General features: G+C 42.4%; 196 protein-coding genes, 1 rRNA gene, 1 other RNA gene, 2 pseudogenes, 1 riboswitch and 1 other annotated feature (2 of these 202 running past the window's edge). Of the genes and pseudogenes, 147 read left to right on the top strand and 53 right to left on the bottom strand.

All coding sequences use genetic code 11. The features are described from left to right. Positions 1 to 1,164: a sequence feature (mutual gap in cmsearch alignment for this rRNA model is longer than 100), on the top strand; it begins 3,162 nt to the left of the window's first position. Between the two features lie 81 nt (positions 1,165 to 1,245). The 5 genes from rrf to A5878_RS09210 all read left to right on the top strand — a co-directional run bounded on the left by rrf (position 1,246) and on the right by A5878_RS09210 (position 5,241). Further along, a 5S ribosomal RNA gene (gene rrf, locus A5878_RS09230) occupies positions 1,246 to 1,361 on the top strand. Positions 1,362 to 1,500: 139 nt separating this feature from the next. Next, entirely contained in the window at positions 1,501 to 2,412 is a 912-nt protein-coding gene (locus A5878_RS09225; protein WP_005226241.1) for a hypothetical protein, read from the top strand. Beyond that, positions 2,384 to 3,445 (top strand): hypothetical protein, encoded by a 1,062-nt coding sequence (locus A5878_RS09220; protein WP_086295457.1) that lies wholly within the window; start codon positions 2,384 to 2,386, stop codon positions 3,443 to 3,445. The genes A5878_RS09225 and A5878_RS09220 overlap by 29 nt, the downstream gene beginning before the upstream one ends. Before the next feature lie 74 nt (positions 3,446 to 3,519). Continuing rightward, entirely contained in the window at positions 3,520 to 4,527 is a 1,008-nt protein-coding gene (locus A5878_RS09215; RefSeq protein WP_086295455.1) for a zinc-binding alcohol dehydrogenase family protein, read from the top strand. Continuing rightward, a complete protein-coding gene (locus A5878_RS09210) occupies positions 4,528 to 5,241 on the top strand; it encodes a class I SAM-dependent methyltransferase (RefSeq protein ID WP_081116334.1) in 714 nt (237 codons plus the stop codon). A gap of 132 nt (positions 5,242 to 5,373) precedes the next feature. On the opposite strand, the gene A5878_RS09205 is transcribed toward A5878_RS09210, so the two are convergent. Continuing rightward, on the bottom strand, positions 5,374 to 6,477 hold the full coding sequence (locus A5878_RS09205; RefSeq protein WP_081116333.1) for an SLC13 family permease: 1,104 nt from the start codon (positions 6,475 to 6,477) through the stop codon (positions 5,374 to 5,376). Positions 6,478 to 6,639: 162 nt separating this feature from the next. Between A5878_RS09205 and A5878_RS09200 the strand changes: the two genes are divergently transcribed. The 21 genes from A5878_RS09200 to dat all read left to right on the top strand — a co-directional run bounded on the left by A5878_RS09200 (position 6,640) and on the right by dat (position 28,105). After that, entirely contained in the window at positions 6,640 to 8,109 is a 1,470-nt protein-coding gene (locus A5878_RS09200; protein ID WP_010748448.1) for a helix-turn-helix domain-containing protein, read from the top strand. Then, positions 8,106 to 9,470, top strand: coding sequence for an FAD-dependent oxidoreductase (locus A5878_RS09195; RefSeq protein ID WP_005226235.1), 1,365 nt, complete (start codon positions 8,106 to 8,108; stop codon positions 9,468 to 9,470). Before A5878_RS09200 ends, A5878_RS09195 begins: the two co-directional genes overlap by 4 nt. Positions 9,471 to 9,589: 119 nt before the next feature. Continuing rightward, positions 9,590 to 9,790 carry a hypothetical protein gene (locus tag A5878_RS09190; RefSeq protein ID WP_017144376.1) on the top strand — a complete coding sequence of 67 codons (201 nt, stop codon included), beginning with the start codon at positions 9,590 to 9,592 and terminating at the stop codon, positions 9,788 to 9,790. Between the two features lie 318 nt (positions 9,791 to 10,108). Further along, positions 10,109 to 11,059: an ABC transporter permease gene (locus tag A5878_RS09185; RefSeq protein ID WP_074536720.1), complete on the top strand. Its 951-nt coding sequence runs from the start codon at positions 10,109 to 10,111 to the stop codon at positions 11,057 to 11,059. Further along, a complete protein-coding gene (locus A5878_RS09180) occupies positions 11,056 to 12,000 on the top strand; it encodes an iron chelate uptake ABC transporter family permease subunit (protein ID WP_086295453.1) in 945 nt (314 codons plus the stop codon). The genes A5878_RS09185 and A5878_RS09180 overlap by 4 nt, the downstream gene beginning before the upstream one ends. Beyond that, entirely contained in the window at positions 11,997 to 12,755 is a 759-nt protein-coding gene (locus A5878_RS09175) for an ABC transporter ATP-binding protein (RefSeq protein ID WP_074536722.1), read from the top strand. The genes A5878_RS09180 and A5878_RS09175 overlap by 4 nt, the downstream gene beginning before the upstream one ends. A 24-nt stretch (positions 12,756 to 12,779) precedes the next feature. Further along, a complete protein-coding gene (locus tag A5878_RS09170) occupies positions 12,780 to 13,751 on the top strand; it encodes a siderophore ABC transporter substrate-binding protein (protein ID WP_086295451.1) in 972 nt (323 codons plus the stop codon). 190 nt (positions 13,752 to 13,941) lie between these two features. Next, positions 13,942 to 14,274 (top strand): PadR family transcriptional regulator, encoded by a 333-nt coding sequence (locus A5878_RS09165; RefSeq protein WP_060791991.1) that lies wholly within the window; start codon positions 13,942 to 13,944, stop codon positions 14,272 to 14,274. Then, positions 14,271 to 15,230: a permease prefix domain 1-containing protein gene (locus tag A5878_RS09160; RefSeq protein ID WP_086295449.1), complete on the top strand. Its 960-nt coding sequence runs from the start codon at positions 14,271 to 14,273 to the stop codon at positions 15,228 to 15,230. The genes A5878_RS09165 and A5878_RS09160 overlap by 4 nt, the downstream gene beginning before the upstream one ends. 152 nt (positions 15,231 to 15,382) lie before the next feature. Next, positions 15,383 to 15,586 (top strand): hypothetical protein, encoded by a 204-nt coding sequence (locus A5878_RS09155; RefSeq protein ID WP_179190640.1) that lies wholly within the window; start codon positions 15,383 to 15,385, stop codon positions 15,584 to 15,586. 308 nt (positions 15,587 to 15,894) lie between these two features. Then, the gene (ahpC, locus tag A5878_RS09150) at positions 15,895 to 16,458 is read left to right on the top strand and encodes an alkyl hydroperoxide reductase subunit C (protein WP_005226227.1); all 564 of its coding nucleotides are present in this window, start codon (positions 15,895 to 15,897) and stop codon (positions 16,456 to 16,458) included. Positions 16,459 to 16,467: 9 nt separating this feature from the next. Continuing rightward, the gene (gene ahpF, locus A5878_RS09145; RefSeq protein ID WP_074536726.1) at positions 16,468 to 17,997 is read left to right on the top strand and encodes an alkyl hydroperoxide reductase subunit F; all 1,530 of its coding nucleotides are present in this window, start codon (positions 16,468 to 16,470) and stop codon (positions 17,995 to 17,997) included. A gap of 347 nt (positions 17,998 to 18,344) precedes the next feature. Then, the gene (locus A5878_RS09140; RefSeq protein ID WP_081116329.1) at positions 18,345 to 20,240 is read left to right on the top strand and encodes a mannonate oxidoreductase; all 1,896 of its coding nucleotides are present in this window, start codon (positions 18,345 to 18,347) and stop codon (positions 20,238 to 20,240) included. A 287-nt stretch (positions 20,241 to 20,527) separates the two neighbouring features. Further along, a riboswitch (M-box (ykoK) riboswitch) is annotated at positions 20,528 to 20,703 on the top strand. A gap of 126 nt (positions 20,704 to 20,829) precedes the next feature. Beyond that, a complete protein-coding gene (locus A5878_RS09130; protein ID WP_074933644.1) occupies positions 20,830 to 21,984 on the top strand; it encodes an FtsW/RodA/SpoVE family cell cycle protein in 1,155 nt (384 codons plus the stop codon). Beyond that, on the top strand, positions 21,962 to 23,155 hold the full coding sequence (locus A5878_RS09125; RefSeq protein ID WP_086295446.1) for an FtsW/RodA/SpoVE family cell cycle protein: 1,194 nt from the start codon (positions 21,962 to 21,964) through the stop codon (positions 23,153 to 23,155). The genes A5878_RS09130 and A5878_RS09125 overlap by 23 nt, the downstream gene beginning before the upstream one ends. Then, on the top strand, positions 23,152 to 23,805 hold the full coding sequence (locus tag A5878_RS09120) for a phosphatase PAP2 family protein (RefSeq protein WP_074536729.1): 654 nt from the start codon (positions 23,152 to 23,154) through the stop codon (positions 23,803 to 23,805). The genes A5878_RS09125 and A5878_RS09120 overlap by 4 nt, the downstream gene beginning before the upstream one ends. Position 23,806: 1 nt before the next feature. Then, positions 23,807 to 24,730, top strand: a complete 924-nt coding sequence (locus A5878_RS09115; protein WP_005226221.1) for an LCP family protein — start codon at positions 23,807 to 23,809, stop codon at positions 24,728 to 24,730. Between the two features lie 211 nt (positions 24,731 to 24,941). Next, complete coding sequence (locus A5878_RS09110; RefSeq protein WP_086295444.1) at positions 24,942 to 25,358, top strand: GNAT family N-acetyltransferase; 417 nt, start codon at positions 24,942 to 24,944, stop codon at positions 25,356 to 25,358. Positions 25,359 to 25,434: 76 nt separating this feature from the next. Beyond that, positions 25,435 to 25,863 (top strand): hypothetical protein, encoded by a 429-nt coding sequence (locus A5878_RS09105; RefSeq protein WP_228077459.1) that lies wholly within the window; start codon positions 25,435 to 25,437, stop codon positions 25,861 to 25,863. Between the two features lie 162 nt (positions 25,864 to 26,025). Continuing rightward, positions 26,026 to 27,126 carry an AI-2E family transporter gene (locus tag A5878_RS09100; RefSeq protein WP_010748435.1) on the top strand — a complete coding sequence of 367 codons (1,101 nt, stop codon included), beginning with the start codon at positions 26,026 to 26,028 and terminating at the stop codon, positions 27,124 to 27,126. Between the two features lie 121 nt (positions 27,127 to 27,247). Further along, positions 27,248 to 28,105 (top strand): D-amino-acid transaminase, encoded by an 858-nt coding sequence (gene dat / locus A5878_RS09095; protein ID WP_086295441.1) that lies wholly within the window; start codon positions 27,248 to 27,250, stop codon positions 28,103 to 28,105. Between the two features lie 96 nt (positions 28,106 to 28,201). Here the strand turns inward: dat and A5878_RS17505 are convergent, their stop codons facing one another. Both A5878_RS17505 and A5878_RS09090 read right to left on the bottom strand, forming a co-directional pair. Next, the gene (locus tag A5878_RS17505; protein WP_167823327.1) at positions 28,202 to 28,375 is read right to left on the bottom strand and encodes a hypothetical protein; all 174 of its coding nucleotides are present in this window, start codon (positions 28,373 to 28,375) and stop codon (positions 28,202 to 28,204) included. Next, positions 28,375 to 29,040: an NAD(P)H-dependent oxidoreductase gene (locus A5878_RS09090; RefSeq protein WP_086295439.1), complete on the bottom strand. Its 666-nt coding sequence runs from the start codon at positions 29,038 to 29,040 to the stop codon at positions 28,375 to 28,377. The genes A5878_RS17505 and A5878_RS09090 overlap by 1 nt, the downstream gene beginning before the upstream one ends. 165 nt (positions 29,041 to 29,205) lie before the next feature. Between A5878_RS09090 and A5878_RS09085 the strand changes: the two genes are divergently transcribed. Both A5878_RS09085 and A5878_RS17790 read left to right on the top strand, forming a co-directional pair. Next, positions 29,206 to 29,388 (top strand): hypothetical protein, encoded by a 183-nt coding sequence (locus tag A5878_RS09085; protein ID WP_081116324.1) that lies wholly within the window; start codon positions 29,206 to 29,208, stop codon positions 29,386 to 29,388. Positions 29,389 to 29,627: 239 nt separating this feature from the next. Further along, positions 29,628 to 29,792: pseudogene (locus tag A5878_RS17790) on the top strand (pyridoxal phosphate-dependent aminotransferase); the annotation flags it as partial. A 59-nt stretch (positions 29,793 to 29,851) separates the two neighbouring features. On the opposite strand, the gene A5878_RS09080 reads toward A5878_RS17790, so the two are convergent. Both A5878_RS09080 and A5878_RS09075 read right to left on the bottom strand, forming a co-directional pair. Continuing rightward, positions 29,852 to 30,022: an aldo/keto reductase gene (locus tag A5878_RS09080; RefSeq protein ID WP_074536738.1), complete on the bottom strand. Its 171-nt coding sequence runs from the start codon at positions 30,020 to 30,022 to the stop codon at positions 29,852 to 29,854. A gap of 185 nt (positions 30,023 to 30,207) precedes the next feature. Further along, positions 30,208 to 31,608 (bottom strand): C69 family dipeptidase, encoded by a 1,401-nt coding sequence (locus A5878_RS09075; protein ID WP_081116323.1) that lies wholly within the window; start codon positions 31,606 to 31,608, stop codon positions 30,208 to 30,210. 165 nt (positions 31,609 to 31,773) lie between these two features. On the opposite strand from A5878_RS09075, the gene A5878_RS09065 reads away from it, so the two are divergent. The 3 genes from A5878_RS09065 (at position 31,774) to A5878_RS09055 (ending at position 33,263) form a co-directional block, all read left to right on the top strand. Then, entirely contained in the window at positions 31,774 to 32,193 is a 420-nt protein-coding gene (locus tag A5878_RS09065) for a DUF4430 domain-containing protein (protein WP_005226209.1), read from the top strand. Then, positions 32,177 to 32,722 carry a metal ABC transporter permease gene (locus A5878_RS09060; protein WP_015509784.1) on the top strand — a complete coding sequence of 182 codons (546 nt, stop codon included), beginning with the start codon at positions 32,177 to 32,179 and terminating at the stop codon, positions 32,720 to 32,722. The genes A5878_RS09065 and A5878_RS09060 overlap by 17 nt, the downstream gene beginning before the upstream one ends. Before the next feature lie 169 nt (positions 32,723 to 32,891). Next, complete coding sequence (locus tag A5878_RS09055) at positions 32,892 to 33,263, top strand: hypothetical protein (protein WP_005226207.1); 372 nt, start codon at positions 32,892 to 32,894, stop codon at positions 33,261 to 33,263. A gap of 92 nt (positions 33,264 to 33,355) precedes the next feature. Here the strand turns inward: A5878_RS09055 and A5878_RS09050 are convergent, their stop codons facing one another. Further along, on the bottom strand, positions 33,356 to 33,628 hold the full coding sequence (locus A5878_RS09050) for a hypothetical protein (RefSeq protein WP_005226206.1): 273 nt from the start codon (positions 33,626 to 33,628) through the stop codon (positions 33,356 to 33,358). Positions 33,629 to 33,763: 135 nt separating this feature from the next. Here A5878_RS09050 and A5878_RS09045 point away from each other — a divergent pair, with 135 nt between their 5' ends. Then, entirely contained in the window at positions 33,764 to 33,961 is a 198-nt protein-coding gene (locus tag A5878_RS09045) for a hypothetical protein (protein WP_015509783.1), read from the top strand. Positions 33,962 to 33,997: 36 nt separating this feature from the next. On the opposite strand, the gene A5878_RS09040 is transcribed toward A5878_RS09045, so the two are convergent. From A5878_RS09040 to rsxC, 3 genes are read right to left on the bottom strand one after another with little or no spacing between them, the layout of a single operon-like run. Continuing rightward, positions 33,998 to 34,570: a hypothetical protein gene (locus tag A5878_RS09040; RefSeq protein ID WP_015509782.1), complete on the bottom strand. Its 573-nt coding sequence runs from the start codon at positions 34,568 to 34,570 to the stop codon at positions 33,998 to 34,000. Positions 34,571 to 34,594: 24 nt separating this feature from the next. After that, complete coding sequence (locus A5878_RS09035; RefSeq protein ID WP_081116321.1) at positions 34,595 to 35,665, bottom strand: RnfABCDGE type electron transport complex subunit D; 1,071 nt, start codon at positions 35,663 to 35,665, stop codon at positions 34,595 to 34,597. Beyond that, positions 35,658 to 36,995 carry an electron transport complex subunit RsxC gene (rsxC, locus tag A5878_RS09030; RefSeq protein WP_086295437.1) on the bottom strand — a complete coding sequence of 446 codons (1,338 nt, stop codon included), beginning with the start codon at positions 36,993 to 36,995 and terminating at the stop codon, positions 35,658 to 35,660. The genes A5878_RS09035 and rsxC overlap by 8 nt, the downstream gene beginning before the upstream one ends. Before the next feature lie 185 nt (positions 36,996 to 37,180). On the opposite strand from rsxC, the gene A5878_RS09025 reads away from it, so the two are divergent. Beyond that, the gene (locus tag A5878_RS09025) at positions 37,181 to 39,115 is read left to right on the top strand and encodes a heavy metal translocating P-type ATPase (protein WP_081116319.1); all 1,935 of its coding nucleotides are present in this window, start codon (positions 37,181 to 37,183) and stop codon (positions 39,113 to 39,115) included. 32 nt (positions 39,116 to 39,147) lie between these two features. Here A5878_RS09025 and A5878_RS09020 read toward each other — a convergent pair whose 3' ends face one another. Both A5878_RS09020 and A5878_RS09015 read right to left on the bottom strand, forming a co-directional pair. Beyond that, a complete protein-coding gene (locus A5878_RS09020) occupies positions 39,148 to 39,591 on the bottom strand; it encodes a hypothetical protein (protein ID WP_005226200.1) in 444 nt (147 codons plus the stop codon). Between the two features lie 120 nt (positions 39,592 to 39,711). Continuing rightward, on the bottom strand, positions 39,712 to 40,239 hold the full coding sequence (locus A5878_RS09015) for an HdeD family acid-resistance protein (protein ID WP_005226199.1): 528 nt from the start codon (positions 40,237 to 40,239) through the stop codon (positions 39,712 to 39,714). Positions 40,240 to 40,376: 137 nt separating this feature from the next. Between A5878_RS09015 and A5878_RS09010 the strand changes: the two genes are divergently transcribed. Further along, positions 40,377 to 40,871, top strand: coding sequence for a hypothetical protein (locus tag A5878_RS09010; protein WP_005226198.1), 495 nt, complete (start codon positions 40,377 to 40,379; stop codon positions 40,869 to 40,871). Positions 40,872 to 40,971: 100 nt separating this feature from the next. On the opposite strand, the gene A5878_RS09005 is transcribed toward A5878_RS09010, so the two are convergent. The 3 genes from A5878_RS09005 to A5878_RS08995 all read right to left on the bottom strand — a co-directional run bounded on the left by A5878_RS09005 (position 40,972) and on the right by A5878_RS08995 (position 44,641). Continuing rightward, positions 40,972 to 42,383, bottom strand: a protein-coding gene (locus A5878_RS09005) for an IS3 family transposase (protein WP_373270291.1) whose coding sequence is annotated in 2 segments (ribosomal slippage) — positions 40,972 to 41,915 and positions 41,915 to 42,383 — 1,413 coding nt in all. Because the reading frame shifts where the segments join, the coding sequence is not laid out codon by codon here. A 97-nt stretch (positions 42,384 to 42,480) separates the two neighbouring features. Continuing rightward, positions 42,481 to 43,077 (bottom strand): nitroreductase family protein, encoded by a 597-nt coding sequence (locus A5878_RS09000; RefSeq protein ID WP_074536743.1) that lies wholly within the window; start codon positions 43,075 to 43,077, stop codon positions 42,481 to 42,483. Between the two features lie 112 nt (positions 43,078 to 43,189). Then, positions 43,190 to 44,641 (bottom strand): NAD-dependent succinate-semialdehyde dehydrogenase, encoded by a 1,452-nt coding sequence (locus A5878_RS08995; protein WP_081116318.1) that lies wholly within the window; start codon positions 44,639 to 44,641, stop codon positions 43,190 to 43,192. A gap of 214 nt (positions 44,642 to 44,855) precedes the next feature. Between A5878_RS08995 and lepB (A5878_RS08990) the strand changes: the two genes are divergently transcribed. The 6 genes from lepB (A5878_RS08990) to pheT all read left to right on the top strand — a co-directional run bounded on the left by lepB (A5878_RS08990) (position 44,856) and on the right by pheT (position 57,022). Then, positions 44,856 to 45,404, top strand: coding sequence for a signal peptidase I (gene lepB, locus A5878_RS08990; RefSeq protein WP_005226195.1), 549 nt, complete (start codon positions 44,856 to 44,858; stop codon positions 45,402 to 45,404). Between the two features lie 122 nt (positions 45,405 to 45,526). Further along, entirely contained in the window at positions 45,527 to 49,144 is a 3,618-nt protein-coding gene (locus A5878_RS08985; RefSeq protein WP_074536745.1) for a PD-(D/E)XK nuclease family protein, read from the top strand. Then, the gene (gene addA, locus A5878_RS08980; protein ID WP_074536746.1) at positions 49,137 to 52,814 is read left to right on the top strand and encodes a helicase-exonuclease AddAB subunit AddA; all 3,678 of its coding nucleotides are present in this window, start codon (positions 49,137 to 49,139) and stop codon (positions 52,812 to 52,814) included. Before A5878_RS08985 ends, addA begins: the two co-directional genes overlap by 8 nt. 67 nt (positions 52,815 to 52,881) lie before the next feature. Further along, the gene (locus A5878_RS08975) at positions 52,882 to 53,202 is read left to right on the top strand and encodes a helix-turn-helix domain-containing protein (RefSeq protein ID WP_005226192.1); all 321 of its coding nucleotides are present in this window, start codon (positions 52,882 to 52,884) and stop codon (positions 53,200 to 53,202) included. 352 nt (positions 53,203 to 53,554) lie between these two features. Beyond that, positions 53,555 to 54,601, top strand: coding sequence for a phenylalanine--tRNA ligase subunit alpha (pheS, locus tag A5878_RS08970; RefSeq protein ID WP_005226191.1), 1,047 nt, complete (start codon positions 53,555 to 53,557; stop codon positions 54,599 to 54,601). Next, positions 54,602 to 57,022 carry a phenylalanine--tRNA ligase subunit beta gene (pheT, locus tag A5878_RS08965; RefSeq protein WP_074536747.1) on the top strand — a complete coding sequence of 807 codons (2,421 nt, stop codon included), beginning with the start codon at positions 54,602 to 54,604 and terminating at the stop codon, positions 57,020 to 57,022. A 398-nt stretch (positions 57,023 to 57,420) separates the two neighbouring features. On the opposite strand, the gene trpS is transcribed toward pheT, so the two are convergent. Further along, positions 57,421 to 58,428, bottom strand: a complete 1,008-nt coding sequence (gene trpS / locus A5878_RS08955) for a tryptophan--tRNA ligase (protein WP_005226189.1) — start codon at positions 58,426 to 58,428, stop codon at positions 57,421 to 57,423. Between the two features lie 267 nt (positions 58,429 to 58,695). On the opposite strand from trpS, the gene A5878_RS08950 reads away from it, so the two are divergent. The 8 genes from A5878_RS08950 to cbpB all read left to right on the top strand — a co-directional run bounded on the left by A5878_RS08950 (position 58,696) and on the right by cbpB (position 65,117). After that, a complete protein-coding gene (locus A5878_RS08950) occupies positions 58,696 to 59,433 on the top strand; it encodes an amino acid ABC transporter ATP-binding protein (protein ID WP_008381909.1) in 738 nt (245 codons plus the stop codon). Positions 59,434 to 59,451: 18 nt separating this feature from the next. Then, positions 59,452 to 60,261 carry a transporter substrate-binding domain-containing protein gene (locus A5878_RS08945; protein ID WP_005226187.1) on the top strand — a complete coding sequence of 270 codons (810 nt, stop codon included), beginning with the start codon at positions 59,452 to 59,454 and terminating at the stop codon, positions 60,259 to 60,261. Between the two features lie 11 nt (positions 60,262 to 60,272). Continuing rightward, the gene (locus A5878_RS08940) at positions 60,273 to 60,920 is read left to right on the top strand and encodes an amino acid ABC transporter permease (RefSeq protein WP_005226186.1); all 648 of its coding nucleotides are present in this window, start codon (positions 60,273 to 60,275) and stop codon (positions 60,918 to 60,920) included. Between the two features lie 17 nt (positions 60,921 to 60,937). Further along, positions 60,938 to 61,594, top strand: a complete 657-nt coding sequence (locus tag A5878_RS08935; protein WP_005226185.1) for an amino acid ABC transporter permease — start codon at positions 60,938 to 60,940, stop codon at positions 61,592 to 61,594. 232 nt (positions 61,595 to 61,826) lie between these two features. Further along, positions 61,827 to 62,642 (top strand): glutamate racemase, encoded by an 816-nt coding sequence (gene racE / locus A5878_RS08930; protein ID WP_015509769.1) that lies wholly within the window; start codon positions 61,827 to 61,829, stop codon positions 62,640 to 62,642. Further along, complete coding sequence (gene rph, locus A5878_RS08925; protein ID WP_005226183.1) at positions 62,643 to 63,995, top strand: ribonuclease PH; 1,353 nt, start codon at positions 62,643 to 62,645, stop codon at positions 63,993 to 63,995. Next, complete coding sequence (locus tag A5878_RS08920; protein ID WP_074536749.1) at positions 63,992 to 64,504, top strand: metallophosphoesterase; 513 nt, start codon at positions 63,992 to 63,994, stop codon at positions 64,502 to 64,504. The genes rph and A5878_RS08920 overlap by 4 nt, the downstream gene beginning before the upstream one ends. A 109-nt stretch (positions 64,505 to 64,613) precedes the next feature. After that, positions 64,614 to 65,117, top strand: a complete 504-nt coding sequence (cbpB, locus tag A5878_RS08915; RefSeq protein WP_005226181.1) for a cyclic-di-AMP-binding protein CbpB — start codon at positions 64,614 to 64,616, stop codon at positions 65,115 to 65,117. 35 nt (positions 65,118 to 65,152) lie between these two features. Here cbpB and A5878_RS08910 read toward each other — a convergent pair whose 3' ends face one another. Together A5878_RS08910 and fabI are read right to left on the bottom strand one after the other, a co-directional pair. Continuing rightward, complete coding sequence (locus A5878_RS08910) at positions 65,153 to 66,070, bottom strand: mechanosensitive ion channel family protein (protein ID WP_086295435.1); 918 nt, start codon at positions 66,068 to 66,070, stop codon at positions 65,153 to 65,155. Positions 66,071 to 66,210: 140 nt separating this feature from the next. Beyond that, positions 66,211 to 66,966: an enoyl-ACP reductase FabI gene (fabI, locus tag A5878_RS08905; RefSeq protein WP_005226179.1), complete on the bottom strand. Its 756-nt coding sequence runs from the start codon at positions 66,964 to 66,966 to the stop codon at positions 66,211 to 66,213. Between the two features lie 206 nt (positions 66,967 to 67,172). Between fabI and fabZ the strand changes: the two genes are divergently transcribed. Further along, complete coding sequence (gene fabZ, locus A5878_RS08900; protein ID WP_005226178.1) at positions 67,173 to 67,613, top strand: 3-hydroxyacyl-ACP dehydratase FabZ; 441 nt, start codon at positions 67,173 to 67,175, stop codon at positions 67,611 to 67,613. A gap of 50 nt (positions 67,614 to 67,663) precedes the next feature. On the opposite strand, the gene A5878_RS08895 is transcribed toward fabZ, so the two are convergent. Then, the gene (locus tag A5878_RS08895) at positions 67,664 to 68,413 is read right to left on the bottom strand and encodes a peptidylprolyl isomerase (RefSeq protein WP_179190639.1); all 750 of its coding nucleotides are present in this window, start codon (positions 68,411 to 68,413) and stop codon (positions 67,664 to 67,666) included. A 182-nt stretch (positions 68,414 to 68,595) separates the two neighbouring features. On the opposite strand from A5878_RS08895, the gene A5878_RS08890 reads away from it, so the two are divergent. Continuing rightward, a complete protein-coding gene (locus A5878_RS08890; RefSeq protein WP_074536924.1) occupies positions 68,596 to 69,687 on the top strand; it encodes a DUF871 domain-containing protein in 1,092 nt (363 codons plus the stop codon). A 178-nt stretch (positions 69,688 to 69,865) separates the two neighbouring features. Next, positions 69,866 to 70,816, top strand: coding sequence for an alpha/beta hydrolase (locus A5878_RS08885; RefSeq protein ID WP_074536925.1), 951 nt, complete (start codon positions 69,866 to 69,868; stop codon positions 70,814 to 70,816). Positions 70,817 to 70,868: 52 nt separating this feature from the next. On the opposite strand, the gene gap is transcribed toward A5878_RS08885, so the two are convergent. Continuing rightward, entirely contained in the window at positions 70,869 to 71,879 is a 1,011-nt protein-coding gene (gap, locus tag A5878_RS08880; protein WP_005226174.1) for a type I glyceraldehyde-3-phosphate dehydrogenase, read from the bottom strand. Positions 71,880 to 72,127: 248 nt separating this feature from the next. Here gap and obgE point away from each other — a divergent pair, with 248 nt between their 5' ends. The 7 genes from obgE to A5878_RS08845 all read left to right on the top strand — a co-directional run bounded on the left by obgE (position 72,128) and on the right by A5878_RS08845 (position 79,419). Continuing rightward, entirely contained in the window at positions 72,128 to 73,441 is a 1,314-nt protein-coding gene (gene obgE / locus A5878_RS08875; RefSeq protein ID WP_005226173.1) for a GTPase ObgE, read from the top strand. A gap of 180 nt (positions 73,442 to 73,621) precedes the next feature. Then, positions 73,622 to 74,197 (top strand): DUF456 domain-containing protein, encoded by a 576-nt coding sequence (locus tag A5878_RS08870; RefSeq protein ID WP_010748409.1) that lies wholly within the window; start codon positions 73,622 to 73,624, stop codon positions 74,195 to 74,197. A 72-nt stretch (positions 74,198 to 74,269) separates the two neighbouring features. Beyond that, complete coding sequence (rnz, locus tag A5878_RS08865) at positions 74,270 to 75,226, top strand: ribonuclease Z (protein WP_034857404.1); 957 nt, start codon at positions 74,270 to 74,272, stop codon at positions 75,224 to 75,226. Beyond that, positions 75,210 to 75,998, top strand: coding sequence for an SDR family oxidoreductase (locus tag A5878_RS08860; RefSeq protein WP_015509761.1), 789 nt, complete (start codon positions 75,210 to 75,212; stop codon positions 75,996 to 75,998). Before rnz ends, A5878_RS08860 begins: the two co-directional genes overlap by 17 nt. Before the next feature lie 12 nt (positions 75,999 to 76,010). Beyond that, positions 76,011 to 76,448: a lipopolysaccharide assembly protein LapA domain-containing protein gene (locus tag A5878_RS08855; RefSeq protein WP_005226169.1), complete on the top strand. Its 438-nt coding sequence runs from the start codon at positions 76,011 to 76,013 to the stop codon at positions 76,446 to 76,448. A 146-nt stretch (positions 76,449 to 76,594) separates the two neighbouring features. Beyond that, the gene (recJ, locus tag A5878_RS08850) at positions 76,595 to 78,895 is read left to right on the top strand and encodes a single-stranded-DNA-specific exonuclease RecJ (RefSeq protein ID WP_074536927.1); all 2,301 of its coding nucleotides are present in this window, start codon (positions 76,595 to 76,597) and stop codon (positions 78,893 to 78,895) included. Positions 78,896 to 78,906: 11 nt separating this feature from the next. After that, positions 78,907 to 79,419: an adenine phosphoribosyltransferase gene (locus A5878_RS08845; RefSeq protein ID WP_005226167.1), complete on the top strand. Its 513-nt coding sequence runs from the start codon at positions 78,907 to 78,909 to the stop codon at positions 79,417 to 79,419. Between the two features lie 76 nt (positions 79,420 to 79,495). Here A5878_RS08845 and A5878_RS08840 read toward each other — a convergent pair whose 3' ends face one another. Together A5878_RS08840 and lexA are read right to left on the bottom strand one after the other, a co-directional pair. After that, positions 79,496 to 79,708: a hypothetical protein gene (locus A5878_RS08840; RefSeq protein ID WP_005236082.1), complete on the bottom strand. Its 213-nt coding sequence runs from the start codon at positions 79,706 to 79,708 to the stop codon at positions 79,496 to 79,498. A 129-nt stretch (positions 79,709 to 79,837) separates the two neighbouring features. Next, positions 79,838 to 80,458 carry a transcriptional repressor LexA gene (lexA, locus tag A5878_RS08835; RefSeq protein WP_005226165.1) on the bottom strand — a complete coding sequence of 207 codons (621 nt, stop codon included), beginning with the start codon at positions 80,456 to 80,458 and terminating at the stop codon, positions 79,838 to 79,840. 136 nt (positions 80,459 to 80,594) lie between these two features. On the opposite strand from lexA, the gene A5878_RS08830 reads away from it, so the two are divergent. From A5878_RS08830 to A5878_RS08750, 17 genes are all read left to right on the top strand, one after another. Then, on the top strand, positions 80,595 to 80,834 hold the full coding sequence (locus A5878_RS08830; RefSeq protein WP_005226164.1) for a DUF896 family protein: 240 nt from the start codon (positions 80,595 to 80,597) through the stop codon (positions 80,832 to 80,834). 100 nt (positions 80,835 to 80,934) lie between these two features. Continuing rightward, a complete protein-coding gene (gene tkt / locus A5878_RS08825) occupies positions 80,935 to 82,932 on the top strand; it encodes a transketolase (protein WP_086295431.1) in 1,998 nt (665 codons plus the stop codon). A gap of 375 nt (positions 82,933 to 83,307) precedes the next feature. Beyond that, complete coding sequence (locus tag A5878_RS08820; RefSeq protein ID WP_074535762.1) at positions 83,308 to 84,186, top strand: glucosaminidase domain-containing protein; 879 nt, start codon at positions 83,308 to 83,310, stop codon at positions 84,184 to 84,186. 198 nt (positions 84,187 to 84,384) lie between these two features. Further along, the gene (gene cysK / locus A5878_RS08815; protein WP_005226159.1) at positions 84,385 to 85,314 is read left to right on the top strand and encodes a cysteine synthase A; all 930 of its coding nucleotides are present in this window, start codon (positions 84,385 to 84,387) and stop codon (positions 85,312 to 85,314) included. 168 nt (positions 85,315 to 85,482) lie between these two features. Continuing rightward, the gene (locus tag A5878_RS08810; protein WP_005226158.1) at positions 85,483 to 85,923 is read left to right on the top strand and encodes a Fur family transcriptional regulator; all 441 of its coding nucleotides are present in this window, start codon (positions 85,483 to 85,485) and stop codon (positions 85,921 to 85,923) included. Next, positions 85,920 to 86,306: a RidA family protein gene (locus tag A5878_RS08805; protein WP_015509753.1), complete on the top strand. Its 387-nt coding sequence runs from the start codon at positions 85,920 to 85,922 to the stop codon at positions 86,304 to 86,306. The genes A5878_RS08810 and A5878_RS08805 overlap by 4 nt, the downstream gene beginning before the upstream one ends. A 111-nt stretch (positions 86,307 to 86,417) precedes the next feature. Beyond that, positions 86,418 to 87,119 carry a DnaD domain protein gene (locus A5878_RS08800; protein ID WP_074535763.1) on the top strand — a complete coding sequence of 234 codons (702 nt, stop codon included), beginning with the start codon at positions 86,418 to 86,420 and terminating at the stop codon, positions 87,117 to 87,119. Positions 87,120 to 87,143: 24 nt separating this feature from the next. Then, on the top strand, positions 87,144 to 87,800 hold the full coding sequence (gene nth, locus A5878_RS08795) for an endonuclease III (protein WP_074535765.1): 657 nt from the start codon (positions 87,144 to 87,146) through the stop codon (positions 87,798 to 87,800). Positions 87,801 to 88,393: 593 nt separating this feature from the next. After that, positions 88,394 to 88,768, top strand: coding sequence for an LPXTG cell wall anchor domain-containing protein (locus tag A5878_RS08790; protein WP_074535766.1), 375 nt, complete (start codon positions 88,394 to 88,396; stop codon positions 88,766 to 88,768). A 14-nt stretch (positions 88,769 to 88,782) separates the two neighbouring features. Next, complete coding sequence (locus A5878_RS08785) at positions 88,783 to 89,586, top strand: WxL domain-containing protein (protein ID WP_008379814.1); 804 nt, start codon at positions 88,783 to 88,785, stop codon at positions 89,584 to 89,586. Positions 89,587 to 89,627: 41 nt separating this feature from the next. After that, the gene (locus tag A5878_RS08780) at positions 89,628 to 90,440 is read left to right on the top strand and encodes a WxL domain-containing protein (RefSeq protein WP_074535768.1); all 813 of its coding nucleotides are present in this window, start codon (positions 89,628 to 89,630) and stop codon (positions 90,438 to 90,440) included. A 13-nt stretch (positions 90,441 to 90,453) separates the two neighbouring features. Further along, complete coding sequence (locus A5878_RS08775) at positions 90,454 to 91,581, top strand: DUF916 and DUF3324 domain-containing protein (protein WP_086295429.1); 1,128 nt, start codon at positions 90,454 to 90,456, stop codon at positions 91,579 to 91,581. 1 nt (position 91,582) lies between these two features. Further along, complete coding sequence (locus A5878_RS08770; RefSeq protein ID WP_086295427.1) at positions 91,583 to 94,636, top strand: WxL domain-containing protein; 3,054 nt, start codon at positions 91,583 to 91,585, stop codon at positions 94,634 to 94,636. A gap of 259 nt (positions 94,637 to 94,895) precedes the next feature. Next, entirely contained in the window at positions 94,896 to 96,947 is a 2,052-nt protein-coding gene (locus A5878_RS08765; protein ID WP_086295425.1) for a glucosaminidase domain-containing protein, read from the top strand. Positions 96,948 to 96,965: 18 nt separating this feature from the next. Continuing rightward, positions 96,966 to 97,445, top strand: coding sequence for a signal peptidase I (lepB, locus tag A5878_RS08760; RefSeq protein WP_086295423.1), 480 nt, complete (start codon positions 96,966 to 96,968; stop codon positions 97,443 to 97,445). Positions 97,446 to 97,566: 121 nt separating this feature from the next. Continuing rightward, entirely contained in the window at positions 97,567 to 98,418 is an 852-nt protein-coding gene (locus tag A5878_RS08755) for a hypothetical protein (RefSeq protein ID WP_256925782.1), read from the top strand. Beyond that, complete coding sequence (locus A5878_RS08750) at positions 98,418 to 99,617, top strand: hypothetical protein (RefSeq protein ID WP_086295421.1); 1,200 nt, start codon at positions 98,418 to 98,420, stop codon at positions 99,615 to 99,617. Before A5878_RS08755 ends, A5878_RS08750 begins: the two co-directional genes overlap by 1 nt. A gap of 77 nt (positions 99,618 to 99,694) precedes the next feature. Here the strand turns inward: A5878_RS08750 and A5878_RS08745 are convergent, their stop codons facing one another. Then, complete coding sequence (locus A5878_RS08745) at positions 99,695 to 102,016, bottom strand: PBP1A family penicillin-binding protein (RefSeq protein WP_034857413.1); 2,322 nt, start codon at positions 102,014 to 102,016, stop codon at positions 99,695 to 99,697. 1 nt (position 102,017) lies between these two features. Continuing rightward, positions 102,018 to 102,644, bottom strand: coding sequence for a Holliday junction resolvase RecU (gene recU / locus A5878_RS08740; RefSeq protein WP_015509744.1), 627 nt, complete (start codon positions 102,642 to 102,644; stop codon positions 102,018 to 102,020). Positions 102,645 to 102,714: 70 nt separating this feature from the next. Between recU and A5878_RS08735 the strand changes: the two genes are divergently transcribed. The 8 genes from A5878_RS08735 (at position 102,715) to A5878_RS08700 (ending at position 108,373) form a co-directional block, all read left to right on the top strand. Beyond that, entirely contained in the window at positions 102,715 to 103,260 is a 546-nt protein-coding gene (locus A5878_RS08735; RefSeq protein ID WP_005226143.1) for a DUF1273 domain-containing protein, read from the top strand. Between the two features lie 71 nt (positions 103,261 to 103,331). Then, entirely contained in the window at positions 103,332 to 103,742 is a 411-nt protein-coding gene (gene gpsB / locus A5878_RS08730) for a cell division regulator GpsB (protein WP_005226142.1), read from the top strand. A 24-nt stretch (positions 103,743 to 103,766) separates the two neighbouring features. Further along, positions 103,767 to 104,132: RNase P RNA component class B (rnpB, locus tag A5878_RS08725), an RNA gene on the top strand. A gap of 66 nt (positions 104,133 to 104,198) precedes the next feature. Then, entirely contained in the window at positions 104,199 to 105,362 is a 1,164-nt protein-coding gene (locus tag A5878_RS08720) for a class I SAM-dependent RNA methyltransferase (RefSeq protein WP_010748389.1), read from the top strand. Continuing rightward, entirely contained in the window at positions 105,359 to 106,873 is a 1,515-nt protein-coding gene (locus tag A5878_RS08715; protein ID WP_086295419.1) for a carboxypeptidase M32, read from the top strand. The genes A5878_RS08720 and A5878_RS08715 overlap by 4 nt, the downstream gene beginning before the upstream one ends. A 146-nt stretch (positions 106,874 to 107,019) precedes the next feature. Further along, complete coding sequence (locus tag A5878_RS08710; RefSeq protein ID WP_005226139.1) at positions 107,020 to 107,679, top strand: HD domain-containing protein; 660 nt, start codon at positions 107,020 to 107,022, stop codon at positions 107,677 to 107,679. An 83-nt stretch (positions 107,680 to 107,762) separates the two neighbouring features. Beyond that, positions 107,763 to 108,143, top strand: coding sequence for a hypothetical protein (locus A5878_RS08705; RefSeq protein ID WP_005226138.1), 381 nt, complete (start codon positions 107,763 to 107,765; stop codon positions 108,141 to 108,143). Beyond that, positions 108,140 to 108,373, top strand: coding sequence for a hypothetical protein (locus A5878_RS08700; protein ID WP_010748385.1), 234 nt, complete (start codon positions 108,140 to 108,142; stop codon positions 108,371 to 108,373). The genes A5878_RS08705 and A5878_RS08700 overlap by 4 nt, the downstream gene beginning before the upstream one ends. A gap of 156 nt (positions 108,374 to 108,529) precedes the next feature. On the opposite strand, the gene A5878_RS08695 is transcribed toward A5878_RS08700, so the two are convergent. Continuing rightward, positions 108,530 to 108,856 carry a hypothetical protein gene (locus A5878_RS08695; protein WP_010748384.1) on the bottom strand — a complete coding sequence of 109 codons (327 nt, stop codon included), beginning with the start codon at positions 108,854 to 108,856 and terminating at the stop codon, positions 108,530 to 108,532. A gap of 93 nt (positions 108,857 to 108,949) precedes the next feature. Here A5878_RS08695 and A5878_RS08690 point away from each other — a divergent pair, with 93 nt between their 5' ends. Together A5878_RS08690 and A5878_RS08685 are read left to right on the top strand one after the other, a co-directional pair. Then, the gene (locus tag A5878_RS08690; RefSeq protein ID WP_074535775.1) at positions 108,950 to 110,113 is read left to right on the top strand and encodes a VanZ family protein; all 1,164 of its coding nucleotides are present in this window, start codon (positions 108,950 to 108,952) and stop codon (positions 110,111 to 110,113) included. A 58-nt stretch (positions 110,114 to 110,171) separates the two neighbouring features. Further along, entirely contained in the window at positions 110,172 to 111,518 is a 1,347-nt protein-coding gene (locus A5878_RS08685; protein WP_005226134.1) for a DEAD/DEAH box helicase, read from the top strand. A 37-nt stretch (positions 111,519 to 111,555) separates the two neighbouring features. Here A5878_RS08685 and A5878_RS08680 read toward each other — a convergent pair whose 3' ends face one another. Beyond that, positions 111,556 to 111,993, bottom strand: a complete 438-nt coding sequence (locus A5878_RS08680; protein WP_074535776.1) for a GNAT family N-acetyltransferase — start codon at positions 111,991 to 111,993, stop codon at positions 111,556 to 111,558. A 70-nt stretch (positions 111,994 to 112,063) separates the two neighbouring features. On the opposite strand from A5878_RS08680, the gene A5878_RS08675 reads away from it, so the two are divergent. The 4 genes from A5878_RS08675 to cls all read left to right on the top strand — a co-directional run bounded on the left by A5878_RS08675 (position 112,064) and on the right by cls (position 119,020). After that, complete coding sequence (locus tag A5878_RS08675) at positions 112,064 to 113,116, top strand: hypothetical protein (RefSeq protein ID WP_074535777.1); 1,053 nt, start codon at positions 112,064 to 112,066, stop codon at positions 113,114 to 113,116. 350 nt (positions 113,117 to 113,466) lie between these two features. Beyond that, entirely contained in the window at positions 113,467 to 116,109 is a 2,643-nt protein-coding gene (alaS, locus tag A5878_RS08670) for an alanine--tRNA ligase (RefSeq protein ID WP_086295417.1), read from the top strand. Positions 116,110 to 116,386: 277 nt separating this feature from the next. After that, positions 116,387 to 117,529 (top strand): cation diffusion facilitator family transporter, encoded by a 1,143-nt coding sequence (locus tag A5878_RS08665; protein WP_086295415.1) that lies wholly within the window; start codon positions 116,387 to 116,389, stop codon positions 117,527 to 117,529. Positions 117,530 to 117,553: 24 nt separating this feature from the next. Continuing rightward, entirely contained in the window at positions 117,554 to 119,020 is a 1,467-nt protein-coding gene (cls, locus tag A5878_RS08660) for a cardiolipin synthase (RefSeq protein ID WP_015509734.1), read from the top strand. Here the strand turns inward: cls and A5878_RS08655 are convergent. Then, on the bottom strand, positions 119,000 to 119,416 hold the full coding sequence (locus tag A5878_RS08655) for a ribonuclease HI family protein (RefSeq protein ID WP_005226128.1): 417 nt from the start codon (positions 119,414 to 119,416) through the stop codon (positions 119,000 to 119,002). The two genes, cls and A5878_RS08655, sit on opposite strands and share 21 nt — an antisense overlap. 65 nt (positions 119,417 to 119,481) lie before the next feature. On the opposite strand from A5878_RS08655, the gene A5878_RS08650 reads away from it, so the two are divergent. The 19 genes from A5878_RS08650 to A5878_RS08560 all read left to right on the top strand — a co-directional run bounded on the left by A5878_RS08650 (position 119,482) and on the right by A5878_RS08560 (position 138,744). After that, positions 119,482 to 119,892, top strand: coding sequence for an EbsA family protein (locus tag A5878_RS08650; protein WP_074535782.1), 411 nt, complete (start codon positions 119,482 to 119,484; stop codon positions 119,890 to 119,892). Between the two features lie 209 nt (positions 119,893 to 120,101). Further along, a complete protein-coding gene (locus A5878_RS08645) occupies positions 120,102 to 121,772 on the top strand; it encodes a formate--tetrahydrofolate ligase (protein ID WP_074535783.1) in 1,671 nt (556 codons plus the stop codon). 228 nt (positions 121,773 to 122,000) lie between these two features. Beyond that, complete coding sequence (locus A5878_RS08640) at positions 122,001 to 122,408, top strand: hypothetical protein (protein WP_074535785.1); 408 nt, start codon at positions 122,001 to 122,003, stop codon at positions 122,406 to 122,408. Continuing rightward, on the top strand, positions 122,401 to 123,108 hold the full coding sequence (locus tag A5878_RS08635) for a CBS domain-containing protein (RefSeq protein WP_005226123.1): 708 nt from the start codon (positions 122,401 to 122,403) through the stop codon (positions 123,106 to 123,108). The genes A5878_RS08640 and A5878_RS08635 overlap by 8 nt, the downstream gene beginning before the upstream one ends. Then, positions 123,105 to 123,590: a signal peptidase II gene (gene lspA, locus A5878_RS08630; protein ID WP_005226122.1), complete on the top strand. Its 486-nt coding sequence runs from the start codon at positions 123,105 to 123,107 to the stop codon at positions 123,588 to 123,590. The genes A5878_RS08635 and lspA overlap by 4 nt, the downstream gene beginning before the upstream one ends. Then, the gene (locus A5878_RS08625) at positions 123,574 to 124,482 is read left to right on the top strand and encodes an RluA family pseudouridine synthase (protein WP_074535788.1); all 909 of its coding nucleotides are present in this window, start codon (positions 123,574 to 123,576) and stop codon (positions 124,480 to 124,482) included. Before lspA ends, A5878_RS08625 begins: the two co-directional genes overlap by 17 nt. 243 nt (positions 124,483 to 124,725) lie before the next feature. Next, the gene (pyrR, locus tag A5878_RS08620) at positions 124,726 to 125,262 is read left to right on the top strand and encodes a bifunctional pyr operon transcriptional regulator/uracil phosphoribosyltransferase PyrR (protein ID WP_005231374.1); all 537 of its coding nucleotides are present in this window, start codon (positions 124,726 to 124,728) and stop codon (positions 125,260 to 125,262) included. Between the two features lie 19 nt (positions 125,263 to 125,281). Then, entirely contained in the window at positions 125,282 to 126,562 is a 1,281-nt protein-coding gene (locus A5878_RS08615; RefSeq protein ID WP_086295413.1) for a solute carrier family 23 protein, read from the top strand. Between the two features lie 47 nt (positions 126,563 to 126,609). After that, positions 126,610 to 127,536 carry an aspartate carbamoyltransferase catalytic subunit gene (locus A5878_RS08610; protein ID WP_005235988.1) on the top strand — a complete coding sequence of 309 codons (927 nt, stop codon included), beginning with the start codon at positions 126,610 to 126,612 and terminating at the stop codon, positions 127,534 to 127,536. Positions 127,537 to 127,572: 36 nt separating this feature from the next. Further along, positions 127,573 to 128,856: a dihydroorotase gene (locus A5878_RS08605; RefSeq protein ID WP_074535789.1), complete on the top strand. Its 1,284-nt coding sequence runs from the start codon at positions 127,573 to 127,575 to the stop codon at positions 128,854 to 128,856. 1 nt (position 128,857) lies between these two features. Then, complete coding sequence (locus A5878_RS08600) at positions 128,858 to 129,937, top strand: carbamoyl phosphate synthase small subunit (protein WP_005235984.1); 1,080 nt, start codon at positions 128,858 to 128,860, stop codon at positions 129,935 to 129,937. 1 nt (position 129,938) lies between these two features. Beyond that, positions 129,939 to 133,124 (top strand): carbamoyl-phosphate synthase large subunit, encoded by a 3,186-nt coding sequence (gene carB / locus A5878_RS08595; protein ID WP_074535791.1) that lies wholly within the window; start codon positions 129,939 to 129,941, stop codon positions 133,122 to 133,124. A 21-nt stretch (positions 133,125 to 133,145) separates the two neighbouring features. After that, entirely contained in the window at positions 133,146 to 133,922 is a 777-nt protein-coding gene (locus A5878_RS08590; protein ID WP_005226114.1) for a dihydroorotate dehydrogenase electron transfer subunit, read from the top strand. Further along, positions 133,922 to 134,845, top strand: coding sequence for a dihydroorotate dehydrogenase (locus A5878_RS08585; RefSeq protein WP_005226113.1), 924 nt, complete (start codon positions 133,922 to 133,924; stop codon positions 134,843 to 134,845). The genes A5878_RS08590 and A5878_RS08585 overlap by 1 nt, the downstream gene beginning before the upstream one ends. After that, on the top strand, positions 134,845 to 135,564 hold the full coding sequence (gene pyrF / locus A5878_RS08580; protein ID WP_074535792.1) for an orotidine-5'-phosphate decarboxylase: 720 nt from the start codon (positions 134,845 to 134,847) through the stop codon (positions 135,562 to 135,564). Before A5878_RS08585 ends, pyrF begins: the two co-directional genes overlap by 1 nt. Further along, positions 135,561 to 136,196: an orotate phosphoribosyltransferase gene (gene pyrE / locus A5878_RS08575; RefSeq protein ID WP_074535794.1), complete on the top strand. Its 636-nt coding sequence runs from the start codon at positions 135,561 to 135,563 to the stop codon at positions 136,194 to 136,196. The genes pyrF and pyrE overlap by 4 nt, the downstream gene beginning before the upstream one ends. Positions 136,197 to 136,353: 157 nt before the next feature. Further along, positions 136,354 to 137,031: a carbonic anhydrase family protein gene (locus A5878_RS08570; RefSeq protein ID WP_074535795.1), complete on the top strand. Its 678-nt coding sequence runs from the start codon at positions 136,354 to 136,356 to the stop codon at positions 137,029 to 137,031. 307 nt (positions 137,032 to 137,338) lie between these two features. After that, positions 137,339 to 138,241 carry an AraC family transcriptional regulator gene (locus tag A5878_RS08565; RefSeq protein WP_086295411.1) on the top strand — a complete coding sequence of 301 codons (903 nt, stop codon included), beginning with the start codon at positions 137,339 to 137,341 and terminating at the stop codon, positions 138,239 to 138,241. Between the two features lie 14 nt (positions 138,242 to 138,255). Further along, entirely contained in the window at positions 138,256 to 138,744 is a 489-nt protein-coding gene (locus tag A5878_RS08560; RefSeq protein WP_060791939.1) for a pyridoxamine 5'-phosphate oxidase family protein, read from the top strand. Positions 138,745 to 138,996: 252 nt separating this feature from the next. Here the strand turns inward: A5878_RS08560 and efbA are convergent, their stop codons facing one another. Both efbA and A5878_RS08550 read right to left on the bottom strand, forming a co-directional pair. After that, positions 138,997 to 140,697, bottom strand: coding sequence for a fibronectin-binding protein EfbA (efbA, locus tag A5878_RS08555; protein WP_086295409.1), 1,701 nt, complete (start codon positions 140,695 to 140,697; stop codon positions 138,997 to 138,999). A gap of 108 nt (positions 140,698 to 140,805) precedes the next feature. After that, positions 140,806 to 141,204 (bottom strand): DUF1622 domain-containing protein, encoded by a 399-nt coding sequence (locus A5878_RS08550; RefSeq protein ID WP_010748365.1) that lies wholly within the window; start codon positions 141,202 to 141,204, stop codon positions 140,806 to 140,808. 126 nt (positions 141,205 to 141,330) lie between these two features. On the opposite strand from A5878_RS08550, the gene A5878_RS08545 reads away from it, so the two are divergent. The 23 genes from A5878_RS08545 to A5878_RS08425 all read left to right on the top strand — a co-directional run bounded on the left by A5878_RS08545 (position 141,331) and on the right by A5878_RS08425 (position 164,725). Then, positions 141,331 to 141,909: a hypothetical protein gene (locus tag A5878_RS08545; RefSeq protein ID WP_010748364.1), complete on the top strand. Its 579-nt coding sequence runs from the start codon at positions 141,331 to 141,333 to the stop codon at positions 141,907 to 141,909. 374 nt (positions 141,910 to 142,283) lie between these two features. After that, positions 142,284 to 143,336 carry a tryptophan ABC transporter substrate-binding protein gene (gene trpX, locus A5878_RS08535; protein ID WP_010748363.1) on the top strand — a complete coding sequence of 351 codons (1,053 nt, stop codon included), beginning with the start codon at positions 142,284 to 142,286 and terminating at the stop codon, positions 143,334 to 143,336. A 78-nt stretch (positions 143,337 to 143,414) separates the two neighbouring features. Then, on the top strand, positions 143,415 to 144,299 hold the full coding sequence (locus A5878_RS08530; RefSeq protein WP_010748362.1) for an ABC transporter permease: 885 nt from the start codon (positions 143,415 to 143,417) through the stop codon (positions 144,297 to 144,299). Beyond that, positions 144,299 to 145,057 carry an ABC transporter ATP-binding protein gene (locus tag A5878_RS08525; protein WP_005226102.1) on the top strand — a complete coding sequence of 253 codons (759 nt, stop codon included), beginning with the start codon at positions 144,299 to 144,301 and terminating at the stop codon, positions 145,055 to 145,057. The genes A5878_RS08530 and A5878_RS08525 overlap by 1 nt, the downstream gene beginning before the upstream one ends. 413 nt (positions 145,058 to 145,470) lie before the next feature. Next, positions 145,471 to 146,340, top strand: coding sequence for a shikimate dehydrogenase (locus tag A5878_RS08520; protein WP_167827274.1), 870 nt, complete (start codon positions 145,471 to 145,473; stop codon positions 146,338 to 146,340). A 39-nt stretch (positions 146,341 to 146,379) separates the two neighbouring features. Continuing rightward, entirely contained in the window at positions 146,380 to 147,405 is a 1,026-nt protein-coding gene (gene aroF, locus A5878_RS08515) for a 3-deoxy-7-phosphoheptulonate synthase (RefSeq protein ID WP_005226100.1), read from the top strand. A gap of 36 nt (positions 147,406 to 147,441) precedes the next feature. Continuing rightward, positions 147,442 to 148,497, top strand: a complete 1,056-nt coding sequence (gene aroB, locus A5878_RS08510) for a 3-dehydroquinate synthase (RefSeq protein WP_015509713.1) — start codon at positions 147,442 to 147,444, stop codon at positions 148,495 to 148,497. Between the two features lie 19 nt (positions 148,498 to 148,516). Next, the gene (gene aroC, locus A5878_RS08505; RefSeq protein WP_077453377.1) at positions 148,517 to 149,683 is read left to right on the top strand and encodes a chorismate synthase; all 1,167 of its coding nucleotides are present in this window, start codon (positions 148,517 to 148,519) and stop codon (positions 149,681 to 149,683) included. A 44-nt stretch (positions 149,684 to 149,727) separates the two neighbouring features. Continuing rightward, on the top strand, positions 149,728 to 150,810 hold the full coding sequence (locus A5878_RS08500) for a prephenate dehydrogenase (RefSeq protein ID WP_167823256.1): 1,083 nt from the start codon (positions 149,728 to 149,730) through the stop codon (positions 150,808 to 150,810). Between the two features lie 9 nt (positions 150,811 to 150,819). After that, positions 150,820 to 152,109 (top strand): 3-phosphoshikimate 1-carboxyvinyltransferase, encoded by a 1,290-nt coding sequence (gene aroA, locus A5878_RS08495; RefSeq protein ID WP_086295405.1) that lies wholly within the window; start codon positions 150,820 to 150,822, stop codon positions 152,107 to 152,109. Next, positions 152,106 to 152,612: a shikimate kinase gene (locus tag A5878_RS08490; RefSeq protein ID WP_008379901.1), complete on the top strand. Its 507-nt coding sequence runs from the start codon at positions 152,106 to 152,108 to the stop codon at positions 152,610 to 152,612. The genes aroA and A5878_RS08490 overlap by 4 nt, the downstream gene beginning before the upstream one ends. A gap of 1 nt (position 152,613) precedes the next feature. Continuing rightward, positions 152,614 to 153,495, top strand: coding sequence for a prephenate dehydratase (gene pheA / locus A5878_RS08485; protein ID WP_086295403.1), 882 nt, complete (start codon positions 152,614 to 152,616; stop codon positions 153,493 to 153,495). Further along, positions 153,470 to 153,940 carry a GNAT family N-acetyltransferase gene (locus A5878_RS08480; protein WP_086295401.1) on the top strand — a complete coding sequence of 157 codons (471 nt, stop codon included), beginning with the start codon at positions 153,470 to 153,472 and terminating at the stop codon, positions 153,938 to 153,940. Before pheA ends, A5878_RS08480 begins: the two co-directional genes overlap by 26 nt. Positions 153,941 to 154,056: 116 nt before the next feature. Continuing rightward, the gene (locus A5878_RS08475; protein ID WP_086295399.1) at positions 154,057 to 155,331 is read left to right on the top strand and encodes an LCP family protein; all 1,275 of its coding nucleotides are present in this window, start codon (positions 154,057 to 154,059) and stop codon (positions 155,329 to 155,331) included. A gap of 93 nt (positions 155,332 to 155,424) precedes the next feature. Continuing rightward, positions 155,425 to 156,273 (top strand): DegV family protein, encoded by an 849-nt coding sequence (locus A5878_RS08470; RefSeq protein WP_005235946.1) that lies wholly within the window; start codon positions 155,425 to 155,427, stop codon positions 156,271 to 156,273. A 177-nt stretch (positions 156,274 to 156,450) separates the two neighbouring features. Then, positions 156,451 to 156,993, top strand: a complete 543-nt coding sequence (locus tag A5878_RS08465) for a GNAT family N-acetyltransferase (RefSeq protein WP_179190638.1) — start codon at positions 156,451 to 156,453, stop codon at positions 156,991 to 156,993. Beyond that, positions 156,986 to 157,243, top strand: coding sequence for a TfoX/Sxy family DNA transformation protein (locus A5878_RS08460; RefSeq protein WP_086295395.1), 258 nt, complete (start codon positions 156,986 to 156,988; stop codon positions 157,241 to 157,243). Before A5878_RS08465 ends, A5878_RS08460 begins: the two co-directional genes overlap by 8 nt. A 188-nt stretch (positions 157,244 to 157,431) precedes the next feature. Then, positions 157,432 to 157,911, top strand: coding sequence for a DUF6530 family protein (locus A5878_RS08455; RefSeq protein WP_005235941.1), 480 nt, complete (start codon positions 157,432 to 157,434; stop codon positions 157,909 to 157,911). 18 nt (positions 157,912 to 157,929) lie between these two features. After that, a complete protein-coding gene (locus tag A5878_RS08450; protein WP_074535821.1) occupies positions 157,930 to 160,197 on the top strand; it encodes an AAA family ATPase in 2,268 nt (755 codons plus the stop codon). A gap of 137 nt (positions 160,198 to 160,334) precedes the next feature. Continuing rightward, entirely contained in the window at positions 160,335 to 160,973 is a 639-nt protein-coding gene (locus A5878_RS08445; RefSeq protein ID WP_086295393.1) for a hypothetical protein, read from the top strand. An 87-nt stretch (positions 160,974 to 161,060) separates the two neighbouring features. Then, positions 161,061 to 161,729: a hypothetical protein gene (locus A5878_RS08440; protein ID WP_074535825.1), complete on the top strand. Its 669-nt coding sequence runs from the start codon at positions 161,061 to 161,063 to the stop codon at positions 161,727 to 161,729. Between the two features lie 15 nt (positions 161,730 to 161,744). Continuing rightward, positions 161,745 to 162,593, top strand: a complete 849-nt coding sequence (locus A5878_RS08435) for a sce7725 family protein (RefSeq protein WP_086295391.1) — start codon at positions 161,745 to 161,747, stop codon at positions 162,591 to 162,593. Positions 162,594 to 164,314: 1,721 nt separating this feature from the next. Continuing rightward, a complete protein-coding gene (locus A5878_RS08425; protein WP_074535832.1) occupies positions 164,315 to 164,725 on the top strand; it encodes a hypothetical protein in 411 nt (136 codons plus the stop codon). A gap of 159 nt (positions 164,726 to 164,884) precedes the next feature. Here A5878_RS08425 and A5878_RS08420 read toward each other — a convergent pair whose 3' ends face one another. Further along, on the bottom strand, positions 164,885 to 165,271 hold the full coding sequence (locus A5878_RS08420) for a hypothetical protein (protein WP_086295387.1): 387 nt from the start codon (positions 165,269 to 165,271) through the stop codon (positions 164,885 to 164,887). Between the two features lie 212 nt (positions 165,272 to 165,483). Here A5878_RS08420 and A5878_RS08415 point away from each other — a divergent pair, with 212 nt between their 5' ends. The 4 genes from A5878_RS08415 (at position 165,484) to A5878_RS08400 (ending at position 166,900) form a co-directional block, all read left to right on the top strand. Further along, positions 165,484 to 165,852: a hypothetical protein gene (locus A5878_RS08415; protein ID WP_086295385.1), complete on the top strand. Its 369-nt coding sequence runs from the start codon at positions 165,484 to 165,486 to the stop codon at positions 165,850 to 165,852. 36 nt (positions 165,853 to 165,888) lie between these two features. Further along, positions 165,889 to 166,167 carry a hypothetical protein gene (locus tag A5878_RS08410; protein WP_010748343.1) on the top strand — a complete coding sequence of 93 codons (279 nt, stop codon included), beginning with the start codon at positions 165,889 to 165,891 and terminating at the stop codon, positions 166,165 to 166,167. Further along, positions 166,164 to 166,451 (top strand): hypothetical protein, encoded by a 288-nt coding sequence (locus A5878_RS08405; protein WP_005226077.1) that lies wholly within the window; start codon positions 166,164 to 166,166, stop codon positions 166,449 to 166,451. The genes A5878_RS08410 and A5878_RS08405 overlap by 4 nt, the downstream gene beginning before the upstream one ends. Before the next feature lie 95 nt (positions 166,452 to 166,546). After that, the gene (locus tag A5878_RS08400) at positions 166,547 to 166,900 is read left to right on the top strand and encodes a DUF2200 domain-containing protein (protein ID WP_015509694.1); all 354 of its coding nucleotides are present in this window, start codon (positions 166,547 to 166,549) and stop codon (positions 166,898 to 166,900) included. 315 nt (positions 166,901 to 167,215) lie between these two features. Here A5878_RS08400 and rsgA read toward each other — a convergent pair whose 3' ends face one another. Both rsgA and mgtE read right to left on the bottom strand, forming a co-directional pair. Then, the gene (gene rsgA, locus A5878_RS08395; protein ID WP_086295383.1) at positions 167,216 to 168,157 is read right to left on the bottom strand and encodes a ribosome small subunit-dependent GTPase A; all 942 of its coding nucleotides are present in this window, start codon (positions 168,155 to 168,157) and stop codon (positions 167,216 to 167,218) included. Between the two features lie 152 nt (positions 168,158 to 168,309). Next, a complete protein-coding gene (gene mgtE, locus A5878_RS08390; protein WP_074535841.1) occupies positions 168,310 to 169,674 on the bottom strand; it encodes a magnesium transporter in 1,365 nt (454 codons plus the stop codon). Positions 169,675 to 170,083: 409 nt separating this feature from the next. Here mgtE and A5878_RS08385 point away from each other — a divergent pair, with 409 nt between their 5' ends. Next, positions 170,084 to 171,070 (top strand): DNA/RNA non-specific endonuclease, encoded by a 987-nt coding sequence (locus tag A5878_RS08385; RefSeq protein WP_008379949.1) that lies wholly within the window; start codon positions 170,084 to 170,086, stop codon positions 171,068 to 171,070. A gap of 32 nt (positions 171,071 to 171,102) precedes the next feature. Here the strand turns inward: A5878_RS08385 and A5878_RS08380 are convergent, their stop codons facing one another. Next, entirely contained in the window at positions 171,103 to 171,357 is a 255-nt protein-coding gene (locus A5878_RS08380) for a LexA family transcriptional regulator (RefSeq protein WP_016620130.1), read from the bottom strand. A gap of 341 nt (positions 171,358 to 171,698) precedes the next feature. On the opposite strand from A5878_RS08380, the gene A5878_RS08375 reads away from it, so the two are divergent. After that, positions 171,699 to 172,184 carry an AmiS/UreI family transporter gene (locus tag A5878_RS08375; protein ID WP_086295381.1) on the top strand — a complete coding sequence of 162 codons (486 nt, stop codon included), beginning with the start codon at positions 171,699 to 171,701 and terminating at the stop codon, positions 172,182 to 172,184. 16 nt (positions 172,185 to 172,200) lie between these two features. Here A5878_RS08375 and A5878_RS08370 read toward each other — a convergent pair whose 3' ends face one another. Beyond that, positions 172,201 to 173,463: a glycosyl transferase gene (locus A5878_RS08370; RefSeq protein WP_086295379.1), complete on the bottom strand. Its 1,263-nt coding sequence runs from the start codon at positions 173,461 to 173,463 to the stop codon at positions 172,201 to 172,203. A gap of 162 nt (positions 173,464 to 173,625) precedes the next feature. On the opposite strand from A5878_RS08370, the gene A5878_RS08365 reads away from it, so the two are divergent. The 3 genes from A5878_RS08365 (at position 173,626) to A5878_RS08355 (ending at position 175,403) form a co-directional block, all read left to right on the top strand. Then, on the top strand, positions 173,626 to 174,018 hold the full coding sequence (locus A5878_RS08365) for a hypothetical protein (protein ID WP_010748336.1): 393 nt from the start codon (positions 173,626 to 173,628) through the stop codon (positions 174,016 to 174,018). Between the two features lie 61 nt (positions 174,019 to 174,079). Further along, positions 174,080 to 174,619, top strand: coding sequence for a sigma-70 family RNA polymerase sigma factor (locus A5878_RS08360; protein WP_086295377.1), 540 nt, complete (start codon positions 174,080 to 174,082; stop codon positions 174,617 to 174,619). Then, positions 174,609 to 175,403 carry a hypothetical protein gene (locus A5878_RS08355; RefSeq protein WP_005226067.1) on the top strand — a complete coding sequence of 265 codons (795 nt, stop codon included), beginning with the start codon at positions 174,609 to 174,611 and terminating at the stop codon, positions 175,401 to 175,403. The genes A5878_RS08360 and A5878_RS08355 overlap by 11 nt, the downstream gene beginning before the upstream one ends. Before the next feature lie 718 nt (positions 175,404 to 176,121). Here A5878_RS08355 and A5878_RS08340 read toward each other — a convergent pair. After that, positions 176,122 to 177,447: an NAD(P)/FAD-dependent oxidoreductase gene (locus A5878_RS08340; protein WP_086295375.1), complete on the bottom strand. Its 1,326-nt coding sequence runs from the start codon at positions 177,445 to 177,447 to the stop codon at positions 176,122 to 176,124. Positions 177,448 to 177,630: 183 nt separating this feature from the next. Between A5878_RS08340 and A5878_RS08335 the strand changes: the two genes are divergently transcribed. Beyond that, positions 177,631 to 177,819, top strand: coding sequence for a hypothetical protein (locus tag A5878_RS08335; protein ID WP_005226063.1), 189 nt, complete (start codon positions 177,631 to 177,633; stop codon positions 177,817 to 177,819). A gap of 62 nt (positions 177,820 to 177,881) precedes the next feature. On the opposite strand, the gene A5878_RS08330 is transcribed toward A5878_RS08335, so the two are convergent. The 3 genes from A5878_RS08330 to A5878_RS08320 all read right to left on the bottom strand — a co-directional run bounded on the left by A5878_RS08330 (position 177,882) and on the right by A5878_RS08320 (position 180,421). Beyond that, a complete protein-coding gene (locus tag A5878_RS08330) occupies positions 177,882 to 178,859 on the bottom strand; it encodes a Gfo/Idh/MocA family protein (RefSeq protein WP_015509684.1) in 978 nt (325 codons plus the stop codon). Further along, positions 178,856 to 179,281 carry a heme-binding protein gene (locus A5878_RS08325; RefSeq protein WP_086295372.1) on the bottom strand — a complete coding sequence of 142 codons (426 nt, stop codon included), beginning with the start codon at positions 179,279 to 179,281 and terminating at the stop codon, positions 178,856 to 178,858. The genes A5878_RS08330 and A5878_RS08325 overlap by 4 nt, the downstream gene beginning before the upstream one ends. A gap of 114 nt (positions 179,282 to 179,395) precedes the next feature. Next, positions 179,396 to 180,421 carry a Gfo/Idh/MocA family oxidoreductase gene (locus A5878_RS08320; RefSeq protein ID WP_086295370.1) on the bottom strand — a complete coding sequence of 342 codons (1,026 nt, stop codon included), beginning with the start codon at positions 180,419 to 180,421 and terminating at the stop codon, positions 179,396 to 179,398. 204 nt (positions 180,422 to 180,625) lie between these two features. Between A5878_RS08320 and A5878_RS08315 the strand changes: the two genes are divergently transcribed. From A5878_RS08315 to A5878_RS08300, 4 genes are all read left to right on the top strand, one after another. Further along, a complete protein-coding gene (locus A5878_RS08315; protein WP_010748330.1) occupies positions 180,626 to 181,519 on the top strand; it encodes a MurR/RpiR family transcriptional regulator in 894 nt (297 codons plus the stop codon). Beyond that, entirely contained in the window at positions 181,516 to 182,481 is a 966-nt protein-coding gene (locus A5878_RS08310; protein ID WP_086295368.1) for a Gfo/Idh/MocA family protein, read from the top strand. The genes A5878_RS08315 and A5878_RS08310 overlap by 4 nt, the downstream gene beginning before the upstream one ends. A gap of 158 nt (positions 182,482 to 182,639) precedes the next feature. Next, positions 182,640 to 182,864 carry a hypothetical protein gene (locus A5878_RS08305; protein WP_005226057.1) on the top strand — a complete coding sequence of 75 codons (225 nt, stop codon included), beginning with the start codon at positions 182,640 to 182,642 and terminating at the stop codon, positions 182,862 to 182,864. Positions 182,865 to 183,041: 177 nt separating this feature from the next. Then, positions 183,042 to 183,518 (top strand): GNAT family N-acetyltransferase, encoded by a 477-nt coding sequence (locus A5878_RS08300; RefSeq protein WP_086295365.1) that lies wholly within the window; start codon positions 183,042 to 183,044, stop codon positions 183,516 to 183,518. A gap of 71 nt (positions 183,519 to 183,589) precedes the next feature. On the opposite strand, the gene A5878_RS08295 is transcribed toward A5878_RS08300, so the two are convergent. From A5878_RS08295 to A5878_RS08260, 8 genes and pseudogenes are all read right to left on the bottom strand, one after another. After that, positions 183,590 to 184,633, bottom strand: a complete 1,044-nt coding sequence (locus A5878_RS08295; protein ID WP_005226055.1) for an AI-2E family transporter — start codon at positions 184,631 to 184,633, stop codon at positions 183,590 to 183,592. 172 nt (positions 184,634 to 184,805) lie between these two features. Continuing rightward, positions 184,806 to 185,663, bottom strand: coding sequence for a triphosphoribosyl-dephospho-CoA synthase (locus A5878_RS08290; protein ID WP_086295363.1), 858 nt, complete (start codon positions 185,661 to 185,663; stop codon positions 184,806 to 184,808). Between the two features lie 12 nt (positions 185,664 to 185,675). Beyond that, positions 185,676 to 186,762 (bottom strand): annotated as a pseudogene (locus A5878_RS08285) (acyltransferase family protein). Between the two features lie 24 nt (positions 186,763 to 186,786). Next, positions 186,787 to 187,380, bottom strand: a complete 594-nt coding sequence (locus A5878_RS08280) for a malonate decarboxylase holo-ACP synthase (protein WP_016620112.1) — start codon at positions 187,378 to 187,380, stop codon at positions 186,787 to 186,789. Between the two features lie 3 nt (positions 187,381 to 187,383). Next, a complete protein-coding gene (gene mdcD / locus A5878_RS08275; protein WP_086295361.1) occupies positions 187,384 to 189,066 on the bottom strand; it encodes a biotin-independent malonate decarboxylase subunit beta in 1,683 nt (560 codons plus the stop codon). Further along, complete coding sequence (locus tag A5878_RS08270; protein WP_005226050.1) at positions 189,056 to 189,355, bottom strand: malonate decarboxylase subunit delta; 300 nt, start codon at positions 189,353 to 189,355, stop codon at positions 189,056 to 189,058. Before A5878_RS08270 ends, mdcD begins: the two co-directional genes overlap by 11 nt. 25 nt (positions 189,356 to 189,380) lie before the next feature. After that, positions 189,381 to 191,027, bottom strand: coding sequence for a malonate decarboxylase subunit alpha (mdcA, locus tag A5878_RS08265; protein ID WP_086295359.1), 1,647 nt, complete (start codon positions 191,025 to 191,027; stop codon positions 189,381 to 189,383). A gap of 5 nt (positions 191,028 to 191,032) precedes the next feature. Next, positions 191,033 to 191,947 (bottom strand): ACP S-malonyltransferase, encoded by a 915-nt coding sequence (locus A5878_RS08260; protein WP_086295357.1) that lies wholly within the window; start codon positions 191,945 to 191,947, stop codon positions 191,033 to 191,035. A gap of 117 nt (positions 191,948 to 192,064) precedes the next feature. On the opposite strand from A5878_RS08260, the gene A5878_RS08255 reads away from it, so the two are divergent. Beyond that, entirely contained in the window at positions 192,065 to 192,919 is an 855-nt protein-coding gene (locus A5878_RS08255) for a LysR family transcriptional regulator (protein ID WP_086295355.1), read from the top strand. A 213-nt stretch (positions 192,920 to 193,132) separates the two neighbouring features. On the opposite strand, the gene A5878_RS08250 is transcribed toward A5878_RS08255, so the two are convergent. The 4 genes from A5878_RS08250 to A5878_RS08235 form a co-directional block, all read right to left on the bottom strand. After that, complete coding sequence (locus A5878_RS08250; protein WP_086295353.1) at positions 193,133 to 193,552, bottom strand: cupin domain-containing protein; 420 nt, start codon at positions 193,550 to 193,552, stop codon at positions 193,133 to 193,135. Then, positions 193,553 to 193,897 carry a carboxymuconolactone decarboxylase family protein gene (locus A5878_RS08245; protein WP_005226045.1) on the bottom strand — a complete coding sequence of 115 codons (345 nt, stop codon included), beginning with the start codon at positions 193,895 to 193,897 and terminating at the stop codon, positions 193,553 to 193,555. Beyond that, on the bottom strand, positions 193,866 to 194,432 hold the full coding sequence (locus tag A5878_RS08240; RefSeq protein ID WP_086295351.1) for a flavodoxin: 567 nt from the start codon (positions 194,430 to 194,432) through the stop codon (positions 193,866 to 193,868). Before A5878_RS08240 ends, A5878_RS08245 begins: the two co-directional genes overlap by 32 nt. A gap of 165 nt (positions 194,433 to 194,597) precedes the next feature. Next, positions 194,598 to 195,479, bottom strand: coding sequence for a LysR family transcriptional regulator (locus A5878_RS08235; RefSeq protein WP_086295349.1), 882 nt, complete (start codon positions 195,477 to 195,479; stop codon positions 194,598 to 194,600). Positions 195,480 to 195,767: 288 nt separating this feature from the next. Between A5878_RS08235 and A5878_RS08230 the strand changes: the two genes are divergently transcribed. Continuing rightward, complete coding sequence (locus A5878_RS08230; protein WP_086295347.1) at positions 195,768 to 195,956, top strand: hypothetical protein; 189 nt, start codon at positions 195,768 to 195,770, stop codon at positions 195,954 to 195,956. A gap of 212 nt (positions 195,957 to 196,168) precedes the next feature. Here A5878_RS08230 and A5878_RS08225 read toward each other — a convergent pair whose 3' ends face one another. The 4 genes from A5878_RS08225 to A5878_RS08215 form a co-directional block, all read right to left on the bottom strand. Next, positions 196,169 to 196,873: a flavodoxin gene (locus A5878_RS08225; protein ID WP_179190637.1), complete on the bottom strand. Its 705-nt coding sequence runs from the start codon at positions 196,871 to 196,873 to the stop codon at positions 196,169 to 196,171. 192 nt (positions 196,874 to 197,065) lie between these two features. Next, positions 197,066 to 198,007: an ABC transporter ATP-binding protein gene (locus A5878_RS08220; RefSeq protein WP_086295343.1), complete on the bottom strand. Its 942-nt coding sequence runs from the start codon at positions 198,005 to 198,007 to the stop codon at positions 197,066 to 197,068. A 102-nt stretch (positions 198,008 to 198,109) separates the two neighbouring features. After that, positions 198,110 to 198,412, bottom strand: coding sequence for a hypothetical protein (locus A5878_RS17690; protein WP_256925780.1), 303 nt, complete (start codon positions 198,410 to 198,412; stop codon positions 198,110 to 198,112). A gap of 135 nt (positions 198,413 to 198,547) precedes the next feature. Continuing rightward, positions 198,548 to 199,315: the 3' portion of an ATP-binding cassette domain-containing protein gene (locus A5878_RS08215; RefSeq protein ID WP_306297925.1), read on the bottom strand. Its footprint extends 225 nt past the window's final position; the window shows 768 of its 993 coding nt (coding positions 226–993); its start codon lies off the right edge, out of view — the gene reads right to left on this strand; it ends in the stop codon at positions 198,548 to 198,550.

The following is a 199,315-nucleotide window of genomic DNA, read 5'->3' as shown; positions in this document are numbered from 1 at the left end:
GCTCTAACGAGCAGCCGCAGTGAATAGGCCCAAGCGACTGTTTATCAAAAACACAGGTCTCTGCAAAATCGAAAGATGACGTATAGGGGCTGACGCCTGCCCGGTGCTGGAAGGTTAAGAGGAGTGCTTAGCGTAAGCGAAGGTACGAATTGAAGCCCCAGTAAACGGCGGCCGTAACTATAACGGTCCTAAGGTAGCGAAATTCCTTGTCGGGTAAGTTCCGACCCGCACGAAAGGCGTAACGATTTGGGCACTGTCTCAACGAGAGACTCGGTGAAATTTTAGTACCTGTGAAGATGCAGGTTACCCGCGACAGGACGGAAAGACCCCATGGAGCTTTACTGTAGTTTGATATTGAGTGTCTGTACCGCATGTACAGGATAGGTAGGAGCCGTAGAGATCGGGACGCCAGTTTCGATGGAGGCAATGGTGGGATACTACCCTTGCGTTATGGCCACTCTAACCCGCAGCCCTTATCGGGCTGGGAGACAGTGTCAGATGGGCAGTTTGACTGGGGCGGTCGCCTCCTAAAAGGTAACGGAGGCGCCCAAAGGTTCCCTCAGAATGGTTGGAAATCATTCGAAGAGTGTAAAGGCAGAAGGGAGCTTGACTGCGAGAGCTACAACTCGAGCAGGGACGAAAGTCGGGCTTAGTGATCCGGTGGTTCCGCATGGAAGGGCCATCGCTCAACGGATAAAAGCTACCCTGGGGATAACAGGCTTATCTCCCCCAAGAGTCCACATCGACGGGGAGGTTTGGCACCTCGATGTCGGCTCGTCGCATCCTGGGGCTGTAGTCGGTCCCAAGGGTTGGGCTGTTCGCCCATTAAAGCGGCACGCGAGCTGGGTTCAGAACGTCGTGAGACAGTTCGGTCCCTATCCGTCGCGGGCGTTGGAAATTTGAGAGGAGCTGTCCTTAGTACGAGAGGACCGGGATGGACTTACCGCTGGTGTACCAGTTGTCTCGCCAGAGGCATCGCTGGGTAGCTATGTAGGGAAGGGATAAACGCTGAAAGCATCTAAGTGTGAAGCCCACCTCAAGATGAGATTTCCCATTTCTTTAAGAAAGTAAGATCCCTGAGAGATGATCAGGTAGATAGGTCAGAAGTGGAAGGCCAGTGATGGTTGGAGCGGACTGATACTAATCGATCGAGGACTTAACCAAAAAGAAAAAAGCACGTAAACTCGTAGAGTTTTGATTTCTTCGATCCAGTTTTGAGTGAGCAAAACTTACTCAATTGAATAGTGTGGTGGCGATAGCAAGAAGGATACACCTGTAACCATGCCGAACACAGAAGTTAAGCTTCTTAGCGCCGATTGTAGTGAAGGGTTTCCCTTTGTGAGAGTAGGACGTCGCCACGCAGTCAAACACATGTCTTCACTGACATGTGTTTTTTTGTTATTACAATGATGTATCATTTTTCTAAAAACAATCACTTAAAATAACTTTTTATGGAAAAAAATGATACACTAGTAGTGAAGTATTTTTAGGAGGGATCATATGACTGACGATGCCAAAAAAGAACAAAAATTTGTTCAAGATCAAGACGTTGTTTCAGTTTCAACGAATGAAGAAGTATCCTTTGGCGATATCAAACAAGTCGCCTCAAAAAATATCGGTCAGATGCTGCAAGACCTGCAAGATTTTGAAGTAGCGATCGAAAAAGAGGATATTCCTGAAATTTATCGTATATATAATGGTCGATTGCATAAACAGCTAAAAGAAACATCAAATCAAAATCATGAGATTGACGAATTACTATCAAGAAAGTTCCATGATAACTTCACCCAAACATTTCCTTTCATGATGCATTGTGCCAAAATTTCTCCTACCGTGCATTACTATAAGTTAGGGACCTATTATCATGAGCGAGCGACGATTGGTATCGATGCGAGCATTCCAGAAATTTTTGTTATCCCTGAGATAGACGAAGAATGGGAGAAGTTTCAACGAGGCGATCGTGAGATGCTGACAGCCATCGAACAACAAATGGATAAGCTGGAAGCCAAACGGATCACTGCCCTATCAGAAGTAAAGGAAATCCAAAATCAGATCGATAAGCTTACGGCATCTGTAAATGAATTGAGTGAGTCAAAGGGCTTTTTCAATCGGACAAAAATCGATGAAGAACTAGAGCAGTTGACTTCTGAGCGAAAAGCATTAGAAGCCAAACGTCGGGAATGGGAAAGATATTCAAATAATGACGAAGAGGTTTTTGCTGAAAAAGAGCGTCTGCAACAGCAATACCAAACATTGCGCTTAAAGAAAGCAATCGTGGAAAAAGAATTCCGTCAAATTGATACCTTTTTTGGATCATTTGATGAATTTACGGCAAAAATAATGGCTTTCTTAGCTCACTATACTGGAAAGGAGCTGACTGAAGTTGACGAAAGAAACGCAGACGAATCCTGAGGAATCACAGCTGCTGGAGCAGGAACCGACTCTAGAGGTCCAAACAGAAGGAGCTAATGAAGTCGAGGAAAACGTACCAACAAATTCGACGGACTTAGTGAATGATGGTCCTTTAGTAGAAGATAGTGGAAATGTAGTGGATGATTCTTTTGATTCAGCAAAAGAAGAAACTGACTACGAAGATGATTATTATGCTGTAAAAGCGCAAGATCACCAACGAATCGAATCGCTTATTGAGCAAGCCGAAAACGAACTAGCTGATTTAAAATTGAGAAAATCAATTATGGAAGCTGATTTTTCTGGATTGCTTGCTCATTATCGCCAGTTGATTTTAACAGATCAAGATATTTCGGTGATCGCCAAAAAGACATTGCTTGAATACTATGCCTATGAATTCTTGAAACCATTAAAAACGATTCATTTAACTGCTACTGATAACTATGACACATGGAAGACAAAGCATTTCAATGTCCGTTTTCGTTTAACAGAAACAAAGGAGCTCGAGTTTAGTTTCAAACTTAATCCAGTCAATTCTACGTATCAATCTAATTATTTGCCATTGTTGACTATCAATTCAAACTCCCAGTCGGTGGTTGTCAATGATGAACAGATTTTGCATTTAATCAGTCAATGGCATGCGGAGAATATTTTCTCGGTCAATCAGCTTTCGCTCTTTAATTATGATGTCAACTTGGTATTGGCGCATTTAAAAGAATTAGGCTTTACGGTTTCACCAAGCTTGATCGACAATACCCAAACATTGGCTGTCGATATGGAGACGGACTTTGCTGTTGCAGCAGAAGTTCTCGATCAAATTTTCATTATTACAATGGAGAATCAGCAATATGATTTTATCACAGAAAACAAAGGTGAAATTCTTGTTTTACTTGATAAAAATCAACGATTGACGATTCATTTGTATACAGAGTCCACTTTACTAACGATTGATTCAGATCAATGGAAGCGATCCTTATTAGATTTCTTCACAAGCTATCCATTTTTGGTTCCGCTTGTCGTGGAAGGTGAAGAATAAATGTTCTAAATTCATTAAAAGTGCTAGAATGGTTTTTATAACTATTCAGCACTTTTTTTTTTGGAAGGAGCAGTATGATGAAAAACAAAGCACTAGGTTTTTATGAAGGACGATCTTTAGATGAGTCAAATATATTTATTGAAAAGGAAATTCCGATACCCAATTGCCAAGCAAATGATTTATTGGTGGAAGTACAGGCAGTTTCGGTCAATCCAATCGATACAAAAAGACGGCAAATGACTGCTTTAAGTGAAGCGTTCCAGATCCAAGGGTATGACGCCGTTGGGATCGTTAAAGAAATCGGCTCAGCAGTTAATGGCTTTGCCGTTGGTGATCGGGTGTTTTATGCTGGAACCACACAACGACCTGGTGCGAATCAAAGGTTCCAAACAGTTGATTCTCGGATCGCAGCAAAGGCACCAGCCGGCTTTTCTGATGGCGATCTTGCAGCTATGCCATTAACGAGTATTACAGCGTGGGAATTGCTTTTTGAAAAATTTGGGTACGTGCCTGAAGAAAACGCGAATGATGGATCGATTTTATTGGTCAATGCCAGCGGTGGTGTTGGCTCAATTGCGGCGCAACTAGCAAAATGGGCAGGATTGACAGTCTATGGCACTGCGAGTCCTAAGAACGATCAGTGGCTTAAAAACAATCAAGTGGATCAAGTACTTAATCATCGCTTGCCGTTGGCTGAACAAATCACTGAGCCTTTTTCAGCCGTTGCAATTTTTTATGACGCCTCGGCCTATTTGCCACAATTAACGAAAGCAATCTTGCCGTTTGGCAAAGTCGGAATGATCGTGAATTCGAAAGAAGCGCTAGATTTAAATCCATTTAAAAACCTCGGCATCGATTTTTATTGGGAGTATATGTTCGCAAAAACAGATGCTCAGTTGATGATTGAAACACAAGGGAGCATTTTGCAACGGATCGCCTCGTTACTCGCTGACAAAAAGATCCATACGACTGCGGTCCAAACGTTTAATGGAGGAATTACCATCGAGACCTTAAAGCTCGCTACAAAAGCGGTTGAGCAAGGAACGAAAGGAAAGACAGTGATCACTGGAGGCGTCCGCTAGATGGAAGAAGAGGAAGCGATGCTGTTTTGGGATGAATTTGCCCAAGAATATGCACAGATTCAAAGAGAATCCCAATTGAAAATTGCCGAAGAGGTAGCAGCTTTTTTGGTGGAGCAGAAAGTGTTCCCGATATCGGTCTTCGTTGACTTTGCTGCGGGGACTGGCCGCTACATTTCAGCATTTTATCCTTATGTAGATGAGTATTACGCAATTGATTTTTCAAAAGAAATGTTAAAAATCATTGAAGAAACGACGGAAGATCCGATGAACAAGCTCCATCTGGTTCAGCAGAGCCAAAAAGACTTTTTATCTGCAGACCAGCACTGGCCCTGTATTTTTATGGCAATGAATCCAGCAGTCAGAGACAAGGAAACATTGCTTCAGTTTCAAAAAAAGGCCCATCAATTGATTATTCTAAGAATGATCACAGAAGAAGAAAACGTGTTTCAGCCATATGAAAAAAATCTTTCAGCGAAGAATGACCTGAACCTAAACACTTGGTACAAGAAGTGGTTTTCAGAAGAAGCGATCGATTGGCAGAGTCGGCAATTCGAGTATATTTTGAAGGAGGAGATCGATCAAGAAATATTTCATCTTTATTTTGAGGAGGAGTACTCATTGGAACAACGGCAACAAATGGTTCAACATGTCTTTGGTGAGGCATTGACTGTCGAAAGCCAAACGAAAATCACTTTTGAGCTTCTTTTAGCTTAAGTAAAATCACACAATGGGTATCAAAAAAACGAGATTCTGACATAAGATCAAGAAACAGGTACAGGAGCTAGGCTTCTTTTGGCTGCTGACTGGAAACATCTTATGCTGGAATCTCGTTTTACAGTGAATTTGCTACAATAGAAGGTATACGATGCTGCCTAATAACAGTAAAAAAATGATGTTGACGACAAAAAACAGCTTTTGAAACGTTCTCGCTTCTTTTGGTCTGGCTTGTTTCAATAATTTGTACCCAATCAAATTCGCCAAAGAAGCAATCAATGTACCCAAACCACCAACATTGACGCCCAAAAGAACGGCTTTTTCTAAATCGGTGAAAGGAGCAATCAAAATTGCTGCTGGAACGTTAGATATTCCTTGGGATAGTAAAATACTACCTAAAAAAGCGCGATGCGTTTCTTGAAAATACGGTCGAATGTGATCGGTGACCAGAGATAGGTCTTGAATATTCCCGACGATCAAGAAGAAGCAGAGAAAGGTAAGTAGTAACCGATAATCAACTTTTGCAAATAATCGTTTATTGCTAAACCAAACGACGGCTGCGACGACAAGCACGGCGATTGAAATAGGGAGAATACTAAAAATACCAAGAATCATAAGAACAAATAATCCTGAATTAAGCAGCGCTGGCTTTTTTTCAAAGGGTTCTTCTTGCAGGGCGATTTCCAATGGAGTCTTTGGGATGAGCTGGATCGAAACAAGGAGTAATAGTAATGAAAGTCCCACAAAGGTGCCGGTAGTCCACATGAATTGTGGCAGCGAAATCTGATAGTAAGAAAATAAAAATAGATTTTGCGGATTTCCAAATGGAAACAGGCTGCTTCCTAAATTGGCTGCTACGATCAAATAGACAGCGCCTAATAAGACACTGGTGTGCTGTTGTTCTTTCCTCGTTAAGAGTAAATAGATGGGCAATAAAGTTAAGATAGCCACGTCATTTGTTAAAAACATCGAACTGAAGAAGCTTAGCAAGACGATTGCGCGGATCAAGTCACGCAGATTGCGACTTTTTTCCACTAATTTTTGTCCAAATGCTCGTAAAAGACCAGCTTCTTCTAACCCATTGATTACTAACATTAATCCAAACAGTGATAAAATCACTTTAAAGTCAATAAACGACCAACGGAAGGTGCCGAAAAAACACGCAATAAGTGCTAGTAGCAGGGAAATCGAAAATAATCGATCCGTTCGAAAAAATGCTAACATTCGTTTTCCCATAGTTCACCACCTTTCTTCTCAAGAATTTTACCATTCCTATGCTTTAGGAACAATAAATAACGCTTTTTCCATCGAACTCAAAGACATTCAGGCAATTTTTATAGTTGACAAACGACTCATTAATTGGGAAATTAGTATGTGAAAGGTGAAGGAGGTTCAAGAATGAATGTGATGCAGCTGCTTGAAAAAAATCAGCAGGTACATTTTCAAATTTTGGCTGTTTTTTTTCAGAATGGCTCAGAAGTCTCTTATAAAAAACTTGCAAAAACGTTATCCATTTCCGCGCCCACTTTGCAAAAAGAACTTCAAAATCTTCATCAAAATTTAGCTGCTTTCCATGAAGACGCAGCTTTGATCTATTCAGAAAATGATCAAGTGCAATTGGTATTGCCTCTTGATTTTTCCCTGAAGCAATTTTTTTATGCGTATCTTTCAGAAGCAATCGATTTTCAGATATTGTCGTATTTGTTTTTTCATCGAGATGAGTCAACGACGAAAATGATGTTAGAACTGATGTTGAGTGAAGCTTCATTGTTTCGTCGATTCAAAGCGATCAATCAGTTATTGAAAGAATTCGACATCCAATTAAAAAATAAAAAATTGATTGGGGATGAAAAACAGATTCGCTTTTTCTATTATCAGTTTTTTTCACAAAGTTATCCCAATGAAGAATTGATCGCTCGCTTGAATGCACCAGCCATCAACAATTTGATTCGAGTCATTGAAAAACAGTTGCAGACAACGTTTAGTCAAGCAGAGCGTTGGAAAGTCGGGCTTTGGTTAGGCATTATGGAAGCCCGTTTTGATTATCGCGGCTCGCAACAGCATGAAGCCTCGTATCCATTGTTGAAGTCATTGGAAAATGAAGCGATGTTTCAGCTTTTGCGGAATATACTAGGGCGCTATCTCAGTCGTTTTGCCGTATCCTGGAGCGATTATGAAACGGTATATTTCTATTTATTTTTATTAGCTGAAGGCTTGATTCGCCCTTCACTGGATGACTCCTTGCAAAAATCACTTTTCTTCCAAGAGATCGATGCGTTAAATGGGGAGCTGCTGCAGGCCATTGGTGATAGTGAAAGAAAGACTACAGAAACTTCTACGGAATTACGCGTCTTCTTGACGAGTGTGACGATCCAAGCGTTGTATATTCATGGCGGCATTATTGCCTTTGCTGAATTTCAGCCGCAAAGTGTTGCGAATGAGAGCTTGATCGAAGTGGCACAGCAAGCAATCGAACAGTTGGAGAAAAACGTAAACCAGTCCTTTTCTCTTGAGAAAAAGCAGCATTTGACCAATGAATTGCTTTTGATCCGTCAATGGATTCAAGTAAAACAGGAAAAAGCATTTACGGTAGGGATTTTACTGACTCAATCACGATTACGCAGTGGCTTTTTACGGCGCTTTTTGATCAAAGAATTGGCTGGCTATCCGAATATTCACTTCGATGGGACGAAGGAGAAGGACTATGATCTATTGATCGTTGATCATTCTGAGATCTCGGAAGGCTATCGTTATAAAAAACGATTGATTTTAACAGGTGGTGCAACCCCATTTGAAGAAGAGCGGCTTCATCAAATCGTGGATGAAATACGAAATGAGAACCTTGAAAGCGAGTTGGAAAAGATATGAGAATAGTGATTATTGGAGGCTCTCATGCAGGAATTGCTGCTGCCCGTCATTTAAAAAAAGTTGACCCAAAAGTCGATGTGATAATTATAGAAAAATCAAGCGTTCTTGGTTATGTTGCCAGCAGTTTGAATTTAGTACTGGAAGGTTACATTCAGCGTTTGGAAGATTCCAAAACGGCAACTGCCAGTGAACTTCTTTCAGAAGGAATCAATGTGATGCTAAACAGTGAAGTCACAAAAATCTTTCCGCAAGAACAAACGGTTCATTTTGTCACATCAACGGAATCTTATCAGCAAGAAGATGAAGTGAGTTATGATGGCTTGATTTTGGCGATGGGATCGAGTACTTTCCGTTCGGAGTTTGCCTCAGATGTCGAAGCACATATAACGACCTACAAAACCATTGGTCAATCAAAGCAAGCATTAGAAAAAATCGAGAATGCCCAAACCGTTGCGATCGTCGGCGCTGGTCTGATCGGGTTTGAATTAGCGGAATCTTTAAGCGGACAACAAAAAGCCGTTCATTTGATCGATCGCATGGATACGCTGTTGTTCCGTTATTTTGATCATGAAATTGCCAAAATTTTGATGGAACGCTTTCCTAAAAATTTGCAGATCTATCTTAACAGCAATGTCGCTCATACGATCAAAAATGAGAAAGGCGATTATCAAGGAATTGAGCTGTCAAATGGAACGAAAATTCAAGCTGACGTGGTCGTTTATGCTGTCAATCCACGTCCAAATGTTGCGCTAGTAGAAGATTTTCTGAAATTAAATCTGGATGGCACGGTATCGACAAATGAGTATTTGCAAACGTCTGACCCAGCGATTTATGCAATTGGGGATCTTGTTTCGATCCCATTTAATCATTCGGATAGCTCCTTGTATATTCCTTTAGTAACAAATGCTTACCGCACCGGGATCGTTGCTGCCACCAATTTATTGGCAAATGAACGGGGAACAACGAAAATTCCTTTTCCAAAAATGCAACGGACCGTCGTCAGTAAATTGTTTGGCTATTTCGTCAGCAGTTCAGGTATTAATGAGACCGAGGCACCGTATTACGGCTTTGAAGTAGATTCAGTGACGCAAACATTTCATTCTCGGACATTTTTCGCGACAGATGAGGATTTTGAAGTAACGTTAAAACTGATTTTTGATCAGCAAACGAAAGTGATCATGGGGGGACAAATCATTACGAGTGATCGTGGAAGTTTGGAGATCATCAATACGATCTCAACCTTGATCAATAGCAAGACGACCTTGCACCAGTTAGCAACAATGGATTATTTTTTCAATCCAACCATCTCATTTCCACTGCACTTTTTGAATCAATTGGCCCTTGATGGCTTGTTAAAGTAAAATAGTAAGTCTTGATAAACCTGCGATGATCGCAGGTTTATTTTTGTGAATTGACATTAATCGAGAGAAAATAGCAATTGCGCCCATGAAAGGTATCGCGTATTAAACCAGGTGGGGTTGTGCTGAACTTTGATGCCAACTGGTATCGCTATCTTTTTGATGAAGAAACTCGTAAAAAATATGACGACGCTCGTTTTATGACTGAACGATTTTTGGTAAAGGATTGTTATCGGCAGACGAATGTTCCTTGGATGGAAACGTTAGCTCATCAGTACTCTTTATCTGAAAAGCTACGCCTAGCATGGGATGAGCATGTGTGAACTACACAGGGGGTTCAACAAATTGAAACGAATGAACGTGTGAATGATTTGTTATTGAATGAAACTCAGAAGTTGAATCTAGCCTTCTCAAGTATTTATTTGATTTAAGCGATTAAATAGGCTCCGTTGAGAAAAAAAGACGTGCTCGCAGTCTTTTATAAGAGAAAAATATCACATAATCCCTTGCCTTCGCAGATTCGTTTTCACTGAAATTGCGTTGGTAAAGGGATTTTTTAAAAAAATTCTTGTGATTTTAAGTGAAATACGGTACCCTATTAAAGAGAGTGAGAATCATTCTCAATAAGGAGGGGGCGGGGCATGTTGAAAAAAATCGGATTACTGCTGATCTTGATTTTTCTTGTGGGCTGTTCCTTACTCGTAGGAACTCATGAATTATCATTAAGTGGTTTACAGCAGGGTGATCCGAATCATTGGCTTGTTTTGGTAAAAGTTAGGCTCCCACGGACAATCAGTTTGATTATTGCAGGTGGAATCATTAGTTTATGTGGGAAAATCATGCAACATATGATGCAAAATAAATTTGTGGCATCTGAGTCGATCGGGTTATCTGATAGTGCTCGTTTAGGAATTTTGCTAGTCATGCTTTTTCTGCCAAATGCTTCAAACTTGATTCGGACAACCGCAGCATTTGTGTTTGCTTATGCAGGTGTTTTGTTCTTTTTATTTTTAAGCCAATTTCTACCAAAGAAAGATCCAATGATGCTCCCTTTGACAGGGGTGATGTTCGGTAATATCATCGGTGCCATTAGCAGCTTCTTGGCCTATCGCTTCCAATTGGTTCAAAATGTCTCTTCTTGGCTTCAAGGAAACTTCGCTACCATTATGGCTGGCCAGTATGAACTTTTGTATTTGACGATTCCAGTATTCGGTCTGTTGTATTTCCTAGCTTATGAAATCACGATTGCTGGTTTAGGAGAAGGTGCCGCCAAGAGTCTAGGGATCAATTATCTGTTTTTACGCTTTGCTGTGTTCGCTCTGGTGGCGTTTGCCAGTAGTGTCGTTTTATTGACCGTTGGACAAATCCCTTTTCTAGGAATCGTTATCCCAAATATGATCGGCATGGTCTTTGGGGATCATTTGAAGAATAATCTACTGCTGATCAGCTTTGCTGGAAGTGCATTTTTACTTTTATGTGATGTATTGGCACGCATCGTGATTGCTCCGTATGAGATGCCCGTAAGTGTGGTTGCCGGTGTACTAGGTGGCTGCTGCTTCTTGATTTTGCTGCTGGGGAGGAAGTTTCAATGAAGAAAAAACTCTTTCTTTTGTTCTTTCTGATCCTTTGTGCCGCTACTGCCTATCTGACCTATAGCACCTATGGTAATTGGTCATTTGCTTTTGCATTGCGGGGCCGTCGGATCTTCGCCTTTGCTCTGGTGGCGATCGCAATTTCCTTTAGTACGATCACCTTACAGACTATTACGAGCAATCGCTATTTAACACCAGGAATCTTAGGCTTGGATCAACTATATGTCCTGGTTCAGACCCTGTGTTTCTTTTATATTGGCGGGATCCAGATGCTAAGCCAAGAAACAGCAGCGATGTTTTTATTTTCTGTCAGTCTGACTGCCATTCTAGGAAGTTTATTGATCGGTTTTTTCTATCAAAAAGCCGTCAACGGGTTGTTTTTGTTGTTGATGGCTGGAATGGTATGCGGCACGATGTTCAGTAGTCTGAGCACGTTTTTGCAAGTCTTGATGGACCCGAATGAATATGATTTACTGCAAGGACGCTTATTCGCTAGCTTTGGCAATATCAATACGCAACATCTCTTAATTGCTGCTGTGATCATTTTGATCGGTAGTAGCTGCCTGATTCTGTTGATTCCAGAATTGAATCTATTACATTTAGGAAGCGGGCAAGCCAAAAGTCTAGGCGTTCCTGTTCAATGGCTTCATAGAGGTATTTTATTTTTGATTGCGCTTCTGACAGGTACCGCTACGGCACTCGTAGGTCCAGCTGTTTTTCTCGGCTTTGTAGTGGCAACGATCACCTATCAGCTTTTTCCCACCTATCGCCATGGGTGGTTGTTTGCGGGTGGCAGCCTGATTGGTTTTCTCCTGTTAGTAGGAGGGCAGTTCTTAGTGGAACAAGTGTTTCAATGGCAAACGACCATCGGCACCGTGATCCAATTAGTAGGCGGCGTCTTCTTTATAAGCAAATTGCTGCTGGAAAGGAAAAAATCATGATCGAAACAAAAAATGTATCCAAAAATTATGCGAAAACACAGGTGTTGACCGAATGTTCTTTAGCATTACCTGAGCAGAAAATGATTGCCTTTATCGGGCCTAATGGTGCGGGGAAAAGTACCTTACTCTCCTTGGTCAGTCGGATGCTGGACCAGAGAACTGGTGATATTTATTTAGATGGAACTGAGATTCGCCAATGGAAATCCAAAGAGCTAGCCAAAAAAATGGCTTTTTTGCAACAAAGCAATCGCTATGCAGTCAATCTGACTGTAAGAGAACTGGTGGCATTTGGTCGCTATCCGTATAACCGCGGGCGACAATCGGCAGCAGATGATAGGATCATTGATGATTCTTTAGCTAAGCTATCCCTTACCGAATACGCCAATCAATCGATCCATGAGCTTTCTGGTGGTCAGCTACAACGAGTTTACTTGGCGATGATCTTGGCTCAAGATACAGATTATCTGCTGTTGGACGAACCGTTAAACAATCTAGATTTGAAGCACGCCAACCAGCTGATGAAGCTATTGACCACCTTGGTGGAAGACTATCAAAAAACCGTTGTGATCGTTTTGCACGACATTAATTTTGCCGCTCGCTACGCCGATCACATCGTTGCCATGAAAAACGGTCAGATTTTTAAAGCGGCCGACACTGAGGCTGTGATCCAGGAGCAAGTGTTGGCATCGTTATATGAGATTCCAATCAAACTGGTACAAGTGGATGGTCGGCAATTTTGCTATACCTTCCAATAAAATGTATTTCTAAGGAGGAAAAAAATGAAAAAAATTGTAGTAAGCTTTATGAGTATTTTCGTATTAGCGGGGTTGACCGCATGCGGATCAAATAATACTGGTACAATCGAATCGACAGGGACACAGCAAAGCCAAACTGCTCAGAGTGAACAGACACCGACAGAGGTTGAAATCACTGATAGCAATGGAACCGTTACTGTTCCTTATGCACCAGAAAAAGTGGTGGTTTTTGACAATAGTGCCTTAGACACGATGGATGCGCTTGGCCTTGGGGATCGAATCGTTGCTGCTGCGACCAGCAATTTACCAGATTATTTATCAGCGTATGCAGATGTTGAATCAGCAGGGGGAATCAAAGAGCCTGATTTAGAAAAAATCAATCAACTGCAGCCAGACCTAATCATTATTTCTGGGCGACAACGTGATTTCCAAGAGGAATTGTCTGCAATCGTGCCAACTGTTTTCTTAAGCGTTGACAATAGTGATACTTGGGCATCGATCGAAGCCAACATTACGACCATTGGTCAAATTTTTGGTAAGGAAGAGGAAGCGCAAGAACAACTAGCATCGTTACAAGGTCAGATCGATACCTTGAAGGAGCAAGCGCAAAATGCTGACGAGAAAGCCTTGGTTGTTATGGTAAATGAAGGCAATCTTTCTGCTTTCGGTCCAGGTTCTCGTTACAGTATCTTGTATGATACATTTGGTTTCCCTGCAGTAGATGAGGAATTAGAGGCGTCGACACATGGACAAAGTATATCTTATGAGTATTTGCTTGAAAAAAATCCTGATATCATTTTCGTGATCGATCGGACAAAAGCGATCGGTGGCAATGAAAGTGAAAGTGAATTTGTTGCAAATGAAATCGTCCAAGAAACAAATGCTGGGCAAAACGATCAAGTCATTGAATTGGACGCTGCGGTTTGGTATTTAGCAGGTTCAGGCTTGGAGTCGATCCAACTAATGATGGACGATGTCAAACCAGCCGTTGAATAAATAGGTGAGAAAAGCAATCAAGTAATAAGGGAAACGCTTATCAGTAGACTGAGAACGCGTGTCCCTTTTTATTTTCCTTTTTTCTAAGACCTGCGACTGATTTTTGATAACTTTATCAGCTTTACTTTACCTGTCGTAGTAATTGTTTTATAATTAGTACGACAGATGAAGTAATTTAGGAGGCGATTGCGTGATCTCGAGTGACGGAATTCGCGGCTATAACGACGCAATCATTTTATCCATTCTTTCCAATGAAGATTCTTATGGATATGAAATATCCAAGCGTATTCGCGAAGGAACAGATGCTTTATATGTGATCAAAGAAACGACGTTGTATTCCGCTTTTACTCGGCTAGAAAAACAAGGATTGATCCGTTCGTATCCAGGAGAAGTGACACATGGCAAAAAGCGGACCTATTACCAGATAACTGCAGACGGAAAAGCAAGCCTTACGGAGAAAATATTGGAGTGGCAGCAGACAAAGATCGTCGTTGACCAGTTCTTACAAGGAGGAGACAAATGAAAACCATTCATGACTATCTAGACAGCTTATTTTTATCAGTACCCATCACACCAGAAACCAAGAAGGCAAAAGAAGACCTCTTAGCGATTATGGAAGACCACTACTTGGAACTGATTCACCAAGGGAAAAGTGAGCATGAAGCCATTGGTGCAGTAATCAGTGAGTTTGGTTCCGTAGACGAGCTGTTGCAAGAGTTAAATGTTTCAAAAGAAGAAGAGCCGATTGATGATTGGTCCGATGCCATCACAGAAGACGATGCGTTTGATTATTGGGGAACTGTGCGACACTTTGCTTTCTCGTTGTCTATAGGGATTGGATTTTGTATCGCAGCTTTTGCAGCCTTGATGCTTTTTGTCAGTTTCTATGCGGAATTATTTGGTGTAATGGTCATGATCCTTTTTATCGCCATCGGGGTCGGTTTTATTATCTCTAGCAGTTTGCACTTTTCCGGTGCTCGTAAACAGTTGGATGATCGTCCAATCAAAAGGGATGTCAAACGAGAAGCCGCTCAGCAACTCGCAAATTATGAAAAAAGTTTTCGAATAGGTCTTGTTTTAGGAATTGGCGCCTGCATTTTTTCGATTGCGCCTGTACTGTTAAGCGAGCTGATTTATTACTCTGTTGAATTCGGTATTGCGCTATTTTTCATGACGTTTGCAGTAGGTGTGTTCTTTATTATTTATGTAAGTATTATCCGTACAGGCTTTGCGAAGCTGGCAACTGAGACGTATTTTATTCGCGACGAAGACAATCCTGGGGATCGAGCAACACGTCATAAATATGGCGAATCCGCTGGTCGAGTTACCTTTTTTCGAACAGTCTACTGGCCAGTGATTTTGGTTGTTTATATGCTTTGGTCCTTTATGTTTCAGGCGTGGGCTTACTCTTGGGTCATTTTTGTGATCGGCGGCGTATTAGAAGACTACTTTATCGGACATACGAAAGCTAAAAAATAAGAGACGCTTCAACCGAGAGTGCTTTCTTTACTTTTAAAAAAAGGAAGACTATAATACGCCTTGTAACTGAACCCATCAAAAAAGAACAGCGAGAAATGAAGTTCTCTCAATGCTTTTTAAGAGTTCAGAAAACAAGAAAAGAGGCAATGGATATGTTAGAAATTCATTATCTGAAAAATGGCAGCAAAGAAATAGCAACAGTCGAATCCCAGGAGCGCTTTCTTGCGAGCCAATACTTGGAAGTTCCACCTTTTCAAGACCATTACCCAGTCGAAGAAGTTTTTTTAGACGGCAAGCGGATCACGTTGAGGGAGCGAACGATCAGTGGATTGTTCAACTATTTAAATACTAAATAAAAAAATTGTCTTTTTCTATGACTCACGTTACTTTGTGAGGAATCATAGGAAGAGGCAATCTTTTTTTGTTTAATTGAGAATAGGAGATGTAATTGAGAATCTAACAGGTAGGAACTTTGCTTAGATATGATTAACCAAACTTTTTACTATACTCTATTTGTGTTGGATAGAAAATAAATATGCTCATTTCTGAGGAGGATAACATTTTTTTTGACTATTTCTGAATAAACTATTGCTTTTTATAGTTAGATATACTAATAATTAATAGAGATTATTCTCAAATAATTATTCTAATTGGAGGAAATGATATGTCATTAATTGGAAAAGAGATTGGTTCATTCGAAGCGAAAGCTTACCACAATGGAAAATTTATCGATGTTTCATCAGAAGATTTTAAAGGAAAATGGAACGTTGTTTGTTTTTATCCTGCAGATTTCTCATTTGTTTGTCCGACAGAGCTTGAAGATTTGCAAGATCAATATGCATCATTAAAAGAATTAGGCGCAGAAGTTTATTCTGTATCAACAGATACTCATTACACCCATAAAGCATGGCATGATCACTCTGATGCCATCAATAAAATCGAATATATCATGATTGCAGATCCTTCTCATGTGATTTCAGAGATCTTTGATGTACTAGATGAAGCTTCTGGGTTGTCTCAACGTGGAACATTCATCATCGATCCAGATGGCGTAGTCCAAACAGTTGAGATCAATGCGGACGGTATCGGTCGTGACGCTAGTGGCTTGATCGATAAAATCCGTGCTGCACAATATGTCCGTACTCATCCAGGTGAAGTATGTCCTGCAAAATGGAAAGAAGGCGAAGAAACTTTAACGCCAAGCTTAGACCTTGTAGGCAAGATTTAGGAGGCTCTCATGGCATTAGATAAGGCAATCAAAGACCAACTGACACAGTATCTCGCGATGCTAGAATCAGAGGTTGTTTTTGCGGCAACTTTAGGTGAGGATGATTCTTCCACGAAAGTACGTGAATTCTTAGAAGAAATCGCAGAAATGTCGCCAAAAATCACGATCCAAGCTGTAGCAAGTGAACGGACACCAAGCTTTTCGATCAATCGTCCCGGTGAAGAAAGCGGCATCGCTTTTGCTGGTTTACCGTTAGGACATGAGTTCACTTCGTTTATTTTAGCGTTGCTTCAAGTAAGCGGTCGTCCGCCGAAAATTGACGAAACACTTCAAAAGCGCATCAAAGCGATCGATAAGCCATTACATTTTGAAACCTATGTCAGTTTGACCTGCCATAACTGTCCTGATGTTGTTCAAGCGTTAAATATCATGGCAGTGCTAAATCCTTCCATCAGTCACACTATGATCGAAGGTGGGATGTTCAAAGAAGAAATTGACAAGAAAAAAATTATGGCTGTGCCAACCGTCTTTTTAGACGGTGAAGAATTTGCAAGCGGCCGTCAAACGATCGAACAGTTGTTGGAAAAAGCAGCTGGTCCGACGAGTAAAGATGACTTTGCTGAAAAAGAGCTTTTCGATGTGTTAGTTGTCGGTGGCGGACCTGCAGGCGGAAGCGCAGCGATTTATGCAGCGCGTAAAGGCATCAATACTGGGATGGTCGTCGAAACAATGGGTGGACAAGTAATGGAAACCCTGGGGATCGAAAACATGATCGGTACTCCTTATACCGAAGGACCAAAATTAATGCGTCAGGTAGAAGAGCACATCAACGAATACAATGTAGATGTGATGAAAGGGCAGCGTGCGAAAGATATTCGCCGCAATGACGTCATCGAAGTTGAATTAGAAAATGGTGCAGTATTAAAAACCAAAACGGCCATTTTAGCAACTGGCGCTCGCTGGCGTAACATCAATGTTCCAGGAGAAAAAGAATTCAAAAATAAAGGTGTTGCCTATTGTCCACATTGTGACGGCCCGTTATTTGCTGGGAAAGAGGTTGCTGTCATTGGCGGCGGAAACTCTGGGATCGAAGCAGCGATCGATTTAGCTGGCATGGCAAAACACGTCTATGTTCTTGAATTTTTACCAGAACTAAAAGCGGACCTTGTGCTACAAAACCGTTTGAACACGTTAGAAAATGTGACTGTTATTACGAATGCGGCAACGAAGGAAATTGCTGGATCCGATCATGTCGAACAATTGACCTACATTGACCGTGAAACGAATGGCGAATTCACATTAGCTGTTGAGGGTGTCTTCATTTTGATTGGCTTAATGCCGAATACTGAATGGTTAAAAGACCGTATCGTTTTAAACGAGCGTAATGAGATCGTGGTAGACAAACACGGTGCAACCAACATTGAAGGGGTCTTTGCAGCGGGAGATTGTACCGATAGTGTATACAAACAGATCATCACTTCAATGGGTTCAGGTGCCACTGCGGCATTAGGTGCCTTTGATCACCTGATTCGCTCGTAAGCATCTGCATCATTTAAAATCTAAAAACGTCTCAGGGGCTTCTAGGAGCTGCTGAGCGTTTTTTCTTTTTGTAAGGGCAGTTTGGGTGCAGTTGACAGACGGACAGCTTCTATATTACAATGAAAAAAACTCGTTCAAAAAAGAAAGAGGTATATTGATGAGTGTCGTAGGTATCTAACCAGCCAATTAAAACAAATAAGCAAAAACAGACTGTTTATTTGTTGTGCCTGTAGATACCGATAAAAATCGTTATTGATGAATCAGGTGATGGGAGACTGTCGCTTTTTTTGTACACTTTTTTGGACGGGGATGTTACCGGGATCCTCAGGCACAAGAAAGGATTACTCATGAATATACCAAAAGCAACTGAATTTGAACAAATCAAAGAACAAGTAAGTAAAAAAATAATCAGTGATTACGGCAAAGCGCGCTTTGCGAATGAAAAACCAGCAGCGACGATCCACTCTGCGCAAAAACGAGTGACAGAGACCACTGAAGCGATGGCGCTATTAGCCGCCGGTCGTCAAGTCCCTTTCATGGGGCTGCAGCATGTCTTACACCATACGGAGAAAATTGAAAAAGGGTTTGTTTTAGAACCACAGGAGCTTATTGAATATGGAGACTTTTTACGGTCTTTTCGAATCATCCGTCAATTGTTCGAAAAGAATCAATCGATCGCCCCAAAATTACATCAATATGCGCAAGGTTTAGAAGACTTTTCTGAAATCGCCGAAATGATTTTCCAAAAGATTCGCAATGGTCAGGTTGATAGTAATGCCAGTCGAGAATTGCGGAAAATTCGCGGTACGATCGAAAAATATGAAGCTGATCTGAAAAAAGTTTTTGCAAAGTTTTTTAAGGAAAGTCGCTATTTACAAGAAAATCGTGTCATCAAAAAGAACGACCGATATACATTACCCGTGCGTGCTGAATTCCAACAGCAATTCAAAGGAACGATCATTGAACGTTCCAATAAACGAGCGACTGTCTTTATTGAACCGGAGGCAGCTGCCCGTTTAAATGATCGATTGATCTTGGCGCAAGCAGAAGAAACAGCCGCTCAATACCAAGTGTTGTCAGAGTTGACAGGGGCGATCGCCGAACAAATGAATGCCGTGTTTGCCTGTCTTGACATTTTAGTTGTGCTGGATATTATTTTTGCTCGGGGAAAATATTGTCGGGAAATCAATGGGCAACCGATAACTATGACTGAGGAAGAAGTCTTGCTTCTTGATCAAGTCCGCCATCCTTTGCTGGGGCGTGATGCGGTTCCTCTTTCTTTAAAACTTGGAGAAGAAAACCGCTGTATGGTCATCACGGGGCCCAATGCTGGAGGAAAGACCGTCGTCTTAAAAACCGTTGGGCTTGTTTGCGCAATGGCTCATTATGGCTTATTTCCAGCACACAATGGCAAAAGCATTGTTCCGTTTTTAAAAAGTCTTTGGATGGATATTGGCGATCAACAAAGTTTGGAAAATTCTTTAAGTACCTTCTCTGGACATATGTCGAACATTGCTCAGATTATGAAGAATGCTACCCGACACAGTATTGTTTTATTGGACGAAATCGGCAGCGGCACCGAGCCCAATGAAGGGGCTGCTTTGGCGATCGCCATCATGGAATCCATCTATCGCTCAGGAGCTTTAATGATCGCAACAACGCATTATGGTGAAATCAAGCAGTTTGCCGTCGATCATCAAGATTTCGAAACAGCGGCAATGGCTTTTGATGCCAAAACCTTGACACCAAAATATCGCTTGCTGACGAATGCAGTCGGTGATAGTAATGCGTTTTGGATTGCCGAGAAGATGGCGATTCCCGTTGACGTAGTCCAAACGGCAAAGGAATATTTAAAGCATAAAACCTATTCTTTTGAGAAGCAGCCTTTTGAAAAGGGGAAGAAACAAACCCCTCAACAAGAAGCCAAGATAGATCTTATTTTTCAAAAAGGAGACTTGGTCTTTTCAACAGAACATAACCAGCGCGGGCTTTTTTATGAGTATTTGGAACAAGGACAAGCGAAAATTTCAATTGAGAAACAATTTTTTGTCGTTGCCGCACGTCGCTTGCAACTCCTCACAAAGCGAGAGGTGCTCTATCCCGCTGGTTATGATCTTGATCAGCTATTCGTTGAGTTTGCGCAGCGCAAGTTTACTCGAGATATTGAACGGGGATCAAAAAAAGCGCAGAAGCAGTTACGAAAAGCAGCGCAAGAACGGCAAACCAATCGACCAGTGGATTGATAGATCAAGAAAACTTTCAATCAATAGACCAAAATCAAGCAAGCAGTCCTTTTTCAGCACCTAGAAAAAGGACTGCTTTTTTTAAATGTTCGTTTTTTTAATAACATCCTTTATCGATGCCGTTCTTTTGTTTGGATGATTATTTTGGTTGTTTTTTCTTTATAGAGCAGAAAATATTCGAAATATCTAAATTCTTTAAGAAAAGTTAAAGAAAAATAAAAATAACAGAGAATTGGTTGTATCTTTATTCGAGGAAGGGTACCATTCATATTGGATTGAAAAATAACATATAACCTTGTTAGGTGAGGCTCCTATACAAACACAAGCTATTGCGCAGAAACGTCGAAAGACGCCAATGTGTAAAACAGGAATTGTCGGATTAAGGCTTTTCATAAAATAGCTAAGAGAGCAAATGACTTTCTTTACGTTGTATAGTGCTAAAACTCGGACGATGAGATTGCTGCTAAAGTCTGACGTCCTAAGAGAAGTGAGACTTTTTTGCTTTTCTTTCTGATGGATGACGAAGCTCATAGAGCAAAATAACTGGTACCGTCTGAACACCTACTCCAAGGCAAGAGGAGTGGAAGCAATGATAGAAAAAAAGAAGATCGATTGGCTGCTGATCATAGCTTATTTGCTATTGAGCCTTATCGGTCTTTTAATGATTTATAGTGCAAGTTCATACCGTTTATTAACGAGAGATCAACCACCAGCGTCGCTGTTTATCCGTCAATTGGTCTTTTTGTTACTTAGCTGGGTTCTTTTATTCATTATTCAGCGGACGCGAAGAGAGATTTTACTTAGCAAATACTTAGCGATCGGTCTGCTAGCATTTGGGATCTTTACCTTGCTCTTAGCTCGTTTGCCCTTTTTCGGTGTCTCTGTTAATGGGGCACAACGCTGGGTCTCGATCGCAGGGATTCAATTTCAACCTTCAGAGATCGTGAATGTAGGGATGGTCTTGTACCTTGCTCATTACTTTCAAACAGCAAAAACCACCTTGCAGGAAATGAAACGTCCGCTTTTCGTTTTGTTTTTGTGCTGTGTGTTGATCCTGATTCAACCGAAAGTAGCCGGTGTGATGATTTTACTCTTTTTAGCATTTGTCATGATAACTACGGTACAAGTCCCTGTGAAGCTGACGGCTCTTTTATTTGGTGGCTTAGTGATCAGTCTATTCCTGGTTGCCCTGTTGATCATGTTTTTAGGTGACAATGATTTATTGCCCCACATGTTTATGCACGTATATAACCGAATTCGCTTAGTAGGCGATCCATTCTCCGACCCTTACAATCAGGGGTTCCAAATGATCCATTCTTACTATGCTTTATTTAATGGAGGGCTTACTGGTCTCGGTTTAGGAAACAGTATTACGAAAAAAGGCTTCTTACCAGTTGCGGAAACCGATTTTATTTTTTCCGTTTTAGTAGAAGAGCTTGGCTTGCTTTTCGGGATTTTTGTTATTGGCTTATTATTCGTAATCATCTTACGTTTATTTATTCGTTCCGCAGCTATTGAAAACCCTCAGATTGGATTGATATTGCTAGGAACAAGTACATTACTTTTGTTGCAAACAAGTATCAATATAGCCAGTATTTTAGGGTTGATGCCGATGACGGGGGTACCGTTACCATTCATCAGCTATGGTGGCTCCAGTTACTTTATTCTTTCATTTGCCTTTAGTATGTGCCTGAAATTAGAGCGAGAGGAGGGCAAACGAAATGAAGTTCCTCAAACGACATGATGCAAACTATGCCTTGCTGCTGCCCGTTTTTCTACTTTTTTTGCTAAGCATTTGGGTCCAGCATCAAGCTTCTATAATGGATGGCAATGATCCTTCTGGAATCGTTTTTCGACAGATCGTTTTTTGTGTTCTATCCGCCATCGCGCTCTTCGTTACAAGTTTGATCCCAACCAATCTGCTCTTACGCTTTTCGGGTCTTTTGTATGTATTGGCGCTAGGTTTGATGGCTTCTCTTCATTGGTTCTACGATCAAACGATGTTTGAGCAGACTTCTACCAAACGCTGGATCAGAATCGGCGACTTTACCATTCAGCCCTCAGAGTTTATGAAAGTGGCCTTTATGCTTTTTATGGTCTATCTCACCTTAGTGTATGAAAAACGAAAAGCCGAACGGACCATTAAATCCGATTTGATCTATGTCACTAAGATCTTGCTTTATAGTATACCGACATTTCTATTGATGTTTATGCAACGGGACTTTGGTACGAGTTTAGTGTTTATCGTGATGTTAGTGGCTTTATTTATTATCTCTGGTGTTCATTGGAAAATTTTGACCGTAGTGATCGGTTTGATTGCAGCCCTTGGCGCTATTTTATTGCTGCTCGTGTTTACGGAATGGGGCAATCGTGTCTTGTTTCGACTTCATTTCTCGCAGTATCAATTAGACCGGGTGCGAGCATGGGCAGATCCCCTAGCGTATCAAGACTCTATCGCGTTCCAACAAGTTCGCAGTATGTGGGCGATTGGCTCAGGAGGCTTATTGGGAGCACCTGACACCCATACAACAGTGTACGTGCCGGTTCGTGAATCAGATATGATTTTTACAGTTATTGGTGAAACCTATGGCTTTTTAGGAAGTACTTTAGTGATCTTCTTGTATTTTTATCTCATCTATCAAATCATTTTCGCTGCGTTAAAAACGAATAACAAGGCGTCGGTCTATATCGCCATCACGTACGTTTTTGGCTTAGTCTTTCAGATCTTTGAAAATATCGGCGCGGCGATTGGGTTGCTGCCATTAACGGGAATTCCTCTGCCATTTTTAAGCCAAGGAGGAACCTCGTTGATTGCGATCAGTATTGCGATGGGAATTATTTTCGGGTTAGAAAAATTCCCGACTAAAGCGAAGAAACGATCGTACGCATTAAAAGAAAGTAGGGGATTAACATGAGCAAGACAGCAAAACAAGGGGTGATAGGTGGACTGCTTTGTAGCTGTTTCGCATGGTTGTTTTTCCTTGTAGCACTAGAGCCGCAGTGGTTCCAAACGCTTGATAACCTGTTTTCCCACGTGCCTCAATGGCGGACGGCTACAGTAGAAGCGATTTTTGTTCCGCTTGCTAGCACGGCAACGATCGTCCCGATAGCGGCTATTCATTTTCTATTGGCAGCAATTTTGTTTCTTCGGAAGAAACGGATCGAGAGTTTTTGGTTGATGGGAAATATGATCATAATCAGTGGTGTTGGCCAAGTGATCAAGAAATTCGTTGATCGCCCAAGACCGGAGTTTGCTGACAGTATGGAACGGGCGTCCGCCAGTTTTCCAAGTGGGCATACACTATTAGCGACCACGCTAATTATTTCTCTCCTCTTTTTCTTCGCACAAATAGCTTCTGGCAAAAGAGGCAAACGACCTATTAGCCAAAAAATAGCTATGTTTTTGGGATTGGTTTATTTACTGCTTATTATGATGAGCCGCCTGCTATTTGGGGTTCACTATCCTAGTGACTTGTTAGCGAGTATCTTATTGGCAAGTGGAATCAGCTCGATTACGTGTTCAATAGTTTTTTCAATAAAAAAAAGGGTGCTTAGGGGGGAATAAATTGAGTTTGGTAAAAAAAATAATTATTGTATTTTTGGCTTTGCTTACAGTGGTTGTGGCATCGGGGACTGCGTACGGAATCAAAGTATATTTTCAAGTTGAAAATGTTGCGCACTCGATTCATCGGCCGATAGAAGGAAGACAAGAAGCAGAGGTGATAGAAAACACAGAGCCTTTAAGTCTGCTTTTGCTAGGAATTGCCAATGATGCTCGCCGGCAAACAGATTATCGTGCCAATACGATCATGATTGCAACGTTGAATCCAGTTACGAAAAAAACGACACTTACGAGTATTCCCAGGGATGCGTATGTTGAAATTGTTGGTCAAGGATATGAAGATAAAATCAACCACGCACATTCCTTTGGCGGAGCAAAGATGATGATTGAAACAGTGGAACAATACCTTAATGTTCCGATTCATCATTATTTTTCTTTAAATATGGATGGTATGGCAGATCTAGTTGATGCGATTGGCGGTATTACCGTTGAAAACGATTTTGCATTTACTGCTGAGGATATCTATTTTGAAGAAGGTATCCTTGATTTGGATGGCTGGGAAGCACTTCAATATACCCGTATGCGCAAAGAAGACCCTGAAGGTGACTATGGACGCCAACGTCGTCAGCGAGAAGTGACAGAGATTTTGGCCAATGAATTAGTTTCTCTATCAAGCGTGATGCGGATTCAGGATCTGTTAACGATTATTGGGGAAAATGGTGAAACAGATTTAACGTTTTCTCAGATGAGTCAACTATTCACCCAATATCAATCGGCACTCGTTACTGTCGAATCTTACCAAATGGCGGGTACTGGGTTCACTGGCGATGGCTTTAGAGGTGAATACGGTATCTCTTATCAAGAAGTGTCGCCTGAAGAACAACAAGCGACGAGTCAGCGTTTAAAAAGCGAATTAATGCTTGATTAAGTAAGCCTTGGGTTTAATTAGTAATAACACCACTTCCTCTTTGTTCCTCTAGTAAATCGTGATTAGAGTTGACAGCTGCTTTTCCTCAGGATACTCTTTAGTCAAGCAAAGCAATTCGGCTTGAAGGGTAGCAAGAGCCTGTTCGGAGAAGGACTGTTAACTCTTTATTTGTTGCTGCATCGTTTGGTTAAAAGTTACAAGGGGGAAAAGAATGACTATCATCTTTAAAGATCAATTACCAGCGGATTCATATCAGATACTCGCTTTGTATAAATGTTTTGGCTGGTTCGCCTATACGAAAGAGCCAGAGCGACTATTAAATGGCCTAGCTCAGTCGCAGGTGATCACTGCCTATGTTGAAGAGCAGCTAGTCGGACTTATTCGATGTATAACCGATGGACAAACCATTCTTTATATTCAAGATCTGTTAGTAGCGCCAGCGTTCCAACGTAAAAAAATTGGCCAGCGATTGCTCAAAAAAATGCTGGCGAATTATCCATCGATTCGACAAAAGGTTTTGATCACGGACAACACAGAGAAAACGCGCCGATTTTATGAGTCTTGCGGCTTTTCCTCTGTAGAAACGCAGCAAATTGCAGCATTTATTTATTCACCTAAAAACGAGTAGACAGCCAGGAATCCGATCGCTAGTTGAAAATGGTCAATTTATTAACGGTTTTATGTTTGATGAAGGAGTGGGAGAAATGAAGCTGCGATTTGCGTTATTTGTGTTAAGTTTAGTGATTGGTGTTGGCGCATGTGGAGGAAGCATACTGGCGTTTATGAGTATTGAGCCATTAAGGAAAGGACAGTCATTTGCTGGATTGGAATCGTCCATGCTCCAAGGAACGCCATTTACAACATTTTTGATTCCCGGGGTGTTTTTGCTAATTGTGTTAGGACTGGGCAATTTATTGGCAGCTATCCGATTGTGGCGCAACCAAGGGTATCATGGCGAATTGCTTTTAGGCATCTGTTTAGTTATCTGGATCATTGTTCAAGTGATTTTATTAAGGGGCGGGAATGTTTTGCATCTGATTTTCTTAATGTTAGGTTTACTCCAGCTCGGTGTGGCAGCTTACTGTATCAAACACTTGCAACTCTCGGTTCCTTTTTCTGCTCATCAAAATTGATTTTGCAGAAGGGTTTTATGGGTAAAATAATTAAATTAATCAAAAGTTTCCTGTGAAAAACGTGGATTTTTGAAAAAATATTCGCAAAAGGATCATTCGCTTAAAAAATTATGATAAACTGAAAGAAGTGAACGTATTTTCTAGAATCAGGAGGATCAATTATTGGAGTTTCTTAAAAAATCAAAAATTTTTGCAGGTCTGGTGATCGTCTGCCTTTTAGGGATCGCCGTCTGGATCTATTCAAATATACTGTTTGTTTTTCGACCATTAGAAGCAATCTTTTCTAGTGTCTTTTTACCTGTACTGATATCAATTTTTATTTTTTATATCTTTTTGCCTTTCTTTAATTGGGTAAAAAGAAGGACGAAAAAGAAAAGCATCGCGCTGTATGCGACACTGTTGTTGATCGTTTTTGCAGCTTATTTGATCATTCAGGTGATTGGACCCGCATTAGCCTATGAGATGGGACGCTTTATCAATCAAATACCCGTTATCATCAATTTAGTGATCGATAACATCGATCATTCCTATTTGGAGGAACTTTTCGGTCCTTTCATTGATTCGATCGATATTTCGCAAGCGAGTAATTTCGCTTTGCAGTTTATTACAGGGGCAACGAATAGTCTGACGAGTTTGATCTCCATCGTTTCTCACTCAGCGATCGTTTTGTTTACGATCCCACTGCTCTTAGTCTATATGTTTAAAGACGGTGAGAAAGTGCCAGACTTTTTAGCAAACAAAACACCGAAAAAGTACCAAGGTTTGATGCGTCAATTATGCAGTGATTTCCACCAAGCAGCATCTGCTTATATTGGCGGGAAATTGCTTGTATGTTCGTACGTTGCCGTTTCCAGTTATTTGATTTTTTCTTTGCTAGGTTTGCAGAATGCGTTGCTTTTAGGCCTGATTTGCGGTGTCTTGGATATCATCCCATACTTCGGACCATTTATCGGAGCGGCACCCGCATTTCTATTTGCTTTAAGTTTAGATATCCGTACCGCCATTTTATTGGTAGTGGGCATCACGATCATTCAATTGGGTGAATCGTATCTAGTTTCACCTCTAGTAATGAATAAAGTGTTGCATATCCATCCGATTATTGCGGTGTTCTTATTATTGATCGCCGGCAACTTGCTGGGATTTGTTGGTATGATCGTTGCACTTCCAGTGTATTCGATCATTATGGCGATGTCTGGCACGCTACTCCGTTTTTTCCAGGAACGCAAACTAGAACGTTCTGTGATCGATAAGGAGTCATTGTAACAATAAAACTTGCTGTTGAAGAAATCTTCATCAGCAAGTTTTTTGTTTTAGATGACACATAGCACGGTACAAAGACTCATGCTATACTGATTGAAACGAAAACGACGATAGGAGTGAGGAAATGAAGGTTTTGTGGAATGATCAGATCGTTGATCGAGAGGCAGTGAGAATTGATATCGAAGACCGTGGCTATCAGTATGGTGATGGGATCTATGAAGTTATCCGAATATATAATGGCCACTGTTTTATGTTAGCGGAGCATATGGCTCGATTGGAAAGCAGTGCACAAAAAATTAAGCTAACGTTACCCTATTCGATTCCCCAATTGACTGAAAATCTAAAGTTACTCATAAAGACTGAAGGAATCACAGAAGGAGAAATCTATCTTCAGATCACCCGAGTAATCGCTTCTCCGAGAAATCACGAGTTTCCACCAGCTGGATCGGTCAAAGGGGTGGTGACGGCAAATGTGATCCCCTTTGAACGACCAGATGAAATGCAGCAAGCAGGGCTTTCGGCAACCATCCTTCCTGATGAACGCTGGTTGCATTGTGATATCAAATCATTGAGTTTGTTAGGGAACCTTTTGGCGCTGGATCAAGCGATCGAAGCTGGTTTCGATGATGCGTTACTGCAACGAGATGGCTTTTTTACAGAAGCATCTGCATCCAATCTCTGGTTTGTCATTGATGGAATCGTCTGTACTCATCCGGACGGGCGCTTGGTGTTACCGGGGATCACGAAAATGAAGGTGCTTCAGTTGTGTCGGCAATTAGAAATTCCCTATCGAGAAGAACCCGTCCCGATTGAGGCACTACGCAACACGCAAGAGTGTTTCTTGACCAACTCGGTTTGGGAAATCGTTCCGATCGTTGCCATTGATGGGAAACCAGTTGGCACTGGCGTATTGGGTTCAATCACGAAGCAATTGCAAGCACCGTATATCGCTGCCACAAAGAATAAAAGCGATTCATTGTGATTATGTAATAGAAACCACCTAAAAAAGCTTTGGCAACACCCAGTATTTTTAAGGCTGGGTGGGACCAAAGCTTTTTCTTGCGTTGAAAATTATTTCTTACCATTCACTAGGGTTCCACAACTTCCCATCAAGTTCTCCTTGTTTCAATTCGATGCGGGATTCTTGCTGCTGCAACAACTGTCCCAGCTCTTGCAAAAATGCTTTTTCGTGGTAATCAATGGTTTCTTGAATGGATTGTTCTATCAGCGGTGTTAGCCAATCATGACCCATCAAAGCACCTCCAATTCAGCTAAAGCATCTTCTAATTCGATCAATGTTTCATGGTTTTCCTGCAACAGGGATAGCAAAGGAGAAAGCTGTGGTTTTTCAGAAACCAAATGCGCCAGCTTCTCAGCAAACCATTGTTGCTTTTGATCAAACGTAAAGGGAGCGGGCATCGATAATAATTGCTGATAGGCAATGACAAAGGCACGCTTTTCTTTTTCCGTTTTATACATCAGTTGGTCAAGGACAACGATGGGTAACACGGTCATTTGGTGTTTTTTTGCCATCAGTACGAGTGGATGCAAAATTTCGTTAAAGGTCGTATTTTCTCGACCACCTAACTGAAATTCTTTGGCAGCAACACCAGTAGAAACGGCAAAACTGATTTCTTTTCCCACCAATGCAGGCGCACAATTTTCCCAAACTGTATCGATCCAAGCTTTCATTTTTGCTGGAACACTGTACCAATATAAGGGGAATTGTAAAACCAAACGGTCACAGTTTTGCAGCAGCGCCTGTTCATCGGCAAGAGAAAAGTCAGAAAGATCATCAAGAAAATGAATGGTGACATTAGGAAGTTTGGCACTTTCACTGAAAAAACGTTGGGAAAGTGAGTTGCGGAAATCCGGGTGGCTAGCCACCACTAAGGTTTTTATCATGAGATTGATCATCCTTTCCTACTACATGTACCATATTTTACCAGAAAGGGAAACTAGTCTGCTTTGCTTTTCGTAGTGTTCGTCCTCTTTTAGTTTGATTTAAGGTACCTCGTCTATATTTATTGATAAGGAAGTGTCAGTAACAACTTACACGTGAAGGAAATGGGGGAATAGAGGATGGAATCAAATGATCCCTTGATCAAAGGTCTAGCAAATGTAGTAATGTTCGCCGCCAATACAGTGGAATATGTCGAAAATAAACTTGTCAGTTGCAAACAACGAATTGGTGGAAAGCATCATACGAAAGAAAATGATTACGGCAACGGGCAAGAGTTTACAGAAGTGACTGTCTACAGATGACCGATGCAGAGAAAATAACTAAGATGGCTCACCCCTCATAGGGTGAGTCCTTTTTTGCAGGATGGCAAGTTTCTTCAACTTGGGTGTTTGCTTTGATAAAGGTCGATAAAGAAGTAAAAAGAATCGTAGAGAGAAAATCGCTGAAGAAACAATGTGATGTGGAAATTCTTCAATTTATCATAGGATAGGGCCAATGAATGTAGTCAGCCTTTTTAGTTTCTTAGCCCAACTGAAAAAAGTCGATGGTAGAATTGCAGCAACGAATGATTCGAAAGGGGAAAGTCGCGATTATGTCAGGAGAGATCTATGGGAAAGAGGGGAGAAATTTTTTGCGCCTAAATATTGGCTGTTCGCGAGAAAAACTCATTGATGGCTTGAAGCGATTCACATTGAGTTTGACATAAAAAAGAACCCACTGAGCGATCAGAAAGATCCTGTATTCTTTCTGATCGCCAGTGGTTTTTTAGTCTTTCGTCGTGCGGGGAGCCATTGCAGTAGTAACGGGGATTGGTTCAACGACATGGAAATAACCTTCTTTGTCTTGAATGATCAGCATATCTTGCTGACTCTTGCTCTTGATGATCTCACCTTTAACAATTTCGTTGGTGACAGTCCGATAAATGCTTGTAGTCATGTTCATTCCTCCCAACGGTTTTTACCAATTGATCTTCAATAGGGGGACTAGTACAAATCAATTGCTTGATTTGTACCAGCAAGGAAAAAGAAAACGAATTGGTATCTTTAGTATAGGAGAGCAATGTTTAGATTGCTGCAATTCCATGTAAAGTTTTTGTTAATCCTTTTATTTTCAGCGATTGACTAATCGGCTAAAGAAAAACGCAAGGCCATTTTATTACTGCCAGACTCCACCATTTTTCCTAGTAACGTTGTTGCATTTTTTAAATACAGTTCGGCCATCTCAGCGTTGGCTTCTTCAAGCAGACGAGTAGGCTGCTTGTCAGAGGAAGCTTTACGATCAGTTTCTTGTTGGATGCGGCGACAAGCCGCCATCGTTTCCATTTCAAAACGGTTGGCAAGATCACTATAGCGATCGTAGTCGCTGTCTCCAATCAACGCCAAGGTGCGTCCTAACCAATAGCTATTTGATGGATCGTAGGTCTTTGTCGTATCACAATAGCCAAGTGGGGTCTTAGTGATAGCTGCATAAAAGGGCACAACGCCATTGAAGGTATTGGGGCCAAAGGCAAGCCAATGAATGCCAGCGATTGCTGCGGGCACGTGGTTGCGGATCTGTAAAATATGGACTTGCTGGTTGCGATTGAGAGCAATCGATCGGAATTGTGTTTTTTGTGTCTCGCTCCCTGTACCGTAAGGGTCAAATGGCGTATTTTGGAAGTGGGAGCTCAATGCCCATTTTACATCTTCCACGGATAGCTTTTGTTTTGGGTAGCATACAAACGGGAGCTCTTGATCGATCGGTTCAGCGGCTGTTCCGCTAAAGTGTTTTTGAATGTACCATGCCCGCGGGTTATTGTAACGGGTATCTTTTTCTGAGGAGCTGCCAAAAATATGGCGTAGATTAATGCCTTCAAAATCAGGATTTAATTGATAGTCTTCAATCAACTGTTCGAGATCCTGCGAACACAACGTCATTTCTGAGGCGAAATCGAAGTGATCAATGTTTAAGCGATTTGGTGCCACGACATAGGCATCATCTGGTATGCGAACAGCTGCCCAGTGATGTCCACCGATGGTTTCCATATACCAGATTTCCTCGGCATCAGAAAAAGCGATCCCGTTGGCTTCATAGGTCCCATAGGTTTCTAAGAGTTCCCCTAAGCGTAAAACACCTTCTTTAGCGGAATGGATGTAAGGCAGTACGATACTGACGAAATCAGCTTCCCCGATACCATCTTCCACATATGGATCAATAGCCAAAACGCGTGAATTGGTTGTGATCGTTTCTGTTGCAGTCATGGCGATATTTTCTTCATTGATTCCTGAAGCTGCCCAAACTCCTTGCGATTCATCTGCTTCAGGGGTTGAAGTATAGCGTAATGATTTTGCTGGCAAACTGATTCGACAGTCGCTTAAAACGGCGTAAAATTCGTTTCCTTGCCGTTCTGGAGTGATGACGACGAATTTTTGCGGTTCCGAACCGCTTCCAGAATCTTCATTGCGGGCAATCATGGTCGAGCCGTCGATCGATGCTTTTTTTCCTACTAGTAAAGTGGTACAGGACGCTTTTTTTCTATCCATCTTTCCAACACTCCTTCATTTCTTCTTACGAATGATTGAAGCTAGTATACCCATAGTCTCATGGTTTTACAATGCTTTCTATAGAGAGGAGCAAAAAAATTTCGCCTTTTTTATTAATTTTTAGTAGAATAAGGTGTTGTAAAAAAAATCAAAGGAGCCATTATTATGAAGAAAACAGTTGTTTTTAGTTATATTTTTTTACTAAGTCTGGTTTTTGCCGGCTGTGCCAAACCATCGATGGATGCGGGAAACTCCTCCAGTGAATCTTCGTCAGTCCAACAAAACGCCGAAGAGCGCACTGCCCAAATCAGCTTCAATAATAAAAGTGAAGAGCAAGACCAGGAGATCGAAACCAAAACGGTCACTTTTAAAGAAGGGGTTTCTTTGATGACTATCATGAAAGAGAACTTTGACTTGGAAGAAAATCAAGGGATGATCACCAGCATTGACGGTTTAGCGCAAGATGAAAAAGCTGGCTATTATTGGACATATACGATCAATGATGAAATGATTACAACTGGGGCAGATGATACCTTTTTAGGAAACAACGATAAAGTGGTTTTCACCTATGAAAAATTCGAATAAACCACTTGCATTTGCTGGAAAAGAAATTGCTTATTTAGGGTTGCTTGTGGCAGCGGCCGTCGTCGGCAGGTCACTTTTTCAACCCTTACCCAATGTTCAACCAATGACGGTGATCTTTTTATTAGTAACCATCCATTTAGGTCTTAGTCGTGGATTGATCGTTTGTCTGCTCTCGATGCTGATTACCAATTTTTACATGGGAATGGGAATATGGACGATTGCTCAATTAGTTAGCTATGCAATCATTATTTTGGGGATGTATCTGTTGTCAAAAAGCAAGCTGTTTATGAAACGGTTGCTTTTACAAGTCAGCTACAGTGTATTTGCAGGGTTTGCTTATGGCTTTGTGATATCTTGGATCAGTGTCAAACTTTATGGGTTTCCTAGCTTTTGGGCTTATTATTTTCAAGGATTGAGCTTTGATGCCCTCCACGCAATAGGCAATGGCATTTTTTATCTGTTACTAGCACCGATCTTTCTGCGGCTTTTCCAACACTACTATCCAAAGAACAACAGCGAAGGGCACTAAGCGCTTCGCTTTTTTTGTTGAGTTAACTAGTGTCTGGCAAAACGTCCATGACTAGAGGAAAAAGTCTTTGACGATCAAATGAGGTGAAAGGGGTTATGTGAGGAAACAAGCAGGCATATTGTTGTGCAAAAGCGGTTTCTGCAGGTATCCTTAAGGTATCTAAGGAAGGATGTGGCTTTTGATGAAATGGATCGTGAAAAAAGATGATTTAGAAAGCTACCGTGCGAAGTTCCATGGAAAACTGGCTGGTTATGCCGAGGAAGCCAAAATGATTGCCCTGCCAACACCAAAGTATTTTATCGTGGTGGTTGACGAAGAAAAAATCCACTTGATTCAGTTAGATCTGCAATTTCACGAAAAAGGGATGCAGACAATTATGATCCATGAGATCACAAAATTACAACTAGGCGGTGTGGTAAATAAAAAAGTCCAGATTCAGACACCTTCCACCACTGTCAAATTAATGATCAAACCGTTGGCGATCGGTATCAAAGAGGAGCAAAAAGCCTTGATCGACCGGTTTACCAGAATGTCGCGATAAACATCGGAGGAACACGCGGGAAAAAATCAGCTGGATTTTTTCAAAAAAAAAAAGCAAGGGCAGTTGCCTGCACTTGCTTTTCGTGAGTCCTGTTATTCTGGCGTACCGACGATTTTAATAAACTCATCGATATTCTTGATTTTCATATGCTTGATCACTAACTGTTCCCGCTTGTTCCATTTTCCTTCGACTTCTAATTGGTATTTATTTAAAGGAAGGCGTAAGACATAACTGGCTAAGTAGCGATCCTTAATAATGCAATTCACGATTTTGTGGTCTTCTAAAAGTTGGATACCTGTTAGCATCATTGGCGTTTCTTGAAAAACACGGCTATTGACTAACAATCCAGTGTGGGTTTCGTTCATGGGATCTTCCTTTCTGATAAACCTGGGATAAATCATCTTTCTGTCTGTTATGTTACCTGATTTGCATCAGAAAGGCAATTCCTATAAAAAATCCTCGTTATTATGTGTCACGCAAAAAGAAAGGAGGCAAAAGGAGTGGTTGGGTATAACCGTTTCTCAAAAGAGTTTCAAAAGGCTTCGAAAGAACTCCGTGAAGGGAAGAAGTCCAAAAATGCCAATAAAGGGCTGCGAACACGACAAAAAATCGCTGCTGAAAAAGAACAAAAAGCACAAAATGCTTTTTCGACTGGTTTTTTGATCGGTTCCTTCAGAGAAATATTCCGCAAGAAATAAGCAAGTTCCGCTGCCAAAGCGGGACTTGCTTTTTGTTTAGAATAAATAATTGAAGAAGACACCGTTGAGAAAGGAAAAGCTCAGATAAAATAGAAAAAGTGTCACGATGTCCAGAGGTAAGCCTTTCAGAATTGGCGGAATTGCGGCAATTTGATTTCGTGTATGAACCCCTGACAAAGCACAGGAAAAGAGAAAATACATGCCTACAGCAACAAATAAATTGGTTAAATAATCGGTATAGGGAAATTGGGTCACAGTGGCGATCGTCAGCAAGATGACACTGACTAGGGTCGTCTTTTTTAGATCATTCGTCAAGAAACGTTTTTTTGCTGGAACGATCAGTAAGCATAAACTGGCAGTAATCAAGGCGATGATGGCAGCACTTACCAAATTGGTGACCACTTGATTGCCATAGACAAAGCGATTTTGAAGCAAAAGATAAAAACTTAAACCGCTCAACAAGTAAGCAACTGCAATGATCCCTGAGAGGAAAACCACCCGCGTCGTCACGTTCGGTTTTTTCTCTTTGACGGTCGGCGCCAAATTTTGGCAGGCGTAATTTGTGAGTAGAATGACTAGGAAGACCACTAGTCGATTGGCGATCATCATATGAGAACGCTCCTTTCTTGCGTTTTAGCTCATGATTTTAAGGTTGAACGGGGTCTTTTTTCCTTCCCCTAAAATGCGAAGGCGTAAGAAGCGATCGATGAGTGGAGTAAAACAATTCATGATCAAGATGGCATAGCTCATGCCTTCGTTTGTGAAACCAAAGAAACGGAAGAGGACAACGAGAAGCCCCACGCCTAAGGCAAAAAGATTTTCTCCTGCTTTTGTTCCTGGAGTCGAAGAATAATCAGTCGCCATATAGATCGCACCCAACATGGCACCACCGCTGATGATATGCCCGATCACCGTTTGCCAACTGCCAGTAAAAAGTCCTTCTGGACCAAGGATAAAAGCAAAGAGCCCGATCGTTGCAAAGATAATCAATGGGATACGAGGGGAGATGATTTTCTTGTAAACCAGAAAAATTCCACCCAGCAGTAAAAGTAAGGCACTGGTTTCACCGATTCGTCCCCCGGTAAATCCTAAAAAAGCATCCAATAGATCAGAACCGCTTAAGGTGTCCCCGGCCTTCATGACAGCTAACGGCGTAGCACCGGAAACGACATCGTTCGCTGTAGCTTGCGAAACGACATCAGGAGCGATGCTGCCAAAAGGTGGATCTGGCCAACTGATCAAAAACATCTGGTTATAAAACAAGCCAATCAACAAGGCGCGACCACCAAGGGCTGGATTTAAAAAGTTATAGCCGATACCGCCAAAAAATTCTTTGACGATGATCACGGCAAACGCCACCCCGATCACTGGGAAATACCAAGGTGCGGTTGATGGAAGATTCATCGTTAAAAGCAATGACGTCACAACAATGCTTAGATCGAAACGAAATGGCCGTTTGATGAGGTAGGACCAAATTCCGTCGGCGGCAAACGCCGTGGCTAGCGCAATGAAAAACAACCCATATACCTTGAGCCCGAAAAGGTAGCCAGAGAATAAAACTGCTGGTAGTAAGGCTAGTACTACACAGCCCATGATTTTGACTGTTTCGTCATTGCTGCGAATATGGGGGCTTGGGGGTGTTTCTTGGTTTTTTCGTTGTTGAAAGAGACGTTCGCTATCGGAATCCTTGTAGTAATCAGGCACTTTCCTTCGCCTCCTTCTGCAGCTGTGCAACCTTGCCTTTTGCGGCAGTGATATTGGCAGCTAGGGAACGTTTGGCTGGACAGACAAAGGTGCAAGCACCACAATTGATACACGCTTCTGCCAGCAATTCTTCACATTTTTGATAATCGCCTGCTCGATAGAATTGATCGATCTCCATCGGCATCAGGCGCATCGGACAAGCTTCGACACATTTATTGCAGCGAATGCAGGGGTTTTCGGCATAGAGCCAATCGGTTTCTTCATTAAAAATAACGATCCCGTTGCTGCCTTTGGTGACCGGAACCTTTAATGTTTTGACGGATTTTCCCATCATGGGACCGCCAAGAATCAGCTTGCTGGGGGCACCTTGAAAGCCGCCAGCAAAATCGATCAACTCTCCTGCGAGTGTTCCTAAAGGATTTTTGACGATGCGTGGATGTTGAACATCACCAGTTACGGTTGTATAGCGTTCAATCAGCGGTTTGTCATAACAGACCGCTTCAGCGATGGCAAAGCTGGTGGCAACATTGATCAATACGATCCCAATATCGGCAGTCAAGCCGCCTAAAGGTACCTCCTGATCGGTCAATAACTCTACTAACTGCTTTTCACCACCGGTTGGATAAACAGTTGGGACAGTAACGACTTCTATCGTGTCATCCTCTGCACTTGCGGCTTGCATCGCTGAAATGGCTAGCGGTTTATCATCCTCGATGCCAATGATGATTTTTGGATCAGCTAACAATTTTTGGGCAATTTTTGCCCCTTGGATGATTTTTTGGGCTTCTTTTTGCATTAAGAAGGCATCACTGCGCAAAAAGGGCTCACATTCAGATCCGTTTAAGATCAAGGTATGGATTTTTTTATTTTCATCAATACTGAATTTGACATGGGTGGGAAACGTTGCACCGCCTTTGCCGGCGATACCGCCTTGACGGATTTTTTTGAGGATCGTTTCGTTAGCAGCAGATTGCCAGTTGAATGGGGTAGACAAAAAATCATTATCGAAGGCATAATCGTTTTCAATGATGATGGTTTTTCCTTCTTCATTGTTTTGATTTGGCCAATCGACAATATCGACGATTTTGCCTGAAACAGATGCATGGACTTTCGCAGACACAATGGCATCTGCTTCAGCGATCACTTGCCCTTGCTTGACGTACTCACCAACGGAAACCGTCGGTTCGACAGGGGCACCAATATGTTGTGCCAAAGGGATAAAGACCATCGTGGGTGAAAAGGTAAGGATTTCATCTTGTTCGATCATTAATTTTTCTTTTAACATTTGTAACGGGGGACTTAGTGAAATTCCACCAGTAAATGTTCTCATAGCCAACACTCCTTTTTTCTCCTAACTTTATTCTAGCATGCCATCCGCATTCTCAAAACCATAAACGCTTACATTTCACAAGAAAAACTTATTTCGGTTGACATATGATTGTTTGTTCATATATAATCAGGGTATAAACATGATTGATCGTTCATATGTTCGATGGAATAGAGGAGGTTTTGATGATGGCTGAACATACTTGTCAACACGAGCACACAAAAACGAAGGGACATACGCATACCCATGATCATGGGACGTTTCCTCGTAAAGTTTACTTCGCGGGGGTAATCTTCTTTATAGTGGCGCTGTTTATTTCGAATCAATGGGTAAAAGACGGGGTTTATTTTGCTGCAGTTTTATTAGCGGGCTACCACATTTCGTGGGAAGGGATCGAGGATACCGTAAAAAGCACAAGAATCAATCGGCGCTTTACGCCAAATGTACATCTATTGATGTTATTAGCAGCGATAGGGTCAATGATCATAGGCAATTTTAATGAGGCAGCCTTACTGATTTTGATTTTTGCTGGTGCTCACTTTTTAGAAGAATACGCGGAAGGGCAAAGCCGACGTGAAATTACCAATCTTCTCAAATTGAATCCAACGGAAGCACGTTTGATGGGCCCAGATGGGAAAGCCAAAAAAATTGCTGCTTCAGAGATAAAAAAAGGGGATATTTTACAAGTTTTGCCTGGTGATCAGTTAGCAACAGATGGGGTGATTCTTTCTGGCACGAGTGCCATCAACGAAGCTTCCATCAATGGCGAGAGTATACCGCGAGAAAAAACAGCGGGAGACGAAGTTTATGGCAGTACCATCAATGGCAATGGAACATTTTTGATGGAAGTCACAAAAGACAGCTCGGAAACGGTCTTTGCCAAAATTCTTTCAGTCGTTGAAGCGGCACAGTCGAATCAGTCACCAACAGAAACACGAATCAAAAAAATCGAACCAATCTATGTAACCATTGTTTTCATTGCAGTCCCTTTGTTCATCTTAACAGCACCGTTTCTACTTGGTTGGGATTGGTATACCAGTTTTTATCGCGGGATCGTGATGATGATTGCAGCGTCTCCTTGTGCGTTAGCGGCAAGTGCGGTACCTGCTAGTTTATCTGCGATTTCAAATCTAGCGAAAAAAGGGATTCTTTTTAAAGGCAGCAACTACTTAACGAATTTTGCTCAGATCAAAGCGGTGGCATTTGACAAAACGGGCACGTTGACCGTCGGAAAACCAACGGTCACGGATGTCATTTTCGCTGAAGCCATCGATCAAGCAGAGGCCGCTTCCATCATCGTTTCGCTGGAAAAACAAGCCAATCATCCATTGGCAGATGCGATCGTTACTTATTTTGAGAAGAACAATAAAGAGCAGCAAAACGAACAGCTGACGGTTACGAATGAGATTGGTTCCGGTTTAGTAGCCGTCTCAGGAACAAAAACCTATCGATTAGGAAAAAGAACCGAAAACTCCCAGTTAACAGGTTCGTTGGAGCAACAGTACCGTCACCTGGAAGCGCAAGGAAAAACGATGGTCATTTTTTCCATCAATGAAGAGGTTGTCGCAATCATCGCTTTGATGGATGAGCCGAACGAACAGGCAGCTTCTGTGATTCGTTATTTAAAAAATGAAGGGATCCATACCGTTATGATCACTGGAGATAGTGCGTCTGCTGGGGAAGCCATCGGAAAGCGGCTAAACGTTGATCAAGTGGCGGCTAATGTGTTACCTGAGAACAAAGCGGAAGCGGTTCGAGCACTCCAAGAAGCCTACGGACAAACCGCCATGGTGGGGGATGGCATCAATGATGCGCCCGCACTTGTTCAGGCAGACATCGGTTTTGCGATGGGGGAAGGGTCAGATGTTGCTATCGAAGTGGGGGACGCCGTGATCATGAAAAATGATCTTTCACGCTTCGCGTATGCCTATCGCTTAGCGAAGAAAATGGATCGAATCATTTGGCAAAATATTTTCTTCTCCATGTTTATCGTCGCATTATTAGTCGGGTTGAATCTATTTGGAAAAATGAATATTGGACTGGGGGTATTTGCCCATGAAGGAAGTACGTTGATTGTATTGTTTAACGGGTTGCGCCTTTTGCGCAAACTGCCAGATGCATAAAAAAAAGCGGCTATCGAAGGATAGCTGCTTTTTTAATGACTGAATTGTGTCGAAGTTGGAAAATCAAAGGCATCGATTTTTTGCAATCGATTTTCGATCCTTCTTAAAATCCCTTCAGAGGAATCCAACGGTTTGATTGCATGATAAGCAGTCAGTAACAGGTCTTTTTCTTTAGCGGGACGGTTTTCGATGCGGTAGATATTTGCTAGTCGTTCCACGTATTCATAATGACTATAGTCTGTTTTGTTGATCAAGAAATGCAAGAGATCTTTTGCTTTTGCGTAGTCTTCTTGAAGATAGAAACTGATTGCTTCACGATACAATTTGATATCAAGTTCTTCGATCTGGTCAGGGGTTGCTTTAAGCGCACGCCACTCATTGATCGAGATTTTTCGTACGACTTTGCCAGTTGCATCGGTCAAAAAAATTACCGGTACATCGTTTGGATGTTTTGCTTCTTGCTTGATTTTCTTCATGTCGCACCTCTCGCGTGTCAATGGACTGACTGTTTGATATCTCCTATTTTAAAAGGAATAGCGGGAAAAGTCTACATGTAGATGTTAGATTCGTAGGAAATTTTAAAACATTCTCATTTATTAGGCTCTTTTTCGTTGAAAATGGTTGACCGCATCGGAGGCACCCATGAAAATCAAGATCCCGCCAAAAATTTGGAAGAATAACAACCAAGTGGCGAAGGGATTCAATACTAGGATGATCCCTGCAGCAATGATCAATAGACTGATGATCAAGCTAGTGATATAAGGTAAACCAATGCGTTTTTGGTTAAAGCTTGCCATCAATCGGGTGCAACCGCTGATGGTGATCATGATTCCTAAGAAAAATGGCACGATGGCAAGTAACCCTTTGGCAAAAACTAAAATCGCAGCTGCCGCAATCAACAGTAAGATACCAGAGACGGATTGCACATTGCGATAGCCCTTTTGTTTTTCTTTGTAGCTCGTATACAAGCTAATGATCCCTAAACATGCAATATACCCGGCAACAAGATAAACGATCGTGTTGAAGACAGATCGTGGTGCAATCAAGATGATGAAGCCAAAGACGATATATACGACGGCACGAAGTAAATCATAGCGTTGTAATTTATCAAAAAATGCATTCATGATAATTCCTCCTTTTTTTCCTATTGTACCGAATTCTTGTTAAAATAGATATCAAAAAACCTACGAAATAGGCTAAGCCTTTTGTATCAGAGGGTTTTTTGGTAAAATAAGGAAAAGAAAACAGAACGGAGAGTATTATGAGTGGGTTAACGCTAGTGATGTGTGCCTTTACGATCGTTTTATACCTTTATTTATTCGTGGTAAGGAAAGACATTCAATTTCTTGCTGTGGAGCGCAAACTAAGCAAGGTCGCCATTACGATTTTTTCAGTAATGATTATCCTATCTATGGTGATGATGGAAGAGGCACTTGATAATCGGGTGCGGGGGATCGTTTCGGGTTTGGTCTTTTTGAGCTTTGTTTTAGATAGCCGCGGCTTAGCACTTGATCGAATCATTGTCCATCCAATGAGTATCAAAGGGGTACTCTACCAAGAGATCGATCGAGTCGTTTTATTTCAAGAAAAGGAAGGGCAGCCCATCAAGATGAACTATTTTCGAAGAGGGATGAGAGGCCCATTGATGAAATTCAAGCAGCCATTAGCAGAATTGGTTGTTTTCTTGTCAGAACACTTGAATGAAGGGACACCGATCGATATTTTAGTCGATCATGATCAAGGAACAAAGGACTAAAAGACCCTCGATTACTGCCAGTTTAATGTAGTGACCCCAAAAAGTTAGACTTTTATGGAGTGGAGAAATCCACTCCTTTTTTGTACGATAAGATTAACTGTTAGACAGCTGTTTTTACAGCTTCTCGAAACTGAACCGGACTTCGCCAATTTAATTTCTTTTTGATGCGTTTATGGTTGTAATAATAGATATATTGGTCAATTTTTGTTTTCAATTCATCTAAACTCCGATAGACTTCTCCATGAAAAATCTCTTGCTTTAATAAACCAAAGAAGTTTTCCATAGGTGAGTTATCTAAACAATTCCCTTTACGAGACATACTCTGGAAGATTTTATGCTGCTTCAATTTATTCTTATAAGCATTCATTTGATAGGCCCATCCTTGATCTGAATGGAAGGTTCTACGAAATGGACAATCATTTGTCATCTGGATTGCTTCTTCTAATCCTTCCATTATGGCTAGTGCGTTTGGTTTTTCAGAAATCCGATAAGATAGAATTTCACTATTGTAGAAATCCATGAAAGGATCTAAATACAGCTTTTTCTGACGAACGACACCTGTGGTGTCTACTTCATAATACTTAAACTCTGTGGTATCAGTTGTAATTTTTTGGTGACAGATATTTGTATAAAACCGACGATGAATACGATTTTTGGCGACAGTACCAACCTTCCCACGATAAGAATTGTACCGTCGAGATTTTCGAGTGTAAGACTTTACTTCGATACCTAGTTTTTTTATCAGACGTTGAATCTTCTTTTTATTGACATGAATCCCTTGATTCTCTAATTCTTTTTTTAGTCGCAGACAGCCATAGTCTTTATGCTCTTTGCGAATTTCAAGCATTTTTTCTTCAATTTCTTGGTCTGGGTTTGGTCTGTCAAACCGTTTCTGCCAATACATGTAGGTTGCTTTAGGAAATTTCAATGTTTCAAGAAGCTCAACTAGTTTGAATGATCCTCGGAGGCTGGCGATGATTCGTGCGATTGATTCTTGCGTCTTTGCTGGGCTTCCTGTTTTCGCAGCTTCCTCAACTCTTTTAAAAAGGCATTCTCAATTTGAAGGGATCGGACTTGCTTTTCTAATGACTTGATACGCTCGCGTTCTTCAGTTGTTGTATTTTCTTTTTTGTTTTCTTTTTTTCTAGTCAAAGTAAGTGGTCGCCCTTTCTCTTTTGAGAGCCCCTCAATACCTGCTTCTCTGAAATTACGCATCCAATTGGCAATAAGCGCAGGGTTGTTCATTTCTAAAGTGCTAGCAACTTCTCGATAGGACATCTCACTTGTTTGATATAACTCTAGCGCATTTAACTTAAATTGAACAGAATATTTCTGATTTTGATGCTTTCTCAATAGACCTTCCTCTCCGTATTCACGATAGGCATTCACCCAATTACTTACTTGAGACTTGCTTGAAATACCGTATTTGTTGGCAAGATACCGATATCCGCCCACGCCACTAAGATATTCTTTAACGATTTTTAGTTTTAATTCAAAAGGATATTTTGCCATACAAATAACGACCCCCAAAAGTTAGATTTTTTGGTCTAACTTTTGGGGGTCGCTTCATAAGGCGTAATCAAGGGTCTTTTTTTAGGTCGAAAATTGATTAATGGAACACGCGGAAGCGCTCATCGTCACTTAGAAATTCTTTTTCGTTCGGTTCGCTTTCTTTTGAACCAAAGACTAGTTGCGCCCGCAGTTGCCAATTTTCAGGAATTGACCATTCAGCTGCAACAGCGTCATCGATGACAGGGTTGTAATGCTGTAAGTTGGCACCTAATCCAGCTTCTTCTAAAGCGGTCCAAGCGTTCGCTTGAGCGATCCCATTCGATTGTTCTGCCCAAACGGGAAAGTTCTCTGCATATAGAGCAAATTGCTCTTGCAAATTTTTCACGGTATCCGTGTGAATAAAGAATAGAACGGTTCCGTAACCCGCTTTAAAACCAGCAAGCTTTTGTTTTGTCGCTTCAAACGCTTCGGGTGGTGTCAATGGTTCTAACGCAGCCTCTGTTAATGTCCACAATTTTTCGTGGGCTTCGCCAAATAAAATCACGGCTCTTGGTGATTGTGCGTTAAACGCAGTTGGACTATTTTTCACTGCTTCTTTCACAATGTCTTCGATTTCAGTGTCGGAAAGAGCCACATTTTTACCTAGCCCATAGATTGAGCGGCGCTGTTTGATCGTATCAAGAAATTTTGTCATCGTATTCCCACCTTTTCTATTGTCATAGAGTGAAGTATACATTCTTACTTAATGTTAGTAAAAGAAAATGCTTGGGACGTCAAAAAGTCAGGCAAACGCACCTGACTTTTTCTTATTGGGCATCGATAGCAATGAATTTAACGGTCACGTATTCTTCAGGACCATATTTGCCGTTTTCACGACCAAAACCGGAATGCTTGACGCCACCGAAGGGAGCCGCCGGATTTGAGATCGCAATGTCATTAACCCCAACCATCCCATATTGGAGGTTTTGGGCTACATCCGAGATCGTTTGCAAATTCGTTGAAAAGAAGTAGGAAGCTAGTCCAAATTCCGTATCATTTGCCGCAGCGATGACTGCTTGTCGATCCGTAAATGAGATCAATGGGATCACGGGTCCAAAGGTTTCTTCATAGTAGATAGCCATCTCAGAAGTAATCCCATCGATGACCGTTGGTGCGAAGAAGTTGCCTTTTTCGTATTCACCTTCAGTAAGCTTCTTACCACCGAGTAAAACTTTAGCTCCTTTATTTACTGCATCTTCCAACTGCTCGATGACTTTTTCAACGCCTGCTTGGTTGATCAAAGGACCAACAGTAGGGTTTTCCAGACCATTGCCGACCGTTACGGATTCCATTTTCGCTAGTAATTTTTTGGTAAAGGCGTCTTTGACGGACTCTTCGACAAAAATTCGATTGGGGGATGTACAGACCTGACCGTTGTTACGGAATTTTGCTGCAATTAATTTTTCAGCAGCTAAATCTAAATCAGCATCAGCAAAAACTAGAAACGGGGCATGACCACCTAACTCCAATGAAACTTTTTTCAGAGTTGGTGCAGCTTGTTCGTATAATTTCATCCCAACTTTCGTGGAGCCAGTAAAGGTGATTTTTTTGACTTGTTCATTTTCGGTCAATTCTTTCCCAATTTCAGAAGAATCTCCTAAGACGATATTGACGACCCCGTCAGGAAGGCCCGCTTGTTGAAAAAGTTCACCTAAAGCCAATGCTGATAGGGGTGTTTCTTTAGATGGTTTCATAACAAGGGTACAGCCAACGGCCATAGCAGGCGCAATTTTTCTTGCAATCATGTTAGAAGGAAAGTTCCAAGGCGTGATCGCGCCAACAACCCCGATCGCTTCTTTGCGTACCAGCCAATGATTGTGTTCAGGGGCTGGAATCACTTCGCCATAGACCCGTTGCGCTTCAGCTGCATTCCAACGGAAATTGTCAACGTTGGATTGGATTTCTGCCTCCGCTTCTTTTAATGGTTTTCCTTGTTCCATACTCATGATTTTTGCTAAACGATCGCTTTCTTCTTCCATCAAATCAGCAATGACGTTCATCAAATCGGCACGTTCTCGAGGGGAGCGTTTTGACCATTCGGGAAAAGCAATCGCTGCGGCATCGATTGCTTGCTTGGTTTCCTCGATCCCTCCTTGACTGACTTTTACGAGTTCTTCATTAGTGGCAGGATTGGTAACCGAAACCGACTCTTTTGTTCCTTCAAGCCATTTTCCGTTAATCAATAACTTTGTTGGTACTTGTGGTAACTGTTGGTTCATCTTGGCACTTCCTTTCAATAATGGGTTCTTATTAAACCCTAGCACGGATCAGAAAGGATGACAATTCATATGCAAGTCTCTTGATTCTCCAAATTTTTGTAAAGAACCAAAGGGGAAATGTCCTGCTCCTATCATTTTATGGTAGAATAGAAAAATAAGAATGTTTGTTCGATTCTTGGGAAATATAGTAAAATATTCAAGGAGTGAGGGACGCGTGCAACAAGTAAAAGAGCTTTTAAAAACAGTAGGATTTGTCGTGATCTTCACTTTATTCCTCTTGTTATTAAGACAGTATGTCTTTACTCCTGTGATCGTAAAAGGAGATTCGATGGACCCCACATTACATGATGGTGAGCGGGTAATTGCTTTGAAAAATACCGAGATCGAACGTTTCGATATCATAACGTTTGAAGCACCGGATGAAGCAGGCAAAAACTATATCAAACGCGTGATCGGTTTACCTGGCGACCAGGTTTCCTATCAAAACGATACCCTTTATATCAATGGACAAGCATATGATGAACCCTACTTGGATGAATTCAAAGCAGCTGTCACAGATGGCTTTCCATTGACCAGTGATTTTGATATGGGGTTATTTGGTGTTGAAGTCATTCCTGAAGGTCAAATTTTAGTGTTAGGGGATAACCGCCGAATTTCCAAAGATAGTCGTCAATTAGGTCTGATCGATGAAGCAACGATTTTGGGTGATGTAAAATTTGTATTCTGGCCAATTGCCGATTTTGGTATGCTAGGCAAAGAGTGAAATTCTGCGACCGTTTTTTTGTTTTTAAGGAGATTCTTTTAAAAACAAAGACGCATTTGAAAAAACGTGCCGCTGATTTTTAGTGTTTTTTTTAAAAGACGATGGAGAGAAGGAGTCCTTTCATGAGTTTACGATTTATCCTTGGCGATGGCCGTTGTCGTCATGATCAAGCAGTGATAGAAAATGCAAAAAGCTGGTTAGAAAAAGACCATCAAGAAGTATTTTTTTTGGTGCCTAACTACAACAAATTTGAACGAGAACGCGAGATCCTTCAATTACTGAGAGAGGATCGCGTAGAAGATTTTGCTTCTATTCGCGCGCAAGTGTACAGTTTTCACCGTTTGGCTTGGTTTTATCTGCAACAAACCGGCTTGCTTTCTCAAAATGCCATCACTGAAAATGGTGCCTCCATGATCATGCGTAAGCTGCTTTTGGAACTAGAAGAAGAACTCGTCTTATACCGTGGTGAGATCAATAAAGCGGGTTTTATCCAACAATTGTTGGCGTTCTATCAAGAAATGCATACAAGTCGATTGGGGATCGAAGATTTATTGGCAGGTGGTGCTGCACCAAGCGCAACCCAAGACGAGGAGAAAAAATACAGTGAATTAGCGAAAATATTTCAACGATTTGAACAAGAACTTCTGGAGCGTGCATTACAAGTCGAACAACCGATCACCTTGTTGACACGCTTTCTTGAAGGTTCCTTGCTGGATGATTCTCCAGTGGAGCAAGCAATGCCTAACGCAGTGTCAATGAACAAAGCGCCAGATCTTTCCCATGCCTTATTTATTATCAGTGGATTTTCCGCTTTTTCAACACAGGAACAGCAGCTGATTCAAGTGTTGATGAAAAAAAGTCATGTCATTATTGATCTTTTTCTGGATCGTGGGTATCCACAAGAGCTGCCTTCACCGTTGAATTTGTTTTATGAAGCAGGGCGAACCTATTATCAATTGATTAGTTTTGCCCGAGAAAATCAAGTGCCGATTTATTTGGATCAGAAACTTTCGGTCAACCAAGAGGTGGACGAGGAAGCCAAGGGATCGATGCAACAGGCGTATAATGAAATTGAAACATTTTGGCGGCATACCCAGTCACAAGTCAGCTATCAGCAACAGTCCTCTGTGAAGGACTTTCTGGCAGTTTGGAAAGTTGGGAATCCAGAAGAAGAGATCCGTCAGATTGCAGCGTCGATCCGTGGGATGATGAGCGATAACAAACGGTATCCAGCATTACGTTACCGGGAGATCCAATTATTGATCGCCGAACCAGAAATCTATCATCAATATATCCCTAAAATTTTTACTGAGTTTGAGATTCCTTTTTATATCGATGAAGAGCAGATGATGGCGCAACACCCATTGGTTGAGTTTTTGAATGCTTTTTTTGCTTGTCAATCCTATGGCTTTCGCTTAAATGATATTTTGCGGCTGCTTAGAACGGAACTTTACTTACCGGCAGCCTATCGCACCGAAGCAGATTGGCTCGTCGGCCGTGACCAGTTTCGTAAGTTGGTGGATATTACCGAGAACAAAGCGTTGGCTCATGATTTCCAAGGAGCGAGTTGGACGAGAAACGAAGATTGGGAACTGATCGAGTATTTACAATCGGAAGAAGAGCAGACGGATAAAGTGGATTTGACAGCGTATACCAACCAGTTGCGCAGGGCCTTTAAGCAAGATGTTGCTGATACTCTTGACTGGCTGACGGCTGCTAGAACGAACCGCGATGCGGTCGAACTGCTGTATCGCTTTTTACTGAATGCCGGTGTTGAAGAACAACTGCGGCATTGGCGAGATCAAGCGATCCAGAAAGGGAAGTTGGATCAAGCCCGTAATCATGAACAAGCATGGCAAGCCTTGATGGATTTGCTGGATGAATATGCTGCGATCTATGGAGAAGAGTCCTTTGATTTTGCGCTCTTTGAGGATGTCTTATTGACTGGCTTAGAAAATGTCACATTCGGGAAGATCCCAACAGCGATCGACCAAGTCAACATCAATCGCCTTGATCTGGCACGTCCAAAGCAAGCAAAGATCACATTTGCACCGGGATTGAATGAAACGGCGTTGCCAAGAAAAATAGAGAACAAAACGTTGTTGACGAATGAAGAACGTCAGCATTTCAATCAGTTGTTCAATGGTGAAAAATACCTTAGAGATACAGTGGTGGAAGGCAGTGTCAAAGAGCCATTTGCTTTTTACTCTGTCTTGCTTTCAGCAACGGAACACTTATCACTGTCCTATGCCGTTAATTTTGATACCCAGCAAAACATCAAAATGTCGCCTTATTTAGATCGAGTGGTCAAACGTTTGGATGTCCCACTGCAAGAGCGAGGGATATTGACGCTAGTCAGCGATCCAAGAAACTATGTCGGCAGTTACCGTGGCCTGATCTATCAAATCAATAACCTCAGTCAGCAAGCGCAAAAAAACAAAGAGAATTTGCCTAGGGTTTGGGAGCAGCTGAAACAAGCACTGCTGCGTTCGGAATGGACAAATTTAGCTGCCCAAGTATTTGAAAGCCAAACTCATCAAAATATTCCGATTCCTTTGTCTCAAGCACAAGCTGCGGCACTATATGGACCGTCGATCTACAGTTCCATTTCTCAGATGGAGACGTTCTATCAGTGTGAATACAAGTATTTCGTCAGCTACGGATTACGGTTAAAAGAACGGGAAGTTTATGGCTTAAATCCAGCAATGACCGGTGAGTTTTTCCATGATGCTTTGGACCGCTTTGTCAAAGTCCTGATTGCTGAAAATATTTCCTTGACCCAGTTAACTGCTGACCAACGCGTGCAATTTGTGGAAGTCGTTTTGCAGGAAATTTTTGGCGAAAGCCGTTATCGCTTACTGACGAGCTCTGCTCGGATGAATTTTATTCGATATCAATTAGGCAAGACGATTCAGCGAGTAGCGTGGGCATTAGCGAAACAAGGACAAAAAATGCATTTTAGTCCTGAAAAGACGGAGGTGCTATTCGGACAGATCGCTGGCTCAAATGGGATCAATGGGATCGAATTACCATTAAGTTCTGGCGGGAAACTGCATGTGCGGGGGAAGATCGATCGTGTCGATACGGCGAAAACGGAAGAAGAACAATGGCTTTCTGTTGTTGACTATAAATCTAGCAGCCGAGATTTTGACCTTTCTGAAGCATACTACGGACTTGCGATGCAGTTGATCACCTATCTCGATGTCGCATTGACGGATGCTGTCCAACTGGTTGGTTCGCCAAATGTGCGACCAGCGGGGGCTTATTATCTGCATGTGCATAATCCGCTTTTGGACGGACAAGAAGCCAGTGAAGAAGAACGTTTAAAACGTTTCAAGTATGACGGGTTGTTTATTGACGAACCGGCTGTTTTCCCGTTGCTAGATGAGGATGTTGAAGCCAGCAAAAATTCACCGATATTTCCTGTTCGAAAAGACAAAAACGGCAATTATCAAAAAACAACGCAGGCGAAAAACAAGTTTTATACAGAAGAAGAGCTTGAACTGTTAAGAAAACACAATCGTAAAAACATGCAGCAAAGCGGTGAGAAGCTGTTGAGCGGTGAAATCGCCTTAAACCCGTCTTATAAAATAAAAGACAAAAAACGGGCGTGTGAATTTTGTCCGTTTCGCAGCATCTGTGACTTTGATGTATTGTTGAAAGAAAATGAGTACCACCGTTTAGAAAACTTATCTAAAGATGAGATTATCCATCGCTTAAGGGAGGAAGAAGATGAGTAAGATCCCTTTAAAACCGCAAAATGAAACCTTTACGGATACCCAATGGCAAGCCATTTTTGATAAAGGGGATAATATCCTCGTTTCCGCTTCAGCGGGTTCAGGCAAAACCACCGTTTTGGTTCGGCGAGTGATCGAAAAGCTAAAAGCAGGAACGACGATCGATTCTTTACTGATCGTAACCTTTACCGAAGCAGCTGCTCGAGAAATGAAAGAACGGATTCAAGTGGCATTGCAACAGGCCATCAATCAAGAAAGTGACGAGCAAAAGCGCCAGCACTTCGTTCGTCAGCTGCAACTGTTGCCGACAGCTAACATTTCTACCTTGCATGCGTTTTGTTTAACTGTGATTCGGCGTTTTTATTATTTGATCGATTTAGATCCCAATTTCCGCATGATGACCGATGAAACCGAAATTTTATTGATGAAAGAAGAAATCTGGACACAGCTGAGAGATCAACAATATGAAGCCAATGATGAAGCCTTCTTTCGTTTGACGGAAAATTTTTCAAGTGATCGTTCTGATGAAGGCGTCGGGGATCTGATCCTGTCTCTTTATGACTTTGCCCGAGCCAATCCAGATCCAGTCAACTGGCTAGCTCATCTAAGTGATCACTATATCGGCAAAGAAACCTTTGCTGAAAATATCCTGTATCAATCGCAAATCAAACCGACTTTGCAAGAAAATTTGAAGACAGCGGCGCATTTGCTGCAGGCGGCGCAAGACTATGCCCGTTCTGATGAAGCGATGGAAAAAGCGGCACAGTTGATCGATACCGAATTGGGCATGGTGGAAACCTTAAAGGCTCTGCTGGATGCAGACGATGTCGATGGCTTCTATGAGCAGATCCAAACATTGCGTTTTGGTCGTTACCCAGCTTTTCGCAAACCAGAACAAAAGGAATTGTCCCAAGAAATCAAGCCTTTACGCGATGATGCGAAAAAATTGGTCGAGCAATTGAAATCCACCTTCCCGTATCCACCAGCTGAAATGATGGAGCTGCTTCATCGATCAGCACCTGTCGTTGAAAAAATGGCAGCGATGACCGAAGCATTTATGAAAGCATTTCAAGAAAGAAAGCTTTCAAAAGGCCGTTTAGACTTTAATGATTTGGAACATTTCACCTTGCAGATTTTACAAGGAGATGGCAGTGGAAGTGAGGCGTCGACCTATTATCGTGATCGCTTTGAAGAAGTTTTAGTCGATGAATACCAAGACGTCAATCGGCTGCAAGAGGCAATTTTATATTGGGTGAGACAAGTCGATCATAACCCTGGCAACATGTTTATGGTGGGGGATGTGAAGCAGTCGATCTATTCGTTTCGACTAGCAGATCCGACGCTATTTATCGAAAAATACTTGGCATTTGAAACAGAGAATGGTGGGCGGAGAATCGTCTTAGCAGAAAATTTCCGTTCTCGTTCCGATGTATTGGATTTTACGAATCTAGTTTTTCAACAACTGATGGATGAACGGGTTGGACAAATCCCTTACGATGAGGCGGCAGCCTTGATTACCGGTTTTCCTGATTTTCCAGAAAGCGAGGCCTTTGCCACAGAGCTCTTGTTATATGAAAAAGAGCATGAATCCGAAGAACAATTGATTGATGACAAAACAGAAGGTGAAATGCAGATCACTGCCTTGAAGATTCAGGAGCTGATTGAATCAAAATTCATGATCTATGACAAAAAAGCCAAAACAAATCGACCAATCACTTACAACGATATCGTCTTGTTGACCCCCACACGTAAAAACAATCTTGTCATTTTGGATGTCTTTAAGCAGTTTGGGATTCCGATGGCGGTCAATGATGCTCAAAACTATTTTCAGGCAACGGAGATCCAAACCGTCGTTTCTTTGCTGCAGATCATTGATAACCCGTACCAAGATATCCCGCTTGTGGCGGTCTTGCGTTCGCCAATCGTCGGCCTAACAGAAGATCAATTGGCTGAGATCCGTTTGGCGAATCGTTCCAGCGACTACTACGATGCAGTATTGGATTACCATGGGCAACAAGAAGCGTCACCCTTGTGGCAAACGGTGGATGGGTTTTTAACAAAACTGGAACAATGGCGAGAGGAAGCACGACGATTACCAATCCCGACCTTACTTTGGCAAATCTATGAAGATACTGCCTATTTGGATTATGTCGTGGGACTGCCTGCAGGTCAGCAGCGCTATGCCAATTTAGCGGCATTGGTCCACAGAGCGGAGAAATACGAAAAGAGCAGTTTCCGTGGGTTGTACCAATTCATTCGCTTCATCGAAAAGATGCAAGAAAAAAACAAGGACTTGGCAGAGCCATTAGCTACACCAGTAGAAGATGCGGTTCGTGTGATGACCGTCCATGCAAGTAAAGGTTTGGAATTTCCTGTAGTCTTCTTATTGGATACAACAAAATTCTTTAATTACCAAGATTTTCAAAAACGCTATATCTTTGAAGAACAGCTGGGGGCTGGGATCCAATATGTGGAACCCGCAGAAAACCTTAAATTTGAAACACTGCCGTTTCAAGCCATCAAGCAAGTTCGTTTGAAAAAAGCCTTGTCAGAAGAGATGCGAAAATTATACGTAGCATTGACACGAGCAGAGCAGAAGCTTTTCTTAGTAGGCTCCTATAAAAATCAAGCGGATGCCTTTAAGACGTGGCAATCTGGCTTGACACAATCCGAGATGGTTCTTGATCCAGCGTTGCGCCTTGTTGCTCGGGGGAGCTTGATGGATTGGGTCGGACGGACCCTGATGCGCCATCCAGATATGGAAGCAGTATTCTCCGAAGCGTCAGAGCGCAAGCGGACGATCGATCATCCTGCTCATTTTCGTCTGTCATGGTGGAATCAAGAAACGATCACGCAAGAAGTCCAAGAGACCCTTGCACCAGTCGAGGAGCCTAAACGATTGATTGCGCCAGATAGCAATATCGATGATCTTTTGAAACGCCTAGCCTATCGCTATCCTTATCAAAAAGCGACCCAAACGACTAGTTATCAATCTGTTTCAGAATTGAAAAGACTCTATAACGATCCTGATGATCAACAGACCACTTTGTTGGAATGGCGGTCGGTTTCCGAGAAGACGAATCCTCAGCAATATCGCTACGTACAAGATGAATTGGCGAAACCCAAATTTCTGCAAGAAACGAAGCCTCTCGCCAGCAGTATCGGAACCGCAACACATACGGTTTTGCAAATGATCCCCTTAGGAATGAAGCCAACACAAGATACTTTGGCGCTCCTGATTGCTGAACTCGTGAAAAAGCAATTTTTTTCTGAAGAAATCGCCAAAAAAATTGACCGATCGAGTATTTTGTGGTTTTATCAAACTGAACTAGGTGAACTGCTGAACCAATTCTCTAATGTGGTGAAGCGGGAGCAGCCGTTTTCGATGCTAAAAGAGGCCGATACGATCTTTGAAGGGTTTGACGAACCAGATGCGCCGCTTTTGATCCATGGTATTATTGACGGCTATATTGAATTGGCGGATGAAATCATTTTGTATGACTTTAAAACAGATGATGTGTTCGGCAGTCAGGCTCAGATTGAACAGAAAATGCGCGAACGATATTATGGTCAATTAAAACTCTATTGCCAAGCATTGGAGAAAGCATTGAACAAACCAGTGAAACAGACCTATTTAGTGCTGTTAAAACCTAAGATGATCGTGGCATTCTAGCTGATCGATCCTAGTTTCTTACATTTCGTAAGTCATATGCTATAATAGGTAAAAGAGGTGATGGAGAATGATAAAAGTAGAATCGGATTATGCCCTTTGTCCTAAATTTGAAAAAGCTTTTTCTATTTTAGGCAAAAAGTGGAACGGCTTGATCATTGATGTCCTTCTTGAAGACGGCAAACAAAGATTTGTTGAGTTAGCAAACAAGATTCCTCAAGTGAGTGATCGGGTGTTAGTCGAACGCTTGAAAGAATTAGAGCGGGAAGAAATTGTCTGCAAAGAAAACAATCTTTACTGCTTGACGCCAAGAGGTATTGCTCTTGAAAAGAGTATGATGAGTGTGAAGCGTTGGGCAGAAACCTGGGTACGTGAGGAAGAATGCAGTTGATTTCTCAACGGAAATTAGGTAAACTAGGCTTAAATGAATAGTAAAAAAAGCGTTGATAGAAACTAGTAATTTGGCTGGATCAGAAAAAGGGAGACTTGTCACAGACTGAAAGCAAGTCCTGTATTCGAAAAATGAATTTCACTTCTGGAGCTTGCTGAGAACAATCAGTCGGCAGTGTTGCTGTCGTTAGCCGAAGTGAGTGCGCGGAACTTTCCGCGAATGAGGATGGTAACACGAGACGTCGTTCCTTTTTTTAGGGATGACGTCTTTTTTTGTCTTTTTATCAAAAGATCGTCACTTTTTCCAGTCAAATCGTTTTTTACACTATTCACTGTATAGAAGGAGGAAACACATGTCTTTACAAGAAAAATTAGAAGCATTGAAGGAAACGACATTGCTTAAAATCAAAGAAAGTCCAACCATGAATGACTTGAATCAGATTCGAGTGGAAGTGCTTGGGAAAAAAGGTCCCATTACTGAAGTTCTACGGGGGATGAAAGATCTTTCTGCGGAAGAACGGCCGAAGGTGGGGAGCTATGCCAACGAGATTCGTGATATCTTGACAGAAGCGATCGAAGAAGCAAAATCGTCTATCGAAGCAGCAAACTTGGAAAAGGCCCTTGCTGAAGAATCCATCGACGTGACTTTGCCTGGTAAAAAGATGGACCGAGGAACACGCCATGTGCTAACGCAAATCATGGAAGAAATCGAAGATATCTTTGTTGGTATGGGCTACCAAGTAGTTGAAGGCTACGAAGTGGAAAAAGATCATTACAACTTCGAACGGATGAATCTGCCAAAAGATCATCCAGCCAGAGACATGCAGGATACTTTTTATATTTCAGAGGAAGTGCTGATTCGGACCCATACGTCACCAGTGCAAGCGAGAACAATGGAGACTCATGATTTTTCTAAAGGGCCGCTGCGGATGATCTCACCAGGGAAAGTTTTCCGTCGTGACACAGATGATGCGACCCATAGCCACCAATTCCATCAAATTGAAGGCTTGGTGATCGATAAAAATATTACGATGGGTGACTTAAAAGGAACCTTAGAAGTCATGATGCAAAAAATGTTTGGTGAAGATCGCCAAATTCGCTTGCGACCAAGCTATTTCCCTTTCACAGAACCATCGGTCGAAGTCGATGTCAGCTGCTTCAAGTGCGGTGGTGCCGGTTGTAATGTTTGTAAACAAACTGGCTGGATCGAGATCCTCGGTGCTGGAATGGTGCATCCTAACGTCTTAGAAATGTCAGGGATCGATCCAACCCAATATTCAGGATTTGCTTTTGGTTTAGGTCCTGATCGAGTGGCAATGCTGCGCTACGGCGTGAACGACATTCGCCAATTCTATCAAAATGATGTGCGTTTCATTCGCCAGTTCAAGGGGGAACAATAAATGTTAGTATCATACAAATGGTTAAATGAATACCTTGATCTGTCTGAGATCACACCAAAAGAGCTGGCGGATAAAATGTCAGTGACGGGGATCGAAGTCGAAGGTATTGACGTGCCTGAAGAGGGTTTAAAAAAAATCGTTGTCGGAGAAGTGACCGACTGCCGACCACATCCAGATTCTGATCATCTATCGATTTGCCAAGTAAATATTGGTGAGGATGAAGACTCACAGATCGTTTGCGGTGCACCAAATGTCAAAAGCGGCATTAAAGTCATTGTGGCATTACCAGGCTCTCGAATCGCGGGCAATGTAAAAATCAAAAAGGGCAAGATGCGGGGAGAAGTTTCGAACGGCATGATTTGTTCATTGCAAGAATTGGGATACGCCGACAGCGTGATTCCCAAAGAATACGCGGAAGGAATCTATTACTTACCAGCAGAAGCAGAAGTAGGAACACCAGTTTTTCCTTATCTTGATATGGATGATCACATTATCGAATTATCGATCACTCCGAATCGTGCGGATGCGTTGAGCATGCGGGGGGTTGCTTATGAAGTCGGTGCGATCTATCGCCAAACACCGAAGTTTCCTGAAATTGCACTTACTGAAAGTGAAGTAGCTGCTGCCGATAAAATTCAGGTGAAGGTCACTGAAGCAACAGATGCACCCGCCTACCAAATTCGAATTATTGATGGTATAACGATCGCCCCAAGTCCACAATGGCTGCAAAATCGCTTGATGAATGAAGGCATTCGTCCAATCAATAATGTCGTAGACGTGACGAATTATATCTTACTATTATTTGGCCAACCATTGCATGCTTTTGATTATCAAAAGCTAGACAGCAAGGAAATACTGGTACGTCGCGGCAAAGAAAATGAAAGCCTGGTTACCTTAGATGGAGAAACACGTCAGCTTTCCCCAGAAGACATCGTGATCACCAACGGAACGACACCCGTTGCGCTCGCAGGCGTCATGGGAGGACTTGATTCTGAAATCACGGAAACAACGACCACAGTCGCTTTAGAAGCGGCCTTGTTCGATCCATTAGCGATTCGTTTAACCTCAAAGAAATTCAATTTAAGAAGTGAGTCCTCTGCTCGTTTTGAAAAAGGGATCAACCAAGCAACGGTTGCAAAAGCTTGTGATGCAGCAGCAGCACTGATTGCAGAACTTGCTGGCGGAACGGTCTTAAAAGGAGCAGTAATAGGTTCCCAAGTAGCAGTAGAACCTGTGGAGGTTACAATCACTCTAGCTCGAATCAATAGCTATTTAGGCACAGAAATCACGGATGAAGAAGTGCAAGAAATCTTTGATGCATTAGGCTTTGGTCATCGTCAAGAAGCAGACAGCTATATTGTTTCTGTACCGCCTCGTCGTTGGGATATTACGATCGAAGCAGATATCATTGAAGAAGTGGCGCGTATTTACGGTTATGATCGTTTGCCATCGACTTTACCGCAAGGAGAAACGGTTGCCGGTCATCTAACCAAAGCGCAACGTCTGACTAGAGAAGTTCGGACGCTATTAGAAGGCAACGGGGTCAGTGAAGCCATCAGCTATGCTTTGACCACTGAAGAGAAGGCACAACAATTTACGGATAAATCGAGCCAAGTGACTCGATTGGATTGGCCAATGACCGAAGAGCGTGCCGTCTTGCGCTTGAATCTGATTTCAGGTTTGTTAGACGACGTTGCGTACAATTTGGCACGTAAAAATAATCGTGTTGCTTTGTATGAAATTGGTCGCGTCTTCTATCAAACAGGCGACAGTAAGCACGAGCTGCCAACAGAAGTCAATCACTTAGGGCTAGCTTTGACAGGAAATATCCATGAGAAAGACTGGCAAACCCAAGCTCAAAAAGTTGATTTCTTCCATTTGAAAGGCATTTTAGAAAATCTATTTGATTCGTTGGCATTAACCGACCGTATATGTTATCAAAAAACGGCAGCTATCAAAGAGATGCATCCTGGCCGTACGGCAATGATCTTGCTAGATGACCAAGAAATCGGCTTCTTGGGACAAGTCCACCCGTCGATCGCCAAAGATTATGAAGTGAGTGAAACCTATGTTGCTGAATTGAACTTAGATCAACTGTTAGCAGCGAAAACAGAACAATTGGTCTATCAGCCAGTTTCTAAGTTCCCATCAGTAACGCGGGATATGGCACTCTTGCTTGATGAAACGATCGATAACCAGTCCGTGATGGAGATCATTCGCGAAAGTGCAGGTCGCTTCTTAAGTGATATTCGTTTATTCGATGTGTATCAAGGGAAAAACATCGAAGCAGGCAAAAAATCATTAGGGTACAGCCTGACCTTTAGCAATCCGGAAGCTACCCTGACGGATGAAGAGATCAATCAAGCAATAGCGAAAATTACTCGTAACTTAGAAGAAAAAGTTCAAGCAGAAATCCGCTAATCAAATAAGAGAAAAACGTTCTCCACCATACAAAGAAGTTGGGTGGGGAACGTTTTCTACTATTATAATGGATGCTCAGATGACACAAGAATGTTAGGAGTTGAGTGAGAGCCGTAAAAGATTTCACTATAAAAGGCAATCCAGTTTTTAGGTACAACTTTTTTAAACCCTGGCAAGGTTTGGAAAAAGGATTTTATAATCCGCATTTTATGAAGTTATTTTTTAGGGCAGCTCTCTTGGTTTTTGTACAAGAAACAGTATCAAATCAAATTACACAAAGTGTCAGTCTGGGGAGGAAGGGTTCTCGTGAAATCTAACACAGAGTAGACACATAGGTTTTGTATGAAAGAATTCATTCCGATTTGTAAACAAAAAAACAAGCCGTAAAGGCTTGTTTTTTAGGCGAAGTAATTGATGCCCATTGCATTTTTGACTTCAGCTAACGTTTGGGCGGCAACTTGTTCTGCTTTTTCACTACCAATTTTTAATAAGTTCATCACTTCACCGGGATCTTTTGCAAAAGCTTCACGGCGTTCACGAATCGGTGCAAATTCGGCTTCTAGAACATCGATCAAATAGCGTTTGATTTTGACATCGCCTAATCCACCACGGGTGTAATGTTCTTTTAATTCAGCAATTTTTTCTTTTTCAGTGCCAAATACATCAAGATACGTAAAGACCATATTGCCTTCGACTTGTCCAGGGTCGTTGACATGAATGTGATTTGGGTCCGTGTACATGCTCATCACTTTCTTTTGTAATACATCGGCTGGATCAGCTAAGTAAATACCATTGTTCAGTGATTTGCTCATTTTCCCGTTCCCATCGATCCCCGCTAAACGTCCCATGCCTTTTGGCGGTAAAACCGCTTTTGGTTCGACTAATACTTCACTATACGTAGAATTAAAACTATGCACGATTTCTTGCGTTTGTTCCAGCATTGGTTTTTGATCTTCTCCAACGGGGACTAAATTTGCTTTAAAAGCGGTGATATCCGCTGCTTGAGAGACTGGATAGATGAAGAAACCAGAAGGGACGCCTTCGCCAAATTTCTTTTGTTCAATTTCGGCTTTAACGGTTGGATTGCGTCGCACGCGTGCTACACTGACTAAATTTAGGTAGTACATCGTCAATTCAGAGAGCTGAGGGATTTGCGATTGAATAAACATCGTTGTTTTTGCTGGATCCAATCCAACGGCTAAATAATCCAAAGCGACTTCTAAAATATTCGCTGAGACCTTCTCAGGTGTTTTTGCATTATCTGTTAGTGCCTGCATATCAGCGACCATGATATAAAGCTGATTTTCAGGGTCAGCTTGCATTTCGACCCGTTTTTTTAAAGACCCCACATAATGGCCAAGATGCAATTTGCCAGTTGGGCGGTCGCCAGTTAAAATCGTATTCACTTTTTTTCCACCTTTTCCTTTGTTATATGGTTTATCTTACCTTTTTTTAGCAAAAGAAACAACCGGTTCTCCTTGTGATCTGATGGGGTGAGAAAATTTTTCATGGACAAAAACCTCACATCAAAGTAAAATAGCACTTGTCTTTTCAGAAATAAGGGGGGAACATTGGAAAAGCACCTTTACAAATGAAAAAAGATTGAGCTATAATATGAATCAAATCTTTCCAATTACTCATTTAATTTTAAAAAAAGCTAGGAGTGTGAATCAATGGCAATGATCGAATTTAAGAACGTAGAGAAATATTACGGAAAGTTCCATGCATTAAAAAACATCAACCTTGAATTTGAAAAAGGTGAGGTCGTTGTTGTTATCGGACCTTCAGGATCTGGTAAAAGTACAATGCTCCGTACGATTAATGGTCTAGAAACCATTTCAGGTGGTCAATTATTGGTCAATGGCAAGAACTTGTTTGACAAAGATGTCAAAATGACAGAAATTAGAAAAAACATCGGCATGGTGTTTCAACATTTCAATTTGTATCCAAATAAAACCGTGTTAGAAAACATTACGTTGGCACCGATCAAAGTATTAAAACAAAATGAGCAAGAAGCCATCAATTTGGCGGAAAAGCTTCTTGATCGGGTAGGGATGTTAGATAAAAAAGATTCCTATCCTTCCATGTTATCTGGCGGACAACAGCAGCGGGTCGCAATTGCCAGAGGGCTTGCGATGAAACCAGAGATGCTGCTTTTTGATGAGCCAACGTCTGCATTGGATCCAGAAATGATTGGTGATGTCTTGGATGTCATGAAAAAAATTGCCAGTGAAGGCATGTCCATGATCGTTGTTACCCATGAAATGAGCTTTGCCCGTGAAGTAGCAGATCGAATCGTCTTTATGGCGGAAGGACAGGTCTTAGAAGACCGACGCGATGTCGATGGATTCTTTGATGCACCAAGAGACGAACGTGCAAAACAATTCTTGAGCAAAGTCACAAATCATTAAGCCATAGGAGGAGCCCTTATGAGAAAGAAAATATTTTCCTTTCTAGTCTTAGCCTTTGCCCTTGTGACTTTCTCAGGTTGTAAAGGACAAAGTGCCGCAGAGATCGATATTTTAGAAAACAGCAAAGAGACGAATCAGATCGTTTGGGGCGTAAAAAACGATACCCGTCTTTTTGGATTAATGGATATCGCGACCAGAGAAGTACGAGGATTCGATATTGATATCGCTCGTGCAATCACTGAGAAAATTTTAGGTCGTGATGGCAATGCCATCTTTGTTGAAGTTACCTCAAAAACCCGGATTCCTCTTTTGAAAAACGGCAACATCGATGCAATCATCGCCACGATGACTATCACGGAAGAACGTAAAAAACAGGTCGATTTTTCCGATGTCTACTTTGATGCAGGACAATCTTTATTAGTCGCAAAAGATAGTCCAATCCAAGGGATCGAAGATTTGACCGCAGACACCACTGTATTGGTCGTGAAGGGCTCTACTTCAGCTGTCAACATCCGTGAAGCAGCACCAGAAGCGCAAATTTTGGAACTTGAGAATTATGCGGAAGCCTTTACCGCTTTACAATCTGGTCAAGGGGATGCTATGACCACGGATAATGCGATCTTATTAGGGATGGCGAGTGAAAATCCCAATTACCATTTAGTTGGCGAAACTTTTACAGAAGAACCTTATGGTATTGCCATCAATAAAGGACAAAAGCCGTTTCTTGATGCAGTGAATCAAGCCTTGCGGGAAATGCGTGAAGATGGAACCTATGATGAGATTTACAACAAGTGGTTCCCTGAAGACGAATCAGGAAAAGTAGAGTAGGAGGAAACTGAATGGTTGAATTATTTCAAACGTATACCGGTCAGTTTATTGAAGGCTTTAAATACACAGTCATGGCGAGTTTGATCGCACTGTTTTTTAGTCTTTTGATCGGAACCTTAATGGCAATTTTTCAGTTGTCAGACAATCGCCTCATCAAAGGGATTGCCAAAGCGTATGTTGAGTTTTTTAGAAATATTCCCTTATTGATCATCGTGATGTTCTTTTATGTCGTTGTGCCAATGTATTGGGTTTCTTTTGACGGCTTTCAAGCAGGAACGATCGGCTTAACGATCTATACATCGGCATTTATCGCTGAGACGATCCGTTCAGGGATTCAAACGGTCCCTAAAGGCCAGATGGAAGCTTCCTTGTCTTCTGGTTTTACTTACAGCCAAGCGATGCGCTACATTATTCTGCCACAAGCATTTAAGATCGTCGTACCGCCGTTAGGCAATCAATTTATCAATCTTGTCAAAAATTCATCAATTTTGGCGATGGTCGCAGGATTAGATATTATGTATCAAGGCGATTTGATCGCAAGTGAGACCTTCAATACATTTGATACGTATATCATTGTTGGTCTTTTCTATTTGATCATTACCCTACCATTGTCTTATTTGATGGTTTACTTGGAACGGCGTTGGGCTGTCCGCTCATAGAAAGGAGCTAACGAACTATGGACTTTTTTGAAGCTTTTTCAGCGATTAACATTCGCTTTTTGATCGATGGCTTGCGGGTAACAGTTGAAGTGTCGATCCTATCGATTTTATTTAGCTTTATTATCGGAGGGATCGCCGGTATTTTGCGCTTCAGCTCGATCCCAGTCTTTTCTAAAGTATTAGGTGTCGTGATCGATGTTATTCGTAACTTGCCTTTGCTCTTGATCATCTTTTTCACTTACTTTGCATTGCCGCAGATCGGTATCCGCTTTAATATTTTTTGGTCAGCGGTTGTGGCGTTGACGATTTTTGAATCAGCGATGCTTTCTGAAATCTTTCGTGCTGGTTTGAATTCTGTGCCAAAAGGGCAGATGGAAGCTGGTTTGTCTACAGGGCTAAGCTATGTCGAAGTATTGCGGAGCATCGTCGTGCCGCAGGCATTTAAAGCGATGCTGCCAGCGATCGTCAGTCAGTTGATCTCTTTGATCAAAGATACGTCATTAGCTGTGATTATTTCTTTACCAGAGCTGACTCATCATGCTCGAATCATTTATGGTCAAAACACAAACTATGTTTTGCCTATGTTTTTGGCAATGACTGTTTTATACTTTTTGGTTTGTTATGCCTTGTCATTGCTTTCTGGCTTTTTGGAAAAACGTCAGTACGATTACTAAAAAGAATAATCGTCAAAAACATCCCCACGATCGGTCTTTCACCCATGCAAGTGCAACTTGTGGGGTGTAAGCCAATTGTGGGGGCTTTTTTCATTTTTGACCGTTTCGTGGTTTTTTTGGAAAGCTTTTTTAGCAAGCGAAAGGAATACTTGAAAAATAGACAAAAAAAGTCCAAAATGAATAAGAGAGAAAAATGCACCAAACTCTTTCTTTCATGTAAAGGATGGAAACTATGACAAACAACAGACCAATTGGTTTTATCGATTCTGGTGTTGGTGGGTTGACGGTCGTCAAAGAAGCAATCAAGCAATTACCCAACGAATCGATTCTTTATCTGGGAGATACAGCCAGATGCCCGTATGGTCCGAGACCTGCTGAGCAAGTCATCGAGTATACGTGGCAAATGACCCGTTTTTTATTAGAAAAAAACATTAAAATGTTGGTGATCGCTTGTAATACAGCGACAGCGGTCGCCCTTGAAGAAATCAAAGAACAACTAGCGATCCCAGTGATCGGCGTGATCCTGCCTGGCAGTCGAGCAGCAGTCAAAGCAAGCAAAAACCAACGAATCGGTGTCATCGGGACAAACGGAACGATCAAAAGTGACTCTTACAAGCGCGCGCTTCATGGCAAAGCGCCCCATGCGTCCGTCGTCAGTTTGGCTTGCCCGAAGTTTGTGCCGATCGTAGAAAGCAAACAATACCATAGCTCGGTCGCCAAGAAAATCGTGGCAGAAACGTTGCGACCATTGAAAAACAAACGGTTAGATACAGTGATTTTGGGTTGTACCCATTACCCTTTATTGCGTCCTTTGATTCAAAATGAATTGGGCGCTCATATCCAGCTGATTGATTCAGGGGCAGAAACGGTGGGGGAAGTCAGTACCTTGTTGGACTATTTTTCCATTGCAGCAACGAGTCAGGACGATCCGCATCCGCAACATGCATTTTTTACTACTGGTTCACCGAAAATGTTTGATGAGATTGCCAATGATTGGCTTGATTTAGACACGATCTCATCGATTCACACTGATTTAGGAGGCTTTTAAATGCGACATGATGGCAGAAAAGAAACAATGTTAAGACCAGTTAAAATTCAAACCAACGTCTACAAACACCCCGAAGGATCGGTTGTGATCTCTTTTGGTGACACAACCGTGATCTGTTCGGCAACGATTGAAGATCGGGTCCCTCCGTTTTTACGAGATACGGGAAAAGGCTGGGTCACAGCCGAATACAGTATGCTCCCACGAGCGACCAACACTCGTAATCGTCGAGAAAGTGCCAAAGGCAAGCTTTCTGGTCGGACGATGGAGATCCAACGGCTGATCGCTCGTTCCTTGCGCGCAGTAGTCGATTTAGAAAAATTAGGGGAGCGCAGTATCGTGGTCGATTGTGATGTCGTTCAAGCAGATGGCGGTACCCGAACAGCTAGTATTACCGGCGCATTTGTCGCGTTGCGTTTAGCTATCGATACCTTGTTGCGTGACAAAGCATTGACGGAAGATCCAATCAAGGAGCATTTGGCAGCAATTAGTGTCGGGATCTTACCAGATGGCACCTGTGTGACCGATCTCGATTATCAAGAAGATTCTTCAGCTGCTGTTGACATGAATTTGGTGATGACGGAATCTGGTCGATTTGTCGAATTGCAAGGAACTGGGGAAGAAGCGACCTTTGATGGTCAGCAGTTGAATGAGATGCTGATTTACGGAAAAACGGCTATCGAAGAATTGATTGCCTATCAAAAAGAGGCACTGTTTTTACCAGATGAACCCCCTTATGAGATTCCCGAAAAAACGATCGTCATTGCTACAGGCAATCCAGGAAAAGCCAAGGAATTTAAAGCCGTATTTGGCGCAGCAGGTTACGATGTCCGTACCTTAAAAGACTATCCTTCCTTGCCAGATGTTGAAGAAACCGGCACCACCTTTGAAGAAAATGCCCGCCTTAAAGCCGAAACCATCGCCAGAATTTTGGGAAGACCGGTGTTAGCTGATGACTCAGGACTGAAAGTCGATGCACTAGGGGGGCGGCCAGGGGTGTACTCTGCTCGATTTGCTGGTGAGCAAAAAAGTGACGCTGCCAATAATGCAAAATTGCTCTATGAATTGACGGATGTCGAAGATGACAAACGCAGTGCCCAATTTCACTGTACGTTAGTTTTTGCAGCGCCAGGAAAAGAGAGTTTGGTGGTTGAAGCTCAATGGCCGGGGAGAATCGGTCGCATCCCTCGCGGAGAAAATGGGTTCGGCTACGATCCATTGTTTATTCCTGATGGTTCAGAGCAAAGCGCAGCCCAAATGAGTCAAGAAGAAAAGAACCGAGTGAGCCACCGTGGCCTAGCAATCAAAAAACTGCAGGAACAGTGGCAGGAGTGGTTAGAAGGAGAAAATGTATGAAATACTTAGTTGTCAGTGACAATCATTCAGATCGTGAGATTCTTGTTGATCTTAAAAATGAATTCGAAAATCAAGTCGATTTGTTCCTTCACTGTGGGGATTCAGAACTTCCTGAAACGGATCCTTTATGGGAAACATTCCAAGTCGTTTGTGGGAATTGCGATTACGGTGGTGGTTTTCCGAATGAGCGTATCGTTAAAACGCCGCTGGATATCATCTATATGACCCATGGCCATTTGGCGGATGTTCGTTTTGGCGTAACCAAATTAGGCTTAAAAGCGCAACAAGCAGATGCCTCGATCGCTTTGTTTGGTCATACGCATCAAATTGCTTGTGAGAAAGTCGGGAATCGACTTTTCTTGAATCCCGGCAGTATTTCCCAACCGCGAGGGCAAATTCAAATCAAAAGTTTTGCGATTATTGAAAGTACGCCAGAACAATGGGCAATCCAATACTATGATCGTTCCTTTCATAAAGTCCCAGAGCTAGCTTTCGTTTTTACACGTTAAGTAAGCGGAATCAAAAAGTAAAAATTTCATTATAATTTTGCAGGTTTCTACTTTCTATTCTCATTTTCAAGTAAAATAGAAGAGTAGCTGTGAAATGGAGGCAATTAGATTGATAGGACAGACCGTAGAAAAAATATTACTCGAGAATCAAGAAAATTTCTTGGTGCCGGCAGAGAATGTGGCATCGGTATTTTATAACCACCCTTTGAGTCACGCATTGCTTGTTTTATCAAAAGTGGGCTATTCAAAGATCCCAGTACTAGATAGTGAGGACCATTTAGTCGGCTTAATCAGCCTCTCAAACATCGTAGAACGAATGATGGATCTCACTGGCTTCAGTATGGAAAATATTGAAGGGCTGACTGTGGCAGATGTCATGGAAGTCAATGTGAATTGCATCAAAGAAAACGATGAGTTGGAAAGTATGCTGCATCTGTTAGTGGATCAAGCATTCTTGCCGATCGTTGATGATGACAATGTCTTTGTTGGGATTATCACCCGCAAAGAGATTTTAAAATCCGTCAATCATTTGGCGCATGAAATCGAAAGACGCTATTTGCTGATTTCGAAAGAAGATGCCCCAAAGATGACAGATGAACTACATGTGGTATAGAAAAAAGGTTATCCCAGTTTCGGGATAACCTTTTTTTAAATACCGACGATCGGCGCATTGGGGATCGTATAGCCTTTGGCAGTTAATGCATCGATCGATGCGGCCAAAAATTCCTCTTTGATTTTCCATTGCGTACCGTTGGTCACATACATGGTCGTGCGAATTGCAAAGTTGTTGTTTCCTAGATCCACCAGACCGAAGACCGTAGGGGCCGTTTGAATCTCTTCTTCGTGCTGCTGAGCAATCTGTTCATTGACTTCTTCAATGATGGCACGTATTTCATCTAAGCCTTCAGATGGTAAGATACGTACGTCTACCACGACTTGCATATTGGCTCTGGATGTATTACTGATGGTTGTGATGTTACGATTTGGGATATAATGAACGGTTCCATCAACGGATTTTAATTGAACAGTCCGAATACCGACGGCCGTCACTGTACCTTCAAGCGTCAGATTGGTCAAGCGGACGTAATCACCAACGTTGATTTGTTGTTCGGTAATAATAAAGAAGCCAGTAATCAAGTCATTCATAAAGCCTTGGGCACCGAGACCGAGGGCGACACCGACGACTCCGGCACCGGCTAGTAGCGAGCCTACAGGTACACCGATGGTAGAAAGGAATGCATAGACAAAAAAGAAGCCTAATGTGTAATGAACCGTATTGCGGATCAGAGTATGGATCGTGTTGATTCGACTCACATTGAAGGTGGCTTTTTTTTCATAGGACCGATAGATCCGGTCAATGATCATGTTGCTTATTTTTAATAAAATTCCGAATAAGATACACAAAAAAAGCAGCATCAGTGCTTTTTGGATCAGTAGGCCAATGATCGATTCCCAGTCGATCGATGCCCACCATTTTTGTAATGCATTGAGCTGAGCAGCTGCTGGTTCGGTAATGCTGGAACCACTTGAATCGGTCGTGCTAGCTGCAAGTAGCAGTTGTTTCATAAAATCCCTCCAAGTCTTACTGCATCTATTTTAACGAAGATAAAATAGAAATGCAAAGGAGGTTTTCTGAAATACCTGTTTTTTTCAGAAAAAGCCTGCTTAGCCAACGGGTAGGCAGGCTTTTCTATGACAATCATTGATTAAGATAAATGAACGCCTTTATCAACGAAAATCACTTCGCCGATAATCCCGCTTGATAATGGACTGATCAAGAAGGCACAAGTATTGCCCACTTCTTCAATCGTCACACCAATATGATCAGGTGTTCGATCCTCTGACAATTGGATCAGTTTTTGATAGTCTTTTACACCAGTTACTGCCAGCGTCTTGATGGCACCAGCTGAAATCGCATTGACGCGGATTTTTTGCGGTGAAAGTTCGGCAGCTAAATAGCGAACGCTTGATTCTAAAGCGGCTTTTGCAATCCCCATCATATTGTAGTTCGGTACTGCCCGTTCGGCACCTAAGTAGGAAAGGGTAACGATTCCAGCATTTTCAGCTAAGATTGGTTTGGCATATTTAGTGACGGCAATCAATGAATAACTGCTGATGTCTTGCGCCAAAGCATAACCGTCACGAGAAATATTCAAAATATCGCCAGATAGATCTTCTTTATTGGCATAAGCAACGGCATGGACAACACCATGGATCTCACCTGCATATTCTTTGATCGTTTCAAAGGCGGAAGCAATGCTTTCGTCATTGGCGACGTCACATTCCACTACAAATTCATCAGATTCCAATAAGCGCTCTAAAGGCTTTTTCATGCGGTCGTTTTGATACGTGTAGATCACTTCGGCTCCTTGTGCTTTTAATGCTTGTGCACAGCCCCAAGCGATACTGCGTTTGTTAGCAACGCCCATGACGACAACTTTTTTACCGGTTAAAAAACTCATAATTCCACTCCTTAATAAATTCAACAATAATAAAATACGTATAATGACAAATAGTAAATCAAACTATCTTGATTTCTAATTATTAAGCATAATTGTTTGATTGTCAAACTATTTTTTTCTTAATAAATATTTAGTTGCGAATTTCGCTGAACTATGATACTTTGATAATCAAACTATAATAAATTCTTAAGCAAGGAAGGGAAACCATGAAAAAACTATTGACTGAAACAGAAGTCATGGATTTGATTCCAAATCGCTATCCAATTATATATATTGATTACGTCGATGAAATCGAGTCTGGCAAAAAGATTATCGCAACGAAAAATGTCACCATCAACGAAGACTTTTTCCAAGGACATTTCCCAGGAAATCCAGTAATGCCAGGTGCCTTGATTTTAGAAACATTGGCACAAGCAGGATCGATCCTGATCTTGAAATCCGAGGAATTCCAAGGTAGAACGGCGTATATCGGCGGCATCAACAAAGCCAAATTCCGTCAAAAAGTTGTTCCGGGAGATACCATGAAACTTGTTTTCGAGATCACTAAAATCAAAGGCTCTGTAGGAACTGCTGATGCGGTCGCTACAGTGGACGGCAAAAAAGCTGCGGAATGCGAATTCACCTTTATCGTTGGCGACCAAAAATAAAAGAAAACCGCTGAAATTCCCGAATATCGGAGACTTCAGCGGTTTTTTATTTATTCTTTGACTTCTTGTAAGACCTTGATCGTTTCGATCTTCACTGGCTCAACCGGTTGAGAATTCTCACCATTGCCAGAGTCTTGGGTTTCTGCTTGTGCAATTTTATCTACGACATCCATGCCTTCAATCACTTGACCAAAAACGGTATAGCTGCCGTCCAATTGTGGTGTTCCACCATTTTTGTAGGCTTCGATGATTTTTTCAGGATAGTGTTGGATCGCTAGACCGTCAGATACATCTTGATCATTTTGAACGATGTAGAATTGACTGCCTTGGCTGTTTGGCGCACTTGATTTTGCCATTGCTAATGCGCCTCGCAAGTGATAAAGCTGGTTCGAGTATTCTTCGCCGAATCCTTCGCCCCAAATGCTTTCTCCGCCAGTGCCATCACCATTAGGGTCGCCCCCTTGGATCATAAACTCTTCTACGACACGATGGAAAGTCAAGCCGTCATAATACCCATCTTTGGCATGGGTCAAAAAGTTTTCGACTGCTTTGGGCGCGATCTCTGGGAAAAGTTTGATTTTGATCGAGCCTTCTTCCGTTACCATTTCAACTAAAGCTTCATTCTCTTGCACATCCGTTGATAATTGCGGCAATTCCAGGGCATTCAAGTCAACAGATTCTGAGGTTGACGTGCTTTCTGCCGAATTGCTTGATGAGGGATCGGTGGTACTTGAACCTGTACAAGCAGCTAGTAATAAAAGGCTAGCAGCTGCTGTCAGTGTGAATAGGATTTTTTTCATTCTTTCATTCCTTCCAGTTTTCTTAATGATAATCATAACAAAAAAGAGACATAGAAGAAAGCGCAGATTTTGTGGAATGAGAAAGAAACAGACGGAAAGGTGTAGACCACTTTTTAGATGTTTGCTATAATGAAAGAGGATTCATTATAATAAACGGATAGAATTTACAGGAGGTTTTTTTGATGGGAAAATTAGGGATATCGATTTATCCAGAGCGCTCAACGTTTGAAAAGGACAAAGCGTATCTAGACTTGGCACACAAATACGGCTTTAAACGGGTATTTACCAGTTTGCTGCAAATCAACGATGATAAAGAAAAAGTCTTGGCAGACTTTAAACAAGTCGTGGATTATGCCAATCAGTTAGGAATGGAAGTCATGGTAGATATCAATCCTGGTTTATTCGAACAGTTAGGTATTTCTTATGATGATTTATCCTTCTTTGATGAGATGGGGGCTTACGGTGTTCGGTTAGATATTGGTTTCACTGGTTCAGAAGAAGCCAAAATGACCCGTAATCCTTACGGGATCAAAATCGAAATCAATATGAGCAGCGGCACGAGCTACGTGGATAACATCATGAGTTATTCACCTAATACTGAAAATTTACTCGGTTCGCATAACTTCTATCCTCATCGCTATTCAGGGTTAGGCTATGACCATTTTGTTTTTTGTTCGGAAAAATTCCGCAAATACAATTTAAATACGATGGCTTTCGTGAATTCTCACGAAGCTGATTTCGGTCCATGGCCAACACAAGATGGTTTGTGCTCTTTGGAAGACCATCGTGATCTGCCACTAGCTACACAAGTCAAACATTTAGTGTTGACTGGTTTGATCGATGATATCTCTATTGGAAATGCCTATGCTTCAGAAGCAGAATTGGCAGCAATGGCTGAAGCGTTTCATGCTGATTATCCGACATTAAGAGTCGATGTCGTTGACGGAATCACTGAAGATGAACGAATTTGTCTCTTCGATAATCTGCAAAGCTATCGAGGAGATCGCTCAGAGTACATCTTGCGTTCAACGATGACGCGGATCTATTATAAAGACAAGGAATTTCCACCTCATGATACCCGTGATATGGTAAGAGGGGATGTCTTGATCGATAATGCTGGCTATGGACAATACAAAGGTGAGACGCAAATCGCCTTGAAAGCAATGAAAAATGATGGCCGCGTCAATGTCGTTGGGAAAATCGCTGATGAGGAACTATTCTTATTAGAATTTTTGAAACCTTGGTCAAGTTTTAAATTGGTCGAAAATAACTAATTATCACGAGAAATCAACCATTGCCAACAAAGCGTGTTGGCAATGGTTTTCTTTTTGGGCGCTTGCAATTGACAAACACGAGCAAAAAACGGTAATTTATGTAGTGGGTTCTTTCCATGAAGAACGATGAAACCATAATAATATTATGTAAACTATATAACAAGAGGACGTGACAAGTGTGAAATTGCGCTGGAAGATTGCCATCGGAGTGGCTGTATTAGCAATTGCAGGATTAGGGTATGCAGGAAATTATTTTTACGATTATGCGGTGGTTCCTTCAGAAAAAGATTTTTTGGAAGGAGATACCCCTGGTACGGATGAAAATCAGACAGGAAATGAATCGCAAAATTGGTTTACAGATCCAGCAAATCGTGAGATGTGGCAGCTGACTTCTGAAGACGATTTAAAATTATCCGCCATTTATCTACCGGCAGAGGAGAAGAATCGAGGAAAAACGGCGATCATCGCGCATGGCTACATGGGGAATGCAGAAACGATGGCGGACTATGCTAAGATGTATCATGATTTAGGCTATAATGTCTTGGTTCCAGACGCTCGAGGGCATGGTCAAAGTGAAGGAGATTATATTGGTTTTGGGTGGCACGAACGTAAGGATTATCTGCAATGGATTGATGAAGTACTCGCAAAAAATGGTCCTGAAGAGACGATCACTTTGTATGGCATCAGTATGGGGGCTGCCACGGTAATGATGACCAGTGGGGAAGACTTGCCGAAAAATGTCACTTCTATCATTGAAGATTGTGGGTATACCAACGTCAATGAAGAATTGGGGTATCAACTCGATCAATTGTTTGGTCTACCGGCCTTTCCATTGATGAATGTCACTAGTCTTGTCACAAAAATCCGAGCGGGGTATTTCTTTGGTGAAGCAGATGCAGTCAAACAACTGCAAAAGAATACGCGTCCAATCTTTTTTATCCATGGCGATGCGGATACGTTTGTTCCTTATTCGATGCTGGAAATTTTGTATAACGCGACCGATGCACCAAAAGAAAAGTGGGTTGTTTCAGGTGCCGAGCATGCGAAAAGCTACAAAACAGATCCAGCGCTTTACAAAGAAAAAATCGCGGCTTTCTTGGAAAAATACGATCATCCAGCAAGTGAATAAAAAAAGTGCCGGTTCTTTTTTCAGAACCGGCACTTTTTGCCTACTCATTGACTTACAAACGAGCAAATTCTTCTAGTAAACGAATCATTTGGCAAGTAAAGCCATATTCATTATCATACCAAGCGACGGTTTTCACCAGTTGGAAATCGCCAGCCGTGGTTACTTCTGTTTGTGTCGGATCAAAGATAGAACCTTGGGTGGTACCAATCACATCTCCAGAGACGATCTCACGGTCATCGTAACCGAATGACGGATTATCGACGGTGTGTTTTCTGATCGCTTCATTGACTTCATCGGCGGTTACTTTGGTTTTCAAAATTGAGACTAATTCTGTTAAAGAACCATCGACGACAGGAACCCGTTGGGCGTGTCCTTGTAATTTGCCATTTAATTCTGGGATAACTAGACCGATCGCTTTAGCAGCACCCGTCGAGTGAGGGATCGTGTTATCTGCAGCGGACCGAGCGGCTCTTAAGTTTCCGCCTTTTACCGGACCATCCAATAGCATTTGTGTAGAAGTATAGGCATGTACCGTCGTCATCGTACCAACTTCGATCCCGAATTCCTCATTTAAAAAGTAGGCCATCGGAGCTAAGCAGTTGGTCGTACAAGAACCTGCGGATATTATAGTATCCTCTGGTGTTAACGTGTCGGAGTTGACATTGTAAACGATCGTTTTCATATTACCAGCTGGTGCGGAGATAACGACGCGTTTGACACCCGCATCAAGATGGGCTTGTGCTTTTTCTGCGGAAGTGTAAAAACCCGTGCATTCTAAAACGATATCGACGCCATTTTCTTTTGCCCAAGGGATTTTGCTTGCGTCTGGTTCAGCGTACACACGGGTCTCTTTGCCATCGACAACAATAGCATTATCCGTTGCAGTAACAGTTCCAGGGTACGTGCCGTGGGTCGAGTCAAATTGCAATAAGTGTGCTAACATGACTGGACTCGTTAAATCATTGATTGCCACAACTTCAATATCGGCAGAAACTTCTTTGATCCTACGAAAAGCCAAACGTCCAATTCGTCCAAAACCATTGATTCCAACTTTTACTGTCATTTCTTGTTTCCTCCTTTGATTGTGTCTGGTACACTTAAAAGTTTGCTACGATTTCAAGTGACTGTCAAAGAATAACCCTTAAGAATTCGCGATTTCTTACGGAAACCCATGAGAAAAGATAGACAAAAGACGTTTCGGTCGTTACAATAAAATAGACTTTCTTATTAGAGAAATAGTAACCACTTAAGGTGAGATAACTGATAATCAAAAAGTATAGAAGGTAGTAAAAAAAGAATGGAGGACAAATAATGTCCATGTTTTTAGATCAAGTGACAATCGATGTCAAAGCAGGAAAAGGCGGCGACGGAATGGTTGCTTTTCGCCGAGAGAAATATGTCCCAGACGGCGGACCCGCAGGTGGTGACGGTGGACGTGGTGGTGATGTCATTTTAGTCGTAGACGAGGGTCTGCGTACATTAATGGATTTCCGTTTTAATCGTCATTTTAAAGCGCAACCCGGGGAAAACGGCATGAGTAAAGGAATGCACGGTCGTGGCTCAGATGATACCTACATCAAAGTACCACAGGGAACGACCGTTCGTGACGCTGAAACAGGTGCCTTATTAGGTGATTTGATTGAGCAAGGCCAAACATTAGTGATTGCTAAAGGTGGCCGTGGCGGCCGTGGCAACATTCGGTTTGCCTCTCCGAAAAACCCAGCCCCAGAATTAGCTGAGAATGGAGAACCTGGTCAAGAAAGAAAAATCGAGCTCGAATTGAAAGTTTTAGCAGATGTTGGTCTAGTTGGTTTCCCTTCAGTTGGGAAGTCTACATTACTCTCTGTGATTTCCTCTGCTCGACCAAAAATTGGTGCGTATCATTTTACCACGCTGGTACCAAATTTAGGTATGGTAACAACTACTGATGGCCGTAGTTTTGCGGTCGCTGATCTACCTGGTCTGATCGAAGGAGCCTCACAAGGGGTTGGTTTAGGGACTCAGTTTTTACGCCATATCGAACGGACCCGCGTCATTTTACATGTGATCGATATGAGTGGCATGGAAGGACGCGATCCATACGAGGACTATTTGTCCATTAACAATGAATTGTCGACCCATAACTTGCGCTTACTAGAGCGACCACAAATCATCGTTGCCAATAAGATGGATATGCCGGATGCTGAAGAAAACCTAGCCCTTTTCAAAGAGCAGCTGGCAAAAGAAAAAACGGATGAGTTCGCGGATGAACCAATGATTTTCCCAATCTCTGGTGTCACTCGTAAGGGAATCGATGCCTTGTTGAATGCGACAGCGGATCTATTGGAAGTCACCCCTGAGTTTCTTTTATACGATGAAGAAATGGAAGAAGATGTTGTTCATTATGGCTTCCAATCGGATGAACCAGAGTTCTCAATTGATCGCGATCCTGATGCAACTTGGATCTTGAGCGGTGAAAAAATCGAAAAACTATTCCAGATGACGAATTTTGATCATGATGAGACCGTGATGCGTTTTGCTCGTCAGCTGCGTGGTTTAGGTGTCGATGAAGCATTACGGGCGCGCGGTGCCAAAGACGGCGATATCGTTCGGATCGGCAACTTCGAGTTCGAGTTTGTCGAATAATCGTTTAAAAGAACATCATTTGCCTAAAAAATACCTTTTTAGCTGCAGTGGATTTGACTACCGATCATTGATTTTCACTAAGAAATCAATGATCGGTAGTCTTTTTGGTTTCTTTTTTCATTTAAATGATTTACTGTTAAAATAAAGAAGAGAACAAATAAACCAAAGGGAGCGATTTTTATGTCAAAACGTGTCATTGTAATGAATTTTGATGCCAGTGCCAAAGCGTACCAAGCCTTTTCGGAAGTGAAACGGATGCATATGGAACGGAAGATCAAAGGGGAACAAATGGCAGTTCTTACCCACACCAATGAAGGCGTGCATCAATTTAAAGTCGAGGACTTTCTCGATTTTACTGGGAACAATAAGACATCAACGGGTGGATTGATCGGGATGCTCGTTGGCGTGCTAGGCGGACCTTTAGGAATCATGCTGGGCTGGTTTGGTGGCAGTATGATCGGTGCTACTCGTGATGCAAAAGAGATCCAAAATGCGCAAATGCTTTTTGAACATGTCGGAAACCAAATTGGTGTTGGTGATACGGGGTTATTATTGATCGCAGATGAAGAAGACAATCGTCCTTTGAATCAATTGATCATGAATGAATTAGGCGGTGACATCACGCGCTTTGACTACGATGAAGTGGAAGCAGAGATTGAAACGGCTAAGAAAGTCGAAGAATCCACCAAAGCACGCGTTCAAGAAGACTGGAAAAACTCTCATAACGACGCAGAAGATCGCCAATCTGAGAAATAAAATCCACAAGCTTCAATTGCAACTTGATTTCTTTTCCGCTAAAATTGGAAAGAGATGAAAGGAAAGAAGCTTATGGAATTAGAATTTTTAGGAACAGGCGCGGGTGTGCCTGCGAAACATCGAAACGTGACCAGCATTGCGTTACGACTTTTAGATGAACGGAATGCCGTTTGGCTTTTTGATTGTGGCGAAGGGACGCAAATGCAGATTTTGCATTCTACGATTCGTCCACGAAAGATTGAAAAAATCTTTATCACTCATCTTCATGGTGACCATATCTATGGGTTGCCAGGATTGATCAGCAGCCGCTCCTTTCAAGGAGGCGACACGCCTCTAGAGATTTATGGACCCAAGGGGATCAAAGCATACGTTCAAACCGTTTTGCGGATTTCTCAGACCAAAGTCAGCTACCCCTTACATTTTTTCGAGATTGAAGAAGAAGGGATTCTTTTTAAAGATCAGCAATTTGAAGTATCGTGTCTGCGTCTTGATCATGGCATTGACAGTTTTGGTTATCGGATTGTTGAAGCAAGCCATCAAGGGGAATTGCAAGTGCAGGCTTTACTGGAACTTGGGTTGAAACCTGGGCCGCTCTTCGGTCGTTTGAAAAAAGGTGAAGTAGTTACCCTTGACGATGGACGTCAAATCAATGGGGCTGATTTCTTGGGCCAAGCGAAAAAAGGTCGGATCGTGGCGATATTAGGTGATACGCGTAAATGTCAAAACGCCGTACTGCTAGCAGAAGATGCGGATGTATTGGTGCATGAAAGTACCTTTAACAAAGAAGAAGCCAAGTTGGCTCGCGCTTATTTTCACTCGACGACGCGGCAAGCTGCCGAAGTGGCACAAGAAGCTCAAGCGAAGCGTTTGCTGTTGACCCATATCAGTGCGCGTTACGTTGGCAAAGATATTACAAATTTAGTAAATGAAGCAAAAGAAGTATTTCCGAATACGTTGATCGTCAAAGATTTTGATATTGTCGAGATCCCTTTTGCCGGAGAGGAAGAAACAGATGAATTTAGAGAATAAAGTTGTCGTTGTAACAGGTGGCTCTGCTGGACTTGGAGAACAAATCTGTTATGAAGCCGCAAAACGTGGTGCGATCGTCGTGACTTGTGCCCGAAGAACGAATCTGATTGGGAAAGTCAAAGAACAATGTATGGAATTAAGCGGCAAAGAAGCGTATGCGTTTCAATTGGATGTAGCAAATCCTGAAAGTGTGGAGCGCTTACTAGAAAAAATCAATGAAAAAGTTGGTAAGATCGATGTCTTCGTCAATAATGCTGGCTACGGGATCTTTCAAGAATTTACAGAGATGGACCCGGCGGTCATCCGAAATATGTTCGAAGTCAATGTGCTTGGCATGATGGTTTTGACCCAGCAAGTAGCGATCCAAATGGCTGAACAAAAGCATGGTCATATCATAAATGTTGCTTCGATCGCAGGTAAGATCGCTACGCCAAAAACGGCCGTCTACTCTGCAACAAAATTTGCTGTGCTCGGTTTTTCTAACGCATTACGTTTAGAACTAAAACCATTAGGGATCAACGTAACAACGGTCAATCCTGGACCGATCGAAACGGCATTCTTTGACCAAGCAGACCCAAGCGGTAGTTACTTATCGTCGGTGGGCAGCCTAGTGCTCGAACCGAACAAATTAGCGCAAACGATCGTCAAAGCGATGATCCATCCAAAACGAGAAATCAATCGCCCACATATTTTAGGCGCTGCTGCGAAACTATATACGCTGTTTCCTTCAATCGGCGATTATATGGCGGGAACGATGTTCAACAAAAAATAGGAGTTGAAGCCCATGAAAAATCAATGGCGTGTTATCGTTGGTATTTTACTGATTTTAGTGATCGTTTTATTTGCCGTTGCAAACAATATGACTGTCCCGATCAACTTTGGCTTCACAACGATTCAATCGCCACTGATCTTAGTCATTATTGGTTCTGCTTTGTTAGGCGCATTGATTTTGCTGCTGGTTTCCACAAGCGCAATGTTCCGCCAAAAAAAAGAACTAAAGCAATTGAGAAAAGAGCTCTCAGATTATCGTTCGAATAACGAGAAGGTTCTCCAAGAACAGCGAGAAGCTTTGGAACGGGAATACACGAACAAGCAGGCGGAGTTAGCGGCAAGACAGCAGCAGCTCGATGATCAAGAAGCCCAGCTTTCCTCACGTGCTGCGGGCGCATCCACGCCGCCAACGATCGATGAGGAAATGAAGTCTTTTGAATCGCAAGCCTAAAAGAACGACGTTTCACAAAAAAAGAGTTTGCTAGTGCAAGATTTGCTGCAAGCTCTTTTTTTGTGTTGTAAAACGAGTGCTGTTTCTCTCGTTGTTTTTCTTTTTTGCATAAACTTTGCTATAATATCCTAGTTAGGAGTGATTTGGTGAAACGTGCAAATTTTCATTGGGTGCGTCCGCAAGAAAGCGAAACGACCCCAGTATTTAAAGAGCTGATCCAAGAAAGAAAGATCCCTGAGCGGATCGGCGCGTTGCTATGGCAGCGAAATATTCGAACAGCAGAGGCGCTCGATGCTTTTTTATCAACGGACCTGCAATATCTTCATGATCCGTTTTTGTTTCATGATATGGCTAAAGCCGTGGAACGAATCCATGAAGCGATTTTAAATGGCGAACGAATCTTGATTTATGGTGATTACGATGCGGATGGGATTACGAGCACTACCGTGTTAAAGGAAACGTTGGAATTGCTAGGGGCGGAAGCTGAGTATTATTTGCCTAATCGTTTTACAGATGGATATGGGCCCAATCTAACTGTCTATCAAGATAAAATTGCAGCAGGGACGCAATTGATCATCACCGTCGACAATGGGGTGTCTGGTCATGAGGCGATTGCTTATGCTCAAGGACAAGGAGTTGACGTGATCGTCACAGATCACCATGAACTACCTGCAGAACTACCGGAGGCGTTTGCTATTGTCCATCCCCGTCACCCTCAAGGAAACTATCCTTTTGGTGATTTGGCTGGAGTCGGCGTTGCATTTAAAGTGGCTTGCGCTTTGTTAGAAGAAGTGCCAGTGGAATTGCTTGATCTTGTTGCGATTGGGACGATCGCTGATATGGTTTCTTTAACCGATGAGAATCGGCTATTAGTCAGCAACGGGTTGAAAATGATTCAGCAATCGGATCGCATCGGACTGAATGAGTTGCTGTCAGTCAGCGGTTTAAAAAAACAAACAGTCAACGAAACAGATATTGGCTTCGCCGTTGGACCACGGTTAAATGCGATCGGTCGTTTGGAGGATCCCAATCCGGCTGTTCGCTTGTTGACTACCTTCGATGAAGAAGAGGCAGTAAGCTTAGCGAAAACCTTAGATACAATCAATCAGCAGCGAAAAACCTTTGTTGAAGAAATCATGAAAGAAGCACAAGTAAAAATCGATCCTGCGAACCATGTTCATTTGGTGGTGGGAGATCATTGGCACGAAGGCGTTTTAGGGATCGTGGCAGGGCGAATCATGCAAAGTACAGGACAACCAGTGATCGTTTTGACCAAAAAAGAAAATGGCTTAGCCAAAGGGTCGGGAAGAAGCATTGCTGCGTTGAATCTGTTTGAAATGCTGTCGACGATGAAAGACATGTTTACTAGCTTTGGCGGCCATCATGCAGCAGTTGGATTAAGTATCCCCATCGATCATTTAGATATGCTGCAAGCCCAAATGAATCGTTACGTTGAAGAAAATGCCATTGACCTCAGTCAGGGCATCCCCTTAGCGATCGATGAGGAGCTACCGTTAACAGAAGTTTCGATCAGTTTTATTGAATCATTAAAAGTCTTAGCGCCTTTTGGAACGGACAACCCCTTACCGAAATTTTTATTTTCTAATCTGATGACTCAAAATGCTCGCCAGATTGGTTCAGAAAATCAGCATTTGAAGTTAGTGATGAGCGATGAGTCTAACACGCAGCTGGATGTCATTGGGTTTGGTTTTGGAAAAGATTTAGTAGCGTTTGAAAACGACCGCTTATCGATCGTTGGTCAGCTTTCCATCAATGAATGGAATGGCAACAAAAAACCGCAGCTCATGTTGGATGATTTTGCAGTGGAAGGGATTCAGCTATTTGATTATCGTTCGAAAAGAAGCCGTCAAGGTGTCTCTCTGGGCAGTCAAACACTAGGCGTTCTTTTCAAGCAGAAACTTCCTCGGGAATTGCAAGGCTTTTGTGGGCAAACCACCATATTTGACTCAGTTACAGCCTTGGAAGATACTTTTCGTGCTGGTCAGTTCCAAGAGATTGCATTTTTAGATTGTCCTGCTGACCCTGCAGTGATCAAAGAGATCGTTCAAGCGCTCCAGGCGTCAAGAGTTGCTTTTGTTTTCTACTCGACAGAAGATGCTTATTTAGATGGGGTAGGGACAAGAGAGCAATACAGTCGTCTCTTTCAACTGATCAAACAGCAGCCTCGTTTGGACATTCGTTACAAACTAAAGATGGTCGCTGACTATCTAAAAATTCCACAAAAATTACTTATTTTCATGATTCAGGTGTTTTCTGAGCTGGAATTTGTTACAATACAAGATGGTGTTTTGAATAAAACTGCTGATCCTGTTTCCCGTCCATTGACGGAGAGTCATTTGTATCAGCAACGACAAAAACTGATCAAAACAGAAGAATTTTTATTAATGAGTGATTTATCAACCCTTCGTCAGTGGTTGACAGTCTAGGAGGAAAGAAAATGGATTTAAAAGAGTATATTGCTAGTATTCCTGATTATCCCCAAGAGGGAATTATTTTTCGGGACATCTCGCCATTGATGGCAGATGGAGAAGCGTATCGGTATGCGACACAACAAATCGTTGAGTATGCACAAGAAAAAGGCATCGATATGGTGGTAGGACCTGAAGCCCGTGGCTTTATCGTTGGTTGTCCAGTTGCCTATCAATTAGGTGTCGGCTTTGCCCCAGTACGTAAAAAAGGCAAATTGCCACGGGAAACGATTGAAGCAGAATATGAAAAAGAGTACGGTGTGGATGTCTTGACGCTGCACGCCGATGCCATCAAACCAGGTCAACGTGTCTTGATCTGTGATGATCTACTAGCAACTGGTGGAACGATCAAAGCAACGATCGAACTCGTAGAAAAACTAGGTGGTATCGTTGTTGGCTGTGCCTTCTTGATCGAACTGATGGATCTACATGGAAGAGACAAGATCCAAGGTGTCGAAATCAAGACGTTAATGGAATACTAAAAAAGCAGAAACAAAAAAGGACTCGCTGGAGTCCTTTTTTGTTTCTGCTGCCTTATGGGCGTATGTAGGGGAAGGATCATGGTTCATAACGATAAAAATCATGATCGTGATAATAATGGCGGTTACGTTTGCGCTCTGCTTGGCGGAATTTCTTTTCATCCCAAAGCATGAACCAAAGCATCATTAGAGGGCAAAAAATCAGAACAGCACTTAAAACGCCAAAATAGCCAATAACAATTCCCATCAATAATACCCACAACATAAAACCAAATCGACGAACTGCTTTCATCTCATTCACTCCTTAAATAATACGAACTTATGTTTGTATACTTATTATACGAATGTTTGTTCGCTTTGTAAAGAGGAAAGAAAAAAAATCTTCGTAAAAACGAAGATTTCCTAGTCAGCTCGTTGAGCATCAAAGCAGATGGCGATACAATCCAACAACCAATCCTAAAATCGTTACGTCAGGCAAAATGATTGGTTCTAAATAATCATTTTCTGGTTGTAAACGAATGTAATTCTTTTCTTTATAGAATCGTTTGCACGTAGCTTCGTCTTCATCTGTCATAGCAATCACGATATCGCCATTTTGAGCACTTTGTTGTTTACGAACGATTACTTGATCACCGTCGAGAATGCCAGCATTGATCATACTTTCTCCTCGGATCGTCAACATGAATAAACTTCCTGTGCTATTCGCTAAATCTGGCGGAATCGGAAAGAAATCGGATGCATCTTCCACGGCTAAAATCGGTTCTCCAGCAGTTACGACACCAAGCATCGGAATGGATGCTGGTTGAACATCGATTTTTTCAAGACCGGAAGCAGTTAATTCAATGGCTCTGGGTTTTGTAGGATCTCGTAAGATCAGCCCTTTTTTTTCAAGTCGGGACAAATGGCCATGAACAGTTGAGGTAGAAGATAACTGAACGGCTTCGCCAATTTCGCGAACAGTCGGCGGATAGCCTTTTTCAGTGACACGTGTATGAATGAACTTAAGAATTTCGATTTGTCGATTTTCTGTTCGTTTTGCCAAAACTGACACCTTCTTTCATTTGATAACCTTAGTGTACCATAGCTATATCGATTATTCAAACAAATGTTCGCTTTTTGTGCTATTGTTTTTGCTCGCTAGTTTGTAGTAAAATCAAGAGGGAAAAGGAGGAACAACTATGCTATCTCAAGAAAAATTAGCTCGAATCAATGAACTTGCCAACAAGAAAAAAACAGAAGGCTTGACTGAGGCTGAGACCCACGAACAAAAAGTTCTGCGTGAAGAGTATTTAACCGCCTTTCGTGGAGGGATGCGACACCATATCGAAGGAATGAAAATCGTTGACCCTGAAGGTGCTGATGTAACACCAGAGAAGTTAAAAGAGATTCAAAAGAAAAAAGGTCTCCACGGCAGATAATTGTGAATTCCTTTTCATTGCTATTGAAATAAGCTTCTGAATCACGTATAATGAAAGATGTAATAAAGGTAAAAAAAACCTAAATTAGGAGGAACTACCATTGTTTGATAAAATCGATCAATTAGGAGTGAACACCCTTCGTACATTAAGTATCGAAGCCGTACAAAAAGCCAATTCAGGACATCCAGGATTACCGATGGGGGCAGCACCCATGGCCTATGCCTTGTGGACGAAACACTTGAAAGTCAATCCAACGACTTCTCGCAACTGGGTGGATCGTGACCGCTTTGTTTTGTCTGCTGGACACGGTTCGGCGTTATTGTACAGCTTGTTGCACGTGTCTGGCTACGATGTGACCATTGAGGATCTAAAAAACTTCCGTCAATGGGATAGCCGCACGCCAGGACATCCAGAAGTCGATCACACAGACGGCGTGGAAGCAACCACTGGACCTTTAGGACAAGGGATCGCCATGGCAGTCGGTATGGCAATGGCCGAAGCCCACTTGGCTGCAACCTACAATCGCGACAAGTATCAAGTCATTGATCACTATACCTACGCTTTATGTGGCGATGGCGACTTGATGGAAGGTGTTTCGCAAGAAGCTGCATCCATGGCTGGTCACATGAAATTAGACAAACTGATCGTCTTGTACGATTCAAATGACATCTCCCTAGATGGCCCAACTTCAAAAGCCTTTACAGAAAATGTCGGTGCGCGTTTTGAAGCGTATGGCTGGCAACACATTCTCGTTGAAGACGGCAATGATTTAGAAGCGATCTCGAAAGCGATCGACGAAGCAAAAGCTGAAAGCGACAAACCAACCTTGATCGAAATCAAGACTGTGATCGGATACGGTGCGCCAAATCAAGGCACCTCTGCCGTTCATGGTGCGCCGATCGGTGCCGAAGGCATTTCTGCAGCCAAAGCGATTTATGGTTGGGAATACCCAGAATTTACCGTACCTGAAGAAGTTGCCGCGCGCTTCAAAGAAACCATGATCGATGAAGGGCAAAAAGCTGAAGCAGCTTGGAACGAAACCTTCCTTGCCTATGAAGCAGCCTACCCAGAACTTGCTGCGCAATTCAAACAAGCCTTTGCGGGTGAATTGCCAGCAGATTGGGATGCAGCATTACCAAGCTACGAAGTTGGCAGCTCACAAGCTAGTCGAGTATCTAGCAAAGAGATGATCCAAGCCTTATCCAAAGCCGTCCCTAGTCTCTGGGGTGGATCGGCTGACCTTTCTGGATCCAACAACACGATGGTGGCAGCAGAAAAAGACTTTGAACCTGGCCAATACGAAGGCCGCAACATTTGGTTTGGCGTCCGAGAATTTGCGATGGCGGCAGCGATGAACGGAATCCAATTGCATGGCGGTACGCGAATCTATGGCGGAACCTTCTTCGTCTTCGTTGATTACTTACGTCCAGCGGTGCGCTTGTCTGCGATCCAGCATGCACCTGTGATCTATGTCTTGACGCATGACTCCGTGGCGGTGGGAGAAGATGGACCGACGCATGAGCCAATCGAGCAATTAGCCAGCGTCCGTTGCATGCCAAATGTCCAAGTGATTCGTCCAGCAGACGGCAATGAAACCCGTGCTGCCTGGAAATTGGCCATGACAACAACGGATAAACCTACGGTCTTAGTCTTAAGCCGACAAAATCTACCAGTGATCGAAGGCACGCAAACCGGTGCGGATGAAAATGTCGCAAAAGGTGGCTACGTGATTTCAAAACAAGCTGGTGAAACACCAGCGGGGATTTTGATCGCCACAGGTTCTGAAGTGAATCTTGCGGTCCAAGCACAAGCTAAATTGGCAGAAGAAGGCATCGATGTATCGGTGGTTTCCTTACCAAGCTTTGATCTGTTTGAAGCACAAAGCTCAGAATACAAAGAAAGCGTCTTGCCAAAAGCAGTGAAGAAACGGGTAGCGATCGAAGCAGCTTCCCCATTTGGTTGGGAACGTTACACCGGTTGCCATGGAAAAGTGATCGCGATCGATCATTTCGGGGCATCGGCACCTGGTGACAAAGTCTTAGCGGAATTCGGCTTCAGTGTTGAGAATGTCGTGAATACTTTCAAATCAATCGATTAATTGATCGACAATCAATCAAAAATAGCACGTTCGAGAATCTTTTCGATTTTCGAGCGTGTTTTTTTGTCTGGATTCTTGCCACTTTAAACGTGTTAGAGTGACTTATTTAAAGTAATAGTGGCTAAGATTTCCAAAAAATGGTTGTACCGCAAGGCACAAGCACTTGTGAATAGTAAGAGGGAATCGATAAAATAGCAATCTAACAGTTTTTAAAAAAACTTATCAGTAGTTAGCAATCCAAGCGGGATACCCATACAGTTTTTTAAAAGTCTTTTGTTGTTTGCAAAGTGATCATTGTTTGCACTGTTAGATGTTTTTCCGTATAATAGCTGTATTGATTTATTTGAAAAAACGTACAGTTACTGGAGGAAAAAAATGGGAAGTTATCAAACAAGAAGTGAAAGACATCATCAACCAAAGAAGACGATAAAAAGACCTACTAAAAAGGCGGTGGTCTCTTTGATGGGGGCAGGAATGATGTTAGCGCCAATGACGGTCACTTTCGTTCCTCAACAGGTACAAGCTGCTGAGAATCAATACGCGACGCAGGACATCTCAGGTTTTATTGAGCAAATTGGCTGGTCAGCACAAGATGTTGCTGCCAACAATGATCTCTATGCTTCTGTGATGATTGCTCAAGCGATTTTGGAAAGCGGCTATGGTTCTTCCGCGTTATCCAATGCACCCTATTACAATTTGTTTGGGGTCAAAGGCAGTTACAACGGACAAAGTGTCTATATGCCTACACAAGAGTATTTGAATGGTCAGTGGGTAGAGATGAATGAACCGTTTCGTCAATATAACTCTTACTGGGAATCGTTTCAGGATCATGCGAATGTCTTGCTCAGCACGAGTTTCGCGACAGGAACTGCTCATTACAGTGGTGTTTGGAAAAGCCAAACAACCTCATTTTATGATGCAACGAATTACTTGACGGGGCGCTATGCTACCGATCCAGGGTATGCACAAAAACTGAACTGGTTAATTGAAACGTATCAGCTCACACGCTTTGATACTGGGACAACGCAAAGTACCGCATGGACAAGTACAACGAGCACGACTAGCACGAGTACTACGCAAACTACAACGACGACTCAGGTAAACAGCGGATCTACAGCGCAGAGCTATCACGTTGCTTCAGGCGATACACTTTGGGATATCGCCAATAAATTTGGCACAACGGTCGACGCTCTAATGGCAACAAATGGGTTATCTAGTGAGGTCATTGTTGTTGGCCAAGAATTAATCGTTTAATTATCTGATACCGCCTTAAGAATGATTGCTCTAAATGGCATCATTCTTAAGGTTTTTTTGTAATGGAAAAACAAAATCAAGAAAGTGAATACAAACAAATATAAAAAAATAAGAAAAAACTTGAAATTGCTTACTTTTTATTCGCAACTCGGGGTTATTTTAGGTAGAATGGAAGAATAAGAACGGGAGGGATTTTCAATGACAAAAATCTATCAATCGGTCAATGAGTTAGTTGGGCATACGCCAATCGTCAAATTAAATCACATCGTAGAAGAAGGTTCTGCGGATGTGTATCTGAAATTAGAGTTCTTCAATCCTGGGGGAAGTGTCAAGGACAGAATTGCTTTAGCCATGATTGAAAAAGCAGAAAAAAATGGCTTGTTAAAAGCTGGTGATACCATCATCGAACCAACATCTGGGAATACTGGGATCGGCTTAGCCATGATCGGTACGGCAAAAGGCTATCGTGTCGTGCTGGTTATGCCAGAAACCATGAGTATTGAAAGACGTAAAATTGTTCAAGCTTATGGCGCAGAGTTGATTTTGACCCCTGGGTCTGAAGGAATCACTGGTTCTATCAATAAAGCAAAAGAATTAGCAGAACAAGACGGCTATTATATGCCATTACAATTTGAAAACCCAGCCAATCCAGAAGTCCATGAAAAAACGACAGGGAAAGAAATTGAGGATGCGTTTGAATCTAAAGGGTTAGACGCTTTTGTTGCTGGGATCGGCACAGGTGGCACGATCACTGGTGCGGGGAAGGAATTGAAGCGCGTCTATCCTAATTTGAAGATCGTGGGCGTTGAGCCTGCAGAATCAGCTATTTTAGGAGGTGGCAAACCTGGTCCCCATAAGATCCAAGGGATCGGCACGGGATTTGTTCCTAAAGTACTAGACACTGAGATTTATGATCAGGTCATTGCCATCGCTAGTGAGGATGCCATGGAAACTGCGCGTCAAGTTGGGATGAAAGAAGGAATCTTAGTAGGAATTTCTTCTGGTGCAGCGATCAAAGCGGCATTAGAGGTTGCTAAGGACTTAGGAAAAGGCAAAAAAGTCTTAGCGATCGTACCAGATAATGGTGAACGCTATTTGTCTACGGCACTGTATCAGTTTGAAGACTAACAAAGAGGGGGAAAGCAGGCATTCGTTTGTCTGCTTTTCTTTCTCGAAAAACTGAGGGAAGACGGGCTGGGCAAATGCGTTATTCCTTTAAAAAAACAAGGAAAGCTGTTTGAATTTTTAGGTTTTACATAGTATGATAGGTAAGATAAGAGAAATGGAGGAACTCCTGTGAGTACGATCTACGATGAAGCGATCAAACGATTAAAACATGAAAATATTCGTATTACACCGCAGCGAGTAGCGATATTAGAATTTTTAGCCAGTCACGATGCCCATCCGACCGCTGAAGAGATTTATCGGGCGATCGAAGTTCATTTTCCTGGTATAAGTGTCGCAACGGTATACAATAACTTACGTTTGTTCACAGAAATTGGCTTTGTAAAAGAAATGAATTATGGAGATGCCTCCAGTCGTTTTGATTTTACAACGGAGCCTCATTATCATGCTATCTGTCAAAAGTGTGGAAAGATCGCTGATTTTTACTATCCAGGATTGGAAGATGTCGAAATGGCGGCTTCGAAATTAACTGGGTATCAAATAAATAACCATCGACTAGAAGTTTATGGCCTATGTCCCGAATGCCAAGTGAAAGAGGAGGAAACAAAATGAAGATAATTTCTACAGATCAAGCACCACAAGCAATCGGTCCTTATGTTCAAGCAAAAATCGCAAACGGCTTTTTGTTTGCTTCTGGTCAAGTGCCATTAGATCCTGTTTCGGGGGAAGTTGTCGGTACGACGATTGAAGTACAGACTCAGCAAGTATTGAAAAATATCAACGCGATTCTTGAAGCGGCGGAACTTACGCCAGATGACATCGTTAAGACGACATGTTTTTTAAAAAATATGAATGATTTCGTTCCTTTCAATAATACGTATAGCACATTGTTCAATGAAGCGTTACCTGCACGTTCTGCTGTCGAAGTTGCTCGCTTACCAAAAGATGTTTTGGTTGAAGTTGAGATCATCGCAGCAGTCAAAGAAAAAGCGTAACCAACAAAGAATCGTGGGACGTCCGCATTTGCGTCGTCCCCTTTTTATTGATTCGATCCTGATAGGATGAATCTTTATGTTTCAGATGAGCCAAGGAGAAGAGGATGTAGTATGGTTTCATTAAAGGAATATTTGGCAAAAGGGCAAACGACGATTTCAAATTTGCTTTTAGAGAATTACCATCATCTTGGTTTGACGAATGATGAATTTTTGTTATGGCTGCAACTGTATCGCAGCCATGAGCAAGGCAATGATTTTCCAGATTTACGTGAGATCGCCTCGGTGATGGGCAGCGACCAAAAAGAGATCTATCATTGGTTGAATCAATTGCTGAAAAAAGATGTGCTGCGAATGGGTTCAAAAAAAGACGACGCAGGAAAAATGGTGGATTATTATGATTTCACTGGCATTTATGAACGGCTCGAGTTTCTTTTGAAGCAGCAATCTAAAAAGGAATCCGCTGAAACAAATGAAGAGAAGATACGCGAGTTGTATCGCTTATTTGAAGGAGAATTTGGTCGCCCCTTATCGGCGATCGAATACCAACGGATCGGGCAGTGGTTGGATGAGGACCACTATGATCCCGAGCTGGTCCAGTTTGCTTTGCGAGAAGCGGTCTTGAATCAAGCGTATAGTTTAAACTATATCGATCGTATTTTGCTTTCGTGGGAACGCAAGAATATTACCTCAAAAGCGCAAGTAGAAGAAGAGCAAAAAAGAAGAAAAAAACAGTTTCTTCAAAATGAAACTACGCCACAAGAAGATGGCCCAATGCCCAAAATCCCTATGCATAATTGGTTAGAAGGAGAGTAAGATACAAGGAGTTTAATTCGTCCAATGATCAGTAAAGAAAAAACAATGACTGCGATAGAAATAATGTATGAGATGTTTCCTGATGCACATGGAGAACTAGTGTCAAAAAATGCCTTTGAATTGCTGATTGCTGTCATCCTAAGCGCACAGGCAACGGATGTGTCAGTCAATAAAGTGACACCGGCACTTTTTGAAGCATATCCAACGCCGCAGGCTCTCAGCGAGGCGCCGTTAGAAGACATTATTGAAAAAATCAAATCGATTGGCCTCTATCGAAACAAAGCGAAAAATATCAAAGCTTGTGCCTCTGAATTGTTGCTGCGTTTTGGAGGCGAAGTGCCTCAAACCAGAGAAGACTTAATTTCTTTGCCAGGTGTCGGCAGAAAAACAGCGAACGTCGTTCTTGGCGATGCATTTGGCATTCCAGCAATCGCTGTCGATACGCATGTCGAGCGGGTATCAAAAAGGCTGCGCATCTGTAAACTAGACGCCAACGTATTAGAAGTCGAACAAACATTGATGAAAAAGATTCCAGATACGTTGTGGGTCAAAACGCATCACACGTTAATTTTCTTTGGTCGTTATCATTGCACAGCACGGGCACCTAAGTGTGAGGTTTGTCCATTGTTGACAATGTGCCAAGAAGGAAAACTTCGGATGAAGGGGAAGAAAACCATTTAATGGTGAACATAAACCAAAAGTAACTAGGATCAAGACGCTAAGCGAAATCGCTTAGCGTTTTTTTTGCATAAGTTGATAAAAGAACAGGTGATTAACGTAACAACCTTTGATAAAGCCGTTTCAAGTAACTGGAAAAACATAAGCTTACTGAACTTTTTTGATTACACCACTCAAAAACAGGTGGTTTTTCACAAAGAGCGCGTGTGACGATTGTTGCTCGATACGAGATTAAACCTTCCAATACGCCTTTTTATGAAAGTGTTTGTAGGCTTAATATGATGGGATTCTTTCGCAAAAATTTTAACTTCTCTTTTTTATAAAATCCTATTTTTGGTCAATAATAAGTAACGTTAATAAGAAAATTCACCTATTGGTGAAAAATAGTATTTCAAATCTGTGGAAATCATCAGTATAGTGAACTTTGTCAAAGGTTATAAGTCTTTCTCTGCTATTTTGCTAATGACAGAAAAAGCGTTGCAAATTTCGAAATGATTCTTTAACAATCTCATAATCATTTTTGTTACGGATACTAGACAAACGCAGTTTTGAAAAGATCACTTATAAGATGTGGCAAGTATAGAGGAGGAGGGAGAATGAAAGGAGAAAATGTATGGAAATTAGTTCGTATGGTTCTGTTTTGCACTCTTTTTTATGGGATAACTATTTCTACGGCAGCGGTGAATGCTCAGGAAGTGCAGTCGGTTGAAACAGAAAGCTCTGTGCTTTTTACCGGTGTTTATGAGCCTATTGGCCAACCCAAACCAGCACCGCCAGCAGGCCCTACAGAGAATATCTCGCCACCAAAAGAGGTAGCAAAACCAGGTGGCATTTTACCAAAGACCAACGAGACAAAAACTTACGGCGTAATCTTGCTTGGATTACTGCTCGTACTGGTTGCATTGTATGCGCAATATACCAAACATCGATCAAAATTTATGATGGTTAAAAAGAAAAGACAAATAATTTGAAAGCAGGGATGAATTTGAAATTCGTACGATTTGCATCGGCAGCTGTTTTAGCTGCAACTTTATTTACTATTAGCGCGGAAGCCTTCGCTACTGAAAGTGTAACAAACCATGATACAGAAGGGAAAGTTCTCTTTGTACCAAACGATAGCGAAGCGACAGTGGTTCAACCACCAAATCCTGGTCCTAATGGTCCAGATGTAGAGATCAATCCAGTCGGCCCTGAAGGACAAACAGGACCATTGACGATTGCTTACGCACCTACGCTTAATTTCGGTGAGCAAGTGATTTCTAATACCGATCAAGAATATAAGCTAGTGGCTGAATTACACAAGCTAAAAGACGCGGAAGATAGTGAAGAAAGAGTTCCGTATGTTTCATTTGCCCAAGTCCAAGATACGCGCGGGACAAATGCTGGTTGGGATTTAAAAGTTTCATTAAGTGCTTTTGAATCAGGAACACAAAATAATGAACTGACTGGAGCAAGAATTCGTTTTAATTCGCCGAAATTGGAATATAACGGAAGCAACCAAGAAAATGAACCACAAATTCATGCGGATGGATTGATTTTAGATGCTACAAATAGTGAGCGTTCGGTTCTGACCGCCGCTCAAACAAAAGGTGCCGGCGTTTCGTCAGTCGTTTGGGGCGATCAGGAAGAAATCAATCGACAAGTGGAAGCAGGCGCAGAGGTTGTTGAAAATGCCGGAATCGAATTACTTGTTCCTGGATCAACAGCAAAAGACGCTGCTCTTTATGAAGCAACCCTTACTTGGACATTGGCTGCAACAGCCGGACCGGACGGAGAAACGGTTCAATAACTTGGTTTTGTACTGAATAAAAAAGAAAGAAGGAACTAGAAATGCAAAAGATTCGTTTAGCTACGGTCGCTGTATTATCCACCACTTTACTAGCCGGAGGCGTTCAAGCCTTTGCCCAATCTTCATTAGAAACGACTACCGATAACGTTATAGGATTTACCTCAGACGGAAGCGATCTAACAGAGGTACAGCCTCCAGTCGTAAACCCAGAAGTAGAAACAATCGAACCAACACCGCCAGGGCAAACGGGTCCGTTTACCATTGCTTATGCACCAAAAACTTTTGATTTTGGTCAGAATGCTATCTCTACCAGTGATCGTTGGTATTCAATGGTTGCAGATGAGCGTAATTTGGCTGATCAATCAGGTACGACACCGTATGTATCATTTGCCCAAGTGCAAGATACCCGAGGAACGCATGCTGGTTGGACATTAAATGTTAGTCTAACTGATTTTACTTCTGAATCAGGGGATGTTTTGACTGGGGCAAAAATCAAGTTGGCAAACCCTGAGATCGTGTTCAACAAAGGCGAAGGTGATCGAGACTTACAGCCAAGTGCCGTTATCAATAGTGAAGAACAAAATGCGTTGATCCTAGATGTCAACGATCAAGACATTCCTGTCATGCGTGCTTCGGTCGGTCAAGGCGCGGGCGCTTCATCGATTTACTGGGGAGATCAAGAAAAATTGACGGAACAAAATCTTAATAAACAAGAAGACGAAATTATCAGAAATGATGATATTCAACTATTTGTACCAGGCTCTACCACGCAGCTAGCAACCAACTATACTGCGGAAATGACATGGACGCTAACTGCTTCTGTTGATAGTGGCGGCGAAACAGTAAATCCGTAAGAAGGATCATAGCTTGCAACAAGAAACAACTGGCAGGAATAGTAAATTATTCCTGCCTTTTTTGGAAGGAGAACCACTTTTGACTGAACAACGTATAAGAATGAAATGGATAAAAACGGTTACCTGTGCGGTCATCCTGCTATCATTCTTTTTTTCGCCAAGATTGAGCTATGCTCAGACAGAATCAGAATTAAACTTCTATGTGACGCCTATCTTACCAGAAAGTCAGCTGGAAGGAGGGGCGTTGGGGTATTTCGATTTAAATCTTGGGGCAGGAGAACGTGATGAATTGGCTTTAGAGATCGAAAATGGTTCTGATCAAGCGATCGAAATAGAAATTTCTGCCCATACGGCATTTACGAATGTGAATGGTGTTGTGGAATATGGCCGGGATGCAGAATCCCCTGATCCGACTTTACCTGCATCAATTGATGAACTGGTAGAGGTGCCGGAAACCATATCGTTAGATCCATTAGAAAAACGAATCATTTCTTTACCGATTGCGATGCCAGAAGAGGAATTCAAAGGGGTTTTGGCAGGTGGCATTCGAATCAATGAAGTTATTTCTAAAGAGGAGCAAACACAATCTGCTGAAGAAGGATTAGGCATACGGAATGCATTTTCCTATGTCATTGGTGTGGTAGTAAGCAACAATCGGTCCGCAATGGATCCGGGATTGGAACTGCTTGATGTTTTTGCCGATCAAGTAAATTACCGAAACGTATTTAGTGCTGTTATCCAAAATTATACATCGACATTTGTCAATCAATTGGAAGTAACAGCTGAAATTCGATCTGTTGGCAGTGAGACGATCTTATATGAAGCAAGTCAAGCAGCGATGCAAATGGCTCCTAATTCACATATGCATTTCCCAATTCCCTTGAATGGCGGTCGTTTTCGTAATGGGGAGTATGTATTAAATCTTACTGCACGGTCAGGAGAGGAAGAGTGGTCTTGGGAACAGACATTTAGCGTGGAGGCAGAAGATGCTCGCCGCTTAAATGAACTCGATGTCAATGTAGATACGTCGCTCAATTGGTGGATGATCGCCACGGCTGGTCTAATCAGCTTGTTTTTATTGCTTGTGATCATCCTAATTGTTCATAAGAAAAAAAAGGCAAAGGAAGGTGGGAATAGTTGAAATGAAGAATACCCCACACAAGGTAATAATTGCGATCATTATTGGATTACTAAGTGTGCAAACTTTTTTTCCAAGTCTGAGTAGTTTACTATTGCCAGAAATCCACGCCATCGATCACACGATTGAACCATTGGACGAAACGCAGAACATGTCCTTGCTTGATAAAGCAACACAACCGATCCAAACAAAAGAATTTGACATCCATAATCCTTTTTTTCAGTTTCCAGTTAGTGTGATTGAAGGTATCGTGGATCAACCGATCGATGTTTTCGTCGTATCAAGCCAACCGTTAGATGAGATTACGCTAGTTGTAGCGAAAGAAGCATTGATCGTGGAAGAAGAATTTGCTGCAGAAGTGAAGAGTAAAAAGCTGTCTGAAGAAGAACAGGAATGGAAGCTTACCTTTGATGAAGAGCTAATGGAGTTCGAGATTCCTATCGTCTTTAATAAAATAGGCGATTATCAACTGATTATAGGTGAAGCGGAACTAACGATCGAAGTACAGGCAGAAGATGACGGGGAAGAGGACTCGGATGATGATGCAGATAATGAAACGATCGAGACAGAAGTCTCACCATCAGAGACGCCGCAGGAAGGGGAACGAACCACGCAACCTTCCAATGACGCGAACCTAAACGAGAATCAGCAAGACACAGAAGCTGATCAAGCAGAAGCGATTGCCCAATTGACAGAACCGGTCACACCGTTAAACGAAATCAGTCACCGAGATGTTTCCAATTGGCAAGAATTTATGGCGGCAATCGTGAACAAAGATGTAAATTATATCAATATCGTAAACGACTTTGAATCTTCGGATAATCCTACTCAAGGAGTTTCTGGAGTGGCTGTGGGAAGTGCAACTTCCAACCCAACAAATGGATTAGCCTATATTTGGACCAATGCTTCTGGAATTTCAAGAACGCTTGTGATCGAAGGCAATGGGTATCAAATCGACTTTAGAGCTGTTGCTGTCGGATTTTATGATAGTACCGTCAATAGTGCAACGCCGTGGGACATTACGTATCAAAATATCGATGTCGTTCATGGCAACTGGTATGGGTTTATGAACTTTACGAATATGAGTATTCCTCAGCAAAATCTATCCAGAATGCGTTACCACAATTTAACCAACGCGGGCAATCAGTTGATCCACTCGTTAGCGACACCTGTTATTATGTCTGGCGAAGTAATATCGCATCAAACTCCGACATATACTTCCAGATCTGGACGTGTGCAAACGATCAATGCAACCAACCAAGCGAATATGGAAGTAACACAATTGGAAATTCTTGATAACGCAACAGTTGACATGTCGACAATAAATTCCGGCAATATCTATTTATATTATGCAACGGGGCGTATGACTATTGGCAATGATGCAAAGATGTCCCTGCGTGCAGCTGGAACAGCCGGTGAGGCTTTTGGAGCAAATATTTATATTGCGAATGGACGGATCAATATCGGTAATCGATCAGAGCTGCATTTGAATGCCCGAGCCAACTCCCCCGCAATCAGTATGTATGCAAGCGGCGCCCACTTTGAAATGTCTGAGGATAGCAAAGTGGTAATCAAAGCTGACGGACGTACCACAAGCCTCAATGGATGGTCCTATAACATTATCTACATGGGTGCTGGAAGCACGATGCTTATTGGAAATAAAAGCAGTGTCGAAATTGATGCAGTGAATCAAGGGACCACCACATCCGGAGTGATCCATGTAGCCGGTGCCGCCACATTTATTGTTGCTAAAGAAGGAATCTTGGATATTAAGTCAGACGGAACCAATCCCTCTCATTCCTTGATGACATTTTTGAGCTCGGCCTCAACCTTCACTTTTGCGGATGCACAACGCATCAATTTAGAGAAAACAAGGGCGGTTACCGGAAATGCAGCAAATAGTAGCCTTATTTCGATTTCCGGCAGCGGCGGGCTATTAGATGTGGATATTCAAGCAGCGAAGCAATGGCGGCATGGAAACTTGACGGAGGAACCAGACTTCAGTTGGAGTCCAATCTTCAATTTAAAAGTGAATTTTTCCTCTACCTTGTCATCGATTTCGAATGTTTCTTCCATCTCACAAGAGATCGTTGATCATTTTCGCGCGAATTTTACCACAAGAGCACAACGTATCCTATTTGAATATATTCCAGATGTCGAAGTTCATTTAGAACCATTAACGGAAGACCCGGCACTAGATGGATCAAGAATCATTAGAGGAAAAGCCACACCTTATAGTGTGATTCGTTTTGACGGAGATCCAGTTATTCCCGCACCGCAACTGCAATCACCTTCTTTTGATGATAACAGCTTGTTTCATCTTCAAGCAGATGCCAATGGTGATTTCAGCTTGACCTTAGCCGAGGGGGATCGGTTTACAAAACATAATACGGTGACGGCTTACGCTTTCTTAAATGGAAAATTCGATACAGATGAAACAGTTGTTCAAGAGATTGCCACAATGAATCCACGAGATCCGATCGCGCCAGATATTGAAGTGAACCCAGAAAATAAACCGGATATACCAGACCATTTAGGGTTTATCAGTGTCGATTTCATCTCCCAGTATAGCTTTGGAGATGTATCAATAAGTGCAGATACCAAACAGTACAAGGCATTGCCGCAACGTCTTAGCAGTGCAGATGGCTCAGTAACTGAGGAACGGCCAAATTACGTGCAGATTTCTGACCGGCGCGCTCAATTTACCGGTTGGGAACTTAACGCGACATTATCCGCTGCAGGATTTCGTAATGATCGAGGAGAAGAACTTCGGGGTGCACGAATTATTTTAGAAAATGCAGTTATGCTGACGAATGCTGCCAATTCAGCAATTCCTCCCACTTATAGTGAATCAATGATCCTTGATCCTGGGGTACCCGCTTTGATCGCTGAAGCAGATGCAAATGAAGGAAGCGGTACCTGGATTCAGCGCTACGGGGATATGGGGACGATGGGGGATAGTGTCAAACTTGAAGTTCCCATTGGATCAAATCCGCGTAACATGACCTACCAAGCAACGATTGAATGGGAGTTAAGTTTTGTCCCATCTACCGAATGATCAATGCTCAATCTTATCAAATGGAAGCTGTTGACACCTATGACAGCTTCCATTCTTGATAGGAAGATAGTGAGTAAATCGCTTGAAAAGCAGTGGGTTTTACCGTTTTTTTGCGGTAGATCACGCTTACTTCATAATAACCGCGAAGATATAGAGTTCACCTAAACTCGTGCAAAAACTATTCAAGCAGCTTTGAATCAGTTCGTCAGGTTTTGTTCAAAACCAATGATGCCAGCTGAAACAAGAGAAAGGAAACTGTATGAAGAGTAAAAAAAAGAAGTCATATCTGACATTATTCAGTGCTGGGATTTTAGCAAGCCAACTTTTTGTTTCTCCCGTATTGCTGGCGAAAGAAAGCCCTCAGCCTGATAACTATTCAGAAAATACAAATGTCGAACAGGAACTTGATGATCAAGATTCATCGGCAGCAGAAGACCAAGAGAGTCAAGAAGACGTCAGCAAAGAGCAAACGGAGGGCTCGACCGAGCTATCCACCGAATCAAATGAGACGCTTATGGATTCAGAAACAGCAGATACCGTTGTAGAAACTCCCGATTCGTCTGAAGAAGTAGACTCAACGCAAACGACCGAGTCAGCGGAAACGACCGAAATAGAGGAATCAGAGTCCACGGAACCTTCCGAGGAAGAGGAAAAAATAGATGCTGAAACGGACGATCTAGAAGTAGAAACAGAGAACAAGCCAAAAGAGACCGACTTGATTGATGAGTCATTGGCACCAAAAGAAAATGAAATTTCAACTGATAGCAACGAAAATACTGAAAATGCAAAAAAAGAGGAGCCGAAAACACCTCCGATTATTGCACCTGAGCAAGTAATAAACCCTGTCGTTCAAACACCAGATGCTACTTCTGACTTGAAAAATTCTTTTTATGATGGACGTACTATTGATTTACCAGAGAGTTTTCGGGCAGCAAAGATCGCAGATTCGAATCTGTTAGATTTCACCTTGCCGATATTAGCTGATTATGATGCGCAATGGCAAGCGGCATTCGTCTACGAGATCATCGGACAAATTGGTGAACTAGAAGAACCATTGACGATGGACGAATGGATCAATGAACGGATCAAAGCGGTTATAAATGGGGAAGCTAGCTGGATAGAAAAAGAACAGCAGGTTGAACAATTACAGCCGGGGGATCTTTTATATGACGCAAATAAGTTAATCGGTATCTACCTCGCAGATGGTTACCAAGCAAGTTTAGTGACAAATCAAGAAGAGCCAATGAAAACTGCCATCGAAGTTCAGCGGGTTTCTATCGAAGAGCCGCTATCGATCAGACGGCTATCAAATCCTGAATTGGCTACATATGGCGAAAAGCTAGTTGCTGAATATCCAGCCCCTTACGAATTTACAGTGAATCAAAAGACCCAGATGTTTATTGAAACATTGGCACAAGAAGCCCAAAGCTTAGGGCAAGAATACGATGTCTTTGCTTCTGTTTTGATCGCGCAAGCGATCCTTGAAAGCGGCAGTGGCGACAGCGGGCTTTCCAGCAGTCCCCATTATAACCTTTTTGGCATCAAAGGCAGTTATCAAGGAAACAGCGTGACTTTACCAACAATGGAAGATAAAGGCAACGGGGAACTTTTCCAAATTCAAGCCGCCTTTCGTTCCTATTCAAGTTATCGAGATTCCATGGCAGATTATGTCAAATTGATTCGCGGAGGAATCACTGGAAATCCAACCTTTTATCAAGACGTGTGGCGCTCTGAATCAAAAAACTATCTTCGGGCAGCAGATGCTTTGACGGGCACTTATGCGACTGATGTTAATTATAGTAAAAAAATCAATTCACTGATTGCGGTCTATGGATTGACGCAATATGACCAAGTGATCGCAACAGAAACAGGCTTGTTTATCCAAGGAAAAGAACAAATTCCAGAAGAGTATCGCTCCCTTATGACATTCCCAGAATACAACGGTCGTGACTACAATCTTTCTGGTTCGTATCCTGTTGGACAATGTACTTGGTATGTGTTCAATCGCGTGAGTCAATTAGGCGGTCAAGTAGATGACTACATGGGAAATGGTGGTCAATGGGGCAATACCGGACGACGTTTAGGTTACAACGTCAGTCAAACGCCTAAAGCAGGCAGTATGATCTCTTTTGCACCTGGAACAGCTGGATCTGATCCTCGTTATGGTCATGTCGCTTTTGTTGAAGCCGTTGGTCCAAATGGTATTTTGGTTTCAGAAGGAAATGTCTATGGTGGAACCACAATCTCTTATCGCGTGATCAGCAATGAATTGGCGCACTCATCAAGTGTTTCATATATTATGCCAAAATAAGGATGGAGGGCTGGCAATATGAGTAAAAGGCATAGACAAATAGGTCTTCCTATCAGCGGTATCTTTTTGATGGTCCTTTTGCTTATTGTGTTTCTTCAGCCGTATCGACTGGCGTTAGTCAGAGGAACGTCCATGCTGCCGACGATCGAGGATCGACAAGTTGTGCTGATTCATAAAAAGCGCCAGCCAAATCGCTATCAGCTGATCGCTTTCGAACAGGAAGGAAAATTTTTGATCAAGAGAGTGATTGGTGTGCCGGGGGATTCCTTCGTTCGTACACAGGAGCGTTTGTTGATTGGGGCGGAGGATACTGACTTTGATTTTTCATTTATGATCACTGTGAAGGATGAAGCCGTTGAGGCGTTGCCGATTCGGGGGTACCTCAAAGAAGATGAGTACTTTGTCGTTGGCGATGCACTGCTCACTTCAAGTGATAGTAGAGAATTTGGAATCATTTCAAGTAAAACCTTTTATGGTGTGGTGACCACGTTCTTCTGACACATCAGCTTTTTGAAAGGAAGTTTGCGATGATTCATTTCTTGCAACATATCAACAAGACTAAGTTTGTATCAAAATAGATGAATAAAACGAATTTTAGTTTTGATGGAAGGAAGAGACTGTGATTTTTATCTATATTGGGATGATACTGCTTGCCATTGGAGCAGGTAGTATCATCGGTTGGCGATTGTATCGAGAATATTTATTAAGAAAAGTTGAAAAGCAGCTGTCGTCAGATGCTTTAGCCAAAAGGAAACTGCGTTTATTTAAGCACAACCTGCGCAGTGGGCACCTGCTAATTGTATTGGGCTGCAGTAGTGCCATAATCGTAAGTGTCTTGCTACTAACAGTTTTTCAGCTGACAGGCGGCATTCATTTGCAAAAGCTGCAAGAAGAAACCAGTCAATTGAAAGAGGAAGTCTTCGCGCTAAGAACTGAACAAACGGAATGGATGCGTATGCCGATTTTTGCATATCCTGAGAACGGCTTTTCTTTTGAAGCGATTGATTGGGAGCATTTACTCGTCTCCAATGATCGTGAAGCACAGTTCGCAGCTGAATATGAGTTGGCCTATCAGTTATCACCATATCTAGGTCGCACTGTAGCGATGATTTTTGTTGATCAGCCTTTGCAAGAAATCTCGATTGTTCTATCTAGCAAATTACCATCAATTGATGACTTAAACGGATGGGAAGAGAATTTTTCTTATCTACTCCATGATATGCAGAACGTTCCCCTGATCACCCAAGGAACCTTCTCTGTCCAATTTTCCAAGGATTCTGATCAGTCCTTTGAGCAGACGATCATTCGTGACGAGAATGGGGTCTGGACCCTTTTAGAACGCAGATTCCCAAACACTGATGCTCAAGAAGTAGCCAACAACGAGAGGAGCGAGAGCATATCGTCTACTCCTCAAACGGATCAAAGTGAAACGATCAATACAAATGAACAAAAAGGCAGTGTGAAAAATTAATGATGAAAAAGAAAAACAAAGGTTTGTTTTCTGTCCAAAAGCTAATGGATGAAGTAAATCAATTATCCATAGAAGAGTTGAATGAATTTGAGGAGACAAATCAAGAAGAGGGAATCATTGAGGATCAAGGGTCCGCAAAGGCTACGCCTGAAAAAAAAGAGAAAGGAACCAATCGACAAGCGGACAATGAACTACCTAAAACCCAGAAAGAAACAGCGAAACCTGTCGCACAGACTTTAGCAAAACCGATTTCTCAGCAAAGAGTATCTGTTGATCAACAGACAGATCAAAGTGTCAAAAAGATAGCAGTGCAGCAAAAATCCTCTGGGAACCGTGATAACCACGCCAAGGATAGTCAACTCGTTGAAGATAAAGGAGAACGTATGGAGAAAGAATTGAGTATAAACCAGACACATCAGCAAGAGTCAGAAGAACAAGAAAAGGATCATATGATTGAAAATTTATCTTTTGAAATTAAAGAATTGATTTTAGAAAACGAGCAACTACAGGAAGAAAAAAAACAGTTAAAAAAACAGCAGAAGGTAGTGGCTCAACAAGAAGCAGAGGCAAAAGAATTAAAAGCTTCGCTAGTAGAAGCGAATAAGAAAGTCAAAGACCTAGAAGAACAGCTTAGAAAAGTAGATACAGAAAAACTTGAAGCAAAGATCCAGCAATTAGAAGCTAAGTTAGCTGTTCAGCAAGAAAAAGAGCAAAAAGAGAAACAAAATTACGAAAAGGAACGCGCTGAATGGACGTTGAAGCGGCAAGAAATCCAGCAGTTGCAAGAAGTAATTGCTGATTTGAAACAGCAATTGGCAGAAAAAGAAGAGCTTGCAGCAAAAGTTTCAGCTAGCGAATCAAATGAAGAAGTCGCAGAGCTTCAGGCGAAGATCGAAGCACTACGGGAAGAAAATGCAACCCTACAAATCGAAAACGAGCAGTTCCAAACAGAAATCAGTGAGGTTTTAGTCTTTGCTAGAAGAAAAGCAAATCGCACGATTCAAGAAGCGAAGATCGAATCTGAACGAATGATCCGTACGACAGAAATGCGGATCGATGGGATTCATGATCGTGCCAAAGAGATTCTTTTTGAAGTGAACGAGACGAAAGAAAATGTGATTCATTTATTTGACGATCTGCATAATCAAGTTTATCAGCTTTCCGATAAAAAATTGCTGTTTGAAGAGCTTGAAAAGTAAGCTTCTACATTTATATGGCAGGAATTAAAAAAAACAGTAGATCAGATTTTGATCTACTGTTTTTTTGCGATTCTCCATTATTCGACACTACCATCGTTTGGTTCCGGCGGGTCCGGTGGTGAGGAAGGATTATCCTCACTGCTGGAAGGTGTTGTTGAACCGGGATCCTGACTAGAAGCAGGAGGCGTAACGACCGATGATGAATCATCCTCATCAGGTGTTGTCACTGGTGGTGTTACTTCGCTTGATGATTCTGTTGTACTTGATGGTGTTGATTCGCTACTTTCTGTAGAAGGTGTCGTTGGTTCAACGTAGGAACTGCTGCTGGACGAACTTGGTGCTGAATAGCTTGGTTGGGTGTACGTCCCTTCAAGATAAAGCTCTCTTCCGATCCGTGTCAATCCGTCAGGCATTGTCCAGTCCGTGTTTTCTACAGAAGCAGAAACATAGCGCATCAATTCACGATAGACATCTGAAGCCACATGGGTACTACTATCAGTGATCGGTGTCATTTTGTCGTTGTAGCCTGTCCAAACCGCCAATGAGTAGGAGGGAGTATAGCCGGCAAAGGTAATATCAGGGTAGGCACCATTCGATGTATCCAGTTGTGCTAACTGGTCATCGGTGTAGTTGGACGTTCCCGTTTTCCCTGCTTGGTACAAACCATCGATTTGCGCGTTGGTTCCAGTTCCGACTGAAATAACATCTTTCAAGATATCGGTCACCATGTAAGCTGTCGTATCATCCATTGCTTCTTGACCAGAAACTTTAAAGGATTCTTCGTCTTCTGTACCATCTTGCATGACGATTTTATTGACGTACTGTGGTTCATAATAGGTGCCACCATTTGAAAACGCAGCATAAGCAGCGGCCATTTTCAGACTGGAGATCCCATACTTTGTGCCATCCAATTTATCTGTATTGCTGGAAATCGCATTGGATTGGGTGATCGTATCATATTCGATTCCTAAACCACTGAGAAAGTCTGCGATATTGTCCGCGCCGACTTCATCAAACAGCTTCACTGCCGGCACATTTCTAGACTCTGCTAGAGCGGTCCGCAAGGTGATATTGCCCATATATTGGCGATCCCAGTTGTAAACAGGAATATTCGTCCCTTTATACGTGTAAGGTTCATCTAAAATCATTCTACCCGTGGAATCTTGTAGAAATTGAAAGGCAGGGCCATAGTCTGTGATTGGTTTGACGGTCGAACCAAAGTCTCGTGCGACATTGACAGCCAGGTTATTTGCTAGAACATCATCAACATTACGGGCACCGATCTGAGCGGTCACCTTGCCTGTGTTGACATCAACTAAGGTAGCGGCAACTTGCATCTTGTCATCTGGGTAATCAACGTAGTCGTCACTGTTGACGATGTCATATAATCGTTTTTGTGCATCGATATCGACATTAGTATAAATATCTAAGCCGTCAGTATACACATCTTTCCCAGTTTTTTCTTTGACTTCAGCGATCACTTCGTTAAAGTAGTTGTCAAAGTATTTCCACTCTTGGTTTTCACGGGGATTGTCTTGCAAGCCTTCTTGAATATCCTCGGCAACGGCCGCATCATATTCCGCTTGCGTGATTTTTTCATTTTCCAGCATCGCACCTAAAACAACATCTCGCCGACTTTTCGCATTATCAGGATGCGCAAATGGGTCAAAAGCTGAAGGGGCATTTGGTAAACCCGCAATCAAAGCGGTTTGCGCAAGGTCTAGTTCAGCTAACGGCTTGCCGTAAAACTTCATTGCGGCCGTTTGCATCCCATATACACCATTGGACATATATACTTTATTGATGTAGTAAGTGAGGATCTCTTGTTTTGATTTCATTTGTTCAAGACGAACCGCCATCCATGCTTCTTGTGCTTTTCGACGTAATGTTTGGTCTTCAGCGCTGGTAGAAAAGAAGGACAGCTTGATCAATTGCTGTGTCAACGTACTTCCGCCTTGCATACCGCCGGTTGTGGCATTGGATAATGCGGAACCGACGATCCGAATCGGATCGACTCCGATATGCTGGTAGAAGCGGCGATCTTCGACAGAGACGATCGCGTCTTCCAGCAGTTGAGGAATCTCACTTGCTGTAATTTTCTCTCTGGTTTCACTACCGAATTCAGTGATCAATTCGCCATTTGACGCATAGAAACGAGAAGAAACCGTTGAATCCAAGCGTGTTTCATCAAGTGCAGGCGCATCTTTGGCATACCACCAGAATAACCCCATCCCGGATAGAATCCCGATACAGCCCAAGAAAAACAGCCCCATAAATACTTTTAAAAGAATACTCCCAATGCTTCGTTTGCCTTTTGCCTTAGGAGGCTTTGGTGCTTTTTTAGCTGTACCTTTTTTAGAATCATGCCGAGAGGTCCTCGATTGTGATCCATTTGCCATACTAATCATTCTCCTTCATCGTTAAAAATTGATCAACTGCTTTTAAATAGGGAATACGTGGCGCAATTGAAGGGATAATTTCAATCCCATTCGTTTCAATATAGGCCAGTGTCATTGATTTTTTTCCCGTTTCTTTTTGCAGGTGCCATTGAGAAACTAAGCACTTGCTATCGAGAAAAAAGCAGCGTTGTAGACTAGAAAACCATAAAAGAACAAAACATAAACCCGCTTGTTCCAAACAGTCTTCCATATGCTTGATTTGGTGTGGATGAAAATTTTTAAAGGGAAATGACGTTTTGTTTTGAGTCTCTTTCGCTTCAAAGTCGATATATTGCCCTTGATAAACCCCATTGTAATCAGTGGTGGATGCCTCGCGGAAATAGGCTTCTTTGATTACGGCGGCGCTTCTTCTTGGATAATCTACCTTCACGATTTGAATTGGTGTCGGTTTCTTATGAATGACAGCAAGTTTACGATTCAAATAATAAAGGTTGCTTTCATTGATCGCTTCTTCAAAACGCATCCCACGATTGGCATACGTTTTTGGCTTTATTAGTTTCTCTTGCATTTTTTGTTTTTTGCCGTCATCATAGGTAGTAGATTGTCCATTCGGGTAACGAATAACCATGTTGTTCACACTCCTAGGCAACATTATACCAAAAAGTCGTTTGGAAAGAAAAGAGATGACCAGAGAAACAATGAAAACCTTATACTTTACTGGCTATCGTAATTATGAATTAGGTGTCTTTCAAGCAAAAGATCCCAAGATTGCAGTTATTAAGAAAGTAATAATGTCGACTTTGACCAATTATGTCGAAGAAGGGTTAGAATGGCTCTTGATCAGCGGGAATCTTGGAGCGGAGCTGTGGTGTGCCGAAGCCGTTGAACAATTAAAACAAACATACCCAGAACTGAAACTAGGAATTATTTTTCCTTTTGAAGGGTTTGGTGAAAATTGGAACGAAACAAATCAGCAGGCACTGCAAACAGCGAAGTCATTTGCCGATTATGTCAATGCCACCAGCCATAAGCCTTACCAAGACCCCAGTCAATTAAGAAATCACACGGCATTTTTACTGGAGCATACCGAAGGCGCACTTGTGTTATATGATGACGAATTTCCAGGAAAACCTAATTATTTCTTAAGAGATGCCAAAGCTTATAGTGAGCAAAATCCCTACTTTATTCATCAAATAACAATGGATGACCTACAAAACGCAACATTTGATAGTAATTTACTTTGATTTTCGTATATTTTTTGATAGAATGGTCTAGAAAGTGAAAACCATTTGGAATAAACAATGAGGTGTAAATAATGGCAAATTTAATTTATAGTCCAAAAGATATTCTGCAACAAGAATTCAAAACAAAAATGCGCGGGTATGATCCAGTTGAAGTGGACGAGTTTTTAGATAATATCATTAAAGACTACGAAAGCTACAATAAAGAGATCTTAGCCCTGCAAGAAGAAAATGACCGTCTGACAGCGAAAATCGATCAATTGTCGAAAAACCAAGCGATCGCATCTCGTGTTCAACAAGAAGCGCCGAAAAGCCAAACCGTTACAAACTTTGATATTTTGAAACGTTTGTCGAATCTTGAAAAAGAAGTGTTTGGCAAAAAGCTTGATCGTGAATCAGAACCTGTCACTCGTTCTTCTTCCTACAACAGCAACTATACAAATGCTGATTTTGAAGATGACAACGAAAAAACCCGTCAATTCTAATCTAATGTAGAAAAGATAGTTGTGGTTTTCGGGTAATTGCGGCATAACTCGATTATGCTGAGGAAAGTCCATGCTCGCACAAGCTGAGATGCTTGTAGTGTTCGTGCCTAGCGAAACCATAAGCTAGGGTACTTGAGAAAGTAACGGCAGGAAAAATGGCTAAGGTGTAAGCTATGCCAAAGTATCCTTGAAAGTGCCACAGTGACGAAGCAAGGCGGGAAACCGTCTTGGTGGAACGCGGTAAACCCCTCGAGCGAGCAACCCAAACAATGGTAGGGGCACTTTTTGCACGGAAATGAACGGAGCAAGAAGGCAAGTAATTGCAGATAGATAATTACCCAGTGTTTTCTTCTCCCTGAGGAAAATACGGACAAAACATGGCTTATAGAAAATCACAACCTATCAGGGAATCCTTCCAGCAACGGAAGGTTTTTTTATACCAAGAAGGAGAGCGTTATGACTGAAAAAACATTTAATTGTATTGCCACCGCTGCGAGCGGTTTAGAAGCACTAGTGGGCAAAGAATTACGGGATTTAGGGATCGAGTGTGAGGTTGAAAACGGCCGAGCGCGCTTTAAAGGGACGATGGAGACCATTGCTACCGCGAACTTGTGGCTCCGTACAGCGGACCGTATCAAAATTGTCGTCGGGGAATTTGACGTATTGACTTTCGATCAGCTGTTTGAAGAAGTTAAAGCGTTACCGTGGGAAGACTTTTTACCTTTAGACGCTGAATTTCCAGTAGCTGGAAAATCAATCAAATCAAAATTGTATAGCGTACCTGATTGTCAAGCGATCACCAAAAAAGCAATCGTCAATCGCTTAAGAGAAGTATACCATCGTCCAGCAAGTGTGCCGCTGACTGAAACTGGCGCTTTTTTCCAATTAGAAGTCGCTTTATTGAAAGACCATGCGATGATCACATTGGATACGACTGGCCCTAGTTTGTTTAAACGTGGCTATCGTTTAGAAAAAGGAGGCGCGCCGCTGAAAGAAAACATGGCTGCGGCTTTAGTGATGCTGACAAATTGGTACAAAGACAAGCCGTTTGTCGATCCCGTTTGTGGATCAGGCACATTGTGCATTGAAGCAGCGTTGATCGGCCATAATATCGCCCCTGGCTTTAATCGGGAATTTGTTTGCGAAACGTGGGATTGGTTCCCAGCAGAAGTATTTGAAAAAGTACGGAAAGAAGCAGATGAAGCAGCAGATTATGATGTCGAATTAGATATTACCGGTTCGGATATCAATGGTCGAATGATTGAGATCGCCCGCAGAAATGCGGAAGAAATCGGTCTAGGAGACTCGATCACCTTCAAACAACAAGCCGTTAAAGACTTTAAAACAGAAAAAGAGTATGGTGTCGTTGTGGCTAACCCTCCTTATGGCGAACGCTTAGGAGAAGAAGCGTCCGTTCAGCGACTGTATCAGGAAATGGGCCAAGTGTTTCGACCGCTTAAAACCTGGAGCAAGTACTTTTTGACCAGTGACTTGACTTTTGAGACCCATTACGGCGAAAAAGCGACAAAAAAACGCAAATTATACAACGGTGCCATTCGTACCGATCTCTTCCAATACTGGGGACAACGTCCGCCACGCAAAAAGGAGTCTGCTGAATGAAAGAACAAGAATTTCTGAAAGAATTAAAAGAAATCGATCTATTACAACAAGCAATGGGGATCTTAGGTTGGGATAATCAAACAGGGATGCCAGAAAAAGCCAGTGATTACCGTGCGGAAGTTGACAGCTATTTATATGGTCTATACTTTGATAAAAAAGTGGGGGAACCAATCCAAGAAGCAATCAGCTATTTCGGGAAACACCCAGATGAATTATCAGAAGTAGGGAAAGCGGCGTATCAATTAGTCAAAGAAGAATTTGAATTGCAAAAAGATGTGCCCAATGAGTTGGCGATGGCGGCTTCCTCAGCTACGTCAAAAGCACATACTGCTTGGCTCAAAGCCCGTAAAGAAAAAAATTTTTCTTTATTTAAAGATGCTCTTTCTGAAAACATTCGCTTAACGAAAGAATTGATTCCTTATTGGAAGAAAAATGAGCTGACGAACTATGACGTCTTATTAAATCAATACGAACCGAATATGACGGTTGAGATCTTGGATAACGTATTCTCACAAGTGAGAGATGGTATCATGGATATTCGTCGTCAATTGGCTGAAAAAGGAACAGCGCCAGACACTTCGATCCTTTCACGTAAGATGACCGAAGCGCAACAACGTAAATTTATCTCAAAAGTGATCGCCGACTTAGGCTATGACTTTTCTCGCGGCCGTTTGGATAATACGGTCCACCCATTCGCTACGGGGATCAACCACAATGATGTACGGTTGACCACACGCTGGAGCGAAACTGACTTTTCGATGGGACTGTTCGGTGTGATTCATGAAGCTGGTCACGGGATGTACGAGCAAAACATCGATGAGAAATACGAAGGCACGCCTGTTCATGAAGGGGCGTCCATGGGAATCCACGAATCCCAATCGCTGTTTAATGAAATCATTATCGGCAGCAACCGCAATTTCTGGGCAAAGCAATACCCATTTTTCCAAGAATGTGCGGAAGGCACGTTTGATGATGTGTCTTTTGACACTTTCTATGACTCCTTAAAGCATTCAAAAGCTAGCTTGATCCGTATTGAAGCTGATAGTCTGACATATGTCATTCATATTATTATTCGTTACGAGATCGAAAAAATGATCTTTAACGAAACCGTATCGATCGATGAACTGCCAAAAATCTGGAATGACAAATACGAGGAATATTTAGGGATTCGTCCAGAAAATGACTTGGAAGGGATCTTACAAGACGTTCATTGGTCAGGTTCAAGCTTCGGGTATTTCCCATCCTATGCTCTAGGATATATGTATGCAGCGCAATTACTCCATGCCATGGAAAAAGAAATCAATGTCGATGAAGTGTTGGCTTCGGATGATTATTCACCGATTCGTAAATGGTTGACTGAAAATATCCATCAATATGGCGCATCCAAGAAACCAAATGAATTGATTTTAGATGCAACGGATGAATTATTGAATCCTCAATATCTATTAGACTATTTACGCAAGATCTATTTTAGCGTCTATAAAATCAGCGAGACGCAAGATTTCGCTTAAAAGTAACGAGTGGAAAGAAGCTTCGCAAGACGTTGCCGCCCCAATTATTTCATGGGGTGCTCGTCTTGTTGAACTTCTTTTCCTTTTGTATCAAACACCATCGAAAAAAGAAGGCTAGCTGCTTTCATATCGAAAGAAGGAAAAAAATGAAGGAAGAATACAATGTTGCCGATCTTAGCAAAGTAATTGCTTATGCCGAAAGTATTCTGGGGAATGATTACACAGGACATGGGTTTGATCATGTCAAACGAGTGGCTGGGTTAAGTCAAGCCATCATTGATGCCGACGAATTGGCAGTTGATTGCTTTGTCGTACAGGCGGCAGCCTATCTCCATGATACGGTGGATGACAAAGTTGTGGCGGATGTCACAGCGGCGTCTAATGAAGTGCGAGCTTGTTTGACCACAGCGGGAGCCAGTGAAGCACAAACGAAAGAAATTTTTTCTATTATCGAGAATCTGTCTTTTTCAAAAGAACTTTTGCAAGGCGCGCAAGTTGTCTCAGTAGAAGGCCGCGTCGTTCGTGATGCAGATCGTCTCGATGCTTTAGGTGCGATCGGTATTTTACGGACGAGTTATTTTGGTGGCAGTCATCAACACCCGATCCATGTCAGTGACTTAGCCCCAAAGACGTTTCAAAATCATGAAGATTACCGAAAAGGAACGACGGTGATCAATCATTTTTATGAGAAACTATTTTTGCTTCCTGAAAAGATGACCACGGCGTATGGCAAAAAAGAAGCCCAACGACGTGTGGCTTTCATGAAGGATTTTTTAGAAGAATTCTATGCAGAGTGGGATGTTTAACTTTGTTTAGAGTTTTTTAAACTGAAATTCGATTATTTCCTTTTTCCTCCATTGTTCTTTATAATAATAAGTACAAAGGAGGGATGGAAATGTACTACCAACAGGCATTACAACCGAATGAACTATTGCCAGCGATTTCCAATTCAGGGGAATGCTTTTTTGTCATTCGGGCTGAGCTACCCATCCGGCAATATCAAATCGCAGTCTATCTTTACGACGATCAATTCTTTTTGTTGCAAGATGATCGCTTGTTTGATCAAATCGACCAAATCTCTAGTGAAACATTAGGGGATGAAGAAGAGATTTTACCATTTATCGAAGAAGCGCTGGAAGAAAACCATTATTTATTAGTGGAAAAAGCGTTTATTCGTTTAGATCTATCTACTTTACAAAAGATGACCGATCTTACTAGTTTCGATATCTTGTTTTATGAATTTTTTGACTCATGGGGGGAAGAAGGATGAAACGGACTGAATACGTAACGCTACAAGACCAAACATTGATCGACCTATTCCAGCAGTTAGGAGAGGATGTTTCGAATCTCGAGTTGATCGATGAAGAAAAGAATATCGATGTGGTGGTTGTGTCGAATAGTGATTGGCAATATTTATTGGAGCAAGTCAATGATGATGTGAAAGAGTCTTTTGCTGATACCTCAGAGACAGACCTGGATGAAGAACTAGCCGACGAATAAACCTTTTTTTAGTTGATAAACTGTTTTACTACGAAAGTGGCGGATGGATCTTTAGAAGGGGTCTAGCAATCTAGGCAGCTTACCAAAAAAATACGAAGCGATCTCATTTCCCGTCAAGAGGAGCAAGATCAATTCGTATTTCTAGGTAAGTTGTTTTTATTTTGTCCGCAGACGAACGTTTTTGACTTTTAAATAGCCGCGAATCAAGTTGACAATCAGTAAAAGAATGCCCACAATCAATGGAATCGCTAATAAGTAAGGCGAGTAAAGGTGGGTTTCTTGCACGTGTTCAAGAGATGTTTTCTCCACTTCATTGATGGCTTGTTGAATGACTTGTAAACTAAATCCTGTCAGAAAACCAGCAATGATGAAAAGGACGAAGCCTAAATAGGGAATATCGGAAGACCGGCGAAAAAGAGCAAAAGCTGCATATAAAACCAAAAGGAATGCCGGTACGCCAAAGGCAAAATAGGGATTTAACATGGTTTTTTAACCTCCTTTTCTTTTATGATACTCCAAAATTTACGTTTTGGGAAATAGCGTGTAAGATAAAAAGAAAACGTGAAGGAGTTCTTTATGTCCGCTTATATTACCCCAATAAAGGTTGCCTTGCTGGTTTTTCCTTTCCTAGCATTGGCGATATCAATGATTTTTTTTGTTATCCAATATCGAAAATACGGTCGTTTTATCTTGTCACGCGCACTGGTTCTGTATTCATTTGTCTTCTATTTATTGTGCGCCTATTTCTTAGTTATCCTACCATTGCCCTCGATCGAAGAGGTAGCACAGATGACTGGTCCTAAGATGGAATTGCAGTTAGGGGCATCGTGGCAACATTTTGTCCAACAGACCGTCTTAAACATTCACGATCCGCAAACCTATCTTCCCGCTATGAAGCAGGGGGTCTTCCTTGAGCCACTCTTTAATTTATTGTTGACCTTACCATTTGGGGTCTATTTGCGTTATTACTTCAAATGTTCCTTTTTAAAAACACTCGTTATTACGTTTTGCTTGACGTTGTTTTTTGAATTAACGCAGTTGACGGGACTGTATTTTATTTATCCTCGTCCGTATCGCTTATTCGATGTCAATGATCTCTTTGTCAATACAGTTGGAGGGCTTGTGGGCTGGACGATCGCCCCACTTTTTACGTTCTTATTGCCATCAAGGGAAGAGATGGATGCGGATTCTTACGCCAAAGGCACTCGGGTGACTGTGACACGAAGGGTGTTTGCTTGGTTGATCGACTGGGGAATACTGAAAGTGGTCAGTTTTATTGTGGTGATCGCTGTTCGTTTGCTCACTCAACAGACGGTACGGGACTTTAGTGGGGACTATTGGTACTTTGCTCTTGAAGTGTTGCTGTACTTTGTGTTGTTGGCTTACCTTGCCAAAGGACAAACGATTGGAAAAAAACTCGTACGAATCAAAATCATGCAAGAAGGCCGTGAGCGTGTCAGCTTGGGGGCTTTATTGAAACGCTATGGTTTGTTTTATCTGATTTATGCCAGCATCAGTCGGGTCAATATCTTTTTCGCACCGTTTCTTGAGTCCAACAATCTGCTGCTTTTAGTCGTTAGTTTGTTGATGGTAGTTATTTTTGGGTTGATCCAGTTTGGTTTTTACTTGAATCTCTTGTGGGCAGCAATAAAAAAAGAAAGCCGCTTTTTCTATGAACGCCGCAGTGCAACGTATACTATCAGTACGATCGATCATCAATCGATTACAAAAGAAAGTTAGGAAAACAAGGCAACATATGCTATAATCCAAAGGATGCTAAAAGAAAGAAGGTGTTTGAATGTCTTTTGAGTCATTTAAATTTCAACCATTTATTTATGAAGCACTTGCTGATAAAAAGTTCTCTAAGCCAACAGAAGTGCAAGAAAAACTGATACCTGTTATCCAAAAAGGACGCAGTGTTGTAGGGCAATCACAGACCGGAAGTGGTAAGACCCACACATTTTTACTGCCATTGATGGATAAAATCGATGCCGAAAAAGATGAAGTGCAAGTAGTGATCACTGCACCGAGTCGTGAATTAGCCACGCAAATCTATCACGCCGCAAAACAAATCGGCGGATTTCATGATCCTGAAATTCGAGTGTCAAATTTCGTCGGAGGAACGGATAAGCAACGTCAATTAAGCCGTCTGCAAAATCAACAGCCCCATGTCGTGATTGGGACACCTGGTCGTATCCTGGATATGATCAACGAACAAGCGTTAGGGGTTCACACTGCCAATGTATTTGTCGTGGATGAAGCAGACATGACCTTGGATATGGGCTTTTTAGAAGAAGTCGATCAAATTGCGGGACGTTTGCCTGAGAAACTACAAATGCTGGTTTTCTCCGCAACGATTCCAGAGAAATTGCGCCCATTCTTGAAAAAATACATGGCCAATCCATTGATCGAAGAAATCAAATCGAAAGCAGTCATCTCTGATACGATCGAGAATTGGTTGATTTCTACCAAAGGGAAAAATACCAATAAATTGATCTACCAATTATTGACTACAGGCCATCCCTATCTTGCCATCGTTTTTGCCAACACGAAGAGCCGTGTGGATGAAATTACGGATTACTTAAAGGAACAAGGCTTAAAAGTAGCGAAGATCCACGGCGACATCAGTCCTCGTGAAAGAAAACGGATCATGCGCCAAGTGCAAAATTTGGACTACCAATATGTTGTCGCAACAGATTTAGCTGCGCGAGGAATTGATATTGAAGGGGTTTCTCATGTCATCAATGCTGAGATTCCAGCTGATTTAGACTTCTTTATCCACCGTGTTGGTCGGACCGGTCGAAACCAAATGGATGGGACCGCGATCACGTTATATGATCCAAGCGATGAAGGAGCAATCCAAGCCATCGAAGATTTAGGGGTTGTTTTCCAACCGAAGGAAATCAAAAATGGCGAGATCGTTGCGACTTACGATCGGAATCGTCGGCAAAAGCGGGAAAAATCTCGTGACGAATTAGACCCAACCTTGATTGGCTTAGTCAAGAAAAAGAAGAAAAAAATCAAGCCTGGCTACAAGAAAAAAATTCAATGGGCTGTTGATAAGAAGAACAAAGAAAAACGGAAGATCGAACGTCGTCAAACGACTCGAACTGCCCGCAAAAACAAGAAAAATTCGAATAGTTAATGGTTACCAAAACAGCAGTCATGTAAGGGGTGTTCTCTTACTTGACTGCTGTTTTTAATTGTTTGGTCATTTCTACACACAATACACCATCTTCAGTATAGGGCTCGGATTTTTTTTGATACCCACAGGATTCATAAAACGCACAAGCGTCGATCTCTGCGGATAACACTGATTGGAGGGCACCCTCTTGGACACCACGCATTTCGAGATAATGCAATAATTTGGTGCCGTATCCTTGGTGCCGATAGGCCTTGGCTACGCAAAAGCGATCAGGTTGCAGAGTGTTCGGTGAAGAGAATTGATAGCGAATGGTCGCGATCGGGATGCGTCCATCTAGCCAAAGAAAGTATGGGCAAGATTGGTCTTTTTCATCAAATTCCCATTCTATAGGGATGTGCTGTTCTTCCACAAAAACGGCTTGCCGCAGGGCGAAAACCGCTTGTAGCATCCACGGACTGCGTCCAAAATAAAGCATCAGTCGTTTTCCTCCTTTTTCGTGGTATACTCGTTATATAGTAATTGTAGCAGATGAGAGGAGAAATGACGTGGATTTTTTTGAGGCGTTACAATGGTCAAATTGGAAGACACTGTCCTTTGAAATCAAAGAACAGCTGATCCAGCAAATTTTAATGTATTTTGTCAGTCCTTTAAAGGAGATCACCGATGTCCATTTTAGTCAGTTGACGTATGCAGGGTTGAAATGTGCGACCTTTGAATTAACGATCGATGGCGAAGACTTTGTCTTTATACCAGGGAACTCTGAGGCGATCTTAGGTTGGGATCTCGGTGTGCAAGGATTACCAGCTACTTGCTGGAGTAAAAATTGGCAGTCAGCCCCCAACGAGATCATTCGCCAGCTGGAAACAATCTATGAGTTAGAAACCAGCCAGGATTGGGGGATTTTTGTCAATGAGTCTACGAGCCCTTTGCGCAAAGCTGTGATTGATCCTATGCTAGTCCAAAAAAGTTCTCTGCCTGCTGGCGCAAGGTATATCGGGCAGTTAAATACAATCACTGGGGAGTTTCACGGGTTAGTCGATCAATTCAGTGTTTTCGAAAAAGAGCTAAAGGCACAATTCACAGCACCAGCGTCCTTTGAGGAAAGCTTGCGTTGGGAATTACCCGCTTTTTACCACGAAGAGAATCGCTATTTTGCTGCACTAGAGCCGTTATCGGAAACCTATCAGTTATTTACCCACGAATCCGTCAGTCAAACAGAATTGAAACAGCAGTTAGATAAACAAGGCTTTCAGCTACTATCAGAGGATCAATGGGAATACGTTTGCGGTGCTGCGACTCGGCGACTTTTTCGCTGGGGCAATGAAAAGTCCTGCGACGATGGTGTCTCTTTGTCAACCGCTGAATTGCTTGAACCGAATTTATTTGGCTGCACCTATGGGCTTGCGGATGCGTGGGAGCTGACAGATGGCTTGTCTTTAAAAATGGAGAACTGGCAGATTTGTGGGCATCCTTTATTCGATGCCTTGCCATATGCCAGTTATTACCGTTCACGGAAAATGCTGCAGCCAGATCAAAAGCTTTCTCCGCAAAGCTATCGTTACCGCAAAGCGATTCTGATCAACAAAGAACGGATTTGAGGATTGACTTTTTCGACACATTTCCTTATACTTTGAATGACGAAGGATATGGTCGGTTTGATGATTCATTACAGAAAGTTTTTCATTGCTGAGAGAAAAACATGAATTCAGACGGATTGCTCCCTTTGGTGCTCAACTGTAGCAGAAATGTTGCCGTCCACTCCGCGTTAACGAGTCTAAGAGGTAATGAGTCACATCATTGCAAGCAAGGTGGTACCGCGTATCGACGTCCTTGCTCTGCAATGGTGTTTTTTTTCGTCAAAATGACTCGACAGGCATAAGAGCGCCTTACCAGCAATTTTGTCAGCCCCTGTATCTTAAGCGAACACAGAAGAAAGTAGGAGAATAACGTGAAACAATTATCCAGTGCAGAAGTACGCCAAATGTTTTTGGACTTCTTTCAATCAAAAGGTCATTCAATTGAACCAAGTGCGTCCCTTGTCCCAGTCAACGATCCAACCCTATTATGGATCAATTCAGGAGTGGCAACGCTAAAAAAATATTTTGATGGCAGTGTTGTTCCTGAAAACCCAAGAATTACCAATGCGCAAAAATCGATTCGGACCAACGATATTGAAAATGTTGGGAAAACAGCGAGACACCATACGATGTTTGAAATGCTAGGCAACTTTTCGATCGGCGATTACTTTAAAAATGAAGCGATTCATTGGGCCTGGGAGTTTTTGACATCACCAGAATGGATGGCTTTTGATCCAGAAAAATTATATGTCACGGTTTATCCAAAAGACACAGAAGCAAAACGGATCTGGGCAGAAGAAGTCGGCTTGACACCAGAGCATATCGTTGAGATTGAAGACAACTTTTGGGACATCGGTGCAGGACCATGTGGACCAGATTCAGAGATTTTCTATGACCGTGGTCCTGAGTTTAATGACGTAGCGGAAGATGATCCCGAAAACTATCCTGGTGGCGAAAATGAACGCTATTTGGAAATCTGGAATCTGGTCTTTTCAGAATTCAATCATCAACCAGATGGCTCCTATGAACCACTACCACATAAAAACATTGATACGGGGATGGGGCTGGAACGAATGGTTTCCATCGTTCAAAATGCACTAACCAATTTTGAAACAGACTTGTTTCTGCCGATCATTAATGCAGTGGCAGATTTAAGCGGTCGTGTGAACTACGGCGACAGCAAAACGACAGATATCTCCTTTAAAGTGATTGCAGACCATATCCGCGCGCTTTCTTTTGCGATCGGCGATGGGGCACTTCCTTCAAATGAAGGCCGTGGCTATGTTTTACGTCGTTTATTACGTCGTGCAGTCATGCATGGGAAAAAATTAGGGATCGATGCTGCCTTCTTATACAAATTAGTACCGATCGTTGGCGAGATCATGGAAAGCTACTATCCTGAAGTACTAGAGCAGCAAGAATTTATTGAGAAAGTGATCCGCAACGAGGAAGAACGTTTCCATGAAACCATCAATGAAGGGTTAGATATTTTAAATCAAGTGATCGCCCAAGTAAAAGCAGACGGTCAAGATACGTTAGCTGGTCAAGATATTTTCAAATTGTATGACACTTACGGCTTCCCAGTTGAATTGACAGAAGAAGTGGCGGAAGACGAAGGGTTGAAAGTGGACCACCAAGGGTTTGAACAAGAAATGGATGCACAACGTGCCCGTGCTCGTGCAGCTCGACAAACGGAGCTTTCAATGGGCGTACAATCCGCTTTATTGACAGATATCAAAGTAGACAGCCGTTTCGTTGGCTATGATTCACTTGAAGCAAACAGCGAATTATTAGTGATCATCCAAGACGAAGCGTTACATGATTCTGTTTCGACAGGTGAAGCAAAACTGATTTTTGCCGAAACACCATTTTACGCAGAAATGGGTGGACAAGTTGCGGACACAGGCATGATCGTAGCAGAAGATGGTACGATCGTAGCGGAAGTGACGGATGTCAAAAAAGCACCGAACGGTCAGTTCTTGCATACTGCTACAATCAAAGCGCCACTACAAGAAGGCATGAACTATTTCTTACAAGTGGATCAGCATCGTCGCAATAAGATCATTAAAAATCATACAGCGACTCACTTATTGCATAAAGCCTTAAAAGAAGTATTGGGCAGCCATGCGAACCAAGCAGGTTCATTAGTTGCTCCAGGACATTTGCGCTTTGACTTTAGTCATTTTGGGCAAGTGACCAGCGAAGAGCTGAGCCAAATGGAACAAATCGTAAACCAGAAAATTTGGGAAGCTCTTCCTGTTGTGACGATCGAAACGGATATCGATACCGCAAAAGGCATGGGAGCGATGGCACTCTTTGGTGAAAAATATGGGCATGACGTTCGCGTCGTCAATGTTGCCGATTGGTCGATCGAATTATGTGGGGGAACCCATGTAGCAAATACGGAGGATATCGGTATTTTCAAAATCGTTTCTGAATCAGGGATCGGTGCTGGTGTTCGTCGGATTGAAGCAGTGACTAGTCAAGAAGCTTATACGTTATTGCATGAAGAAGAAGCGCAATTAAAAGCAATTGCAGGGATCGTTAAATCCGCCCAATTAAAAGAAGTCGTTGCCAAAACAGAACAACTGCAAGCGCAGCTGCGTGAATTGCAAAAAGAAAACGAAGCTCTTGCCAGCAAGTTAGCAAACCAGCAAGCAGGGGATGTTTTCAAGGATGTCAAAGAAGTAAATGGTCTGCGTCTGATCACAGCAAAAGTGACTGTAAAGGACATGAACCAATTACGTCAACTAGCTGACCAATGGAAACAAAAAGACCATTCTGATATTTTAGTGTTAGCTACCGCGAATGATGGCAAAGTGAATCTTTTAGCTGCCATGAAGAAAGCAGCCAACGAAAAAGGATTGAAAGCGGGCGATTTGATCAAAGAGATCGCACCTAAAGTTGGCGGCGGCGGTGGCGGCCGTCCTGATATGGCACAAGCCGGCGGGAAGAATCCAGAAGGAATCGCAGCAGCACTTGAGACAGCAGCAGCGTGGTTAGCTGCCAAGTAAGCACACTATGGTTGAATCTATACCCGCGAGTTCCTTTCCTTTAAGAAGATAGGTGAAAGAGGAGCGTAGGTCTTTAACACATTCCTTTTTTGAACGAAGATGACGGAGGGGGAGACCCTTCCGTTATCTTTTTCCTTTTTTCCTACGTGTTATCTGAAAATGCGTTTGATAATTGAAGGGAATTCGCTTTTTTTTTCGAAAAAACGATACGAATAGTTGTTTAATTGAATTCCTTCGGGGTAAAATAAGAAAGATGGTTTTTTGAGAGGGTGATGATTTGCTAAACTTTTTTTTAGATCGTAGCAAAAAAAATGGTGTCTACGAACGTACAGCCATCGGGAAATTAGCAGGTAGCCTCGGGTTGCTTTCCAACCTACTATTATTTGCTGGGAAATTTATCATTGGCTTATCTGCCCAGTCTGTTTCGATTATGGCAGATGCCATCAACAGTCTTTCAGATACCGCTTCGTCTATTTTAACATTGATCGGTTTTCAGATCTCTGCGAAACCAGCCGACAGTGAACATCCATATGGTCATGAGCGATTTGAAGCCATCAGTGGGTTTGTAGTATCTTTGATCATCACGTTTGTTGGCGGCCAATTTCTCATCAGCTCTGTGCAACGCATCATGGAACCGACGAGTATCCGTTTTTCCCCACTATTGTTTATCGTTTTGGTCTTATCGATTTTGATCAAAATCTGGCAGGGAGCGATGTACCGCAAGCTGGCGAACCTGATCGGCTCTCAAACACTTAAAGCCAGCGGACAAGACAGTCTCAACGATGTGTATACAACGGGGGCAGTTTTGTTTTCAGCGACGATCGAGTGGCTGACTGGCCTACGTATCGATGGCTTTGTCGGCTGTCTGATTGCCTTGTATATTTTGATTAGCGGAATCAAAATGATTCGTTCCTTTATCAACGAATTATTAGGGGCACGCCCAACCCAAGAAGAAGTAGCTGCCATGGAGCAACGCTTGGATCACTATCCGACGATTCTCGGTTACCATGATTTACTGGTTCATAATTATGGACCGAAAAATCGCTTTGCCAGTGTGCATATCGAAGTGGATGAAACGTGGTCTTTACGAGAAGCGCATGAGGTGATTGATGCGATTGAACAAGATTTTCGCCAATCTTTAAAGGTCGACCTGGTCTGTCATCTTGATCCAGTACCAATTCAAGATCAGCAGTATCGGCATTTAAAAAAAGAAGTGTCAAAGATCATTCGCTTCGTTGACCCACAGTTACGGATGCATGATTTTCAGGTCAAAGGAGATCTGTTGGCTTTTGATTTAGTGATTCCCGCAAAATCGGCGTATAGTGATCAAGAAATCGAAGAAATGCTGAAACAAAAAATCAAAGAAACACTAGGGGACTATGAATTGAAGCTTGCTTTCGATCACAGTTACCTATTATAGGGTTACAGGATATAGGAGGAAACTATGATAAAAATGGATATGAGCATGATTTCCACAGTATTATTGGCACTTTTGTTTATTAATACGATCGCTGCCTTTATTACTGTTTTTCGGAAACCACGCTCGATTGCAAGTGTCTTTGCTTGGATGATGACGTTGGTATTCATCCCCGGCATCGGGTTCTTGTTGTACTTGTTTTGTGGTCGGGGGATCGACGGAGAAATTATTTATAAATTTAGTGAGCACCACCAAAGTAGGATCAATGAGTTGAATCAAATCATCAAAGTGCACAATTATTCTTTTCCTGAACATCCTTACTCAGATGACAATCATCTATTAGAGCGCTATTTTAAGAACCTTGATGAATCGCCCTTGACGAAAGGAAACAAAGTAGAATTTTATACAGATGGAAAAGAAAAATTTGCAGCATTGTTTGAGGACATGAAGCAAGCAGAAGATAATCTGCATGTGGAGTATTATTCGTTTTTTAATGATGAGATCGGTGGCCAATTCTTGTCAATCTTGATCGATAAAGCCCGTGAAGGTGTTGAAGTGCGTTTGGTCTATGATCCATGGGGGTCACCGAAGGCCAATCGGAAATTCTTTCAACCGTTGATTGATGCCGGTGGAAAAGTCGTGCCTTTCATCACTTCGAAGAACCTAATCCGCAACACACGATTGAACTACCATCTACATCGAAAAATCGTTGTGATCGACGGTCAAATCGGATGGACTGGCGGCTTTAATGTCGGCGATCAGTATTTAGGGAAAAAGGCCAAATTTGGCTATTGGCGAGACACCCATGCGAGAATCGTAGGTACTGCCAGTTTTACACTACAAGAGATTTTTATTCGTGACTGGAACGCATCTGTAAAAAGAGAAGAGGATCAGCTGGAATACGAGGATCGCTACTTTATTCTACCGCCGAAAGAGCGATCTGGAAATGTTGATTTGCAGATCGTCGCTGATGGGCCGGAAAGTGAGACCCAAATTCTCAAAGGCGGTTTTGTAAAAATGATTTTGGCTGCCAAAGAATCGATTTGGATCCAAACGCCTTATTTGATTCCCGATGACAGTATGATGAATGCATTAGAAATTGCGATTCACTCAGGTGTAGACGTCCGAATCATGATTCCATGTATGCCGGATCACCCATTTATTTACCGGGCAACGCAGCATTATGCCAATTACTTGCATCGTCGTGGTGCAAAAATCTACATCTATAACAACGGTTTCCTCCATGCGAAGACGGTCATGATGGATGATACCATTAGTTCCTTTGGGACGACGAATCAAGACATTCGGAGTTATGCCTTGAATTTTGAAGTCAATGCCTTCGCCTACGATCACGATGTCACGCAAACGTTGAAAGGCTTCTTTGAAGAGGATATGGCACAATCAACATTACTGACGGATGAAATTTTGGCGAAGCAATCTTACTGGTTGCGCTTCAAACAAAACTTCTCTCGGTTATTGTCTCCGATCCTTTAATTTCATCGCTTTTGCTAATCCTTGGCGTGCCAAATGGTCGGCACCTTTGTTTTGACTCTCAGGGACCCATTGGATGATTGCTAAAGCGAACTGTTTCAACAAGTATTGAATTTCTGTTAAATAATCAGAAAAAGCAGGGTTTTTGGTATAATTCTTGTCGATGGTCTGCGCAACGACTTTGCTGTCGGTATAGAGCATAATTGTTTGTTCCTGTAAACCTTTGTCAATCAGCAGCTGCAACGCGTTGACCATCACAGCGAACTCTGCTTGGTGGTTGGTTGAATCAGGTAGCGGAAACGCAATTTGTTCATGCAGATCAGTACCGACAATGACGATTCCACCGCCACTAGGGCCGGGGTTGCCTTTCGTGGAAGCATCAAGATAAACTTTTAACATTGTCTCACCCTTTTTTGATATGATAAAGATAGTATACTAGAAATTTTATGTTGTGAGGAACTTTTATGAAGCGTAAATTGTATTGGCAACCGGAAGCTGCTACAGCGATCATTTATTGGTCGTTTACTATGATGATATTATTTATCAGTTTGATTCTTTCGTTAGAAAATACCAGACCTTATTGGAAAAGCAACCTCGTATTAGCCGTCTTTTTCTTTTTTGTATGGTTAGGGATTCACCGAAGCATGCTCATCAGAAATGATTTGCTCCTGATTCGCTATGCGCGCTTATGGAAGAAAAGCCTTATTTCTTTACCTGAGATAGAAAAATGGCAAATTATAAACCGTTTAATAAGCATTACCGATCATCAAAAAACATATACCTTCACGTTGCGTAAAAAAGATGTGGCATGGTTAGAAACTTTTTTTCAAGAAAAAATCCCTGAAAAAAGGGTGCAGGTCGAAACCAACGAGTAATTCATAGGAATCTAGAAAGCAGCGATCACTCCTTTTGGCGTTACAGCCTTAGGAGGGACGTTGTTTTTTGTTTACATTAAGGATTCGTGAAACTTTTTGTAAAAGTGTGAAAAATCTCTCTTTCTTTCTGAATAAAATCAAGTATAATAAGAGCATAGCAAACAAAATACATTTTAAAGTGCTAAATAGTTCGTGAATTGAGGGTAAAAATGAAATCAGATATCGAAATTGCACAAGAATCAATGCCTAAACCGATTATTGAAATTGCTGAACCACTTGGTTTAACAGGCGATGACCTGGAACTTTATGGCAAGTATAAAGCAAAAATCGAATGGTCGGCAATCAACGAAAAAGCAAACAATCCGCTGGGTAAACTCATTTTAGTCACAGCGATCAGTCCGACACCCGCTGGAGAAGGCAAGTCAACCGTGACCATTGGACTTGCAGATGCGTTAAATCAAATCGGCAAGCAAACCGTCATCGCCTTACGTGAGCCATCTTTAGGACCAGTAATGGGCATCAAAGGCGGCGCCACCGGCGGCGGCAAAGCACAAGTGTTGCCGATGGAGGATATCAACTTACACTTCACTGGCGATATACATGCGATCACAGCAGCAAACAATGCCTTGTCTGCATTGATCGACAATCATATCCAGCAAGGCAATGAGTTGGGGATCGACGGACGTCGGGTCACATGGAAACGGGTTGTCGATTTGAATGATCGAGCGTTACGACAAGTGATCGTCGGTCTAGGGGGACCGTTACAAGGCGTTCCCCGAGAAGACGGTTTTGACATCACCGTTGCTAGTGAAATCATGGCGATTTTGTGCTTGGCAACAAGCATTCATAATTTAAAAGAGCGATTAGGAAAGATTTTAATTGGTTATTCTTTTGAGAAACAACCGATTTACGTAAAAGATCTGGCGGTCCAAGGTGCTTTAGCCTTACTTTTAAAAGATGCCCTCAAACCGAATCTCGTTCAAACGATTGAAGGAACCCCTGCGCTGATCCATGGCGGACCTTTTGCAAATATCGCTCATGGGTGTAATAGTGTCATCGCAACCGAGACGGCTTTGCACTTAGGCGAATACACGGTGACCGAAGCTGGGTTTGGTGCTGACTTAGGGGCAGAGAAATTTCTTGATATCAAAACACCGAACTTATCAAAGGCACCAGATGCGATCGTAGTAGTAGCGACGATCAGAGCACTGAAGATGCATGGTGGGGTCGCTGTGGCTGATTTAGGGACAGAAAACTTAAAAGCATTAGAGTTAGGCTTCAGTAATTTAAAGCGACATGTTGAAAACATGCGTAAATACGGGATTCCAGTTGTCGTTGCGCTTAATGAGTTCTCACAAGACACCGAAGCGGAGCGAACATTAGTCGAAACCATGTGCCAGAAAATCGACGTCACCATCGCACGGACAGCCGTTTGGGCAGACGGTGGTGCAGGTGGAACGGATTTAGCAAAAGCAGTGGTTCAAGTAATCGAGGAAAAACCTGCCAACTATCAACGCTTGTATACCGACGATTTGCCTTTAGCGGATAAAGCTTCTTTGATCGTGCGGGAAATCTATGGCGGGGCAGAGGTTGAGTTTGCGCCGAAAGCCAAGGCACAGTTGCAAAGCTTCAAAGAACAAGGCTGGGATCAGCTGCCGATCTGTATGGCAAAAACCCAGTATTCCTTTAGTGATGATCCAAAGCGATTGGGCGCACCAGATGACTTTACAGTAATGATTCGCGAATTCGTGCCAAAATTAGGGGCTGGCTTTATCGTAGCCTTGACTGGTGCCGTGATGACGATGCCAGGATTACCGAAGAAACCTGCCGCCATCAATATGGACGTGACTTCTGATGGCCAAGCGATCGGTCTTTTTTAAAAGAGCTATCACAAACAAAGAAGGCATTCGCGGCATTTGAAACGGAAAAACGGAAAGAGATGACTTGAAAGGACGGGTGCAAGCGGCATTCGTCTTTTTCTCGTTCATTAGACGTGATGGAAGATAAAAGTAGGGATTCTTGTTATAATAATCAAGGAAGCAAGCAAAAGTCTATTTTCTTTCTTTTGATAATCAAGTATACTTAACCAATTGAGGTGATCTTTGTCAATGGAGCTACAACTAACTAGGAGGACTGGTTTTTATGGAATGGGCAGTCCCTTGGAGGTCATGCAAGGAAAAAAAAGAATCGCTGCCATCAATCATCAGCAAACGATTTTTTTGGCGCTGGCTGAGCAGACGCCGATTCGTGTGCGCATGTTTTTTTTAGAAAGTCAGCCTTTTCATTTACCAAAAGACCAATCAGCGCTCAAGCTGGAGGTCGTGATGAATCCTGCGCTTAAAAGAATATATATCGGCTTTTATTTAAGCCTTTTTCTCATGATGGGGGTATTGGGCTTATTATCCATCTCCCTTTACTCGTTGCTTTTTGTCGGTGTGTATTTAGTGGCATATTTTGTCTTTGTTTTGATTTATTTAAAAAAAGCGTATCTTATCAAGGAGGTTCCTCATGGCTAGTGGTGCAGATCAATTTTTGAGCAGTTTTAATCGAATCGAAAAGCGGCTTCGTGACGAATTGGATAATCCGCGGAATATGGGTTTTTCTGAAATGGTTCGTCGCTTGTCAAAAAGCAAAAATATCAATGTCAGAAGAGCAGAAGATGATCTATTACAAATGGCTCAGCTGCGCAATGCCATCGTACATGAAAAAATCGGAGAAAACTTTGTCATTGCAGAACCGAATGAATGGGTTGTCAATCGCATCCAAGAAATTGAACGCTCCTTACTGGCACCTGAAAAAGTCATGCCGCGTTTTGCGAAACGAGTGACTGGTTTTGAAAAGCACCTGCCATTACCAGAGTTATTGAAAATCGTTGCCCAAAAGCGCTATTCACAATTTCCGATCTATGATAATGGTCGATTTTTGGGATTGATCACCTTGCGGATGCTGGGATACTGGTTAGCGAAAGAAAGCCTCCATGGTGAAATCAAGTTGGCAGGCAGAACGGCAGATGAATTATTAGCAGGAGATGGGAAACGATCGAATTATTGTTTCGTGTCGGCTGAAACGACCATCGTAGAAGTGGAAGAATTGTTTCAAAAAAATGCCCTGCTTGAGGCGGTTTTGATCACCAAGGATAAAAATCCGAATGGAAATCTCTTGGGCATCATCCGTCCGCGAGATATTTTTAAAGAAGAAAGAGTGGAAAATTTATGATCGCGTTGTTTTTTTTGTTAAGTGCTGTTGTCATTGGCTTGGATCAATGGCTGAAAATTTGGATCGTTGCCAATTATCAACTGGGTGAAACACATTCTCTGATCGACAATGTGTTGTCCCTGACCTATCTTCAGAATACGGGCGCAGCTTGGAGTATTCTAGAAGGAAAAATCACCTTTTTTGCGATCATCACCGTTATCGCGGTTGCTGTTGTTGTTTACCTATTGTTTCGCTACCAAAAAAGCAGTCTATGGTTTCGTTTCGGACTTGCGTTTGTTCTAGGTGGGGCGATCGGTAATTTTATCGATCGGTTGCAGCATGGCTTTGTGGTCGATATGTTCCAGCTTGATTTTATCAATTTCCCAATTTTCAATATCGCTGATATGTCATTAGTGTTCGGGGTGATCTTGATTTTTATTTATGCACTGGTAGATGACGAAGCAAAAGGGAAACAAGGAGAATCAAATGGAAAAGCAAATTGAAGTAATCATTAAAGAAGAAAAAGGGCGGGTCGACAAAGTGTTGGCTGAACGCTTGCCAAATCATAGTCGGTCACAAATCCAGCAGTGGCTAAAAGAAGATGCGGTCACATTGAAGGGCGAAACGGTTCGGGCAAATTATAAGGTAAAAGCAGGTGATCACTTGATCATCCAAGTACCAGAACCTGAAGTTGTAGACTTACAACCAGAAAATATTCCTTTGACGATCGTCTATCAAGATGCTGATGTGGCAGTCATCAACAAGCCGCAAGGGATGGTGGTTCATCCATCCGCTGGGCATCCCAATGGCACCTTGGTCAATGCGTTATTGTACCATATGGATGATTTATCCACGATCAATGATGTTGTTCGGCCAGGAATCGTTCATCGAATCGACAAAGATACGTCGGGTCTGTTAATGATCGCCAAAAATGATCAGGCACATGAGTCGTTAGCGAAACAATTGAAAGACAAAACATCGTTACGCAAGTACGTAGCATTGGTCCATGGCAATATCAGCCACGAAAAAGGCACCATCAATGCACCGATCGGCCGCTCGAAAGTTAATCGGAAAATGCAAGCCGTGATCGAGAATGGCAAACCCGCAGTGACTCATTTCACCGTGTTGGAACGCTTTGATCAATTTACCTTGGTGGAATTGCAATTGGAAACTGGAAGAACCCATCAAATAAGAGTCCACATGCAGTACATCGGTTTTCCGCTAGCTGGCGATCCGCTATATGGACCTAAGCGCACGCTAAAAGGCAATGGGCAGTTTTTACATGCCAAGCTTCTAGGCTTCACCCACCCAACAACAGGCGAGTCGCTGGTCTTTGAAGCGCCATTACCAGAGCTGTTCGCGGACACGTTAAAAAAATTGCGAAAAAATGATTGATTTTTTTGTGTGAGAACTGTATAGTAATTGTAACAACTAAATAGCTCCTTTAAATGTAGTCCCGTGAGGCTAAGAAGGAATGAGTAAGCAGACGACTCCCGCGTTGGAGATTCGAACCCTTACTAGATGATAACGTGTACCCAAAATCCACAGAATGGGATTTTAGGCAACGATCGGAAAACATGACTCCTACCTCAAGCAGGTAGGAGTTTTTTTATGTTCAAAATTAGGAGGGAATAACATATGGCAGCGAAAGAAGTAGTAGATGCAGTAACAATGAAACGAGCGTTAACGCGGATCACCTATGAAATTATTGAAAGAAATCGAGGCATTGATAACTTGGTGCTGGTAGGGATCAAAACCCGCGGCATCTATATCGCGCAACGAATAGCAGAACGTTTAAAACAACTAGAAGGCGTAGAAGTACCTGTCGGTGAATTGGACATCACCTTGTACCGAGATGACAAAAAGACAGAAGATGATCCAGAGATCCATTCATCAGACATCCCGACTGCCATTGATGGCAAAGAAGTCATCTTGATCGATGATGTCTTGTTTACAGGACGGACGATTCGGGCAGCTTTGGATGCCATCATGGATATTGGTCGACCAAAAAGAATCTCACTCGCCGTTTTAGTTGACCGCGGTCATCGTGAATTGCCGATTCGGGCAGATTTTGTTGGAAAAAATATTCCAACTGCTTTAAGTGAAGAAATTATCGTGGAGATGGAAGAATCCGATGGTTCTGACCGGATCATGATCAATAAAGAAAACGACTAGGAAGAAGAGTGACAGCAACATGCAGAAGCAAGAATTTCGTAATCCAGACGCAGTTTTAGACATCAAAGATCGGCCCAAAGCACTGCCTTGGTTAGGCCTAAGCTTACAACATCTTTTCACGATGTTTGGGGCAACCGTTTTAGTTCCGATCCTCGTTGGGATCAACCCCAGCATCGCTCTAGTTAGTTCAGGTATTGGAACATTGGTTTACTTGGTTACGACGAAAGGGAAGATTCCAGCGTATCTAGGCAGCAGCTTTGCGTTTATCGCAGCGATGCAGATGCTGATGAAATCTGACGGCTACCCAGCTATCGCACAAGGCGCCATCACGACTGGGTTGGTCTACGTGATCGTTTCGATGATCATTAAACGTGCGGGTGCTGCTTGGTTGGATAAGATCTTACCACCGATCATTGTCGGTCCTGTGATTATGGTGATTGGATTAGGGTTAGCCGCTAACGCAGCTCAGAATGCGATGTACAATGACTCAGTCTACGATTTCAAGTACATTCTGGTAGCCTTGGCTACCTTAGGATTAACGATTTTCTTCAATATGTTTCTGCGAGGGTTCTTAGGACTGATTCCGATCCTTCTGGGGATCGTGGGCGGATACTTTATCGCCTTAGCAGCGGGAATCGTCGATGTACAGCCCATCATTGACGCCAACTGGTTTGGCATGCCGAGCTTCGAGATTCCCTTCATTAACTATGAACCAAAACTGTATCTGAATGCAATCACTACGATGGCGCCGATCGCTTTTGTTACCATGACCGAACATATCGGTCATCTGATGGTCTTGAACAAATTAACGAAGCGGAACTTTTTTGAAGAGCCAGGCTTGAACCGAACACTATTGGGAGATGGGTTTGCTCAAATTGCAGCCGGTCTCGTTGGGGGCCCCCCAGTGACAAGTTACGGAGAAAACATTGGGGTTTTAGCAATTACACGCGTCCACAGTGTGTTCGTTATCGGTGGTGCAGCAGTTCTAGCCATCGTACTAGGCTTCGTTGGAAAACTAAGCGCATTGATCTTAAGTATTCCTGGTCCAGTCATCTCAGGGATCAGCTTCCTGCTCTTTGGCGTCATCGCTGCCAGCGGGTTGAAAATTTTGATCGACAACAAAATCGATTTTGATCGTAAGAAGAATTTGATCATTGCGTCAGTGATCCTTGTGGTAGGAATCGGCGGTCTTGTCTTCACGGTCGGTACCTTCACATTATCCGCAATGGCGTTAGCAACTGTCCTAGGGATCTTCTTGAATCTTATTTTACCTGACAGCTCTCGCAGCGAAGAAAAATAACTTGTGCCAACTCATCGTTTAAACAGAATCAAAGGAGGAATTCATTCATGATTATTCAATCCGAAAGAATCAGCTTAAAGCATCTTTTGACGGTAGAAGCATTGACGGACCGTGAAGTGATGGGACTCATCCGCAGAGGACAAGAATTCAAAAGAGGGGCGAAATGGATGCCCCAAAAAGAACAATATTTCGCAACAAATCTCTTTTTTGAGAACAGTACCAGAACCCACAAAAGCTTCGATGTTGCTGAGAAAAAACTAGGGATCGAAGTCATCGAATTTGAAGCCTCCACCAGTTCTGTTCAAAAAGGCGAGACCTTGTATGACACGGTCTTGACGATGTCGGCTTTAGGTGTAGACGTTGCGGTCATTCGCCACGGCGATGAAAATTACTACGACGCTTTGATCCAAAGCAAAACGATCCAGTGCAGTATCATCAATGGCGGGGACGGCAGCGGCCAACACCCAACTCAATGCTTGCTAGATCTGATGACGATCTATGAAGAGTTTGGGCATTTTGACGACTTGAAAGTCGCAATCGTAGGTGACATCACCCACTCACGGGTCGCAAAATCAAACATGCAAATGTTGAAGCGTCTCGGAGCGAAAGTCTTCTTCTCAGGTCCAAAGGAATGGTATGACGAAGAATTTGAAGTATACGGTCATTGGCTACCATTAGACGAATTGGTCGCAGAAGTCGATGTTATGATGATGCTTCGTGTCCAGCACGAGCGCCATGATGGAACGGAAAGCTTTTCAAAAGAAGAATACTTAAAAAATCACGGGTTGACCGTCGAACGCGCCGCAAGAATGAAAGAGCATGCGATCATAATGCACCCAGCGCCGGTCAATCGCGATGTGGAATTGGCTGATGCCTTAGTTGAAAGCTTACGCTCACGAATCATCACACAGATGTCCAATGGCGTCTTTGTTCGAATGGCGATTCTTGAAGCGGTGTTGAACGGTAAGGCCTAACAGGCAAAAAGGAAAGAATTAGAGGAGGAAGTTTACATGAAAACACTCATTAAAAACGGTAAAATCATCAAAAAAGACAATCACTGTGTTCCTGCAGCAATTTGGATCGAAGAAGGAATCATTCGCGGGATCGGTACAGCATTTCCCGAAACAGATTTTGACGAAGTCATCGATGCCAAAGAGCAATTGATCACGCCAGGTTTAGTGGATGTTCATGTACACTTCAGAGAACCAGGCTTTGAATACAAAGAAACAATTGAAACGGGCAGCATGGCAGCAGCTCGCGGTGGGTTCACGACAGTTTGCGCAATGCCAAACCTTGACCCAGTTCCCGATACACCGGAAAAATTAGCAGCTGTTTACGAAAAAATCAACGCAGATGCGTCAATCAATGTCTTACAATACGCCCCGATCACCGAAAACTTGCGCAGCGAAACGTTGACGGATGCAGCTGGAATGAAAGCCGCGGGGGCATTTGCCTTAACAAATGACGGTGTCGGGGTTCAGACTGCTGGCACAATGTATTTGGCAATGAAGCAAGCCGCCGAAAATGACTTGGCCTTGGTTGCCCATACAGAAGATGATTCCTTACTCTTTGGCGGCGTGATGCATGCTGGTAAAAAAGCAGAAGAACTTGGACTACCGGGGATCTTGAGTGTAACGGAAGCTTCTCAAATCGCTCGTGATGTACTTTTGGCGGAAGCAACGGGTGCTCATTACCATGTCTGCCATGTCTCGACCAAAGAAAGTGTTCGAGTGATCCGAGATGCCAAAAAAGCTGGTATCCATGTGACAGCCGAAGTTTCTCCTCATCATTTACTTCTAATCGATGAAGATATTCCTGCCGATGAAGGCTTTTGGAAAATGAACCCACCGTTACGTGGGCAAGAAGACCGTGAAGCGTTGATCGAAGGTCTGCTGGATGGCACGATCGATTGTATCGCGACGGATCATGCCCCACATGGCTATGAAGAAAAAATGCAAAGCTTTTTAAAAGCACCATTTGGCATCGTCGGATCAGAATATGCCTTCCAATTGTTGTACACTCATTTTGTCAAAACAGGACGCTTTACCTTGCAACAACTAGTGGATTGGATGACCGTGAAACCAGCATCAATCTTTGGTCTAAGCGCCGGAACGATGATGGTCGGAGACAAAGCCGATCTCGCGATTTTTGACTTAGAATCAGCTTATAACGTGGATCCTAAGCAATTTCTATCAAAAGGAGTCAATACGCCTTTCGGTGGATGGACGTTATATGGGGATACAAGTTATACATTTGTAAATGGAAAATTAGTATGGCAAAAAGGTGGGCAATAATATGAAACGTTGGCTTATTTTAGAAGATGGAACATACTTTGAAGGCGAAGGCTTTGGTGCCAGTATCAATGTTTTTGGTGAGATTGTTTTTACCACCAGCATGACGGGCTATCAAGAAGCCATTACGGATCAAAGCTTTAACGGACAAATCATTACGTTTACGTATCCGATGGTTGGAAATTACGGCGTCAACCGAGACGACTACGAATCAATTTCACCGACTTGTAAAGGGGTCGTTGTGAAAGAACACGCGCGTCTAGCGAGCAATTGGCGGAAACAGCTGACGTTAGATGAATTTTTAAAACGCAAAAATATTCCAGGGATCGCAGGAATCGATACACGCGCGCTGACAAGAAAGATCCGTCAACATGGGACCATGAAAGCGAGTATCGTTGATGCAGGAGATGTCTTTGACCATGCCTTTGATCAATTAAAAGCGGCGGTTTTACCAACCAATCAAGTGGCACAAGTTTCTACCTCAAAACCTTATCCAAGTCCTGGAACGGGTCGCAATATCGTGGTCATCGACTTCGGCTTGAAGCACAGTATTTTACGGGAGTTGTCACGCCGCAACTGCAATTTAACGATTTTGCCATACAATACGACAGCGCAAGAAATTTTAGACCTCGCACCAGATGGTGTAATGCTGACAAATGGACCGGGTGATCCTAAAAGCTTGCCAGAAGCAATTAAAATGATACAAGGGATTCAAGGCAAGGTACCGATCTTCGGGATTTGTTTAGGCCATCAGCTCTTCTCATTAGCGAATGGGGCAGATACCTATAAAATGAAATTCGGTCACCGCGGATTAAACCATCCGGTAAGAGAGATCGCCACTGGTCGGATCGATTTTACCTCACAAAACCATGGCTTTGCTGTGGATGAAGCATCCATCGATCCAGAAAAACTAATGGTAACCCACGTCGAAGTGAACGATGGCACGATCGAAGGGGTTCGTCATCGCCGCTACCCAGCATTCAGTGTCCAATACCACCCAGATGCGGCACCGGGCCCGCATGATGCAGTCCACTTATTTGACGAATTTTTAGAGATGATCGATGCATGGAAGGAGCAGAACTAATATGCCAAAACGTACAGATATCAAGAAAATCATGGTTATCGGTTCTGGACCGATTATTATAGGACAAGCGGCAGAGTTTGATTATGCTGGTACACAAGCTTGTTTAGCATTACGAGAAGAAGGCTACGAAGTGGTGTTAGTCAATTCGAATCCCGCAACGATCATGACGGACAAAGAAATTGCTGACAAAGTCTACATTGAACCAATCACATTTGAGTTTGTCTCACGGATTTTACGTAAAGAACAACCTGATGCAATTTTACCGACATTAGGTGGACAAACGGGCTTGAACATGGCGATGGAATTAGCCAACTCAGGTATTTTGGATGAATTAGGAATTGAGTTGCTAGGAACCAAATTAGCAGCAATCGACCAGGCAGAAGACAGAGATCTATTCAAACAATTAATGGAAGAATTGGATCAACCGATCCCAGAATCCGAAATCGTGTCAACGGTGGAAGCAGCAGTTGATTTTGCGAAAAAAATCGGCTTTCCAATCATTGTTCGTCCAGCATTTACGCTAGGGGGAACGGGCGGCGGCATGTGTAACAATGAAGAAGAACTTCGCCAAATCGCTGAAAACGGCTTGAAGCTCTCGCCAGTGACCCAATGCTTGATTGAACGGAGTATTGCTGGATATAAAGAGATCGAATATGAAGTGATGCGAGATTCTGCTGACAACGCGATCGTCGTTTGTAATATGGAAAACTTCGATCCAGTCGGTATCCACACCGGCGATTCCATCGTCTTTGCGCCGAGCCAAACTTTGTCAGACCATGAATACCAAATGTTACGGGATGCCTCATTAAAAATCATCCGCGCGTTAAAAATCGAAGGTGGCTGTAACGTTCAATTGGCGCTTGATCCTCATAGCTTCAACTACTATGTCATTGAAGTAAATCCACGGGTCTCACGTTCCTCTGCGTTAGCAAGTAAAGCTACAGGGTACCCGATTGCCAAACTGGCAGCGAAAATTGCCGTCGGTTTAACATTGGATGAAATGAAAAATCCAGTCACAGAAACGACGTATGCAGAATTTGAACCCGCCCTTGACTATGTCGTCGCAAAAATTCCTCGCTGGCCGTTTGACAAGTTTGAAACTGGGGAACGTCGATTAGGAACACAAATGAAAGCGACTGGTGAAGTGATGGCGATCGGTCGTAATATTGAAGAGTCATTATTAAAAGCCGTTCGTTCATTGGAGATCGGCACACACCATATCGAAATGAAAGAATTAGAAGCTCTTTCTGACAATGATCTGATGGAAAAAGTCATCAAGGCGCAGGATGATCGCCTATTCTACGTCATGGAAGCCATCCGAAGAGGGTACACCATCGAAGATTTGAACGAAATGACGAAAATCGACTTGTTCTTCTTGGATAAGATGCTTCACATCTTTGAGATCGAACGAGCATTAGCAAACGAACCACAATCCCTTGATGTGTTGAAAAAAGCCAAGCAAAATGGCTTTACGGATAAAAAGATTGCTGAGCTGTGGGAAACCACGGAAGCTGAGATCCGTACGCTGCGTCATGAGCAAAAGATTTTGCCCGTCTACAAAATGGTAGATACATGTGCCGCCGAATTTGAATCTGCAACACCTTATTTCTACAGCACCTATGAGTTTGAGAATGAAAGCAAGCGCAGTGAAAAAGAATCTGTTCTTGTCCTAGGTTCTGGACCGATCCGAATCGGACAAGGGGTGGAGTTCGATTATGCGACAGTGCACTCGGTGAAAGCGATCCAAGCTGCTGGCTATGAAGCGATCATCATGAACAGTAATCCTGAAACGGTTTCGACTGACTTTTCTATCTCCGACAAGCTGTACTTTGAACCATTGACCTTAGAGGATGTCTTACACGTCATCGATTTGGAACAACCCATTGGGGTCATCGTCCAATTTGGCGGGCAAACGGCGATCAACTTAGCAGAGCCTTTAGTAAAAGCTGGGGTCAAAATCTTAGGCACCAGCATTGAAGATCTTGATCGTGCCGAAAATCGTGATCTCTTTGAGCAAGCATTACAAGCGCTAGATATTCCGCAACCACCAGGGGATACAGCGACGAACGAACAAGAAGCGATCGCCATCGCTCAAGAAATCGGCTATCCTGTTTTAGTCCGCCCAAGTTATGTCTTAGGGGGACGTGCGATGGAAATCGTGGAAAACCAAGCCGATTTAGAAGATTATATGCGTCATGCAGTGAAAGCATCACCAGAACATCCTGTCTTGGTCGATCGTTACTTGGTCGGTAAAGAATGTGAAGTCGATGCTATCTGTGACGGCAAAACTGTTTTGATTCCTGGAATCATGGAACATATCGAGCGTGCAGGGGTCCATTCAGGAGATTCAATGGCGGTCTATCCACCGCAAAATCTTTCGGATGAATTAATTGCAACGATCGAAGAATATACCAAACGCTTGGCATTAGGTTTAAATTGTATCGGTATGATGAATATCCAATTTGTCATCCATGAGAACAAAGTGTATGTCATTGAAGTAAACCCTCGTGCTAGCCGAACCGTACCATTTTTAAGCAAGGTAACAGAGATCCCAATGGCACAAATTGCCACGAAGGCGATTCTCGGAGATGAGATCACAGCGTTAGGTTATCAAGACGGACTTGCGCCAACACCAAATGAAGTACACATCAAAGCACCTGTCTTCTCCTTTACAAAACTTTTAAAAGTCGATACTTACTTAGGCCCTGAAATGAAATCAACGGGTGAAGTAATGGGATCAGACAAAGATTTGGCAAAAGCACTTTATAAAGCTTTTGAGGCATCAGGCCTGCATATTCCTGAATTTGGAAAAGCACTTTTCACCGTTGCAGACGAAAGCAAAGAAGAGGCCACAGCGCTGGCAGCGCGTTTCGTAGAGGTCGGCTTTACCTTATTGGCTACCAATGGAACCGCCGATTACTTTGAAGAAAAAGGACTACAAGTGACTCGGGTTGCCAAGATTTCCGAACAGCAAGCAGAAGAAACGGTTGTTGATTTGATCCGTAAAGGAACGACCCAAGTAGTAGTCAATACCATGGACAAAGATCGCCAAAATGCAACGGAAGACGGATTTATCATCCGCCGAGAAGCGGTGGAACATGGTGTACCGACCTTTACTTCTCTTGATACAGCGGATGCGATTCTAAAAGTGATGGAATCCCGCAGTTTTTCAACAAAAGCAATTTAACGCAGATAAAGGAGTTTTTTGATGAAGCAAGAAATCATGACCATCAGCAAACAGCGTCAACTGGCACCGCGGATTTTTGAAATGACATTGACGGGTGAATTAGTCAATGAGATGAGGACCCCAGGGCAATTTCTACACCTGCGGGTTCCTCAAAATGCCTTTCTTCTTCGCCGACCGATCAGTATCAATCATATTGATGCTGAGAAAAAAGAATGCCGAATCATTTATCGGGTCGAAGGAGATGGCACAAGAATTTTTTCAGAAATGACTGTTGGTGATCCAATCGATGTGATGGGGCCGTTAGGAAATGGGTTTCGCTATCATCATTTAAACCAGGGGGACACTGCATTTATCGTCGGTGGCGGTATCGGTGTACCGCCGCTCTATGAATTATCGAAACGCCTGACGCAACAAGGCGTCCACGTCATTCACTTTTTGGGCTTTGCCAGCAAAGACGTCATGTATTATGAAGAGGAATTTCGCGCACTGGGAGATACGAGGATCGCTACCGATGATGGCAGCGCGGGTTTACAAGGAAATGTTGGCAACCTGTTATTAGCTGCAGAGCAAACACCTGCGGCGGTCTTTGCTTGCGGAAATAACGGTCTTTTAAAAACCACCGCCCAGCTTTTCGAAGACCTTCCAGATGTTCAATTATCAATGGAGGCGCGAATGGCTTGCGGGATGGGTGCCTGTTATGCCTGTGTTTGCCATACGAAAGATGATGAACAAGGCACAAAAAGTGTCAAAGTTTGTGACGAAGGGCCTGTATTTCAGGCGAGAAAGGTGGTCATTTAATGTCGATCAATGTCGAGCTACCCGGATTGAGCCTGAAAAATCCGATCATGCCTGCCAGCGGCTGTTTTGGGTTTGGTGCAGAATATGATAAATATTATGACATCAGTCAATTAGGTGCGGTGATGATCAAAGCGACCACACCTGAACCGCGTTTCGGCAATCCGACCCCAAGGGTAGCAGAAACGCCTAGCGGTATGTTGAATGCCATCGGGTTGCAAAATCCTGGGTTAGAAGCGGTCATGAATCAAATTTTACCCGACTTAGCTCAAAAACACCCCGATTTGCCAATCATCGCGAATGTTGCTGGTTCGACCGTCGAAGATTATGTTCTTGTGTGTCAGGAAATCAGTCAGGCAGAAAATGTCAAAGCGATCGAATTGAATATCTCTTGCCCGAACGTCAAGCATGGCGGCATCACGTTCGGAACCGATCCTGCGGTTGCTGGTGCATTGACTGAAGCGGTCAAAAAAGTCTCGCAAGTGCCGATCTATGTCAAACTTTCGCCGAATGTGACGGATATCGTCCCAATTGCGCAAGCGATCGAAGCAGGCGGCGCCGACGGGTTTACGATGATCAATACACTTTTAGGCATGCGGATCGATCTAAAAACACGGAAACCAATTTTAGCTAACCAAACGGGGGGCTTGTCTGGTCCGTCAATCAAACCAGTGGCGATTCGCCTGATCAAACAAGTGGCGCAAGTTTCTCAATTACCAATTATTGGCATGGGGGGCGTGATGTCAGTGGATGATGTCCTTGAAATGTATCTGGCAGGTGCTAGTGCTGTTGCAGTCGGAACCGCAAACTTTACCGATCCTTACATTTGCCCAAAGTTGATTGAAGAATTGCCTATCCGAATGGCAGAATTAGGGATCCCTTCTTTGGAACAGCTGATAAAAGAAGTGAGAGAGGAGCACATGTGATGAGTGAACGGCCAATTATTGCCTTAGATTTTCCTAACAAACAGGCTATTGAAACTTTTTTAGCGCAATTTCCTATAGAGGAAAAGTTGTTTGTGAAAGTGGGAATGGAGATTTTCTACCAAGAAGGACCAGCGATCGTTACTTGGTTAAAAGACTGTGGCCATGATATCTTTTTAGATTTAAAACTACATGATATTCCCAATACAGTAGGACGAGCAATGGAACGCTTAGCTTCGTTAGGAGTTGCTTTGACGAATGTTCATGCAGCCGGCGGGATCGAAATGATGACTGCTGCAAAAATAGGCCTACAAAAAGGAACCCCCGCAGGACACAAAGTTCCTGATTTGATTGCAGTTACCCAATTGACCTCCACTAGTGAGGCACAAATGCATCATGATCAGCAGATCATGACGTCACTGCAAGAAAGTGTCATCCATTACGCCACTTGTGCCCAAAAAGCTGGGTTAGACGGTGTTGTTTGCTCCGCTCACGAAGCAAAGCAGATCAAACAAAGGACAACGGATGCCTTCATCCGCTTGACGCCTGGTATCCGACCAGCTGGCAGTGAAGTTGGTGATCAAAAACGGATCATGACACCTGCACAAGCTCGTAAAGCAGGGGCTACCATGATCGTTGTGGGACGTCCAATCACCCAATCTAAGGCACCGTATGAAAGTTATCTGCAAATAAAACAAGAATGGAAGGAAGATAGCCAATGAAAGAACAATCCAATCAAATTGCCAAAGATCTTTTAGACATCGAGGCGATTTTCTTACGACCGAATGAACCATTTACTTGGGCAAGCGGCATCAAAAGCCCTATTTACTGCGACAATCGAATCACTATGAGTTATCCACATGTACGTCGCGCCATTGCGAAAGGCTTAGCTGCAGTCATCAAAACGACTTACCCAGAAGCAGAAGTGATTGCAGGGACCGCAACAGCTGGGATTCCCCATGCTGCATGGGTCGCTGAATTGTTAGATTTGCCAATGGTTTATATTCGCAGCAAAGCAAAAGAACACGGTAAAGGCAATCAAATTGAAGGGCGTATTAAACCAAATCAAAAAATGGTCGTCATTGAAGATTTATTGTCAACAGGTGGCAGTGTCTTAGAAGCTTGTGAAGCAGCCAAAAGAGAAGGAGCCGATGTATTAGGCGTCGCTGCGATCTTTACTTACGAGCTGCCTCAAGTCCAAGAAAATTTTGATCAAGCAGGTTTATCCTATGTGACTTTGACAAACTATACAGCGTTGATTGAGTCGGCTTTAGAAACGGGTGCTATTCAAGAGTCTGATGTTGCCCTGTTACAAGAGTGGCGTAAAGATCCTGCTGCCTGGTTGAGTGAATAAGGAATTGAAATAAGAAACGGATATGTGAGGGAATGACCAAGCATATTCGTTTTATTTTTACCTATTTTCTGATAGCATTGGGAGAAAGTTTTTTGATAGGAAGGGCTATACCTTGCTGTCAACTTGAATTAGGAGGCTGTTTTTTTTGAAAAGAAATATGGACGTTCCCTGGAGTTATTCTGGAGACAATGGACCTGAACATTGGCACACTTTGTGCGACTGGTATGCACAAGGTGCCGAATTTCCTTACCAATCCCCAATCGCTTTAGTCCACGATGAGACCGAAGAACCCATCGATCAGGACTTGGCTTTTCACTATAAACGAGAGCGGTTCACGGAAAAAGAATTCAAAAATACGATTCACTTCGTTCCTTATAACAAAGAAAGCTATGTCACATTTAAAGGGATCAACTACTATTTGACGGATATTCATTTTCACATGCCGTCTGAACACATTATCGATGACGAGCAGCAAGAGTTAGAGTTTCACCTCGTTCATATGAATGAGGACGGAGAAAACTTGGTGGTGGGTATCTTATTCAAACTGACGGATAAACTCAACTGGATCTGCAATCAGCAAGACGACAGCATCTGGGACTTTGAGAACCATACCCAATGGTTTGATCCGAGCATGTTCTTGCCAGAGCGCACTCATCATTTTCATTATGTGGGTTCCTTGACGACCCCGCCAACGAAAGGGCCAATCAACTGGTTTGTCTTTGACTGGATTGGTGAGATGAGTCGTCGCTTCATTTTAGAATTCCGCGAAGAAGTATTAGAAAATAATAATCGCCCATTACAAGACCGCAAAGATCGGCCTATTTATTTCTATTGATTTATAAAAATGGTCCCTTTTGCGTAGTTTTTCTCGGACTTCTCTTCTGATTATCCTATAAAACCCGACGTAGTGGGAACCTTCTAACAATACAATCGTTTAAAAACGAACGAAAAAAAGACGAAAATCCTCGTCTTTTTTTATTTTCATAGCCATCGAGCACAAAGGCTATGCTAAACTAATCAATAAGCAGGTTTTAAGTATTCGTTTTATTGTGAAATAAAACACAATTAAATTAATTGAAAAAGAGCAGACACGGTAAAGCTTTTTTAGCGAATTATTTTATAGTAAATGAAAGGAAATTCATATGCATGCATGGGATGCAATCCAAAAATCAATCGATTATATTGAAGACAATCTTACCGAGCCATTAGAGATCGAAACGTTGGCGCAAGTTGCATCATTGTCCGTTTTTTATTATCAGCGCTTATTCACTCGTTTGGTTAAAATTTCTGTTAGAGAATATATAAAACTGCGTCGTTTGGCAAGAGGTGCGCTTTTATTGAAAGACCAAAAGAAGCGAGTCATTGATGTCGCTTTTGAAGTCGGCTTCAGCAGTCATGCCGTTTTTTCGAGAACGTTTAAAACGGTCTATAGAATTTCACCCTCGCTTTACCAGAGAAAGCCCATTGGCTTACAAAACTTTGATAAGCCAGATCTTTCATTAGGCTATATTGTGACGGAAGAGGGTATCCCATTGATCAGTGAAGGGGTTGTTTTAGAAATCCAGAAAAAAAGCAATCCGCATCCGCTGGTCTTCTATGGTATTGTCGGTTACTATCCATTCAACTATGGGAAAATGCTGGGGCAACGAACAGGGATCGACCCGATTGAAGAAATTTGGCATGAATTTCTTCAAAAAATTGCCAATCAACCGGGAAAAGCCACCTGTCAGATCGGTGTTTCGTTTCCAGGAGATGCGCCAGAAGGTCATTCAAGTTACTTTGTTGGCCAAGTAGGTGATTGCTCACAGGGATCGACCTTCAGTGAATGGACGCTACCGGCTCGGGATTACGTTGTTTGCAGTTTTGATACGATTTCAGAGCAACTGATCATCAATATGGGGAAAGCGATGCGCTATACCCGTTTCTGGTTAAAGAAGAATGGGTGGATTGCTGAGGATTTTTTCCCTGAGCTTTATCAAGAAAGAGAAAATCATGTCGTTCATGTTGAATTATGGATTCCTTTTAAAAAAAGAAGTGAGATGTAAGGAGGAACAGTACAATGACTCAGTTTGAAGAAGGAGTAAAACTACTTGAAGAAAAATTCGGACATTTTAAAGACAATGTGATCGCCCTTGCCACGACTGCTTGTAACGAGAATGACAAGGGAGAAACACAGCCAGTCGTCCGAGAAGTAGATGCTTTTTATGAAGACGGCGTTTTTTACGTGTCAACTCATGAGCAATCAAACAAAATGAAGCAAATCAGTAAGAATTCAGCAGTTGCGATTGCTGTCAGTGGTGAATGGTTTACTGCGATCGGTCAAGGAGAGAATTTAGGGTGGGTGCTAGACCCTAAAAATGCAGAATTAAGAAGCAAAATTCGCAAAGCCTTTGTCTGGTACGACGAAGTTAACAATGAGGATGATAAAGGCTGTTGTTTTCTAGCGATCCGTTTGACCAAAGGAACGTTGAATATCAATCACTGGGAAAAGCTGTATCATTTTGATTTTGAGAAGAAAGTCACTATGGAGGATGGCGGGATTTATTAGCCAGCAGAGCCTATTAGCTGCAAGTGATGTTCAATTGCCATTCTAGCGAATCTAGCAGATATGTTGATGGCTGAATTCTGAGAAGGCTTGCCTTTTGTGATACAAGCTAAGCAAAATTGTTGCTGAAAGAGCAGTAGATAGAACGAAAAAGCATAAAAACCGATCACAAGCGCTGCGAAGAGGCACGCGCTTGTGATCGGTTTTTTGATTGATTACTTTATGATTTTTTGATCCGAATAAACTTAGAAACAGCTAGGACTGTTTTAATCTCAAAATTCCCTCATCAGGTGTCACAAAAAGTGTTTTTTGATTCTCATAAATGACGAATCCAGGCTTGGCACCATTCGGTTTCCGAATATGTTTGACTTGCACGTAGTCCACTGGTACTTGGGCAGATTGACGATATTTTGAGAAATATGCGGCAAGCTCTGCAGCTTCCATTAAGGTTGTCTCACTAGGATCATCCGAACGAATGATGACATGAGAGCCAGGAATATTTTTGGTATGCAGCCAGATATCACTCTTACGAGCTGTTTTTAAGGTCAGTTGGTCATTTTGTAAATTGTTTTTTCCGACGAAAATTTCAGTTCCGTCTGAAGAAAGAAATCGTTCTGGTTGCGAAGGAGCAGCTTTTTTACGCTGTTTCGCCCGATTTTTGACGTAGCCTTGTGCGATCAGTTCTTCCCGAATAACCGCCAGATCCATGGGAGAGGCTATTTCTAATTGGGCTAACACGGATTCGAGATACGCGATTTCTTCTTTCGTTTCGGCAATCTGTTGATGGATCAGTTTCACTGCATTTTTTAATTTCTGGTAACGTTGAAAATATTTCTGAGCATTTTGATTGGGAGAAAGAGCAGGATCGAGTTTGATCGTCAAAAGTCGATTCTCATCATAGTAATTTTCCAAATCAACTGATGCAGCACCACGGGGGACTTGATTCATAAAGGTCGTCAAAAGCTCACCTTTTTGACGGAATTCTTCGGCGTTTTCTGAATCGATCAACGTTTGTTGGCGTTTCTTTAACTTCAATTGGTTCCGTTTCAGTTCATTCTCAATCTTCTTTAGTAATTCGCCACCTTGTTGTTTGACCCGATCTCTTTCCGCCTTGTCGTGATAAAACGCATCTAAAAGCTCGCTCAGACTCTGATAATGGGTGACAGTGGTGGTCGCATCGATCAATGATGGATAGGGAATTGGTGTAAAATATTCCTTTTTCTCTGACTGGAGATAACTTGGTGCTAGCTCCTGGGTAAGCTCTGTAAAGAAAGCTTCCCACTGACGCAGTTTTTCATTGGGATTGGCATTGATTCGAGCGATCAATTCTTCTGCTGTATCGCGGCCTAAGCCTTGGAATCGTTGTTGAAGTTCTTTTGCCGTCAATGGATCAAGAGTAGATAATTCTTCAAAAATCTTGGTGCGAGAGGCTGTGAAAGGATTAAGCGTCGATTGCTTTGGTGGTGCAACATAGACAGCACCTGGCAATAAGGTACGATACGTATTTTGGGAATGACCAATGTGTTTGATCGTATCGACGATTTTTCCACTCGTCTTATTCATTAATAAAATCGTACTGTGACGGCCCATTAGTTCGACGATCAAGACGAGGGCTTGCAAATCACCTAATTCATTTCGTCGCGTGAAATGAAAATGGATCACACGGTCATTGTCGATTTGTTCGATTGATTCTAAGATCGCCCCTTCTAAATATTTCCGTAGCATCATCAAGAAATTCGGTGGGGTTTCTGGATTGCTATAGGCGATCGTTGTGCATTGTACACGAGCATAGGTGGGGTGTGCGGATAGCAAAAGTTTGTGATTTTTCCCTTGGGAACGGATCACAAATACGACCTCATTTTCATAAGGTTGATGAATTTTGTTTACACGTCCACTGGTTAATTGATCTTGTAATTCTTTGACCATTAAATGGGTAAAGACACCATCAAAAGACATATTGTTTCCCTCTTTTCTTTTAAGGATAGTTTGACTGAGGGATTGATCCTTCCAATGTCAAATATTCCTATCTATTATACCGAAGAATCCAAAGAAAAGCCATGGCAGCTAGCTTTCCTTTTTCTTGGTAGGTTGGTGATCGGTGGTTTGCAGTGCACGCTCGATTTCCTTATTCAAGAAATAAGAGATGACTGTCCGAATAATAACGACGGCAGCTAGACGGACGATGTCTTCGAAAGTAGGGTGGATGATCGTCTCAATAATATCTGCTGCAATCAAGATCTCCAGACCTAATAAAACATAGCTCCCTAAATAATTGCGGATAAAATTATTCTCTCTGGCTGCCACCAATCGATCCTTTTCTGTTAATTCGTAGCGCACAAAGTCAATGCCTGCGATCAATACACCCCAAACGATGACAAAAATGGAGAGAAAGTTCAAACAGACAACGATGAAATCGAAGATTGGATTGGCTCCAGACATCAATGAATCAGCTAGATTATGCATAATGACTCCTTTACCGTTTTCTTTTATCTTACCGAATAATCGTAGAAATGTGAAGTTTCTTGACGTTCTAGAAGGGAATTGATAGTATGAATTAATAGTAGGATTTTAAAAAAAGGTGGGCAAATTATGGAACAAGTTAGGAACTTTGTTCATTACACGAAAGAAAAAATAGTTGAAAGCTGGCAAGCTTTTTTAGATGATCTTTATCGAGATCAGAAAAAAACGATTTTCACGCTGATCGGGGGAATTCTTTTCGCACTGGTCTTCGCAGGTTTGATCGTCTTTTCTCAAAATCGTATCAATGCTTCTTTAGTGGATCGGATCGCTTTTGACAAGCTGCCGTCAGAAAAAGTACAGCCATTGCCTTATCTGACTGCAGACAAGACGATTCGTGAAACACGAGCGATCTCGGTGATGTTTAGTAAGCCCAACGGACCTCAACTCGATCAAGTATTTGATCTGATCCAAGCGCAAGAAGATGAGCTGAATCGGACATTTTTTTATTATCCAATCGTCTATGATGCGGCTTTTTTCTCCAATGAATACAGCGTTGACCCTGATAAAGTGACGTTTGTTTTTTATGAAGAAGGGGTTGAGAAAAATCGCTTTACCTTTGATTCATTTGAGCAGCCAACGACGGAATTCATCCCAGAATTGAATCGTTTACCGATGTGGACGATTCGTTCTTCGGCCAATGATCGATAAAAAAATCTGACAATTTGACAGAAAATTGTTGACGTTTTTTTATCAATAAGCTAAACTGAATTCAATCAAGAAAGAAAACAAGTTGAGAAGGAGGAACAATCATGAAACTATTTATTCCATTGCAAGTGAAATCATGGCAAAACTGGCGTAGATAGTTGTATTGATGGGACCTCATTCCATAGATACAACTTTTTAGAGAACCTTCTAAAGTGCTGTATCTATGCTGGTAGTTGAATTTATCGCCGCATAGGACAAGCTTCTATGCGGCTTTTGCTTACTTGCAATTGCCGTCACATAGGCAGTTGCTTTTTTTGTTCTCAAAAACCATAAAATGAAAAACACGAAAAACGTAAGCAGAAAAAGGAGAATGAAAAATGAAAAACAAGGGATTAATTGCATCGGTTGCCGTTATTTTATTATTTTTAGGAGCGACATTTGTCTATCAGTTAGGAATGAGAAGTGGGACCAATCAAGCTAGTGAGACTTCGGAACCAGTAGAAAAAGCTGAAAAAACAGTCGGGATCCTACAATTTGTCAGTCATGAAGCACTGGATGCGATCACCGAGGGGATCAAAGAAGGCCTTAAAGAATCAGGCTATACCGAAGGGGACAACTTGACGATCGAATTCCAGAACGGTCAAGCGGATCAAAGCAAATTGGCAACGATGAGTCAGCAGCTGCTAAATAAAGATGCCGACGTTTTGGTTGGGGTAGCAACACCCGCAGCACAAGCGTTGGCGAATGTCACTCAGGATGTACCGATCGTTTTAGGAGCGGTCACTGATCCAGTTGGGGCAAATCTGGTGGCAGATATGGATCAACCCGGCGGCAATATCACTGGTGTTTCCGATAAAGCACCAGTTGCTGCACAAATCAAACTAGCAAAAGATTTGCTGCCAGAGGCAAAAACAGTCGGTATTTTGTATTCTTCGACCGAAGACAATTCGAAATACCAAGTGGCAGAAGCAGAAGCTGCTGCCGAAGAAAATGGCTTGACCAGCAAATCGTATGCCGTTCCTTCAAGTAATGAAATTGCGCAAATGGTCCAAGTGATGGCACGGGAAGTCGATTTTATCTATATTCCGTTAGACAATACGATCGCAAATGCTATGCAGACCGTAGTTCAAGAAGCCAATAAATCAAAAACACCAATCATTACTTCCGTAGACACGATGGTGGAACAAGGCGGTTTGGCAACGGTCGGACAAGATCAATTTACGATAGGCGTGGAAACTGGGAAGATGGTGGCAGCAATTCTTGATGGGACAGCAGAACCTGCGACAACACCGATCTATACATTCAGCGATGGCGAAACGATCATCAATGAAACTCAGGCGCAGTTATTGGGCATCACTATCCCAGAAAACCTCAAAGACGAGGCGAAACTGATTACAACGACGCCAGAAAGCGAAGCAAGTGACGAGTAACAACCAAGAACAGCGACCACCTGCGATCATCGAGAGGGTCTTGAAAGAGAAAACTTGTAAGAATATGGAGGAAGAATGATGATTGTTTCAGCAATAGGGCAAGGACTACTTTGGGGAATCCTGGGATTAGGGATTTTTATGACCTATCGAATTTTAAATTTCCCGGATATGACGACGGAAGGGTCCTTTCCGTTAGGCGGTGCTGTCTGTGTGACAGCGATCACCCATGGGGTGTCGCCCGTCTTAGCGACTTGTTTAGGAGTATTGGCTGGGATGTGTGCGGGCTGTGTGACAGGACTTCTTTATACAAAAGGCAAAATTCCCGTGATTTTAGCTGGAATCTTGGTGATGTCTTCATTGAACTCGGTCATGCTGTTTGTGATGCGCTCACCCAACCTCTCTTTATTAAACCAACCGAAAATTCAAGATTTTTTTACTAGAATGAATTTACCGAATTATTATGATACGGTGATCATTGGATTGATCATGGTCTTGTTGATCGGGGGCGTCTTGGTTTACTTTTTCCATACAAATTTGGGTCAAGCTTACATCGCTACAGGTGATAATGAGCATATGGCAAAATCGATGGGGATCAATACCGATCGAATGAAAATCATTGGATTGATCGTCTCCAATGGCGTGATCGCACTCTCAGGCGCATTGATTGCGCAAAATGACGGCTATGCCGACATAAGCAAAGGTATCGGTGTGATCGTTATCGGACTGGCGTCAATCATCATTGGTGAAGTGTTATACGGGGAACTGACCTTGCTGGAACGTTTGATCGCTATTGTGATTGGCAGCATTATTTACCAATTATTGATCCTATTTGTGATCAAAGCTGGATTTGATACGACCTACTTGAAGATCTTCTCTGCAATCGTCTTGACGATCTGCTTGTTGATCCCTCAATTTAAACAAGCCTTGCATCTACGCACTGGTTTTGAAACGGAGGACGAATAATGTTAGCCTTAAAAAAAGCCTTTAAAGTTGTCGGCAACGGACCAAATGAGAAAAAAGTACTCTTGAATAAAATCGATCTTTCTTTAAAGCCAGGAGAATTTGTCACGGTCGTTGGAGGAAACGGCGCCGGCAAAAGCACGTTATTCAACTGCATCTCAGGCACCATGCCCTTGACGAGTGGGCAAGTGATGATCGATGATCAAAATGTGACTACACTTTCGGAAGAAAAACGCGCACGCTTTTTGGCGCGGGTTTTCCAAGATCCGAAAATGGGCACTGCTCCCCGTATGACAGTGGCAGAAAATCTGCTGTTAGCCCAAAAAAGAGGGCAAAAACGGTCACTTGGTCTTCGACAACTCCAAGGACAAAGGGAAATGTTCTTTGCACTTTGTAAAGAAATCGGCAACGGGTTGGAAAATCATTTGGATACGCCAACGGGCAGTTTATCTGGTGGTCAACGACAGGCACTAAGTTTATTGATGGCAACGATCCAAACTCCAAAACTGTTGTTGCTAGATGAACATACGGCTGCGTTAGATCCAAAGACCTCCAAACAGCTGATGCAAATCACTGCAAAACGCGTGGAAGAACAAAACCTGACCTGTCTAATGATCACCCATCGGATGGAAGATGCATTAAAATACGGAGACCGCTTGATCCTGCTCAGAAAAGGGGAGATCGTCAAAGATCTTTCAGCAGAGGAAAAAGCGCAATTAAGCTTACCTGAACTATTATTGTTCTTTGAGGATGACTTATAAACCCTTGATAGAACAGTGTTTTCAAAAAAAACAATCAAATAAATGAAAAAAATAAGAAAAAATCATTGACATCTTTCAAAGTTAAACCTATACTTAGGTCAATCTTACATCAGTTTGGAGCGAACGACTATGCAAAAATTATTGCTAACGAACCCCACACAACTGAATAAATATTACTTTAGCTATTTTAGATAGGTTTGTATTCATGAAGGCATGGGTACAAACGCTAAGTTTGTATCTATGATGGCTAGAGCATTTCGTAATGAATTCGCAGCCACGTAGATCGTAAAATCTATAGTGGCTATTTTTTATATTCACATATCGGCTCTGTCGTTATGTAATGTTTGAAGGTGTTCACTGTAGATTCTTAAATTTACGGTGGACATCTTTTTTTGTTGAAAGGAATGAACCAGATGAAACAAATGATAACCGGACACACACGGTTGGCGGCACTATTTGCCAAACCAGCCAAACACAGCATCTCTCCAGCGATGCACAATCTTTCTTTTGAAGAACAAGGGATCGACGCCGTGTATCTGGCCTTTGATGTTGAGCCGGATGATTTAGCCGCTAGTATCCAAAGCATCCGTCAGTTGGACCTCTTAGGTGTCAATTTATCGATGCCTCATAAAATGGCGGCTGTAGCGCTGATGGATGAATGTTCACCAGCAGCCGAGTTGATCGGCGCAATCAATACGATCGTCAATCAAGAAGGACGCTTGATTGGGCACAATACAGACGGCATCGGCTTTATGCGAGCTCTTGAGGACATTCAAGTATCCATCCTTGGCGACACCATGACGGTGATTGGAGCTGGTGGAGCGGCGACAGCGATCATTAGCCAAGCCGCACTAGACGGCGTCAAAACGATCCATGTCTTTAACCGCAAGGATGAGTTTTATCCAATCATCCAAGAAAAATTAACACAGATTGCACAAAAAACAGCTTGTGAAATTACCTTAACCGACTTAGAAGATCAGATGGCTTTAAAAACAGCCATCGATCAAAGCAGCTTATTGGTAAATGCCACGGGCGTGGGAATGAAACCAAATGATACCGAAAGTCCTCTGAAAGATAAAACACTCCTGCGGGAATCATTAGCTGTCTATGATGTCATCTATAATCCAAGAGAAACGCAGCTTTTGAAAGATGCGAAAGCAGTCGGCGCCAAAACTGCAAACGGCTTAAGCATGCTACTCTATCAAGGTGCAGCCGCATTTGAACTTTGGACTGGCAAAGCGATGCCTGTTGAAAAAGTCAAAGCACTCATCGAATCCATGTAAAAAATAAAAAACAGAAAAAAACGAAAGTAGGAAGAAAAAATGATCGTAATTATGAAACCAGGCGCTACGCCAGAACAAGTTGAAGTTGTTGTAACAAGAATCAAAAAAGAAGGCTTAGATGTTCAAGTCAACCAAGGAAAAGAACAGGTCGTTATCGGCTTAAAAGGGGATACCCGCCGCATCCAAGATGTTGCTTTTCGCAGCTACGAGGGTGTCGAAGATGCCATTCGGATCTCAAACACCTACAAATTGACCTCTCGTGAGTTCCATCCGCAAGATACGGTTGTGGATGTAGATGGCGTGAAAATCGGTGACGGCAACTTTGTTACGATGGCTGGTCCATGTTCGATTGAAGGCTTAGACCAAATTCGTGAATGTGCCCGAATCGCTAAAGCTGGTGGTGCACAAATCTTACGTGGTGGTGCCTTCAAACCACGCACGTCGCCATACGCATTCCAAGGGCTGGAAGAAGAAGGGCTAAAATACATTCGTCAAGCAGCGGATGAAACGGGCATGAAAGTCATCACAGAAGTCATGGACGAAGGACATATCGATATGGTTGCGGAATACAGTGACATTTTGCAGATTGGTGCTCGGAACATGCAAAACTTCAAATTGCTAGCTGCCGTTGGGAAAACTGGGAAACCAATTGGCCTTAAACGAGGCATCTCTGGCACGATCGACGAATGGTTGAATGCAGCGGAATACATCGCCGTTCAAGATAAAAGTGAAGTGATTTTCATTGAACGTGGGATCCGAACTTACGAAACAGCAACCCGTAATACCTTTGATCTAAGTGCGGTACCAATCATCAAAAAACTGAGCCACTTCCCAATCATCGTTGATCCTAGTCATGGAACAGGTATCTGGGATCTCGTACCGCCTATGGCTAGAGCGGGTGTTGCTGCTGGCGCCGATGGGATGATCGTTGAGATCCATCCAGATCCAGCCAATGCTTGGTCTGATGGTCCTCAATCACTTAATGAAAAAACGTACATGAACATGATGAAAGAAGTCCATATCATGGAAAAAGCGATGAAAGAAATCAAAGCGTTGCAAGACTAAGCGTCAAGACAACCAATAAAAGAGGTGCAAAAATCAATGTTACACATTCATTTAGAAGAACATTCCTATGATATCCTCATCAAACGAGGGGCGTTTCAAAAAGTCGGAACCTGGGTGCAACAGTTGTGGGACAAACAGCGTATTGCCGTCATTACAGACAGCAACGTCGCACCCCTGTATGGCGGACAAATCGTCGATTCCTTAACCGCTGCAGGGTTTGAGGCAACACTGTTAGTCGTACCAGCTGGCGAAAAAAGCAAATCACTAGAGCAAGCAGCTAATTTATATGATGGTCTTGCCCAACTCGGAATGACCAGAAGCGATGGGATCATTGCCCTTGGTGGCGGTGTGATTGGTGATCTTGGAGGATTTGTTGCTTCTACTTATATGCGCGGCATTGATTTCTTGCAGATTCCAACGACGTTATTGGCACAGGTCGATTCAAGTATCGGCGGAAAAACAGCTGTAAATACTGGCAGTGCCAAGAATCTCGTCGGGACATTTGCACAACCAGCCGGTGTGATGATCGATCCAGATTTACTTACAAGTTTGCCCCTCAAACGCGTCCAAGAAGGCATTGCTGAAATCATCAAGTCAGCCGCTATTGCAGATCCTGAGCTTTGGCAAACGTTAGCAGGTTTGAAAGATGAAGTCGATCTTTTGGCACATGCTGAGAAAGTAATCACTGCTTCTTTAAAGGTAAAACAAAAAGTAGTAGAAGAAGATCCTTTTGATCATGGCAGTCGTCTGACACTGAACTTCGGTCATACGATCGGGCATGGCTTAGAAAGAACAGCCGCGTTTGACACCAGTCATGGCGAAGGGGTTGCAATGGGGATGATCATGATCACCCGTCATGCAGAAGCCATCGGATTAACACCAAAAGGTACGACCCAGCAGCTTACAGAAATGGTTGAGAAGTTTCATTTGCCGATCACACCAAGTGAAATAGATAAAGAGCAATTATACCAAGCAATCACTCATGATAAAAAAGCCCGCGGGCAACAATTGAAGATTATTCTATTAGAAGCGATCGGACAGGCGAAAATCGTGACGATCCCGACTGAAAAAATCAAAGACTACCTATTATAAGAAAGGAAGGTAACGGATCATGCGTTATATTACAGCAGGCGAATCACATGGACCAGAGTTGACCGCCATTATCGAAGGTTTACCGGCAGGATTGCCATTAACAGCAGAAGACATTAATTTTGAATTAGCGAGACGACAAACCGGCTATGGCCGTGGGGGACGGATGCTGATTGAAAAAGACCAAGTCCGTATCACTTCGGGTATCCGTCATGGAAAAACACTAGGCTCTCCTGTGACTTTAGTGGTTGAGAACAAAGATTGGAAAAACTGGACCAAGGTCATGGCGATCGAAGAGGTACCAGAAAAAGACCGCAAACTAAGACGAGTGGCACGACCAAGACCTGGTCATGCTGACTTAGTCGGCGGCATGAAATACCATCATCAAGATTTACGAAACGTCTTGGAACGTTCATCTGCCCGGGAAACGACTATGCGGGTAGCCATCGGAGCAATCGCGAAGAAAATTTTAAAGGAGCTTGGCATCGATGTGGCAGGTCATGTAACAATGTTAGGCGGCATCAAAGCGGAAATTCCTGAAGGGTTGACCGTCAAAGAAATCGCAGAACGCTCTGAAGCTTCAGAAGTAAGGGTGTTAGATCCGTCAGTCGAAGAAGAAATCAAGCAGCTGATCGATCAAACGAAGAAAAATGGCGATACGATCGGCGGTGTAGTGGAAGTACTTGTTGGCGGCGTTCCTGCTGGTTTAGGTAGTTACGTGCAATGGGACAAAAAACTTGATGCGAAAATCGCCCAAGCCGTGGTCAGCATCAATGCCTTTAAAGGTGCTGAGTTCGGCGTTGGCTTTGAGGCTGGTGTTTTGCCAGGTTCCAAAGTCATGGATGAGATTTTATGGGACGAACAACGAGGCTATACCCGTCGCAGCAACAACCTTGGCGGGTTTGAAGGCGGCATGACGAACGGTGAACCAATCGTGGTTCGTGGTGTTATGAAGCCGATCCCGACCTTGTACAAGCCGTTGCAAAGTGTGGATATCGACAGCAAAGAACCGTATAAAGCAAGCGTCGAACGCTCAGATAGCACCGCTGTACCAGCAGCCAGTGTTGTTTGTGAGAGTGTGGTGGCGACAGTGGTGGCCAATGAACTATTAGAAAAGTTCCCAAGTGATTCATTCGAAGAATTGACTGCATCTGTTCAGGCGTATCGAGAATACTTGTTAACCTACTGATTAAAGAACCAGCAAAAATTCCAGTAGAAATGAGGATTCTTTTCATGAACCAAAATATCTTTGTCGCCGGTCTAGGATTGATCGGCGCTTCCTTAGCAAAATGTATCAAAAAGGCACATCCGCAAGTGCATTTGATGGGCTGGGATTGTCAGGAAACCAATGAGATCGCATTAGCGACAAGTTTAGTAGACGAAGTGCCCCCTTCATTTTCAGAAGGTGCTGTCCGTGCCGACGTGATTTTGTTGGCATTGCCGGTAGAGATCACCAAAAAATATCTTGCCGAACTGGGGACACTTTCATTAAAGCCTTCGGTGCTAGTAACAGACACCGGCAGTACCAAAGCGGAAATCACCCAATTCGCCGAGTCCTTTTCCTTTGATTTTATTGGGGGCCATCCGATGGCTGGCTCTCATAAATCAGGGATCACAGCAGCCGATGAGAACCTTTTCGAGAATGCTTACTATATCTTCACACCGACGAAAAGTCAGCGGATGGAAGAGCTGCAAGAGCTTTTTCGCGGCACTAGAGCCAAATATGTGGCGCTTGCGCCAAAAGAGCATGATCAAATCACAGGGATGTTGAGCCATTTGCCCCATATTATTGCTTCTGGATTAGTCAATCAGGCAGACGCTTTCAACCAAGCCCACCCCAGAGCGCAACAACTTGCAGCAGGCGGTTTTCGCGATATCACTCGCATCGCTTCTTCAGATCCTCGCATGTGGACCGATATCTTATTGAGTAATCGACAGGAACTGCTGCAGCTGATCGATGAGTGGCAAAAACAAATGACGACCATGGCTCACTGGTTGCAAGAAAAAGACGAACGGGCGATCTTTCGGTTCTTTGAATCCGCGAAGGAAACACGGGATCAATTGCCGGTTCATCAAAATGGCGCGATCCCGGCATTTTATGATCTATTCATCGATGTACCGGATCATCCTGGTGTTGTCGCTGAAGTGACGGGGCTATTGAGCGAACATCAGCTCTCTTTGATCAACTTAAAAATTCTTGAAACTCGAGAAGACATCATTGGTGTTTTACAGATTTCATTTAAAACGCAAAATGATTTGCTGCAAGCAGAGCAGCTGATCCAAAACAAGACGACCTATTCGTGTCGAAAAAAATAGGAGGCTGGGATGAAACTAAAAAAAGCAACACATTTAAAAGGGACGATAGCGGTCCCTGCTGACAAATCGATCTCGCATCGCAGTATCATGTTCGGGGCGTTAGCTGAAGGAACAACGACTGTCCGAAATTTCTTACGTGGAGAAGACTGCTATAGCACCCTTCATGCATTTCAATCATTAGGGGTTCCGATCCATGATGACGGTCAGACGATCACGATTGAAGGACAGGGCTTCAATGGCCTTAAGCCTGCCCACGAACCAATCGATATCGGTAATTCTGGTACAACGATTCGTCTAATGATGGGGATTTTGGCTGGACAGCCATTTACAACTACCTTATTCGGTGATGACTCATTGAATAGACGACCAATGAATCGCGTGATGCTGCCATTAAGAGAAATGGGTGCCAATGTGAGAGGGCATGAGCAGACGGAGTTCCCACCGATCACCGTTAATGGTACTGCTTCTTTACAGCCCATCAATTATCAGATGCCCGTAGCAAGTGCCCAAGTAAAATCGGCGCTGATTTTTGCGGCATTGCAAGCACAAGGTACCTCGACGATTATTGAAAAAGAGGCGAGCCGTAACCATACTGAAGAAATGATCCGTCAATTCGGTGGCGTCATCACAACACAAGGCAAAACGATCACTGTGACGGGACCTCAAACACTCCAAGGACAAGAAGTAATTGTTCCTGGTGATATTTCCTCCGCTGCTTTTTTCCTAACAGCCGGCGCGATTATGCCAGAAAGTGAGATCGTTTTAAAAAATGTCGGGATCAACCCCACTCGTACAGGAATTCTTGACGTGCTAGAGGAGATGGGTGCTTCGATTGCTTGTTCCAATCAAGACGATCAGAATCAATCAGCTGACCTTACCGTTCGAAGTTCTACCTTGCAGGCAGTAACCATCGCTGGCGATATTATCCCACGCTTGATCGATGAATTGCCGATCATTGCGTTGTTAGCCACGCAGGCTCATGGCAAAACGGTGATCAAAGATGCGGAAGAACTGAAAGTAAAAGAAACCAACCGAATTGATGCAACTGCCGAAGAGTTGACAAAACTTGGGGCGGACATCACTCCCACCGAGGACGGGTTGATCATCAACGGTCCAACCCCTTTGCATGGCGGACGTGTGTCAAGTCGGGGGGACCATCGCATCGGCATGATGCTGCAAATTGCCGCCTTATTGACAGATGAAGAGGTAGAATTAGAAAAAGCCGAAGCCGTAGCAGTTTCTTATCCTGATTTTTTTGAGGATGTCGCACGTTTGGCTAAAGGAGGAAACAGCGAGTGAAAAAAGTGATATTAATTGGATTTATGGGTGCTGGAAAAACCACGATTGGTCGTCTTTTGGCTGAAGAAACGAAACAGTCTCATGTGGATTTTGATGACTTGATCGTTGCTGAGATCGGCATGACCATTCAAGAATTTTTCGACCAACACGGTGAGGAAGCCTTTCGCAAAATCGAAACGGATATTTTAGCTAAAACTTTGGCAAAGGAACAAATTATTTCCACTGGTGGGGGCATCGTATTAAAAGAAGAAAATCGTCAACTTTTAAAAGAGATGCCGCTCGTCGTGTATTTAAAAACAGATCCCGAGGAGCTGATTCATCGCTTAAAGGCGGATAATGGCAGCATTCGTCCCTTAGTCGTCTCAAAATCACCAGAAGAAATATTGGCTGTTTACCGTCCTCGGATCCCTCTTTATGAAGAAACTGCTTCATTGATCGTTGAAACGACGAACAAAGCACCAGAAGAAATCGTACAGGAAATTTTGATCAAAGCGGGTGCATAAAATGAAGATTGGTTATTTAGGACCGAAAAGTTCCTTTACGCATTTAGCTGCGCAAGAAGCTTATCCGGAAAATACCTGTATCCCCTATGGATCGATTCCTCTTTGTATTCAAGCGCTAGCTAACGGCGTGATCGATCGCGCGGTCGTTCCGAACGAGAACTCATTAGAAGGATCTGTTCATGCCACGATTGATACGCTCTTTCGTCAAAATCAGTTGAGCATCGAACAGGAAGTTATTTTACCGATCAATCATCAATTGTTAGTTTCTCAGCAATCAGCAAAAGACAACCGTCCCATCACTAAGATAATTTCTCATCCGCAAGCCTTAGCGCAATGTGCCGACTTCATCGAAGCCCGATTTGCTGGAGCTACTGTTGAGGCGGTTGCTTCCACAACGACTGCAGCAGCCTACGTAGCAAAACATCCAGAAGAAGCAGTTGCGGCGATTGCTTCCAAAGAAGCGGCATTGGCCTATCAATTAACGATCAAAAAAACCAATATTCAAGATGTTGCCTTTAATCAAACCCGTTTTTGGGTTTTGACGAAGAAAGCAGCAAACACCCAATTACCAGAGCAGACTGCTGAGAAAGCAACGATTTTTGTGACGCTCCCAGCAAATCGACCGGGGATCTTGCACAAAATCTTAGCAACCTTTGGCTGGCGAGAAATTGATTTAAGCAAAATTGAATCGCGGCCTTCAAAAACCACCTTAGGGGAATACTTTTTCGTGATCGATCTGGTGATGGACAAGCCGTGGCAACTGATTGTAAATGCCTTTGAAGAGATTCAGTTGTTGGGTGGTCAAGTCCATCTTCTCGGCGTGTATTCCGTAAATGTTGTTGAGGAAGTGACAAAAAATGACTCAAGTCAAAATAAAATTTAGCCATGATGAAACCCTTTTAGCAACGTTTCATAAAGAGATCCAAACACAGCACCATCAATGGTACCCAACGATTTTTAAGCCCTTTGATCAGTCAAGATTTGAACAAGCAATCACACAGCAGCTGCAAGAGCCAAGCCACCACTTTTTTATCGCTTGGTTGGCGGACCAGCCTTGTGGCTTTGTGCATCTTCAAGAGGTCTGTTTGCCACAAAATGCGATGATGCATGAACGAAAGTGGCTGGAAATTGCAGCGATCGCTGTTGACCCTCGGTACCAAGGGATGCATATTGGAAAACAATTGTTGGTATTTGCTGAAAATGTTGCGCTGGAAAAAGGCTTCGATGATCTCTCACTAAACTTTTGGTCGGCAAACCAAGTGAAATCATTTTATGAGCAAGCAGGATTTGTGAGCTTACGACAAGGTGCATCAAAGCATCTAAGGTAAAATATGAAGAAATTTCCTAGAAAAAGGTTAAAATTTCAGAAAATAGCTTTCTTTCTATAAGGTCTAGGGTATCCTTATAGACAGAGAGCTATTTTTTAGTTGGAGGATCAGAAGCAATGAGCAGGATGGAAAAAAATAAAAAACTGCATGAACGGCTAGAAAAGGAATCCAGTCAGGCAGCCAAAGAAAGTATCTTTGCCCGTCGAGAAGCCAAAAGAAGAAACCAGCGCGTCAGACCGAGTGATTCTACTTCTTCTGCTGATGAGCGAGTAGGAGACATTCCTTATCAAAACACCGAGCATCCTAGGGCAAGCGACTCTCGTGCGGCTCAAAGTTCTCGAGAACAGTCACAAGTAGGAGCAATAAAATCTGAGGGACGAAAAAGCGCGATCCCTCCGCTATCTGCTCAGAGGCCTGCGATGCATCAAAGCCAGGAACAAAGCAAACAAAAACCGTCAAAGCTTAAGAAGACCAAGCAACCCAAACAAAAGAAAAAGCGGAAGCACCCAGTTCTGCGTATTGTGGTTCGGGTACTATTGGTGCTTTTTGCCTATTCATTGATTGCGTTTCTTGTCGGTCAGCAAGTCGCAAGAAGTGACGCTGCTTTTGCTACGACTGATGAAGAGTCCTTTAATGGTACGGCCGCTGCAAATGGTGCTCGGAATATATTGCTCATTGGTAGTGATAGTCGTGAAGGAGAAGCTGGACGAGCAGACACTATTATGGTTTTGCAATTAGATGGTCCCAGTAAGCAACCGAAGCTACTTTCCTTTATGCGGGATACTTTAGTTACGATTCCCGGTTATGGCGAAAACAAGATCAATGCGGCTTATGCCTTTGGTGGTGCTGATTTGGTTAGACAAACGTTAGCGGAGAACTTCGGGCTAGAAACCAACTATTATGCAAAAGTTGACTTTCGTTCCTTTGAAAAAGTGATCGACACATTGTTTCCCTCAGGCGTTGCTATCAACGCGGAAAAAGATATGAGTAAAAATCTTGAAGTTGCCATCAAGCAAGGGCAACAACAAATGAATGGGCTTGAGCTGTTGCAATACGCACGCTTTCGGATGGACGAAGAAGGTGACTTCGGTCGTGTAAGACGACAGCAGCAAGTAATGGATGCGATCTTTAGCGAAATGAAAAATCCTTTAGCTATTTTAAAATTGCCTTATGCAGCTGGAAAAGTCTTAGGCTATGCTTCCACCAACCTGCCAATGTCTTTCCTATTAAAAAATACCTTCTCGATTGCTCGAGGGGCGGGAGGAGTCGACAGCTTGACTGTCCCAGTCGCTGACTCTTGGCAATACGGTTCAAGTGCGAGTGCCGGAAGTGTGTTAGTCGTCAATCTTGAAACCAATCAACAAGCGATCAGGAATTTTCTTAATGAGTAAGCAGAATGAAAAGTTCTGAAAACCATTTGAAAGTAAGTAAATTTATGCTATATTATTAATGACGTTTGAAATTTGTTGAAACGAGGAAAAAGAATGAAATTAGCCGTTGTTACTGACAGTACAGCTTATCTGCCGGAACGGATCAAAAACCATGAAGATTTGTTTATCATACCGATTCCTGTTATTTTAGATGGAAAAGTCTACAATGAAGGTATCGACATTGAAGCTGATGAGTATTACGCTTTGCTGAAAAACAGCAAAGAATTCCCAACCACTTCTCAACCGGTATTAGGGGAAGTGTTAGCCTTATATGAGTCATTGAAAGATCGCGGTTACGACACGATCATTAGTATCCACTTATCAAGCGGGATCTCTGGATTTATCGGAACGCTTTATGGAATCACCGATGAAATCGAAGGCGTTCAAATCATTCCTTACGATTCGAAAATCACAAGTATGCCGATGGGTCACATGGTAGAAACCGCTCTTGATCTATCAAGTCAAGGCAAAACCGTAGAAGAGATCATTTCCCATCTGGACACTATCAGAGACAATACCTATGCCTATCTAATCGTGGACGACTTGAATAACTTGGTTCGCGGCGGTCGCTTAACCAATGGGGCAGCCTTGATTGGCGGATTATTAAAAATCAAACCGATCTTGACCTTTGATCAAGGAAAAATTGTGCTTTACGAGCGCATTCGTTCCAGTAAAAAAGCATTCAATCGCGCAGAAGATATCATTGGTCAACGGGAGCAAGAAATCGCATTGCCTGTTAAATTTTATGTAATCCACGCCAATAATTTAGAAGTAGCGAAAGAAGAAAAAGCGAAGCTACAAGCGAAATACCCAAATGCAGAAATTGAGATTGGTCACTTCGGACCAGTTATCGGCACGCATTTAGGAGAAAAAGCCATTGGGATCGCTATTTCAGCGCAATAATTATTATTTTTTCTATGTTCATTCACGCCTTTATCTTTTCAAGACATTGTATGTAAGAACCAGTTAGACGTTTGTCTAGCTGGTTCTTTTTTCTGCTTTTTTGAGATTCGCTTGTAAAAAAACACGCAAACTCGTACAATAGGATCAAAATGAAGGACTGACAAAGGAGGAATTGCTATGAAGTGTTCCTTAAGAAGGTGGCAAATGAGCGATGCGCAAGATTTAGCCCATGCGTTAAATAATCAAAACATCCACGATTATTTACGAGATGGGTTGCCATTCCCCTATACGGTCGCAGATGCACAAGCCTATATTCGATCTGTGGAGGAAGCAGAATTTGCCTTTGCGATCACTGTGGATGACCGAGCAGTCGGCAGTATCCGTGCTGTTCGCAAAGAAAATATCCATTATAGAACGGCTGAGATTGGCTACTCTATTGCACAAGAGTATTGGGGAAAAGGCTTGATGACCCAAGCTGTTCAGCAACTATGTGACTATGTATTTACTACATCAACTATTGTTCGTATGTCTGCAGAATCTTTTGCGAAGAATCATTCCTCTTGTCGTGTGTTGGAAAAGGCAGGTTTTACGTTAGAAGGCGTCTTGCGAAAGCATGCGGAGAAAAACCAGCAGCTGTTCGATATGAAGCTCTATGCATTGGTTCGTCAAGAGGAAGACGGGCAGGATGACAACAATCAAAAAGGAGAAACCTATGAATGAACTGCAAAAGTTACCAAATGTAGGTCAGGTTTTAGCGGATCACCTGGTACGTATCGGCATCAATACTCCTGAACAACTACGCACAAAAACGGTCGAAGAGGTTTTTCTAGCTATCCGCCAACAATGCGATGCGGGCGCTTGCTTGCATATGCTCTACGGCATTGAAGGGGCGATCCAAGGCATTCCTAAAGCGCAGCTTACACATCAGAGAAAACAAGCGTTGCGCCATTTTTTCAATCAATTGAGTTAGTGAAGTAATGCGTCATAAAAAGCACTTTTTAAGAGCGTTTGTTTTTAGATGCTTCTTATCAAGTGCTTTTTCTATAGACATCTGTCCCTAGCTACTAGAAAAGACCTTTTGCTTGTTCCAAACCAGCTTCCTCATTATACTTACTCTATCTAGTAAATTAGTAATTTACTAAACAAGGAGTGAGAACAATGAAAATACCAGAAAACTTGAAACATAAGCCCGTCATTAAAGTGGAAGACTATGATACTGTTGACGGAAAAAATGCGTTACATACGGATGCAAAAGGTCTTTCCCTCGGATTGGCACAATGGAACGACCGGGGAAAAGTCGATATCTCAGGCAAGGTTTGGCGCCACACAGGTGAAAAATGGTCTCGTCAGTCAGAAGAACTACCGCTCACTAGAATCTTAGATCTAGCAATCTTAGTGGCGCAATCTAGTTTGTATTTTCAAGAGGCTTATCGCCATGAAAAGTTTTACGATCCTGAAAATCCGTTGATCGAGATCATTGGCTTACAAGGAAATCGTATGACCGTTGAAGTAGACACCGAAAATCCTAAGATCGATGAAGACATTCTACTTTTTTATGATTCCTTGCAAAAAGATGGCGAGCTATACGGCGAACGCTTCAAAATCCTAAAGCGGCTTTTAGATGAGCTAGGTTATTAAGAAAAGGAGCAGATTGCCATGACACAAAATCAACCGTCTTTTGTTGTAACGAAAGGACGCGCTTTTAGCAAATTAGAACAAACCATGATTTGGAAAAAACCACAAAGTCATCAGACCAGTGCTGAAGAACTACGAATTGCTTCAGAGATCGCGTTGAATTGGGCGGATCCAGAGATGAAGATCTTCAATGTGTTGCTGGAAGGCGATGCTGGGTCTGGTAAGACCCAGTTGGCAAAGGCACTTTCTGCCGACTTGCAACTGCCCTACACCAAAATCACCTGCTTTGCGGATATGGATAAGTCAGATGTATTTGGTGCTTTGTTACCAGTGATCAACACCGACCAAGAAGAGGACAAGGACTTGCTGGATGCGATTTATCAAAGTGATTGTTTTGAAGATGTCTTGGCATTGATCCAGCGGCATTTTTCCTTGACTCGTGAGCGGGCACGGGCGAAATTTGCGGAACTGATCGAACGGATTGAAACCAGTGATCAGCAACCGACGATTCAATACAAATTTTATCCCTCCGAAATCGTACGGGCGCTGGAAAAAGGCTACTTGCTTGAGATTCAAGAGCCAACGGTCATTCGTGATGCTTCGGTACTAGTGGCACTAAACTCGGCCCTTGAACAAAACGGGATGCTAAATATCCCGACTGGCTTTGTTCGACGACACCCTGACTGTGTGGTGATCATCACAACGAATCGGAATTACCAAGGTAACCGCCCCTTGAACGAATCCTTGCGAGATCGGATGCAGCACGCTGAAAAAATGGATTTACCTGAGCTAGCAGTCATGGTGCAGCGAGGCATTGCCAAAACCAATTATCCGGACAAAACGACTGCAGAGAAAATGGCTGAAATCATACGATTACTAGACGTGACCGCCAAAGCCAACGCCATCAAAGGGGTGGCGGGCATGCGTTCTTATTTTTATTGGTTAAATGCAGTCAAACAAGGACAAGATCCCTTTACAGCAATTGATAGCAAAGTGCTCTACAAAATCACTACCGATCCAAATGAGCTTTCTCTGTTACAACAGGCGTTAGAAGCTTCAGGATTATTGGCGCAATTGCGGCTTTTGTTTTCTGGACAACCGCTAAATGCCTTTAAAGAACAAATCAAAGGACGCCGAATCAGCAGCGAAGAGGCTGACCAACGCAATGTAGTGGAAGAAGGCACGCCCATCCTAAAAAATGAGCAAGTCCTTGAGACCGTCAATCAAGAAACTGAGGCGGAAACGATGGAAACCAGTGATTCTGACAAACAAGAAGCGAAAAGCGCAGCAACTGAGGCGACGTTTTCAGAAGAACTAGAACGCAATAGTCATGATGGCCAAGCAAAAGCTGGGAGTGAGACACAAGAGGCAGCTCCTGCTTCTCATTCTTTGTCCATAGAAGCGTATGAAGCCCAGGAGAAAGAAAAGAAAACCACGGCATCAAAGGCAGCACGACAAGCATTGAAAGAATCGATCCATGCCAAAGAAGGGCTGATCGTTCATCGACCACCCGTCGATTTAGAAAAAGCGACTGAAGCCCAACAGCGTTTGCAGCCGTTGCTGCCGATCGTAGAGTCATTGATCAAGCAAACCCAAGAAGTATTGGAAAACGAACAAGCTTCGGCATACAGTAAAGGTAAGTACAGTGGTACACGCTTTGATGCCAGCAAGGTTGCGTATCAGGATTTCCGGACCTTTGACAAGAAGAATCCACCTCACGAACAGCCTTCCTTAGCTCTTGCTTTGCGCATCGATGAATCAGGTTCGATGATTCGAGAAGATCGGATATTGTATGCCCAACAGGCGGTCTTAGCGGTGAATGCTTTTGCCGAACGTTTATCTTTGCCATTGATGATCTATGGCGACACAGCGGACGTGACCGCTCGTGAAAAAACCTCGCTTTTTGCATACAAAGAATTTAATGAAGGCTTTGAATTTGTGCCAGAGAAACTCATGACAATGAAGCCTCGGCAAAATAACCGTGATGGAGCTGTCTTGCGTGTGCTAGCTGAAAAGCTCGCTCATCAGCCGGCAACCACTAAATTACTCTTGAATATCAGTGATGGCCAGCCAAAAGCTCTTCCTGATTATACAGGGGTAAAAGCCAAAGAAGATATTCAGCAGGTGATCGCTGACTATGAACGACAAGGGGTGCTGTTTCTTGCAGCTGCTATTGGGCAAGACAAAGAGGTGATCAAAGCGATTTATGGGGAAGAACGCTTTATTGATCTTTCCAATCTAACAGAATTTCCGCAGCGTTTGTTGCAGCTACTGACAAGGTATTTGTAAACGTCGATAGCTAAAGGGAAAAGAGTGTGGACTGCATGCCGCACTCTTTTTTTGATTATAATTATATTATGTAAACAAGATGATATTTGTCTAAATTTGGAAAGTTCTGTAAAATAGACGCCAAAAGGAGGGTTATCATGAACAAATGGCGGTACTTCTACTATCCTTGCCAATTCGGCTGGCACGCAGCACTTCGTAGGCGCAGTTTGCTGATGAGTGGTGTATTGGCGATTCTTCTACTGATCATCGCCATCTTTGCAGAGCATTGGCTAGTGTTTTTTCATCAATGGCTACAATATGAAACAAATAGCAGTGAGAATCAGATGGATCTCACGTATGCCAGTTGGCTTTTCTTTTTGCAGTTGCTACGCTTCGTACTAGGCGTTCTAACTATAGGCTTGATCGCCGCCTTTTTATGGCACTGCAATCACATGTATCGTTTTCATTTGATGGGGGAGGAGCAGCAATCTCTGAGTATTCGGTTGTTGTTAGGACAGTCTCCGTTGTTAATCACCTTTGAAGAGCTTTTCTTTGTAGGCATTCAAAGCATTGTTATTAGTTTGATAGGGCTTGTCAGCGGTCTGTGGCTTAGTCAAAAAGCACTGCAGGATTTTTTCCATTTCTTTCATCTTCCCGCAGGCTTTACTTTTGAATTTCCCTTTAAAGGTCTATTAATCGCTCAACTTGGTGTGCTCTTGCTGCTTTTTTTGTTACGATTCCGCGGTACAAAGAAGATGGTTGAAGAGATTCTCGTTAACGGATGCCCGAATGGGTGAGAGGATGATAGGCTGCTTTTATTTCCCTCTTCCAAAATGCGAACATATGTTTTATAATAGGTGAAACAAGACAAAGGTCGTGAATTTGTGAAGACATCCTTAACTTTAGAAATGGAAGAGGCACTTTATTATTATTGTCGGGAAAACAGTGATATTGTGGTAGAAGAGGTAGTCATGCCAGATGATCACGGCATCGTGGATACTTTGAGTTGTCGCTTGACGACTGAAAACACGTTTGAATGGCGTTGCTACGAACTCAAAGTTAGTTTGGCAGATTTTCGCTCAAAAGCAAAACTATCCTTTATTGGGAATTATAATTATTTTGTCTTACCCAAGGCATTGTATGAGAAAGTCAAAGATCAGATTGGACCTACAATTGGTGTTCTGGTCTATCATGCATTTCTTGAAAAAGAATCGGGCAGCAAAGGGTATTTCAGTGTCGAAAAGAAGCCCCAACGGCAAGAGCTGCAGGTTCCAGAAAATGCCTTATTGTTTCGGTTGATTTCGGCACAAGCGCGAGAAGTCGGCAAAGCAAAACAGACTGCTCGAGGATTGCGGGTATTTTCAACAGAACGTTTGTACCAAGAACTGAAGAAACGTCAGCCTGAGTATGACTTGTTCGGTGGTGGAGTCAATTACTATGATCGATTTATTGAAGATACTCAGCTGCAAGCGATCGAAGCCTTGAAAGAAGAATTGGCCGCTACGAGATCAGCCTATGAAGCGCTGGAAAAACGTTTTTTATCAGGCGAGTAAGAAGGAGAGAAGAAGATGTACTTCCCGTATATTCGTGGAAAACAATTTGATTTATTGGCGTTGAAAGCACTGTTGGAACAAGATTGTTTGTCAGACGCGATCCAGCCGATCATTGAACCAGTCAAGCAATCAAAAACGTTTTGGACGACCATTGACCTGTTTCAAAGGAAGCAGCATCCTTTTTATCTGGTTCGCAATCCACAGGCGGGAGCTTTTCTGACGGCAGAGGGGTTAGCAGAGTTGCAAAATGTTGCTGCCCCTAAAGCAATGATCGTAGATCGCCCCATTGAGACAGTGGAAGAAAAGCCTGATCTTTGGATCATCCATCAAGCGGACCAAGCACTCGCTAGTGATTGGCGGGAAAATACGCTGCCGGTGCTGGTAAGCAAAGAGTTTCGTTTGTTAAATAAAATCAACGGCCCGAAACTACTGATGGAAGATCCGTTTACCCGTTTACCTAAAAATAGTTTTTATACAGAATGTCCAGACGAAGGATTTTCAAAAACCCATCATCTTTATCATAAATTGGGCTATGCGGGATTTAGTGATTTTTCTGTCGATAGCAAAATTTATTATGAGCACAGTTATCCCTCAAAACGGTTGGTTTTGCATTGGATCTATCCGACAGCAGAGCAAGACTTGCGAATCGTTCACTTATTTTCTGAGGAAGAATTACCAAGTCAGAAAGAAAAGTTTTTCGAAGTCATGGAAGCTTTGTTACAGCATGAGGAAGAGTATCCTACGCAAACAGCTGGGCTGCAGCTATTAGTTGCTGCTTATCAGCAAGGGGCGTTTCCTGGTATGGGCGTTATTCGGAAAGCTGCCGTTATGAATCACTTGGAACTCGTCAGTCGTCTTATTTAGTCGCTATACGCATACGATTGTAGGCTCTAACAAAATACTGCCATTTATTGTACAAAACACCTTGATTGCACCCATTGTTTTCAGGATAGTGATAAAATCAGGGAAAAGGAGTTGGCGCTCGTGGGAACAAAAGATAGAGAATATTATCGAAATGAAGGAAAAGAATTTGAAAAAAACAAGAAAAACCTGCTTATTCGACGTTTAAATCAACTAATCGTTGTCTTGGTCATTTTGATCATTGTCTTTTCGGCGATCCTGTATTACATAGTTTGAAACTTTCCGTAGCTGTCATTGCTTTATTGGCAGCAACAAAACGAAACTTGTACTTAGATGACTGTGCACCCTTGATTAGGACTCGCTATGGGAATCTGATCCGTTTAAGTGAAAACTGAACGCAACGAAATGTTTCTTGTTTATCGTTGCTGGTTTGCCTGTGATCAAGATTCCCATTAGGCTATTAGTTAGCACAAATTTGCTGGGTTAAGTGCGAATCATTACTGATAAGATCGTGAACAACGATACTTGACTGATTCATTGAGTTTGGCCAGCAGCTGCAAACAAACCTTGAATTCAAAGATTCAAGAATCAACAAGATCAAATACAGACAAAGGTACAGGTATAATTTGTCAGTTGATTTTCTTATCAGACCTAGAACAAACAAAAACTATCGCTCAAATAACCATTTTTTTGGATTATGCTGCCAATTAGGTGAATTTAAAGGAAATATTCCTAAATAAGAGGGAGGAGAGCCGTAAAATTACCAGTTAAATACGGTGTTCGAAAAATTTTATATTTTAGTTTACATAATATATATTATACAAAGTTATATTCGAAAAAGAGTTCGTGATATTTTAGACAGTTCAAGTCAATTTTGCATCATTTCACCTCCCTCCGAATGACTTTTATCAGAAAATTGTCTCTAATTCATCTAAAATTTAACTAAAGCTAAGAATTTCTTATTTTACAAGTTTCTTCAGATTCTTTTTGGATTTACTAATCAACAGATTGTTAACGGTCTTGTAGCAAGTTACATACGGATTCGTCTTTTTTATCTCAGCAAATACAGAATCAAGCTATCAGCCTTGATTCACGAACCAATCGGTTTGATTGTATGCTATAATCATGTTGAAAATCTTTGAGCTTTTACCTAGAACTTTATTCATATATAGCCAATCCATTTCAAAGTTCTTACACAAGTAGTTAGACGTTGCAAATGCCAGCAAATATCTATTACATGATTCGATAAAAAAGAACCCTAAAATCATGTAGATAATTTAGGGTATTTCGTTATTTAATATAATTGTAATGTTCATAGGTCGACATAAACGTCCATATTTTGCTAAAAAAGTCTGAATAAAGCGCCGTTGATCATTCCTTGGAATACTAGAATCATGGCAAGTGAAATCAAACCAGCAGCTACCCATAAGCTTATTTTTCCTTTTCGTCGACTGCTGAACGGGTTTTGCTTCAAGTTGCCACTCGTCAGGATGAAATACATAATCATGCTGAATGATATGAGCAAAATAATTTCTATCCCTATACCTAACCATAATCGCTGATTGTTTATTATTGTCATTTTATCACCTCAACTCATTTTACCATTAATGAGTTGCAGACTACTGATTTGCCTGGTTTGCAGCTTGTTTTTTCCACTGTGTAATTAACACCCGATAAAAGCAATTCCATCCGTATAAGCTGACAATTTTAAAAGGAGAATAATAATGAAAAAGAAGAAGCAATTAAAGCTAGTCTTTTTACCAAAAATCTGGGCGTCACTCCTCTACTTGCTTTTCGTGTTCACAGCCCTCTTCCTCTACTTATCAAAGTACTTGGACGTTTCTTTCTTTACTTCGATGTATCCTGACTTTTATCTTCATATCTCCAATTTTTCGATTAGTTTGATTATTGGCTTACTGGGGTACTTTTGGCTTCTCGTAGGTGCGCCATTTAAAGCCGTCACGCTATTGACCCTGCTCTTACTCATTGCCAATCTATTGAGCGAGACTGTCTTGGGCTTTATGAACACCCCTGATCGAATCGATTTACTTTTTGGGATTGCAGGAACGCTCGTCGCATATTTTACTTTGGCAATGATCAAAAGACACGGTTTAGTCAAGAATCAATCGGTTTGATTCAAACAGTCGTGACTTCTCCTTATATGATCCCCCTTGCTACTTAGGTTCAACCCATTTTTTGGGAAAAGAAACATCTTGCTGCAGTGATTTAGCCGAAAAAAGCACTCAATAAAGGGAGTGCTTTTTTTCGTTTCCATTGGCGATACTTTCGTATGGCTAGTCACTTGGTAGCCAATACAATGGACTTAGCTGTAGATTTTCCCAATACGGGTTGTGAAACCCTATCAAATAGTGCATAGCTAAATACCCAATAATCATAAAGCCAAATGACAAAGTCACGATCCGTCCCCACCGTGGTATTTCTTTGATAAATAGACCTAGCATACCTATCAATAAGGGGAACGAATAATTAAACAGTAAATCACTTCTAATATTTTGGTTCCGAGGATCCTTCATTATTTTGTCATTTAAGCCCCAACTTATGCCGACGATCACAAACATAAGCGCCAGAATAGTCAATCGTTTGGGATCAAAAAGCCACTGTTCTTTATCTTTCCTACTTGCAAAGTAGATCGTAAGCAGGACCACGATTAATCCAGACATACTATTCTCCTTTTTCGCCAGCTATTTTCTAAACGTTCATGATTACTTCAGGATAAATTATAACATATATAGTATAAAAAAACGATACCCGCCACTATCCCCTTGTTTGATGCACTTTTTAGATGTTTCATAGAAGAATCAGAAATTTAAAAATCTGTTCGCTTTACAAAAGAGAACGTATGTTTGTATTATATAGATAAGAGGTGATTGCTATGGGTATGCTGCAACCATATGAAGATCGGAAAAAGCTAAAGTGGCAAGGATTCTTTTTATCTGAGCATACAACTGAAATTGAAGAAGAGCCGACACGCACGTTTGATTGTCCGCCTAAGCCGTCACTCACAACGGAAGAAATCAATCAATGCTTATTCGAAGCGATGAAAAAGAATCTAACTGTGGCGATCCAACGAGAAGAAGTCAATGAAGAAGGTGGCTATCCCCCAGATATTGTCGGAAAAATCAACGGATACGACACATTGGGCATTTATTTGACGGGAGAAACCACAGAAAAAATTCATTATGATGAGATTCGTCATGTTGCTTTTTATGAAGAGAAAAAATGGTTTGATATCAACGAATGATCCGCTTTTTACTACTTACTAAAGGAGGAATACCTGATGCAAACACAAAAAGGCGCTGTCTCAAAAATAAGGATCGTCTCCTTTGCCCCCTCCCCTTTGGTCCGCTTTACACTAGGCACCACCAACTGTTTGATTGCGAAGCACAGTTTGAATTTTTTAGGCGATGTTGATGAGGGCATGTTTCTAACTGTGGGTGGCTATTGGAATAAGCGCCACCAATTCGTGGTGCAAAAGTATACGGTATACGGCAAAACAAAAATCATGTTGGATATCGATGCCTATCGACAAAAAACAGTAAAGGCGGGTTCATTATGAGAGCAAGAGACCTCTTGACAGCACTGACAACGTCGTCGAGTGCAGCAGATTACCAAGGAATTTATTTAACTTACAAAGAAAACCTGATTCCTTTTACGACGATCGCACAAGATAGTCATAACCAATTGATTTTATTTTTCGAACCCAAAAAGCCTGCTTTGACTCTGAAAGAATTATATACACAGCTAATGCTGCATAAGAATTTGGACTTGCTCTATTGGGATGGCGAGTCACGACAAAAGGTATTGGGGTTTCGTGAACAAGAAGAAAAAATCATCCTTTAGTCCCCTCGCCTATTTTGGCACACAACAAACGTTGAAAATCTCGGCAAAAAGAAAAAAATGAAGTATACTTTGTGTAAAGACTAAAGGAGTTTATCATGAAAAATCAAAAGATTACCCAAATGAGTTTTGCGAAAGTCTATCCTCTGTATATTGCCAAAGCAGAACGGAAAAATCGGACAAAAGAAGAAGTAGATCAGATTATTACCTGGCTGACTGGGTATGACCAAGAAACACTCCAACAGATGGCTGATGATGTTTCTTTTGAACGCTTTTTTAAGCAAGCCCCTCAGCTCAATCCTGCACGAAAACAGATTACTGGTGTGATTTGCGGGATTCGGGTAGAAGAGATCGAAGAGCCAATAGTTCAAGAAATTCGTTACCTAGATAAACTGATCGATGAATTGGCGAAAGGAAAAGCCATGACGAAAATTCTGCGCTCTGCTGAATGAGGCGTTTTTTTCGAGTTGCTATTTAAGAATCAACGCTTTATACTAGAAATACCTTGGCAGGGGCAAATCATTGCTCAAAACACAGTGGGACAACACCCCACTGTGTTTTTTTATCCTGCTTTTCTTGACGACAGCTTGTAACCAGGCAGGCGATCTTAGTTTAGTTCAACCACTTAGCATGTAGTGCCCTTTGGAATTGGCCGCCTTTTCGTGAAAACACAAGAACGTTGGCTGCGGCTCTCCTCTTCTTTACTCAACAAGGCGCTCTTGACACGTACAAAAAAGCACTCCTCTTATAGAAAGGAGTGCTAACTATTACTTTTTCATTTCTTTGATCTGTTCTTTTCGTTTCAAATACGCCAGCACTTTTTCCATTTTGCGATAGCGAGCGAAGGCTGCTTCTGAAAGCTCACCGGCAGCAATAGCTGCTTTGACCGCACATTTCGGTTCTGTTTCATGCTGACAGTCTCTGAAGAAACAACCTTCAGCATATTGACTGATCGCTTCAAAGGATTGCTCGATCGAAGCTGACCGAACGGTACTGATGCCAACTTCCCGCATGCCAGGAGTATCGATGATCATTGCGCCAGAGGGCAGTGTGAACAACTGGCGACTCGTCGTCGTGTGTCGTCCTCGACTATCCTCTCGTATGTCATTGGTTTTTTGAACGGCTTGCTCCATGAGCTGATTTAATAAGCTGGACTTCCCAACGCCTGACGAACCGATAAATGCACTGATTTTTCCGTCTGAAAAGTAGGCTTCTGTCAGCAATTCGTTCGGTTCATAAATAGAAGTAGCGAATGCTTTCACACCAAAAGCATCGATTAATGCTTGCAACAGCTCTGCTTTTTCATCAGCTGTGACTTGATCGGCTTTGGTCAAGAGAATCACTGGGTTAGCGCCACTGTCCCAAGCGATCGTGACAAAGCGCTCTAACCGAGCGAAATTGAATTCTTCATTGGCGCTGGTTGCAATAAAAACCGTGTCGATGTTCGCAGCGATCCCTTGTTCATCCGTCCGATTTCCAGCTACTTTTCGTTGTAAAAAACTCTTTCGTGGGAGCAAAGCATCAATCAAGAAATGATCTTGATCATACACCTGCCCTTGGACAAAATCACCAACAATAGGATAATCCTTTGGCACTCGTGCCTGTTGACGAAATTTTCCTGAAACGGTTGCTAAACATTCTTCTCCTGTGGTCAGGCGGACTTTTGCGATATCCTTAGCCTGAAAGACCACGATTCCTTGTTTTTCCATGATTTCCCTCCAGTTAATTAGGAGGCCGCACTTAAAAAGAGAAACCTCCGAGTTGATGTTGCTTCATTTGATTTGTCATAGGACATTTCCCCTTTCTATGTTGTGCTCATCATGCGATGTCGCTTTATTATACCACTGGAACGGACAGTATGCTAAAGCAAATGACCCAAAAGAACATTTACTGAAACGAAGTAGATAAACAAGCCAGCAATATCTTTGATCGAGGTGATGATCGGTGCCGAACCGGCTGCTTGGTCGATGTTTAGTTTAATAAGTACAAACGGGACTAAAAAGCCAAGTGCTGCGGCTAAGGTCATAGCAAAAACTAATGAAATCCCAACAGCGACCCCTAACATCGGGATCCCTTGCCAAAGTGAAGCAGCGGTTCCAGAGATGATCCCGACGATCAAGCCTAGACTCAAACCGATCCAAACTTCTTTAAAGAAATGGCGGGTGAAGGTTGAAAGATCAATATGCCCTAACGACATTCCCCGAACAAATACAGTAGAGGATTGTGTACCAACGTTTCCACCCATATCCATGATCAAAGGAATAAAAATCGCAACGGCTGCCACCGACTCCAACGTTTGTTCAAATTCATCAATGACGACCCCAGCTAAAAGCCCAGCAACAAGCGTGATCACTAAGAATGGCAAGCGGACTTTCCAGATTTGCCACAGGCTGCCATTGATCAAAACATTACTACGGTCTGCTTCATTAGAAGCAACATCGACTAAACCAGCGGCATTAAACATGTCTTCCGTTGTTTCTTGCTCGATGACATCGATCGCGTCATCGACGGTAATGATCCCAACGATTCGTGATTCCTTGTCTACGACTGGCAGCGCAATGATATCTAGTTCATTTAGCAAACGGGCTGCTTCTTCCTGGTCGGTGTCCGTGGTCACATAAATAACTTTTTGGGACATGATCTCACTGATGCGTTGCTCCCCTTGTGCCATTAAGAGATCTTTCAGCGACAAAACACCTTCTAACGTTTTCGTTTGATCAGTAACATAAAGCGTATAGATCGTTTCTTTTTCTTTGGCTTGCATTCGCACTTTTTCTAACGCTTGATTGACCGTCATATCTTTTTTCAATGTGATGAATTCCGGTGTCATCAAACGACCCGCAGTTTCGGCTTCATACCCTAGTAAGAGGTTTGTTGCAGCACGTTCATCCGGTGCCATTGATTGTAAAAGTTTTTGTGTTACGGTCGCTGGCAACTCATCCAAGAGTCTTACTCGGACATCTGGTGCCATTTCGTTCACAAACTCGGTTGCCCGTTCATCGGTGAAAGAGCGTAATAAGTGTTGTTGTGTAGCTGGTGTCAAATCTTCAAACAGGATAAGTGCTTTATCTTTCGGTAATAGTCGGAAAACGATCACTTTTTCATCCGCGGATAAATTGCTGAACAATTGTAACAACGGCAGCTCTTCCATTCCTGATACGAGTTCTTTTAATTTTTCAGAGTCTTTCTGATTTAAATAATGTAAGATGGTTTCTTGCTGGTTCATGGGATACACTCCTTCTCCTGTAATTTTGCTCAAAGAAAGAAAGGAAATCGTTCAGAAAATTGTCCAGATTTCTTTCGTTTGAAGGTTGCGTGCTATACAGCTGAAATTTCGTTCCGCAGCTGGAGATGCCTGTTATTAAAACAAGCATCAAAGGGAAATAGCAACAACTTTATTCATTATATCACATAGTTTTTTTAAAACATGAAAAATTTGACTTGCAAATAAAAAAAACCATTCAGGCATGTTCCCTTGGTAAAGAAAGTGGGTTAAGAACATTTGAGATCAAAAAGCAAAAGAAACCTGAAAGTTCTGTAAAACGCTCCATGCAAATGGTATGATGAATGGGTTGCAGTTTTTTTACTCCCCGTTTATGCTAACTATACATCAATGAAAAGAGAGGCAAAAAAAGATGGCAAAGAAAAAAACATTTATCGGATCGGTCACTGCGCTTCTCGCACTCGCAGCAGTCGGATTTAGTTTCCTACACAGTAATGATCTATTCCCAAATCACAAAACACCATCATCAGAAGTGGCAGTCACTTCTGCTAAGGATATTCGTGCAGATGAGCTGGCACAGTTAACTTACCAAGGCACCCAAACGATTGAAGTCAATCAGAACATTCCTGAGTTTTCAGAAGATGATCTTTCCCTTGAAAATGGCGCCTGGGAAGCATACGGCGACCTCGATCACCTCAATCGTGCGACATCTGCTGAAGCAATGTTGAATCAATCCTTGATGCCCACGGAAAAGCGTGGCGATATTTCCAGTGTGAAACCGACAGGTTGGCGTAATAAACAGCTCCCCAATGGGAAATATTTATATAATCGAACCCACTTGATTGGCTTTGCTTTAGCTGGCGAAAATGCAAACTGGAAGAATCTGATCACAGGGACAAGTCAGTTGAACAATCCCGAGATGTTGCGCTTAGAAATGGATATCAACTATTATCTCAAGCAAGATAAAAATCATTATGTCCGATATTCCGTCACCCCGATCTATCGCGATGACGAGCTGGTTGCCCGTGGGGTACAGATGCAAGCCCAATCTATTGGCGAGGATACGATCCAATTCAACTATTATATCTTCAACATCCAAGATGGTGTCACAATCAACTATGCGGATGGTAGCAGCGAGATTTCCAACGAAGATATGACGCAGCCGGAGAATGCTACAAGTAGTGAAAACAACACGACAACAGCCACTTCTCAAAGCAGTGAAACAGAGGAAAAACAGAAAGAATATGTCGATCAACAAGGAAACGGTTTGATCAAAGGATCAAGAAGCGGCATCTATCATTTGCCCGGATCTAAATACTACGAGGATACTACCAACCCGAAAGAATGGTTCAAAACCATCGCTGAAGCGGAAGCTGCCGGCTACCGTGCACCAAAATAAAAAAGCCTTAGGCTTTTTTATTTTGGTTTTATTTATTCTTCGTTGGCTTGTGCTTGTCGCAACACTTTGACATAGGCCTTCCCTTCGTCTGTAAAACGAACCGAACGTGACTTAAAGCGATAAGCTCGGTAAATCAGGCCTCTTTTTTCAAGACGCAATAAATGACGATAAACCAAAGAAGTTGTTTTTATCTCTTCATTGGCACAGATTTCTCGTATGGTAGGTGCGCAACCTTGAGCTTGCATATATTCGTCAATAAAAAGTAAGATTCGATCTTTTCTCGGCATAATTCCTCCTTTCCGCAAAACAGTCTTCACTGCTGCAAATTCGTAAAAACCGATAAGCTACTGCCTCGTCAGCTTTTTGTCCAATTAATACACTGAAAATCTATTGTTCCTCTCTCTTTTCCCATTCTTCCAACGAGTTAAAGTTACTTTTAAACGCTGGAATTTTCCCCTTAACGAGAAAAGCATCGGCTAGCAGCGCTCTTTGGTATTGATTTTATCAAATTTAGCAGCAAAAAATAGCAAATTTCAAAATTACTTTCCTTTTTATTGACCTAAAAATAAATAGAGCTATTATTTTTTCTTAGAATTTGTTATTCTAAATTTAAGTAAAGGAGGATTTTATGTTAGGGATCGGTTTATTTTTTGTAGGAATTACTTTGATAATCAACGGCTGGGGCAGCTTACTTCACATTGACTACCGCTCACTTGCTTTGATCAATCTTTTTACAGGTTCGTTATCTTTTATTATCAATCTAATCTATATGCTTCAAGGCGCTTATTATGAAGCAGGCACTGGCTTTCTCTTTGCCTTCACGTACTTATTGGTAGGGATCATTTACCTTTTTGATTTAGATCTACGTATTTATGGGATTTTTGCGCTATTCGTAGCCATCAATACCTTGCCTTTTGCTTGGGTCTCTTGGCAATGGGAGCAAGATCCCCTCTTTGCATTGATTTGGTTAACATGGGGAGCGTTATGGTTTTGCGGCTTTTTGGATACGATCGTGAAGGTAAACTTTGGTCGTAAGATTCATTATTTTGCGATCGCTTGTGGTATCTTCACTACGTGGGTCCCAGGCTTGCTGATGCTATTAGATCTCTATTAAAAAAAGAGTGATTATCTCAATGATAATCGCTCTTTTTTTTAGTAGGAAAACTGTTTTTTTCTAAAAAGTGTTCAATCTCCTGCATCGCTTTCTGAGGACCATTTGTCGGGAAATGCTTCTTTAGCTGGCAGGCTTGTTGTCGGATTTTCGGTAAACAAACCTCAGTCAGGGCAACTTCTAGCTTTTTCACAGTTACTGGTTTTGTTAGTGCAATTGCATTGCCATACGCCACGCAGTACTGAATATTGCAGCTTTGCTCATAGTGCATCCCGATTCCGATAAACGGCTTCCCAGAGGCACAAGCTGTTTGAACAGTCCCTTCCCCACCATGGATAAAAGAAAAATCGATATGCTCATGCAATAGATGACTTGGCAGATATTCGGTCAAGAACAGATTCTCTGAGTCGTTGTGTTTCTCCTTGAGTAGATGCGTAACCGGAGCAATGATCGCTAGTTCCGAACGGTTTCGCAAGAAAGCTAAGATTTTTCGCACCAAGCGCGGATTCCCCGAACTGCCCATTGCAAAATAAACGATTCGTTTTCTTTCCCGCCGCTTTTGTTGAATAAAAGTCAACACTTCGTCTGGTAAAGAAGACCCGAGCTTCGCAAAAATCGGCCCAACGATTTGATAATTTTCTGGCAGCTGCTCTTTCGTTAAAAATAAATCAGGAGTGGTGATGAGATTTAAATCAGCGTCCATCATTCGTAAGCTCGTTTCAGGCATAAAAAGTTTTTCTGTTTGAGCAGCGTGTTTGAATGCTCGGGGCATCCAGCGGGATTTTACCAGTTGTTTTCTTATCCAATACCAAAGTGGTTTCCTTAGCGGTCCTAAGAAACGCAAACTAGAAGGGATAAATGCGCTATCTGATCGAAAAAAGGGATCGCTCATCGCATAGGGTTTTACGTAGACTAAGGGAATCTGTTTGCTGCGAGCAGATAGAAAGATCGTGACATTCGATCCAGTTACAATGACCTGAGGAGCAAGTTTATCGATCAGCTTTTGTTCGCTCAGAATACGCGCGGCAACCATCTCTTTGGTGAAGGGATTTTTGATTGAGCGTAGTTGATCTAATTTTATGATCTGTTCCTCTTGTTTTTCTGTCAGAGTCGGCGTCAGCAAATGGTACGTAAAGCCACTTTCAGTGATAAGTGAAGCAAAGGTTTTTGAAAAACCAAAGAACTCGCAGTGGTGATTTCCTTGCATTTGTTTAGCGACTTCGATCATCCTTGTCGTTTCAGCCAAGTTGAATACCGCAGGCGCAAAAAGAATCGTTGGCATGAAATCCTCCTTATGTATCGAGTCCATCCACTCGTTTCTTTCAAGTATACTAAAAGTAGGCACATGTAGGAGAAGTTTTTTTGCAGATCTTCTCGTTCATCTTTTTACATTATTTAATTAAAAATTTGCTATAATAAAGAAAACCTTTCAAGGAGTAAACCAATGCGAAAAAAAATATCTTCCTTGCGGCTTAGTACATTATCAAGCGGGCTCATTCTCTTTGCTTTCTTTTTCTTGATTCAACAATTTTGGGAAATGGTTGTTTCTGACTTTGCACTTTTGCCTTCGCTGGCATTCATCCAAATTCTCTTGATGATCCTTTCAACCTTTCTCATTAGCAAGTTTGTTAAAAAACGCTCGTGGCGGCAAGTGCTTTTTGGCAGCTACCTATTCATCATCGGCTCGCTATTTTCTTTCTGGCTAGCAAATAATCCATTGGAGCTGCAAGCAGTCATTCTTTATATGATAGGCGCTTTTTTTGGCGGCATTCTTTGGGAATATTTGGCCCAGCGCTTGGCAACAGATCTTCTGGCCAAAGAACATGAACCTCGTTAACAGAGGTTTTTTTCTTTTTCTGATAGAAAAGGCAAACATTCTTCGTATATAGTGTGAAGGGGTGAAAAAGGTGCAGGATAAAGAAATCATTGAACGAATCAAAAAGAAAGACTATGCCGGCTTAGAAGAACTGTTAGCTGTTTATGGTGATAGCATGCTGAGGACGATTCATAGTGTCCTCTCCCAACCGCATGAAGTGAGCGAGCGCCAAGATGTAGCGAACGAAGTTTTTTACGAGGTTTGGCAAAAGATTGCTGCGTACCAACCAGAAAGAAGCCGCTTGATTACTTGGCTGCTTTTGATCAGTCGTAGTCGTGCGATTGACCACAAGCGGAAGTTGAACAAGCGCTCACTGGAAGAAAAACCTGTTGATGAGCAGGAACTAGCTATTGAAGAATCACCTTTGACAAAGGAAACCTTTTTGGGCTTTATTGAAGACCTTGAAGCCCTCGATCAAAGGATTTTTCTGCTCTACTATTTTTACCAAGAGTCACCCGAAACCATCGCAGAGCAGACGGACTTAAATGTCTCAGCGATCTACAATCGTCTTTCCCGTGGCCGCAAACGCTTAAAAGAAAGGATGACTATCGATGGATTTTAAACAGTTAGTCTTAAATGAAAACAATTCACTGACAAAAATATCTGAACAAGAAAAAGCAGCAACCTTCGAGCTGTCCAAACAATATGTTTTCTTGCAAGATCTATTAGAGGAGCTTCGGACGCTTTTAGCAAAAGACGAAACGATTCTTGGCTATCTGCCTTTGACGCCAGATGGAAACCTCGCCTTCGCCAATCAAGGGCTTGGCGCCTATGCCTATGCAACAACCGAGAAAGCAAAAGCATACCGTGACATCTTTCATGATACCCGCGGCAATCGTTTGTTAGTTTTCACAGAAACCCGCATGCTTTTTCTGGTCATCATCGACTATTTAGAAAGTAACACCTATTTCAGTTACCCCTATGAGACCATCAAGGCGTTCACGATCAAGCCAAGAAAGCTGATGAAGCACGAATCACCAGAGGATAAAGAACAATTCCATTGGGGCTATTTCGACTTTCAGGCAGGGACGCACATTTTCTCAGAAGTACTGACGAAAAAAGACTACGAATTATTTACGTCCTATCATGAATCGATCCCTGCACTCAAGAAAATTCCGATTCAAAACAAAGTTTACCGAGCAGCGAAATATCAGTATTTCCTGAGTAATTGGCATTTCAGTTTTCGCTTGATGACCGCTTTCAACCTGCTTTTTCTGCTGCTGTTTGTATTAATGATTCTCGGATTTTTCTTACACATTGGTCCACTAAAAGGATTTTATTATAAGGATCTGTTGGACATAGGTATGGTCATTTCCCTTTTTCATAGTAAGAACATCTTGCCATAAAAAAGGACTGCTGCTCCTTCCTAAGCATTTCTTTTATATCAATTGAATAAAGCACCAGATTTTCTACAAAAGAGTACCCCTTGCAGGATTCAAGTCAAAATGAATGCTGCAAGAGGTATTTTTCGTCTCGGACAATTGGGATATTCCTAACCGTTCGTTTTTTCATTTCCTTTTGAAATTCTCAGATTTCTTGTGAATTTTTCAGAAGACTCCACTCATAATTTCATACATGCCTAATGGGATTATTTTTTCCTTCACGCTTGCTTTTTAGGAAGAAACGTTATGATGATTTTACTTGCTAGGAGGTGTGAAAAATCGAACTTATCGGACATTTGGTCTTTTGGATCCCGTTTTGTCTTTTTCTAGTGATTGGATCGTTTTTCATACAATGGCGGAAACGTTTCGTTTCAACCCTTATTGCAGCGATCCCGTTTCTCTTTTTTATGGTAAAAATATTCAATTATCGGCACTATGAGCCAGATTCTATTTTCATCATCTATTTGGTCGGGCTCTTCTTGTCGGCGATCTTACTGATTGCTGCTGTCCGCCGGCTGTCAAAAAAAGCCTAAACCTAGGGTTACTAGAAAACAAAGACATTGCCTAAAATGAAACCCAGCCTAACTTTAAGGTTCATTTAAGGTTCACGGACTATAGTCAATACGGACATAATAATTTAGAGCCTGTGCTAGCGGAAACTAGCGCAGGCTTGTTTGATTATTTATAGAAAATAGGACAAATCGCTAGCAGGTGTTGGGTAGGCAAAAATCATTTGGGCCAGCGCTTCTTTCGATAGCTGATTCTCCAACACAAAAACGAAGTGGTTGATCAACTCATCGGCCAATGCAGAAACAATCGTGACAGCAACGATGGTATCAGATGTGTCATAAATCAATTTGATTTTTGCATCTTGATCATTGATTCGTCGATAGGTATACCAAGAAGAAAGATCCATCACCTCGCTATGATATTCTGAGGCATTATCGGCAATCTCTTGCTCACTGATCCCGACTCTTGCCAGTTTTTCCGCACCAAAAACTAGTGTAGGGATCAGTGGATAGCGGATGGGCGTTTTCTGGTCATCTATATGCTCGACAAGATAGGCGGCTTCAAAGCTAGCAACAGGCGTCAGTTTTGGCTGCTTTTTCGCTAGCACATCTCCGATTGCGTAGATGTGTGTTTGACTAGTCTGCAAAAACTCATTTACAACGATCCCTTGTTTTGACGTTTCTACCCCTGCCTTTTCCAGTTGCAGCTGATCGCTATTGGGTCTGCGTCCCGTGGCACCAATCACTGCTTCTACGGTGAGAGACAATGCTTGTGTCTGAATTGTATAGTGGTTTTGTTCTTTCATGATTCGCTGTGTGTTCTGGTTAAAGTGAAACGAAACACCTTGGTCCTGCATTGAACGAACCATTTCTGCGGTCAATTCAGCATCAAATCCTTTTAATGGCTGGTCATTATGATGAATCACATGAACTTCAGCACCTGCTGCTTGAGCGATCATCGCCAGTTCGAAGGTAATATAACCAGCACCTATGAAAGCAATCGTTGCTGGCATCTTTTCAAAGGAAAGAAAATCAGTACTGCTTTGTAAATGTTCCTTGCCGACGATTGGCAGTACCGCTGGACGCTGTCCTGTCGCAATAATTATTTTTTCTGCTTGAATCTCTTCTGCGTCCACGACGACCGTATGGGCATCACGAAAAGCGGCTTGTCCGTAGTAAGTAGTGATTCCTTCTGCTAGTAACCCTTGTTTGGTTGACTCCGGCACCCGATCGGTATACGAGCGCTTAAACGCCATCAGTACTGGCCAATCAATGGCTACCTGCCCTTGAACGCCATTGCCTTGCATACGTTTCGCCTCTGTTTTGACTTCTACGCCTCGCATCAGTAGTTTTTTCGGATCGCACCCGCGATTGGGACAAGTGCCACCCCATAAATCGGCTTCAACGATCGCGACTGTCTTACCTTTGGCTTTTAACCCGTAGGCAGCAGCCGTTCCAGCTGGACCCGCTCCGATAATCAGTACATCCACCTTTTTCATCTGTCTCCTCCTTCTCCTAAAAAAATATTCCTGCGCTTTCTCTTCCCTTCAAGTATAGCGAATCACGGTCAGCCAACAAAATAATTCGCCTTTTGCGGCTCCTGCGAATGATCACAATCAGACCTTGAAGTTGCGTTTGATGTGGTATAATTTTCTTGTCAGTTTAACGACAAAGGAGAATGAATGACTGTGAGTTTTAAACGTTTTTTTCAGCTCTTTCTTTTTTATTTTCTCTCGATTCTGGTGGCATATGGCCTGATTGCATTTCTAGCAGTAGATAACTTTTGGCTGGTGGTCTGTTTGATGACGATTGTCGGCTACCTCACCTTGGGTATCCCACTAACCTTATTGAGTTTAAAAAAGAAAAAATAAGACAACAGACAAAGACACCAGCAACTTTTCTAAGAAGCTGGTGTCTTTCCTCATTGATGCGATTATCCTAATACGATCTGGGCATCTGCCAATGCTTTTTCCACGACTTCCATCACCAGCTTGCTATGGGCAAGACGTTCCTTGACAAAGGCCTGATCATTTTCGTGAATGGCTTGTGCAAAACGGACAAATTCTTCAAACATACGATGTCCGTGAACGCTGCGATCCTGATGGCTTTTTGCCCCATGGACCGGTTCAACGTCATAGCTGGCAAGCATATTCGTCGGCCCATTGACGATGATCGATCCTTTCGTCCCTTGGATCGTTGAACGAATCGTCGCTGTCGAATCTTTGGCGCCGATACAAACGACTTTTGTTTGTTCATAGTCTAAAAACAGCATGCCAGAAGTATCGATCCCCTGTTCGACATTAGCAAAATAGCGGACACTTTTTGGTTTTCCTAAAAGCCCGACGACAAAATGAATATTATAGATATTGATATCCATCAATGCCCCACCACCCATTTTCGGGTTAAATGCAGGTAAAACGGTTCCCTCTTTGAATAAATCATAACGAGAAGAATACTGCGAATAGTTGCATTCAATCACTTTCAGCTCTCCCAATGTTTCAAGCTGCGCTTTTATTCCTTGATAGTTGGCTAAGTACTGATTTGTGATGGCTTCGATCAAAAGCACCTTGTGGGCAGCAGCCAATTCTGCTAATTCTACTAATTCTCGTGTCTGCAACGTAAATGGCTTTTCACAAATGACGTGTTTGCCAGCGAGGATCGCTTCTTTGGCAAAGGAATAATGCAAATGATTGGGCAGTGCGACATAAACGGTGTCAACGGATGGATCCGCCAAACATGCCCCTAACTCTGTGTAGACGGTTTGAATCTTGTATTGCTGTTTTAAGTGATTCATTTTCTCTAAATCATTTTCTGTCCCAAAAATAGCGGACAGTTCAAGCTGCGGGACATCCCCTGCCACCGTCAAAAAATCATGGACGATCATGCCGGCCCCTAAAATCGCTAAGTTCATCTTGCTTCCCCTTTTCTATCTTCTTGGATCATTTGTTTCAATACTTCAGTGATCACTTTATGATCCTCTAAATGCGCCAAACCTGACACACAGATAGCACCCGTGACATTTCTGTCTTCGATAATTGGAAAACCACCACCACAAATTGCATAATGTTCGTCTTGTGCCCATTTAGCAAATTGTATATCTCTATCTTTTTGCGCATAGACGTATAGTGAACTATGCCAGCTTTCTAGTACCGTTCGTTCTTTTCTTTCAAGCCAAGGGCTTTCTTTTCGCCCTGCCATTAAAAATCGAATGATCGGCAAGCCCTGATGAACAACTTTGATCCCTACCGGCTTCGGGTAGTTCCTTTTAACGTACTGATCGATGGCAATAACCAACCGCAATGCGAGGTCATTGTCAAAATGAGCAAACTGCAGTTGCTGTTCTTCTTGCAGGATTTCTGAAGGTTCGATTCGGATCTCCTCCTTTACGTTGAGTCAGTTGATGCCTTCAGGCACTTTGTTTGTCAAAAGCCCCATAATCACCCTGCCTTATGACTCAGTGATTACTTGATTGATGCCTGTTTCTAGCATTTCGATTTGTAAAATCGTTTCTTCGTCTTTCACGATTTTCTCTTTGCCATGGATGATCGTTTCATAGACGCCCTCATACACACGGCTATAATCACCAATTTCAGAGATGACTTTTTCTTCATGGTAGTTCCCGTTCGCATCCATATAAGTTAGTGTGCCATAGTGCTCTGGCAAATCGATCCCAAAATCGGCATGATCTGGGAGATAAAACTGTTTTAGATGCTCTTCTTGTCGATCCTTGGTTTGTTTTACAAAAACGCCGTTTTCGCCATAAACGACAAAACTAGGCCGCTCTTTTAATCGGAAGTAACTAGATTTGACTGAGACTTTCATTCGACCATAAAACAGATCCAAATCGAAGTAATCATTCATGCGATTTTTTCCAAGCAATTGCCGAACCTCATAATGGACATCGTCTGGTTGTCCAAAATAGGAGATCACTTGGTCCAGTGTATGACAAGCGTGTCCGTACAAGTAGCTAGTATTCAATGAAAATTCGTTCACTGACCGTGGAATCTCTGGACGAAAATAATCATAATGCATCTCTACTTCTAAGAGATCTCCGAGCACGCCGCTTTCGATCACTTTTTGCGTGGTCAAAAAATCGGAATCAAAGCGGCGATTTTGATAGCATTGCACAAACAAGCCTTTCTCCTGCGCCAGTGCGAACAATTCCTTTGCTTGTGCCGAAGTTTCCGTAAAAGGTTTTTCGATCAAGACATTTTTCCCATGAAGCAAGACATCCTTGCCTAATTCATAATGCAAATGACTGGGGGTCGTGACCACAACTAATTGAATTTCAGGATCACGGTAGATATCCTCTAAGTCAGAGGTGTAATGAACGCCTTCTAGTGTTGGCCAGGTCAGCTTTCCGCTTGGTGAATAGATCGTCTTTACTTTGATCTTATCCTGCAGCTTGGTTGAAAAAGGCAGATGGTAGCGATTGGTGCTTTTTCCGTTTCCGAGATATGCGATAGTTAACATTATGACGCCTCCTATGAATTGATAGCTTGATTATTGCTGATATCCTTCGAAATGAGAAGTCTTTTGCCAAAAACAGGTTCTTTTGACCAGACTTTTTCGCAAACTGCTGAGTGGTTCTGAACATTTTTACCAAATTGACAAAAAGGTACAGTTTTTGCTTTTGGTTTTCTTTGTCCTAGGCTATGATTAGAAAGAGGTGGTTTGATGTTATTAGGAGATAAATTACGGCTTCAAGAAGGATTGACCAATACGGAGAAACGGATCGCCGATTATATTTTGCAAAATATCAATGATGTGCCTTCGTTGACGATTGAAGTCATCGCCAAGCATACATACACATCCCACTCTTCCGTCATTCGTCTAGCCAAAAAGATGGGGTATGAAGGATTTAAAAGTTTTCGCTTAGGTCTGGCTGAAATTGCCCATAATCAGATGTTCAACCCAACCTTTGTTGACGCGAATTTTCCCTTTTCGCCTAAGGATCAAACACCTGACATTTTGAAAAAAATGGCCGATCTAACGATCAACTCGATCCACAAAACCCATGCTCAGGTCGCTCCAGAAATGATGGAAGCAGTGGTGCAATCGTTGGAAGCTGCGCAACGGATTTTCTTATTTGCTCGCGGCGATTCTCAGATCCGAGCAAGAAGTTTTCAAAATAAGTTGGTCAAAATCAATAAGTATCTGATCGTAGCTGATGAATATGGGGATGATGCGTGGAATGCATCGAACGTCACGCAAAATGATTGTGCCGTGTTTATTACCTACCGTGGGAAAAATACGCAATACGAAAAAATCATGCAGCACTTTCGTGATGTCGGCGTACCAGTGATCGTGATTTCTGGAAACGCCCATGCGAAAATCATCCCATTAGCGACCCATGCGATCATCGCTTCTCATGATGAACGTGATTTTCTCAAAGTCGGCACCTTTTCTTCACAGGTCGCCTTTGAGTATATTTTAGATTCACTGTTTGCATTGCTGTATGCCAAAGAATACCAAAAAAATATTGTCGAGTTAAGAAAAAAACAAACTGTTTTGGAATCAGGGATTCTCTCAGAATACCCGTCAACTGAAGAAAAGAGGGAAATGAAATGATCAATTGGGGAATTATTGGTGCCGGAAATATCGCCAATCGCTTTGCTGCAAGTTTAGAAAATTTTCAAGACGCCCAGCTTTATGGGGTTGCTTGTCGTACGATGGAAAAAGCGCAAGCGTTTCAAGCAAAATTTCCGTGTGATGCCGTCTTTGATGACTACCAAAACCTATTAGATGATCCAACTATCGATGTCGTTTATATTGCTTTGCCACATTTGTATCATTATGAATGGATCATCAAAGCCTTTCAAGCGAAAAAAGCTGTTTTATGTGAAAAACCAGCAACCTTGACTGCACAAGAAATGCGCGATGTACAAAAACAAGCTCAAGCACACGAAGTCTTCTTTATGGAAGCCATGAAGCCACGCTTCACCCCAGCGTATCGCAAACTAAAAGAACTTGTGGATAGTGGTCATATCGGTGAGCTAACAAGTGTCACGACTACTTTTCGCCGCCATTTACCAGTCGAAGGCAGTTCTTACCATTATCTGCCAAAACAAGGGGGTGCTTTACTGGATATGGGGATCTATAACTTAGCCTTTATCCAAGATTTTTCACCAGAAAATTTAACTGCCGAAATGATCGATTACAGCCTGTATGAAACTGGGGTTGATACCTATGTTGAAGCACGCTTTGTCAGTGAAGACTTTGTTGCAGTGATTGAGACTGGATTTGACCAAACAAAAGAGACGGTGGCGGAGTTACAAGGAACAAAAGGGAAAATCACGATCCCCAACTTCCATCGCCCCGCTTCTTTTACCGTGACGATTGACCAAGAAGACACGGTCTATGATATTGGGTACGAGATCGATGATTTCCATTCAGAGATTCAAGCAGTTCACACCGCTCTTGCACAAGGACAACTCGAAAATCCCCTGATGTCCTTAACGGATAGTATTGCCTGTATCGCTTTAGCTGATGAACTAAGAAGCTTACTAGATGCGGAAAAAAAAGACAATTAAGATCATGCCCCATCGTTTTTGAATAGAACTGACCAGTGGTTGCCACTCGGTCAGTTTTTTTGTCAAAAATTGAGCGCTTTCTTTGACGCTATTGAAATGGTTATATTATATTTATTGAGTATATTTTTATACAAATAAAAAAAGAAAGGAAAACGCTTATGACTCCAGAAATTATAACGTATCTTATTTGTTTATTGACCTTCGCTTATCTAGCTGTGACGGTTTTTACTTTTGTAAAAAATCGTCGGACAGGTGACGGCTATCGCCTCCGTATTTTTTACGTGTTGGCAGCAGCACTCGTCTTTTTGCTTTCCGTTTATGCAATCGCTACCGGTCAAACCTATGACGACTTAGTGACATCGATAAATGATCTTTTTCAATAAAACAACGACGGCACGAACCCCAGCGGATCTCTTCGTTTGTGAACCTGTGGTTGAGGGAAGGATCAAAACAGAAACGAGCCAATGAAAGACTGCTAATCGATGGCTTTTCCATCAGGATCTGCTAAGCCGAATCAATGTCTTTCAATAAATGATGTCTGATTTTTTATGGAGGTGTGCATGCTCATTCAGCTTAAAGAAGCGAAGCTTTCCGATCTGCTTTCAATCTACTTGATACAAAAAGCGGCCTTCAAATCCCTCTTTCTCCGTTATCAAGACAAAGAAACTTCTCCCTATTTACAAAGTTTCGAGAAGCTTAACGCAAAGTTTTCTGCGTCGAATACCACTTATTATTTAATCATGACCGCTCAGAAAACCGTGGGCTTTATAAAACTGACGGTTGAGCAGGAACATACGACGAAGCTATCTTCCATCGCCCTTCTTCCCTCCTACGAGAACCGCGGGATTGGTAGACAAGCAATGATCTTGATTGAAAGGAACGTACAAACAGATACGATTCGTTTGAATACGATCCTGCAAGAATCCAAACTGGTTCACTTTTATCATTCTTTGGGGTATTTCCCAACAGGCAGGTTTCAAAGCCCCTCTTCAGCAATCTGCTTTGTCTCCTTTACGAAAAAAATTGCTGCGAAATAAAAAAGCCATCTCGCCTTTCATCGGCAGAGATGGTTTTTTCTATCAATTGCCATCCTTTACAGCAATCATTTTTATTGGTCCTGCAAGGTGTCATCGGATTTTTTACGCAATCTCGGAATCTCTTTCACATTCATTAAATCTAAAAAGAAAGTGAACAATGGGATCCCGATGATCAAGCCCCACAAGCCAAAGAGATGTTCGCTAAGATACAGGAGAATAAACGTGTAAAACATCGGGATCTCTGTTTTATTAGCCATCAAGCGGGGATTTAAGATATAGGATTCCAAGGCATGAACAAACACTATGATCAATAGAATGTAGATCACGTCATTAAATCCGCCGATAGAATAGGCAATAAACGTCAATGGAATACACGAGATGATCACACCAGCAACAGGAATCAAGCTGAGAAAGAAAATCATCAACGCCAAACTCAACAGCTGCGGAAAGCCCATCACCGCTAAGGCGAAAACAGTGATCGCTGTATTGACTAAGGCGATCACCAACTGCGTCTCGATCACATTTCCGAAAGCCCGCGTAAACTTAGCTCCTAAATAGTAAACATCTTCAAAGAACCACGCCCCTCGCCCTTGCAAAAACAGCCGAGAAAACGCAACGGTCTTTTTGTTATCGATCATAAAGAAGAAGCTAAGCAGAAAGGAGATCAGCACAGTCAACGCCAACTCACCGAAATTATACAGATAATTGATCACGACTAGAACGCCGCTTTGTAATTTCTGGATGTATTCGCTGGTCTGCAATAAATTCAAGACATATTCGATCAATTCATTATTGGAGTCTGTCCGTTGGTAGAAATCAGCAACGGAATTGACTAATTGGACGGATTGTTTGATGATGATGGGTACATAATTTGTTGCTACTAAATAAAGAATAAAAACAATCAAGCTGTAGGTCAGGATGCTCGTAAGCTTGATGGGCAGATGGCTTTTTCGATGGAGCAAAAGAACCAGCCGATAAATCAGATACGTAAAGATAAAGGTCAGCAAAAGAATGGTCATCAGACTGCGAAACAAAAAAAGAATGCCCGCAAGCATAAACAGGACAGTCCAGCGCCGCAACACAAGATTTTGAAGAAAAGCATTATAGTATTTCATCTGTAACTCCTTTATTCGTTGCAATGGAGCAACGAAGCATTTCAGTAGTGCCTAAGAATTATCTAATCATTAAACTATGCAAATAGCAAGAGATTTTATTTTTCTTAATCGAGCGAAAAAATGAAACAAAAAATCCTTAGAAGAATCGTTGCCTTTCTTCTAAGGAAAAGAGTTATTGGTAAACGGTCTTTCCTTCGTTTACGGGTAAAGCCGAGTTGATGGACAATAAAAAGAAGCTGGCAGCCAACAGATCAGCACTGCCGCCTGGAGACACATTTTCTGACTGGCAGAAGGCTGCTAGTGCATGAAATGCTGGGTTCGGCAACGCTTGCTGATTGGCTTTTTGTGCGAGTTGCTGAACCAGTGCCAGTACCTCTTGATTGCTGCGGTATAAAATACACGTATCGTCCAGCGTAGCGATGATCGCCAACAGCATGTGGAGCCTTTTTTTGGTCTCATTGGAACAATCCCGAGAAAAATAATCTGCTAGAGCGATTTGAACATGAGGGAACCCAGCAGCAGCTTCCCCATACGCACCGAGATGTCCATATTTGGCTTGAACAGTTTTGCCATGACTTTCTGTTTGTTGAATCAGCGCACGATCAGGAAATGCAGTGAGAAGCTGGATGTCAGAAAAGACTTCTGGTAAAAAAATCCGTTGTTTGCGACTAAGTTGGCTACTGACGGCGCTGATGAGCAAGCCTAGTGCCCAGATGGCTCCTTTATGAGTGTTGATGCCTCCAGTGGCTGCCAACATCGCCTGTTCTGCCTTCCGACCGATTGCAGCGATTGCTTCCCGCAACTCTTGAGACATGCTGCTTCCCCAAGACACCAAGGCCATTTCTTCAAAGTATGGCGTCAATGCTCGAGCTGATCGTAGAAAGAGTGCTTGATCCATATCGTGATGGGCACCTGAATCAATGGCATCCACTAACCCAGGTTTTGGGGACAATGTCACTTCTGCAATCAAGGCTTCTTCTACCAATTGGGCGAGTCGTCGACAATTTTCTTCTACAGCTAATGCAAACATCCAACTCCTCCTCTAGTTTTTGATTTGACCTTTGATCGTTACCCATAAAACATGCAAAACATAGCTTGTTAAAAAACCACAGCTGGCAGTTGCCAAATAAGCGACGATGATCATGATGCCCATTGGCAGTTGCAGCAATAAATCTTTGAAGCATAGCAACAAGACTTGAAAGACAAAAACATTGGCAAGATAGGACCGATACGCATAAGTAGACAGCCACTTAAACGTCCCTAACTGTGGGGCATTGTTTTTGATCATGGTTGATCCAAACATAAAGACTGCAAAAATCAATACTAAGCTATATAAGCTTTGCAATGTATTTAAATACGGTGCATGAGCGAAACTTAGATCACCTGCATAATGTAGCAGATGATTGGCAGATAATAGCCCTAATGCTAAGCCCACTGGCAAGAAAGCGTAGCGAATCTTGTATAGGAAGCGATAGACGGTTTCGTGATAAATCAAAGCGGCCTCGCCATAGATCCCGTAGATCACAAAGCTAAAGACAAACCGATCCAATAAATACCAGCTTTCATGATGCGGTCCTTCAAAAACTTGGCGATCATAAAATACATACCAAACGACATACAAAGCAGTTGCGACGATCAATACTGGCCAAACAGCTTTTTTCTTCGTCAACACTTTGTAGCCTAACCAGACAAAAAACGGCATCAACAATTGGATCTGCAGCATCATGATCGTATACCACAAGTGTGGCGCCGCATCCCCCGTCACATATTTCAGTAAAAACGTTGCTGTGTCAGTATAAGGTTTTCCTTGTTGGACAGCGGGAAACAGCCATAAATAAGCCGTCGTTCCAAAGCACATATGGCACGACAAGTTCAAAAAACTTTTCTTTCAAAAATTCTAGATAAGACAGATGTTGACTTGTCTTAACCATGTTATAAACAATAGCAAAAATAAACAAGGGTGCGGTAAATTTCACCAAGACATAAAAGGTACCGATGAATGCTGCAGTCTTTTCATCTTGGGTATTGGATAAGGCAAAAGTCAAAATCGTTTGCATCATTACTGCTGTCACGGCAAATACTTTTTGGAAATCACTGATGTTGATTTTTAAATCGTTGTTCTCAAACATGTTTTTCGCTCACTTTTCTAATAATTACCAAATCTCAGTGGTGAGTTTTGGCCCTTCGTCTGTTTTTACTAAGATTTTTTTTGATGGATGTTCCAAATACTCCTTTAAGGCAAACCCGCCTTGTTTTGTGATAACTTGAACATCGATCTGTTGAAAAAAGGCTGCCTGCTTTTCCAATAGTTCCAGTGGCAGCTTTTCTTTCGTGTCGGCATAAAGCAACAGATCTAAATCACTGGTCGGCTTGATTGCTGCCTGTTTTGCAGCCAATTCAAAACCCAAGCTGCCACCGATTCCCCAAGAATAGTGCTTCAATAAAAGCCGTGCTTGTTGATAGCTGCGGTAAACTGGATAATTGGCTACTTCATTGAATCGAAAGCTCTCACGAGTGATCAATTCCCAAGGATGGATCGTTCGTTTGATCATGTTGCAGGGTGCCTCAAAGGCAAACCGTTCTTGCCGCTTTTCCCCGCGCAACCCCACTGGTAAATAGCTGGGGTTACGGGGTTTCCCACGACGGACGGTCGCAAAAAGCTGTTCTTTTTCAGAAAACCATTTGGGAATATCAATCATATCAAGAACTTCTTTATCTAATTGAACGATATCGTGGGCACGGTTCATTCGTTACTCATTCCATTCTGCATTCATTTTTTCAAATACGTTATTCGTTTCCAGCCGGCCGCTCTTTTTAGCGATCGGATTGGTGTAGCGACTGGTCAACATCGTGTCATTCGTTTTACGCACATCATCAATCGCCTCATTGATCGCTTCAATTACAGTCGCTTTGCTTTCAGAGGTGACAGACTGATCCGTAATGGAGGATAAGAAAGTGAAGATTGCCCCAAGTTTCGTATAATTTTTGATATCATAAGCAATACTTGGTACTTTTTCCGCCGCGGCTTCAATCGCTGCAATCGACCGTTTGGTGACTCGACTTGCACTTTCTTTTGACATTGCTTGAACAGTGATCTTTTCACTATTTAATGCGATCAGACGACTTGATTGCAAGCCATGCGCTAAGAAAGCCCCAGAGATCGCATTACCAGCGATAAAACCGATCACTGGATGACCCGCTTGGCGTAGTTTGGCATAAGCTGCCGCACTATTTGCTAAAGCTGCATGAATACCAATCAATTCTTCATTATAGCCATACGCTTGGCTAGGGACATCGATGACCGCAACGATTGGCCGTTTGATTGCTTTCTCTTTGTCTTCGTGATAAACAGTTTCTAACAGATGGCCCATCTCGTACCCTTCGACTAAACCAACTTCTCCATTGCGTACCCGATACATCGGATTATTTGGGTTTGGCACGATTGCTGTAACAACGACTTCTTCAGTAAAAAGGTCAGATGCAGCTGCATAGACTGTTGCACTAGTTGAGGTTGGGAACTGCAGATTCGTCAATGCTGAAAACCAATGATAACCGATACTGTCAGCAGCAGCTTCTTGGCCTTCTGTTACAGTAATAGGTGCCACTTCAGTTGCTTTATGCGCTGCAATAGACTTATTGAATGCCTCGATAGCCAGCGGTTTTGATAGATCAAGTTTGTTTAAAAGAGAAAGATAAAAACCACTTTTTTCGCTGCGATGACTGTCTTTCTTTTCAACCATCGCCGCAATCACAGCTTCTTGGATCGATTCGACACTGTCAGTCACTAGTTCATCGATCATCTGTGCTTCCAAACGTTGTTTGGCGCCAATGGTATTCCAAATCAAATCTTTATCACTGGAATCAAATTCTCTCACGCCAGCTTCTTGCTCGATGACTTCAGGACCGTTCAAACCGATACGGGCTTTCTTCGTCGCTATCAAGTAAGTCATAAGTGCTGAGGTAATCGACATACCGCCAAAAGAACCCACCCGACCTGGCACTAAACCAATCACTGGCACATACGATTTTATTGCAACGATCAAATTGCCGATTTCTGCGATCGACAATAAGCCGTAATTCGCTTCTTGGAGGCGTACCCCACCAGTATCGAGGATGATGATCGGTGTGATCGGATTGCCCTTTTGGTTTTCTTCCAACACATGCGTCAATGCAGCGATGATTTTAGCACCAGAAACTTCACCGATCCCGCCACCTTGGAATTTCCCTTCCATAGCGATCACGACTACGTTTTCTCCAGAAATCGTTCCACGACACACAACGATCCCATCATCGCTTTGTGGCACGATGTCTTGAGCCACCAGATTGGGTGCGATCATTTGGTCGAATGGATCGATCAATTCACGACCGCTCTTGGCATCCAATAAGGCGTGCACCCGTTCTCGAGCATTTAATTCTACAAAACTATTCTTCATCTGCTAGTTCCTCCATTGCTTGGGTTAATCGTAGGTAAACCACACCGGGAGTGGCGCCAAAGTCGTTGATCACTATTTGCGCACTGATTGGATAGCGCTCAAAAAAACGCGTCAAGACATTTTGCCACACATCGCCAAAGCCGTCACTTCCTGTACAAACTGAAACGGTGGTTTCTTGTTTGTCTGTTGGAAAAAGCAGAATTTCCAAGTCACCAGAACCCACCACGCCAACATGGACTTTTTTGGTGACTGGTTTCGTTGTTTGATACGTATAAGCTAATTTTTCCATCTCTTCTTCTCTCCTCTTGCTCTTATTAAGACCACGTTCTGAATTTCATTGGCGGTTCGTACAACCCATCGGACCATTCGATCAAATCATCAACGGTTTGAGCTGCTAACAATGATCGTTTGGCATCACTGCGTTTGATCCCTAAGTCTTCTGGTAATTTCACGATCCCCGCTTTGCGCAAGGCATCCAGAGAAGCTTTTGTGCTGGTCATTCCTAGTGGAGTTACACCGCCGATGGCTGCGATGGCTGCTTGTTTTTCCTCTTTTGAGTTTGCTTTATAAAGATAAGCGATGCCTTCTTCTGTCACGATATGCGTCGTATCTTCGCTATAGATCATAATTGGGGCATTGGCTAAACCAGCTTGCTTTTGGACAGCCAACGCATCTAACGTTTCTACAAAAACAGGTTTTTTATTGGACCCATACGTTTCAACCATTTGAACGACTAATTTTTGTCCTTTTGCTAAAGGATCTGTTTCATCCCGCAAGGATTGCCAAGCTGGAGTCGAATGCCGACGGCCCCCCGGATTATGCCCCATATTTGGTGCACCACCAAACCCAGATAAGCGGCCTTTCGTCACTGTAGAAGAATTTCCATGATAATCTAGTTGTAAGGTCGAACCGATAAACATATCGATGGCATATTGACCTGCAGTTTGTGATAATGCTCGATTGCTGCGCATCGTGCCGTCTTTTCCGACAAAGAATACATCGGGTCGAGCGGCAATATATTTTTCCATACCAACTTCCCCACCAAAACTGTGGATGCTTTCGACCCAACCAGATTCGATAGCTGGAATCATCGTTGGATGAGGATTCAAGACCCAGTTTTTCGCTACTTTTCCTTTAATTCCAAGCGTTTCTCCATAGGTTGGTAAAAGTAACTCGATCGCAGCGGTGTTAAAACCGATCCCATGATTCAACGATTGTACTTCATGTTCTGCATAGATTCCTTTTAATGCCATCATCGCCATCAAAATTTGTAATTCCGTAATGTTTTGCGGATCTCTCGTAAAGAGGGCTTCTAATTGATACGGTTGGTCTGCTACCACGACGACATCGATCCAATCGCTGGGAATGTCGACCCGCGGCAAACGATCGACCACTTCATTAACTTGAACGATCACAATCCCATCTTTAAAGGCTGCTGCTTCGACGATCGTTGGCGTTTCTTCCGTATTGTAACCTGTATAAAGATTTCCTTGGCGATCGGCTTTGTCCGCCGCCACAAGGACCACATTCGGAATCAAGTCAATAAATAAGCGACCATATAATTCCAAATACGTATGAATGTCCCCTAATTTCATAGTTTTGTCTTCAATCATTTGGGCAACGCGCGTACTTTGTGCGCCTGCATAAGAAAAATCGATTTTCGCTGCAATGCCTTTTTCAAATATCGTCAAATGTTCTGGACGGGAGATACTCGACATGATCATATGCAAATTATTGACTTTTTGAGCATCGACTTGTTCTAAGCTTTTTGATAGGAAGCTTGCTTGTTTTTGATTATCGCCTTCAAGGACCACTTTGTCTCCCGGACGGATCAACTGTTCTAAGACTTCAATGATCGCTTCCGTTGGGACATATTTTCCATCGAGAAGATGCTCGATTTTTTTCATGGTTTGGGCCTTCTTTTCACGTTTACTTGCCCAGTTTCTTGCAGGTTTTTCCATTCTATTCATCTCCATTTTTGATATAGGAATAAAGCATCATCCAAGCCATGTTGATCCAAATTGATCACACGGATCGCTTTGTTTTCACCAAATTTTGCTTGGATCAGTTTTGTTAGGGTATTGCCAGGAGGAAATTCAAGAGCCAAATCAAGTCCTGCTTCGTAGGCAACATCCATGATCTTGTTCCACTGCACCGGATAAGCAATATTTTGCAGCAAATCTCGACGGATCTCTTCAGGGTTCATGGTCATCCGACCATCCGTATTTTTGAGGTACGGACAGATAGGCACATCAAGGAATACCGTGTTCATAAATGGCGCAAACCGTTTCACGGGTTCTGCCATCAACACACAATGGGACGGGACAGGCACTGCTAAAAGTTTGGCGGTTTGCGCATGATAATCTTTCGCTTGAGCTAGCGTCTTGCGCAAGCCTTTGATATGACCAGAGATCGTATGCTGCATGGGGCAATTTTCATTTGATAAATAGACGGGAGCAGCAGGATCAAATGTATTTGCCACGAGCGCTTCTGCTTCACTTCTCGTTACACCAACCAGTACCCCCATGGCATAATCAGTCGGATAGGCTTCTTTCATCAATGTCGCCCGATGATAGACCAAGCTAGCGGCATTTTCGAAACTCAAGCTTTCACAAGCTAACGCAGCGGAAAAAGCGCCAATCGAATGCCCCGCCACAAGCTGAGGTTGCACACCAGATGCTTTCATCTGGTCCGTGTAAAAAGCCGCTTTTACTAAAAGGGCCAACTGAATAGAGACGGTATCTTGTTTGAGATCCCCCGATACAGGGTGTAAATCAAAGCCTGTCGCCTGTTCTAGCCGATGGAAATAACTGGCAGGCACGTCCTCAAGCATCTTGCTGGTCTGACTGCCTTGTCCTGGGTATAAGAAACCTGTACTCATGAAACACCTCCTAAACAATTTCTCTTTCCTGTGTCATAATAACGGAAGTTTGTTATAATAAAAAATACCAGTTTCGTGAATATCCATAACCAAAAGGTATGGAAAGAGGAGTATCTGATGAACCTTGATCATTTACGCTACTTTAAAAAAGTAGCCGAATCGAAAAATATTACCCAATCTGCACAAGAATTATACATCTCACAACCTGCCTTGAGCCGTGCCATGAAACACCTAGAAAGTGAACTAGGCGTTCCTTTGTTCTATCATGCCGGTCGGCATATCGAGTTGACGATGTATGCTGAAGAATTTTATCCCTATGTCGTTGAGACGTTAGCACGTTTCGACGAAGGAAAGAGTGCGATCCAAGCCTTAAATGGAGAAATGGTCCCTGCAGTGACGATTTACTCTGAAGTCGCTTCTGTTTCCTTGCCCAACTTGGTGGCGACATTCGTTGAAAAGCACCCTGAGATCCAACTTTCGATCAAGCAGCACGGCAGTGAGGAGACCAACAAAGAACAAGCCTTCTACATTACCTCTGAGCCAAAGAACGGCTTGACCAATCTGCCAATATTCACGGAACCCATCTTACTGGCGATCCCCAAAAAGCATCCCTTGGCAGAAAAAAAAGACTTGCAAGTTGCCGATATCCAACACGTGCCTTTGCTGATGCTGGTTGAAAACAGCCCGCTGCGTAGAACCATCGACGAAGCTTTTGAAGCAAAAAAAATCAGTTTGGCTATCGGTTCAACGACGGACGATCCGGCGACGTTGCGCTCCCTTATCAATCAAGGACTAGGAATCACGTTCTTTCCTAAAATTACTTGGGGCTGTGAAGATGAGGCACCTTTCGTTTTACGTGAACTAGCAGATTTCCCCTTATCAAGGACGATCTATTTAGCATCAAGCTTTACTAAAGGTCATCCCATGACAAAACTAATTGCAAAAACGTTGATTGAATTTTATCTTGGCTAAACAAAAAGAAGCGTCCACTTGCACAGCTAACGTGCGAATGGACGCTTCTTTTTTCTCTCCTATTTACAAAGGTTGAATCATCGGCTCGACCGTACATTCATTCACATTGATCACTCCGATCTCTTTTGACTCGCCACACTATTGGTTGCCCCAGTCAGGTGAGACCCCATAAGATTTGTTACACGCCTTCCAGTACGGCTGCCTTATCATCGCTTATGCATCGAGCAATTGATCGTATTCTTCATCACTGACTGCTTCTAACCATTCTGAAGCACCAGCAGTAATCGCTACATGGGCAAACCAACTATTTTTTGATGCACCATGCCAATGTTTGACCCCTTCCTTGATGACTACGACATCACCAACAGTAAGTTTTTGCGGTTTCTTGCCTGCTTCTTGGTACCAGCCTTCTCCTGAAGTCACCAACAACAATTGATACCCACCATCAATATGCCGATGCCAATTGTTGCGGCAACCTGGTTCAAAGGTCACATTGCCAACGTTGACTGGAATCGCTGGATCAGCTACTAAAGGATTCAAGTAACTCTGACCGTTAAAATATTGTGCATAGGCGTCATTTGTGTTGCCTAATGAAAAGATTCCAGCTTCTTTTGCTGCATCGAGTTCTGACATTTATTTTTCCTCCAATTCAGCTAGCTCTTCTTGATAAACCGTTTTGGCGATGTTAAAAGCAGACCAAGCTTTGGGCCAGCCAACATAGAAAGCCAGATGAGTGATTACTTCTGCAATTTCCTCTACAGTGATCCCGTTTTCCTTGCCAATCGTCAGATGGGCAGTCAATTGTTCAAAATTGCCACCCGAAATCAAGGCAGATATCGTTAATAAACTTCTTGTATGAGGAGCCAATTCTTCCTCACGTGACCAAACTTCACCAAATAACACATCATCATTTAATTGCGCAAATTTCGGCGCAAATGTCCCTAGATTATCTCTTCCTGCAGTTTGTTTCTTTACCATATCGATCGACTCCTTCTTCTATTGTGATAAAATGCTGGCTCACCCAATTTTGAATGGCAGTATCCGCCTTATTCACTCGTGAACCACGGATGGCTAATCCAGGATAAATGAGGGCTTCAGGACAAGTTTTTTTAAAGTCTTCTAGGCTATTGCCGAATTCTGAGCCTTCATGAGTACAAAAGGGAAAAATAATCTTCCCATCGAAATGATGGTCTTTTAAAAAACTCGCCACGATCATCGGATAGGTCCCCCACCAGTTGGGAAATCCAACAAATAGTATCCGTTCTTTAAAAAACGCAGACGGTACTGTTTGATAGCGGGGAAAATCATTAGCAGCTTTTTCTTTTTTTGCATGTTCGACCATCGCCCGATAACTTTCAGGATAAGGTTCCACAGGGTCAAGAGTATAAAGGGGGCATTGCAGCTGCTCTGACAGCTTCTCTGCTAGAATCTGCGTATTTCCTAAGCCCAGTTTTTTTAGCTGTCCCTCAATCAGATTTTCACCAGCTCGTGAACAAACAAGTATTGCCGCCATTGTGTCACCTCCTACTCTTTGTTTCCTGATAGATTTAATGGTAAGCCAATCGAGTTGGATTGGCTAATGCTTTTTCACACAAGACCTTATGCTTACAAAGCATAGCTGGTTTCGATATACAAAAAGAAGCGGATATCACCGCTTCTTTTGATGTTTACACTGAGACTATTGAAAGGAATCGCGAAATCGTCGAATAAACTCGATAACGACTGGAGACAGTACACGATTCTTTTTCCAAACCAATACACAGCTGGTCTCGATTTGTGGTACTAAAGGCAGAAACTTGATTGCCTCATTCCTTCGCTGACCAACAGCGCCACTAACAGTCAGTGCCGAACCAACATGGTTTTCTACTAAGGAAAAGACATTGAATATTAAATTGTAGGTACCCACGATCGGCAACTCTTCCACTGGTGTCTTCGACCATTGGCTGAACATTTGCTGTACTTCTGGACGCTTGGAGATCAATAAAGGCACACCTTTGATGTCTTCGGGTGTAATTTCTTCTTTATGCGCAAGAAAAGAATCAGCCGAATTCAAAAAGCCCCATGTTTCTTTTCGTGGTAGAACGATTTTTTCATACTTCTCGATTTCAATCGGTTCGATCAAGATCGCTAGATCCAACAAGCCTTTCTCTAGACGATCGCTGATATCATCTCCGGTACCACTATGAATATGAAAGCGAACATCCGGATAATCATTGATAAATTCTTCCAACATCAAGGAAAGCGTATCGGAATTATCTGCTTCCATACAACCAATCGTGAAGTGACCGCTAAATAAATGTTTTTTACGATCTTCAAACGCTTGCATTGTCTGGTCTGTCAAACTCAAAATCTCTTCCGCACGGCTTTTAAAAAAACGCCCCGCTTCCGTTAAAACCATTTTACGATTATCACGAGTGAATAGTGCCGTCCCTAACTCGTCTTCTAATTCTTTTAATTGTCGACTCAATGTCGGTTGTGTGATGTGGAGCACTTCTGCAGCTTGAGAAATCGTCCCTTCCTCCGCAATCGTGTAGAAATATTTTAATAACCGAATTTCCACAAAATCTCCTCCTCATTTTTTCTTGTGCATTCAAGGTGTTCGAAACAAAAGAGAACCTCCCTCTCCAGTCTCCTTATCAATTCTTATGATAACAAAGAATCACTGTTCCAGCGAATCTAGCTAAAAAAGCGTAGGAAATTGCAGAATTGTAAAAAGATTCGTCAACAACATGTAAAAACTGTTCGCTTAAACGAACAGTTTTGTCAGCTGCTTGCTTTTTACGGCTTTTGGCGTAGGATATATGAGTATCTTGGTATGAGTCCTCATACAATGATTTGGAGGAATATGATGTTAAATTTATCAATTCTTTTATTTTGTGTAGCGATCGCTTTACTCGGACTTGGAGGATTCATCTTTAGAGTGCGTGCGTTGCTGAACAAACGTCCGTGGAATGGTCCTGTATTGCCATTGTCGGTTATTGGTGTGATTCTATTAATCGTCTCTTTGGTCATGATCTACCTTTCTTATCCTAAATAACACGATTGTAGTCAACCTAGAACGAATAAATTGGAAAAACTGACTATTCTCGGGAATAAGTAGGAGCTTTTGCTTCTAATCCATCAGCGCATCCCCAAATGATTCATAAATCAACTGCATTAGTTTACCATAATTATATTATGATTATTTCGGTTTGTGGTACATCATAAACATGTAGCCAATTGAGAAACGGCTACTAAACTTGAATTTTGCTAATATCCTAGTTCATCGAGCCAATTCAACAGATTCGGTTCAGCCTCTTCAACACTTCCCGCTCTTGCTGCAAAGCCTTCAAGAAAGTCATACGCTGGATACAACGTTTGAAGTTCATTTTGACTATTGGTCAATCCACTTCCCCCATGGGTTGCAAAAGGAATGATTTGTTTATCCGTAAGATCATAGGTTTCAAGAAATGTTAAAACGGCTCTTGGGGCACGGTTCCACCAAACGGGAAAGCCGATAAAGAGAACATCCACTTCAGTCATTTGGGCAACGTCAGCCTTCAACGTTGGTCTGGCATCTTCTTCCACCTCTCTAGTCGCAAAAGCTGTATGTTCATCGTAAACGTTAGGGTAACCTACTTCTGTTTGAATCGAGAACAACGCACCGCCGGTCTGTTCAGCGATCATTTCTGCTATCACCTGGACATCTCCTACCAAGGTGTCATCGATTACATTAAAACTACTTCCAGAAACTGCTTCGACCGCTGGTTCATGCTCTAAATTTTCTGGTCTTGTGAAATAGGCAATCAAAATATCGGCCTCTCCATCAATCCCTGTTTCTCTCATTTGTTGCGTAACGGTGTCACTAGTACTTGTTTCCGTTGTACCAATGTCTGGCTCGTCATTCATTGAATCACTGCTGCATCCTGCTAGAAAAATCATTGTCAGAAAAAGTCCTTTTGTCCATTTGTTCATTGAATTGCTCCTTTCTTTTCCCATCAAAAATGGTAGTTCCAGTATAATTCTTGAAGTGGACTTTAAGGCAAGGCTCTTGAGCAAACCTTCCCCTATTTTTTACATCTTTCTCACAACTTCCTCACAAAAAGTCTTCCTTTCCAGCATACTGAAAAAAGCCGTAAACAAAGCTTTGTTTTACGACTTTTTCATTTAGTTATCGATTTTTCTCAAACTGGCAGCGACAAAATGATTTGTTCCTACCTGAACCCAATCCGGGTCCGCTGTTTCTTCTGTTTTAAATGTGGTGAAATCAAAGACATTGTTTTCCTTACTGTAAAAATCATCAGGCGCTGTTTTCTTGTTTCGAATGTCGGTTCTTAAAAACGCAGCAAGTAAGCGCCTTGTGTACGGATGGTAAGCATTTTTAAATATCTCATTGATTGGGGCACTCTCGACGATTTTTCCCCCATGCATCACGATCACATCATCGGCCATTTTACTAATGACACCCAAATCATGGGTAATAAATAAAATACTTGTATCCAGCTTATCTTTTAACTCATTCATTAACTTAAGGATTTCTGCTTGGATGATCACATCGAGTGCGGTAGTCGGTTCATCGGCAATCAATAGCTTCGGATTGCAGGCTAATGCCATTGCGATCATTACCCGCTGACTCATTCCTCCAGATAACTGATGAGGATATTGCTTGGCTACTCGTTTAGGATCTGTGATCTTGACAGCTTCTAACAGCTCATATGCCCGTAAAGTCGCCGTCTTATTGTCGACGTGCTGATGAAGTTTCAAGGCTTCTGTCAGTTGTGCTTTGATTGTAAATACCGGATTCAAACTTGTCAGAGGCTCTTGAAAGATCATTGAAATATCATTTCCACGAATTTTTAAAAGCTCTTTTTTGCTTAATGCGAGGATATTTTTTCCATCAAAACGGATCTGCCCTTCCGCTATATATTGATTTCGCTGAAAAAGTTGAAGGATCGACATGGCTGTTTGACTTTTGCCACTCCCACTTTCTCCAACGATTCCTAATGTCTTCCCTCTTTTTAATGAAAAAGTAACGCCTTTGACAGCTTTGACAGTGCCCCGTTTCGTATCAAAATACGTATGCAGATTATCAACTTCTAGTAAATCCATCTGGACCTCCTTTTGATTTTTCCCATTAAACCAATCGTATCATGCTTATGGTTCGATTGATTGACTCATCAACCATGTTTCAATTTCTATGTTCTAAAAAAACTATTTTCGCGTACACTTCACAAAATGATTCGGCTCGACTTCTACCCAATCTGGATCAGCATCAGTTTCTTTTGAATAGTTGAATACCAAATCAGGATGGGTTTCATCAAGAGCCCATGGGCGATACTCTTCGTCTAGCGTTGGAATGGCATTTAATAATTGCCGTGTGTACGGATGGATCAGGTTAGAAAAAATCGTCTCAGCTGAAGCTAATTCTACAAGATGCCCAAAATACATCACACCGATCCGATCAGAAATAAATTTTACGACTCCAAGATCATGGGTGATAAACAAGTAAGTCAAATTGAGTTCTTCCCGCAAATCATGAAGCAAATTGATGATCTGTGACTGAATCGAAACATCTAACGCTGAAACAGCTTCATCGCAAACAATGAATTTGGGCTTTAAAGCTAAGGCACGAGCAATCCCGATTCGTTGTCATTGTCCACCAGAAAATTGATGCGGATAGCGATGAATAAATTCTTTCTTTAACCCGCATTTTTCCATGATATCAAGAATATAGGTTTCATAGTTTGGGTCCTTTTTACTAGCAAAAAATTTGTGTATCAACAAACCTTCTCCAATAATATCACCCACTGTTAACCGTGGATCTAGTGAGGAGTAAGGGTCCTGAAAGATAATTTGCAGGTCTTTTCGTAAAACTCTTGATTCCTTTTGAGTCAAAGCAGCTAGATCGATGCCAGAATCAAGCTGCTCTTCATAGTATGAAAAATCTTTTTTGTTCATGACATCTTTTTTTAGTTGTGCGACTTGCTTATCAATAGCTGCTAAGTCATTTTGTTGTTCAGCGATCGTTTTTTCCAAATTTATGAGCTCTGATTGATCCACTGCCCCATTCATCGCTTGTTTTTGCTGATTAAATGTTAACGCTCGCTTGCTAGCGGCAACTTTTGCTGCAGCTTCGTAACGAGACGAAAGAAGCTTACTGACCTTTTGTAGATCATCATGCAAAATCAAGCCTCCGACTAATCGTAGGGTATTGCCATATTCATTTTCAAAAGCGATTTTCTTTAGACGCAACCGTTCCGTTGTTGCTTCTACATCAGCAGCTGAATCGGTAGCGAGTTTTGATTCGATCGACTGGAGCTCATTGACAGAATCAGTAAACTGTTTCATCTTTTGTGGCAGTTGTTGATAGACTTTTTTTACGTAACGAGGCATGAAATCTTCGATCGTCTCTCCATA

The organism is Enterococcus sp. 3G6_DIV0642 (assembly GCF_002140635.1).
Lineage (GTDB): Bacteria > Bacillota > Bacilli > Lactobacillales > Enterococcaceae > Enterococcus_D > Enterococcus_D casseliflavus.
The sequence above is the reverse complement of the archived record's forward strand: the minus strand, read 5'-3'. Positions and strand labels throughout refer to the sequence as shown.

Bases quoted from the DNA above. Each gene is read 5' to 3' on its own strand.
- A5878_RS09225 (WP_005226241.1), top strand. From the start codon at position 1,501: ATGACTGACGATGCCAAAAAAGAACAAAAATTTGTTCAAGATCAAGAC.
- A5878_RS09215 (WP_086295455.1), top strand. From the start codon at position 3,520: ATGATGAAAAACAAAGCACTAGGTTTTTATGAAGGACGATCTTTAGAT.
- A5878_RS09210 (WP_081116334.1), top strand. From the start codon at position 4,528: ATGGAAGAAGAGGAAGCGATGCTGTTTTGGGATGAATTTGCCCAAGAA.
- A5878_RS09205 (WP_081116333.1), bottom strand. From the start codon at position 6,477: ATGGGAAAACGAATGTTAGCATTTTTTCGAACGGATCGATTATTTTCG.
- A5878_RS09200 (WP_010748448.1), top strand. From the start codon at position 6,640: ATGAATGTGATGCAGCTGCTTGAAAAAAATCAGCAGGTACATTTTCAA.
- A5878_RS09195 (WP_005226235.1), top strand. From the start codon at position 8,106: ATGAGAATAGTGATTATTGGAGGCTCTCATGCAGGAATTGCTGCTGCC.
- A5878_RS09185 (WP_074536720.1), top strand. From the start codon at position 10,109: ATGTTGAAAAAAATCGGATTACTGCTGATCTTGATTTTTCTTGTGGGC.
- A5878_RS09180 (WP_086295453.1), top strand. From the start codon at position 11,056: ATGAAGAAAAAACTCTTTCTTTTGTTCTTTCTGATCCTTTGTGCCGCT.
- A5878_RS09175 (WP_074536722.1), top strand. From the start codon at position 11,997: ATGATCGAAACAAAAAATGTATCCAAAAATTATGCGAAAACACAGGTG.
- A5878_RS09170 (WP_086295451.1), top strand. From the start codon at position 12,780: ATGAAAAAAATTGTAGTAAGCTTTATGAGTATTTTCGTATTAGCGGGG.
- A5878_RS09160 (WP_086295449.1), top strand. From the start codon at position 14,271: ATGAAAACCATTCATGACTATCTAGACAGCTTATTTTTATCAGTACCC.
- A5878_RS09155 (WP_179190640.1), top strand. From the start codon at position 15,383: ATGTTAGAAATTCATTATCTGAAAAATGGCAGCAAAGAAATAGCAACA.
- ahpC (WP_005226227.1), top strand. From the start codon at position 15,895: ATGTCATTAATTGGAAAAGAGATTGGTTCATTCGAAGCGAAAGCTTAC.
- ahpF (WP_074536726.1), top strand. From the start codon at position 16,468: ATGGCATTAGATAAGGCAATCAAAGACCAACTGACACAGTATCTCGCG.
- A5878_RS09140 (WP_081116329.1), top strand. From the start codon at position 18,345: ATGAATATACCAAAAGCAACTGAATTTGAACAAATCAAAGAACAAGTA.
- A5878_RS09130 (WP_074933644.1), top strand. From the start codon at position 20,830: ATGATAGAAAAAAAGAAGATCGATTGGCTGCTGATCATAGCTTATTTG.
- A5878_RS09125 (WP_086295446.1), top strand. From the start codon at position 21,962: ATGAAGTTCCTCAAACGACATGATGCAAACTATGCCTTGCTGCTGCCC.
- A5878_RS09120 (WP_074536729.1), top strand. From the start codon at position 23,152: ATGAGCAAGACAGCAAAACAAGGGGTGATAGGTGGACTGCTTTGTAGC.
- A5878_RS09110 (WP_086295444.1), top strand. From the start codon at position 24,942: ATGACTATCATCTTTAAAGATCAATTACCAGCGGATTCATATCAGATA.
- A5878_RS09105 (WP_228077459.1), top strand. From the start codon at position 25,435: ATGAAGCTGCGATTTGCGTTATTTGTGTTAAGTTTAGTGATTGGTGTT.
- dat (WP_086295441.1), top strand. From the start codon at position 27,248: ATGAAGGTTTTGTGGAATGATCAGATCGTTGATCGAGAGGCAGTGAGA.
- A5878_RS17505 (WP_167823327.1), bottom strand. From the start codon at position 28,375: ATGGGTCATGATTGGCTAACACCGCTGATAGAACAATCCATTCAAGAA.
- A5878_RS09090 (WP_086295439.1), bottom strand. From the start codon at position 29,040: ATGATCAATCTCATGATAAAAACCTTAGTGGTGGCTAGCCACCCGGAT.
- A5878_RS09085 (WP_081116324.1), top strand. From the start codon at position 29,206: ATGGAATCAAATGATCCCTTGATCAAAGGTCTAGCAAATGTAGTAATG.
- A5878_RS09080 (WP_074536738.1), bottom strand. From the start codon at position 30,022: ATGACTACAAGCATTTATCGGACTGTCACCAACGAAATTGTTAAAGGT.
- A5878_RS09075 (WP_081116323.1), bottom strand. From the start codon at position 31,608: ATGGATAGAAAAAAAGCGTCCTGTACCACTTTACTAGTAGGAAAAAAA.
- A5878_RS09065 (WP_005226209.1), top strand. From the start codon at position 31,774: ATGAAGAAAACAGTTGTTTTTAGTTATATTTTTTTACTAAGTCTGGTT.
- A5878_RS09060 (WP_015509784.1), top strand. From the start codon at position 32,177: ATGAAAAATTCGAATAAACCACTTGCATTTGCTGGAAAAGAAATTGCT.
- A5878_RS09055 (WP_005226207.1), top strand. From the start codon at position 32,892: ATGTGGCTTTTGATGAAATGGATCGTGAAAAAAGATGATTTAGAAAGC.
- A5878_RS09050 (WP_005226206.1), bottom strand. From the start codon at position 33,628: ATGAACGAAACCCACACTGGATTGTTAGTCAATAGCCGTGTTTTTCAA.
- A5878_RS09040 (WP_015509782.1), bottom strand. From the start codon at position 34,570: ATGATGATCGCCAATCGACTAGTGGTCTTCCTAGTCATTCTACTCACA.
- rsxC (WP_086295437.1), bottom strand. From the start codon at position 36,995: ATGAGAACATTTACTGGTGGAATTTCACTAAGTCCCCCGTTACAAATG.
- A5878_RS09025 (WP_081116319.1), top strand. From the start codon at position 37,181: ATGGCTGAACATACTTGTCAACACGAGCACACAAAAACGAAGGGACAT.
- A5878_RS09020 (WP_005226200.1), bottom strand. From the start codon at position 39,591: ATGAAGAAAATCAAGCAAGAAGCAAAACATCCAAACGATGTACCGGTA.
- A5878_RS09015 (WP_005226199.1), bottom strand. From the start codon at position 40,239: ATGAATGCATTTTTTGATAAATTACAACGCTATGATTTACTTCGTGCC.
- A5878_RS09010 (WP_005226198.1), top strand. From the start codon at position 40,377: ATGAGTGGGTTAACGCTAGTGATGTGTGCCTTTACGATCGTTTTATAC.
- A5878_RS09000 (WP_074536743.1), bottom strand. From the start codon at position 43,077: ATGACAAAATTTCTTGATACGATCAAACAGCGCCGCTCAATCTATGGG.
- A5878_RS08995 (WP_081116318.1), bottom strand. From the start codon at position 44,641: ATGAACCAACAGTTACCACAAGTACCAACAAAGTTATTGATTAACGGA.
- A5878_RS08985 (WP_074536745.1), top strand. From the start codon at position 45,527: ATGAGTTTACGATTTATCCTTGGCGATGGCCGTTGTCGTCATGATCAA.
- addA (WP_074536746.1), top strand. From the start codon at position 49,137: ATGAGTAAGATCCCTTTAAAACCGCAAAATGAAACCTTTACGGATACC.
- A5878_RS08975 (WP_005226192.1), top strand. From the start codon at position 52,882: ATGATAAAAGTAGAATCGGATTATGCCCTTTGTCCTAAATTTGAAAAA.
- pheS (WP_005226191.1), top strand. From the start codon at position 53,555: ATGTCTTTACAAGAAAAATTAGAAGCATTGAAGGAAACGACATTGCTT.
- pheT (WP_074536747.1), top strand. From the start codon at position 54,602: ATGTTAGTATCATACAAATGGTTAAATGAATACCTTGATCTGTCTGAG.
- A5878_RS08950 (WP_008381909.1), top strand. From the start codon at position 58,696: ATGGCAATGATCGAATTTAAGAACGTAGAGAAATATTACGGAAAGTTC.
- A5878_RS08945 (WP_005226187.1), top strand. From the start codon at position 59,452: ATGAGAAAGAAAATATTTTCCTTTCTAGTCTTAGCCTTTGCCCTTGTG.
- A5878_RS08940 (WP_005226186.1), top strand. From the start codon at position 60,273: ATGGTTGAATTATTTCAAACGTATACCGGTCAGTTTATTGAAGGCTTT.
- A5878_RS08935 (WP_005226185.1), top strand. From the start codon at position 60,938: ATGGACTTTTTTGAAGCTTTTTCAGCGATTAACATTCGCTTTTTGATC.
- racE (WP_015509769.1), top strand. From the start codon at position 61,827: ATGACAAACAACAGACCAATTGGTTTTATCGATTCTGGTGTTGGTGGG.
- rph (WP_005226183.1), top strand. From the start codon at position 62,643: ATGCGACATGATGGCAGAAAAGAAACAATGTTAAGACCAGTTAAAATT.
- A5878_RS08920 (WP_074536749.1), top strand. From the start codon at position 63,992: ATGAAATACTTAGTTGTCAGTGACAATCATTCAGATCGTGAGATTCTT.
- A5878_RS08910 (WP_086295435.1), bottom strand. From the start codon at position 66,070: ATGAAACAACTGCTACTTGCAGCTAGCACGACCGATTCAAGTGGTTCC.
- fabI (WP_005226179.1), bottom strand. From the start codon at position 66,966: ATGAGTTTTTTAACCGGTAAAAAAGTTGTCGTCATGGGCGTTGCTAAC.
- fabZ (WP_005226178.1), top strand. From the start codon at position 67,173: ATGAAAAAACTATTGACTGAAACAGAAGTCATGGATTTGATTCCAAAT.
- A5878_RS08895 (WP_179190639.1), bottom strand. From the start codon at position 68,413: ATGAAAAAAATCCTATTCACACTGACAGCAGCTGCTAGCCTTTTATTA.
- A5878_RS08890 (WP_074536924.1), top strand. From the start codon at position 68,596: ATGGGAAAATTAGGGATATCGATTTATCCAGAGCGCTCAACGTTTGAA.
- gap (WP_005226174.1), bottom strand. From the start codon at position 71,879: ATGACAGTAAAAGTTGGAATCAATGGTTTTGGACGAATTGGACGTTTG.
- obgE (WP_005226173.1), top strand. From the start codon at position 72,128: ATGTCCATGTTTTTAGATCAAGTGACAATCGATGTCAAAGCAGGAAAA.
- A5878_RS08870 (WP_010748409.1), top strand. From the start codon at position 73,622: ATGTCAAAACGTGTCATTGTAATGAATTTTGATGCCAGTGCCAAAGCG.
- rnz (WP_034857404.1), top strand. From the start codon at position 74,270: ATGGAATTAGAATTTTTAGGAACAGGCGCGGGTGTGCCTGCGAAACAT.
- A5878_RS08860 (WP_015509761.1), top strand. From the start codon at position 75,210: ATGAATTTAGAGAATAAAGTTGTCGTTGTAACAGGTGGCTCTGCTGGA.
- A5878_RS08855 (WP_005226169.1), top strand. From the start codon at position 76,011: ATGAAAAATCAATGGCGTGTTATCGTTGGTATTTTACTGATTTTAGTG.
- A5878_RS08845 (WP_005226167.1), top strand. From the start codon at position 78,907: ATGGATTTAAAAGAGTATATTGCTAGTATTCCTGATTATCCCCAAGAG.
- A5878_RS08840 (WP_005236082.1), bottom strand. From the start codon at position 79,708: ATGAAAGCAGTTCGTCGATTTGGTTTTATGTTGTGGGTATTATTGATG.
- A5878_RS08830 (WP_005226164.1), top strand. From the start codon at position 80,595: ATGCTATCTCAAGAAAAATTAGCTCGAATCAATGAACTTGCCAACAAG.
- A5878_RS08820 (WP_074535762.1), top strand. From the start codon at position 83,308: ATGGGAAGTTATCAAACAAGAAGTGAAAGACATCATCAACCAAAGAAG.
- cysK (WP_005226159.1), top strand. From the start codon at position 84,385: ATGACAAAAATCTATCAATCGGTCAATGAGTTAGTTGGGCATACGCCA.
- A5878_RS08805 (WP_015509753.1), top strand. From the start codon at position 85,920: ATGAAGATAATTTCTACAGATCAAGCACCACAAGCAATCGGTCCTTAT.
- A5878_RS08800 (WP_074535763.1), top strand. From the start codon at position 86,418: ATGGTTTCATTAAAGGAATATTTGGCAAAAGGGCAAACGACGATTTCA.
- nth (WP_074535765.1), top strand. From the start codon at position 87,144: ATGATCAGTAAAGAAAAAACAATGACTGCGATAGAAATAATGTATGAG.
- A5878_RS08790 (WP_074535766.1), top strand. From the start codon at position 88,394: ATGAAAGGAGAAAATGTATGGAAATTAGTTCGTATGGTTCTGTTTTGC.
- A5878_RS08780 (WP_074535768.1), top strand. From the start codon at position 89,628: ATGCAAAAGATTCGTTTAGCTACGGTCGCTGTATTATCCACCACTTTA.
- A5878_RS08770 (WP_086295427.1), top strand. From the start codon at position 91,583: ATGAAGAATACCCCACACAAGGTAATAATTGCGATCATTATTGGATTA.
- A5878_RS08765 (WP_086295425.1), top strand. From the start codon at position 94,896: ATGAAGAGTAAAAAAAAGAAGTCATATCTGACATTATTCAGTGCTGGG.
- lepB (WP_086295423.1), top strand. From the start codon at position 96,966: ATGAGTAAAAGGCATAGACAAATAGGTCTTCCTATCAGCGGTATCTTT.
- A5878_RS08750 (WP_086295421.1), top strand. From the start codon at position 98,418: ATGATGAAAAAGAAAAACAAAGGTTTGTTTTCTGTCCAAAAGCTAATG.
- A5878_RS08745 (WP_034857413.1), bottom strand. From the start codon at position 102,016: ATGGCAAATGGATCACAATCGAGGACCTCTCGGCATGATTCTAAAAAA.
- recU (WP_015509744.1), bottom strand. From the start codon at position 102,644: ATGGTTATTCGTTACCCGAATGGACAATCTACTACCTATGATGACGGC.
- A5878_RS08735 (WP_005226143.1), top strand. From the start codon at position 102,715: ATGAAAACCTTATACTTTACTGGCTATCGTAATTATGAATTAGGTGTC.
- gpsB (WP_005226142.1), top strand. From the start codon at position 103,332: ATGGCAAATTTAATTTATAGTCCAAAAGATATTCTGCAACAAGAATTC.
- A5878_RS08720 (WP_010748389.1), top strand. From the start codon at position 104,199: ATGACTGAAAAAACATTTAATTGTATTGCCACCGCTGCGAGCGGTTTA.
- A5878_RS08715 (WP_086295419.1), top strand. From the start codon at position 105,359: ATGAAAGAACAAGAATTTCTGAAAGAATTAAAAGAAATCGATCTATTA.
- A5878_RS08710 (WP_005226139.1), top strand. From the start codon at position 107,020: ATGAAGGAAGAATACAATGTTGCCGATCTTAGCAAAGTAATTGCTTAT.
- A5878_RS08705 (WP_005226138.1), top strand. From the start codon at position 107,763: ATGGAAATGTACTACCAACAGGCATTACAACCGAATGAACTATTGCCA.
- A5878_RS08700 (WP_010748385.1), top strand. From the start codon at position 108,140: ATGAAACGGACTGAATACGTAACGCTACAAGACCAAACATTGATCGAC.
- A5878_RS08695 (WP_010748384.1), bottom strand. From the start codon at position 108,856: ATGTTAAATCCCTATTTTGCCTTTGGCGTACCGGCATTCCTTTTGGTT.
- A5878_RS08690 (WP_074535775.1), top strand. From the start codon at position 108,950: ATGTCCGCTTATATTACCCCAATAAAGGTTGCCTTGCTGGTTTTTCCT.
- A5878_RS08685 (WP_005226134.1), top strand. From the start codon at position 110,172: ATGTCTTTTGAGTCATTTAAATTTCAACCATTTATTTATGAAGCACTT.
- A5878_RS08680 (WP_074535776.1), bottom strand. From the start codon at position 111,993: ATGCTTTATTTTGGACGCAGTCCGTGGATGCTACAAGCGGTTTTCGCC.
- cls (WP_015509734.1), top strand. From the start codon at position 117,554: ATGATAAAAATGGATATGAGCATGATTTCCACAGTATTATTGGCACTT.
- A5878_RS08655 (WP_005226128.1), bottom strand. From the start codon at position 119,416: ATGTTAAAAGTTTATCTTGATGCTTCCACGAAAGGCAACCCCGGCCCT.
- A5878_RS08650 (WP_074535782.1), top strand. From the start codon at position 119,482: ATGAAGCGTAAATTGTATTGGCAACCGGAAGCTGCTACAGCGATCATT.
- A5878_RS08645 (WP_074535783.1), top strand. From the start codon at position 120,102: ATGAAATCAGATATCGAAATTGCACAAGAATCAATGCCTAAACCGATT.
- A5878_RS08640 (WP_074535785.1), top strand. From the start codon at position 122,001: ATGGAGCTACAACTAACTAGGAGGACTGGTTTTTATGGAATGGGCAGT.
- A5878_RS08635 (WP_005226123.1), top strand. From the start codon at position 122,401: ATGGCTAGTGGTGCAGATCAATTTTTGAGCAGTTTTAATCGAATCGAA.
- lspA (WP_005226122.1), top strand. From the start codon at position 123,105: ATGATCGCGTTGTTTTTTTTGTTAAGTGCTGTTGTCATTGGCTTGGAT.
- A5878_RS08625 (WP_074535788.1), top strand. From the start codon at position 123,574: ATGGAAAAGCAAATTGAAGTAATCATTAAAGAAGAAAAAGGGCGGGTC.
- pyrR (WP_005231374.1), top strand. From the start codon at position 124,726: ATGGCAGCGAAAGAAGTAGTAGATGCAGTAACAATGAAACGAGCGTTA.
- A5878_RS08615 (WP_086295413.1), top strand. From the start codon at position 125,282: ATGCAGAAGCAAGAATTTCGTAATCCAGACGCAGTTTTAGACATCAAA.
- A5878_RS08610 (WP_005235988.1), top strand. From the start codon at position 126,610: ATGATTATTCAATCCGAAAGAATCAGCTTAAAGCATCTTTTGACGGTA.
- A5878_RS08605 (WP_074535789.1), top strand. From the start codon at position 127,573: ATGAAAACACTCATTAAAAACGGTAAAATCATCAAAAAAGACAATCAC.
- A5878_RS08600 (WP_005235984.1), top strand. From the start codon at position 128,858: ATGAAACGTTGGCTTATTTTAGAAGATGGAACATACTTTGAAGGCGAA.
- carB (WP_074535791.1), top strand. From the start codon at position 129,939: ATGCCAAAACGTACAGATATCAAGAAAATCATGGTTATCGGTTCTGGA.
- A5878_RS08590 (WP_005226114.1), top strand. From the start codon at position 133,146: ATGAAGCAAGAAATCATGACCATCAGCAAACAGCGTCAACTGGCACCG.
- A5878_RS08585 (WP_005226113.1), top strand. From the start codon at position 133,922: ATGTCGATCAATGTCGAGCTACCCGGATTGAGCCTGAAAAATCCGATC.
- pyrF (WP_074535792.1), top strand. From the start codon at position 134,845: ATGAGTGAACGGCCAATTATTGCCTTAGATTTTCCTAACAAACAGGCT.
- pyrE (WP_074535794.1), top strand. From the start codon at position 135,561: ATGAAAGAACAATCCAATCAAATTGCCAAAGATCTTTTAGACATCGAG.
- A5878_RS08570 (WP_074535795.1), top strand. From the start codon at position 136,354: ATGGACGTTCCCTGGAGTTATTCTGGAGACAATGGACCTGAACATTGG.
- A5878_RS08565 (WP_086295411.1), top strand. From the start codon at position 137,339: ATGCATGCATGGGATGCAATCCAAAAATCAATCGATTATATTGAAGAC.
- A5878_RS08560 (WP_060791939.1), top strand. From the start codon at position 138,256: ATGACTCAGTTTGAAGAAGGAGTAAAACTACTTGAAGAAAAATTCGGA.
- efbA (WP_086295409.1), bottom strand. From the start codon at position 140,697: ATGTCTTTTGATGGTGTCTTTACCCATTTAATGGTCAAAGAATTACAA.
- A5878_RS08550 (WP_010748365.1), bottom strand. From the start codon at position 141,204: ATGCATAATCTAGCTGATTCATTGATGTCTGGAGCCAATCCAATCTTC.
- A5878_RS08545 (WP_010748364.1), top strand. From the start codon at position 141,331: ATGGAACAAGTTAGGAACTTTGTTCATTACACGAAAGAAAAAATAGTT.
- trpX (WP_010748363.1), top strand. From the start codon at position 142,284: ATGAAAAACAAGGGATTAATTGCATCGGTTGCCGTTATTTTATTATTT.
- A5878_RS08530 (WP_010748362.1), top strand. From the start codon at position 143,415: ATGATTGTTTCAGCAATAGGGCAAGGACTACTTTGGGGAATCCTGGGA.
- A5878_RS08525 (WP_005226102.1), top strand. From the start codon at position 144,299: ATGTTAGCCTTAAAAAAAGCCTTTAAAGTTGTCGGCAACGGACCAAAT.
- A5878_RS08520 (WP_167827274.1), top strand. From the start codon at position 145,471: ATGAAACAAATGATAACCGGACACACACGGTTGGCGGCACTATTTGCC.
- aroF (WP_005226100.1), top strand. From the start codon at position 146,380: ATGATCGTAATTATGAAACCAGGCGCTACGCCAGAACAAGTTGAAGTT.
- aroB (WP_015509713.1), top strand. From the start codon at position 147,442: ATGTTACACATTCATTTAGAAGAACATTCCTATGATATCCTCATCAAA.
- aroC (WP_077453377.1), top strand. From the start codon at position 148,517: ATGCGTTATATTACAGCAGGCGAATCACATGGACCAGAGTTGACCGCC.
- A5878_RS08500 (WP_167823256.1), top strand. From the start codon at position 149,728: ATGAACCAAAATATCTTTGTCGCCGGTCTAGGATTGATCGGCGCTTCC.
- aroA (WP_086295405.1), top strand. From the start codon at position 150,820: ATGAAACTAAAAAAAGCAACACATTTAAAAGGGACGATAGCGGTCCCT.
- pheA (WP_086295403.1), top strand. From the start codon at position 152,614: ATGAAGATTGGTTATTTAGGACCGAAAAGTTCCTTTACGCATTTAGCT.
- A5878_RS08480 (WP_086295401.1), top strand. From the start codon at position 153,470: ATGACTCAAGTCAAAATAAAATTTAGCCATGATGAAACCCTTTTAGCA.
- A5878_RS08475 (WP_086295399.1), top strand. From the start codon at position 154,057: ATGAGCAGGATGGAAAAAAATAAAAAACTGCATGAACGGCTAGAAAAG.
- A5878_RS08470 (WP_005235946.1), top strand. From the start codon at position 155,425: ATGAAATTAGCCGTTGTTACTGACAGTACAGCTTATCTGCCGGAACGG.
- A5878_RS08465 (WP_179190638.1), top strand. From the start codon at position 156,451: ATGAAGTGTTCCTTAAGAAGGTGGCAAATGAGCGATGCGCAAGATTTA.
- A5878_RS08460 (WP_086295395.1), top strand. From the start codon at position 156,986: ATGAATGAACTGCAAAAGTTACCAAATGTAGGTCAGGTTTTAGCGGAT.
- A5878_RS08455 (WP_005235941.1), top strand. From the start codon at position 157,432: ATGAAAATACCAGAAAACTTGAAACATAAGCCCGTCATTAAAGTGGAA.
- A5878_RS08450 (WP_074535821.1), top strand. From the start codon at position 157,930: ATGACACAAAATCAACCGTCTTTTGTTGTAACGAAAGGACGCGCTTTT.
- A5878_RS08445 (WP_086295393.1), top strand. From the start codon at position 160,335: ATGAACAAATGGCGGTACTTCTACTATCCTTGCCAATTCGGCTGGCAC.
- A5878_RS08435 (WP_086295391.1), top strand. From the start codon at position 161,745: ATGTACTTCCCGTATATTCGTGGAAAACAATTTGATTTATTGGCGTTG.
- A5878_RS08425 (WP_074535832.1), top strand. From the start codon at position 164,315: ATGAAAAAGAAGAAGCAATTAAAGCTAGTCTTTTTACCAAAAATCTGG.
- A5878_RS08420 (WP_086295387.1), bottom strand. From the start codon at position 165,271: ATGTCTGGATTAATCGTGGTCCTGCTTACGATCTACTTTGCAAGTAGG.
- A5878_RS08415 (WP_086295385.1), top strand. From the start codon at position 165,484: ATGGGTATGCTGCAACCATATGAAGATCGGAAAAAGCTAAAGTGGCAA.
- A5878_RS08410 (WP_010748343.1), top strand. From the start codon at position 165,889: ATGCAAACACAAAAAGGCGCTGTCTCAAAAATAAGGATCGTCTCCTTT.
- A5878_RS08405 (WP_005226077.1), top strand. From the start codon at position 166,164: ATGAGAGCAAGAGACCTCTTGACAGCACTGACAACGTCGTCGAGTGCA.
- A5878_RS08400 (WP_015509694.1), top strand. From the start codon at position 166,547: ATGAAAAATCAAAAGATTACCCAAATGAGTTTTGCGAAAGTCTATCCT.
- rsgA (WP_086295383.1), bottom strand. From the start codon at position 168,157: ATGGAAAAACAAGGAATCGTGGTCTTTCAGGCTAAGGATATCGCAAAA.
- mgtE (WP_074535841.1), bottom strand. From the start codon at position 169,674: ATGAACCAGCAAGAAACCATCTTACATTATTTAAATCAGAAAGACTCT.
- A5878_RS08385 (WP_008379949.1), top strand. From the start codon at position 170,084: ATGGCAAAGAAAAAAACATTTATCGGATCGGTCACTGCGCTTCTCGCA.
- A5878_RS08380 (WP_016620130.1), bottom strand. From the start codon at position 171,357: ATGCCGAGAAAAGATCGAATCTTACTTTTTATTGACGAATATATGCAA.
- A5878_RS08375 (WP_086295381.1), top strand. From the start codon at position 171,699: ATGTTAGGGATCGGTTTATTTTTTGTAGGAATTACTTTGATAATCAAC.
- A5878_RS08370 (WP_086295379.1), bottom strand. From the start codon at position 173,463: ATGCCAACGATTCTTTTTGCGCCTGCGGTATTCAACTTGGCTGAAACG.
- A5878_RS08365 (WP_010748336.1), top strand. From the start codon at position 173,626: ATGCGAAAAAAAATATCTTCCTTGCGGCTTAGTACATTATCAAGCGGG.
- A5878_RS08355 (WP_005226067.1), top strand. From the start codon at position 174,609: ATGGATTTTAAACAGTTAGTCTTAAATGAAAACAATTCACTGACAAAA.
- A5878_RS08340 (WP_086295375.1), bottom strand. From the start codon at position 177,447: ATGAAAAAGGTGGATGTACTGATTATCGGAGCGGGTCCAGCTGGAACG.
- A5878_RS08335 (WP_005226063.1), top strand. From the start codon at position 177,631: ATGACTGTGAGTTTTAAACGTTTTTTTCAGCTCTTTCTTTTTTATTTT.
- A5878_RS08330 (WP_015509684.1), bottom strand. From the start codon at position 178,859: ATGAACTTAGCGATTTTAGGGGCCGGCATGATCGTCCATGATTTTTTG.
- A5878_RS08320 (WP_086295370.1), bottom strand. From the start codon at position 180,421: ATGTTAACTATCGCATATCTCGGAAACGGAAAAAGCACCAATCGCTAC.
- A5878_RS08315 (WP_010748330.1), top strand. From the start codon at position 180,626: ATGTTATTAGGAGATAAATTACGGCTTCAAGAAGGATTGACCAATACG.
- A5878_RS08310 (WP_086295368.1), top strand. From the start codon at position 181,516: ATGATCAATTGGGGAATTATTGGTGCCGGAAATATCGCCAATCGCTTT.
- A5878_RS08305 (WP_005226057.1), top strand. From the start codon at position 182,640: ATGACTCCAGAAATTATAACGTATCTTATTTGTTTATTGACCTTCGCT.
- A5878_RS08300 (WP_086295365.1), top strand. From the start codon at position 183,042: ATGCTCATTCAGCTTAAAGAAGCGAAGCTTTCCGATCTGCTTTCAATC.
- A5878_RS08295 (WP_005226055.1), bottom strand. From the start codon at position 184,633: ATGAAATACTATAATGCTTTTCTTCAAAATCTTGTGTTGCGGCGCTGG.
- A5878_RS08290 (WP_086295363.1), bottom strand. From the start codon at position 185,663: ATGTTTGCATTAGCTGTAGAAGAAAATTGTCGACGACTCGCCCAATTG.
- A5878_RS08280 (WP_016620112.1), bottom strand. From the start codon at position 187,380: ATGAACCGTGCCCACGATATCGTTCAATTAGATAAAGAAGTTCTTGAT.
- mdcD (WP_086295361.1), bottom strand. From the start codon at position 189,066: ATGAAGAATAGTTTTGTAGAATTAAATGCTCGAGAACGGGTGCACGCC.
- A5878_RS08270 (WP_005226050.1), bottom strand. From the start codon at position 189,355: ATGGAAAAATTAGCTTATACGTATCAAACAACGAAACCAGTCACCAAA.
- mdcA (WP_086295359.1), bottom strand. From the start codon at position 191,027: ATGGAAAAACCTGCAAGAAACTGGGCAAGTAAACGTGAAAAGAAGGCC.
- A5878_RS08260 (WP_086295357.1), bottom strand. From the start codon at position 191,947: ATGAGTACAGGTTTCTTATACCCAGGACAAGGCAGTCAGACCAGCAAG.
- A5878_RS08255 (WP_086295355.1), top strand. From the start codon at position 192,065: ATGAACCTTGATCATTTACGCTACTTTAAAAAAGTAGCCGAATCGAAA.
- A5878_RS08250 (WP_086295353.1), bottom strand. From the start codon at position 193,552: ATGTCAGAACTCGATGCAGCAAAAGAAGCTGGAATCTTTTCATTAGGC.
- A5878_RS08245 (WP_005226045.1), bottom strand. From the start codon at position 193,897: ATGGTAAAGAAACAAACTGCAGGAAGAGATAATCTAGGGACATTTGCG.
- A5878_RS08240 (WP_086295351.1), bottom strand. From the start codon at position 194,432: ATGGCGGCAATACTTGTTTGTTCACGAGCTGGTGAAAATCTGATTGAG.
- A5878_RS08230 (WP_086295347.1), top strand. From the start codon at position 195,768: ATGTTAAATTTATCAATTCTTTTATTTTGTGTAGCGATCGCTTTACTC.
- A5878_RS08225 (WP_179190637.1), bottom strand. From the start codon at position 196,873: ATGAACAAATGGACAAAAGGACTTTTTCTGACAATGATTTTTCTAGCA.
- A5878_RS08220 (WP_086295343.1), bottom strand. From the start codon at position 198,007: ATGGATTTACTAGAAGTTGATAATCTGCATACGTATTTTGATACGAAA.